This is a genomic window from Victivallis sp. Marseille-Q1083, assembly GCF_903645315.1.
In the GTDB taxonomy this organism is placed as follows: Bacteria; Verrucomicrobiota; Lentisphaeria; order Victivallales; family Victivallaceae; genus UMGS1518.
Window position 1 is genome coordinate 115,343 of sequence record NZ_CAHJXL010000001.1, and the last position, 230,686, is coordinate 346,028.

The following is a 230,686-nucleotide window of genomic DNA, read 5'->3' on the forward strand; positions in this document are numbered from 1 at the left end:
TTCCGACCAGACGGTATGAAAGAATTTGCCGCGCGGCGCGTCCGTCCGCTCATAGGTATGCGCACCGAAATAATCGCGCTGCGCCTGAATCAGATTGGCGGCGGATTCCGCCGTGCGCAAACCGTCGTACCAATTGAGCGTCGCGCTCAACACCGGCGCCGCCACCCCGGACAGCGCCGCCGCCGCCGCCGTCCGGCGCCAGGCTTCCTGCCCTTCCGCCGCCGCCCGCCGGAAAAATTCATCCAGCAGCAGGTTGTCCAACTCCGGATTCCGCCGGTAAGCCGCAGTAATTTCATTGAGGAAAATGGCCCGGATAATGCAACCGCCGCGCCAGAGGCCGGCAATCCGGCCGTAATCCAACGGCCAGCCGAACTCTTTGGCCGCCCGCTTCAACAACTGGAAGCCCTGCGCGTAGACCGCAATTTTGGCGACATACAGCGCCGAACGGACCTGCGCCAGCCATTGGTCCGACACAGCCGCCGGACGCAGCGCCGGTCCCGGCAGCAGCCGGGCCGACATCTCCCGCCTCGCTTTGTCATCCGACAAGCTGCGCGCCTGCACCGCCTCGATGATACCGGAAAGCGGTACGCCCAATTCCAGCGCGCTGTCGGCAGTCCACCGCCCGGTTCCCTTCTGGCCGGCGCAATCCAGAATCACGTCGATCAGCGGTTTTTCGGTCACCGGATCGACTTTCCGCAGAATTTCCGCGGTAATTTCCAGCAGATAGCTGTTCAACGCGCCGCGGTTCCACTCCCCGAACACCCCGGCGATCGCCTCCGGCGTCAGCTTGCCCATTTTCCGGAGCACTTCATACGTTTCGGCAATCAATTGCATATCGGCATATTCGATGCCGTTGTGAACCATCTTGACGTAATGACCCGCCCCATCCGGACCGATCCAGTCGCAACAGGGCAAATCGTCCGGCAACTGGGCGGCAATCGCCTGGAACATCTCCCGCAGCAGCGGCCAGGCCGCCGCCGAACCGCCGGGCATGATCGACGGACCGTTCAACGCCCCCAGCTCACCGCCGGAAATACCGGCGCCGACATACAGCAAACCGGCCGCCTCCACTTTCCGAGTCCGCCGCCGGGTGTCGGTGTAATGGGAGTTGCCGCCGTCGATGACCACATCCCCCGGCTCCAGCAACGGCAGCAACTGGTCGATCAATTCATCCACCGCCGTGCCGGCCCGCACCATCATCATCACCCGGCGCGGCCGCTTCAGCGCCCGGACCAGTTCCGGCAACGACCGGCAACCGGCAATCGAGGGGGTTTTGCCGCGCCCGTTGACAAATTTTTCCACTTTGTCAACCGTGCGATTGAATACCGCCACCTGATAATGGTGGCCGGCCAGGTTCATCACCAGGTTTTCCCCCATCACCGCCAACCCGATCAAACCGATATCACCCTGGAAATCCATTAGAAAATTTCTCCTGAAAAAAACTCATACGCGTTTCATTTTGAGATTAATATAAACCGTCAAGGTTCAAAACCAACCTTAATTTGATGATTTTTATTAAAAATCTCTCCGGCAAACTTGACAGCATCGCAATCCTCATGCAACGTAAAACGAAAAATAAACTTTCAACAGGTGGACAATGGGTGAAAAACTTTTAATCGTCGAATCGCCGACCAAAGCACGGACGATCAGCAAGATGCTTGGCGGCGGTTATAAAATAATGGCTTCGATGGGACATGTCCGGGATTTGCCGGAGCGAACCTTCGGCGTCGATATCGAACACGACTTCGCGCCGCTCTACACCGACACGCCGCGCAGTAAAAAAATTGTCAGCGAACTGAAAAGCGCCGCCAAAAAGGCCGACGCCATCTATCTGGCTCCCGACCCCGACCGCGAAGGCGAAGCGATCGCCTGGCATTTGAGCGAAGTGCTCCGGCCCTCTTATAAAGGAGAATTCAAACGGGTCACTTTCCATGAGATCACCCGCAGCGCCATCAACCGCGCGCTGTCCGAGGAAGGCTCGATCAATATGAATCTGGTCGATGCTCAGCAGGCCCGCCGGGTGCTGGACCGCATCGTCGGTTATCAGGTCAGCCCGCTGCTGTGGTCGAAGATCGCCAAAGGCATCAGCGCCGGCCGGGTCCAGTCGGTGGCGTTGCGCCTCGTCGTCGAACGGGAGCGGCAGGTCCTCGCCTTCGTGCCGGAGGAATACTGGGTGGTCTCGGTCCGGCTGCGGACCGACCGCGGCGAGGAATTCGAGGCGCGCCTGTTCAAAATCAACCGGGAAGATTTCCGTATTCCCGATGAAAAAAGCGGTCTGGCGCTGCTGGATAATTTGTCCGGCAGCGACTTCGCCATTCAGAAAATCACCTCGAGCGACCGCAAACGCCAGCCGCAGCCGCCTTTTACGACCAGTACGCTGCAGCAGGCGGCCAACAACACCTTGCATTACTCGGCGACCAATACGATGCGTTATGCCCAGCAGTTGTATGAAGGCGTCGACCTCGGCGACGGCAGCATGGTCGGGCTGATCACCTACATGCGTACCGACTCGGTCAACATCGCCAAGGAAGCGCAGGATGCCTGCCTGGCTTATATCAAAACGACGTTCGGTGCCGATTACACGCCGGAGCGGCCGAACCGCTACAAGAGCAAATCGTCGGCCCAGGAAGCGCACGAAGCGATCCGTCCCACCGACGTCACCCGGACGCCGGAATCGTTGTCCAGCGTGCTGGAAGGACCGCAATTGAAGCTGTACACGTTGATCTGGAAGCGCTTTGTCGCCAGCCAGATGGCGCCGGCGCTGCAGCGGCAGATGGCGGTCGACGTCAATGCCGTCGGCCGGGACCGGACCGACTATCTCTTCCGCGCCAATGCCAGCATCACTCTGTTTCCGGGTTTCACCAGGCTATATGCCGATACCAGAAAAAGCGACGATGCCGCCGGAATCGAACTGTTCGGCAAGCTGCAGGAAGGCGAACGCTGCCAGCCGGTCGATTTCGCCCGGGAGCAGAAATTCACCGAGCCGCCGCCGCGCTATACCGAAGCGACGCTGATCAAGGAGCTGGAAGAAAACGGCATCGGCCGGCCGTCCACCTATGCGACGATTCTGCGCACCATTCAAAGCCGGGAGTACGTCAACCGGGATCAGGGCAAACTCATTCCGACCGAATTGGGTTTCCAAGTTTCCGATTTTCTGGTCGGGGTACTGCCGGAATTGTTCAAGGTCGATTTCACCTCCCACATGGAAACCGAACTGGATGAGATCGAGGCCGGCAGTTTGAAATGGACGGCGATGCTGCGGGAATTTTACAATCAATTCATTCCGTGGCTCAACCAGGCGAAAGTCGCCGGCGCGCCGGCCGCCGACCAGGTCAGCGGACTGCTCGAACGGCTGAGCCGAGTGGAGTTTCTGCCGCCGGAAAAACGCGGCAAACGCACTTATGACGACCGGAAATTCCTCAATTCGGTCAGCGGCAAATTCGAAACCGACCGGACCATTTCCGCCAAACAATTCCAATCGCTGCTGGAGCTGGCGGTCAAATACCGCCGGCAGATACCCGATCTGGAGCAGCTCGCCGGGCAGCAGGGCTTCGACGCCGAATTGATCGAAGCGATTGCCCGGCAGAGCGCCATGGCGCAAAAGCAACTGGACAGCGCGGTTTCCGACGACAAAGCGGCGGAATACCGGGAAATTTTCGAAGCGTTCCAGAACGTCAACTGGGAAGAGCCGCAGACCAGACGGGGACGGACTTATGACGACAAAAAGTTCTTCAACTCCCTGAAAAACCAGGCGGAATCCGGCAAAATGCTGTCGGAAAAACAGTTCGACGCCCTGCGGCGCCTCGCCGAAAAATACCGGGAACAGCTCGAAGCGCCGGAGCGCCTGACCCAGCTGCTGGCGCTGAAACCGGCCGACGCCGACGCCGCACCCGAACCGGCCGATGAAGAGTGCGCCGCCCTGATCCAGGGACTCGAAACGGTCTCCGCCTGGGCGGAGCCGACCACCAAAGGGCGCCGAACCTATGATGACAAGAGTTTCTTCCAGTCGCTGGCCGACCAATTCCACAAGGGGCGGAAGCTGAGCGACAAGCAACTGGCCGCTTTGAAAAAACTGGCCGGAAAATATTTGAAGTAACCGCCGCGTTCCTTTGTTTTGAGGGGCGCCGGCCGCCGGATCTTCCGCCGCAAACTGATTTGAGTTCTTCCAAGCCGGCTTGCGGCGGGACGCTGTTTTACCCCGTCTCGCCGGGGTTGAAAAGCGTCGTTTTCTCCGTAAATTCGCTGGCAACTTCCGCAAACGGTGATATAGTATGGGATAGCGTTATTCATTTCATTATTCAATAGTGACGAAGGAGCAACCACGATGGATATGTACAATTTCAGCGCCGGTCCGGCCATGCTGCCGCGCGAAGTGATGAAAAAAGCCCAGGAAGAATTCTGCAACTATCGGAATTCCGGCAGTGGAATCATGGAATTGTCGCACCGTGGTTCCCTCTTCACCGAAGTGATCGAGCGGGCCGAACAGAATATCCGCGACCTGATGAACATCAGCGACGATTACGCCGTCATCTTCGTCCAGGGCGGCGCCAGCATGCAGTTCTGCATGATTCCGATGAACCTGCTGCCAGCCGGCGCCACCGCCGATTACGCCGACACCGGCGTCTGGGGCGCCAAGGCGGCCAAGGAAGCCAAATTGTTCGGCAACGTCAATCTGGCCTGCAGCAGCAAAGAGACTAAATACGATCATATTCCGGCTTTCGGCGAATGGAAGCGGACTGCCGGCGCCGCCTATCTGCACATCACCAGCAACAATACGGTGGCCGGCACCCAGTATCATCAGTTCCCGGAAGTGATCGACGGCGTGCCGATGCTGGCGGACATGTCCAGCGACATCATGTCGCGCGTCATCAATGTCAACGATTTCGGCCTGATCTATGCCGGGGCGCAGAAGAACCTCGGTCCCAGCGGAATGGCGTTGGTCATCATCCGCAAGGATCTGGCGGAGCGGACGCCGGCAAACGTGCCGACCATGCTGCGTTACAATACCTATATCGAGAACAAGTCGCTGTTCAACACGCCGCCGACTTTCGCCATCTACATGCTGGCGCTGGTCACCGACCATTTCAAAGCGATGGGCGGCATCGGTGAAATCGAAAAGATCAACGACGCCAAAGCGGCAAAGCTCTATGACGTGCTGGATTCCTCCGATTACTACCGCAGCCCGGTGGCCAGGGACAGCCGTTCGAACATGAACGTCGTCTGGCGGATGCCGACCGAAGAACTGGAAGCCAAATTCATCAAGGAAGCGGCAGCCCAGGGGATGACCGGCCTCAAGGGGCACCGGCTGGTCGGCGGCTTGCGCGCCAGCATTTACAATGCGATGCCGATGTCCGGTATCGATAAGCTGATCGCCTTCATGCGCGATTTCGAAAAGAACAACGGTTAAGCGTTTTTTTCGGCACCGGCAGAGGGCGACCGTTCTGCCGGTATTTTTTTGCAAGGAGGAAGCCAATGTCCAGCGACACCGTCTCTTTACACGAAGCGGGATTTTACCGCCGGCAAACGGCGGAGCGGCTCGAATGCCTGCTTTGTCCGCGGCATTGCGTCATCCACGACAACAGCAGCGGTTTCTGCCGGGTGCGGGTCAATCACGGCGGCGTCCTGTATGCGCTGACCTACGGCTATCCGGTCGCACTGCACAATGACCCGATCGAGAAGAAGCCGCTGGCCCGTTTTCAGCCGGGCAGCCGCAGCTTTTCGATCGGCACTTTCGGCTGCAACATGGATTGCGCCTTCTGCCAGAACGACACGCTGTCGCACGGCACTTACAACGAACGCTTCCAGCCGAATTATATCGAGCCGCAGGCGATCGTCGAGCAGGCCTTCAAAGAGCGTTGCGCATCGATCGCCTTCACGTACAACGAACCGACCGTTTTCATCGAATATGCGATGGACATCGCCCGGCTGGCCCGGCGGCACAATTTGAAAACCGTGCTGGTATCCAACGGCTACATCACCCCGGCGGCGGCGCAGGAATTCTATCCGCTGATCGACGCGGCCAACATCGACGTCAAAGCGTTTTCCGAGCGATTTTACGAAGAGATGACCAACAGCCGGCTCGCCGTCGTCCTGGATGCCGTCGAATCGCTTTTCCGCCTCGGCATCCACCTGGAGCTGACCACGCTGGTCATTCCCGGCTACAATGACGCGCCGGAGGAAATCGACGCTTACCTGAACTGGGTGGAACGCCATTTGAGCTGCGAAGTGCCGCTCCATTTCAACGCGTTCCATCCGGCTTACAAGTGCCTGAACATTCCCCGGACGCCACGGGAAACCCTGGAATTGATTCGCGACCGCGCTGTCGAGCGCGGTTTCCGCGCCGTGTATCTCGGCAATATTTAAGCGCAGTCAAGGAGCAGACCGCCATGATCGACGATTCTATCGACTTTGATGTTCAAAAACTCAATGAAGCCGAATTGGCGGAGCTGATTGAGCATCACAACCAACTTTATTGGAGCCGCGGCGAACCGGAAATCAGCGACGAGCGTTACGATCAACTGCTGATGGCGCTGCGTCATTTCAATCCGCAGCATCCGCTGCTGGAGGCGGTCAACGCGCCGGCGGTGGCCAGCAGCGGCAAAGTGCACCATCCCCGGCCGATGCTCTCGCTCGACAAAGCCTATTCACTCGAAGAGGTGCTCGAGTGGGCCGGCAAATACGCCCGCTCCATGACCGAAGCCTTTCTGGTGGAACCGAAATATGACGGGATTTCCGCCCGTTACGCCGATGGCGTCCTGGCGACGCGCGGCGACGGTTTCGACGGTGAAAACATCTCCGACAAACTGCCGCTCATCGAGCTGGAAGCGCCGAATTATCGCGGGCCGCTCGACCGGCCGGCCCGCGGCGAAATCGTCATCCGCGACGACGATTTCCAACAGCTCTACTCCCGGATCGTCCGCAAAGGCGGCGGCCATTACAAAAATTCGCGCAATGCAGTAGCCGGCATCATGGGACTGAAGGACATTGCGCCGATGGAACAGCAGCAGGCCAAACTGACGCTGGTCGATTACGACCTGATCAGTTATTCGGTGACTTTTGCCGAACTGGCCGGCCGCTGGCCGGAGCTGCTGGCCGAAATCGAGGCCCTGCCCTACCCGATGGACGGCATCGTCATCAAACTGGCCGATCAGGAATACAGCGACTCGCTGGGCGACACCGCGCACCATCCGCGCGGCCAGATCGCCTTCAAATTCAGCGGCATCCGGCGCGAAAGCGTCATCCGCGCCATCGAATGGAGTTTCGGCAAGAACAATCTGACGCCGGTGGCGGAAATCGATCCGGTGGAAATCGGCGGCGTGACCATTCAGCGCGCCACACTGCACAATGTACAGAATATTCTCGATCACGATATCGAGGTCAACGACCAGGTCATCGTCGAACGGGCCGGCGACGTCATTCCCTATATCGTCAGCGCCACGCCCGGCGAAGGGCGTTACAGCAATATTCCGACCCATTGCCCCAGTTGCGGTGCGTTGCTGGAACGGCGCGGACCGGAATTGTGCTGCGTCAATCCGGACTGTTTCGAAAGCAACCTGCAGAAGCTGGCGGCGGCGGTCAAAAATATCGGCATCGAACAGTTGGGCGAGCCGACGCTGCGGAATATGATGACCCAACTCCACGTCCGCAAGCTCAGCGATATTTTCCGGCTGACCGCCAAGGAGCTGCTGCAGCTGGAGGCCTTCGGCCAGAAAAAAACCGAAAATCTGTTGAAAGAGATCGCCGCCGCCCGGCAGGTTCCGGATCATCAGTTGCTGGCGGCGCTGAACATCCCGAACGTCGGTCCGAACGTCGCCAAACTGCTGCTCGCCGATCATACGCTCGCCGAACTCGGTTCGATGGCGCTCGAAGAGCTGCAGGACATCGCCGGCATCGGTCCGGAACGCGCCAGGGCAATTCACCGCACTCTGCGCGACCAGGCCGGCTTCATCGCCGAACTGCTCGAATGCGTCACCGTCGTCCACGCCGGCAAGAGTGAAAACCGGCCGACCGTCTGTTTTACCGGCAAAATGCCGGAAAAACGCTCCTATTACGAGGATCTGGCCCGGCAGCACGGCCTGGCACCGGTCGATTCGGTCACCAGAGAGTTATCGCTGCTGGTAGCCGCCGATCCGGCCGCCGCCGGCGGTAAGCTGGCCAAAGCACGCAAACTGGATATCAAAATCGTCTCGCTGGAGGATTTTCTGGCGCGGCCGGAACAACCGGCAACGCCAATTGAAACGGAATCCCCGGTCCCGGCGGCCGAAGAGCCGGAACAACTCCGGTTCGGATTCTGAAAGCGGCAGAACCGGCGCGCAGGTTCGCCCCGGCGGCATGAAATGAAGCCGTCCCGCTCTGAATGCGGAACTGCATAACGCTTCTCGGCCGGACTCAATGCCGCCGGCGGCCGACGACGTCTTTCGACCGGCGGACCGCCCGCCATTTGACGATTGCCAGGCCAACGAAAGCAACCGCCCCGAAAACCAGCAAGGCCGGCGACAGGAACGTCATCAGCCCTTCCCGGGAAGCCAGACGGGTGAAAAAACGTCCGCTCTTCAATGCCTTGCGCCGCTGTTCTTCCGCCTGCACCTGCAAAGTCTGCCCCCGCCGTTGAAATTCCAGCCTGGACAACAACTTGGGTGACAGCAGATTCTCCGGTGTGGCAAACCAATCCGGCTGGAACCGCGGCATTTTTTCCAATTTGCCGCGTTCCGCTTCATAAATCAACTTGCCGGCCCGGTTGTAGTGCCGGCGGCAATACAGGATATTATCCTCCCGGCCGACCCAGAAATCCCGGATGAACGGACGCCGTTTGTTGAATTCACTGCCGGCATTTTCCACTTCATTAAGCGGAACTTGCGACATCGACGCCACCAGAATCGTATCATCCGGATCGGTCACCGTGATCCGGTAGCAGGGAATACTGCGGTAACTGTCCTCGGTTGCGGTAAATCGACAATCGTAAAATTCCGCCTTATTCAACGGCGTTTCCATCACTTCCGGCCGGGCCAGAATCAAAACCTCGTGAATAGCCGCGGCTACGCCGTCGATGATGCCGTACTGGCCGGAATCATTCTGAATGTAAGTCTCCTTCAAGTGCCCTTGCTCATAGAATTCCAGCCGCTGGCGCGTTTGACCATCCGGGTCAACTTGGCGAAAATATTTCGCCGTCAGCGCCGGATTGTGGAGATCCAGCCGCTCCACTTCGGCAATATAGGAAAATTGCGGCGAAACCGCAAAGGATTTCGCCAGCAGGGCCTTGCCGTCCGGCTCTCCGGCAGTTTCTCCCCGGCCGGCAGCCATCAGCAAAAGGACCGTCACCATGCCGCAAAATAATTTCAGCGTCCCGATCATATTTCCCCGCTCCGTCCTGTCAATCTAACGTTTGATCATCACATACCAATCCACGCCGCGGGCAACCACCTGTCCATCTTCGCCGTTATAGCGAAAGACGACATCCCGGCAAACCCCGTCAAGAGTCGTCTGTAATGTATAGAGGTTCGGAGGTATTTCCAAAGATTCCTCCTTTTCAGCGCCTTTCATATATATCTGGCTGTCCGCTTTATCTCCTCGCCACAACGAAACACAAAAACCAAAATGATCCCGTATCTTTATAGGGGAAGAATTCGTCACATCCGACAAAGATATACTCATCGGCAGAGTATACTCCGCTCTTTCTGCAACCAACGTTAAATACGGCTTACCTAAAGTAAGGTCCTCCCATCCAGAACACCATTTATTTTCAGATTCGTTCCCCACTGGATAATAGTATAGGCCAACGCTCATACCAATACCAGCAATTAAAGCAAGAATAAATCCAAGCCATAGTTTTGAATTTTTTATGAATTTCATTCAGCTATCCTGAAACGAATAAGTAATACTATTTTTTACAAAACAAAAAACATGTATTTCAACAACTCACTCAATATTATGAGTTGTACATGGAATATATTTCGGCTCTGGCCAGCGGCGTTCACAAGCATATGTCGATTTGATTGTTTGAGGTGCTCCAACCTTATTGCCCTTTTCATCATACTCTTGTCTATATCTATAAACAACAACTACTTCTCTTTCCAAAAAGTTTGAGTAAGATCCATAACCAGTTTTATTATGAGGAGAAAAATCTAATCCAGGCACACTAACAGGCTCCTGATAAACCTGCTGCCAAGTATTAGGACCAATCAAACGCCAATGTAACTGAATTGCCATATCTTCAATGCTTGTTGCAAAAGAAACGCTTTTATTTACCGTGTAGTGCGGATATCCACACCGACAATAAGCAATATCGCTCATCGCCCTTTTGACTACTTCAAGCTCACCATCAAATTCTCTAAAATAATGTCCATTCTCCGCAAATACGCCAAAACAACCTGCACACCAGATAATCAGAATGAGCAAACCAGAAAATTGCTTTTTCATAAAAGCCCCCCTTTTTTTAATCAGTTAACAAAATGGACAACGATAACTAGAAAATATATCAACATATATTTCTATTTTCATTTTTAAAAAGGGAATCATGAATTAATATTTTATAGAACGATAGCATTTTACTTTAAATTTGTCAAGTATATTATTTTCAATTATACAATATTTTTAATATTTTTTTAATTTACAGATAAATCTCCAAACCAGACACAATTTTCCGCAGCCCGTCTTATCCCAAGCCGCCCGTCGTCAGCCTTATTGGGTATAACTGTTACCGGCTTAATTAAGTTTGCCGACTAAAATCGAAACAAATATTTTACGGACAGTTCCCGGCAACTAGATTTTGAATTCCAGCCGGTAACGCAACGGCGAAAGCAACCGGTGCTTCTTGAACCAGCGGGAAAAATAAAATTCATCCTGAAAACCGCATTGCCCGGCAATCGAACGAATCTGTTCATCGCTGTGCAGCAACAGCTCGGCGGCCCGCATCAGTCGGCATTCCTGCAAATATTGTCCCGGCGAATCGCCGTGGCATTCCCGGAAAACGCGCCGGAAATGCGAATAGGAAACCGCCAGACGTTGCGCCTCCCGCTCGAAGTTCCAGTCAAGTTCCGGCCGGCGGCGAATGGCGGCGGCCAGTTGATTCAATGCCGCCAGCAGATGACAATTCACCTGGATATGCCTGACCGGCTGTTCCCGGAGCTGCAGCAGCAAATCCTCCAGCAGCAGCACTGAGCGGGCATAGCGCGACGCGCCACGGGCAAGACAGCCCTGCAATTGAAGCATCGCCGCATAAAAGCGTTCGGAATTGACGACCGGAATCAATCGGCCCGGCGGCTCCGGCGGCAACAGCCCGGAGGCGAGATAACGTTCGACGCGCGGTCCGGAAAAACAGACGAAAACATGGTGCCGCGTCTCCCCCGGCAGCGGGCCGTAATTGAATTTGGCTCCCGGCATCGACAGGAACGCCGCCGGCCCTTCGAACATGGTTTCCGGGCCCTCGCCGACCCGCAACCGCAACCGGCCGGCGTGGGTATACTGGATGCCGTAATAGCCTTCGAAAAAACGGTCGACGACCGATTGACCGCAATTTTCAATATTGCCGTAAGTGATGAATTTGACGCCGTCAAAATAGTTCATGATCAAAAAATCTATTTTTTTGCCCGGAAACTCTATGTTTAAACGAATTGAAATATCATATATTATAAGCAAAGATTACCATTTCAACAGCGAAAGCGAGGTATTTGTGATGAAAATCGGCGTGGCAGACTACGGCATGACCGTCTGGGACGGCGGCCTATACGACATTGAGCAGCGGCTGGATATGCTCAAGGCGATCGGTTTCGACGGCACGGAACGGCTTGAAGTCATCGATGCAGCCGACGCAATTTACAAGGCGGCCCGCTACCGCAAGCGCGGCATGGATTTTGCGACCTGCCGCAGCTTAAATGTGCAAACCGGCCTGGAATTCAGTGCGGCACTCGGCTGCCGCTACATCTGGCTGACCAACGGAGAAAACGGCCGGGATACCGATTGGGATGTTTTCTGCCGGCGGGCGGAGGCGTTGATTCGCTGCAGTTCCGCCTACGGCCTGCGTGCCGCCATCCACAACCACCTCGGACAGCGGGTCCAGAATCAGGCGGAATTAATCGATTTCCTCGAACGCTGTCCGCAGGCCGGATTGCTGCTCGACGTCGGCCATCTGCTCGGCGCCGGCGGCGATTGCCTGGAAATCATCCGTCGTTACGCCGACCGGCTGGTCGCCGTACATTTCAAAGACATTTTCCTCAAAGATGCGTCCATCGGCCTGGAAAGCTGGACGGAGCGCCTGCGTTTCACCGAACTGGGCGGCGGCAATGCCGGACTCGATTTCCAACCGATCGCCGACGAATTGCGCCGGGCCGGCTTCGACGGCTGGGTTTTCATCGAACAGGACACCCACAACGCCGATATGGCACGCGAACTGCAAATCAGCTTCAACTATCTGAAAACTCTGGGATTGGCGAACTGAATCATGAAAAACAAAATCAAAGTCGGCCTCTGGGGACTCGGCCGCGCCGGCTGGAACATGCACTGCGAAGAAATTGCCAAATTCAACGACGAATTCGAACTGGTCGCCGGCTGCGACCTGCTGCCGGACCGCTGCCGGGAATTCGAAGAGCGTTACCGGCGACCGGCTTATCCCGCTGAACAGGCATTTCTGAACGACAGCGAAATTGAACTGGTGTCGATCGCCACCTATTCGCAGGATCACGTCAAAGACACCCGGCTGGCGCTGGAACACGGCAAGCTGGTTTTTCTGGAAAAACCGGTCGCCCTTTCAGTTGCCGAAGGCGAGGAGCTCCGCCGGCTCGACCGGCAGTATCCGAACCGTCTGTTCATCCGCCAGAACCGCCGGTTCGAAGCGGCCTTCCAGCACGTGCTGGAAATCATGCGCCGCGGCATTCTCGGCAACGTTTATGAAATCAAACTGTGCCGGCACAACTTCATGCGCCGCGACGACTGGCAGACGCTGGTCAATTGCGGCGGCGGTCAGTTGAACAACTGGGGACCGCACCTGATCGACCACGGCTTGCGCTTTCTGGAGTCGCCGTGTGTCGAAATCCACAGTGATTTGAAATTGATCGCCGCTTGCGGCGACGCCGAGGATCATCTCAAAATTCTGCTGAAAGGAGCCAATGGGCGGGTCATCGACATTGAAATTTCCGGCGGCGTCGCCATCCCCGGCGATGTTTACCAGGTTTACGGCACCCGCGGCACGCTGGTCAGCCGCGACGAAAAGGAACTCGTGCTCAAATATCTCGATCCGGCGGTGACACTGCCCGCCCTCCGGCCGCATGCCGGCAGCCCGGCGCGCAACAGCGGCTACGGCAATCCCGGTGAATTGAAATGGCTCGAAGAGACCATCCCCACCCGGCCGTCCAACGGGTACGATATGTCGGACATCTATCATTATCTTTATCTGGCGCTTCGGGAAAATCAACCGTTCCCGGTCACCCTGGAGGAAGCACTGGAAGTGGTCCGCGTCACCGCCGAAGTCAAACGGCAATCCGCCGTCGAAAGGATGCGCTGAATGTATTACAGCGGATTTGCCGATGAGGCCGCCCGGGATATCGCCGGCCAGATCGCCGTCACCCGCCGGCTGGGCTGGACGGCGATTGAAGCCCGGCGCCTCAACGGCCGGAACATCACCGAAATCGACGAGGCTGAATTCGACGCGGTCGAAGCGGCGCTCGCCGCCGCCGGCGTCACGATCAACTGTTTCGGCAGCGAGGTGGCGAATTGGAACAGCGACCCGTTCAAGGAAACGGATTTCGAACGTTCGCTGGCGATGCTGCGCCGGGCGGCGGTACGGATGAAGCGGCTCGGCACCCGGTTGTTGCGCGGCATGAGTTTCGCCATGCAGAAAACCCGCGATCCGTTCGATCCGGCAGTGGAGCGGCAGGTGTTCGCCAAGGTGCGCAAACTGGTCGATTTCTGCGAAGCGCACGATCTGGTCTATCTGCACGAAAACTGCATGAACTACGGCGGACAGTCGCATGAGCACGCTTTGAAACTTTTCGACGCGATCGACTCGCCGCATTTTCAACTGCTGTTCGATACCGGCAACCCGGTTTTCACGCCGCGACGGCTCGGTTCGCCGCCCTATCCGCGGCAATCCAGTTGGGAATTTTATACCGGCATCCGTGATTTCATCGGTTATGTCCATATCAAGGACTGCCGCTTCGTCGCCGACACCGACGGTCTTTTTCCCGTGGCCGAATTCACCTTCCCGGGCGAAGGCGATGGTGAAATCGAACGAATCGTCGCCGACCTGCTGGCGCGCGGTTATGACGGCTGCTTTTCGATCGAGCCGCATCTGGCCGGCGTCTTCCACCAGACGGCCGACGGCCGGAACAATGACGAGGCGGCCGCCCTCTATGTCGCCTACGGCAAAAAACTGATGGAATTGATCGACCGGGTGAAATCATGAACCGTTTATTCGATTTAGCCGACAAAGTCGTCGTCCTGACCGGCGCCGGCGGGGTACTCGCCGGCGCGCTCGTCGATTATCTGCTGGAGCAGCGCGTCCGGCTCGTCGCGCTGGTGCGCCGGCCGGCAACGCTGGAACGGCTGCGAAACCGTTATCCCGATCTCGAGCTCGAACTGGCCGATGTATTGGATGGAGAGGCATTGTCGCGCAGTTGCGACCGGCTGCTCGACCGCTACGGCCGGCTCGACGGGCTGATCAACGCCGCCGGCGGCAATCAGCCCGGCGCGGTCATCCGGCCGGACCAGACGATTTTCGATGTCGATTTAGCGGCTTACGATTCGGTGTTGAAACTCAATCTGCAGGGAACGCTGCTGCCGACGAAAATTTTTGTCAAGGCGATGCTGGCCGCCGGCAAAGGCAGTATCGTCAACTTCTCCAGCATGGCGGCCTCCCAGCCGTTAAGTCAGGTACTCGGCTACGGCAACGCCAAAGCGGCGGTCGACAATTTGACCCGCGCGCTGGCAGTCGAACTGGCCGCCAAGTTCGGTTCCGCCATCCGGGTCAACGCGATTGCGCCGGGGTTTTTCATCGGCAACCAGAACCGGACGCTGCTGCTCAACGACGACGGCAGCTATACCGACCGCGGCCGCAGGGTCATCGCCAAAACCCCGCTGGGCCGGTTCGGCGAAGCCGGTGAAATCTGCGGCTGCGTCCATTATCTGCTCAGCGACGCCGCTTCGTTCGTCACCGGCGCCATCCTTCCGGTCGACGGCGGCTTTTCCGCCAGCGCCGGCGTCTGAACGCCGTCTTTCATCAACTTCAGGAGATCAGCCAAATTGTTCATGACCGAATCTTTCCGCTGGTACGGACCGGATGACCCGGTTCCGCTGGCCGCCATTCGTCAAACCGGCGCCAAAGGCGTCGTCAGCGCACTCCACGAGCTGCCGTACGGCGCCGTCTGGCCGCTGGAACAAATCGAAAACCGCCGGCAGCAAATCGCCCGGCACGGCCTGATTTGGAATGTCGTCGAAAGCTTGCCGGTCCACGAGGATATCAAAGCGGGCCGCGGCAATCTTGCCGGATTGTTCGACTGCTACCGGCAATCAATCCGCCATCTCGGTCGCTGCGGCATCCGGGTCATCACCTATAATTTCATGCCGGTACTCGACTGGGTTCGCACCGATCTGGCCTATCGGCTGCCGGACGGTTCGCAGACGCTGTTCTACCACCATCGCGAATTCGCCGCATTCGAACTGTTCCTGCTGCGGCGGCCGAATGCCGAAGCGGACTACAGCGAAGCGGAATTTCAGGCGGCCAAACGCTATTTCGAGCAACTGACCGGCGACCAGCAACAGCAGTTGGCGGCGAATATCGTCGATCATCTGCCCGGCTGGCGCGGTACGACGCTGGAGGAGGTCCGGGCGAAATTGCGGCGCTGTCAAACGCTCGACCGCGCCGGGCTGCAAGCCAATCTGCAACGCTTTCTTGAATCGGTCATTCCGGCGGCCGAAGAAGCCGGTTGCACGCTGGTCATCCATCCCGACGATCCGCCCCGCCCGATTCTCGGGCTGCCGCGCATCTGCGGCAACGGCGAGGATATCGCCGCCATCCTGGCCATGGTCGACTCGCCGGCCAACGCGCTTTGCTTCTGCGCCGGCAGCCTGAGTGCCAATCCAGCCAACGATGTTGCCGCTTTATTCCGCCGTTTTGCCGATCGCGTCGGCTTTCTGCACCTGCGCAGCACCCGGACTGACGCTGAAGGCAATTTCTACGAGGCCAATCACCTGGAAGGCAATGTCGATATGTTCGCATTGGTCAAAGCGGTCGTCGCCGAACAATTGCGCCGCCGCCGGGCCGGGCGCGATGACTGGCGCATCCCGTTCCGGCCGGATCACGGCCACGTCATGCTCGACGACCTGGCGAAACCGCCCTGCCCCAATCCCGGTTACAGCGTCATCGGCCGGATGAAGGGGCTGGCCGAATTGCGCGGACTGGAATTCGGCATCGTCAAAGCCCTCTATCCGGAAGCAATTCCTTATCTGGACTGAAAGGCGACTTTCCGCCATGCGATTCCGCCGGCCGGTCAATCGGAACCCGCCGTTGGTTGGCCGTTTGCTTTTTCTTCACTGCCGGATTAAATTAAAGCTGAAGAGAGTAATTAAAACCGGAAGGAGAAAAGATGAAAACATTCATTTCCGCATTGCTGCTGGCCACCGCCGCCGGCGGGCCGCTGCTGGCGACTCAACCGCAAATAACCAAATTCAAACTGGTGCCGGACGAATCGGCGGCGGCTTTTTATGACGGGACGGTGGAATATGCCAGAACGGCGGTCATTTCATTCGAGTCGCCGGGCCATTTGACTTTCGTCGCCCCGGTGGGCCGTTACGTTGTCGGAGAAGTGCTCGACTCCGACGGCAATATCGTCGCGCCCGGCGGTTTGCTGGCGCAGCAGGATCTGAAAATTCCTCAAGCCGATGTCGATATCGCCGAAGTGATGCTCAAACGGGCCGACGCGGTATTGGAGGACAGCGAATTGAACTATAAACGCGACAAGGACCTGGCGGAAAAAAGTGCGGTCAGCATCCGGGAATTCCAGGAAACGCAGATGCTCTACACGACGGCGATCCGGGACAAGAGCAAAGCGGAATTGGAACTGGAGCGGGCCAAGCGCGTTCTCGAAACCTGCACCCGCTATTCGCCCTTCAACGCGGTCGTGACGGAAACCTATCTGTCGGTGGGCGGTTCGGCCGATACCGGCGATCCGGTCCTGAAGATCAGCATGATCGACCCGATCCGGGTCCGATTCAGTCTGCCGCCGGAAGCCCGTCTCAAGCTCAATGACGCCGCCCGCATTCTGGTTTATCCTGTCGGCACGGACGAGCCGGCCGTCGGCTGGCTGGAACAACCGGTGCTCTCCACTTCGGCGATGTTCTGCTACGTCGACAATCCGCGCAGCGCCGGATATGTGCTGATGCCGGACGGGACGCAACTGCCTTCGGTCGACGCCCTCAACCCGGTGCGCGCCATCGCGGCCAAACAAGCCGCCGCCCCGCTGTGGGCGGCCGAAGAAACGGTACATCATGATGACAAAGGCCATTTCGTCTGGCGTTTGAATCCGCCGGAACCGCAGCCGGACGGACGGACGGACGGTTCCGAGGTCTTCACGCTGGAGCGGGTGGAGGTCGAATTGGCCGATTTGCAAATAAGGTATGGTTACATGCTGCTGCGCGGGTTAAAAGCCGGATCCGCGTTGAAGGACGGCGATCTGCTGGCCGGCGATGTACCGGAGGATGCCGTCAGCGGCACCACGGTGATTTATCGCCAGAAATTCCATCCTTTCCAAGTCGGGGACAAGGTGAAAGTCCGACTGGACGAAGCGCAAAACGCCCATAAATTTTCCATCCCGGCCGCCGCACTGCATAAAAACCAGGACAACGCCGGCAGGTACGTTATGGTCGAACAACAGGGTACTCCCCGGCAAATTCCGGTCACCGTGCTCGGCTGGGAACGCCAGAACGCCTGGATATTCTCTCCCGATTTGACCGTCGGGATGGAATTGCTGCTGGAGTCCCGGCCGTAAACGTTCTGCGGCGCTTCACCGCCGGTAAAGAAGGCGGCGGTACCGTCAAAAACTTCCGCCGGCGCACCAGGAAAAAGCGGTGAAAACCGTCTGGACGAAGCGGCCGACCACCCAACCTGTCACGCCTCAAGCCTGCAGGTCATCGGCCGAATCACCGGCAGTGGCGGCGTCCTGCTCCAACTGCCGCAGCAACAGCTCTGCCGGGGTCAGATATTTTTTCCGGTTATTGCACTCCTTGCAACAGGCCACCACATTGCCGCGCGTCGATTTGCCGCCGCGCACCACCGGGACGATATGGTCCATCGTCAACGCTTCCGGCGGGAATTTCCGGCGGCAATAGTAACAGACACCGCGCGCCAACTGCTCCTTCCACCAGTTCGACTGCCGCAATTCGCGCGCCTTGCGGCGCTCCCTGGCGATGTGCTTTTCATCGCGGTCGATCTCAATCCACTCGCTCATTGTTCATGTCGTCCTTCTCTGTCAACGCCGGCCGAACCGCCGTTCCAGTTCGGCATAGGTCAACGCAATCATCGTCGGCCGGCCGTGCGGGCAGACATCCGGCCGCTCGCAGCAATTCAACTGCCGCAGCAGCGCTTCCATCTCTTCCCGGGTCAACCGGTCGTGCGCCTTCACCGCCGCCTTGCAGGCCGCCCGGGCGATCCCTTCCATCACCGAACGCCGGTTCAACGTGCCGTTCGTCGTCAAATCACCAAACAAATCGGCCAGAAAGCTCTTGGCGTCCACCTGCCCCAGCACCGCCGGCAGCGCATTGACCATCACCGTATTGCTGCTCAGTTCATCCAGTTCGAAGCCCAGTTCGGCAAAATAACCTCGATTTTTCATCAAAAACGCCGTCGCCTGCCGTCCCAATTCCACCGGAATCGGCAGCAGCAGCCGTTGGGAAGCAGCCTGACGCTCAGCGTTCTGGCGCAACAATTTCTCGAACAGGACCCGTTCGTGCGCCGCATGCTGATCGATGATCAGCAGCGTCCGCTGCCGGGTCGCCAGCAGATAGGTGTCATCGACCGCACCGATGATATGATACTCCTCCGCCGGATCGTCCGCCGTTTTGAAATTGACCGGACAATACGGCTCGCCGGGCGGCTCCGGCTCCGGTTCCGCCGTCGGTTTCAAGGCGACCGCCAGCGGCGTCGGCGGCCGGTCGGTCAACAGCGACAAACTGGTCGGTTCCGGCGACACCAGCGGTTCGGGCGGCAAATAATCGTCGTGCAACGGCAGCGGCTGCTGCTCCGGCGCATCCACTTCGTAGCCGATTTCGGCAGCCTGAACCACCGCATGCATCGGAATCTGGCCGTTGAGTTCCATCTGCGGCATCGGCGCATTGCCCAACGCGCTGCGCACCGCCGCAGTGATCACCCGGCTGACGACGTAATCCCGCCGGAAACGGATCTCCCGCTTGGCGGGATGGACGTTGATATCGAATTCTCCGGCATCCAGACGCAGAAACAGCAAAGCCGGTGCGAAACGGTTGCGGTCCGCCAGCGTATCGTAGCCGTCGCGCAAAGCCCGGTATACCGCCGGCGCGTCGACCGGACGGCCGTTGACAAACGTCCGCTGTTCGCGGCGCGAACTGCGGGTCACCCCCGGCATCGCGACAAAGCCGGTGACCGCAATGCCGTCCTGGCTGTAGGCCACCGGCAGCATCTGCTCGACATAACTGCGGCCGAAGAAACTTTGCAGCCGGGTCCGGATATCGGCATCGCCGGGCGAATTGAAAATCGGCCGCTGGTCCATCGTCAGCTCGAAAGCGACCCCGGGATGCGCCAGCGCCGCAGTCAACACCACCTCCTGGATATAGCTGTCCTCGGTGGCCGGACTGCGCAAAAATTTGCGGCGGGCCGGCGTGTTGAAAAATAAATCGCGAACCCGAAACTCGGTCCCGGCCGCACAGCCGACCGGGGCGGAATGGATGATTTTACCGCCCTGGACCTCCACTTCCGTCCCGTAGGGGTCTTCTTTCCGGCGGGTTTTCAACCGGAAGCGCGACACCGAAGCGATGCTCGGCAACGCTTCGCCGCGAAACCCGAGCGTCTGAATGCGTTCGATGTCGGCGGCGGTTCTGATCTTGCTGGTGCCGTGCACCTCCAGGCAAAGCAGCGCATCGTCGCTGTCCATGCCGCAGCCGTCGTCGGTCACCGCAATCAATTTCGTCCCGGCCTTTTCAGTCACCACGGCAATATGCGCCGCGCCGGCGTCAATCGCGTTTTCAAGCAATTCCTTGACGACCGAAGCCGGCCGCTCGATCACCTCGCCGGCCGCGATCCGGTTGCTGATTTCATCGGGCAGGATCTGAATCTGGCTCATCGGAGTCTTCCGGTTGTTCGGCGGACTGTCCCGAGGGACCCTCGCCGGTTGCCGGCGCCGGCTCCACGCCAGCGCCATCGTTATCGTCATCGGGTTCCGGCATCTCCCGGACCGGCGCCGAAGTATTTTCCATCAGGGCGTCCAACGTCCAGGTCGTGTTGTCGTTCTGCTTGCGGCCGCGCAATTCGGCCAGCAACCGCTGAAATTCCGGCTCGTTCCGGATGGAATCGAAGCAGGAATCCTCCGCCACCGTCACTGCCCGCTCTCCCAGCGTCCAGCTCGCCATCCGGAAAAAAGAGAGTGCTTTTTCCTTGTCCTTCAACAAAGCGTAGGTGCCGGCCAGGTTCAAAGCGATCACCGGCGACTCCGGATCGCCGCGCAGCGCCAGATTCAGCTCCCGTACCGCTTCCTCGTATTTGCCCTGCCTGGCCAGCGCCTGGCCGAGATTGTTCAGCGCCGCCGGGTTGCGCGGCTCCAGCTTGACCAGCCGCCGGAAATAGGATTCCGCCTCCGGATATTTGCCCTGGGTGTAGCAGATATTGCCCATCATCGCCAGCGCCTGGGTGTTGTCCGGATCGAAAACCAGCACCGTGCTCAACTGCCCGGCCGCCGCCACCAGGTCGGAACGCCGCATGAAAAAGACCGCCCGCGACACCATTTGCTGCAACTCCTGCTGGTCCGGCGCCTTCAACGGCACCCCGGGCTCGGCGGTCCGGGTCCGGCTGCCGAGCAGCGTACCGGAGTGCGGCCAGTAGGCGTATTCCTCCGGCCCGTTCAAATAATAGACCAGCACGATGGTCAGGATGACGATCACCACCAGCACCAGCAACAACGCCGTCAACTGACGGCTGAGAAATTTAACCTTCAGCAGAGACATAATGACACCGGCAGCCATGTTCCAAACCTACTTCCATCCATTCCGGCCGCTCCTCGCAGCAGCGCTGCTGCTCCGCGGCAGTGCGAGTTTCCGACAGCGCACAGCGGCCGCAGAACCGGCAGCCCGGCGGATAATTCGCCGGACTCGGCACATGTCCCGGAATCGTCTCCAAGCGCTGTCCGGCCTCGCCCAGCCGCGGCACGGCATTCAGCAAAGCCTGCGTGTACGGGTGGCGGGGACGGGCCAGCAATTCGGCCGTCGCCGCCGCTTCGACCAGTGTCCCGCCGTACATCACCGCCACCTGGTCGGCCAACTCGGCGACGATGCCCAGATTGTGGGTGACCAGAATGATCGACATCTGTCTCTCCCGGCGCAACTGGTCGAGCAAATCGAGAATCTGCGCCTGGATCGTCACATCCAGCGCCGTCGTCGGTTCGTCAGCCACCAGCAGCGTCGGATTGCTGGCCAGCGCCATCGCGATCATCACCCGCTGCTGCATGCCGCCGGACAATTCGTGCGGAAAGGCTTCGATGCGCCGTTCCGGCGCCGGAATGCCGACCTGCTTCAACAGCCGGATAATTTCGGTTCGAAAGTCCTTCACCTCCGGACGATGCAACTGAATCGCCTCAGCGATCTGGTCGCCCACTTTGAAGACCGGATTGAGCGATACCGACGGCTCCTGGAAGATATAGGCGATGCCGCCGCCGCGGATCCGGCGCAATTCGGCCTCCGACGCCGTCAGCGTATTGCAGCGCCGCGAAGCACCCTGGAAAAAAATCTCGCCATCGTACCGCGCCAGATGCGGCGGCAGCAGCCGGGTCAGGGCCAGACAACTGACACTTTTGCCGCAGCCGCTCTCGCCGACCAGCGCCAGGATTTCACCGGCGCCAACCGAGAAACTGAGGTCACTGACGACCGGCAGGCTTTTGCCATCCGCTTTAAAATCAATGGAAAGCCGTTTTACTTCAAGAACTTTCATCCATTTTCCCGTAATCGCATTAACAATAATATTTCTGAATATACACCGGTAAATCGCAATATTCCAGAATCAAAAGACAAAAAGTCGCCTCCCCGGTTGCGTCCGCCCCGGCCGACAGCGACGATTTTTGGCCATTTTCCCTTTGCCGCTTCTGCGGGAGAAGATTTTTTCGGCGCTTTTCCTGCCGATTTGCAATTTGAATTGTGGAAATGGCCGCGAAGCGCTTTATATTAAAAATCGAAAAGCAAGGCAAAAAATTCAACAGAAATTAAGGTTCACGATCTCTATGGAAAAAGTCTTTGTTACCGGACGGGGGTTGATTACTCCGCTTGGCAACGGCAAAGCGGAAAATGAAGCAAGTCTCCGCTGCGGCAAAAGCGGCCTTGTCCATATTCCCGACTGGGCCGAGCTCAATTTGGATTGTACGGTCGCCGGCAAGGCCGCGCCGTTTGAAGTTCATCCGCTGCTGGACCGCAAGCGGCTGCGCTTCTGTCCGCCCGGAGCGGTGATGTCGGTCAACGCGGTGGCCGAGGCGCTGGCCGAAGCCGGAATTGCCCTCGAGGAAATTCCGGCATTGCGCATCGCCGTCGTCGCCGGAGTCGCCGGCAGCTACTTTTATGAAATTTTCTCCAATGCCAATGCCTACAACAATTCCAGGCGCATTCGCGATGTGTCGCCTTATGTCGTACCCCGGGTCATGCCTTCTTCGGTCGTCTCGAATTTGTCGCTGGTCTTCGGCTGTCACGGCGAAACCTATGACGTCAGCGCCGCCTGCGCCAGCGGCGCGCTGGCCGTCATCGTCGCCACCCGCCTCATCCGTTCCGGCGAATACGACATCGTCATCGCCGGCGGGTCAGAACAGCTCGACTGGGTGGAATGCCTCGGTTTTTGCGCCATCAAGGCGTTGAGCAAACATTTCAACGCGACGCCGGAACGGGCCAGCCGGCCGTTCGACCGCGACCGCGACGGTTTCGTTCTGGCCGAGGGGGCCGGTTACGTCGTCCTCGAATCGGCCGGCAGCGTCAAGCGCCGCGGCGTCCGGCCGATCACCGAAATCGCCGGCATCGCCGCCAACAGCAACGCTTCCGACATGGTCGTGCCCGACCGGGCCGCCAGCGAACAGGTCATGCTGCAGGCGATCCACCAGGCCGGCCTCAAGCCGCAGGATATCGGCTATGTGAATACCCACGGCACCGCCACTCCAGTCGGCGACCCGATCGAAATGGCGGCGTTGAAAAACGTCTTCGGCAGCCGTATCGCCATCAATTCGACGAAATCGCAAACCGGCCACATGATCGGCGCCACCGGCGCCGTGGAGATCATCTTCACGTCGCTGATGCTGGAAAAGCATTTCCTCTCCCCGTCGATCAATCTGGAGCAGCCGGACGACAATTTCGACTGGGCGGATCTGGTGCGCGCCCCGCGCGAAGGCGTCGCCATCCGCCACGCGCTCAGCAACAGCTTCGCGTTCGGCGGTTCCAACGCCTGCGTCATTTTAAGCGATTGCGGCAATTAGCATGCCGGATGTCATCGTTTCGCCGGGCGCCAGAGCCAAACTGCCGCCGTGGCTGCGGATCGGAATCGCCACCGGCGGCGGACGCGGCGAAACCAATGCGCTGCTGGCCGAATTAAAACTCAATACGGTCTGCTCCAGCGCCCGCTGTCCCAATCTGGGCGAATGTTTTCACCGCCGCAACGCCACGTTTCTGATCCTCGGCGACGCCTGTACGCGCAATTGCCGTTTCTGCGCGGTGCCGCATGCCACGCATCCGGCTCCGCCGGATCCGGCGGAGCCGGAACGCATCGCCGAAGCGGTCCGCCGGCTGAACCTGCAGTATGTCGTCATCACCTGCGTCACCCGCGACGATCTGCCGGACGGCGGCGCCGGACACTTCGTCCGGGTCATCGAAGCCATCCGCGACGCGGTGCCGGCCGCCGGCATTGAAGTCCTGACCAGTGATTTTCAGGGCGATCTCGCCGCGCTGCGAACCGTATTGGCAGCCCGGCCGAATGTTTTCAACCACAACATCGAAACGGTCGAGCGGCTCTCCGCCGCCATCCGCGGCCGTGCCGGTTACCGGCGTTCGCTGATGGTGCTGCGGGAAGCCACCCGGCTGGCCGACGGCGCCGGGCCGGTCAAATCCGGCTTGATGGTCGGCCTCGGCGAAACCGATGACGAAGTAACCGCCACCTTGCATGACCTGCGCGCTTCCGGCGTGACCTTGCTGACCATCGGCCAGTATCTGCCGCCGAGTTCCTCGCACTGGCCGCTGGCGCGTTACGTCGCTCCGGAAAAATTCATTCAATGGAAAAATCTGGCGCTGCAACTCGGTTTCCGGGCCGTCGCCGCCGCGCCGCTGGTGCGCAGCTCCTACCGGGCCGGCGAACTGGCGGCCACACCTTGACGTCCGGCCGCCGGCCAACCGAAAGCTCACAGGGGGACTACGAAATTCCATGGAAAATACGTTACAGCTTGATGACAACGCAAAAATCTTCCTGTATTGCGGCATCGGCCTTTACATTCTGGTGATCGTTTTCATCGGCTACATTGCCGGCAAACGGGTCAAGGGCATGGGAGACTTCCTGGTGGCCGGCCGCCGTCTGCCGCTGTGGATGGCGACCGCGACGCTGCTGGCCACCTGGTTCGGCGCCGGTTCCAGCATGGGCGTCGCCAGCACGGTTTATTCCGACGGCATCGGCGGCGTCATCGCCGACCCGTTCGCAGCGGCGCTCAGTCTGATCCTGGCCGGTATTTTCATCGTCGGCAAGCTGCGCCATCTGCGTCTGCTCACCGTCACCGAAATCATTGAGCGGAAATACGGCAAATGGGCAGGCGTCTACGCCTCCTGCTGGCTGATTCCGGTTTACATCGGCTGGCTGGGCGCCCAGGTGCTCGGCATCGGCACTATCCTGAAGATGCTGTTCGATCTGCCGATTTCCTATGGCACCCTGATCGGCGCCGGCCTGGTGCTCGGCTATACGATTGCCGGCGGCATGTGGGCGGTAACCCTGACCGACGTCGTCCAGGTCAGTTTGATCATCCTCGGGCTGCTGATGATCGTACCCGGCGCCATCGAACAGGCCGGCGGCTTCGACACCATTTTCGCCGGCGTGCCGGAGGCGCATTTGTCGCTGCTGCCGCACTGCTCTTCCTTCCAGGATTGGATTTACTACATCGGCCAATGGTGCATCATGGGCCTGGGCTGCATGGTCGGCCAGGATTTGATTCAGCGGTCGCTCTCCAGCCGGACGGAAAAAATCGCCACCGTCAGCGCCATCCTGGCCGGCGTCGGTTACCTCGGCATCGCCGTCGTGCCGCTGACCATCGGCTTCGCCGCCCGGCTGGTGCTGCCGGAACTGCAGGACACCAACATGCTGCTGCCGCTGATGGCCGGCAGAGTGCTCCATCCGATCGTTTTCACCATTTTCCTCAGCGCTTTGCTGTCGGCAATCATGAGTTCGGCCGACAGTTCGCTGCTGGCGGCCTCTTCGCTGATCACCAACAATATCATCCGGCCGTTCCGGCCGCATTTGAACGAACGCGACCTGCTGCAGCTGACCCGGGTGTTCACGCTGATGGTGACGATCGTCGCGCTGCTGGCGGCCTTGCAGGTGCAGAGCATCTATTCGCTGATGATCAACTGCTGGGCCTCCCAACTGGTCATCGTCTTTCTGCCGGTCGTCGCGGCCCTGTACCTGAAAAAAGCCGGGCCGCGCAATTGCTGGAGCGGCATGCTGGCGGCGACGGCGGTCTGGTTCGGCGCCCTGTTCTATCTGCTGACCTTCACCGCCGACGGCATCGTGCCGCCGCTGCGCTGGGCGATGAGTGACCGGGTGATGACCATCGCATCGATGTACGGTTTTCTGGCCGGCGTATTCGGGTTCCTGGCCAGTTATCTGGTGGATCGCTGGAGCAAACATATTTCTAGTCCGGAGTTGGAAGCAAATGAATAAAATTCTCCCGTCGGCCGACCTCAACGCGGCAGTTGCCGCCTGCCGGGACGCCTTGATGACGCCCGGCGCGGTCGTCCTGGTGCCGACCGAAACGGTCTACGGCTTGATTTGCCGCTGGGACGACCAGGCGGCAATCGACCGCATCTACGAATTGAAAGACCGCGACCGCAGCAAACTGTTGGCGATGTTCGCGCGCGATTGCCGGATGGCGCAGCAATACGGTCTGTTGCCGAATCCGCGCCTCGAACGGCTGGTCCGGCATTTCTGTCCGGGACCGTTGACGGTCATCGGCCGAACCGCCGCCGGCGGTACCTTGGGGCTCCGTTTCCCCGACCATCCGCTGATTCTGGCGCTGTTGCGGGAAATCGATTTCCCGCTGGCGTCGACCAGCGCCAACCGGTCGGGCCGGCCGAATGCGCTGACCGTGGAACAGGCGCTTGAAGAGCTGACCGGCGACGTGACGCTGGCCGTCGACGGCGGACCGATCGCCGCCGACGCGTTGGCCTCGACCGTCGTCAGCCTGGTCGACGGCTGCAAGATCCTGCGGCCCGGACCGATCGCCGAAGCGGAACTGGCCAAAGTCCTGGCGGAAGCTTCCGCCGGCTCCATCGAACGATAAAACAACCAAATTCCAAGTTTAACCAATCATCAGGAGAAACCATGCCGAACGTAAGTTATGAACCGGGCGCTTTGTTGATCGACGGGAAAAAAACGCAAATCATCTCCGGAACGATCCATTATTTCCGGGTGCCGCGCGAACTCTGGCGCGACCGGCTGCAAAAAGCCAAACAGTGCGGTTTGAACAGCATTGAGACCTACTTCTGCTGGAATTTGCATGAGCCGGCGGAAGGAGTCTGGGATTTCAGCGGCAATCTGGATTTCGAAGCTTTTCTCGAAGAAGTGGCCGCGCTCGGTCTGTACGCCATCGTCCGGCCGGGACCGTATATCTGCGCCGAGTGGGACAACGGCGGCCTGCCGCCCTACCTGTCGACCAAGCCGAATATCCGGTTCCGCTGCCTGAACGAACCGTACCTGGCGGCCCTGACGCGTTATTACGAACAAGTCCTGCCGCGGCTGGTCAAACTGCAGCATACCCACGGCGGTCCGGTGATCGCCGTCCAGCTTGAAAACGAATACGGCAGCTACGGCCAGGATAAGGACTACCTGCGTTATATCCGGAAACTGCACCTCGACGCCGGCATCGACGTCGTATTGTTCACCTCCGACGGCGCCGGCGATTTCTTCATGCAGGGCGGCACGCTGCCGGAGTGCATGATGACGTTGAACTTCGGCAGCAAGGGACCGGATAATTTCGCCATCGGCCACACCTTCCGCCAGGACGGCCCGGACTTCTGCATGGAGTTCTGGAACGGCTGGTTCGACCACTGGGGCGAAGAGCACCACACCCGTGACGCCGCCGACGCGGCGCAAGCCCTCGATGAAATGCTGCGCGCCGGCGCTTCGGTCAATTTTTACATGTTCCACGGCGGTACCAACTTCGGCTTCACCAACGGTGCAAACTGCCTGTCCGAAAAAGGTTTCGAACCGACCGTAACCAGTTATGATTACGACGCGGCGTTGACCGAAGCCGGCGATCCGAGTCCGAAATTTTTCGCCTTCCAGGAGGTGATCAGAAAATACCGGCCGGATGCGGAATTCGGCACTCCGGCCCCGTCCCGGAAACTGGCTTACGGCAAAGTGAAACTGGCCGAAAGCGCCGCGTTGTTCGACAACCTCGACCGGCTGACCGCCCGGCACCGCACCGCCATGCCGGAGACGATGGAATATTTCGGACAGAACTTCGGCTTCATCCACTATCGCCATTTCCAGCCCGGCCCGCTGGCCGAAAACGATCTGACGCTGCCGCGGGTCCACGACCGGGCCATCATCTTCATCGACGGCCAGTACCGGGCGACGCTGTACCGCAACGAGGAACGGCAGTCGATCAGGCTGACGGTTCCGCCGGAAGGCTGCCTGATCGACATCCTGGTCGAAAACATGGGCCGCACCAATTACGGTCCGCTGGTCGGCAAAGATCAGAAAGGGCTGCCGGACGGCGCGTTGTTCTGGCTGCAGGCGATGGCCGGCTGGGACACCTGGGCGCTGGAATTGAACGACCTGACCAACTTGAAATTCGGTCCGTTCCGGCAGGCGGCCAATCAGCCGGCCTTCCACCGCGGTTATTTCGAGGTCGCCGAAGCGGCCGATACCTTCCTCGAATTTCCGGGGATCAAAGGCGTTGCCTACGTCAACGGCCGCAACCTCGGCAGATACTGGAACATCGGACCGGGCAATACGCTGTATGTCCCGGGCGTCTGGCTGAAACCCGGACGCAATGAACTGATCGTTTTCGAACTGCACGAACTCAACGGCGGGGAAGCCACCCTGACCGACGCGCCGAACCTCGGTTGATTCCATCCGCTTCAGCCGTTCCGTTTTGAAGCGGAACGGCTGAAGCGTTCAGAGGAAAGCACTCCCGATGAAAGTACATAATCCGTCGCCCGCTTCACCGACGCAACTGCTGCAGCAGTTGCAGCGTTACATTTTTCAACACGACAATACGCCGCTCACGCCCGAGCAGTGGCAGTTGCTGTCGCCGTCGATCGCCGCGTACGGGCTGGAACGATTTTTTTATTACTATGCCAATTCCTCGCTGCCGGAAGCCTTGCGGACTCCGTTCCAGACCGCTTATCAATTTCAGGCGTTTCAGGCGTTGAAGCAGGAACACGCCTTGAAACAGCTTAAACCTCTGTTTCAGCAGCCCCGGATCCGTTTCTGCCCGTTGAAAGGCGTCGACCGGGCCTACCGCCTCTATCCGGCTCCGGCCTTGCGGCCGATGGGCGACATCGACTTATTGATTCATCCGGAGGATTGCCAGGCCGCGCGCGCCGTCCTGGCGGAAGCCGGCTGGCAGGCGGAATACGATTACGCCCACCAGCACCATTATTCGGTCATCCTCAAAGACGGCATCGCGCTGGAAATTCATTTTCGGCTGCCGCGTTTCATCGCCGCCGACATGCTGCAGGTATGGGCCCTGCTGCTCCCGGTCGACAGCACGGAACACCGGCTGCCGCCGGAATTGAATCTGCTATTGCTGTTCAATCATGCCGGAGGCCATCATTGGCAGAACGGCCGACGGCTGCTGCTGGACACCGGCTTTCTGCTCTCCCGGCAGCCGGTCGACTGGCCAAAACTCACACAACTGGCGGCACAGTTCCGGGTTTTCACGCCGGAGCTGCTTTTCGCGGCATTCCCCGATTTTTATCCGGCGGAATACCGGCCGCCGGCCGGCGCCATCGCTCCGGAGCTGGCCGCCGATTTCCGGCAACTGGTGTTGCACGGCGTCGCCTTTGCCTCCCGTCCGCATGAACTGCTGATGAGCCAGCCGGACCGTTTCTCGCCGGCGTGGTGGCGGAAGCGGATTGCCGGGCTGCGCCCGCTCTGCACCCGTTTCCGGCATCACATTCCGCCGGGGCACCGCGGACAGGTTTTCCGCTGTTACCTGAAAGACTGCGGCATCAAGCTGAAATATTTCTGGCGTTTTCTCTCCGGCAGCAAAGATCCCGTCCTGCGCCAATACCTCAAACGGCAAAAACGGATCGCCGACTATCTGTCCCGGCATTGACCGTCAAACGCCCCGGATGGACCGGCGGCAGGCCGGCGGAACGGTCGCGGGAAGCCAAACGGCCTGCGGCCGTTGAATCGGCGATCTATCGGATGATACTACGGCTGGACCGGCTTCCAGGCGCGTTCCAGCATCTCCCGCAGGGAGACCAGGGTGATCGGCTTCAACAGCAAATCGGTGAATAGCTTCCGCTCCTCCGCGGAAATCTGCACGTCGGCCGTCACCGCCACCACCGGAATTTGTTTCCATTCGGCATCGGCCGCCAGTCGCCGCACCAGTTCGCTGCCGCTCATGCCGGGCATCCACAGGTCGGTCAAAATGATGCCGGGCCGTTCGGTTTCCAGAATCCGCAACGCCTCCGCCCCGGATTCGGCAAAAATGCAATCGACTCCCAGGCGTTTCAACATCGCCCCGAGAATCCGGAGATTCATCGCCACATCGTCGACCAACAACGCCCGCCCGGAACCATGCAACGCCGCCTGTTCCGTCGAAAGCGTCCCGGCCCGGTCGGATGATATTTGCTGGAACTCCATTGCTTTCAGGCAAATCGTAAAGGCCGAACCTTTGCCCGGTTCGCTTGCCACTTCGATTTCGCCGCCCATTTTTTCGGCCAGCCGCTGGGAAATGACCAGGCCCAGGCCGGTGCCCTCGATATCCCGGACATGATGCTGCTTGAACGGAATGAAAAGCTCCCGAACCGCTTCCGGCGCCATCCCCGGACCGGTGTCGCGGATCGTCAACTTCAAATCTCCCCTGCCCTCGCCGGCAACTTGAAATTCGGCGACAAACTCCACACCGCCGGCCTGGGTGAATTTGAACGCATTGCCGAGAATATTCACCAGCACCTGCCGCAAACGTTTACGGTCGAATTTCAGCAGTTGCGGCATATCCGGTTGAATGGTCAAGCGGAACTGCAGATTCTTGCTTTTCGCCGACAAGGTGAAAATTTTGCCGATGCCGTCGAGAAATTCCTTCATGTTCAGAAATTCCGGCACGATATCCATCTTCTCCGCTTCCAGCTTCGAGAGATCCAGGATATCGTTGATCAACTCCAGCAGCGCGTTGCCGGCTTCGTGAATCGCTTCCAGCGCCTCTTCGCGTTCGCCCTCTTCCCAATTGGAGCTTTTCAGCAACTCGCTGAAACCGATCACCGCATTCAACGGCGTCCGCAATTCATGGCTCATCGTCGCCAGGAAAAAGCTTTTCGCCCGATCCGCCGCCTGCGCCGCCCGCATGGCGATTTCCAATTGCCGCTTGCCCTCGTTGATTTCCGTCATATCGATGGCGCTTTCCAGAACATGGGTGATCTTCCCGTTGCGGTCGCGGATCGGCGTCGCGGTAACCAGGCATTCATGCCCGTAGGTATCGATCTCATGGGTCTGCGGCTCACCGGATTCCAGCACGTTCCGGACCGGACAATATTCCGGCCGCGCCGGAACGCCACACAGACTCTCATAACACGGCCTGGACAGCATTTCTTCCGGCGTCTGCTGCGACAATGCCGCCGCCGCCGGATTGCTGCGGATCAACCGTCCCTGGTTGTCGAACAGACAGACCGGCACCGGCATCGTATTCAGGATGATCCGATTTTGACGGTCGAGCGCCTCCAGGGCTTCGCGCTGCAACTGATGCTCTTTGGCCAAAGCGGTGATTCTGGCGGCGGAACGCATGATGCTCAAGTCCAAATCGGAAATATCACGCCGCGCCCGGATGAACCCGACACCCAAAATGCCGTACAACTTTTTTCCTACCCAGACCGGCACGCACATCAACGTCTTGCAGCCGGGTTCCCGCAATACCTCCGCGTATTCCGAATTCCGGATATCCGGAATCGTCAGCAATTCGTCATTCAAAAAACGGTCGTACCACTTCAGAAACTGCTGATAAAAACGACTGTCCCGAATCGTCCGCAAAGAAGAAACGCCTTCGTTGAGCCACTCGTGATTGAAACGGTACGTCCGGCCCAACTCCTCAAAAACGCCGAAATAGGCCCGGTCGCTGTCAAGCTGCGTCGCAATGATCCGCAGAATTTCATCGACATTGCGGTCGAAATCCTCTTCCAGGACGATCTGGGAAAGACAGGCGTTGATAATCCGTTCGTTGACGACGTAATTGTTCAGAGAACGGATCAGATTCTGCCGCTCCTCCTCCAAAGCCACATTGTCGGAAACATCCTGCAGCATACCGATGCAGATGCCGGCGTCGTACCGTTCGCGCATGATCACCAGCCGGTAGCTGCGCCGCTCGCCGGTCGCCTCGGAACGGCAGATCATCTCCAGCACATCCTGTTCTCCGGCAATCAGTTTCCGCCACAGTTCGCCAAAGGCCCGGCGGTCTCCGGTCGTCAGCCAGCCGTCCAACGGCCGCCACTGGCCGGGATCACCGGCCAGCCCGATCTCCCGGTTGCCGCCGATGATCTTGATTTCAGCGGCCGGCGCCCCGACGAAATAAGTAATCCTGGCCAGATCGGCCACCCGGCTCAACAGCAAATTCTGCGTCGCCAACTGGCGGGCCTGTTCTTTCTGAATCGAAATATCATGGGCGATTTCCAGCACGAAAATCAAGTTGCCATCCCGGTCGACCACCGGCTGGGTGACCACCGTATACTGATGGCCGTGTCCTTCGAATTCTATCTGGACCGCCGTATTTTCCGCCACGGTACGCCGCATCGGGCACCACTGCGGCGGCTCTTCAAAACCGCAGAGCATCCGGTAGCATTTGCGGCCGATCAGCTCATCCTCCGTCAAGCCGGTCGATTCACAGGTGCTCGGATTGACCGCGATGATGTTGTGATCGAGATCGAACAACATCACCGGCATCGCCACGTTGTCGAAAATCTGCCGGTGAAGCGAAGCCCGGTCGGCAATCTCCTTCAAACGGCGTTCCCGCTCCCAGGCCAGCAAATACAAATTGCAGGCATTGCGCACCCGGGTGAAATCGGCCTCGGCGAACTGATGATCGCCGCGGATAAAATCCAGCACGGCAAATCCGACCAGCCGCGCCTGCCAGGACATTCCGCCGATCAACAGCGAACGGATGCCGAACGAGCGGGCCCGCTCCGCCAACTTTTCCACGCCGGCCGGCGGCTTCGCGGTATCTTCGATCAAAATTTCCGATTGCGTTTCCAGCAGCGCCCGCAAATTGCCGTACTCCTCTTTGCGCAGATCCTGCAACTGCGACTTCAACGACGGCAAACCCTCGCGAATCCATTCGTGGGTGTTGCGGAACGTATCGGCCGCCTCGTTCAGCAGAAAAATACTGCAACGGTCCGCCGCCGATTTTTCACCGAGCTCCCGAAGGAAAAACGCGATGGAGGCATCGATATCATCCGAACCGGCAATCATTTCCAGGCAACGGTTGACGCTCCGTTCGTCCCGGATATGGGCATCCAACTGACAGACTTTTTCGGCCAATTCCCGTTCCAGAAGGCGTTCATGAGTCACATCGATCCCGATACCGAGAATCATCCGGCGCCCATCAGGCCGGACCAACAGCTTTTTCAGGACTTTGATGTGCATTTCCCTGCCGTTGCTGGCCGGAAGCGTCTCAATGCCGTCGTAATCAAGCCCGGAACCAATCATGGCCAGGTCCTGCCGATGAAATTCCGCCGCCGCCCCGCCGAACAGGTCATCATCGGTCAGACCGAGGCAGGAGGAATCAGCCGGATCGAAAGCCGAATGATAATTCCCGTTCACCAGGCGGTAGCGGAAGTCGCCTTCCGCCTCTTTGACGAACACATAGCCCGGCAACTGTTCCAGAATGTCCTGCAGCATCAAACGGGCCTCCCGTTCCGCCGCCACGGCCGCATTCTGCTCGGTAATTTCCAGCAGGCAGCCCCAGAAGCCATCCCACTCTCCAGAAGCGGCGGCCGGTTGAATCTGCAATTTGAAACTGCGGCGCCGGCCGGCCAGCTCCGCCTGAAAAACCAGCGAGGCCGGCTCGGTTGCGCCGCTAGCCAGCCGCTCCCAGAGAGCGCGGACGCTGTCCCGGTCCTCCGGAACGGCCCAGGAGGCGATCGGCTGCGGCACCCCATGCCGGAACGGCCAGAAATCGGGATATTCCCAAGGCCCGGCTAAATTTCCCCGCCGATCACAGTGAAAGTAAAAAATTCCAACCGCGCGCCCCAATGCCTGCTGCAATTGCAGGTGTCGCCGAATCGCCTCCCGCCGTTTTTTCCCGGCTCGACAGGCAACCAGCACGACGCCGGCAAGGCCGGCCAGCCCGACCAGCCAGCCCAGCCACATCACGACGCCCTCGCCTTGTACCGTCCCGGCCGGAGCGGCCATCGCTGCGCTCCAGCAACTCACCAAGAAAACGATCAGGAAAATACGCCAACCTGTTTTACCGGCAATCATGATTCCATCCTACCTGCATCACATCATTTCCGCTGCAAAATATCGTTCAACATCTTCTGCAAACTTTCCACCGTAATCGGTTTCAGCAATACGGCACGAAACACGTCCGAATCCTCAAGCCCGCCCTGGGCATCGGCCGTCACCGCCACCACCGGCAAACCGGAGGTCGACGGCTGGCGCGCCAGCCGCCGCGCCAGTTCACTGCCGTTCATCCCCGGCATCCAGAGGTCAGTCAACACCAGATCGCAGTCCGGCTGCCGCTGCAGCAATCGCAAGGCCTCTTCCCCGGAACCGGCCAACCGACTCCGGATGCCCAGTTTTTTCAACATGGCTTCCAGCACCTTCAAATTCATCGGCACGTCGTCGACCAGCAGCACGTCGCATGGTCCGGACACCCGGAATTTTCCGGGTTCCGCGGAAGCCGCCGGCAAACGCAGCGGCCCGGTCGAATCATACTTCACCTCCGGGATTCGAACCGTGAACACACTCCCGACTTCCGGCGTGCTTTTCACTTCGATCCGTCCGCCCATCTTCTGAACCAGCCGCCGAGAAATCGCCAGCCCCAGCCCGGAACCTTCATAGACCCGGTTGCCCCGCGTCGCCCCCTCCTGGATAAACGGTTCGAAAATTTTCCGGATGTTCTGCGGCGTAATGCCGATGCCGGTATCCGCCACCTGAACCGTCAGCGTCCCCCAGTCCCGGCCGGATTCCGGCACGAAATCCACCCGGACGTCCACCTGGCCGGACGGCGTAAATTTGATCGCGTTGCCGATCAGGTTCAGCAGCACCTGGCGCAAGCGCAACTGATCCAGGTACAACAGCGGACGGACGGTGCACTCCACCCGCAGCGCGAGCTGTTTTTCCTGGGCCTTCAATTTGAATACCGCCGCAATTTCTTCGGTCAAAAGCATCACATCCGTCCGGGCAACGGCCATATTCAACTGATCCGCCTCCAGGCGCGACAAATCCAGCACATCGTTGATCAAATTCAACAATGCATTGCCGGCGAAATTGATCGAACGCAGATATTCCCGCTGCTCCGCCGGCGCCACATCGCCCTGCTGCAACAGCTCGCTGAAACCGATCACGGCATTCAGCGGCGTCCGCAGTTCGTGACTGACCGTCGCCAGGAAAAAACTCTTGGCCCGGTCGGCCGCCTGCGCTTTTTCCATCGCCAGTTGAAGCGCTTCCTTCTGCCGGGTCAGCTCGGTGATATCCACTTCCGATTTCAATACATACCTCAGCCGCCCCTGCCGGTCCAGCAGCGGCTGAGCGGTGACAATACACCGGCGGCCGGAAATTTCGGTCTCGGTCGAATGCGACGCCCGATCCAGCAGCGTCTGCCGCATCGGGCACCACTCCGGCGGTTCCGGATTGCGGCAGACCAGCTCATAGCATTTATGCCCGACCAGCTTCCGCGCCGATTGGCCGACCAGCTTCGCCATGCTGGGATTGGCGGTGATAATCTCGAAATTCAGACTGAGAATCACAATCGGCACCGCAATATTTTCGACAATCTGCCGCTGCAAAGCGACGCTGTCGGCAATCTGATTCAATCGCTGCTGCCGTTCGCGCGCCAGCCAGAAAAGGTTTACGATACTGTGGACCGTATGGATATCACAATCGGTAAAAACCCGCTGCTTTCTGACGAAATCCAATCCGACATAACCGTAAAGCCGCCCGTCGATCCAGATCCCGCCGACCAACAGCGAACGGATGCTCTGGCGGGACAGGAATTCCGCTTCCGGCTCCAGGCCAACCGGCGGATGCGCAATATCCGGGATGACAATTTCACGCCGCGCCAGCAGCAGCCGTTTCCAGTTCGGCAACTGCGTCATGTCCACATTCTGCAGATTGGCGATCTCCGGTTCGATCCCCTCCCGCACCCATTCGTAAATATTATCCGAACGGTCCAGATCCCCATCGCGATACCGGAAAATATAGGAACGGTCGGCGCCGGCATTTTCGCCGATAATCCGCAACATATCATCGATCGCCCGGTCGAAATCATCTTCCAGCGTAATCCGGGTCAGCGACTCATTGACGATGCGCTCGCTGTCGATGTAATTGTTCAACGTTTCAATCGTCCGCCGCTGCTCCTGCTCCAACCGGTATTGGTGTGAAATATCGATTCCCATGCCGATCAGAAGCCGGCTGCCGTCCGAACGGCGGATCATATCCTTGATGGTCCGGACGATGAACCGCTGCCGGCGGGCATTGGTGAAAACTTCCTGAATATCCAGTCTCCGGCCGGAGGCAATCACCTGCCGGTCATCCGCCGCCAGCCGCTGTCTCGCCTCCTCGTCGGCCGGAAAGATATCCCGGTCGAAATGACCGATGATCCGCTCCCGCGGCAGGCCGGTCACTTCCTCCAGCTTCCGGTTTCCCATGATGTAACGGCAATCGTCCTCGACATCCTTGACGAACAGATACCCCGGCAAATGGTTGATTATCGTTTCCAGCAACTGCAGATTGTCGCGGTAACGGAATTCATTTTCCCGGGCCCGGGTAACGTCCTGGATGATTCCAAAGAATTCCAGCCGGCCGCTGTTCTCATTTTTCGACGCCTCCACCCGCATTTCAAAATATCCCCGCCGCTCGCCGCGCCCCGCCGCATAGACCAAATTCAACGTGGAAATTTCGCCGGCGCGCAACCGCCGCCAGCCGGTCTGAAAAGCCTCCAGATCTTCCGGCGCGATCCACTCTTCCGCCGGCAACGGTCTGCCGTCTTTTTCTCCCCAATAACAGTTCCGCTCAAAACCGACTCCGATATCCGAGGCGCTGCCGTCATAACGAAAATAGATGAACTGTGCCAACTTCGACGCATTGTTCAAAATCACGCTGTTCATCCGCAGCCGATCCCGTTTTTCATATTCGTCGGTCACATCGCGAAATACCAGGACGCCGCCGCCGATCGAACCATCCGCTTCCCGGATCGGCGCCGCGCTGTCCGCGATATGCCGGCAACTGCCGTCCCGGGAGATCAAATCGGTATGGTTGGCAAGCTCGACGACCGAACCGGTCGCCAACGCTCTCTTCAACGGCGACTCAACGCTCGAACCGTCCAGGTAACTGACGATCTGAAAAACTTCATCCAGTTTTTTCCCCCGGGCCTCATCCGGCGCAACGCCGGTCAGCCGGGCCGCCACCGGATTGATCAGCGTGATCCGCTCCTCACAGTCGGTGGCGATAACGCCGTCGCCGATCGACTCCAGCGTCAAACGAAAACGCTCGGCCAGCTGCGCCGCAGTCCGATGCAACTTATGCAATTCAGTCACATCTCCGGATATCCACATGACCGCCCGGGTACGAAACGGATTGACCGCCGGCAGCAGCACAAATTCGACGTGGCGGCGCCGTCCTTCCGCTTCATAATCCATTTCCTGCTTCCGGCCGGAATCGAACGTCCGGTCGACGGCGGCGGCAAAAGCGTCTTTCAACGCCTCGGGCAACTGGTCGACCCGCCGGAATGTTTTTCCCCACACGCCGTCCATCAGCTCCGCTCCATGGGCGTAAAGCACCTCCTGTTGCCGGTTCACGACAACCAGGCGCAACGGCAGATTGGCAAACATCGCCCGCAGTTTCTGCTCCGTGCGGCGCCGGTAAAGCAAATTGGCCACCCAGATCAGCAGCAAAGCGATCACCGCCAACGCCCCGAAAGCCAATTCATGCTGGTAACGGGTCAAAAAATTCGGCGGCATATGAAGCAGTTCCGCTTCCGGCGGCACCCGATCCAAGGCGATTCCTTCCCGAAGCAGGGCTGGATAATCCAACTCCATCCGAACCGGCCCCGCCTGCACCGGAAGGTCACCGGCATTTTCACCCGTCAGGATCCGGAAGGCCAACCGTCCCGCCTGCGCCCCCTGTTCCCGGCCAACCGCCACGAGACCGCCGAGCGCGCCCAGCTCCAGATAGCAGTCGTATTTGCCGAAAATCGCCGCCCGGCTCGCTTGCCTGATCCGCGGCAGAACGGTATAACTGTTTTCCGGCTCCGGCTCCCGGCTGGAACTCCAGGAATGAAAAAAGATCAGCGCATCCGCCGGCAATTTGCTTACCGCTTGGAGCATGTCTTCGGTGGTATATTCTGTCCCCCGCAGGCAGGTGAATCCGATTGGAATATCTTCCGGAATGTTGGCGGCAAGCAACTTCTCCTGCCTCCGCCCATCGGCGGAAGCCTCGGTGATCAACACCAATTGCCGCGCTTCCGGCTTCAAACGCAATCCCAGCCGAATGTTGTCGTACAAATTCATCGGCGTTTCGATGCCGGTAACCGGCAGTCCGGCCGGAATCCGCTCCGTCAGATTGCCGTGATAAGCGCTGATCAGCAGCGGCGTTCGGCCATCCGGCTTCAACCGCCCCTCCAGAAACAGATCGGCGGCGGCGTTGTTGCTGGCGATGATCAGATCATAACAGGTGGAATCCAGTTTGGTCTGCAGGGCGGCAATGTCGGACGCGGCAACGCTGATGCCGGGCTGGTAGCGCACGCCGAATTCATAGCTTTCATAATTGACCATCAAGTCTTTTTCTCGCAGGAAAGCCTGTATGCCGCTGCGCAAATCTTCCGTCCAGACATCGGCGGCGGAGTGGGAATCGACCAGCAGAACGCGTTTCACCCGACCGGCCGAAGTTTCTTCCGCCGCCCCGGCAGCCAGCGCCAGACAAAATAGTCCGATCACCAGCCAGCCATATTTCCACCCGCTCATCACTTTTTTCCGCCGCCACATTACGCCCAACTCCGCCACGTGATCCATCCGCTTCTCCAACGCCTTCAATTCTGCAATTCCTCTGGTCTCAAAATCATTCAGAAAACAACCAAACCAAACGAAAGACAATGCGAACACTCAAAAAGAGAAAGAGGAAAGCAAAAAAATAATTCTATTTCCGCTCCCGCCATCCAACTGTTTCATTTTCCGGAATCAATTCTGTTTCTGATACTGCCGCACCAACAACATTGTCTTACCGATTCCTTCATAGTTAGTTGGCAAAAATAGAATTTCCTTTAATAAATAGCACATTTACAATAATTTGTCAAGGGAAATACCACCAAAAAAAACGCCGATTCCGTTCCACATTTCACCAGGCAGGGAAAAACGGAACGAATCGGCCCGAAACCGAATGATCGGCCGGAAACAATGTCGACAAAAACCGGGCACGCGGTGATACTTCAGCGGCTGTCGACGCGCAAAATCAGACATTCATAGCACTCCAGCGTCTGCGGGATCCGCAACTGCGGCGCGGCCCACTCGAACGGCAGGGCTTCCCACGTTCCGGCAGGCGAAAGTTTTTCGACGCTGACCGGCTCCGTCCCGCAGCGAACGCCGATTTCAGGCATGGCGTCAAAACTCAGGTTGAAGATCCCCAGCAGCGCCGAACCATCCCGCCTCCGGCGCCATAAAAGCGTCGCGGGCTGTTCCGCCGTCAACGCCCACGGCGTAAGAACCTCTTCTCCTTCCAGCCAGTCGAGGATATCGAGCAGCCATCGCTTGCGTTCTTCGGTAAGAAGCCACAGACTTTCCGCCAGGTGAAATGAAGTTACGCATACCCGGCCGCCCAGGGGATTCACCGAAAGAACGGTTCCCGGCGACACCACGGTGCAATCCGGGGATCCGGCAAATGCCGAATAGCACAACTCGGTGAATATCTCCGAGGCCTCATCCGTCCGGCGCAAAAACGGCATTTCCGGGGAGTTCGCCAGCGGAATCAAGCTTCCGTCGTCCGTGCGCACTTCCAGATTGAAGGTAAAATCGCCCTTTTCAGCCGTCACCCCCATCAGCCCGGCAAAGCCGCGTCCGGTCAATGCGACGGCGGCCGGCCCATCGATCAGGAGTTTCCGCCGAAACATCGCCGTCAAATCGGCATCGGTCAGCCGGGCAACCGATTCTTCGCCCGCCAGAGTATAAACGGCATCCGCGGAACAATCCAGCGAACAACGGAACGGAATACCGAAAAAGCCGAAGATCACATTCCCCCAGTTCCGATCGGGAATCGGCCGCTCGTTCGGACTGTCGGGATGCCATTGCCGGAATATCGTATGGCACGGAATGACTGCTCCGCAGAGCTCCGAATCGTTTGTTGCCACAGCGAGCGCCTGATAAAAGCCCGCGTGTTCCGCCAGAATATCGGTGTAATTCCGGGAAATCGGCACTCTGCCCCGATGCGCATTCACATACCACAATTTCGCCCCGTCCAAACCGGAGAGGATGCTCGAACAAAGCTTGGCATGCATACTGCGGGCCGCCCGGCTGTAGAGAGTATGCAGACAAGTGTCCGATTCATCGAGCAGGAAATGGTCCGGCCAGAACTCGCGAAGCGACTGCGTATGGATGATGTTGTACGGCAATTCCTTCGGTGAAGATTCCATATAGCCGGCGTTGGCGATGCGCATCACCGGACGGCTTCCCTTTGCCGCGACCGCCGCGGCGGCAGCTCCGTTGAAATGCAACTCATTGCCCGGCATGCAACTGCCGGCGGCAATCGACGGATCTACCGAATCGAGCGCTTCACGAATCAATGTCATCACCCCGTTGACGGTATCCTGCCGAAGCCGTTCGTATTGTTCGAAGATCATTTCCCCCGGCTGCGAAATCTGCACCGCCTTCCGGTATTGTTCGGAGGAGAAATCGCAGCCGGAGCGCCGGTTGAACTCCGCGGTATGCAATTCGCAGAAACATTCAGCCCGCGGTGAAAACGCCCGGATATCATCATCTCCCAGCACAAATACCGGCTTCTCCCGCGCCAGCAACGCCACCAGATCGAAAATGTATTGGCGGAACCGGCTATCCAGCGGACAGTAGCGCACCTTATCTCCATCGATGTTGACCGTCCTGGTCCAGCACTCCTCCTCCCGGTCGACCCGCGGCCAATGCCCCAGGATACTCTGCAGCAAAACCCCCAGCCGAATCCCGGACCCTTCGAGTGCCTGCCGGAGTTTCCGATAACTTGCCGCCGCGTATTCCACCTTGCGCCAGGCGGGCAATCCTTCCGGATGCAGTGTAAGGCTATAGAGAATCTCGTCAATCCCGGTGCGGTCGCGAAATTCGATCATATCGCAAGCCAATTGCGCTTCGCGTCCCGGAGCAAACGGCGCCACGTTGAAAAAACGGAATCTTTTTTTACTTTCGCTCATTTTCATCGCCTTTCTCTAACTCTTTTTTTTAGATTGAATTGCAACAGATTCCAACAATGCCGGCAAGACAGCAGATCACTGCAACGACTTGGAGCACACTGGTTTTCTCACGAAGAATCAAAATGCTGTAAAGCGCAAACCCGATGATGCACGAACCGACCAGCAACGGCACGGAAACCGCACCGGCCCCCGCCCGCGCCAGCGCATCCATGCCGGGATAAAACAGAGTAGCGGCAAACACCAATGAAAAAAACTGCAGCGAAAACACATAAATCCACAATGCTTTCATCCGCATCATACCGAGAATTTCCCGATACCGCTCGCGATTCATGCCATAGAGCAATCCCGCCAGTGCTGCGACGAACGTTCCGGTCCCGGCGGCGCCGAGCCGTACCAAGCTGGAAACCGTCCGCGCCGCCGGAAAATACGACGGCAACGTCGTGCAATTCTGTTGAATGCCCGCCAGCAGAAAGGCGGCAAACGCCAACAAACGCCAACGCCCCGTCCGATTGACCGTATTGTCCTTTGCCAGCCCGAACAACACCAGAGCAACCAGAATCAACCCTAGCCCGGCAGCGCGGCAAACCGTCAGCTTCTCACCGAAAAAGACGATTCCGGTCAGGAACGGAAAAATCATCGCCGATTGAACCATCGTCCACACCACCCCGTTCGGCCCCAGTTGCATCGCACGCGACATCAGGTGCAGCAACCAGTAATTCAACACGCCCCCGGCCAGATACGCCAGGCAGGTCAGCATCTCAGCCATGCCGCCGACGGCATCTGTTTTCGTAAACGTCAATATTGCAAGGCTGGCAAAAATCGCCACTGCCGCGCCGCAAAAAAGGATTAACCCGGGATCAATTTGCCGCCGGGGCGCCTGCCCCATGACGATTCCGACAACCGTCCAGCTCAACCCGACCAGCGTCAGGGCAATCATTCCAAAGATCATCTTTCCCCCCTCCCGCCGCAGCATTCCGTTCGCAACTCGCACCGCAGCCGGAAACGCTTGACCATTGCCATCGCCATATCCGATTCCTTTCGATTGACTTTTTATTTTTATAATTTTATATTATAAGTCAATAATTCCGATTACCAACCGAATATGATGTCACTTATTACAGTTTTCGTGACAAAAGAAGAGAAGCATTTCATATGGAGAAAAAAGTATTCGATCTGAAGCCGATTCCCCGGCTGTTGCACAAACCGGTCCGGATCGACGAGCTCGGCTGGATGCCCGACCATCTCTTTTGGAACCGGCACCGGAAACTGGCGGTGCCCCATGTCTGTTTCACGCTGAGCCGCAATCCGGGAGCGCCGGTCACGATAATCGACGGAATCCGCCAGGAAGACGATCTGCCGGCGCCGTACTTCAGCCTGCTCCGTCACGGCACGACATTGCATACCATCCGGGCAGTACGGCATGACGAACTATTTTTCACCCTTGCCCCGGCATGTTACGACCGGCTGCTGGAACATCATCCGCTACCGGGACACTTCACGATGAATCCGCATATCGAAAAAATCCTGGCGGAAATACTGGAAAGCCTGAACCACCTGTTCGTTCCCGGCACCGCCGACCGACTCGACGATCTGTTCATCCGGCTGCTCAGCGAAGCTTCGATCGGAGTGGCGATGAAAACGGAGGGACAGTCCGATCCGGTGATCGACGAACTGGTTTCCTATCTTTCGGCGAATTTTACCCGGCCGCTCAGCGTGGATGAAGTCTGTCACCGCTTCAATCTCGGACGCCGGACCTTTTACCGGAAATGGAAACGGAAGTTTCCGGACACTACGCCGGCAGCCTTCCTGCTGGCCAAGCGACTCCACCTGGCCGCCAACCTATTGCAGACGACCCGGATGGGCGTACAGGAAATTGCCCAATGCTGCGGGTTCGGCAATCTGCTGTACTTCACCCAGTGCTTCAACCGCGCATTCGGCTCTCCCCCGACCATCTATCGCCGGCAATAGCCCGGCGGCCGGATCACTCCGGCCGCCTCCTCAAATAGCCAATCCGTCATTTCCGGCCGGCCAACACCGCGTCCCGGTACAATTGATAGGTCTCGTACAACGTCCTGGCCCGTTCGCCGCCGACCGGCACCGGATGGCCCGGATGGTGCATCAGGCCCGGATACTGGTAGATAATCTGCTTGTCGACGTAACGCGCCGTCAGCTCCAATTGAGCGGTAACCCTGGACAGCTCGGTCGGGATCAATTCCTTGCGGTGATCGAATTCCCAGATTTCCAGGTCGTTCCACAACGCGGTGCGGCCGCGTTTGCGAGTGTAGAAATTCCAATAGTTGATATCCGGCGCCTCCGGCGCAAACCAGCCGTCGTGAATGAATTTCAACTGCTCGAACAGGAACGGCAGCCGGTCCAGCGACCGAAAGCGGTCGGCCCGGGCATAACGGCCGAAGATGTCCGGTTCCACCCCGAGGCCAACCGTATCCTGATAGGCGATGATGTCGACATCGATTTCCTGCAGCGTCGTACTGCACAGCGGCCGGTCGGCATTCGGCGCGATCATGATCGGACAATCGGCGATGGCGCGAACGGCCGGGACGATCCGCCGCAGACTGTCCCGGCCCGAAGCGCAGCCCGGCGGATATTCATAGGTCCAGTACCAGCCGCCGAAACACTTCCGCGCGCCGTAACGCTCGTACAGCTCGGCCGCCGCGATCTTCGCCAGTTCGATCGCCTGCTCGGTCTGCAGAAACGGATCCGGCCAATGCATCGCATAGATGCTGAAAATTACCGTCATGCCCAATTTTTCCGCCTCGTCGATCACCTCGTCATAGAGCAGCGGCCTGGATTCCATCCAGTCCGGCACCGGCCAGCGCCGGCTCGGATAATAGGCTCTGGTGTCGTCGAGGCCGCCGCGGGCGTCGGCGCACTGCTGGAATACCAGCGTATCGATGCCGATCGCCGCCATGTCGTTGACCATCTGCCGCCAGTGGTCCGGCGACAGGCTGCGCAGTTCCGCTTGAAACCGGGTTCCCTCCCGGTCGTCCCAGTGGTCCAGTTCGACAAACGTGCCGGTAATCAATCGAGAGTTGTCCGGATGGAAATGAGGGGTCATTCACGTTCTCCTTATGTGCAATATTTCAATCATTTCATCCCAAGCGGCAATCAGCCGCCGAAAGATAAATTAACACCGCTCCGCCCGCTGTCAAGCCGGCATTGAAAATGGTTTTCCGCCCCCGAACGCAACGCTTCAAAACCGGAATTCGCGGCAGGCGGCCACATAGGCTTCCATATTCTCCCACGGCACTTCCGGCTCGACCAGATGGGTCGGCGCCGCCAGCAAGCCGCCCTGCGGACCGGCAATCCGCAGATTGCGCTGCACGACGTCATAGACCTCTTCCGGCGTTCCCTTCGGCAGCGTCGTCTGAGTGCCGAGCGTTCCCCAAAATGAAAGGCGGTCGCCGAACCGCCGGTGAATTTCGGCGAAATCCATGCACTCCGGCTGGACCGGATTGAGAATATCGATGCCGACTTCGAGCAAATCGTCGATGAACGGCAATACAAAACCGCAGGAGTGATAACTGATCAACACGTCCGGGTTGATCTCCTTCGCCGCCGCAATCACCCGCTGCAAGCGCGGCTTCAGCCATTTGCGGTACAATTCCAGCGACATCATCGGCGTACTCTGCATGCCGATGTCATCACCGAGGTGAATGTGGTCAACACCGGCTCCGGCATAAACAGCGCTGCGCTTCACCGCCAGCTCGGTAATCCTGTCGAACAGGAAATAAGCGCCCGGTTCATCCGTCAGCATATCCATCATCAGATTTTCCATGCCCCGCAGATACCAGCCGGTCTCCCAGATGGTCACCGCCATATAAGCGGTCGCCGCCAGGCCGCGGCGCTGGATGGCGGCCACCTCCGCTTTCAACGCCTCGCCGGCCGTCACCTCCGGAAACGGAAACTGTTCGAACTCCTCCAGGCGGGAAAATTTTTCCATCGGATGATACATCCGGGTCATATGCATCGACTCCGGCGTCGGTTCGTGTCCGATGCCGAAGCGGTCGAACCAGGTCCCCGGCAGAAATTCGTACCCCAGATAAAACTTTTCGCGCCAGGCGCTGAAAGGCTGGACGAACAATTCGGTCGTCACCGCCCGCCACGGAAATTGAAACACTTCTTCATAACTGCGGTCCGCACCGTATTTCGCCTGAAATTTTTCGACCATCGCCGGACACAAATCGAATTGAACCGGAACGAATTCAAACCCTTCCCGCCGCCACAGTCGCCGCAAATTTTCTCTCGGAGTGAGCGTTGCCATTTTACCGCCTCTGGTTGATTTTTTATCGCGCAAAACGAATTTTGCCGTATTTCAAACGATTGATCAATCCGCCGCCAGCGGACAATCGCTGCAATATTCCCGCCGGCCGCAGGACGCGCAGAACTCTCCGCGCCAGACTTCATCGAATTGTTCCGCCAGCGGCAGAATCAGTTCCGGCCGGTCGGTCAGCACGCCGTTTTCGAAATTTCGCCGCGCCGACGCCTTGGCACCCATGCCGGCGCCGGTCAAATTGGCGCTGCCGAAATACGCTTTCACGCCGTCGACGATGACGCACTTGAAATGCACCCGGGGACACAGCACCCGCTCCAATCCCTCCCACAACCCGGGAAAACGGTCGAAATCCCGCCGGAACGCCGGACCGGGCTCCCTGGCGTGAATCAACCGGATTTCAACCCCGCGCTGCAGCAGGCCGGCCAGAACTTCCAGAAAAGGCACCATTTTGCCGCGGCGCAAGCCGCTTTGTTCCACATACATATCCTTGAGGTCGGCGGTAGCGATCCACAGCCGCCCGGCGCACTGCGGCACCAGGTCGCGAATCACTTTTTCATAGATGGCACGGTTGCTGACAAATTCAATCATAGTTCTCCATCCGCCTGCCGCATGACGGCCCAACGGGCCTTCCCGGCTTCCAGAGAGAACAATTTACTTCCCGGAATCCGGAAAGCAAATCGCCATCCCGCCATTTAGCTTGAAAGTTTCATGCAATATTCAGGCCAAAGCTCAGGCGGCGTTGAGCAAGGAGGAAAGAGCTGTTGAAAATACAAGTGTTTTATTTCCCGATCAAGGGCAAATCACCAGTCTCGGTCCGAAATACAATTGGAATCATGCCAATCACCGGGAGGTTTTATGGCATCTGATCGGCCGAATGCTTTTGTTGGGCCGCAATGCAGGAAGCAGACAAGTTCATGAAGCAAATCCAACGAACGGAGCCCGCAACTCGACAAATAAATTCGTTTCCAATTCAAAATCACCAAAGCAACAAGGAAAACAGGCCATCAAGCTATTGCTCCCGTCCGGGAAGTGGCCGCCGTCGCGCCGGAAGCCTTTCAATTACTTTGCCGATATGAAATCGGAGTTAATTCCAGACAGGTGTGTTTCGGAATTTCTTCCACATTTTTCTGCGAAAGCTGAAGCGTGATTTCCGCAGCTTTCACTCCAATCGCCCGGGTACTGTATTGATAGATGGTCATGCTGCCGAACCAGCGGGGAAATTCCTCCGCAGGACCGACGGCCCCCAGAGACGGTTGAAGATTGCGGTATAATTCCAGCGTTTCCGTCCCGCAAATCGTATCGACGTGAAGCCGTCCGCAATCGCCGACCAACTTGACCAGTTTGGACATGCAGTGAAGCAGGAGAACATAATGACTGCACCAGAGACCTTCAACCTCCTGTAACTGTTCAAACGGAATGGAGGCAAAACCTTCGGACCAGAACAGCAGCTCCTTGATATCCGCGTCCGGAATGCCGTTTGCCCGCAGCGTTTCCCGGTAGCCGCGCGACATCTCGCGGTACATGAAATTGCTGTAAAGCGACTGGACGATCCCGAATTTGCGGCACCCGTTTTTCAACTGGCGCCGGGCCGCCCGCTGACCGGTTTCATAATCACGAAAGCCGACATGGTAAAACTCCTGAATGTCGGAGCCGCCGTAGAGCGTGATCACCGGCGGGTATTGGGAATGTTTTTTCAGCACTTCACGAATATGCCGCGTCGAATAATTTGCCTCCTTCTGGCGCGCCGGGATATACAGAACTGTCCCGGCATTATAGATCAACATTTTTTCAAAGGCGTCCGCTTCGGAATCCGGCGTGGCGTCGCAGGTGAGAACCGTCAGGTGTTTTTCGTGCATATCCAGCGTATGGGCTATCCCGTATAAAAGCGGTTCCGTCAGCAACGGCATCCAACCGCCGATGATGAGTCCAAGACAATTGGACGTTTTCGAATGGAGAGCCTGGGCATAATAGTTGACCTGAAAACCGACTTCGACAGCCTTGGCGCGAATCTGTTCATACGTCGCCCTGCTGGTCCGCGATTTTTCCAACGGCTGGTTCAGAACGCGGGAAACGGTGGAGTGCGCGACGCCGCAGAGTGCGGCAAATTCCCGAATATTCATTGTTTTTTGATCCCTTCGGTTAAACCATAGTGTCGATCGGGGAAAAAGCAATCCTGTTTTCCCCATTGAAATAAGGATAATTTATTTTTAGCGAGCCTGATCGTAAATATATCATGCCTGAAGCGAATCTGAGACTCTTTGCTTTTATTTTTCTTGACAATGATGAACGTTTACGGTATAGTATAGGGTGACTTGTCATATATAACAAAGGGACTTTTCCGTTAATATGTTGAACAACAAAAGGATTGCCCATGAGGGATAGTTGCAGTTCATGCAACGCGGCAACAAGAACAGTCCTCCTTTTGCAATCAGTTTCCGGAAGAATACCGATGAAAAATCATTTTCAATTATGTCCTCGTTTGTTTTTTCTGCTTATCCTGTTCCTATTCCCGTCTCCGCTTTTACAGGCGAACGGCGTGAAACGCGTGCTGCAGGTGGAGTCGTATTCGGCCATCGATTCATGGACGGATCAGTCCACCCGGATGTTCCGGGAAACCCTGACCCAGGCCGGCATCGGGGCCAACTATGAAATTTTTTCGTTCGGCGTCCGCTTTCAGCCCGGTATGAATCCCTGTATGGGCGATGTCAGGGCGCTTCAGGCCAAACTGGATTTACATCCCTACGACCTGATCGTCGTCTACAACAACGCCGCCGCGGATCTGTTCCTCAACGGACAGCTCAAACTCCCGGAAGGCACTCCGCTCCTGCTGGAAAGTTACCTCGGCGAACCGCCGCAGGAGTTGAAGCAGAAGTTGAACATGACGGCGGTTCTGGCCGCGCGCCATCCTTATGAAAGCGCCAAGCTCGGGCTGCGGCTGCTTCCCGATACCCGGCATATCGTCGTGCTGGTCGACGCCACCGCCGACGGACGCCGGCAGCGAGAACTTCTGAGTGAAATTCCCGAAGAGATCACCCGGAAAATCACCATCATCGACGGGACGGAATATTCCACCGCCGAAATGATGAAAAAGGTCAGCGGACTGCCGCCCCACACGCTGCTGATTTTTCACTCCTGGGGGTCGTCCCGCGATGAAACCCCGGCGAACAGCTATACCACCTTGCCGCGTATCAACCAGATTTTTCCGGGCATGATTCTCGGTCGTTACGACACCTACATGCCGCTGGGCAGCGACGGCGGTTCGGTTGCCGTCAGCACGGAGCTGGGCGCCCAGACCGGAGCGGTGGCGGTGCGGATTCTGAACGGCGAAGCGGCGGCGGCAATTCCATATGCGTATTCCCACCTGCATCCCCGGCTCGATTACCGGGCGATCCGGGAATTCGGCATTCCCGCCGGCCGCATTCCGGCGGAAACGAAAATCATGAACACCCCGCCTGACTTTTTGATCCGCTACCGGGTGGAACTGGCGGCGGGCGGCGGCATGCTGTTTCTGGCTCTCACCGGCTTGATCGCCGCACTGCTGTACCGCCGCCGGGAACACCGGAAAGCGACGGCCTTATTCAGAAATTTGCCGTTGCGGATTTTCATTTTCGACCGGCAGGAACGGATTCTGTATTCGCACATTCCACAGCCGGTCGCGGGGGGAGTCGACGAGTCGCTGACCCGCCTGGAGCAGATCACCATTCCGGCGGTCAGGGAGAAAATCCGGCTTGCGATCCGGCAGGCGTTCGCCGGCAGAGAAAAGGTTCACCTGGATTTTGAAGCCGGCGGACAATGCCGCCACGATGAATTCCAGCGCCTTTCCGGGCATAATCCATTCCACACCGACGTGGTGATGTGCATTTCCGCCGACGTGACCGAGCTGCATGAGGCGCACCGGGAAACCGCCCGGCTGGCCGAACGGTTCCGGCTGACGCTGGAATCCATCGGCGACGGCGTGGTCGCCACCGACGCCCTGGGGCATGTGACGCTGCTGAATCCGGTCGCGGCAAAGCTGACCGGCTATTCACCGGAAGAGGCGGAAGGAAAAAAACTGGACGAAATTTTCAATATCGTCAGTTATCTCGACGAAAGCAAAGTGGAATCCCCGCTGGCCAGAGCGCTCGCCACCGGCCAGACCGTGGAGCTGGCCAATCATACCGACCTGATCGCCAAAGACGGCAGCCGGCTGCACATCGCCGACTGCGCGTCGCCGATCCGGGACGAGGCGAACCGTATCACCGGCGGCGTGCTGGTATTCCGCGATGTAACCGAGGAGTACGAAAAACGCGACCGGCTGCGCATGAACAGCGCGATTCTGGAAATGGTGAAACAGGTCGCCCGCGTTGACTATTTCCGCTGCACCGCCGCCGGCACGATCCTGCTTCCGATTTCGGCGGAATACTGGCCGCGCCGGGACGGGAAGCCGGTGCTTCCGGCGGAATGGATTGCCAAGGACGATCTTGACGGATTTCTGCGGGATTGGCACCGGCTGCTGGCCGGCGAAGTCGACGAACTGGCCGTCTCCTTTGCCGCCGGAACTCCGCAGCGTTATTTCGAATTACGGGCGGTCAAATCGGTGAATGAAATTTCCGGGCGGCGGGAGTACTGCGGCGTGATTCAGGACATCACCCACAGCCGCGAAAACGAACGGCAGACGCGCGACAGCCTGCGGCTGCTGACCAATATCATGGACAATCTGCCCGGCTACATCTTCGTCAAAAACGCCGCCGACAACTTCCGGTACGTGATGTGCAACCGCCGCTTCGGCGAAATGATCGGCGTTGACAGCGAGCGGATTCCAGGCAGTTTCGACCGGGATATTTTCCCGGCGGACGAAGCCGCGGCCCGGAAATTCCATGACGACGACCAGGCGATCATCAACTCGACCGAAAAACTGAATATCCGGGAGCGTTTCCTTTCTACCTCCGGTGAATCGCTGATGGTTCAGACAGTGAAGAATACGCTGGTCCAGTCGGACGGCACCAAGCTCCTGATCGGCATGGGTGTGGATGTTTCGCGCGAATATGAACTCGAACAGCAGCAGAAGCGGACCATCGAATCGCTCGATTATGCGACCCGCTGCGAACGGATCATCAACCAGTCGCTGAGCATGATCACCGTGGAGTCGGATTTCAACCGGGCCGTCAATGAAATGCTCCGGATCATCGGCGAGAATGCCGACGCGGACCGGGCTTATATTTTCCTCTATACCGGAAACGGCCGGGATATTTCCAATGAGTATGAATGGGTCAGATCAGAAACTGATACGCAGAAAGAGCTGCTGCAGAATATGAGCATGAGCGATTTTCCGTTATGGGAAAAAATGCTGCTGGAAAAACGGGAACTCGTGGTCGAGGATATGTCGTCTCCGCCGCCCCTGCTGGCGGAGGAACTCGCCCGATTGGCTTTTCAGAAAATCAAGTCCCTGCTGGTCAGCGGCATCTGGTGGGACGGGCAATTGATCGGTTTCGTCGGCTTGGATTACACCCGCCATCCCCACGAATTCAGCGACACCTCGGTTCATACCGTAAAAAGCATCGCCAATCTGTTTCTGCTGGCCCGCGAGCGCGCCGCGCAGCTTGAGCGGATCGCGGATACCGCTTCGATGCAAAGGCAGATCGTCAACAATATTTCGATTCCGATTTTCATGTTCGACCTTGATTACAATGTCGCGATGGTCAACTCGGCGACCTGCGCGGGTACAGACCGGCCGGCGGAGGAACTGATCGGGAAAAAATGCTACCACGTCAGTTGCGGTCACGACGCGCCGCCGGACTTCTGCCCGTTCGAACGGGTGAAACAAACCGGCCAGCCGGCTCATTTCGACTTCAAAAATCCCAACGGACATACTTACATGATCTCATTCCAGCCGCTCTTCGATCGGAACGGCAAGGTGATCAACCTGCTCGAAACCGCGGTCGATGTCACCGAACTTTACCAGCAGAAGGAAGAGCTCCGGCGGGCGATGGAACAGGCGATGGCAGCCGACCGGGCCAAGAGCTACTTCCTCGCCACCATGAGCCATGAATTGCGGACGCCGCTGAATGCGGTGCTCGGCTTCTCCGAACTGCTACAGGGTGGCGATGTCAGCCAGGAGGATCAGCTCGACTATCTGCGTTCGATCAATTGCGCCGGTTCGGCGCTGCTGAATCTGATCAACGACGTGCTGGATTTATCCAAACTGGAGGCCGACCAGATGAACATCACCCCGGTCCGGACCGATCTGCCGAAACTGGCGGAAGAGATCGTTGCGGTGTTTCAACTGAAGGCGAAACAGAAAAATATTGCACTGGTCTCGCAATTGAGCGGAACTCGGTGTCCGGTCTATGTGGACCACCTGAGAATCCGGCAGATCCTGCTCAATCTGGTCGGCAACGCAATCAAATTCACCCACCAGGGCCAGGTGACCGTCACCATTGATTTCCGGCCCGCCGCTGCCGGCGGCACCGGTGAATTGAGCATCCTGGTGGCGGATACCGGCATCGGCATCGCCCAAGAACAGTTGAGAAAAATTTTCGACCCGTTCTTCCAGGCCGAAGGGACGCGCGGCAACCGGGTTTACGAGGGTTCCGGACTGGGCTTGGCAATCTCCATGCGGCTCGCACAGCGTATGGGCGGCACCATCGAAGCGGCCAGCGAACCGGGCCGCGGCAGCGCCTTTACGGTCAGATTGAAGGATGTCCGGTATGACCGGGTGGAGAGCGGCGACGCCGTCACCAGGCAGAACCAGATTCTCTGGCTGTTGTCGGAACACCTGCGGGTACTGCTGGTCGACGATGTGCCGATGAACCTGAAGGTGCTGCAGGCGATGCTGCGGAAATTGGGCATCGAAAGCGTTTGCGCCGAATCCGGCGTCAAAGCGTTGGAAATTCTCGAAAAGGATCAGAATTTCAAATTCATTCTGACCGATCTGTGGATGCCGGAAATGAGCGGAGAAGAATTGCTCGGAAAAATCAGGATGGACCGGCGTTTCGACGAAATGTCGGTCGTCGCGGTCACTGCCGACGCCGAAGCCCGGAATAACGCCGATTTCAATGCGGTGTTGCTGAAACCGATCACGCTGGACAAAGTTCTGCAAATTCTCGCAATCGTTCAAAATCGTTTTTGACTTCCCGCGATATTACCAGCGGGAAACTCAACCGGGAACAATACGAAAAATCGCAGAATACTTGCCGCGCCGGCGCGGCAATGTGAGCATGAGTTGCCTTCCGCAATTTTGTATGTTGCGGAAAACGGCTGTAAAAGGAGGCCCTGTCTATGGGAACCGGCATCCCCCTTCTCCCTGATGCGATTGGCAATCCGGTTGTGATTTGACAGAGAAAACTTGTCTTGATAGCTTCTCATGCAAGGCAATATGAATTGCGGCAAATAGCTCCAATCGGCAAGTAAAAATGGTGCCGATGGTGGGATTCGAACCCACACTCCGATGAAAGAACTACGCCCTGAACGTAGCGCGTCTGCCAGTTCCGCCACATCGGCACAAAATGGTGGTGGGAGATGGATTCGAACCATCGAAGGTGTAACCAGCAGATTTACAGTCTGCCCCCTTTGGCCGCTCGGGAATCCCACCGGAAAACGCATCAATCTTTCCGAAAGAAAAAAATGGTGGTGGGAGATGGATTCGAACCATCGAAGGTGTAACCAGCAGATTTACAGTCTGCCCCCTTTGGCCGCTCGGGAATCCCACCGGAATAATCTGGAGCGGGTAAGGGGAGTCGAACCCCTATAACCAGCTTGGAAGGCTGGTGCACAGCCGTTATGCCATACCCGCGGCAAAACTCGAAAATGATCGATACAGAATAAACAACCGCAGGAATCTGAATGGTGCCGATGGTGGGATTCGAACCCACACTCCGATGAAAGAACTACGCCCTGAACGTAGCGCGTCTGCCAGTTCCGCCACATCGGCACAAAAGCTATCAGCTCGTTGCATGTTTTCTAAAATACGATATTTTTCCCACTTTGCAAATCGGGAAGGGAAAAAAAAATCAAAAAAAAAGTGGAAAAAGAGTTGTAAAAAACTTGGAGTTGACGCTAAAAAGCATTATCGTATATGATGAAATATTAAACGTTAGGAAGTAAGGTTAATGGGCGTAAAAAAATGGAAGTCGTCCTGTCAAAATCTTGAGACTGGTGTTGACCATCTGATGCGTCAGTTGTCGCTGCCGCATCCGATCGCGCTTTACTTTGCCGCTCGCGGTGTCAAGGAAAGTGCGGTAGTCGACTTTTTAAACCCAAAATTGGCAGGGTTCAGTGATCCCTATCGGTTTCCCGGCATCAGAGATGCCGCGCGCCGGTTGTGGGACGCAATTTTCAGCAAGGAGCCGATCCTCATCCACGGCGACTACGACACCGACGGCATTACCGCCACCGCGTTGCTGTCGCTGGTTCTGCGCGGCAACGGCGCGATCGTGCACTCATTCATCCCGCATCGTTTCGACGATGGCTATGGCTTCACGCCGGAATCGCTTCAGAAGGCATTGAGCACGATCGGCAGTTGCAAGGTATTGGTGACGGTGGACTGCGGCATCACCAGTTGCGACGCGGTAGCCGATGCGGTCAACCTGGGCATCGACACGATCATCACCGACCATCACGAAGCCGGTCCGGAGCTGCCGAAGGCGCTGGCGGTGATCAATCCGAAAATTTATCCGGAGCTCGAAGACCTGCAGGTGCTTTCCGGCGCCGGCGTCGCCTTCAAGCTGTCGCATGCCTTCATCAAATATGGCCGGGAAAATAATCTGGGCGGCTTCAACACCCGGTTGGAGGATGTGCTGGATTATGTCGCGCTGGGCACGGTGGCCGACATCGTGCCGCTGCTCGGCGAAAACCGCATCATGGTCAAATACGGCATCGAAATCCTGAAAAAACAGTTCCGCCCCGGCATCCGGGCGCTGATCGAGAGTTCGCGCTTGCACAATGACCTGGCGCCGTCGGACATCACTTTCAAACTGGCGCCGCGCATCAATGCCGCCGGCCGGGTCGGCGACGCCAATATCGCGATGAGCCTCCTGGAGTCGGAAAATATCGTCGAAGCCTATCAGTTCGCCTCCCGGCTCGAAGAGTACAACCGGATCCGCCAGGAGAAGGAACAGGAAATTTACCAGGAAGCCAAGGCCCGCATCGAAGCCAGCGGCCAGAGCGACAATTATGCGCTGCTGGTGGCCGGCAGCAACTGGCATCAGGGGGTGATCGGCATCGTCGCCTCCCGCCTGGCCCGTGATTACAACCGGCCGACGATCGTGCTGACGATTCAGGACGGTCAGGCTTACGGCTCCGGCCGCAGCATCGGTTCGCTGAATCTGGTCGAGGTGTTGAGCAAGACCAGCCATCTGCTGGACCGTTTCGGCGGTCATCCGATGGCGGTCGGCATCGGCCTGCAGGCGGAGCGGATTCCCGCTTTTCACGAAGCGCTGGAAAAATACGTGCGGGAGCAGTTGAACGCCGAGGATCTGGAAGAGTATATCGCCTACGACGGCGATACGGAGCTGGAAGAGGTCAATCCGGAATTCTTCCGGTATTTGAACCTGCTGGCGCCGTTCGGCCACAGCAATCCGAAGCCGGTCTACCGGTTCAACGAACTGGAAGTGGTGAAATGCTACCCGGTCGGGCACCGACACACCCGCGGCCTGCTGCGCAACCGCAAGCAGGGGCAGATCGAATTCATCGCTTTCAACATGCTGCCGCAGGAATTCACCGGAAAAATGCTCGATGTGCTGGCGACGCCGCAGTTGAACAACTATTACAGCGTCAATCGGCCGCAGTTGAACATCATCGACGTCCAGAACAGTTACTGAGCTGATTCAGCAAGGCTGTCAGGCGCCGTTCAATGGAAAGCGCCGGTTTTCCGGCGCTCCTCGACGACCGCTTCGCCCGCCGGGCCGCGTTCAAGTTACGTCCCGGCCCGGGGGCATGCGGCGCAAACTCTGCGGATTACTTCTTTTTCGGGTCCGTCTTTTTGGCAGACCAGCCCCCCTTGGCGTCGCGGAACCATTCACCCTTCGGTGCGTCGTCGGCAATTTGCAGCGCCCGGCGCTGGCCAACCAATGCCACCGTCGTCTGCTGGCTTTTGGCGATCGCCTGATAGACGGCCTGGCGGTCGCGATTTTCCTGCGCGATCAGCAGTTCCATCTGCGGCAGCGTCTTGGCGTCGATTTTCGCCGGATCGACCAGCGCCAGATAACCGTCGTAAGTCTCTCCGACCTGGCCGGATTTTTTCCACTTGACGACCTGGGACAGGCGCTGCTTCATCCGCTCCTTGATCGCCTGGCTGTTCATATCCTCCCTGGCCGTCGAAAACAATACGTTATTGGTTTCCCTGACCTCCTGCGGCAGCGCATAAAGCGTCCCGCCGCAGAACAGCAGCGTCAATGCGGCCCCGGCAATCAAGCGGCTGTAACCATGTCGTCTCATTTGCTTCCTCCATCTGTTTCGGGTATTTCAATCGCTTCCTCATCCAGGTCGCCAAAGAAATCATCCAGCGCCCGATCGACCTTGATGTTGATGTCCAAGGTAATATGGATCGGTTTGATTTCAATGGGTTTGACATCGACTTCGCTCTGCGTCTGGATCTGGTGGCTGCTCCAACAGCCGCCGACCACCAGCAGAACGCCGCCGAAAGCGCTCAACAGCAAAATTTTCCGGTTCACTTCATCATCTCCGTCAGGTTTTGAAATTTCTGGTTGAATTTAATCAGTTTATTCAAAGGGATCCGGCTGTTGACATCCAGCCGAATGCCCTGAAACAGCGACCCAACCGTGTTGACCCGGACGAAACGTCCGGCCCGTTCGTCAAACCGGAACGGCAATATGCCGGCCGGCTTGCCATCCAGTTTCAACGCCACCGCCAGATCCTCATCGACCGCGGCAAATTCCAGTTTGGCCCACTGGTAATCGAACTTCTTCAACGCCTCCGCCGCCAAATCCAACTGGGTATATTCCGCCGTCCCCTCCGGCAGGCCGGCCAGCAACGGCTCCAACCCATCCAGCTCCAGATGGCTGGCGATGCCCGGCTCGGAATAGAGAAATCCCGGCTCGACCTGCAGCCCGCCGGAATCGAACGTGAACGGAATCCGGCCATACAGCGTCCCGTCGCCGGCCGCGCCGGCCACGCCCAGTTGGTTGATCAACCGCGCCAGATTCAGGTGGTCGCAGTACAGGGCCGCCCGCACCCGGGGATCCCGATAATGAAAACGCAGCGCATGCGTATAAACATTGCCATCGCAACATTTCAATTGCAAATTTTCCAGGAAGAAACTTTCCGATTCCAATTGAAAATCGACCAGGATATCATCAAACGTCCACCCGGCCGCTTTCACCTGCCGGCAGGTCAACCGCTGCGGCCGATTGCTGATCAACTGCGGCAACAATGGCAGCGACAGCGACAGTGCGACCCCGTCGGCGGCAATTCCCGGCCCGGGCAGATTCAGCGCACCGTCGGTCAATTGCAGCGACAGTTCCCCTTCGTTGTGCCCCAGCCCCCAGCAATACCGGCCGTTCAGCGCCAGACGGCCGCTCCATTGGCCGTCCGGCAGCCCCGGCAACAGCTCCCGGCACAGTCCGGCATCCGGCAGAGCCCAGGACGGCATGTCGATCTCCGCGTCGATTTGCAGCGCGGGGGCATATTGAAAAGTGCCGCGCTGCGTCAGCCGCCAACCGGGCAGCTGGCCGATCGTCGCCACGCCGTCGAACCGGAAACCGCCGGGCCGGGCTTGCAGCGCCACCGTCCAGTTGCCGGACTGCCAGTTGCGCCAGCCGACACGGTCGAACGTCACCGAACCGGTCATCGCTTCGCCATCGGCAACCGTTCGGGACAGCGAAGCGTTTACCGCCCCGACCGTCACCCCCAGCGGCCGCAGCCGCAAATCAGTCAATCCGCCGGCGAACCCGAACCGCTCCGGCACGCTCCCCTGCCCGGCCGCGCTGCCTTCCAGGCACAGATTGCCGGCGGTGATGCGACGGATGCCGGGCAACTGCCGCACCGCGAGCTGCGGCGAATCGACCGAGAGCGACAATCCGGCCTGCCAGTCGCCGGCTTGATAAGCCCCAGTCACCTCCACCCCGGAGGCGGCGATGTCAAGTTCCCCGGAATAACCGGCCACCCGCCAGCGATGCCGCAGCGCCGTATGCTGCTTCAGTGCCGCCCGCACCTGCCAGGCCGGAGCCGGCCGGGCCAAATCTCCACTGACAGACAGCGTGGCGGCAAGTTCCGGGAATTCCGCCGACCGCATTTGCGCCGAAGCAGTCAAGGCCCGGCGGTCATGCGGCAGACGCACTGCAAAGTCGGATTCCAACGGCAGCGGCCACCGCTCCAGGCAGAGCATTTCCGCGTTCAGCCGGCCCTCCAGCACAGTTTCCGTTTCCCCGGCCGCCAACCCGCCGGAAATTTCCGGCAACTGCAAACTGCCGTACGGCGAGGAAAACCGCCAGTTGCGCAGCGCCCAATCGAGCTGGCCGGGCTGGCCGGACAATTGCAGCTCCGCCGGCGCTTCACCGGCATTCCCAAGCCGGAAATCCCGCAACGCCAGCCGCAGAGCGGGAAAGCGGCAGATGGCCTCCAGTTTTTCCGGCGCATAAACCAGTCCGCATTGAAAGGAGCCGCCGCCCTCCGGCGTCCAGTCGCCGAAACGCCCGAACAACTCCCGGTAACGGGAAAGACGCAACTGTCCGGCGGCATTGACCTGCAGCTCCCGGCCGGCCGGCCGGTAGACAGCTTCGCCCCTCACCTGATCGGACATGCAGCGCAAATCGAAGCGCAAACGCCAACTGTCCTCCGATTGACCGGGCAGCCGCAGTTCGGCATTCAGCGGAATTTCAAACGCTTCGTCATCCCAGTGCAATTTCAGCGTGCAATATTCCAGCCGAATCTGCCGGACCCGCCAGCGGAAAGCACTCCCGGCTTCCGGCTCCGCCGGAGCGGCGGCGGAAAATCGCGTCATCAGCTCCGGATACAATCCCGGAATGCGCCACCGCCCCTGCTCATAACGCACCTGCAGCGCCGCTCCGACAATCCGGACGGCTTCGATGTCGAGCGTCCCCCCGGGCGACCAATCGAAATTGACCTGCAGCGCCGGAATGCGCAGGACGGTTTCATTGCCGGTCAGAATTTCCACCTCGCCGAGATCCAGCCGGCTGAAACTCAATTGCCGGACTTCACCGCGCAGCGCCTTGACGCCGAGCGCCACCGCCAGACGCGGCAAACCGTACCGCTCGATCCAGCCGGGCAGGCAGCAATAGACCAGAAAACAGCCGAACGCCAGAAACGCCATCCCCCATGGCAGCCAGCGCCCCCGGAGAATCCGCCGCCAGCCGGCAGAAAGTGCTTTGAGAAACCGTTTTATCATTCGTATCATCCAACCGCCGGTTTCATACGCCGGACAGTTTCCATATACTAACATGAATCAAGCCGATTTCAATACCGGAAGCGAAAAAACAATCTGCGCCCGGCCGCCGTTTTATCTGGAAATTACGGGACAAAAAGACTGGAAAAAACGGCATGGAAGTGCTATTTTTATAAATCACTATTGCAAGTTTAAGCGAGGGAATGATCATGTTGCTTTTCCTGTTCGGAATCATCTTGTTGATCGCCGGTTATTTTACTTACGGAAAATTCATCGAGCGGATTCTGGCTCCCGACCACCGGGACACCCCGGCCAAAATCCATCACGACGGCGTCGATTTCGTCGTGCTGCCGCACTGGAAAAATATGCTGATTCAACTGCTGAACATCGCCGGAATCGGACCGGTCATCGGCGTCATCCTCGGCATCAAATTCGGCGCGATCACCTTTTTGATCATTCCCGTCGGCAACGTCATCGGCGGCGCGGTGCACGATTTTCTCTCCGGCATGATGTCGCTGCGGCACGACGGCGCCAATTTGCCGAAGCTGATCCGGATGACGCTCGGTGAAATTTATTACCATTTTTTCTCGATTTTCGTCATCATTCTGCTGCTGCTGGTGGTGGCGGTATTCATCAACATTCCGGCTCAATTGATCGACGGGCTGAATCCGACGATCCATATTTTCTGGCTGGCGGTCGGCGCAATTTTCCTGTATTACATCATCGCGACGCTGTTCCCGGTCGATAAAATCATCGGTTCGGTTTATCCATTTTTCGGCGCCTTGCTGCTGATTGGTACGCTGATGATTTTTGCCGTCCTGCTCGGGGAAGGCTTTCAACGGCCGGAGCTGCTGACCGAATCGGCGTCCTTCAAAGCGGGAATGATCAAGGAACCGATCATCCCGGTGCTGTTCGTCACCATCGCCTGCGGCATCATTTCCGGTTTTCACGCCACCCAGTCGCCGATCATCGCCCGGACGATGGAATCGGAATACCAGGGGCGTTCCTCCTTTTACGGCATGATGATCGTCGAAGGCGTCATCGCGATGATCTGGGCGGCCGCCGGCATGGCGATTTACAACCTTTTCCCGTCCATGATGCAGAACAATCCGACCTCGGTTCTGCTGAAAATCACCGACTATTTCCTGGGCTCCCAAATGGGAACCGTCACCGTGATCGGAGTCATCGTCCTGGCGATTACTTCCGGCGATACGGCGATGCGCAGCATGCGGCTCAGCCTGGCGGAAATGTGCGGCATCAGCCAGAAATCGTTCAGCAAACGCCTGATGATCTGCCTGCCGCTGATCGCCATCGTCTGCGGACTGCTGGCCTGGTCGAACATCAGCGCCAAAACGTTCGGCCAGTTGTGGAACTACTTCGCCTGGGGCAACCAGGTGCTGGCGGCCTCCACGCTGATGGCAGCGACGGTCTGGCTGGTCATGCAGCGCAAGGCCGGCTGGGTGGCGGTCATCCCCGGCATGTTCATGACCTTCATCGTCGTCAGCTATATCCTGTGGGTATCGCCGAAACACGGCGGACCGGTCGGCGTCGGACTGCCGCTGCAGATCGCCTACGCGATCGCCGGAGTCGTCTCGCTCGCTTTCGCCGTCTGGGCATACCGGCGCGGCCGCGGCAAACGATTGCAGTAACCGCGGGCGTCACTCCTCCGGCAAAGCGTCCAGTTTCCGGTAGATGCGCCTGGCATTGCGGTAAAAGACCGACTCGTGATGCCGGGCCGGAATCACCCGCCGCAGCAGTTCTACATAGTTGTAAAGGTTGACCAGCGGCCAATCGGAGCCGTACATGACCTTTTCATAATCGGACAGATAAGCCAGCCAGCAGCGAAGCTGATCGAGATAAGCGCGATAGGTTTCGCAGAACGATTCGATGTCAAAATGGCCGGTCGCCAGCCCGGACAAATCGGCGAAAACATTCGGATTCTTGGCCAGAACTTCAGTGGCATCCACCAGCCAGGGATTGCCGTAATGGGCCATGACGAAGGTGGTCTGCGGAAATTTGACCGCCACGGCGTCGACCTGCAACGGGTGGGAATATTTCACCAGCGCCCGGCTGCTGGCGGTATCGCCGGTATGGAAGACGACCGGCACATCGTAAACCGCCGCCAACTCATAGAACGAATAATAGAGTTCGTCATCCGGATAGAAATAATTGTAACCCGGATACAGCTTGATGCCGACACAGGCCGGACAGCGCAGATGGCGTTCGAAATCGGCGAGCGAAGCGGTGACATTCCGCGGCGTCAGCGTGGCGCTATCCACCCCGCAGCAGTAAGCGACAAACGACGGCTGGTTGTAATCGACGACATCCACCGGGCCGGCCAGGTCCGGTCCCAACGCATGGCTGATACCGTCGTCCGGCGTCTTGCCCCCCGACCCCATGACCACAGTGCGGACGATCTGCAGCTCCCGCAGCACCCGGCTCAGGTGGGGAACGGTATTTTCATGGCCGGCAGCGGCGGCGGTTTCATTGAAATGGTGAGAGGTGGAGAAGTGGATATGCGCATCGATTATTTTCATCATGAATTCCTCCGATCAATCTGAAAATACAATACCGCCGGAGAACAAACAATGCAAATAGACGCCCGGCCCAAAAGGCCGCAGGGGAAAAATTGTTTCCGCCGAAACGGAAAACAAGGCAGGAGGGCAAAAAAAACTGTAATACCGCCTCTGGCAAATGGGGCATTACCGTCCCGCGCTCCCGATCGCGAAAATTCCGGGGGGATCGAAAATCGGAAAAAACACCGCAACCGGGATTGCTTTTTAAACATTATAATGTTATAATGTATCAAATCAACAATTCGAAGGTGGAAACGATGGATTTACCGAATTTGCCGAAACTGATCGATCTGAGCTGTGTGAAAACCGACATCGTCATGGAAGATCTGCGCGCAATGGTGGCCCTGGCGAAAAAACACCGCTTCATCTGCTGTTTCGCCATGCCTTGCTACACCGCCTGGCTGATCGAGCAATTGAAGGACGATCAGGACATCCAAGTCGGCGGAGCGGTCGGCTTTCCGTCCGGCGCCGACCTGACTGAAGCGAAAGTGCTGACGGCGGAACGTTTCGTCGCCGCCGGCTGCGGAGAACTGGACATGGTAATCAACGTCGGCGCACTGAAAAACCGGGATTATGCGATGGTGAGCCGCGACCTTGAGCAGGTGAAGGCGGCGGCCGGCGAACGCACCTTGAAGGTTATCCTCGAAGTGGCCTGCCTGACCGATGACGAAATCCGCAAAGGCAGTGAACTGGCCGTCCGGGCCGGCGCCGCCTACGTCAAAACCGGGACCGGCTGGGCCAAACAGCCGACCACGGTCGAACACATCGAACTGATCCGCGATACGATCGGCGACGACGCCAAAATCAAAGCCGCCGGCGGCATCCGGACGCTCCGGGATATCGAACGGATGGTCGCGGCCGGCTGTTCCCGTTTCGGAATCGGCATCAAATCGGCCAGAAATATTTTAAAGGAAGCTGGCCTGGAAGCATGAAAAAAGCATTGACTTTCGATCTGGGCACCGGCAGTTTGAAGGCTTCGCTGTTCGATGAAAACGCCAACAATCTGGGTGAAACGGTGGTCGCCTATCCGACGTTCTGCAGCGCCGACGGCATTCGCCGGGAACAGAATCCGGAGACGTGGTGGCATGGGGTGCGCCAGGCAGTGCAAACGCTGTTGAAGGGACGGAACGACCTGGCGGAAATCGCCGGGATCGGCGTTTCGGGACACAGCCTCGGCGTCGTCGCGGTCGACGCCGACGGCAATCTGCTGAGCGACCGGACGCCGATCTGGTCGGATGCCAGGGCGACGGCCGAGGCCGAAGCCTTTTTTCAAACGGTGAACCGCCGCGCCTGGTATTACGATACCGGCTGCGGCTTTCCGCCGGAACTTTATTCAATCTTCAAAATCGCCTGGTACCGCCGGCACCGGCCGGAATTATACGCCCGAACCCGTTACTTCCTCGGGACCAAGGATTACATCAACTTCAAACTGACCGGCCGCATCGCCACCGATTTCTCCTACGCCTCCGGCAGCGGCCTGTACAGCCTGACTGACCGGCAATATGTGGAACGCTACAGCCTGGCGGCCGGCATCGATCCGGCCAAACTGCCGGAACTGCGGCCTGCCGCCGCAAAGCTCGCCGACCTGAAACCGGAACTGGCGGCAGCCTGGGGACTGCCCGCCGCCGCCATCGTGGTTACCGGCGGCGTCGACAACGCCTGCATGGCGCTGGGAGCCGGTTGCTTCGAACCGAACGACGCCTATCTCTCGCTTGGCTCGTCAGCCTGGGTGGCCGCCTGCGCGGAACAGCCGACGCTGGATTACGACCGGCGGATCTATACCTTCCAGCACTGCGTCGACGGGATGTATCTGCCGGCCTCCGGCATCTTTTCGGCCGGCACTTCGCTGGAGTGGGCACTCGACAATTTGTTTTCGGAACTGCGCGCTCAGGACAGTCCGCTGGCGGCATTCGACCGGCTGGGCGCCCGCGCGCCGCCCCGCGCCCACGGCGTGCTTTTCTGCCCGGTGCTGGCCGGCGGTTCCGGTTCCGATGTCGCCACCGACCTGAAAGGCGGTTTCGCCAATCTTTCGCTGGGCATCGGCCGAGCGGAGCTGGCCCGCGCCGTGCTGGAGGGCATCGCCTGCGATTTGGAATTGTCGTTGCAGTTCCTGCAATCCAAGCTTCCGCTTTCCGCTCAATTGCCGGCGGTCGGCGGCGGCGCCAAAAGCGATTTATGGCTTGACATCTATGCCAATGTACTGGAAAAAGACATCCTGCGCTCCCGGATTTCCCGGGATGCGGTTTCACTCGGCGCCGCCGCGCTGGTCTTCCGGGCCGGCGGTCTCTGGCAAACCTATGACAAAATCAAAGCACTGCACCGTCAAACCGCGCCGATCCGCTGTCAATTGCCAAAGGCGACGGCCTATCGGGCGGTCAAGCAAAAATTTCACCAATTCTGCCGCCAGTTGGCGGCGCTGAATCGGCAAGGAGAGGAATGATGGAGAATTTCGAATATTACAATCCGGTCAAAGTCGTTTTCGGCGCCGGAACTGTCCGGCAAATCGGTCAACATGCGGCGCTGTACGGAAAAAAAGCGCTGATCGCCACCTATCAAGATTGTTCTTTCTTTGCCGAAATCCTGGAAACGATCCATCGCGACCTCGCCGCAAACGGTGTAGCGTCGATCGATTACCCGAACATCACCGCCAATCCGCTGCTGTCCCAGGCGGAACAAGGGGTGGCCGTCTGCCGGGCCGATAAGATCGACGTCATCATCGCGCTGGGCGGCGGCAGCGTCATGGATTGTGCGAAAATCATCGCCGCCGGCGTCAAATACCCGCATCCGCTGGAAAAAATGATCATGTTTTCCCACAGTTGCCCGAAGACGATCCCGCCCCGGCAGGCGTTGCCGACGGTGATGGTCCCGACCTTGCCGGGCACCGGCAGCGAGATGAATCCGACGGCGGTGATCACCGATGAGGCCACCGGCCGGAAATCCTACGTGTGGGAACCGTCCTGCCTCTATGCCAAAACGGCGTTGCTCGATCCCGATTTGACCGTCTCGCTGCCGCCGTACCAGACCGCCTGCGGCGCGTTCGACATCGTCGCCCACGTGCTGGAAGCCTATCTGAACGGCGATCCGGCCGTCAACCTTGAGCTGCAGGAGCGGATGCAGGAAGGCGTCGTCAAGGCGGTCCTGGCCGTCCTGCCGCAGGTATGGAGCAATCCCGGCGATGTCCAGGCCCGCGGCGTGATGATGTGGGCCGCCAGCATCGCGCTGAACGGCTGGCTGACCTCCGGCACTTTCACCTTCACGCCGATGCACCAGATGGGTCATGTCCTGAGCGCCCGTTACCATGCCGCGCACGGCGCGACGCTGGCTTGCATGATGCCGGCCTGGTTCCGTTATTTCGCCGGCCGGCCGGACAACGGCAAATATATCCAGATGGCCGAACGCCTGTTCGGCGCCTCCCTGCCGGAAGCGGCGGATCGGCTGGAAAAACGGATGCGGCAATACGGCATCCAAACCAGACTCTCCCAATTCGGCGTTCAGCCGGCGGAACTCGATGCTCTCACCGACATCGTCGTCGAAGTCAGTTTCGGACCGGATCATCGGTTGTCCGGTCACCCGCCAATGACCCGGCAGGACATCCGGGCCATCTATGAGCTGGCCCTGTAAAAACGAAGGAATCGACCATCATGCCCGAACCGTCATTTCAACAAATCCTGGACGGCACCTTGCAGGCCATCCGCGCACTGCCGACCATCGTTCCGGCGGCCGGCCGCCTTGCCGGCTTTCGCAATTTCCAATCGCCGGCAGCCCAACTGCTGAACCGTTACGACAACTTCCATTACTCCATGGGCGATGCTTTCTACCGTTACGGCGTCAGCGGCATCGCCGCCAAAGCCGCCGGCAATGTTTCACCGGACAAACCGGCCGCCGCCAATGAACTGCTGCGCGGCATCGCCTCGACCTATCGGGAGGTGGCCGCTTATTTTTCCCGCTATGGCCGGGCGGCAGCGGAAGCGGCGCACCGGGCGCCGGCGGCCGAACAAAGCCGTCTGCAGGCGATCGCCGACAATTTGAACTGCCTGGCCGCCCGACCGCCGCAATCGTTCGAACAGGCGCTCCAGCTCTTCTATCTGATGTGGAGCATCCGCGGCATGAACCGCTGCAGCTGCATCGGCCGGCTGGATGTCCGGCTGAAGCCCTTTTACGAGCAGGACAAGCAAGCCGGCCGGATTGATGCCGAAACCGCCTTTGCCCTAATCTGCGAGCTATGGGAGCACCTGAACGGCTGGGGCAGCGGCGACACGCTGATGAACGTTATGGTCGGCGGCAGCAATCCGGACGGCAGCGACGCATCGAGCGACCTGTCGAAACTGATGCTGGAAGCCTCGATCGCCGTCGGCAAAACCGAACCGCACCTCAACGTCCGCTGCCACCGGCAAATCCGGCCGGATGTCCTGGAGGCCGCCTGCCGGCTGCAGTATCTCGGTCACGGGCAGGCGACCATGTACAACGACGACGCCATCCTGCCGGCGATGCGCCGGGCCGGCATTCCGGAGGCCATCGCCGCCGACTACGCCAACGACGGCTGCACCGAAATTATCTGGGACGGCCACGGCCGGATCGATTTCAATCACATCGACGCGGTGGCGGCGCTGGAACTGACGTTGTACAATGGCCGGCCCGCCCCCAACCCCCGCCGGGAAGAGGTCAAGTATTTCCACGCCGCCAATCCGAAAGGCCCGTATACCCCGGAAGTGGTCACCGGTTTTGCCAGCGGCGATGCCGGGCAATTCACCACTTATGAGGAGTTTTATCAGGCATTTCTCCGGCAATACCGGTTCCAGCTCCACTGCAAACTGGAAGAGTTGCGGGAATACGACCGGCAGCGCCGGGCCGGCCAGTGGCACGGCCTGCCGTTTTTGAACGGCACCTATGAAGCCGTATTGACCAGCGGCGTCGATCTGCTGGACGACGGATTGCCGATGAACAGTTATATGGTGTTCACCGGATCGCTGCCGACCGTGGCGGACGGCCTGGCGGCGCTGAAACGGGTCGTCTATGAACAAAAACATTACACCATCGCCCAACTCAAAGCCGCCCTGGAAGCCGATTTCGACGGCGCCGAAACCATGCGCCGGGAGCTGCTGGCGGCGCCGAAATTCGGCAATGACCTCGATGAAGTCGACTGCATCGCCGCCGGGCTGGTAAAGACGATTTGCGACGATTTCGATTCCTACCGACGCGATACCGGCTTTACCGTGTTTCCGGCGTTGATCGGCTGGCGTTTCGTCGAAGAGGCTTACGGAATCGGCGCCACGCCGGACGGCCGCAAATACAAAGAACCGATCGCCGAACATTACTGCGCCACTCCCGGACGGCTTCAAAAAGGCGTCACCGCCCTGATCAACTCGATCGCCAAGGCGCCGCTGGCGCGGGCGATCGGCGTGGCGGCCACCCATATTTCACTGCCGCGCAACTTCGCCGCCGGTCCGGAGGAAGGAGTCGCATTGCTGAAGTCGCTCAATGAGAGCTGCTTCCGGAAAGGGCTGACGCAATTCAACATCGCCATCTACGACACCGAACAACTCCGAGACGCCCAGCGCCATCCGGAGCGCCACCGGGACCTGATCGTCCGCGTCTGGGGCTTCAGCGCCAAATTCGTCGAACTCAGCGAAGAGATGCAGCAACATATCATCCAGCGCGTGATGCCGCGCTAAAGTCACCAAAAGGAATCGAACGAATGTCAACCAATTATTTGTTTGTCTACAATACATTGAAAGAAAAAATCACCAACGGCGATTACCCGATCCAGTCGCTGCTGCCCGCCGAACCGGTGCTGGAAAAGATGTTCCATGTCAGCCGGATCACCATCCGCAAGGCGGTGGAGTTGCTCGCCGCCGACGGCCTGGTCCAGAAGCAGCGGGGCGTCGGTACGATCGTCTTAAATTACAAGGTCACCCAGAATCTCAATTATATCACGTCGCTGACCGAAACTTTGACGAAAAACGGCTATGAAGTGACCATCCCGGCCATGTCGATCGCCGTCGTCAAGGCCGACGCCGCTCTCGCCGGCATCTTCAATGCCAAAGCCGGAACCGAACTGGCCAGGATCCGCCGCACGGTACTGGCCTCCGGCACGCCGCTCGGGCTGCTGGAAAACTACCTGCCATACGAACTGGTCGCGGGAATCGAACAATATGAAAACCGCTTCGTTTCGCTGTACCGGCTGCTGGAAGAGAAGTATTATATCACCCTCGAAATGGCCCAGGACCGCATTTTCGCCAAAAACGCCGACGCCGCCGAAGCGGCCCGGCTCGATATTCCGGAAGGCTTCGCGCTGGTCTGCGTCAAACGGAAATGTCTGCGCTATGGCCAATGCGTCTGCTACGATCTGCTGTCGCTGCGCCACGACATGTACGGCTTCGACATTACCCTCTACGGCCGGAGATGACCGGGTATTTCCATCCTCCGGCGGCGCGCCGCTCAGTTGTCCTCCAGCCCGGCAAACAAACTCTTGAGTTTTTCCAGTGAAACCGGTTTGAGCAATATCGCATCGAATTCCGACATATCGAAGTTATTCTTCGCTTCAGTATCGGCGGTCACCGCCACCAGCTTCATTTTCCGCCAGGCCGATTCCCGGCGGATCCGCCGCGCCAGTTCGCCGCCGTCCATGCCCGGCATCCAGAGATCGGTGAGCAGCACATCCGCCACTTCCTGCCGCAACAGCTCCAACGCCTCCTTGCCGGAAACCGCCGAACGCACTTCCATCTTCAATTTCTTCAGCATCGCCGCCAATACCTTCAAGTTCATCGACACGTCGTCAACAACCAGAACCCGGCGGAACGTTGTACTACGCTCCGGTTCCGGCTCCGATTCCGGCGAAACCGGCCCCTGAACGTCGATCGCCACCCGGTCGAGACGCAACGAAAAATCACTGCCGCAATTGATCCGGCTTTCCAGCAGGATGACGCCGCCCATTTTGCCCGCCAGCCGCTGGGAGATCGCCAGGCCCAGCCCGGTCCCTTCGTAAATACGGCTGTCCCGGGTCGACTCCTGCTGTACAAACGGCTGGAAGATTTTTTCCTGATATTCCCGGCTGACCCCGATGCCGGTATCCCGCACATGGATCAACAGAGTTCCCCAATCGGCGGCCCGGCGCTGAAATTCGACGACGATATCGACGCTGCCGGCTTCGGTAAATTTGACCGCATTGCCGACCAGATTCAACAAAATCTGCCGCAAGCGCAAACTGTCCAGCTCCAGCAGCGGCAAATCCGCCGGACACTGCAGCGAAAACCGCAGTCCTTTCTGTTCGGTCCGGTGCCGGAAAATCGCATAAATTTCCTGCAGCAGTACCGCCAGGTCAGTCGGCTGCGGCACAAGTTCAAGCTGGTCCGCTTCGATCTTCGACAAATCCAGCACGCCGTTGATCAGTTTCAGCAAAGCGCGGCCAGCCAAGTTGATCGACCGCAAATAATCCTCCTGCTCCTGCCGCGGGATATCGCCCTCCTGCAGCAATTCACTGAAGCCGATCACCGCGTTCAGCGGCGTTCGCAATTCATGGCTCATCGTCGCCAGAAAATAACTCTTCGCCCGGTCGGCGTTGCGCGCATCCTGCAGCGCATCGGTCAGTTGACGCTGCACCTCGTTGAAATCGGTGACATCCACCAGCGTATTGAGCACATTGATCAGCTTGCCGTCCAGAAAGATCGGATAAGCCGACGACAGATAATCGCGTTCCTTGATCCGCAATTTCCGGACATGTTCCCGGTAATCCTGCAGCGACAGATGGACCGGGCAATTCGACAGATTGTCGTCACCGCAGAGGTAACCGAAACACGGCCGGGCGTAAACCTCCGCTTCCGGCAGGCCGGCAATCTTCAATGCGGCGTTGTTGACCCGCTGCAGCCGCATCTCCGGATCGAAAAGCAAAATCGGAATCTTGATCGTATCCAGGATCAGCCGTTTCTCGTATTCGCTGCGCTCCAGTTTATCGCGATTGCGCTTGCGTTCCAGCACGATTTCGACGATATGGGCCGCCGCCCGGAACAACTGCGCATCCTGGTCGGAAAATTGGTGTCCCTGCCGTTCATAAGTCAAGCCCAGATGCCCCCAGAGCTTGCCGCCGCGACGGATGCCGACGCAGAATAACGAATAAATCTTTTCCTGCTGAAAATGATCCGCCCAACTGCCGGTCTGGCTGATGGACTCCCCCTGCCGCAGATCCGGCACGATGAACAATTCGCCGCGCTGCATGCAGCGGAACCAGTCCTCGTCCTCCCGGATCGCCGGCCGCGGCAAATAATCGATCATCGACGGGATGCCCGGCTTATGCCATTCGACCACCGGAATCACCCGGTTCTGATCGTAATCGTACTGAAAGAGGTAGCAACGGTCGGCCGCCATCCGCGCCCCGACCGTGTCGAGCAGGTGCTGCAGGGCGCTGCTGTTGTCGTCATTGAGCACCACCGCCTCCAGACTGGTATTCAACAGCCGCTCCTGCTCGGCATAGACTTTCAAATTCTCCATCAGCGTCTGCCGTTCCGCCTCCAAACGCTTTTCTTCGGTGACATCCAGACTCAGCACCAGCAGCAATGCCCCGCCGTCCGGTCGCTCCACTTTGGTCAGCAGCGTATGCAGGTCGCAGACTCTGCCGTTCGGAAATTCGTAATGGTCGGCCACTTTCACGCTGCCGGAACGGCAGACTTCCAAATCATTGCGCCGGAATTGTTCGGCCTTATCCCGATAGCAAACCAGCTCATCCGCCCGCCGACCCAGCACTTCGGAGGCCGGAATGCCGGACAACTGCTCCGCCGCCCGGTTCCAGATGATGTAGCGGAAATCATTCTGGACATCCTTGGCGGCAATCATCGCCGGCAGATTGTCCATGATCGCCTGCAAAATGCTGTTGGTCGCCTTCAATTCCGCTTCGGCGGTAATTTCTCTCGACAGATCGATCGCCATGCCCAGCAGCAGACGGTCTCCGTTGGCCTTGATCAGCAATTTCTTGACGACCTTGCCGATGCGTTTCACACCCTGCGTATCGACAAAGGTCTCCATCGCATCCAGCACCTTGCCGCTCCGGACCAACTCCAAATCCTCGGACCGGTACAGCTCGGCCCGTTTCCGGTCCGGCACAATCTCAAAGTCGGTTTTCCCCAGAATCTCCGCCAGCGGCCGCTGGAAAAGCTGCTCCTGCAGACGGTTGCAGATGACATACCGGAAACCGTTTTCCACTTCCTTGGCGAAAATATAGCACGGCAGGTTGTCCATCACCTCCTGCAGCAGCATGGCCGCATCAAGACGCTGCAATTCCGCTTCCCTGGCGGCGGTGATGTCCCGGATGATGCCGAAATATTTCACCCGCCCCTGCCCGGCGATTTCCACCGGCTTCACCATCATTTCGAAAAAGCGGCAATCCTTTCCCGTCTTGACCCGATAGGCAATCTCCAGTGATCGATCTTCCCCCTGCAGCAACCGATGCCAGGCCGCCAGAAAATTCTGCCGGTCTTCCGGCGCCACCCATTCCTCGACCGTCATCCGCCGACCGTCACGCCATCCCCAATACTCCGGCTGCGGTTCGGCTTCCACCACGCAACCGTCGTCATATTGAAAATAAGTCATCTGCGCCACTTCGGCGGCCGCCTGCAGCATTTTATTCTGCAGCATAATCCGGTTATGCTTCTCATATTCCTCACCGATATCGCGGAAAACCAGCACCGCCCCGGCAATCCGTTCCGCCGCCTCCCTGATCAGCGCCACGTTCTCGGCGATATGCCGCCGCGAACCGTCACGGGCCACCAGATCGGTCTGTCTCGGCCGGGCGGCGCCTTCCCCGTCCTGCAGAACCAGGCGCACCAGCGAAGGCACCGAAGCGCCATCGGTCGGATCAACGGTGCGAAAACAATCCGCCAATTTCCGGCCGAGCAATTTTTCCGACGGCAGGCCGGTCAGTTCGGCCGCCACCGGATTCGCCAGCGTGATCACTTCCTGCTCGTCGGTCGCGATCACCCCATCGCCGATCGACTCCAGCGTCAACCGGAAACGCTCCGCCAATGCCGCCATATTCACCTGCGCCGCATGCAAATCCTCGACATCGGTCGAAACCCACAAAGCGGTTTCAACGCCAAAAATATCCCTCGACAGCTTCAACAATTTAGCCTGCCGCCGCCGGCCCCGGCAATCGTATTCGATCGTCAACGGCTGTCCGGAGGCGAGCACCTGCCGGACCGGCTCCTGAAACGTATTGCGGATATCCGCCGGAAATTCCTGCAGCGTCCACGTCTCTGCGGCAAAATCGGGCGCCGCTTCATCGGTCACCTGCAGAAAATGAATCCGCCCTCTGGCATCCGCCGCCGCCACTCTGACCGGCAACGCCCTGAAAATCACCTGCAAACGGCGGGAATGCCGCTGCCGGCTGATGAGATGAAAGATGAAAACCAGCAAGGCGGCGATCAAAGCCGCCAAGCCGGAAGCGATTTCCAGTTTATAACGCGACCAGAAAGAGCGCGGCGGGTGCAGGAGCAAGGTATCCGCCGGCAGCATTTCCGGCGTCAGATGATAACGCGCCAACAAATCGTAGTCGAAAACTGGCCGGCTCGCGCCGGTCGCCACCGGAATCCGCTCCGCCGCCTCCCCGTTCAACACCCGTTCCGCCAGCCGTGCGGCCTCGTAACCGTGCGCACCTCCCTCCACCATGACGCCGCCCGGAATCCCAGCCTCAAAGCCGCTGTCCTGGGTCATCAGGACCGACTTTGTCCGATTCTGAGCCATCTGTTCAAAAACCGAGCGAAGCAACTCCCGTCCCTCCGGCCGGCTCGAACGCCAGTTGTTGAAAACGACGAAAGAGTCGTCCGGCAGACCGGCAAGCTTCCGGAGCAGGTCCGCCGTCGTATCGTCGCGACCGTTGATCAATGTTATTTCCACCTCGGGCAACCGGACGGCGGCCAGTTGGTCCGCAGTGCTGCTGCCGTCGGTGATCAACACGATATTGCGGGTCCGCGGCCAGAGCTGCAATCCCAGTTCGATGTTGCGCAGATTGACTTCCGGCATCGCCAGGCCGGTGACATTGCCCAGCGGCGGCCGGGCGGCGGCGCGAAAGCCGTGATAACCGCAGAAAACCAGCGGCAAATCAGCCGGCAAGGTCAACACCCGGTCGAAGAAAAGATCGGCCGCAGGGTTGCCGGCCGCCACAACCAGGTCGTAAGCGGCGCCGGACAACTGGCCGCGCAGCCTCCCGACCTCGCGGGCCGACGGCTCCAGACCGGGGGCATTCAACACATTCAATTCCAGCGTATCGATGGTCACCGGCAGCGACCGGTCGTGAAAATACCGTCGGAACCCGCTCAGCAGATCATTGGTCCATCGATAAGAGGCATCGTAAGAGCTGATATATAAAATACGTTTGTCCGGCCGCTCCGCGTCAGTGTTTTCCACGCCCCGGCAAACGCTGACCCATCCCCCAATCAAAACCGCAGAAAACACTGCAATCAATCTTGCGGCCACCATATCGTTTCACCCCACAGTTGTGATCCGTCTTCCTTCCGGAGACTTTTTTCGGATTCATTCGGGTTAATATATCACCGCTTGATTTGATTACAAAGAGTTGCCGGTTCGAAGCCGCCGGCCGCCGGCCTCAAGGCCGCGGCGCCATATCCAGCGCGGCGGCAGCCTCAAGCTGCACTTTCGCCCGGTGCGCGTTGACGAGCGCCTCGGCCAGTTCGTTCTCACTGACGACATAATTTTCCTGCGCCGCATTCAGCCGGACGATGTCCACTTCGCCGACCTGGTATTCCTTGACGACCAGATCACGCTGCTCCCGCATGATATCGCGGCCGGCGGCAGCCAGCTCGGCCAGCTTCCGGTTGTGCACGCAGGAGGAATAGGCGTCGCGGATTTCCTGAACCGCCTTCAGCCATTCGTTCGTCCCGGTCAAATAAGCCTGGTCGAGTTCCGCTTTCGCCTCCCGACTTTTGTTGTAACGGCCGAACCCCTCAAAAAGATTCCAGGAGGCCAGCCCGCCGTAGTTGAATGAGTTGCCGGCCTCGTAGAAATTGCCGAAACCGGTCGGGTTGTTGCCGCTGTTTTGCGTCGAATTGGAACTGTAACTGTAATTGGTGAACACCGACATCGTCGGCGAAAAGCTGCTGTAGGAACGGTACAGTTGATACTTTAATACCGCCAGATTTTCCCGCACCGCATTCAAATCCGGCCGCTGCTGCAACGCACTGTCCAGCAGCACGTCGATCGGCAGCGGCGGCTTGACCTCCCGTTCCAGCGGCGCAAACTGCAACTGCGGAGAAAAAGTCCCCTCCGGATAGCCCAGCAGCACCGCCAGCGCATACAACCCCAGTTCATAGCGGTTGCGCGCTTTGACGATCTGCATTTCCGCCTGTTTGAGTCTGCCGGCAAAATTCAGTACGTCACTGCGGGACACTTCACCGACCCGATGGCGGATTTCCGCCTGCCGATACTGTTCCTGCTGGAAATCGGCGTCCGCCCGGGCGATCCGCTGCTGCGCCTGCGCAATCCGGATATCGTCATAAGCCAGACTGACCGCCTGCAGCAGCAGCCTTCCGGCGTTCTCACTCAAATGCTCCTGCATTTTGACGCCATGCCGGGCCGCCAGCAGTTGAAATTCCCGGGCCAGCCCGTCAAACACCACCCAACTGGCCTGTACCGTCGTAAAAGTATAGAAGACGGTGTCCTGCTGCGAAGAACCGTTGTCCCGGCCGTCATACAACTGATCGCCGATCGCGAATGCGCCGCTCAAGGCCGGCGAATAAGCCCCCATCGCCTGATAATAACGCATCTTTGCCGAACGGACGGCGAAGAAGGCCGCCTGGTAGGTCGGATTGTTTGCCAGCGCAATCCTTTTGGCGTCCGCCAGCGTCAAGGTCGAAATGCCGTCCAGCAGCTTCAGGTCCCCCGACCGGACGACAGCCGCCTGAAAACTGGTTTCCTCAATCAGCCGGCCGGCCGGCGGCGGCGTATAACAGCCGCCGAACAGCAGTATGCCGCCAATCAAACTACAGATCACCGTTGGCGTCTTCATTCCGCCGCTCCTCTCCCTTGCGCCGTACGGCGTTTTTTATACCAGTCGACCACACTTTGGCAGGCGATGAAAAACAGCGGGATCAACAGCACGCCGCCGGCAATGGCCAGGATCATGCCGCCGACCACCGCTACCCCGATCGAACGCTGGCTGGCCGCGCCCGGCCCGGCCGCATAAGCCAGCGGCAGCGTACCGAAGACAAAGGCGAACGCCGTCATCAGCACCGCCCGGAACCGCAGTTTCGCCGCCGCGCGGGCGGCCTCGGTGACCGACGCTCCGGCATCGTGGTGCTTTTTGGCGAAATCGACGATCAGGATGGCTGTTTTGCAGGCCATGCCGAACAACAGCACGATACCGATCTGCGTATAAATGTTGTTGTCGATCCCGGCCAGCGACAACAAACCCAGCGCCCCGGCCAGCGCCAGGGGAATCGCCAACACCACCGACCACGGCAGCATCCAACTGCCGTAGAGCGCCGCCAGGAAAAGAAAGATGAACACCACCGCCAGCGCAAACACCGACACCACGCTGTTGCCGGCCAACTGTTCCTGATAGGACATGTCGGTCCACTGATAGCTCATCTCCGCCGGCAGAATTTGTCCGGCCAGGCGCTCCATCGCTTTCATCGCCTCTCCGGAACTGCAACCCGGCGCCGGCGCCCCCTGAATCTGGGCGGCCAGCGCCAGATTGTAGCGGGTCAGATATTCCGCCGACACCGCGGTGCGGATTGTCGCCAGCGAAGCCATCGGCACCATCTGTCCCTGCCGGTTGGGAACGTAAAGCCGCAGGATGCGGTCGGCCAATTCACGATCCTGATCCCGCCCCTGCAATTCGACCTTGTACACCTGTCCGAACCGGTTGAAATCGTTAACGTAATTGAACCCCAGAATATTCTCCAGCAATTGATCGATCGCAGCGAGCGAAACGCCCATTTTCAGCGCTTTGGCCCGGTCGATGTCCAGAAACAGATAGGGACTGTCGGCATTGAAGGTTGAAAAAACGTTGCGCAACTCCGGCTGCCGCATCGCCGCCATCAGCATTTCATCCAGCACTTCCGCCAGCCGGGCCGGATCGGTCCCGGAACGCTGCTGCAAGACGAAATTGAAGCCGCCGGCCATGCCGATGCCGGGAATCGGCGGCGGTTCGAAAAACATGACCATTGCCTCCGGCAGCTCTTCCTGCATCGCCAGTTCTCCCTTGGCCATGATCGCCCCGATCGGCTGCCGCGCCCGGATACGTTCAGCCCACGGCTGCAGGACGACGATGACGAACGCATTGTTCGCCGACGGGACGCTTTTGAGAATGTTGTAGCCGGGGGAAGCGATGACGTCGGCCACCCCCGGCAGTTGCCGCAGCATTTTTTCCACCTGCGCCGTCACTTCCTCGGTTCTGGCCAGCGCCGTCCCGGACGGCAGTTCAACATTGGCGAAAAAAACGCCCTGGTCCTCTGCCGGCACGAAGCCGGTCGGCAATTTCGAATACCAGTAGCCGATCACGCCGGCCAGCAACAGATAAACCGCCAGTACCAGAGCGGTCAACTTCGTCAGGCCGGCCAGCACTTTGCCGTAACCGCCGGACAATGCGCCGAAACCGCGGTTGAACCAGCGGAACAGAAAAAATTTCGGCGGCGTTTCACGGCGGCGCAGCAGCAGGGCGCTCAAGGCCGGGCTCAACGACAGAGCGTTGATGGCCGACAGCAGCACCGCCACCGACAGCGTGACGCCGAACTGGCGGTACAATTCACCGGTAATGCCGGACAAAAAGCAAATCGGGACGAACATCGCCAGCAGGACTGCCGTCGTCGCGACAATCGCCCCGGAAATCTGCGCCATCGACTTGCCGGCCGCCTCGGCCGGACTCAACTGCTCCTCCGCCATCAGCCGGCTGACATTTTCAATGACGATAATCGCATCATCGACGACGATGCCGATCGCCAGGATCAAGGCGAACAGAGTCACCAGATTGATCGAATACCCCAACAGCAGCAGCACCGCGAACGTGCCGACAATACTGACCGGAATCGCCAGCGTCGGCACCAGCGCCATCCGCCAGTCCTGCAGGAAAATCAGCACGACCAACGCCACCAGCAGCACCGCCAGGCACAGCGTCTGCACGACATCATGGATCGAAGCATGGATGAAATTCGTCGAATCGTATTGAAAACCATACTTCAGATCGGGCGGAAATTCCCGGCCGGCTTCCGCCATCAGCCGGCGGCATTCGGCCGACACCTCCAGACCGTTGGCATTGCTCAATTGAAAGACCAGCAGCATCACCGCCGGTTCCCCATTCAGCGTGCTGACGGTATTGTAGGTTTCGGCACCGAGCTCCACGTCGGCAATGTCTTTCATTTTCACCTGAGCGCCGCCGGGTTCGGCCCGGACAATGATGTTGCCGAACGCTTCGGTGGTCAGCAGACGCCCGCGGGTCTGCACATTGTACCGCATCAACTGGTCGCGGGCCGACGGCGCCGCGCCGACGGAACCGGAAGAGACCTGCATGTTCTGGCTCTGCAGCGCCTGCATCACCTCCTCGACGGTGATTCCCATGCCCGCCATCCGCTCCGCATCCAGCCAGACGCGCATCGCGTAATCACTGCCGCCGAAAATCATCACCTCCGACACCCCGCGAACCCGTTTCAGACGGTTCTGCAGATTGATCGCCGCATAATTGCTCATGAACAGCGTATCGTAACTGCCGCCGGGCGAATAGAGGGAAATCGCCAGCAGGATATTGCCGGTCTGTTCTTTGACGATAATCCCCTCGCGCTGCACCGCCTCCGGCAATTGCGGCGTCGCCCAGTTGACCCGGTCCTGGACATTCTGCATATTGCGTTCGCCGTCGGTGCCGATATCGAAGGTGGCGACGATATCGACCGAACCGGAATTGGCGCTGGTGGACTCCAAGTAAATCATGTCGCGGACGCCGTCGACCTGATTTTCGATCGGTTCGACGACAGTTTGCAGCAAAGTCAAGGCATCGGCGCCCGGATAAGTGGTCGTAATATTGACCTGCGGCGGCGTGATGTCCGGATACTGGGCAACCGGCAAAGCGACGATCGCCAATATGCCGCACAGCGTAATGACGATGGCGATGACCATGGCCAGGTAGGGATGCCGGATGAAAAGCGAATCATTCATCGGTCCGCATCGCTCCGCGCCCGGCCGATCCGCACCGGCAAACCGGGCCGCAAGCGGGGATTGCCGGCGATAACCGCCCGTTCGCCGCTTTTCAGACCGCGGCGAATCACCACCTGTTCCCCGACGGCCGGTCCGACTTCCACCCGGCGCAATTCCAGAACGTTGCCGGCATCGACGACATAGACGAACGCGCTGTTCTGATCGTATTGGACTGCCTGTTTGCCGACCAAAACCACCGCTTCCGGTTGCGGATTGGTCAGGATCACCGTGACGAACAATCCCGGCAGCAGCCGGTGTCGCGGATTCTCGAACAACGCCTGCAATTTAAGCGTCGCGGTCTGCGGCTCCAACTGGTTGCTCCAATAGGTGATTCGACCGGTTTTATCGAAAAACGAGCCGTCGGCAAACCGGATGCGCACCGGCCAATCCGGCGATTTGCCCTGCGGCAGCGTCCGCAGCAGTTCCTCCGACAAATAACGGTCGCTGAGGTCGAATTCCACCCGTACCTCATCAATATAGGCCAACTCCGTCAACGGTAAATCGGGTACGCCGATGTAATTGCCGACGTCGGTTCTCGTCAGTCCGACCCAACCATCGAACGGCGCTTCCAACCGGGTATAACTCAAATTCAATTCCGCTTGCCCCCGGGCGGCTTCCGCCGCCGCCACTTCCGCTTCGGCGGCCTGTAAATCCGCCCGGGCGATATCGTAACGCTTCGGCGCAGTGACATTTTCTTCCAGCAGTTTCTCGGAACGGTCAAACTCCAAACGGGCATTGAGCGCCGCCGCCCGGGCTTTGGCCAATGTCGCCTCCGCCTGCTTGACCGCCAGCTCATAAGCAGCCGGCTCGATCAGATAAAGCAGCGTTCCCTGCTTGACATAGTCCCCTTCCCGGAAATTCCGCTGCTGCAGAAAACCGCTGACCCGGGCGACCAGTTGCAAGGTTTTCAACGGCTTGACTTCGGCGATCAACTCGTGGGAGGTCCGATATTCCCCCCCGACAACTTCCGTCACTTGAACCGTCATCGGCGGCAATGCCGGCGCCGGCGATTTTTCCTCCCGGCAGCCTCCCGGGACAACGACAGTCGCCGTGATGACGGCCAGCCGGCCGACCAGCCGACCGACTGCACCAAATTGCTGATTGCTCATTTTACCCCTCCTCCCGGGTCGTAAATTGCATGATCACGCTTTTTCGCCGCCTTTGTATTCAACTGTCAAGCGCAAAAACGATTCGAGGTGAGACCGGAAATACCGGCGATATGGTAAAATCATGTCGCCTTCCGTGTCCGCCAAGCCGGCCGAACCGCAGTCGGCGATTTTCCGGACACTTTCAGGCCAACCGACCGGCCGAACAACGGGCGAACCGTCAGCACACCCTGACCCGGCAAATAATTGAAATCCTCTCCTCTATTGATAAAATATGGCCAAACCGCTGAAAAGTCAAATTTTTTTCTATCCGGAATTGCCGGACACCGCAGACAACCACCTTTCGCAGCCGTTCAAAATATCTTTATCTCAAGAAGCGATAAAGTGTCATGCCGGTTCTCCGGAATGCCTCTTGTATTGTGTCATTACAGAGATATCTTTTATCTCCAAGTATATGTGGTGCAGCATATCTTTGTTGTTGAGTAACATTTCACATTCATCGATATTTGCCGGAGCTGCTTTGCAATCCAGGATGACTCCATACCAGAATGGTCCGGAATGAGTTTCCTGACATCTATTTCGCCTTTTTTCATAGCTTGATACAATGTGGTTCGTGAATATCCCGGAAAGAGCTCAGCCTCTTTCAATGCAACCAATTATGGCGTATGAATTTACAAAGTTTAATTCCATAGAGAATGAATTTGAGTTTCCAGTCGTAGCCATGAGGAAAATTAGAGATTTTTCGGTATTATAATTAAGAAATGATAATTTTTGATTTTTTGATCAATGCAAAGTTAATGAGCAAGGATAGACTTGAAACTCTACATTATTCCATCCTTTGTCCGGGAGAAATTCATGCAGTATTCAGGTAAAAAATAATTTTTTCGCTTTTTTTCATCCCCGGGGATTGACATCGTTCCCAAAATTTGCTATACTATTGTTGGTACAAGTTAACAATGGAAGAAGCAATGATACCAACCACTACAGATACCAAGTATAAATATCAGGAACTCAAGAGCTGCCTGATCGACCGGATCAGGAACGGGGTCTACCACGACGGCAAAAAAATCTCCTCCGAACCGGAATTGTGCAGAGAGTTCAGTCTGTCGCGCAATACGATCCGCCAGGCCGTCAAGGAACTGGAGCAGGCCGGGTTCCTTTATCGCGTACAGGGCAAAGGGACGTTCGTCCGCAACCGGACGCCTGAACAATCACGGAAAATCGCGCTGATCATTTACGACGTCTCCTACGCCACCCACCCGCTGACCGCCGGTTTGATCCGCGGCCTCGACGCGGTTTTGAGCGAAAACGGCTACCTGCTGGACATTCTGGCCAGTCACCGCAACTTTCAGGACGAAAATTTCGCCCAGTTGGCCGCTCATTATGCCGGATTTCTAATTGGTGCCTATCAGATCGACCCGCTGATCCTGCAGGAGCTCCGCCGGCTGGAGGTGCCGCTCCTTTTTGTCAAGAATTACCAGCCGGACTGCTTGAACGACGCCATCCGGATCGATTTTCACCGGGCCGGCTATCTCGCCGCCGAGCACCTGATCAAGCTGGGCCGCGGCGAACTGGCGCTGGTTTACGGCGGCGATCAGGCCGCCATTTCCCGGGAATACCGCGCCGGCGTCGTCGATTGCTGTCTGGAATACGGCGCCCGGCTGCGCGGCAGCCATATTTATGAGGTGGATTTTCTCAACAGCGGCGGTGCGCTGCCGGCAATCGCCGACCGTTTGGCCGACTCTCCGTCCCGGCCGGACGGACTGCTGGCCATCGACGACCAGATCGCCGCCGAACTGATCCGGCTTCTGCAGGCCCGGAATCGGCGGGTCCCGCAGGATATCGCCGTGGTCGGCTGCAACAACAACGAAATCGCCAGCCTGAATTCGCCGTCGATCACCACCATCGAAATCCCGACCTTCGCCCTCGGACAACTGGCCGCCCGGGAAATCATCAGCCGGATCGGCGGGACAGCGGAAAATCACGCGCCGCTGGAAGTAAAGCTATTGGCAGGAGAGTCAACCGCTGTCGCTGCAAAGTGACAGTTTTATAACAACCATCACTCAAGAAAGGAATGAAACCATGAAGCAGAAAAAATTCACACTGATAGAATTGCTCGTAGTGATTGCAATTATAGCAATTCTCGCCAGCATGCTGCTGCCGGCACTCGGCAAAGCCAAGGCCAAAGCGGTAGCGATCAAATGCACCAGCAACCTCAAGCAGATGGCGCTGGCAGCCAACATGTATGCCGGCGACAACAACGACTCGGCGCCTTTGGCGGTCGCTTATTCTTACAACGGTTACAGCGTAGTGGGCCAGTGGCTCTGGGATCTGGCGGATTACACCGGAGTCAATATGAAAATCTGGGCCGACTATCAGCAGGGAGATCACGCTCCGCTGGAGTGCCCGAGTTATTCCGGTGACAGGAGCTTTTACGCATACGGCATGAACTTATGGATCGGCGGTGCCTGGGATGGGGCCAGCGGCGCTTACACCTCTTTTCCGCCGTGCAAGCTCTCCAATGTGAAAAATCCCACCCAGGCGATTCTGTTCAGCGATGTCGTCAATAATTCCGGCTGGACCGGCCAATGGAACCAGCGGCTCACTACGTGGCCGGAAGCGGCATTCCGTCACAGCGCCTATCTCAACGCCGCTTTCGCCGACGGTCACTGTGAAGGAATTTCGTACCGGCAGGCGATCGAACCGGCGCAGCGTTTGTACGATTTGAGCTATTATCCGGTCAAAGGACTCGACATCCCGTAAGCTTCCGTCCTCTTTCCGCCGACCGCGATGAGCTGAACAGCCACTGACCGGCCGGCGGAATTGCTGTCGAACCGGCATTTTTTCATGCCGCCAATTGCTTACCCATGCCATCCACAATCTTTCGGAATCCGTCAAATGTATCGACTTGCCAATGATAAAATCATCTTTGAACTCGCCCAATCGCTGCAAACGGCCGAATTGAAAAGCGCCGCTACCGGCCGCGGTTTTCGCTGCGACAAAGTTTTCCAGTTGGTTTACGGAAATTATTACCGTTACCATCTGCCCGAACAATGCGAAAGCGGCGTATCGGCCGACGGCGACTCGCTGACCGTCACTTTCTCCCGCCCGCAGTTCTGGTCGCGGTTCCGGACCAACGGCTACCATAAACCGGAACCGGGGCCGGACTTGAAAATTGCCGTCCAGTTCTCACTGGACGACGACCAGTTGATCATCCGCCTGGCGCCGGTCGGCAACCTGGCCGACGAGGAGTGCCGGCTGATCGTCGCGCAGAATTTTCTCGCCTTCGACAGCGGCGAAACGGCCCAACTGGTTTTTCCCTACGGTTTCGGCGTCCAATTCGATTTTCCGCGCCGTGATTATCTGAAACAGCAATATTCAGCCGGCTGGGGATATTCGCTGCCGTGTTATGGACTTTTCCGGGATGACGGCGGCCTGGGCGTCTATCTGAAAACGCCGTACGACGCGGTCACCGAACTGGACTTCAACAGCCGGCAGCGCGGCCGTTCCGGCGTCGAAACCCAATTTCTATTCGAAAAAGAACTGGCCAATGCGCCGCGCGAAATGCGCCTGCGCTATTTCGAACCCGGCGGCGATTTCCGGACTCTGGCCAACTGGTACCGGGCCATCGTCCAGGCCGAAGGACGTTTTCGCTCACTGGCCGATAAAATCGCCGCCGCGCCGGAAGTGGAAAAACTGGTCGGCGCGGTCGTCTGGAAACACAATGTCTATTCCGCCGAACGACCGGAACACGTCTCAAAGGGTTACAGCCTGTACATGATGGCTCCCGATCAAAACGAATGTGAAGGGCTGCCGAACAACTGGACCGCCCGGGAAGTGTTCGACACCGCCAAAGCCAACGGCTTCGACCGGGTCTGCGTGCTCAACACCGGCTGGAACCGCTTCGGGTTCGACAGCGGCTACCCGAGCCGGCTGCCGCCCAATCCGGAACGCGGCACGCCGGAAGAATTCAGCCAAGCGGCCGCCTACGGCCGTTCACTGTCGGACGGGTACCTCTATTCGGTTCATGATAATTACATCGATGCCTACCGCAATTCCCCCGAATACGACGAAGCGCAACTGATCCGCAACGCCGAAGGCGCAACGGAAAAAGGCGGCATCTGGCGCGGCGGCCGTTCCCGGTTCCTCTGCACATCACAGAGCGTCGAATACGCCCGGCGCGACCTGCCGAAAGTCGCTGCGCTGGTCGGCCGCGGCTGCATCTACCTGGATGTGCTCGGCACGGTCCAGCTGTTTTCCTGCCATCACCCCCTGCATCCGCAGGGACGGCAGCAGGACGCCCTGGCCCGGCGGCAGGTGTTCTCGCTGGCCAAAATGTTTTTCGGCGCCGTCGCCACCGAAGGCGTTCCCGGCGACAGTTTCGCCGACCTGATCGACCTGGGCGCTTACATGCCGATCCACTTTCTCGACGGCACGCCGCTGACCGATCCGCAACCGGTGCCGGTTCCGCTGTGGCAACTGGTTTATCACGACTCGGTACTCAATTACTGTTCGGAAAGCACCTACCGTTTTTACGGCAGCGAATACCGGCTGCTCCAGTCCGCCTACGCCCTGCTGCCGACCCAATTCGACGCGCATTCACACCGTTTGAGTTTCGAACTGCGCGACGCCTACCGGGCGGCGATGACCGATTTCGAATTCCTGGAAAAACCGGAAGTCCGCCAACGGCCGGACGGCTGCTTTCAGACCGATACGGTCACCCGGAGCGTCTTCGCCGACGGCACCATAGTCATCGCCAATTTTCTGGACCGGAAATACCGCTGGGGCGAACACCTGATCCCGCCGCGGGAGTTCATCATTTTAAAGGAACAGTCATGAACAAATTCTGCCATATCCTCGGCTCGCTGGCGCTGGCGCTGACGGCCGCCGCCGAAGTACAATTCGATCCGGACCGTACCATCCTGTTCGCATCGTTCGATCGAAACGCCAATGCCGACTTTTACCGGGACGGCAATAAGACGGCCGCCCGTGCCGATGGGCACCTCGTGCCCGGCCGGAATGGAACGGCGATCCGGCTGGCCGACGGCGAAGAAGTAAAATATACCGACGTATCGCTGCCGGCCGCCGCCGGACTGGTGGAATTCGATTTCAAACCGGAATGGAATGGCAACGACAACGCAACCCATATCATTTTCCGGCTATTGGCCGGCAAAGACAATTACATCGAAATCAACAAACTCGGCGGCACGCACGGCAATGTGCTCGGCGGCGCTTTTCTCGCCAGAACCGATGGCGAAATCCAGGCCCGTTACTGTGCCATCGCCGACGCCGACGGCCAACGCTTCGATATCTCCGACTGGCGGGCCGGCCAATGGCACCGTTTGACGCTGAGCTGGAGCGGCGGACAATTTCAATTTCAGGTCGACGGCACGCCGGTCGCCGCCGGAACGCTGACCGCGTTGCCGGACCTCCAAGCGGCCACACTGCTGTTGGGCCGGGTCGACGGCGCAGCGTCTTATGACAATCTGCGCATCGGCCAACCCGTTCCAACCGGCTTTGTCTACCTGAGCGATCTGGCCGAAAACGTCAGCAAAACGCCGCCGCAGCTCAAATTCGGCAAGGATTGTTTTCCGACCAGTTGGGGCAACCGCCTGCCGTTGAAACGGCAGGGCAAATTCTATCGCAAGGGCCTCGCGCTGCACGCCCCCGGCATGGTCGAATACGCCCTGAACGGCGAATACGCCAGGCTGGTCGCGACGATCGGCATCAACGAATTGGCCGGTCCGGCCGGCAGCGTCGTCTTCGTCGTCAACGGTGACGGACGGGAACTTTTCCGCAGCCGGGAGCTGCTGCGCGTCAATGACGACTGGCTCGATCTCGACCTCGATGTCAGCGGCGTTCAAACCCTGCGGCTGGAAACTTTAAGCGGTGACGAAATGACCAGCGACCACGCGGTCTTTCTCGATGCCGCCCTGCTGAAGCCGAGTGTCGACCGGCCGACCAGCACAGCCGGCGACACTTCACCGATCAAACTGGAACCCCTGCCGGCGGACGGCAAAATGAAAGTCTGGATCGATGAAGTCAACGATTTCGTCGAGGTGGATGTCCGAACTGCCGGCGCCGAAGCAGCCTACCGCTATACCGCCAGCCCCATTCCCGGCCAGATGGCGCTGGCTCCCGGCAACTGGCAAACCGCTTTCAATCCGGTCACGCCGCTGGAATTTTCCGATTCCTTCGGCTGTGAACTGTTCGCCTCCCCCGGCGAATACGAGCTGGGGAAATTCTATCTGGCCGCCGGCGGAAACCTCGACAAACTGCAATTTTCACTGGAAACGCTGACGGCGGAAGACGGGACCCGACTGCCGGATGCCGCCGTGGAATTGTTCTATGGCTATCGGATGCCGGAAGCCCGCCGCTACTCCTACCCGGCCGCCGATTCGATGGTGACGACCCGTTATCTGCTGCCGCTGCGGGAGCTGTCGCTGCCGGCCGGCGAATTCCGGGAAATTTTCCTGCGCGTTCACCTGCCGGACACCCAGCCGCCCGGGCGCTACACCGGCAACCTGCACATCGCCGGCAACGGCATTCAGACCACGCTGCCGATCCAGCTCGACGTCCTGCCGATTCGCCTGCAATCGCCGCCGGACAAAAATTGGGGCATCTATTACGACCCCGGCCGCGTCATCATGAATGAAACGGCCCTGGCCCGGGAACTCGCCGACCTGGCCGCCCATCATATCACGATGCTTTACTGCGGCGATTATCTGCGCATGCGGATCAGCCGCAATCAGGCCGGAGAACTGCAAACCTCCTCCGCCGCCCTCCGGCGCGGCCTGGAAGCGCTCCGCCGCAACCATTTCCGCGGCAAAGTGATCGTCAACCACGGCCTCGGCGAAGCGATCAGCCTCTTCCATCCCTGCGCCACCGTCGAGGACAAAAAAGCCGCCGCCGAACTGGTCCGGCACGATGCCGCGTATCAGGCGCTGGCCCGGCGGGTCATGACCGAATTGAAGCAGATCGCCGCCGAATACCCGGAACTGGAATTGCTGGTTTCGACCCTCGACGAAGTTTTCAACGACGGACGCCTGCCGCTCTATCTGGCCGCCACCGAAGCGGCCAAACAGGTCGACGGCTTCCAATATTACATCACCTTCAACTTCCTCGACGGCACCGACGCCATGCGCCGGGCAGTCGCGCCATACGCCGACTACCGCAGCGGCCACATGTACACCTGGGAGTGGTTTCTGGCCCGGGGCAATACTTTTGCCGCTTACCAGCAGGAACTGGACCGCTACGGCAGCAAGGCCGGCGCCTATTACAATCCGGTCGGTTATTTTTACAGCCCGAGCTGGTACCGGGCGGTTATGGGCGTCGAATTCTGGCAAAGCAATCTTTCCTTCCAGATTCCGTGGATGTATTACTCCTGCACCGGCAGTCCGTATGAATTTCCGGAGTCGAAAGGCAGCCATATCTTCGGCTTCTACGATGAAAATTACGGTCAGGTCATCCCAACCCTGATCTGGGAAGGCTATCGCGAAGGCATGGATGACTACCGTTATATTTATACGCTGGAAAAGACGATCGAAAAACAACGCGGCGGCAAGCCGGAGCTGGCGGCGGAAGCGGCGGAATTTCTGCAGCAATTCCGGGCCTCGCTTCCTGTGCCGCAGGGACTCGAGTACGGCAACCAACTGATCGGCACCAACCGGGAATGCCCGTGGACCAGCCGGGTCGCCGGTCAACTGAAATATAGCGACTTCCAGCAATTCCGACGCCAATGCGCCGAATATATCATCCGATTGGAACAATAAAAGGTTTTTTGTCATGAAGCAAGTATTCGTCGGTGAAACCGAACTTACCCTGCCCACCTACCAGCCCGGCCCGGCCGATCCGGAACCGCCGCTGCTGAAGGAATTCACCCCGCGCGGCGAACCGGTCTATCCGTATTCCACCCAGGAACTGCTCGGTCGCGAAGCGGTCGAGCGCCAGTACCGCGCCCTGGTATTGGAAAATGACTTTATCAAAGTCACCGTCCTGCCGGAACTCGGCGGCCGGATCTATTCGGCCTTCGACAAGGTGAACCGTCATGAGCTTTTTTACGCCAACCGCACGATCAAACCGGGGCTGTTCGCGGTGCGCGGCGCCTGGCCGGCCGTCGGTGTCGAATTCAATTTCCCGAACAGTCACTGCACCGCCACACTGGAAACGGTCGAAGCCGACACCGAAGTCGACGCCGACGGCTCGGCTTCGATCATCGTCGGCGATCTGGAATGCTGCAGCCGAATGAGCTGGAGCGTCCGGATTCGGCTGCGGCCCGATTCTTCCGCAATCGAACTGGACAGCAAGTTGTGCAATTTCACCGATTTTCCGGAGCGTTATTACTACTGGATCAACGCCGCCTGTCCGATCTACCCGGAAAGTGAAATCATCTACCCGGAAACGACCGACCGGCTGCTGACCCATCCGCCGATGGACGCCACCCGGCTCGGTTACCTGAACTGGCCGGAGCATGACGGCAGCGCCATCAACCGTTTCAAAAATATCAAACAGCACTTTCCGGTTTTCGCCGAAAAGATGACCGAGGATTTTTTCGGCATCTATCACCACGATCACAGCTTCGGCCTGGCCCACGTTGCCGACCGCACCGTCGTCAAGGGCCGGAAACTGTGGACGTTCGGCAACGCCCGCGACGGCAAAATCTTCATCGACCTGCTGAGCGACGACCGGCAGGATTACTGCGAGCTGCAGACCGGGCCGTTCCGGCTGCAGTCGGATTACCGGCTGCTGTCTCCCGGCGATTCGCATTGCCAAACCGATTACTGGCTGCCGGTCGCCGGCACCGGCGGATTCAACCTGGCCTGCCGCGAGTTCACCGCCCACATCAATCTGGGCGCCGCCGGCGGCAGGCTGAGACTCTGTCCGGCCCGGCGGCTTGAAGGCCTGGCCATCCAGGTGTGGCTGGACAAGGAGATCAGCCGGGAATACAGCATCGACACGCAGCCGGGCCGGCTGGTTGAAATCGAGCTTTCGGGCGGAAACCGGCTGCTGTTCCGTCACAACGGCCGGCTGCTGGCCTCCTACCGGACGCCGGCGGAGCGTCAGCCATCGAGCGCGGTCATTGACTGGCAACGGCCGCTCCCTGTGGTTTCGCCGGAACGCAAGGCCGTTTACCAGCAGGAACACGCCGACGATTCAGCCGCCGCCGCGAGCGCCGCGGCCGGCACCAGTGCGGCGGCCGCCGCCATCGCCGGCCGCCTGGCGCTGCGCCGCAACCAGCTCTCCCGCGCCAGATATTTCCTCGACCTGGCGCTGGCCCGGGACAGCCACCATCCAGAGGCGCTGCTCTACCGCGGCGAGCTGCATTGCTCCGGCCAGGAGTTCGAGGCCGCCGAAACGGACTGGATGCGGGCGGCGGAAACCGGCCGCGGCCGGCGGCGGGCCAGATTCAAGCTGGCTCAACTGGCACTGCGGCAGCATCAATTCACGACCGCGCTGTCCCGCTTGATTCCGCTCTGCGGCGAATTCCCGCACGACAGCCGGCTCTGGCATCTGCGCGCCGTCGCCGAACGCCGTCTCGGCATCGACAACCGGGCCAGCCTGGAAGCCGGACGCCGGGCCTTCCGCTGGGATCCGCTGGGTTGGGGGGAACGGTTTCTCGCCGGCGGCGCTCCGGCCGTCGGCGACCAATTCCGCATGGAAGCGGTATGCGCTTACTGCCAGCTCGACGACCGGGAGGCCGCGATCCGGCTGCTGCAGGGAGAATGGACGGCAAACATTGCCATCGCCCGCTATTATCTGGCGGCGCTTACCGGCCGGAAACCGAAAAATCCGCAGTGGAATTCCTGGCCGGCGTTCCGGCGGGAGGACGAAGCAATTCTGCGGCAATTTCAGAACCCGGAGAGCTGTTTCCAGCTCGGCTGCCTGCTGGCGGCCCAGGACCGCTGGGAGGAAGCGGTCGTCCGGCTGCTGATGGTCCGCGGTCCGCTGCAAGCTGCGGCGCGCAGTCTTTTAATGTTCTATTACTGGAAAATCGACCGGAACGTGCCGGTCGCCGCCGGCTACGCCGCCGCCGTCGGACCGGAAGCCGCCACCAAAACCCGAATCGCCGCCGCCGCAATTTTGCAGGAAGCCGGGCAGCCGGAAGCCGCCCTGCAACTGTTCACCCTGCCGCCAGCCGCCTTCGAGGCCGATTTGCGCCTGCAACTGGCCAGAATTCAGGCGTTGCTCTGCTGCAATCAACCGGAAAGCGTCCCCCGGCTGTTCGCCGCCAGCCATTTTACACTGTGCGAAGGAAAACTGCTGAGCCGCGAACTGTATGAATGCGGTTACTTTCAGCTCGCCAGACAGGCCGAAGCGACCGGAAACGACCAGGCGGCGATGGAATATTATCTCAAGGCAACCGAATATCCGGAAAATGTCGGCATCGGCGCCCCGGCCGCCAACAGAGAGGCGGAAGGCTATTTTCACGCCGCCCTCGCCGCCCGGCGCGCCGGGAAAGAGCCATTGGCGCAACAATACCTGGAACGGGCCGCGGCGGCCGGCGACGGTCTTGCCATCCCGTTTTTCCCGTTGCAGTTCCTCGTCCCGGAAGCCGGAACGGAACGTATCGACCGGCGTTACTACCGCAACCTGCGCTACCGGATCAAGGCGATGGAGCAGCTCGGCCGCGATCCGTCGGCGCTGCGAACCGAACTGGAAACCTATGCCGACTATCTCGCCGGCAGCCGGCGCAGTCTGGAATAAGCTCCCCTGGCCCGGAGTGCGATTGATCGCACTCCGGCCGCCCACTTACCGCCCGGCGTCAAGCAGCCACTGCCGATAACCGTAGCGGTTCTCCTCGCCGGCCCCCTGGGTTTCCCGCCGGATCACTTCAATCCGTTCCAGGTCACTTGCGGCAATTTCGGTGTCCGGCCGGACAATTTCACATTCGGCGACGACGACCAGTTGCGATTTTTTAGACGATTCGCGCTCGGTTGCAAAAAGCCAGCCCAGCAACGGCAAATCTTTCAGCAGCGGGACGCCGCCGACATCGCTGACCACCTGCGTTTTTTCAATCCCGCCCAGATAAAAACGGTTCCGCCCGTTGCCGAGCATCACCTGCTGACTGGACTCGTAATCGCCGGTCCGTACCGCTCCGGTCGAAGTGTACCCCAGCATGCTTCTGGTGTTGACCTCGACTTGAAGCACGGTGGCGTTGGCGGTGACCGACGGCGTGACGGCCAGTTCGAAACGGAATTGGTCGTTGGCCGTTTTCACCTCGACGGCGTTGCCGTGCTGCTGTCTCGTTCCGTCCGGCAACGGCGTCGGTTCCAGCGGCGCCGACGCCGCGTACAGAATGCCGCTGGAGCGCCGGATGCGGCCGGTCGAACCGTTCTGGACAGCCAGTTCGCCGGTCGAGACGATTTTCGCTTTCCCTTTGGAAACCAGAAAATCCAGGAATTTGGTGTTCCACTTCGGTTCGAAATTGAAATAGTGGGTATTGACCGTCCCGTCCGGAGCGACCGGGGTTAAAATATCCCCGACGTTGTAATTTTTCGAAAAATTGGCGCCGGTATTGAACAACCGGACGCCGTCGTTATTTTTCCAGGACTGGAAATCGACGCCGAGCATGCCGTCGTTCTCCGCGTCCAGCTCGTAAACCGTGCAACTGATCCGGACTTCCGGATGGGCCACGTCATAGAGTTTCAACATCTCCTCGATGTTCTTGCGGGAATACAATGCCGTATTGAGAAAAAGACAGTTCAAATCCTCGTCCACCTCCACTTTGTCCTTGCCGCCGATCAGCTCCACCGTATCGTTGGAAACATTGGCGCCGACCAGCTTGATCATCGCCTGCAGTTCCCTGGCGCTCCGGTTGGCCGGGAAATAGATATATTTCGGCTGGCCGGAGGAGTTCATGATTCCCGGCGCATCGAGCGATTCGACCAGTTCGTCGATTCCCATGCCGTTCGGACTCGACGCGAACCGGTATTCCTCGGCGGACACCATGATCACCCCGGTGCCGTCGGCAAACTTGACGCATTCGATACCGGTCGGCACGAAAATTTTCGCCGTCCCGTCCCGGTTTTCCTTGCTGTAAACATTGTAATAATCCGGATTGGCGCGGCCGGCGGCGTTGTTGTAATCGACCCGCAGCGTCTGGACCATCTCCCGCAGATACGGACGGATCGAATACGGATCGGCATGTTTCAGCACATAGGTTTTGGTGATGATTTTGGGATCGTTGGTGTCGCGGATAAAATGCACCACTTCCGCGTCTTCGCGGATGTTCAGGCGCAACTGCGCCTGGACGTTGCTCTGGCTGTAAGCCGGATTGTCGTTGGAAGTGGGCTGCTGGTTGGCGAGTGCCGGGAAAGCGGCCGGCAGCAGCAGGGCTGTCAAAGTTGATTTCCACCGCATCGGTTATCGCTCCTCCGGGTTGACCAGTTCGGAAGCCGCCAGCAGCTTACCGGTGACGGCGGCAATTTCGGCATCCGGATGCAGCAATTCGGCTTTGACCGCAACGAAATAGAAATGTTTCTCTGTAGTCCGCGTCGTCGTGCCGAAGAGATATTTCAGCACCGGCAGCTCACAGAGGAACGGAACGCCGATGGTCTGTTCAACCTCCTCTTCCCGGACCCAGCGGGACAGCAGCCGTTCGGCGCCGGTTTGAATGGAAAAGGCGCCGATGGTCGTCACCGTTTCATAAAGCTCATTGCCGTGATTGTCCCGTTCGACAACATTTTGCATCTCCAGCGTATAGAAAAAATTCAGCACGCCGCACTGTGCGGCATAATCCGCTTCGCTGTAGCCGAGCTGCCCGGTCTTCCGGTCGGTCTTGCCCGACAGCGCAATCACCGGCTCGGTGACGGTCAACTCCAATTTGTCATTGGCGGAAGCCGCAACCGCGCTGGCAAATTTGTCATCTTTGACCAGGTTCTGATAGGCGGGCGTAAATTTGAGTTTCGCATCGTGCCCGGTGGCGATCGAGAGGCTGGCGCTGGTGGCCAGCCGCGCCCTGCCGTCCTGCTGCAGCAACCGCACGAATGAAAAATCGAAAGACGGCGCGAACAGGAAAAAACCGTACGGCCCAAAGGAATTTTCCAGCGCCGAGCCTTCCAGAAAAGTCGCACCGGCCTCGAAAAGGTTCAACCCCGGTCCATTTTTCCAGGCCAGATAATCGATGCCCAGGTCCCTGAGGCTGCTCTCCCGGACGTCGTAAACCTTCAGCGAAATGGTAAACTGCGGCACCGGCCGGTCCAGCCAGGCGAGATATTTCTTCATATCCTCGTCCTTGCGGATGGAATCCTTCCAGTAAATCCGGTTTGTCGCCGCGTCAAACGCCACCACCGCATCCTGATTCGCCCCCTCGGTGGCATTGGAAGAAATTCCCGCCTTGATCATGACGTTCATCATCGTTTCGCTGGAACGCCAGACCGGCGTATAGACGCTGCGGACAATGCCGGTGCCGTCGATTCCGGAACCGTCCGGCCCTCTGGCGCCGGGACGGTCGAGCTTGGCGATCATATCGTCGATGTACGGCATCAGCGGCTCCGGACAGCTCACTGAAACGAATTGTTTGCCGCCGGCCGCGTAATTGATGCGGTCGGCGGAACCGTTTTCGGCATACCGCTTGATCGCCCCGAGAATGAAAGGGACGAGATCGTTGGCCTGCTGGTGTTTGAGTTCATAGAGCTTAGACACCATATAATTCTGGGCGTCGTCCTCGACAAACCGAATTTTCTGAACCTTCTCCGCCGGAATCGCGTCCACCGGCATTGCCGTTTCCTGCCCGGCCGCCGAAACGGCGGCCAGGACGGCCAGCGCGCCACCAAGAATCTGTTTCCCTACCGTCTGCTGCACTGCTCCGAATCTCCCGTTATGTATGTGCTTACTTCTACCTTCACCAGCCGCCGTTGCGACACGGCAGGGCGTTCCAGTCTTTTAACATAAGTTTCGTCGGTTAAAATTCGGTGAGGGAAATACTAGTTTTCGATGAGTTTTCCCAAAAAAATGATTAGGAAACGATTGGACAATCGTTTCCAGCCGGCGATTTTACGGCCCAGTTTCCCCGGCGGCGTTCTGCGCCGGGCTTTCTGATTTTTATTTCGTTAAAAAATCATCCGCCGGCTCGGGTCGGAAGCAAACGGCAACGCGCCTCATTCCGCCTCCGGCCGGACCGGCGAAAACTCCCGCTTTTTCCAAACCGCGCCGTCGCGCTCGAAACGGCAGGCGCGGGCCGCCGGAGAATTGAAGCGGATTTCGGCACGGCCGTCGGTAAAAAACAATGCCGCCCCGTCGGTCAGCGCCCAGGCAACCGCCGGGGTTCCGGCGCCTTCGATTTGTTCGAGCCGTTCGTCGAATCCCGCCCAGACGGCATCCTGATAATGCGGGCAGAACAGGATCGGCAGCGCACCGCACCCGGCAATCAGGTCGAAACGGCCGTCGGCAAAGTCATTGTATCCGGCAACCGTCCAGCAGATTGCTCCCGCGCTGTAACCCGCGACCACCGTCCCGTGTTCATAAGCGTCGCGCAGCGCGTCCGGCAGCGCGGCGCGCTCCCACGCCCCGGCCAGCCACTCGGTCATGCCGCCGCAAACCCAGATGATATCCGCCCCGGCGACTTTTTCGCGCAGTTCGGCCAGCGCAATACCGGCAGCAAGCAGCGGCACCGCCTCGATTCGGTCGCTCTGGCCGGCAAACATCGCCCGCGCCCCGGCAAAAGCCGCTTCACTGTCGCCCGCCGGCGCACAGAAGAGCAGAATCCGCGGATTGGCAATGCCGCTGAATGCAACGATTTGCCGCCCGATTTCCGCATCGGCTCCCCAGGCAAGGACCGCCCTGCGCGGCCGCGCGGCATCCGGCGACGGCAAGCCGGACTGGCGGCAGGAACAGAGCATCACCACAGCGGCCAGCAGGCCGGTGGCAATCCGGCCGTTCCGGCCGTACGACAAAAATTTCATAACCGAGTCTCCCTCCGTAATCCGCCAGCCGATGAAAAAGAAGAAGTTTCCGGCGTCCTATCTTTTCCCGGCCACTTTCCAAGCCGTCAAAACAGAGGGGGCGCAATACCCATTGACTTCCACGAATAAGCGAACTTGCATACAGGAAAAATAAATCGGCAAATCTTCTCCGTCAAGTCAGGAAGGCCCATCGCCGGCAGGAATTAATAAAAAATCGTCCCTTTCACCCGGTCGGACCGTTTTCGCCCTGCCGCTTGGACCGGAACCGGACAACGGGATACGCCTGGAGGCCGCCGGCAATTATCCGCAAGGGAATTTGCATCGCCGTCGTTCCGGCTGTATGGTACGGGGATAAAAAAAGGAATCGCCTCATGCAGGATTTTTTCGACAAACAAGCTTTCATTCTGGATATGGACGGCGTCGTCTATCACGGCAATCTGCTGCTGCCCGGCGCCGTCGAATTCGTCGACTGGTTGAAAAAGCACGATAAGAAATTCCTTTTCCTGACCAACGCCAGCGAACGGACGCCGCGCGAACTGCAGGAAAAGATGGCCCGGCTCGGCATTCAACTTGAGGAGAAGCAATTCTACACCAGCGCCCTGGCCACGGCCGAATTTCTGTCCCGGCAGCAGCCGCAGTGCACCGCTTTCGTCATCGGCGAAGCCGGTTTGTTCAACGCGCTGTATGAGCGCGGCATTTCGATGAACGACACCAATCCGGATTATGTCGTCGTCGGCGAAACCCGCTCCTACGGTTACGAACGGCTGGAAAAAGCGACGTTCCTGGTCCAGGACGGTGCCAAATTGATCGGCACCTGTCCGGACGTCTCCGGGCCGAGCGAAGCCGGCACCATTCCGGGCACCGGAGCGCTGATTTCCCCGATCGAACTGGTCACCGGCAAGAAGGCCTATTTCGTCGGCAAGCCCAACCCGCTGATGATGCGCCGGGCCGGCAAACGCCTGGACGTGCCGAGCTGCGAGACACTGATCATCGGCGACCGGATGGATACCGACATCATCGCCGGCGTCGAATCGGAAATCGACACGGTGCTGGTCTTAAGCGGCGTCACTTCCGAACGGGACCTGCAACGCTTTCCCTACCGGCCGAACCATATTTTCGCCGGACTGGCCGACATCGTCGTCCGGCTGAAGGAGTTCGAAGCGCGGCAGCATTGCTGACGACGCCGACGCATTTCGGTGAAAAGCGGCAATTTTCCCAAAAGAAAAGTTGTTTTTTAGCGGCGACTGGATATAGTAAGGAAAATAACCTGCTTGTCAGAACAGGATGCCTGTCCGGCGGTTGTGGAATTCGGACGCTATCAGCGTCCGGAAGATATTCTTTCCGGGTGTTGATACCGCGATTCCGCATCAAACGTTCGGGCCGAAAAGGCCGATGCTTTCCCGTTCCTGACAAGTCCAAACCAAGACTGCCGGTGTTGTACCGGCGCAAAACAAAGGACAAATCATGTCAGAACAAAAAGTCGTGTTCCAACTGGATGCCGGCCGCACCATGGAAATTTCCACCGGCAAGATGGCCAACCTCGCCAACGGCTCCTGCCTGGTGCGCCTCGGCGACACCATTGTTATTTCCGCCGCCTGCTCCGGCCCGGCCCGGCCCGGCACCGATTTCTTCCCGCTGCAGGTCGACTACCGGGAAAAATACAGCGCGGCCGGCCGCTTCCCCGGCGGCTATATCAAACGGGAAGGCCGTCCCAGTGAAAAAGAAATTCTGACCTGCCGGGTGACCGACCGGCCGTTGCGGCCGCTGTTCCCGGACGGTTTTTACGATGAAGTGCAGGTCTACGGCATGTTGTTGAGCGCCGACGGCGTCAATGAGCCGGACGTGCTGAGCATGCTGGGCGCCAGCACCGCGCTGGTGCTGTCCGACCTGCCGTTCCAGGGACCGATCGGCGCGGTGCGGGTCGGCAAGGTCGGCGGCAAACTGATCGCCAACCCGACGATCGCCGAAATGGCCGAAAGCACGATCGACCTGATCTACGCCGGTCTGCCGGACAAGGTGATCATGATCGAGGGCGAAGCCAATGAATGCCAGGAAGACGAATTGGCCGAAGCGATGTATTTCGCCAATGAAATCGTCAAAGTCCAGTGTGCCGCCCAGTTGGAGCTGGCCGCCAAAGCCGGCAAGACCAAAAAAACGCCGAAGCTCTATCTGGTGCCGCCGGAAATCACGGCCGGATTGCACGCTTTCTGTAGCGGTAAGATTGAAGAAGTCTGCCTGATTCCGGGTAAAAACGACCGGATGCAGGCGATGGACGAGCTGCTCGAAGCGGCGATGTTGACGATGCGGGGCGATTTCCCCGGCATGAGCGACGACGCATTCGGCTTGGAAATGCACAAGGCATTCGACGACCTGGTCCGGACAACAACCCGCAACGCCATCCTCGAAAAACAGTTCCGCCCGGACGGCCGCGGCATCGACGAAATCCGTCCGCTGTCCGCCGAAGTCGGCGTGCTGCCGATCGTTCACGGCAGCGGCCTGTTCTCCCGCGGCGAAACCCAGGCGCTGGTCGTCGCCACGCTCGGCAATGAAAAAGATTCGCAGGAATATGACAATATCACCGGTGACGGTACCCCGTTCTCCAAGCGGTTTTATCTGCAGTACAACTTCCCGAACTACAGCGTCGGCGAAGTCGGCCGGATCACCGGTCCCGGACGGCGCGAAATCGGTCACGGCGACTTGGCGGAACGCTCGGTTTCCAAAGTGATTCCGAAGGATTTCCCTTACGTCATCCGCTGCGTTTCCGAAGTGATGAGCTCGAACGGTTCGACCTCGATGGCCTCGGTGTGCGGCGCGACGCTGGCGTTGATGGATGCCGGCGTGCCGATCAAATCGCCGGTCGCCGGCATCTCCTGCGGCCTGGTCACCGGCGGCGATCAGGCGTTGCTGCTGACCGATATCATCGGCGCCGAGGACCATTTCGGCGATATGGACTTCAAGGTCTGCGGCACCAAAGCCGGCATCACCGGTTTCCAGTTGGATTTGAAGCTGCCGGGCATCAGCATTGACCTGCTCTGCCAGGGGATGGAACGCAACCGGCTGGCGCGTTACAAGATCCTCGACACGCTGACCGCCTGCATCGCGGAGCCGCGCGCCGAGATCAGCGAGCGGGCGCCGCGGCTGGAAACCATCGTCATCAATCCCGCCAAGATCGGCGCCCTGATCGGCCCCGGCGGCAAGAATATCAAAGCGATCACCGAAGAGACGCAATCCTCCATCGACGTCGACGACGACGGCAACGTTAAAATCATGTCGCCGAACAAGGAGCTGCTGGAAAAAGCCAAGGAACGGGTGCTCGGCTGCACCGCCGAAGCCGAAATCGGCAAAATTTACCGCGGCAAAGTGGTGACGGTCCGCGACTTCGGCGCTTTCGTCGAAATTCTGCCGGGTCTGGACGGACTGCTGCACATTTCGGAAATGGCCGATTACCGGGTGCGTGAAGTCAGGGATATCTGCCAGGAAGGCGATTTCGTGACCGTCAAAGTCATCGACATCGACCAGTCCGGCAAAATCCGTTTGAGCCGCAAAGCGGCGTTGAAGGAGCTGGGCGAATAATCAGTCGTCCAGTTGATTGATCGATTGCATTCGGCCGGACCGTTTCTCGACGGCCCGGCCGTTTCGCTTTCAAAACCGCAACCGTCCGGCAACGACCGCCACCGCGGCCGCCGCAGGAAAAAAATGGATCACCGAACATGAGCAATGAAGTAGTCTTGACGCCAATGATGAAGCAGTACCGCGCCGCCAAAGCGGAAATTCCGCCGGATGCGGTGTTGCTGTTCCGGCTCGGCGACTTCTACGAAATGTTCTTCGAGGACGCGGCGCGGGTCAGCAGCGTTCTGGATATCGTACTGACCAAACGCGGCGGCGTGCCGATGTGCGGCTTTCCCTACCATGCGCTGGACATCCAGTTGCCGCGGCTGCTGACTTCCGGCGTTAAGGTGGCGATCGCCGAACAACTGGAAGATCCGCGGCTGGCCAAAGGCATCGTCAAACGGGCGGTCACCCGGATCATTACGCCGGGAACGGTCGTCGACAGCACGGTGCTACAGCCGGAACGCAACAACTTCCTGTTGGCCCTGCTGGAACGCAAAGACCGTTTCGCCCTCGCCTCGCTGGACATCAGCACGGCAGAATTCCGGGTGACCGAAATCGCCGGACAGGACAAGCTGGAAACCGAACTGAACCGGCTCGGCAGCCGGGAATGTATCGTACCGAAAAGTTTATACGAAGGCTGGGAAAAGGACGGTAATTTTCCGAAAACCAACGATAAACTGCTCTATACGCCGCTGGACGACTGGATTTTCGCCTTCGACTGTTCGGAAGAGCTTCTGAAACGCCATTTCGGCGTTCTTTCGCTGGACGGTTTCGGCTGCCGCAACCTGCCGCTGGCGGTTTCCGCCGCCGGCGCGGTGCTGTATTACGCCACTGAAAACCTCCGGCAGAACGCCACCCATATCACCAAACTGAGCGTCTACAACCCGGCGCAATCGCTGGAGCTGGATGCCATCTCGCAGCGCAATCTCGAATTGGTCGAGCCGATGTTCGGCACCGACAAATCCGGAACGCTGCTGCATGTGCTGGACCGCACGGTGACGCCAATGGGGGGCCGGTTATTGCGCAGTTGGATTTTGAGACCGCTGTATGACCGCGAGGCGATCAACCGCCGGCTCGACGCCGTCGAAGCGCTCAAGGACGACCCGCTGACGCTGGCCGAACTGCATGAAACGCTCGGCATCGTCCGCGACCTGGAGCGGATCATCGCCCGCCTGAACCTCGGCAACGCCAACGCCCGCGACCTGCTGGCGCTGGCCAACAGCGTCAGCGTGCTGCCGGGCGTCAAAGCGCTGCTGGAAAATTTCGCCACGCCGCTGCTCGAAGAAGTCGACCAGGCGATTCCGGTGCTGCCGGAGCTGGCGGAACGCATCGCCGCCGCCATCGTCGAGGAGCCGCCGCTCGGCCTCAACGACGGCGGCGTCTTCAAAACCGGTTACAACGCCGCGCTGGATGAATTCCGGCAGGCCGCCACCGAAGGCAAGAACTGGCTCAGCTCCATTCAGCAGCGCGAACAGGAACGCACGACGATCAAGTCGCTGAAGGTCAAATACAACCAGGTGTTCGGCTACTACATTGAAATCAGCAAGGCCAATTTGAATCTGGTGCCGGACGATTATATCCGCAAGCAGACGCTGGTCAACGCTGAACGCTTCATCACCCCGGAACTCAAGGAGCTGGAAAGCAAGATCCTCGGCGCCGAGGACAAAGCCAAAGCGCTCGAATACCAGCTCTTCCAGGAGTTGCGGGAATACGTCCTCGGCTTTACCCGGGAAATCCAGACCGCCGCCGCCAATCTGGCCATCCTCGATGTCATCTGTTCGCTGGCCGAATGCGCCCGCGACCGCCGTTACCAGCGGCCGCATATTCTGGAAGATAACACTCTGGAGATCATCGGCGGCCGCCATCCGGTACTCGACGCCAATATGACTTCCGAGCGTTTCGTTCCCAACGATGTCCACCTCGACGGCGACCGCCACCGGATGATGATCATCACCGGGCCGAACATGGCCGGCAAATCGACCTATATCCGCCAGACCGCGCTGCTGGTGCTGATGGCGCAGATGGGGTCCTTCATCCCGGTCGATTCCGCCAACATCGGACTGGTCGACCGGATTTTCACCCGGGTCGGCGCGGCCGACGACCTCTCCCGCGGCCAGAGTACCTTCATGGTTGAAATGGTCGAAACCGCCAATATCCTCAACCACGCCACGCCGAAAAGCCTGGTCATTCTCGACGAGATCGGCCGCGGCACCAGCACCTTCGACGGGCTGAGCATCGCCTGGGCGGTTGCCGAATACCTGCATGATGATGAACATTGCCGCTGCCGGACCCAGTTCGCCACCCATTACCACGAATTGACCGAACTGGCCAAAACCAAACGCGGCGTCGACAATTACAACGTCGCAGTCAAGGAGTACGGCGAACAGATTATCTTCCTGCGGCAGATCGTGCCGGGCGGCACCGATAAAAGCTACGGCATTCATGTCGCCAAGCTCGCCGGTCTGCCACGGGCAGTCGTCGACCGGGCCAACGCCATTCTGGAGTCACTGGAAAACAGCGCCGCCAAACCGCAGCAGGAGCGCATGCCCGGCAGCCACCATCTGGCCGAGAGCACGGTGCCCTATCAGGCCAAACGGCGCAAAAAGGCGATGGAAAACGATACGCCGGAAGATTCCCAGCAATTGCGCCTGTTCTGAAGGAAGCGGAAAAATATCAGGCCAGCAGGAAGTTGACAATCAACGGCGTCAGCAGCATGCCCAGCAGAAACACCGCGAAGAAAATTCCGGAAGCAATTCCGACTCTTCCATCGTCCCGCCTGTTGTACCCGCCCGCGTCGCCATGCCTTATCTCCGGCCTTGCGGTGCACGGCAGGATAAATTTTGCCGCCGTCAGAAATTGACCAACGGGAAAAAAGGCAGAAAACCATCCGCCAGATAATTGAACAGGCCGATTTGCAAACCGCCGGCTTCGGCGAGATTGAACAACCCGATCTGAACACCGCCAAACTCGGCCACGTTGGTAACGCCGCACTGGAATCCCTCCAGGCGCGCCGTCTGGTTGATCAGCGCCGCCTGAACGCCGCCGACGCTGTCCGCCTGGCTGACCAGCAAGCTGAGCTGGTAACCGTTGAGATCGTCGCTCCGGCCGATACCGCTCAATTGAATGCCGTCGCATCCGGCCGCCCGATTGTACAGAGCGGCCTGCAGACCGGTGATTTCTTCGGCGTGGTTGCTGAAAACGCCGCCTTGAATCCCTTCGAAACGATCGGCCAGGTTGCCGATGACACCGCATTGCAAACCGCTGGATTCGAAGGAAGCCAGGACCGCTTCGGAGGTTTTCGGCGGCAACGGCTCCACCCCCGGGTAGGCGACATTGACCAAGCTGAATTGAATGCCGTCGAACTGCGTCGCCTGACAGAGCACCAGTGAACTTTGCAGCCCCTGCAATTTCCGGTTGACCAGGCCGTAAAACAAGCTGCCCTGCCAGCCGTCAACCGCATCGCTCCAGGTCAGAAATCCATACTGCAGGCCGTCAATCTGAACCGCGCCGGTCGAAACCAGCGCCATATCCAGGCCGGTCACCGCGTTGCGGGCGTCGTTGAACGGCAATCCCAGCCGCAGCAGCACCGTATCCACCCGTTCCGGCGTTTTCCAATGCGCCGCCTCGGCCATGAAGTCGTCCTCCTCACTGCTCCCGACGCCGATGCTGTACCAGGAAGCGGCGGGCGCCGCATCCTGAAAAACAACGGCGGAATCTTTCGACTCCGCCGCCACTCCCGACCAGTTACAGACGGCGCCGAGGCCGCAAATGATCAACCCTATTTTTCTGTTCATTTTTCCTCCGCCGTCGCTCCGGGATGGTTTTACAAGCTCAAATTGAAGAACGGCATGAACGGGATCGCACCGTCCTTGATATAATTGATCAGCCCGAACTGGGCGCCGGTTCCTTCGGCAAGGTTGATCAAACCGAGCTGGAATCCTTTGCTCTCGGTCGCCTGATTGTACAAACCGGTCTGGAAACCGGTCAGTTTCCTGGAAACGTTGACCAACACCGCCGCCTGAATGCCGGTGATGTCGCCGGAGACATTGACCGTCGCCGCCGGCTGCAGGCCGACCATGTCGCCGGAGACATTCAGCGCGCTGGCCTGCAGGCCCTGTCCCAGTCCGCCGGACACGTTGACGCCGAGCGTCGCCTGGATGCCGTTGAACCCGCCGGTATTGCGGTTGCAGAGGAAGTTGGCCTGGATGCCGTCGAAATCCTCATTCTGGCAGTAGACCCAGCACGCCTGAATGCCTTTGATGTGCGCCGTCCCGGAAATCAGCCAGGAAGCCTCCAAACCGTAAACCCGGCCGATGCCGGTGCTGATCGGCTGGCCGGTCTTGATGCCGAAAACGTTGGAATTGTAAGTGCTCGACGGCACTCCGGGCAGAAAGCCGAGCTGGAACAATGTATAATCCTCCAGCGGCGGCAGCGTTTCGGTATTGTCGGCGCCAACCGCACCCAGACTGAGCAGCGCGGCACAAAAAACGGTCATTAGTTGCTTTAACATCATTGTTTCTCCTCCAGTACACTCTGATTAAAATTTGAAGTTGATGATCGGCAGCACCGGAAACGCGCCGTCTTCGATGTAATTGAGCAAACCGATCTGGAACGATTTGCCCTGCGCCATGTTGAAAATACCGAACTGGAAACCGTCGACATCTTCGGCGATATTGACCAGACTGACCTGGGCGCCGTTGAGGTCACGGGTCAACGCCGTGATCAGACTGCCCTGAAAGCCGTCGACATAATCGGACATCGCACCGAGCACGGCGATTTCAGCGCCGACCACCTGCGTGGTGCCGCCGCTGAACGGCACCCCCAGCCGGATGCCATACGCCGCCGTCGAGGAAGTGCCGGGCGGATAATCCGGCCAGCAGCAAAATTGAAAGAAATCCCATTTCTCCGCCGGCGTTGCCGCAGCCGGCGCCGGCTGCAGTTGCGTCGGCGACGCGCCCGTTTTGCTCTCCGCCGCCATCGTCAGGCCGCACAATCCCAGGCAAAAACAGCTCAACCAAAATTTTTTCATGATTACTCCTTGATGAAAAGGTTTCACTATATAGTTAGAATTTACTGCATCTTTACCGGAAATCAAATTTTTTTATCCGTTACGCCGCCTTTCTTCACGCCTTTCGCTCCCGTTCCCCCGCCGATTGGACCGAACCGGCGCGGTCGGAACCCGCTCGGGACAACCGCCGATCGAAGGCAATTGACGCCCGGGCTGATTTTCCATCCGTTTTACCCGTCGAAGGCAATTGACAAGAATCCGGCCGCTGGCTATATTATTTATTCCGGATCTTTATACCAATCAACGCGACTTCTATGGGAATTGGAATGGCAAGAACAGCAAACCGACGGCGCAGCCGCAAATCCACGGCCTCTTCCCAACGCCGGCGCGGCTGGAAATTTCTGCTGGGCGCCGTTTTTTTCCTGCTGCTGGGCGCCGTCCTGACCAATCTGGACCGGCTGGACCGCATCGGGCTGGTGATCAACCAGGCCAAAGGCCTGCTGCCCCGCTACGCGCGGGTATTCATTCCGGAGATTCCCTACGGCACCGCCAGTGAAAACAGCACCCTGACCGGCAAAATCATCGCCGTTTATGACGGCGACACCGCAACCTTGCTCGCCCAGGACGGCTCCAGGAAATATAAAATCCGTTTTTACGGCATCGACGCCCCGGAAGCGGACCAGGAGTTCGGCCAGGACTCCCGCCGGGCGCTGGAAGAGTTGGTTCTGGACAGGGAAGTTCGCGCCGAGGTGCTCAATCTGGACCCTTACGGCCGGGCGGTCGCCAAAATTTACTGCGGCGACCTCTATGTCAACAAAGCGATGCTCAGCGCCGGCATGGCCTGGTGGTACAAGAGTTACGCCAAAAATGAAATCGATCTCAGCATGGCCGAAGCCACCGCCCGCCTGAACCGGCGCGGCCTCTGGCAGTACACCGATCCGCAGCCGCCCTGGGAATACCGCAAGGCGCATCCCTGATCCTCCGGCATCATCCCCCGGGTTGCGGCCGGAAGCGGAAGCGAAAGACCGGCAAGGCGGTTGATTTCTTCGCAAAAAATCGACTATGACTGGCATGCGTTGGAGAGTCGTTTTACCCTGTTGCCTTCTTTGCCGGGCAAAGCGCTCGAGGCAATCGCAGTCGAAGCCCCTACCACGCGGGACGGGCTGCCGCCCTCTGTTTCGGTCGCCCGCCTCACCGATTGGCCGGCGGGGACGGATCATCCGGAAATTTTCGTCTATTCGATGTCGACCAATGGGAAACATACCGCATAAGACGCCAGGAGGTCCGGCTCGGTCAAGCCGGGAAACTGCCGATTTCCGCGGCGTTCCGGTTCCGGAGCCGCCGCACGAAATTGTTAGGCTGCGCTTCACCGGTGCCGAATGCCGAAGAAACCGAGAATGCGCTGCCCAAATGTCGGCTTCGGCAAGTCGGTATCCCGGACGAACTTGAAATACATCGCCGGAATCAGATAAAGCGTCAGGATGGCCGAAAGCGTCAGGCCGCCGACCACGCCGATACCGCAGCTGGAACGAATTTCCGAACCGAGCCCGGTGCCGAACGCCATCGGCAACATGCCGGCGACCGAAGCGATCGAGGTCATGACAATCGGCCGGAATTTGCTCCGGGCGGCACTGAGCATCGCCTGATGCGTCCCGGTTCCTCCCCGGCTCAACACCGCACACTCGTCCATGATCAGGATCGCGTTGTTGACGACGATGCCAATCATCATCACTCCGCCGAGCATCCCGACGATCGACAACGATGTCCCGGACAGATAAAGCGCCAGAAACAATCCGACAAACCCGAGCGGCACCGTGAACATGATCAAAAACGGCCGCGACCACGACTCCATGATCGCCGCGATCAGCAGGTAGGTCAGCGAAATGGCGATCGCGAACACTTCGATGAAATCGCGGACGCCGTCCTCCATCATTTCCGCCGTGCCGGCGAAAGTCAGCCGGTAACCGGGCGGCAGTTGCGGCGCCAGTTCCTTCTGCAATACGCCGATCACATCGCTGGCCACCGCCCCGGCGGCCGGATTGGCATAGAGCCAGGCCGACCGTTCCTTGTCCTGCCGGATGACGCAGATTGACACATTATCCCGCTCCTGTTCGGTCAGCACGTCCAGATTGATCGGCCGGCCGGCCAGGGAGCCGGTCGTCAGCTTTTCCGCCTCTTCCAGCCCGTCCGGCGCTTCCATTTTCACCCGGATGTCGAATGTCCGGCTGCCGACCTTGTAGGTGCCAACTTCAACGCCTTCGAAAAATCCGGCGATGGTCGTCCCCAGCGGCACCGCATCCAGTCCGAGATTTTTCAGCACCGGACGGCGCGGCAGCAGATTGATGCGCGGTTTGCCAATGCGGACGCTGGAATCAATGTCCTTGGCAATGCCGCTGTTTTTCAGGATCGTCGAACCGATGCGATTGTATTTTTCCAATTCGGCAAACTCGGGACCGGCAATCAAACCGGTGACCTCCGCCCCGGAACCGCCATTCGTCTTCGGAATCGCCAGCGTGTATTGCAAATTCTGGAAACGGGATAACTCCTGCCGGACCTCCTCCATCAGCGTTTCCAGCGGGGCCCGCTCTTCTTTGGGTTTGACCCGCACGGTGACCTGCGCCAGATACACCCCCTGCGACACCTGTCCGGTCATCGCATTGTTGTAACCGATCGTCGTACCGGTGGCATTCACATACGGCAGCGAACGCAGCATCGCCAGAATCTCCAGAGTCCGCTCCCGGGTCTGGTCGATGTTGTAATTCGACGGAAATTCGAGTTTCACCGAGAACTCGCTCTGGTCGTTGTCCGGCATGAAAGAAACCCCGATATGCGGCACGACATATTTGCAGACCAGCACACTGCCGATCGCGATTGCCAGGATGACCACGCCGGGCCGGCGTTGCGTCCAGAGCATCGACCGGTCGAAACCGCCGGCCAACCGGTCATATCCCTTGTCCCAGAGGTAAAAAAACCGCCGGTTCCAAACACCCGGCCGGGTATTCTCCGACAGCAGCAGCGACGCCAGAATCGGCGTCAAAGTAAAACTGACGAACAACGACACCAGCGTCGCAATCACCATCACGCCGGCGAACGGCGCCAGAATCATGCCGGCCACCGAGGTCATCAGCGCCACCGGCACAAACACCACCACATTGGTCAGGGCGCTGGCAGCCACCGCATTGATCACTTCGCCGCAGCCGTCGGCGGCGGCCGACTTGCGGTCGCTGCCGGCATGGAGCTTTTTGAAAATATTCTCAATTACCACAATCGAGTTGGTGACCAGCACGCCGGCCGAACAGCCGAGCGAAATCAGCGTCATCATGTCGAACGTATATCCCATCATGTTCATCGCGGCAAAGGTAATCACCACCGACACCGGCATCGTCACCGCAATGATGAAAGTGGAACGCGGCTCAGGCAGAAACAGAAACAGCAGCACCGCCGTCAGCAAAATTCCCATGGCAATGCTGCTCCACGCATCATCCACCGAAGCCTGGACAAAAGCGCCGGTATCCTTGAACCAGTGCAGCGTCATGCCCCGCGGGATACCGCCGCGGTTGACCAGTGTATCGAATTTTTTGCGGACCGCGTCGATCACTTTCACCGCATTGGCATCGCTCTTCTTGACAATCTCAATGGCAACGCCGAGTTCGTCGTTCCAGTACCCCTCCTGGCGGATTTCCTTGGACATCAACTGGATGTCCGCCACGTCGCCCAGGTAGACACGTTTGCCGACATCTTTGCTGATCTCCAATTCCCGCAGCGCTTCAAAGTTGCGGAACTCCGCATCGTAAGTGACGCTGATCTCTTCGCCGTGATCTTTGATGCGGCCGGCCGGCACTTTGGCGTTGTTGGCGGCCAGCTTGTTGACGATATCCGCGATCGTCAGGTTGGCGGCGGCCAGCTTTTCGGGATTCAGCACGATATGAAGCTGAACCTCGTTGCCGCCGTGGATGCGGACTTCTCCGACGCCCGGCAAACTGGAGAACTGGTCGGAAAGCGTGTCGTCGACATAATCGTAGAGGTCGTCCAGCGAACGGTCGCCGGTCAGGAACAGCGTAACCACCGGCACCGCGTTGATGTTCACCTTCGTCAGCGAGGGGGGTTCCACCGAAGCGGGAAAATCATTGGCGACGCTGTTGAGTTTTTCCCGCACGTCATGCACTGCCAGATCGACGTCGGTACCGAGATAGAACTCCAGGGTCGTGGCGCAGGTATTTTCCATGCAGACGTTGGTGATGTGTTTCAGGCCGTCCAGCGAAGCGACCGCGTCCTCAATGCGTTTCGCCACCTCCACTTCGATTTCCTCCGGGGAAGCGCCCGGATAATTGGTGGTGATCTGAACGTAAGGCACATCGAATTTCGGCAGCAAATCAATGCCGATCTTCCGATAGGCATTGATGCCGAGCAGCACCAGCATGATGATGAAGCAGCACATTGCAATCGGCCGTTTGACCGACATCCAGCTCAAAGACATGATTTCAAATCTCCCCGGCCTTTTCGGCTTTCACCACCATATCTCCCTGATTGACGAAATACTGGCCGGCGACGACAAATTCCCGGCCTTGCAATTGTTCACCATTCAAAATTTCCGTGAAGCCGTCACAACTGATTCCCGGCATGACATCCACTGCGTCAACGGTCCGGTCGTCAAGGACATAGGCCATAAACTTGCCGCCCTTCCTGAGCAGCACCGCATCCGCCGGCAATCCCAGCCCTTCCCGCTGCTGAAGGATCAAATCGACATTGCACAGGCTGCCGCTGACCAATTTGGTATCCTTCGGCAGCGCCACTTTGATTTCAAATGTGCGGCTCAGCGGATCGATGCAGGCGGCCCGGTAGGTGACCGGCGCCAGGCAGACTTTTTCGGCGTCGAAAAAAATCGTCGCCTCCGTCACGCCCACCTCGATCTGATCGTAATAAACCGCGCTGATCAAACAGGAAAGCTCCAAATGCGACTGGTTTTCAAGGTGCAGAATGCTGGTGCCGTCGGCGACATATTCATCCTGGTCCTGAAATTTCGCCGTCACCCTCCCGCCAAACGGAGCAAGCATGATCGAGTCGTCCAGATTTTTCCTGGCAATCGCCAACTTGATTTCACTCTGTTTCACCTGCGATTGCGAATAACTCAGAATCGCCTCGTTTTTGGTGACCACCGCCTTCGCTTTCCGCAGCGTGGTCTGGGCCTGTTCATAGGCATCGAGTGAATTGACCCTGGCATCGCGCAATTGCTCGGCGCGTTTGAAGTCGAGCTCCGCCTTTTCCAAAGCGGTTCTGGCTATATCCAGATCGGCGGCGGCGGTGGACACGTTGTCCTTCGCCACGTTGAGTTCCTGGGCCGCCAGTTCCATCTGATTTTCCAGATTCTCCTTGTCTACCTGGAAAAGAAGCATGCCGGGCTCCACCTCCTGCCCTTCCCTGACGGCGAGCAGATTGAGCACGCCGGAAGTGCGCGATGCAATCACCGCCTCCTCGACCGGCTCCACCGTCCCCTGGACGCGCAGCCGTTTTTGGAAACTGCGTTCCTGCAGGGTACCGGTCTCCACCTTGGCAAGCCTCGGCTCTGCCGGCTTTTCGCCTTTCCTGCCACAACCGGCGCCGAGCAGGATCACCGGCAATACCACCGTTATTCCCAGCCAGGACGGCATAACTTTTTTCCCGAACATTTGGACCTCCATTAAACGGTATGTGTAATCAATCCCAGGCCGAAAAGCGCATTCTGCATGGCAATATGCTGGATGCGGCGGTAGAAACTGAAATTAAGTTTTTCATCCGGAGCAACCTTCGACAACAAACTCAAATTGGCGGCATAAAAACTCGCGCCGCCGATGATATTCAGAAACCAGCAGTGCGCCGTGGTAAAATCATCATTGCCGGTAATCCGCCGGAAAACCGTCATAAACACCTCCCGCACCGGTTCGAAACGCCTCACCCAGTCGTCGTCCAACCGCCAGCCGGCGATGGTTACCCGCATGCGGAACATATTGATCCACGCCTCCTGATCCTGCGAATAAATGAACCGGAATAAAATTTCAAGTAAATCCAGCACCAACCGTTTCTGACCGTCCGGCGACTGAAACAGATGCTCGTTGGAGCGGACATAATCGACCAGCAGTTCCGGTTCCCAGTCGCGGAAAACAAACTCCAGCACCGCGGCGGTCAAACCATCCTTCCCGCCGAAATGATAACTGACCGCATTCAATTGCGTCCCGGCCAGTTTGGTGATTTCCCGTACACTGACGGCGGCCACGCCCCGTTCGGCAAACAGCGTTCCGGCCGCCCGGATCAACGCGCTCTGCGTCTCTCCGGAAATTTTATATTCACTCATCGCCGCACCCTCCCGCAAAAAAAAGAACTATCGTTTCAAATTAACCTTAATTATAGCACTATCGTTTCAATTTTACAACCCCGCATTTCATCCTTTTGCCAAAAATCGCGGAGACGGCGTCTTGCAGCCGGAAGTCATTTGCCATGTCCGCCGGCAAACGGACGGAAGATTCCGGCAGGAGAGTGACCGGATTGAAAGCGGAATCGGGTTGAAAGCCCTGTTCAATTCACCTTGCGGCTCGAAACAGCTTCCGGCAAATCCAGTAGAGATAGAGGCCATTTGCCGCCGCAGTAATGATCCAGGTGATCGGATAGGACAACATCAAATTCTCCATAGTGGGCTGCAGCGGAAATATCGTATAGACCCAGACCACCCGCAGGACGCAAACCCCCAGCAGGGTGATGACGGCCGGCATCAGCGAGTGTCCCAGTCCCCGCAGGCTGCCGCTCATGACATCCATGATTCCACAGAGGAAATAGGTGGTAAAAAGGATATTCATCCGCAGCATCCCCCAGGAAATCACCTCGGGATTCGAATTATAGACGGCAAGCAACTGCCGGCCGTCGAAAAAGAAACCGTATCCCAGAACCAGGCAGACCAGCGAGGAGCAGACGACACAGTAGATGATGCTTCGGCGAATCCGGTCATATTGTTTCCCGCCCAGGTTTTGCCCGGCAAAGCTGACCACGGTCTGATGAAAAGCGTTCGAACCGATATAAACGAATCCCTCCAGACTGGCGGAAGCCGTGTTGCCGGCGATCGCCAAGGAACCGAAGGAGTTGACCGAAGACTGGATCGTGATATTGGAGATGGAAAAAAACATTCCCTGGATGCCGGCCGGCAACCCGATCCACAACATATTCTTCAAAATCGTCGGATCGATCCGCAGCGTTTGCACTTTCAGCCGGCAGGCATCTCTCGCCTTGAAGAGGCATTTGATGACCAGATAGGAGGCGACACCCTGCGCGATGACGGTCGCCAGGGCAACCCCGGCGACGTCCATATGGCAGACCAGCACGAAAATCAGATTCAATCCGACATTGACGACGCCGGCGAACAGCAGGAAATACAACGGACGGCGGGTATCTCCCACCGCCCGCATGATGGCGCTGCCGAAATTGTACAACATGATAAACGGCATCCCGCCGAAATAAATCCACATATAGAGACAGGATTTCATCAGGACGTTGTCCGGCGTCCCCATCAGGCTCAGCAACGGTTTTGCCAGCGCAATCCCCAGGATGGCAAGCGCAATTCCGCCGATTATCGCCATCAGGATGGCGGTATGAACGGTGCGGCTCACACTCTTCCGGTTTTTTGATCCGTAATAATTGGCGATCAGGACATTCGTCCCGATCGACAGGCCGATAAACACATTGACGATCAAGGCGGTCAAAGAGGAGGTCGCCCCGACGGCGGCCAGCGCTTCATGCGGCGCAAACCGGCCGATGACGATCAGGTCGGCGGCATTGAACAGCAATTGCAGAATGCCGGACAACATCAGCGGCACGGAAAAGAGCACGATCTGGCCGAACAACGGCCCCCGGCACATATCGATCTGGTATTTATTTTTTAATTCCGCCATCGTCCGCCGCTCCGGATCATCCCACCAAATTGAAATCAATTTTTTTAATATAGATAGCCGGAGGAAAAAGTCAACGGGATTTTGCCGGTTCGGTACTTCGATTCGAAATGCCCGGCAATCAATTCTGCCGGCCGGCCGGGAGACGATGACATTAACAAGACAGCAGTCAGAAACGAAGCCATTCCAAAACCGACGTACGGTTGCCGCTCCCGCGGATTGCTTATTTTCTTCGCTTTTCCTTCCATTTGATTCGGACAATCACCGCAAACAGGATCAACGCAATTCCGACGAAAACGGGCGAAAGAACATCAATAATCTTGGCACTGAAAATACGATTGGCAAAATTGGTCCACATAGAAGACTGGCCGGCATTGGGCCGGGACAGGGCTGCACTCTGAGCCAAACGCTGCAAGTCATACCGGAACAGGGGAGTGGTGACGGACAGATTTTCCGGGACGGGAAACAAAGCAGGAGACAGGTCCGGGGATTTTTCCAATTTACCGATTTCGACGGCCAACAACAACCTACCCTGCCGGTTGTAGTGTTTGCGGGCATAAACGACATTGTCCCGTTTGCCGATCCACAGAACACGTCTGGCCGGTCGCTGCCGGTTGAAATCACTGTTTGGAGCTTTGACCTGGTCAATGCTTATCTGGGACATACCCGCCACCAAAATTGGATCAGCCGGATCGGATATTGTGAGCTTGTAACAGGGAATATCGCGATATCGGTCTTCTTCAACGACATATTTGCTGAACAAAATTTCAATCTCGTTGAATTCCCGGAACAACAAGTCAAGCCTTGATAAGATCAACACTTCCAGCATTGGAGCCGAAATATTCCCAATCGTACCATATTGACCGCTTTTATTTTGAACATAGATTTCCCGGCAGGCAGAACCGGCATACAATTCCACTCTCTTATAAACAAAGCCGGTATCATCCACCCATCGGTAATATTTGCCGGAAGTGATGTCAGGATTATCGGGATCAGGTTTGTCAACCACTGTAATATAAGCGAATTTTTCTCCCGCCGGCGCGATTTTCCCGGCCAATGCTTTTCCTCGCTGATACTCCGTTTCGGCAAGACAGACACTGAAAGTAAAAACCAGTGATATCAATATCAGGGAAAATTTTGAGATATTTTTCACAACAGTTGCCTTTTACTGCTTTTATTCATTGTGACGTCCACAATCAGTCAACCTCGCTGGATGAGGTTCTATAAACACTTTATAACTAGTACTTAAAATCATAGGCAAACCAGCCTCTTCCGGTATTCCGGTAAGAGGATTTATAACATATTCCTGTTTGAGTCGATCACGAGCCATTATAACAGCACTGGCTTGTCCCCGGTAATTGCCATTGCCCGTTCCATTATGAGGAGAGAAATTCAAACGGGGAGCACTGACAAATTCTGTATAAACAAATGACCAAATATTGCCGTTCTGCTCCCAGCCTAACTGCCGCCCCATATCCGCATTGACAGTGCTGAAAGGAAATGTCCGGGAAACGCTTTGTGCGGCTTGACCGCAATATGTATAAACTGGCGCAGAAATATGTTCATTTATCTTATAAGGTTCAGATTCATATTCAACAAAATAAGCGTTAACGGCCACCAAAGGGAAAAAGATCAAAATTCGTCTAAACATAAGAAAATTTCCTTGATTTTCAGCTTCTTTTGAATTATTTCCGAATCATGATAAACCAATTGGCGCCACGATCGATCACCACATCATCTTCTCCTTGATAATCAAAATCATTGATGATCTTATGGCATCCATAGGCCCTGATATGAAACGTATATCTTCCATGGTTCGCATCGGATTTTTCCCGGTCGATATCAATTTGAACATTGCCGGAAGATATCGTCAACGGCGAGCGAACCATCTGCGATAATGGCGAAGCCACCTGATCCATGTAATCTTTTTTTTCATCATAAATGACTACATGCGGAACTCCCTGATAAACATCCTCTGCAATGAAACCATCGGCAGGAACAGGCCGATGCAAAGTAAAAAACAGACCAGTCCCCAATAGTACCATCAATCCAGCGAAAAGAGTCAAACCGATTTTAATTTTTTTTGTCACTCGGTCTACTCTTCGTGCTGTTTACAGGGATAATATACCGAAGGCTGTGATTCAAAATGTTCACGATAAACCGACCTTATGTATCGAGACGGTCCATATTCTACAGCAACACCCTGTTCATTGATACGATATTCCTGTTCGTAAACTTTGGTTTCCATGATCGCATAAACGCCAGCTGCACTATTATAACCGTTGCCGGTACCATTATGCGGAGGAGAATTCAGAGGAGGAGCAGTGATCGATTTTTCATAAACGAAACTCCAAACCGTACCGGTCTGCGTCCACCCCAATTGCATACCCAAGTCTGAATTTACCGTATTGAATGAAAAATACTTTACAACAGTCCGGGCTTCCTGACCACACAGGGCCCGCACAGGAGAACACGTTTGAGCCGCTACGACTACCGGATCCTCATTAAATGCGATCGTAAATGCATTAACATTTATCAGAGGAAACAACAGCACTAGAAAAATATGTTTTTCCTTTTTCATAAATTTCACTCCCAGATAATTTTTCCTTCCCTCCTGGATATTTGACCGCAGGCCAGTTAATGTTACGTCCCTCCTTTTCTGGTTGAATCAAATACAAAGTCGGCCGGCAATTGAAAGAATGATAACTTTCAAGAATATTTATAATAATTAAATTTTAAATCAACTGATCCGGAACACTGTTGTTATATATTATAGCAAAAAAAAATTCAAATGTCAATACCCAAGTATAAAATGGATTTTTTTTCTACAAATAATTTTCTTTCGAAATTTTCGGCTACCGCAATGCAGCCGCACTTGCGGTAGCCGCGCAACCTGATCGCGCCGACCAGACATTCGACCAGCTCCCGGTCACTGTAGCCAACCGGCAGCATCTCCGGCAGAATTCCCACCTCCGGGAAAACCACGATCACCCGCAACGGCTTGCTGGTCACCGTATTGCACCGGCTGGCCGGAACCCGGACGATCAGTTGATCACGCTCCAGCAAATTCAAAGTCTGATTGATCACTGTCGTGCTGACCTTGAACTCCTCCTGCAAATCGCAGACGCTGTCCGGTTTGCGGCCGACCGGATAATAGCCAGAGGCGATGCGCCCGGTCAGAATGTCATACAACTGCCGGGACGGCGATATCTTTTATCAAAACTTCCATCATAAATTTTACTTTCGACCATCTGTAACGGACTGCTGTTTTTTTCAGTTTACAGCCTCAAAAATAAGCAATCGTCTCCGGTTCCAACCGATCAGCTTGAAACCGGAGACGACCTTTCGCGAGGCAATTTACGATTCAGTTTGCCCCAGGTACAGCTTCCGCGTTTACGGTTTTTGCAGCAACTCCAACACCGTCAGCAGACAACGCGGCACGTGAAAGAAACCTTTCCAGGCTCCTCCCTTGACGTCCTGGCAAACCGTCCCATCCAGCTCCGTCAAAGCAAACCATTCGCCGCCGCGTTTTTCATCGCGCAAATGCCGCCAGATCCAGCGATCGACCGCCCAGAAACGCTCGGACCATTCTTCTTCTCCGGTCAAATGCCAGCAGTAAAACGCCGCCACCAGGGCCTCGCACTGCGCCCACCAGGCTTTCACGCCGGCGGTCGGCTCCGGACAGGGCAACTGCAACGCATCGGCGACGTAAAAAACTCCGCCATGCTTGAAATCCCAGGCGTACTGCCAGATGATGTCGCAGAAATTCAACGCCCGCCGAAGCAGCGCCTGGTCACCGATGCGTTCGGCATATTGCATGACGAACCACATCGCTTCCAGGCCGTGGCCCGGATTGACCAGACGGCCCTCCGGCGTCTCCCAATCGAACGATCCGTCCGGATTGGCACGCTCGAAGAACCGGCCGCACTGCGGCGAATAGAAGGCAAAGCACTCTTCCACCGCCTCACCGGCCAGCCCGATATAATCGTTGGTATCCAGATAACCGCTGACCGTGCAAGCGGTATTGATCATGATCAACTTATGGCCGAAGCGGCGGCCGGCCGGCAAACCGTAGTAATTGCCGGACTCAAAACGCCGGATGCTGTCGGCGAAATATTCCAGGCAGCGGCGCGCTTCCCGCTCGTACTTCGCCTCTCCGGTCGCCCGGTACAGCGCCGCCGCTCCGAGCGCGGCGAAGCTCTCGCTGAACAATGCCCGCTCATCGGCGGCCGGAATTCTGATCGCCCCCTCCCGGCTGAGCGCCAGGGCCAGGGCGCCATCCGGCTGCCGGCCGTGCCGCTCGACAAATTCATAGCCCTGTACCGCCGCGGCCAGATACGCCGGACAGCCGAAAGGCGAAGCCGCCAACCGGGCGAACATGTAGATATTGCGCCACTGCAGCCACATGTATTTGTCAAACCCGAACGGCTTGCCGTCACCGTCCAGCATGGTCAGAAAGCCGCCGAATTCCCGGTCGACACTGTGCTGCAGCCAGAACGGCGTGATTTCCTCCAGCAACTCCTGTTCGTAACATTGCCGCAAATCTTCCAATACACACGGTCCGTTTGTTTCGCTCATGCTTCGCCTCCCTGGCCGACGGCCGGTTTGAATGTTGACGAAAAACTGTCCGCTGACATCAGATATCTTACAATTCCGGTTGGAAAAATGCAATCCCGCAACGGACAAAACCGTCGATCATTTCCCGCCGCCGCGCCTGCCGAACCAGCGCCGCATCACCGCCTCCGCCGGTTTGCCCTGAATCGTAAATCCTTTGTCGACGCCGGGTTCGTCGAAATAATGCGGCCGGTGCTGCGTTTCATCCCATTTCCACCAGTACAATCCGAGCCACTGCGGCACCGTCCAGAACGTCCGGAAAACCGCCTCCATATAATCGGCCTGTTCCCGGCCGTCGTAGCCGGTTTTTTCCAGGAAATCGAACGGCCGGGAAATACAGCCGTGGGCGGAGCGCACGCCGATTTCGGTGAAAGCCACCGGCTTGCGGCCGAACCGTTTGGACAGCCGTTCGACCTTGGAACGCCGGGCGGAGAGAAATTCCACCATCTGCTCAACGCTGTAATGCGGATGGTCGGCGAAAGCCGGCTTGCCGTCCGGGACCGGACACGCCGGCGGATAATAACTGTAAGAGAGAAAGTCCAGTTCATCGAACCAGTCCAGTTCATAATCTTCCAGCGATTTGAAGGTGCACTCGTAGGTAAGCGGACCGGAGTAAACAGCACGGATTGCCGCGATGACTTCCCGCCATTCGGCGCCGCGCCCCTCGGTACCGAAATATTCGGCGCCGATGATCATCGCTTCCAATCGGTTGCGTTCGGCAAATTCGGCAAAATATTTGCTGCTCTCGATGAAACTGTCGAACCATTCGCGCCAGTAATCCGACTGCACGCCGTTGATCTGCCGGCCTTCCGGGAAAGCGACCGACCCCATCCAACTGCCGTCCAGCGGCGTCAGGCACGGTTTGAATAAAACGCGCAATCCGGCATCGTGCATCGCCCGGGCCATATCAGTCAATTCCGCCTCGCCGGAAGAATAGGCAAAGTCCAGAAACACTTTGCGCGACGCGAATGTCTCCTGGCAGAAATTGGCATTCAGCGTCACCCAGTTGACCCCGGCGGCAGCCATCAGCGCCGGTTGGGCGAGCACTTCCGGCCGCCGGTAATACCCCCGCCCGGCCATGAAGCCGAAATTCATGCCGCAATGCAGTTCATTGAACAGCGGATGATTTTTGAAACGGGACGGAATGTCGACTTGTGAATGGTCCAGCATTTTTTCAGCTCCTTTTCGCTTCGATTTTTTCCGGCCGGCCGGAGGCGATGCTGCGGTAACAGGCATTCATCGCCTCGATCGTCTGCCGGTGCCAGCGCAGATTGATCTTCGGCTGGATATGATGCCGGATACAGCCGACGAATTCATCGATCAGGCCGATCCATTCGTCGAAATAGGTGTACTGCACCGTATAGCGATCATGCGGCGCACCGTTGTGGTAGACATTCGGCCCGAAGCAGTCGCACATCAGCACGCCTTCGTCGCCGACCACCGTCAGATTGACTTCCATCCGTTTCGGGAATTTCTCCCAGCCCGGTCCCGGAATGCTCAGCCGTTCTTCCAGCCGCGACCAGGACGGGTCGAACAGGAAGGCGGTGCCGTCGGTCATTTTGCCGTTGACCAGCAGCATATCCTCGACTTCCAGTTCCGGCCGCAGGTTCGGCCCGGCCGCCGAATACACGAAGTCGAAATCGGCGCCGGTCAGGTGACGAACTAGATCGAACACGTGCGGATGATCGCACAACGCGCCGCCGCGGCACCGCCGGTCGCCGGCTTTGAGCGGCACCCGGGCGCCGTAACTGGCCTCCGGCACCCCCTGCCAGGGAAACGCCCAGACCGGCGACAGCGTGATGTTGGTCGCCTGGATGGAACGGACACGACCGACCGCTCCGGCGGCGATCAGCTCCTTCAGCCGCCGTACCACCGGATTGTAATGCATTTCCAGCTCGATCTGCAAGATGACGCCTGCCGCGTCGACGGCGGCGATCATCTCATCGTATTCGGCCGGGTCGAAGGTTGGAATTTTCATCGACAGCATATGCAGTCCCCGGCCGGCGCACGCTTTGACCTGGGCCGCATGGCGGCAGTTGGCCGAAGCGATGACGACCGCCTCAATGTCCGGATGACGCTCGAACATTTCCTCCTCGCTCAGATAACACGGCACCTGCCGTTCATAAGCGGCGTAAACCTGCCGGGCGGCTTCATCTTCGGCGCAGCAGGCCACCCATTCCAACCGCGGATTGTCGCGCAGGGTCTGGTAATACTTCCGGGTATGTCCGTGGGTCAGGGACATCATCGCAATTTTCACCGGTTTCATCCTTCCATCCTTTCCGTAAAGACCGTCGACTCCCCGGCGGCGGCACCGGCGAGTATTCTGGAAACCTGCCGGGCCAGCCGGTCGGCCGCCGCTTCCCATTCGCCGGCCAGAGCCGGCCGGCTCAACACGGCAAACGCCGCCCGCAAAGGCCAGATTGCCGTCTCATCGAAACCGAACAGCTCCAGATCGCAATCGGTAAAACACCGTTCCCCGCCAGCGGTGAAAACGTAGATCGAAGCCTGCGGCAACTGCGTATCCACCACCCGGTCGGAGGCGACACCGCGCCGGGCGATGATCTCATGGCGATCGAGCCGTTTCAACCGGCCGCCCGGATCGGCGACACACTCCAGACTGCAATTCCAGCCGTTGTCCAAACCGGCGACGACATTGCAGCACCGCGTCCCGCCGCCGACTGCAAAGGCCGAACGCAGCCGGCTGCCGCTGAAAAATTCACACAAATCCAATTCGCGCAATAAAACCGCCGCCAGATTTTCCTCCGGCAGACAGGCAAAAAATCGCAGCGTCGAAACCTCCTCCAGGGTGTGGTCGTCGATCATTTTTTTCAATTCAACGAAACGCCGTTCCACCCGCCACGGCAACAGCGGCGTTGCCGGGCCGCCGGTTCGCTGCAGCGCCGCCGGCACCGGCATTCCGGCAGGCGGCGCCACCAACCGCCCGTCGGACGGCACGGCGTATTTGGCGCACAATCGCACCAGCGCCTCATTCATCTCTGTCAGATTCATCGGACGGTCCCTTTCGATATCCAGGTTCTCATGCATGCTACAGGCTTTTGATCCGCGGCATATATTTTTCCAGCGAAGCCCGGTTGGCTTCATCGCCGCCCGGGGTGTTGGCGCTTTTCCAGACCGGCGGCACGATGCCGCGCGCCAGACACTGCCGGGCGGTTTCGATCTCCAGCAGATGGGCGATGGTAAAATCGACCACATTGGAAATCGGTGCAACCGGCGTATCCATCCCCGGCAATTCGACCACCGCGTCGCCGACCGGATTGTAATCGTCGATGCAGACATCGGCCAGATCGAACAGATTCCGACCGGACGGATGGCGGATAAAGTGATCCGCCGGCATCTGCCGCTGCCAGCAGGAACTCGAGACGGCGATGATCTGGACGCCGTGTTCTTTGGCTTCCAGCGCCGCATCGATCGTCGCGGCGTTGATGCCGATGTTGTGAAAGATCAGCAGCAAATCTCCCGCCTGCAGTTGGTAATACCGGACGATCGCCCGGCCGTAATTGACGCAACGTTCCAGTTCCAGGTATTTCAACGCCTGGTTGAATACCGACAGGCCGGTTTCCATCAGCGGATTGATATTGCAAAATCCGCCGGCCCGGAAAAAGATTTCCCCCATCGCCAGCGTCGTATGGCCGCCGCCGCCATAGACGTTGATCAGCCGGTCGGCGGCGATGGCATCGGCCATCAGGCCGGCGGCGCGGCGGATGTTGCCGCCCTGCTCGGCGACGACCCGCCTGATGTTGCTGAAAATTTTTTCGACATAACCGCCATCATTCCATTCCGTCATTTCCATTCTCCTTTCCCCTGCTTATTTCCGGATGACCCGCCGGTAATTCCGGCCGATGCGGTCCCATAACTGCAACGCGTCCGGCGCCGCCAGCACCGTGCCGTAGCCGCCGCGGTACGTCCAGGTTCCCAGCCGGTCGACGCCGAGCGATTCGTAGAGTGAAACGATTTCGTCGACCTGGCTGAACTCCTCCGGCTGTTTGTAATAGCCCATCAGCCAGCGTTCCGACAATTTTCCATATTTGCGGGCGATTTCCACTGTCCGCCGGGTGACGTCGACGAAGAAACTGCGCGGCAGATTCCAGGCGATGATCGTCGTCGAAAACACATCGAAACAGGGCGAGGTCGCCACCAGGTCCCAGTTGTCATAGCCGCGCAGTTCGGTCACATAGTAACCGTTCAGCGTCGCATGAACGCAGCAGGTGATTTCGAGCGCCGGTTTGAACTCTTTGAGCCGGCGCGAAGTATCCTCCAGGATAACCAACGCTTCCCGCCAGCGGAACTGTTTGACATCGTCGTTGAGCACTTTCGGCATTTCATAACCGTAATAGTCCTGAAATTTCCGCCGGCAGACCGGGCACCGGCAGCTCCAGTCCTCGCCGGCGCCGCCGGTGATCGAAGCGAAGGACTTCGGCAGCGCATAGTGCGGCTCATCCCAGAAAAAACCGTCGGCGGCGGTTTCCCGTGCCAGCGTCAGACAGAAATTCTGAAAGTAGTCCCGAAACGAGCCGGTGTTGAAACAGGCGGCGTTGAGTTTGGCGCCGCTCAACGCGGCGACCTGCCGGTTTTCGAGATGGTTCTGCAGAAACAGACTGATTTGCTCGCCGCCGAAATATTTGCCGATGCCCCACGGGTCCAGCAACACCTTCAACCCCAGCCGATGCGCCTGGTCGACGATGGCGCCGAGGTTCGGCCGCCAGAAATCGAAATCGAATTCCGTTACCGCCAGGATGACGGCCGTGCAGCCATGCTCCAGCATCTCCTGGAAATCGGCGGCGGCATGTTCCACATAATTGAGCCCGTAATAACTGATTGAAGTTTGTGTAATCGCCATGTTCCATCCTTCCGGCTAACGATTGTTTCCAAGGGTTCTAATGATGATTCAAAAGGTATTTTCCACTTCGGCCGGCCTCCGGCATCATCCGGCCGCCGCCGAAATCAAAGGAACTCTCCCGCACCATCAACTCCGGATTGAGGTAGCTGATCGAATGACCGGCCCCGCCGTTGCCGCGGACGCGCTGCAACAGCATTTCGACGGCGTTTTCGGCGATTTGAGCGATCGGATAGGAGATACTGCTCAACGACGGAAACACCTCCATCGCCATCGGCAGGTTGTCGAATCCGACGATCGACAACTCCTGCGGCACTTTCAATTTGCCGATCCGGGCGCAGCGCAGCATCCGCATCGCCAGCAGGTCGTGGTAACAGAACAACCCCGTCTTGCGGCCGTTGTAAAGTTCGACGAGCTTGGTCGGCGACAACACCTCGTCGAGATTGCGGGCGTCGACCAGGATGATGTGTTCCGGAGGCAAAGCCCGATTCTGCGCCGACAACTCGCCGGCGAAGCCCTGGAGCCGCAAATCGTCCTGAAAATTTTTAATCCCGACATAAATGAAATCCCGGCAGCCGCATTCGATCAGATGCCGGGCCACCAACCGGCCGGCTTCGAAGTTGTGCACCATGACCACGTCGCTGTCGAAATTCTTCAACTGCCGGCCGATGACGACGAAAGGAAGCGACAATTCAGCCAGCGCCGGAACCGATTTTTCATCATGGGCCGGACAGATCAGGAATCCTTTGGCGCCGCTGTCGGCCAGCATCGCCAGTTGGGCCTTCTCATGCTGAAGGTCGTAATTGCTGCAGGCCGAAAAAATTTCGACATCACGACGCCGGCCGCTCAGCTCAACCGCATTGACCAGCCGGGAAAAAAACGGGTTGTCGACGTTCGTCACCAGCACCGCAAAGCGCCAGCCGCGGTCGAGCTGGGCCGGTTGCTCCCGGTAAACGATTTGCAACCGTTTACTGGCGCTCTTGAGGATGCCGAGCGACTGCAGCTCCGACACCACCTTCTGGGCGGTCACCAGCGCGACGCCGAACTCTTCGGCGATTTCCCGAACCGTCATAAACGGTGTTCCGATGTTGCCGTGCTCGCCGCGGGCGATCTCCCGGCGCAACTGGGCAACAATCTGTTGTTTCTTATTATAACGGTTGGACAACTGCATTTCCGACTCCTTGTTCTATTTTCAATTATAGTAACTATATAACAACATAACAACAAAAATATAACAACAAAAGTCGAAAAACGTTGCCGGCGGCTTTTGAGAAGCTGGGTCCGCCCGCCGGATTGCGCATTGCCGCCAAAACAACTCGCACACGGCGTTATTTTGCACTTTTTTTGTTATGCAATTGTTGCCTTGTTGTTATGTTTTCACTATACTTCAATAGTAGAGACGAACCAAATACCGTCAATAATACACAACTCAGAAAGGGTCCGGAAATGAACAAACGCCGCTTCACATTGATTGAATTGCTGGTCGTGATCGCCATCATCGCCATCCTCGCCAGTATGCTGCTGCCGGCGCTCGGCAGGGCCAAGGCCAAAGCCCAGGAAATCAAATGTGTCGGAAATTTGAAGCAGCTCGGGCTGGCCAATCTTTTTTACGCCGACGACAACGACGACTATTCGCCCCGGCCGGTCGGCTATGCCGAATCGAACTGGGGAATCGACAAGATCTTCTGGCCGTATAAAATCGCACCTTACGCCGGCAGTCATATCGACACCGACGACGACACCACCCAGGAGAACTGGCGGACCAATCTGATTTTTCACTGTCCGTCGGAAGGCACCGCGCCCTATTTCGGCTACGGCAAAAACATGACCACCGAAAACTTCACGGCCAACGGCGGCCTGATCAAACTGGCCTCCTACGTCGATCCGAGCAGCAAAGGCGTCTTCGTCGACGATTACACCACCGGCAGCCGCAACTCGCTGGTCATGTACAGTTGGAACCGTTACGACGCCAAAGTAGTGGGTGCGGTCACCCCCCGCCACAGCAACGGCGCCAACATCGGCTTCGCCGACGGCCACGTTGAAAAATACGGGGCGCAAAAGCTGGAATCCGTCCTGGCCCTGGCCGGCAAAAACGGCCAGACCATGTGGTACTACAACATTCCGACCGAGCAATAAGCAGTTCCCCGTTTCCCCTGCCGGCAGCCGTCCGCCGCCTCGACCGGCCGGGCCGCCGGCTCCTCCCGCAAACTCCATTTTCATTCTTTTTTGTTATGCCTTTATTGTTTCGTTGTTATATCCGGCTTATACTCTATTTTAATGGGAAGGGCGAAATCGCAAGTCCCTTCCAACCCGGCAAACCGGCCCAAAACAGAAAGGATCGGATCGATGAAAAAGTACCAATTCACTCTGATTGAACTGCTGGTCGTGATCGCGATCATCGCCATCCTCGCCTCCATGCTGCTGCCGGCGCTCGGCAAAGCCAAGGCCAAAGCGCAGGCCATCAAATGTCTCGGCAACCTGAAACAGCACGGCATCGCCGCCATCCTGTACGCCGGCGACTGGAACAGCTATCCGTGGAGCGAATACCGGGCGGCCACGACCGGGCAGCGGTATGCGGTAGTCGGCGTCCTGGCGGAATCGGGTTATCTGTCCTCGCCGGCAACCTGGCACTGTCCCGCCAACACGACCACCACCAATAATTTTACCGACATCCCACCGGACGACTGGCAATCGGGCGCCTGGCCGGATTCCCGGACCATGGTCAACTATGCCTACAATCGCAATTTCCTGAAAGCGCTGCGGGTCTGGGGCACCTGGAATCATTGCGGTGATTGCGCCGCCCACGGCGGCTCGGAGCAAAGTGCGGCAGCGATCGACGGTTCGCCTTATGCGGCCGGTTCGATCATGTTCTGCGACGGCAGCCTGATTTATCTGGACGATACCCACTGGGTCACCGATATCGACAAGCAGGGCAATGCCACCGGCCGGATCCGTTTCGTTCATAACAACCGGATGAATTTCGTCCGCGGCGACGGTTCCGGCGATCAGGCGATCATCAGCGAACTGGTCGCCGACAATGTTGCATTTTATAAGAAATATTATTCGATCTGGTGCGATTAACCGCTATGGTAACGATAAACCAACAGGACTCTTATGCACAATCGATTTTTACTCACCCTCCTCGCCGCGCTGTCGGCCGGCAACTGGCTGGCGGCGGCCGACTGGCTGCTCAACGACTTCGAAACGCCGGAGGAGATCGCCCAATGGCGGATCCGAGAATCACCCCAGAAAATGCCGGAACTGACGCTCAATCGCGAATCGCAATTCGTCACCTCCGGCCGGGGCTGCGGGCAATTCGATTCTCCCGGCACCCGCAGCGGCGGTCCGGGCTGGCCGGCTTTCCTGCTTCCCGGCGACCGGATGAACCGCGACGACTGGCGCGCCTTCGACGAAATCACTTTCGATGTCTACAATCCGTCCGAGCTGGAAATCAGCCTGTGGCTGCGCTTCACCGTCGAAGGCGGCCTGTGGCACAGTTTCCGGGTCCAGGTGCTGCCCGGCTCCAATCACCTCGCCGCCGCCTTGCCGGAACTCGTCAGCCGGGGAAAAATGACCGAATTTCAATTTTTTCACAACGAACCGCCGGAGGACCGGACTCTTTATATCGACAATCTGCGGCTGCTGGTGACGCCGGCGAAAACCGTCGAAAAATGGGAGCGGCTGCGCAGTGGACTGAACGATCCGGAGCGGCTGCCGATCCGGGAAGCGGCCGGCAGACAGGCCGATTTCGCTGCCTTCGCGACCAGGCTCGACACCTGGCGGCAAATCGATGATCCGATGACGGCGGCCGAAACGTTACTGACCTGGCGGGACGAGCTGGCAAAACTGGAAAAGGAATGCGACGACGCCTTCAACCGGCGGAAAATCACCGAATGGCAGCAGAATTTTCCGAACCAGCCGTGGGGATACGCCGTCGAAACCGGCAGCCGGAAGGTATTCCGCGACGAAGTGCCGTTTCAGGGCACGCCGGGCGGCAGCCTGCAAATAACGCTGGCCCGTCACGAATACGAGGCCGCCCAACTGGTCCTGCGCGCCAGTCAGGCCGTCGCCACGGTCACGGCCGGGGTCAGCGATTTAACCGATCCGGCCAGCGGCCGTACCATCGATCGCGGCAACATCCGCATCCATCCGGTCGGATACGTCCGGCCGCCCCGTGTTTCCTATGCCGAACGGCTGACGCAGTGGTACCCGGATATCGTATTGACCGACCTGGCTCAATTCGATCTTGCCGCCGAGGTCTGGCAGCCGTTGTGGGTGGAAGTTTACGCGCCACGCGACACCGCCGCCGGCACCTATGAAGGCACCATCACCGTCCATGGCGCCGGAATGGAATCGCTCATCGTTCCGCTGTCGGTCACCGTCTGGGATTTTACGCTGCCGCTTGCCGCTTCGCTGCCGAACCTCTTCACCTACGAAGCCAACCGGGCCCACCGGCGCTATGCCCGCAACCAGGCGGAATACGACGAATATGTCCGTTTCAAAAAACGGCAAATTGCCTACGACCAACTGAGTCCCGGCGCCCGGCGCCTGCGCGACCTGGAAATCACCAGCGAAAACCTGCTGCTCGCGCACCGCTGTTCGCCGTCGAGCCTGTACAATACCAGCTGGACGCCGCAGGTTGACGACGTCAGGCGCTGGATCGACCGCGGCGCCAGTTGTTTCAATATCCTCTGCGTACCGGGCATCGCTTCGCTGCGCGAAGGCGAACCGTATCCGGCCGACCGCAAAGCCGAAATTCTCGCACTGCTCGCGGCGGCAGTCCCGCAATACGACCAGGCCGGACTGCTTCCCTACGCCGTCATCTACGGTTTCGACGAAAGCAGTCCGAACCAGTACGCCGGCATGCGCGACATCATGCGGGAAATCAAACAGCGTTACCCGTCCATTCCGTTATTGACCACCGCTTTCGATTACAGTTTCGGCCGGGAGAGCGGCACCGGCGAGTATCTGAACGCCTGGTGCCCGCTGACGCCGCAATTCGAAAAACATCGCGACGCAATCCGGCAGAAGCAGCGGGAAGGGTTGCAAATCTGGTATTACACCTGTTGCGTCCCGTCGCCGCCGGCAGCCAATTTATTGCTGGAGCAAAGCGGCGTCGCACCGCGTATGCTGCTCGGCGCGCTCGCCGCCCGTTACGCGCCGGACGGTTATTTGTACTACCAGACCACGATGTGGCCGGACGATACGCCGCTCGTCGCCGGCGGCGTGCTGACCAACCAGGACGGCCGATCTTCCTACCAGGGCTACAACGGCGACGGCCTGCTGCTGTACGCCGGCCGGAACGGTCCGCTACCCAGCCTGCGCCTGAAGGCGATCCGCGACGGCCTGGAGGATTATGAATATTTTCATCTGCTGCAGCAACTGGCCGACGAAGCGGCCGCCGGCCGCCGCGACCTGAACGACGGAGACCGCGAAACGCTGCGGCAACTGCTGGCGGAATTGCCGCAACTGGCCGAGAGTTTCGAATCCTTCGATCAATCGGGCAACGCGTTGCTCGCCTATCGGCGTCGGGTCGGCGACTTCCTCTCCCGGCACCTGTGCCGCTCCGCGCCTGCGGTCCGGTAAAAACCGGAGGAACCGTCCAGTCATTTCCCGGCGGCACCGAACCGTTCCGCCGGTTTTTCCATATTCGACGCCGTGTGCAAGATTTTTTTTCATTCCGCGTGAAATCCGGCCGGATTGCTGGTAACAGTCGCTGACCGGCCGATGGCCTGTTGGAAAGCGCCGGAAATATCGGCGTTTCCTGTCGTCAGCTTCGCCCGATGAACCGCATCCGGGTACGCCCCCGGGGCGGCAGCGATTTTTTATAAAAAAACCTGCACACGGCGATATTTATTTTTTCCCGGCATTTGCAGTTTTTCCATTGTGGTGATATGCTATTGGTCGGAGGAGAATTCGTTTTTTTATTGCGCCGGCAGCCGCATCTTGCGCTGTCGTATTGTCGAAGAGGAGTCGTATCTATGTCTGCCAAAGCCAATATGAGTGTATTCACACTGTCGATGCTGAACATCGCCGCCGTACTGTCGATCGTCAATTTTCCCACCCAGGCGGTCTACGGATACCAGATCATTTTTTACATTTCGGCGGCGGCGGTCTGCTTCTTCATCCCGACCGCGCTGGTTTCGGCGGAACTGGCCTCCGCCTGGCCGTACGACGGCGGCGTTTATCTCTGGGTCAAAGAGGCATTCGGCCCGCAATGGGGCTTCGTCACCGTCTGCATGCAATGGCTGAACAGCCTGCCCTGGTTCGCCACCGTATTGACTTTCATCGCCACGACGATCGCCTACATTTTCAATCCGGAACTGGCAAGCAACCGCAGGTTCGTCTTTTCGGTCGCCGTCACCACGATGTGGCTCTGCACCTTTCTCAATTTCCGGGGCGTCAAACTCTATGCGCTGCTGAGCAGCATCGGCGCCATCGCCGGCACGATCTTTCCGGTCGCCGTCATCATCGTGCTGGCCGTCTGGTATCTTTCCGACGGCAATCCGGCGGCAATTCCATTTTCCTTTCACGCCATGCTGCCGAAGCTCGACAGCCTGAAGGAGTGGATGCTGCTGGCCGGTATGATGGTCGCCATCGCCGGCATCGACATGCCGGCCGTGCACGTCACCGATGTCAACAATCCGCAGAAGAATTTCCCGCGCGCCATCCTGATCTCTTCGGTGCTGATCATTCTATTGAGCATTTGCGGCTCCCTGTCGATCTCGCTGATCGTCCCGCCCCAACAGTTGAGCCTGGCCTCCGGCGCTCCGGATGCCTTCGACAAGATGCTGACCGCGCTCGGGCTGCACTGGCTGACGCCGGTGATGTGTCTGTTTCTGATCTGCGGCGCGTTGACGACGGTGATCACCTGGACGCTCGGTCCGTCCAAAGGACTGCTTGAAGTCGCCAAGGAGGGTTATCTGCCGCCGTTCTGGCAAGAACGCAACCGGTACGATATCCCGGTCCGCATCCTGACGCTCCAGGCGATCATCCCGTCGCTGATCGCCACCGTCATCTTTTTCATGCCGACCATCAGCGGCGCGTTCTGGGTGATGATGGCGCTGTCGGCGCAATTGTACATGATGATGTATCTGTTGATGTTTTCCGCCGCCATCCGGCTGCGTTATTCGAAACCGGACGTGGCCCGGCCGTATAAAATTCCCGGCGGCAAAACCGGGATGTTCTGTGTCGCCGGCCTCGGCTTCCTGACCTCGCTGGTCTCGATGGCCGCCGGCTTCATCCCGCCGGAAGACATTCGGGCCAAAGGGATCTGGCACTCGCTCGGCTACATGAGCTTCCTGTCCGCCGGGACCGTTTTCTTCCTGATCGCCGCCTGGCTGCTCTGCCGGCGGCAGACGAAGAAAAAAGCCATGGAAACAACCGTGAACCATCCATCCTGACAGCCGGCAGTCTGCCCGGCTCCCGGAATCGCGTCCAAGTCGTGCCCCATTCTCCGTCTGCCGTTCTGTTCACCGGCTGCTTCGGCAGGAGGCCATCCCTGACAACCGACTGTTCACCTGCTTCGCACCGGAATAATTCACCATTGAGGTACCGGATGCCTCGCCGCTGAGAACACCGAAGAGGGTGATATTCAACCGGCTGGCCCCGGACAGCTCGAACGCCGCATCTATCGTTTGATCGACATTCGCCCGGGCCATGCCGGACAACGCCACACGCAAAGTTTCAATCTTTCCGGTCAGAATTCCTTCGCTGGTGCCGCTGGCCTTCAATTGCACCTCCCGCCACTCGCCACTGCAGTTCGCCCGGCTGGTCCCCGACAATCCAATAACCAAAGCATCTGCCGATCCGGACAACTCCGCCTCGCTGGTGCCGCTGGCCTTCAATTGCACCTCCCGCCACTCGCCGCTGCAGTTCGCCCAGCTGGCCCCCGACAAGGCCAGTTCAAGCTCCGCCACATTGCACGCACTCCACTCACCGCGGCTGACACCGGACAACCGGCAGGTCAATTTTTCACCGACGGCACTGTTCATCGTCAGCACACAGGCCCCGGAAACCACAACTTCCGACGGCGATCCGCTGGTTTTGATTTCCAATCGCTGCGGCTTGGTGCAGCGAATACCGGTACTAGTCTGCCATTTTACAACCAATCGGCCGTCCTGGAACTCCTGAACCACATAAGGCAGCAGATTTTCTTCGGTGATGATGTTGCAACTGTCTTCTCCGGCGCCGCACTCCACCGTCACTTCCCAGGTGCCGGACAACGACAGACGCGATACCGGCACGTCGAAAACGGTCCGCCGCTCCGCAACGACACCGTTGCCTTCCAGTTGGGCTTGATTGAAGCTCAATCCCCACGATTCCTCTTCGGCCGAGTTGACTCCAATCGTCAAGCCGTTCCGATTGATCGAACAGGAGACCGCTAAAACCGCCAGCAACGTACCCGCTAAAATTATTCCCGCCTTCTGCCGCATCGCTTCCAACCTCCGAATTATTTTTCCATAACTCATTGACACCCTGCCCGTCCGGCACCGGCCGCCGGCCAGGCCAATCGAGCCATCAGCTTCACTTCCTCTTATTGACCACGCCCGCCCTGCGCTCCCGGAAAAACGTGCTCACCTTGTCGTCATACCGTAATCCATATTTTCTACGAATACAAGATCGATTCTGACAAAATTATCAATCAGTCACGAACAAAATGATGCCTGAAACTTGTATTCGACGCGCTTTTCGTATTAAAAACGGCGCGGCGGCAAGTGAGGCCGGAGGAATCGGGCGGTTCCGCCGTCTTCTCATTGCTTCCGGCTGAACCATTTCTCAATTTCATAATAGAGCGCCGGCAGGAAAAACAAGGTCAGCAACGTCGAACTGGCCAATCCAAATACGACGATCGCCGCCAGCGGCCGCTGCACCTCCGCTCCGACCCCGGTGGTCAGCAGCAGCGGCAGCAAGCCCAGCAGCGTCGTCAACGTCGTCAGGATTACCGACCGGAACCGCACTTCGCTGCCCAGCAGGATGGCGTCATAAAGGGACTTCCCTTCCCGGCGGAGCTCCTTGAAGTCGCTGACCATCACCACCGCATCCTGCATGGCGATGCCGAGCAGCGCGATAAAACCGACCGCCGCCGGCACCGACAGGAACTGTCCGGTCGCCGCCAGACCGATCACGCCGCCGATCAGCGCCAGCGGCACATTGATCATGACGATCAGGCTGCTGCGCAACGACCCGAAAGACATCCACAGCAGCACGAAAATCAAACCGATCACCAGCGGCACGACGATCAGCAAAGTCCGCATCGCCCGCTCCTGATTTTCGAACTGGCCGCCGAATTCCAGAAAATAACCGGCCGGCAATTCCACCTTTTCGGCGATCACCCGGCGCATGTCGCGGACGATATCGCTGGGCGCCCGGCCGGCGATGTTGCCCTGAATGGTCCAGCGGCGCTGGATTTTTTCCCGGTTGATCTGTACCGGTCCTTCGGTGATCCGAATGGCGGCCACCTGGTTCAGGTCGACATAGCGTCCGGCGGCGGTACGGATTTTCAAGCGGCCCAACTGCTCCGGCGAAGAACGGTACTCTTCCGCCAGCCGGACGTTGATGTCGTAACGCCGGGTGTTCCGGTAAATGCCGGCGATGTTCTCGCCGCCGATGGCGCTTTCGATCAACTGCATCACTTCGCGGCCGGTCACCCCGAACCGCGCCATCGCCTCGTGATTCAATTCAATCCGGATCTGCGGCTGACCGTAACTCTGTTCCGCCGACAGATCGACAACGCCGGGAATGCCGGCAATCGCCTGACGGATTTCCTCCGCCTTCGTCCGCAGCACTTCCAGGTCCTCGCCGTAGAGTTTCAGCGCGAAATAGGCCCGGGTACCGGACAACAGCTCATCGAACGAATTCTGGATCGGCTGGGAAAAATTCACCGTCACCCCGGGGTAATCCTGCAGTTCATGACGCAGTTCGCCGACGATCCGCTGCCGTTCCGCCGCGCCGATCATCCGGCCGGCCGGCCGGGCCAATTCCACCTGGATTTCAGCGAAATTGACCGGATGCGGATGGCTGCCCGCCTCCGGCCGGCCGATCCGCGAAATCGTCCCGGTCACCTCCGGATGACGGCGGATCATGCGCTCCAGATTGCGGACCACCCGGTCGGCCTGTTTCAAACCGATCGACGGCGCCATGTTGACGGTGACCAGAATGCTGCCCTCTTCCAGCGTCGGCATGAACTCCCGGCCGACCGCACGCAACGTCCAGAGACTGGCCAGCAACGCCAACAGCACGGCGCCGAACACGCCCCAGCGCCACCGCAGCACCCACTTCAAGCCGGGCGTATAAATCCGCCGGACCACCGCTTCCAGCCTCCGCAACCGCGCTCCGGCTCTCCCGGCGCTGCCGGTCGAACCGAGCAACACACTGGCCAGGGCCGGCGCGTTGACCACCGCGGCGATGATCGAGCCGGCCAGCGCGACAACAATCGAGCCGGCCAGCGGCCTGAACATCTTGCCTTCGACGCCGCCGAACAGGAAAATCGGGATGAAAACCGCGATGATGATCAGCAGCGCAAACGCAATCGGCCGCGCCACCTCATTGACCGCCTTCAGCAGTATCTGCCGCCGGTCCAGGCCGTGATTTTCCGGCCGTCCCAACTGGCGGATGACATTTTCGACGACGACGATCGAACCGTCCACCAACATGCCGAGCGCAATCGCAATGCCGCCCAGGCTCATCAGATTGGCCGAAAGTCCGGCCCAATTCAAACCGATCATCGCCAACGAAGCGCAGAACGGCATCGCCAGCGCGACGATCAGTGCGGCGCGAAAGTTCCACAATGCGACGGCCAGAACCAGAATCACCAGCACCATCCCCTGCAGCAGCGCATTTTCGACGGTTCGGCCGGCGTTATCGACCAGTTCCGCCTGGTCGTAATAAGGAACGATGGTGACGCCGGGCGGCAGATTCCGGCTGATCTCGGCAATTTTCCCGTGCAGCGCCTCAATCACCCGGGAGGTGTTTTCTCCGTAAAGTTTCAGGACGATGCCGGCCACCACCTCCTCCTCGCCGTTGCGGGTCACCACTCCCCGTCGCTCTTCCGGACCGTAACCGACCGTCGCCACACTGCTCAATTTCAGCGGCACGCCGTCGATTTCCCGAACGGTGATGTTCCGGAGGTCGTCCAGCGATTCCGGCATGCCGATGCCGCGCACCAGATATTCCTCGGCGCCGATTTCGAGGTATTGGCCGCCGACGTTGCGGTTGCCGGCATTGACCGCGTTGACGACATCGTCGAACGAGACGTCGTAACGGCGCATCTCGTCCGGATTGAGCCGGATCTGATACTGCGGCACATGGCCGCCCATCGACAGAATCGCGGTGACGCCCGGCACCGTCTGCAACTGGCGCTTGACGACGAAATCGTTGAGTTCGCGCAAATAAGAATCCAAAGTTTTGCCTTCGGTATCGACCACGCCGGGATCAGCCTGCAAATAATAGATGAACACCTGTCCCAGGCCGCTGGAAATCGGCCCCAGCTCCGGCGGCGGCAGGTTCGGCGGCAGCGCCGCCTCGGCGCTGCGCAGGCGTTCGGCGACCAACTGCCGGGCAAAATAAATATCGACGCTGTCCTTGAAATAGACGTAGACGACACTCATGCCGAAACCGGACGTCGATTTGACCAGCGTCACATCCGGCAACCCGCTCATCGCGCTCTCGATCGGCTGGGAAATCATCAATTCGACCTCTTCGGCCGCCAGGCCCGGCGCTTCGGCAAAAATCGGCACCATCACCGGCGAAATATCCGGAAAGGCATCCCGCGGCGTCTCGACGTAAAAGTAGACGCCGAAACCGATCACCGTCAGCATCGCCAGAATGACCAAACCGCGCAACCGCAGGCTCAACTGCACAATCTTATCGATCATGATTCACCTCTCCGTCCGCGGCTCAATGGCCGTGTCCGGCATGGGCGTCCATGCCGCGGGTCAACAGAATCGCCTTCAACTCGAACGCCCCGGCGGCAACGAACTCCTCCCCGGCGGACAGCCCGGCCAGCAATTGCGTAAAACCGCCGGCACTGCGCCCGGTCACCACCGCTCTCGGCACGAAACCGTCGCCGTCCGGGACGAACACCGCCGTCTCGCCGCCGATCAATTGAACCGCTTCGCGCGGCACCAGAACCGCCGGGGTCTCCCGGCCGGTCCGGACCGTTCCGGTGACGAATTGTCCCGGCCGCAGCGCGCCGGCCGAATTGTCGACCCGGACGCGGACCAGCCCGGTACGGGTCGATTCGTCGATCACCGGAGCGATGTAGACGATGCGGCCCGGATACGGCGTTCCGGAAGCGACGCTGCGTACCTGCACCGCGTCGCCATCCTTCAACAGACCCAGTTCGGCGGAATTCGCCCGCAGCTCCACCCACGGCTCCGCCAAGTCGCTGACCGTGAAAATAACGCCGGCGTTGTCCTCCGGAAAATTTTCGCCCAGCGTAATATTCTTCTGGATGATCGAACCGGCCAGCGGCGAACGCACCTCGTAATTGGTGCAGATCGGCGAACGCTCCACTTCCAGCGGCTCATGGGCATGGTCGCCATGGGCCGGATCGAGCAGCAGAGAGCGCAGCAACTGCTCCGCCTGCTGCCGGGCGATCACCGCGTCGGCGTATTCCCGTTTGTAACGCAAATACTCCTTTTCCGACGTGGCTCTGCCGTCTTTGAGTTTTTCGGCCATCTGGAATTCGGAAAGCGCCAGCTTTTCCAATTCCAGCGCCGAATTGTAATTGGAATAATATTCGCCCAGCTTATGGCTGGTCAGCACCGCCAGCAGTTGGCCTTTGGCCACCGTTTCCCCTTCCCGCACCAGAATCCGGCTGACGAAACCGGGCATATGCGGCATAATCCGGGCAGTCCGGTCGAGATTCAACCGCACCTCGCCGTTCAACTGCAGCATATCGTCCACTTCACCGGCCACGGCATGCTCCAAACGGATATCGATCAATTTGCGCTGCGCTTCGGTCAGATGAATAATTTCCACCTCATCATCGTGGGAATCTTCCGGGAGGCCGTCACGACTTTCCGCTCCGACCGATTCCGCCGGGCGGGCATGGCCGTCATTCGACGCGGCGTAACCGGCAAACCACAGCACGCCCGACAACAGGCCGACACCTCCGGCCAAAATAATTCTTTTTTTCATTTTTCTCTCCTCAAAAAACAATTCCTGTACAATATAAACCGGCAAATCCCGCCCGGCAAAGGCTCAACAGCGAATTGTTCGATTTTGAAGAAAGAGGCCAGACCGGTCCGGCTGAAAAATCGCCGCCGGCACAGCCCGATTGCTTGAAGGCGCGGCAAGCGGGCACCGCGACGCCGGACCGCCGTCGGGCGGCAGCGTCTCCGCCGGCCAGCCGTAAACGGCAGCCGCGCCTTCCCGGACGGTGCCGCAGAGGCGGCAACTCGACTTGTCATGATGCCGGTGCGCCTGCTCCTGGCGATCCAATGCAGCCGGCGCAGCCGGACGGGTCCGGCCCATCGCGGTGCTCCGGCAACCGCTCAGGCACGGAGCGGCATTCTGAATGCCGAGCAGAACGATAAACAGAACAATATAACCGAATCGTCCAAACCCGGCGATGATTTCATGCCATCCGACCATCAATATTTGCCCCGACTCTCCTTTGAAACCCCATTTCTGCACCCGTCATCCTTCTGACCGGCAAAATGCCCGGCAGGTTCCCGGCCCGCCGGCGAAACGGCGCCGAAACCGCCCCGCTTACAGTTCCTTCCGGAAAAAATAGACGACATTGCCGATAACCGGCGTATCCTCGAAGGTCGCAAAGACCCGATAACCGAATTTCGGATAAAATTTCGGCCCCTGAAAAGAGTTGGTGAACAGCCAGACATAGCGGCACTCCCAGTCCCGCGCTTTCTCCTCGGCCGCCGCCAGCAGACGGCTGCCGAGTCCGCGGCCGCGTTCGGAGGCGCCGACCCAGAGGTATTTCACTTCAAACGCCCGCCCCTGCCGGCAAAACACCAAACCGCCGCGCAGCGAGCCGTCTTCCCGTCTGGCGACAATCGTACCGTTCTCCGGCTGATGCGTACCGAAATAAGGGAAGTTGAATTCCTTCAATCCTTCAACCACCGCTTTTTCATCCGCCGGGTCGGAGGAAAAAATCAATTCGCCGGGCATGAACCGACCTCGGCCGCCAACTGCTTCTTCCAGAAATCGATCTGCGCCTTGACCGCCTGAAAACCGGTCCCGCCGACGATTTCCCGCTTGGCGACGCTGCCGCGGGGATCAAACAAACGAGTGCACTCCGCCGTCGCTTCCGGGATGACCGACCGCATCTCCGCCAGCTCCAACCCATCCAGCGCCCGGCCTTGCTCACGGCAATATTTCACCAGAGCGCCAACCCGGTGATGGGCGGTCCGGAACGGCACGCCCAGTTCCACCAGCTTTTCCGCCAGATCGGTCGCCATCAGCGCCGGATCAGCAGCAGCGGCGGCCATCCGCCCGGCGTTCGGCTTCATCGAAGCGATCATCGGCGGATAAATTTTCAAAATCATCTTCACAGTATCCAGCGCGTCGAAAATCTGCTCCTTATCCTCCTGCAAATCCCGGTTGTAAGTCAACGGCAATCCCTTGCACAAGGTCAAAAGCGCGGTCAGCGCGCCATAAACCCGCGCCGTTTTGCCGCGGGACAGCTCGGCGACATCCGGATTTTTCTTCTGCGGCATCAGGCTGGAACCGGTGCAGAACGCATCGCCCAGTTCGACAAAGGCAAATTCCTGCGAGCACCAGAGGATCAAATCCTCGGAGAGCCGCGACACATGCATGGCGAACATCGCCAGGTCGGCCACCAGTTCGATGGCGAAATCGCGATCGGCAACCGCATCCATGCTGTTGCGCGTCACCCGGTCGAAGTTCAGCAGCCGGCAGACCATCTCCCGGTCGATCGGCAGCGTCGAACCGGCCAGCGCGCCGGAACCCAGCGGCATGACGTTGACCCGCCGCCGGCACTCCTCCAGCCGCTCCGCGTCACGGGAGAACATTTCAACATAAGCCAGCAGATGATGGGCGAACAGCACCACCTGAGCATGCTGCAGATGGGTAAAGCCCGGCATGATCACTTCGGCATTCGCTTCGGCCTGTTCGAGCAGAGCGCGCTGGAAAGCCCGCAACAACCGGATCAACTGCCCGATTTCATCGCGCAGATACAGCCGGATATCCAAAGCCACCTGGTCGTTGCGGCTGCGGGCGCTGTGAACCCGGGCCCCTTCGGCGCCGAGCTTGTCGATCAGGGCGCTTTCGATGTGCATGTGGATGTCTTCCAGCTCGATTTTGAATTCGAACTCGCCGCGGTCGATGCGCGCTTTGATCGCGTCAAGCTCGGCGATGATCGTCCGGGCCGTCGCTTCCGGGATGATCCGCTGAGCGCCGAGCATCGTCACATGCGCTTTGCTGCCGGCGATATCCCAGGCATACAGCCGTTTGTCATATGAAATCGACTCCGAAAACTGTTTCAGATATTCATTGGTCTCCGCCTCAAACCGTCCGCCCCACAGCGCCATGTCATCACCTTCCGATTTGTATTTGATTCGCAAACATCCCTAAAAGATAGCCGGTCTTCCGCAATTTTTCAACATCCGGGCGGCGGAATCCTTTTCCGGGATTACTTTTTGCCGATCGCCGCCTTCAACGCCCTGGCAAACTGATCCGGGCAGGAAGTCACTTTACTGCCGCAACGGATATTTTCCAGAAGACCGATCACCTTCTCCGCCTCCATACCGGCGACCAGTTTGGAGATGCCGAGCAAATTGCCCGGACAACCGCCGACAAAATCGACCGCGACGATCCTGCCGTCATCCAACGTAAATTCAATGTTCCGGCTGCAAACCCCCGGCGCCGGTTTGAACGAAAATTTCTGCATCAATCATTTCTCCAGTAAAACAACAGAACGTATCGAACCTATGGATCATTTCAGACAGTGAAGAGTGGTAGCGGGTACTGGACTTGAACCAGTGACACGCGGATTATGATTCCGCTGCTCTACCAACTGAGCTAACCCGCCGAAAACAACGGCAGAAATAAAAATGGTAGCGGGTACTGGACTCGAACCAGTGACACGCGGATTATGATTCCGCTGCTCTACCAACTGAGCTAACCCGCCACATTGCTGCAACACGGCCTTATTATAGTCCACTTCATTCGCTTTACAAGTTCGACTTCCGGAAAAAAATTGAAAAAAAGGCCGGATTCCAGCGGTCAACCGCCGAAAAAAATTTGACTATTTCAGTCATGCAGAGTACTTTTACCAGCGATCTTATTTTGTCAATCACCGCCTGTTCACGAATTCAGGCTCAACTGCAAGGGAGCAATGAAATGAGTCACCGACAGCACCTCGGCACTGTCTATACCAGCTACCCGGCCAAAGATCTGGGTGAAAAGATGGGCAACAACCTGTTCAAGGCGATCATGTCCATCATCTGCCTCGGCTTGTGGACCGGTGCTTTTTATATCCTGGCCGGCATCGTCAATTTCGTCCGCGGCAACATCGCCGGAGAAATCTCCGAAGATGCCTCGACGCTGGAAGTCTTCAAAAGCAAAATCGGGCTGGGCATCTACATTCTCGGCGGCATTCTGGTGGTGATCGGCGTCTTCCGCCGCAAAATGGGAGAACGCAGCGACGCCTACAAAAAGAACACCCGCATGCCGGTCTGAACGATGAAAACGGCATTGTTCAGCGCAATCCTGGCAGCGGTGCTGGCCGGCTGCATCGAGGGCCGGCCCAGCTTTTACGAGCCGCAATTGATCGAACCGCCGGCCGACCTGGAAATTCCGCCGCTGGAGCGTTACCATCTGCTGCTGCTGCCGACCGGCAACCTGGAATATACGGCCGGCCAACCGGTGGAAATCCGTTTCCGGCTGCTGAACAAGGACACCGTCAACGTGCTGCTGTATGAGTGGCATATGCGGGAGACGGAAAATATCCGGATCTATTATCAACCGTACGATCCGGAGCAGCCGGAGCCGACCGCCGAATGGCAGTGTTACGAACCGGAAGTCAAGCACCCGCTGCACTATTACCAGTTGGAATTGTTTCCCGGCAACAGCGTCGACGTGACCATCCCGCTGCCGTTTCTGGAAAAGATGCCGCCCGGAGCGTATCTCATGTATGCCGAACTGACGTTGACTTCCGTCGATGTCGCCTCGGACGATTTCGTCGTCACCCTCCATTGAAAGTTCAGGCAACGGCATGACGGCTGATGGACCAACCGGCAAGCGGTCGGAACGGCGAAATCGCGCCGCGGCCGGAACCGTCCGGAGACTGGCAATCCGGCTGAACGGGTTATTCCGCCGGCGCAGTCTGGTGTTCAAGCAATGTTTTCTGGTCATCGGCGCTTTCACGCTGGTGCTCGGCGCCATTCTGGCGACGGTCTATTACGGGCTGCATCGCCACCTGGAAACCACGACCTCGAAAATCGCCGTGGAAGTCACCGACAACGCCGCCATGGAGTTGGACTTGACGTTTCTGGAACTCGAACGCACGGTGAAACTTCTCGTGCAGCTCGCCGAAAATCCCGCCGCCACGGCGCCGCAATTGCAGCAGGCCATGCTGGCGTCGCTGCGGGATTTGAAGGCGGAACAGTTGCCGGTCTACGCGATCTGCATCGCCTTTCAGGCCGGGTACCGCCGTCACGGCGAACCATGGCACTTGTGGTATGCCTTCGACGCCGGCGGAGCGCAGGAAACGCTGATCTCCGACGCCAATCCGGCCAGCTACATGGCGGAGCACGGTTTCCGGTTGCCCCGCGAAACCGGTCAGGCGGTCTGGATCGAACCCTATTACGATGCCACACTCGGCAATCGAATGATGACCACCTATTCGGCGCCGATTTTCCAAACCGGCGCCGACGGCAGTCGCCGCTTCATCGGCATCGTCAGTCTGGATATGACGCTGGACAGGCTGGATGCGCTGGTCGGCGACATTCCCCAAAAAGCGGAACTGCAGGCCATCCTGGGCGATTCCGAGGCTTTTCTGCTCTCCAGCCAGGGCCATTGCATCACCCAGTTGACTCCGGAAACGACAACCGTCGGCCACACCCTCGAAACCATTTTCGATCCTTCCCGGCCACAGCCGGCCGCCGGCAAACTGCTGCGCTTTCCCTCCGATCCCGACTTGAATCTCTCCTTCGACCGCCTGGAGACCAGCGGCTGGATCGTCGCGCTGCTCTTCCCGCATCAGGCGCTGCACCAGCGAATCAATGAAATTCAATGGTATCTGTTCTGCATCGGCCTGGCCGGTTCCCTGCTGGTCCTGACCCTGGTCGTCGTCATCACCCGGCGCAGTCTGGCTCCGCTCGGGCCGCTGGCCCAGGTGGCCGAACGGATCGGCCGCGGCCAACTGCACACGCCGGTTCCGGTTTTGGCCGGACACGATGAAATCGCCACCTTGAGCCGCACCTTTCAGCATATGCAGTCGGCGTTAACCGATTATCTGCGGCAGTTGAAAACCACCACCGCCGCCCGCGAAAAAATCGAGAGCGAACTGCAGATTGCCCGGACCATCCAGAAATGGCTGCTGCCGGAATTGCAGTCGCCCTATACGGTCAAAGGAGAATTTTCGCTGTTTGCGGAGCTGTTCGCCGCCAAAGCGGTCGGCGGCGACCTGTTCGATTTCTTCTTCCTGTCCGAACGTAAACTTTGTTTCACCATCGGCGATGTCTCCGGCAAAGGCGTCCCGGCCGCGCTGTTCATGGCCGTCGTCCAAACGCTTCACCGCGGCCTGGCGCGGCCGGAACTCGACTGCGGCCAGATCATGACCAGAATCAACGCCACGCTGGCCAAAAACAATGAGATGATGATGTTCGTCACCTGTTTCCTGGCCACTCTCGATCTGGAAAGCGGCGTGCTGGAGTACTGCAACGCCGGCCACAACCGGCCATTGCTGCGCCAGGCCGACGGCCGGACGCTGCACTGGATCCAGGAGCTGCACGGGCCGCCGCTGGCGATCAGCGATCACCTCTATTCCTGCAGCCGATTGATCATGCAGCCGCGGGAAGAAATTTTTCTCTATACCGACGGCATCACCGAAGCCCACAATCCGCGCCGGGAGTTGTTCGGTGAACAGCGCCTGCAGGCGCTGCTCGGCGAGCCGGCGACGGCCTTTTCGCCCGATCGGCTGCTGGAAACGGTTCTGGCGGCAGTCAACCGTTTTGCCGGCGGCACCGCCCAATTCGACGATATCACCATGATGGCGGTCTGGTACCGCCCGCGACTATGAAAGGTTTTTTGAATATGACGCCCCATTGCCGTTTTCTCCTGCCCCTACTGCTGTTGCCGCTGTTGAGCGGCTGCGGCGCCATGCGCGAGTACTTCAACGAATCGAGCGCCAGGCCGGCCGATGCCGCCGAGCCGAAAACGCCGAAAACCTTCGAAGACCAGCTATCCGACCAGGAGCAGCAACTGTTGAACGATTATTTCCAGCAACGCGACCAGCAGCGGCTGGATACCAGGAAACGGATCTTCGGGTACTGAAAATGTCCGGCAAAAAAACCAATGCGATGCGCCTGCTCGACGAGGCCGGCATCGTTTATCAAACGTTGGAATATCCGACCGCCGACGGCCGGATCGACGGTCTTTCGGTCGCCGGTAAAATCGGCCGTGAAGCGGAGCGGGTCTTCAAAACGCTGGTAACCGTTTCCGCCTGCCGGGAACATTTCGTGTTCCTGGTTCCGGTCAACCGGGAACTGGACCTTAAACTGGCGGCCCAGGCCGCCAAGCAAAAGAATATCGCGCTGATCCCGGCCAAAACCCTGTTGCCGCTGACCGGCTACCTGCATGGCGGCTGTTCGCCGGTGGGGATGAAAAAGCATTTTCCGACCTTCATCGACGAGAGCGCCGTTTTATACGACGCCATCTGCGTCAGCGGCGGCCGGATCGGCATCAATCTGGAACTTTCCCCGGCAAGGCTGGCCGCCCACCTGGCGGCGAGCTTCGTTGACCTGACCGGGGAAAGCCAAACCGCCGGGCACTTTTCAACGTGAAAACCCGGCAAAAACGATTGCAAAACGTTCAAAAGAGGATATGGTATCCCCGGGAATATGGACGACAATCAACTATCATAGGACGACTCGGTTTGGCGATGCCCCGGAATTGTGAAAAAAATTATCTGTTTCAACTGCCCAATGAACTCGACGAATTGATGCACCTGGCCGGGAACATCAGGCAGTTGGAAGCGTACCGGCAACTGAGTCCGCAGGCGCGTTACACTCTCGATCTGGCCCTGGAAGAGATGGCGACCAACATCATCAAATACGGCTACGACAATACGGAACCGCGCTCCATTGAAATCGGCATTCATTTCAATCCCGGCGAAGTGATCCTGACGCTCTGCGACGACGGCCATGAATTCAATCCGCTGACCGTGACGCCGAGTTCGCTGGAAAGCGAACTGGCCGAATGCCCGGTCGGCGGACTCGGCATTCATCTTATCAAGAATATGGTCCGCTCGATGGACTACGTCCGGCAGAACAACCGCAACATTCTGGTCATCGTCATCGACCGGTAAAACCGCGCTGCTCCGTCTCCCCTTCCCCATAGGGAAAGTGCGCTGCCAGAAAACCGCCCCAATCGGCCTCCAATGGCACCGACAACAATTTCGCCGGGCACGCCTGCTGCAGCCGTTCCGTAAAAGCAAAAGCGTTGCAATGGTAGCGCCGGCGCAACTGAGCCGGCCAACGCCGGATCATATCGCCGATCAATGCCTGCGTGCATTCCATCAAAGCCGCGATGGCCGGCGACGACGCCAGCGGTTCCAACTTCGGCCCGCCAGAACGCACCAGCAGGCAGACATCCGCCAGTTTCCATTGCCGCCAAGCTTCGAATTTCCGTTCCGGCGCGCTGCCGGCAAACCAGATGCTCCAGGTTGGCAGCGGCTGACACCACACCTCCCCGCCGGCCAGACTCAACAGCACCGCATCGTCGGCCGGCACTTCCCAGCCCGCCGGGAAACGCCGCATCAAAGTACTCTTGCCGACCCCGCTAGCCTGAATATTGCGTAAATTTTCAAAAACAAAGAGGCAGATTCTCGACTAATATATTATATTGTAATATTTTACGTGACAATATAACGCCGAGGTCTGCCAATGACAAAATGTAATGTTTCGATTCCGGTCTTTCAAGGTCCGAAAAGCAGAAAAATTGAATTCAATTTCGCCGGTGGAGATATCAGCAGTGACGGCGGGTTGCTTTTTGTGAAAGAATTCGACCGCAAACTCGGTTTGACCCGGCGCGCCGGTAACCTGCTGGATTCTTTTGATCTTCGACAGCCCGGAAAAGTTGAGCATTCCTATCTGAGCATGCTTCGTCAACGAGTTTTTGGTTTGGTTGCCGGCCATGAAGATCTCAATGACCATCATGAATTGCGAACTGATCCGCTGATTCAAACTGTTGTCGGTCGTGATCGTCAACTCGCCACTCCAAGCACTTTATGTCGATTCGAAAATGGAATCGATCGTCGTGCTTGCGTAGATTTGAGCCGATTGTTTGTCGAATTCTTTATCGAAAGTTTTTCCACGCCGCCTCGAGAATTGATTCTTGATTTCGATGCTACCGATGACCTCACTTACGGGATGCAGGAAAATCGCTTTTTTCATGGCTATTATGACCACTATTGCTTTTTGCCGTTGTATGTTTTCTGCGGGGATCAATTGCTTGTGGCTTATTTGCGTCCATCAAAAATTGATGCGGCCAAGCATGCTTGGGCGATTCTCTCGCTACTGGTAAAGCGCTTTCGGCAGAAATGGCCGAAGGTTAAGATTATTTTCCGGGGAGACAGTGGCTTTTGTCGGCAGAAAATGCTGAACTGGTGTGATAAAAATGAGGTCAAATATATTGTCGGATTGGCGAAAAATCCACGTTTGCTGGAATTATCAAAAGATCTTCAAGTGAAAGCGGAAGCACTTTACAACGAAACACATGAAAAAGCAAAACTGTTTACTCAGTTCGAATATGCGGCAGGAACTTGGAAATACCCGCGCCGGGTGATTGCCAAAGCGGAATTCAACTCCCCCGGACCGAATAATCGTTTTATCGTCACCAATCTTGATGATGATGGACAATATCTTTATGAAAAAGTCTATTGCGCCCGAGGTGAGATGGAAAACAGGATCAAGGAACAGCAGCTGGATCTTTTCGCTGATCGGACGAGCTGCCATGACTTTGCGGCAAATCAATTCCGGCTTCTGCTTTCAAGTTTGGCTTATATTCTCATGGAACGGTTTCGGGCATTGTTGTTGACAGGAACTCAATTTGCCGAGGCTACCTGCGGCAGCATTCGCTTATACCTGGTGAAAATCGGTGCCATTATTCGGCGGAATACCAGAAAAATTTATGTTGCTCTTTCAAGTGCTTGTCCAAATCAGGAACTCCTCCGCTTGATCGCTGCGAAAATCATCGCTTGGGAATAAAACCTTGGAGAGCTGTCCCCGGCTCGCCGAACAACAACGGGGGAAAGGGGGAATATGCTCAATTTGCAAAAAAACGACAATATCCGACTCTGAAAATAAAAACTTCCGAATCTTCTGAACATTTCTCGACGATTCGAAAGTTTCATGCAACATTCAGGCTAGCGCCGCCGACCAGCAGGCCGCGGCCATTGCGCACCGCCAGCCCGCCATGAAACAACAGGCTGCCGCCGGGCAGCAATGCCCCCAGCAGGCCATAGTAAAAAATATGACGCCACAGCAACCCGGCGGAACGTTTCGGATTCTCCGGATCGAAACAACTCGATCCGTACCAGCGGCATTCCGCCGTCGCCAACGTCAGACGGCCTCCCGTTTCGATACAGATGCGGCAATGCGAGACCGTTTCACCGCTCCCGGCCGAATCAAAACCGGCGATCGCCGCCAGGTGCGCCAAGTGCTGGCACGCCTGCCGGCCAATCGCCTGATAATGACAGCTTTGGCCGCCGGGCAGCGGCAAATAACAATTCAACCCCATGCCGCAAATTTACGGCAGCGGATTGCCGTTCTCGTCTCCGGGACCCCAGGGGTTCGTGTTCGGATCGAAAACCAGTATATAGGGCTCGGCCCCGCCGTTGCCGCCGCCGGGGCCGGCTTCCACCGGCACCGAGTCGCCATTTACCGCCAAATCGCGCCATGACCCGAATGCGGTCAGTTCCGGCTTGTCATATGGTATTTTTGTCCATTTCATCATTTTCACCTATCCTTCTATTCAGGCCAAATAGCCGTTCTTGCTGACCAGCGAACGATCGGCAGCATCGTACAGTTGCAAACCATCCGCCGCCGCCATCGACAAATCCGCCCCGAAACTGCCGTTATCCGCCAACTGCATCGAAGCCGACCAATCACCCAGCAGCGAATTGCCGGTCGGCACCTCGGGTTCCTTCCAGAACAGCGACAGCTTGCCTTCCTTCAGCTCCAGTCCCCATTCATAGCTGCCGATCGCCACCGTCGACGAACTGTTGACGGCAACGGATTTGGAAAGACTGTCGAAAGTCACATTGAACAATTTTCCAGTCAACGAAGCCAACAGTTCAGCAGTCGAATCGATCAACAGGAAGCTGCCGGACTTCTGACCGTCCAGCGCCGCCGAAGTGATCGTAACGCTCCGGCGGGCGGTATCGGCAATCGAAAAATCCATGCCATTCTTAACCGTCAACATCGCCGTTCCGGCAGAAGCATAATCGCGGGAACTCAAATCGAACTCATAAGCGGTAAAGCTGCCGCCCGCCGGCAATTCCCTGGTCAAATTGACGCTGCTGTTGCCGGCTATCGTCAGCTTATAAACGTCGACCACTGTCGCATTGAAATCGCCGGTATAATCGACGAAAGCCAAGGTGCTCTGCTCCTCATCGAGCAAACCGCCGATGGCGCCGCTGCCGATCGCTTTGCCGCTGCCGTTCACATAGCCGTCGAACTGCAACCGCTCACCGGACCCGGTAAAGGTGATCCGGCCGGAATCGACCGTCGCCACCGCACCGGCGCCGTTGGCGTAACCGCCCAGGAAAATCGACCCATTGATGGTCACCGCCGCACTGGCCGTATCAATCCGGATCGACGCGCCGCCGGTAACCGTTGAAGTACTGCCGGCGCCGGCAAAACCGCCGCCGTAGATATCTTTGTTGAACGTACCGCCGGAAATATTGATTGAAGTGCCGCCTTGCACCGAAGCGCTGCCGCCATGACCGGCCCGGCTGCCGCCCAGTAAAAATCCGAGGTCGGAGGCGCCGCTGACATTGATCTCAACCCCGTTATGGATGACATCCTCCGCCTGGGCGGCATTGACATAGCTGCCGCCGAACAACCAGCCGGAATCACCGACCAGTTGCGTCGCATCGACCAATTCAACCGTCACTTTGCCGTCGACACCGGAAATGACCTTCTGAGAACCGGTCCCTTCGTTGTAATTGCCGCCGTGCACCAAGCCGGTCAATGTGGCGCCGTTCACCGTCAGCGTGATATTTCCAGTCACAGTGCCGCCGGCGCCGGACGCATTTTCCACCGTGCCATCCGCCTTCGCACTGTTCAGCGCCCCGGTATAACCGGCCAGGATTCCGCCATAAATATTCGGCTTGGCGCTGAAATCCATCCCCTGATTGATCGTCAAAGCGATATTGCCGCCGACATTGCCGATGCCGCCGCCGTACAGGACATTGGTCACGCTGCCGCCATTCATTTCAATGGTGATGTCGCCATTGACCGCGCCATCGGCGCCGCCGCCATAAAATTTCCAGTAGGAACCATCGTTGACGGTCACGTTCACCGTTTTGTCGACCGCGCCCTGCAGGCCGCCGCCATAGAAATAATTGATTCTGGCGCCGTTCAAATTCACCACGACCGAATCCACCCCCGCTTTGTAACCGCCGCCAAAGAAGTTGTAACCGACCACATTGGACAGCGTCACGTTGACTGCGGCCTTCCCGCGCATCCGGTTGCCGCCGCCGTAGAAACTGCCGGAATAGGTAGTGCCGGACAACTCCGCCACTCCGGTACCCAGGTAAATATGACCGTAAATTTTCGCTTCGCCGCCAATCAAAGTATTGCGGCCGCCCCCGAGGTCGATACTGCCGAATACCAGAGCGCCGGTACTCACCGTCACGTCGTCGTTGCTTGACGGATTCGCCACCCACTCGCCGTTGAACCAGCCGGAACGGATGGCATACGCCTCCGAACTGTTCTTCACCAAAGCGTGGAGCGCCTCCAGACTGGAAGTATCCGCGACATTCAACAACGCCAGAATGTGGTCAACGCCGGCGGCGGCGTATCCGGCAAACAAAGCACCATCGATCGTCAACATCAGGCCGTCGGCAGCGCTGACGGCGATCGCCCGGCCGCCGCCGTTGGCAATCACTTTGCCGGTAATCCGGGCGGCAACAGCCTCGACCTCCAGGCCGCTTTTCGGAATTTCCGCCGCCAATGTTCCACCGGCGCTGAGTCCGTAGGCATTGCCCATCGCCCCGGCATCCACCAGCACATTGCCGGCCAATGCTGCGGACGCCGCCTGTCTGACGACGAAAGCCAGATCGTCCGCGGCCCTGATTCCCCAGGCGTTGATCGCATCCGGACCGCTGCCGACCACCCGGACGGTCACCTGTTCACCCAGTCCTTCATACTGAACGCTGCCGATATCCACGTCATCTCTGCCGGCAATTCCGGCCAGATTCACCCCGTCACCCGCCACCGCGGCAACCGCCGAAACCGTCACCGGCTGATCGACGATATCGAAAATGAGGGAAGCACTGATTTGATCGGAACCGAATTGAATCGCCGCCGCATCAGCGGTCACCTGTCCGGTTACCGTCACATTGCCGCTCAACGTCACCGTCGAATGCGTCGAATCGGTCAAGGTCAGCGCGGTCCCATCCGCCACCGTCAGCGAACCGGTTTCGGTAACCAGCACATTCAACTTGGTGGAAACCGCCACCGTTTCCGCGGTCTCGATGACCAACGTATCCGTCTGATCAATACTGGCGACCGTCAATGACAGCAAGCCTTCCACCTGATCGAGCTTGTAAGTTTTCAGACCGACGCGGACGGCAAAACCGTTGTTGACTTCAATCAACCGGGTAAAATCTTCGATATGGAAATACTGGCCGCTCAAATCATTGGCGGACATGAACTGATAGGTCTTATCTTCCCAATTGTCGTTTCGCAGATAAACAGCACCGTCCCCGATCAGCAAATTGCTCACCGTCAGACTCAAGCCATCGGCCGCCGGAAGATGAATATTCAGTTTTCCATCGGTTCCCAGCGTCAAATTTCCCCAAAAGTTTCCGACGCTGTATACGTCGACGGTACCGGAGGCAACCGTGAACTGGGCTTCACTCAAGTCGGCATTGCCGTTCAATATAAATTCCGTCCCGGGCTGGCTAGCCACATCCACCTTTTCGCCGGTAATAACTTTACCGCCGTCAATCTGCACTTTCCCGCTAATCTCGACATTCGAATCGCGAACCTCCAACTGTCCGCCCGAGGAAATTACAATATCGGTGAGCAACCCACCCTTCGATACCACCACCCGGCCGCCGGCCTGGACGGTCGTATTCCAAGACAGTCCGCGCGATCCCACAATCTGCAGACCGCCATCCACAATCGTCGCTTTTCTGGCAGAACCATTATTGCTGACTTCCTGGATGCCGCCCACCTGCGTATCTTCGGCGACAGCCCGCCCGCTGCTAATCACTTGACTTCCGCCGGCTAAAATGACCGCTCCGGAATCCAATCCGCGACTGGTAACAATCTGCCGGCCGCCAGACGAGATCACCGTACGGTATGTCTCCCCGCCACTCACATACTGCGTCCCGTCAGCCTTAATTACGGTACTGCTCGCAATTCCATCGGTAAACACGGTTTGCGAACCTCCGGATTCGATGCTGGTTTGTTCGGCCGTCGCGTCCCCCCGCACTTCTTCACGCCCGCCGGCAATAACGACGGTCTGATAAGAACGGCCTTCCAATACCAATGTCGTACTTACACCAACTACTTGAGTGGAGCTGACACTGCCGCCGTATTCAACCGTTAATTGTCCTTCCTCCCGTACCAGCGTATTCACCGCCTTGTTATTGTCATGGACGACAAAAGCAACTCCGCCTCCAACAACGAAATTGACCGCGCTTCCGTTTTCCACAGAAAAAATGCGTCCGGTGACCGTATCCGAACCGGTAACTTTCGTCACGGTAGTTTCAGTCGCCACCCCGCCGCCGGCTTCCAAAATTACATCAATGGCGGTACCTTGTTCTCGCACGTTGAGCTGTCCGCCCGATTGGACTACAGTATTCGATGCAGTTGCATTGACAAGCACGTTCTGCAAGCCGTATTCTTTCCCGTTTCCCGACAACGTCATGCCGTTCGCTTCGGCGCCGGCCAGCAAAGTTTGCTCCCCGCCGGCAGTCACCCAGCCGTCAACAGCTTTTCCGCCGGAAGAAACAATCTGCATTCCTCCAGAGCCAACGGTCTCGCCGCTCACGACCTTACCACTCTCGACGGGCGTTGTAAAATCAGCCATAAAAAACCTCCACAAGCATTTAATTGCCAAATCTTTCCAAATTCATTTCAACCGGGTCCGATTTCATCGGAACCCATCTGCTCACATATATTATAATGGAGAAGCCATGCAAAACAAATTAAGAATGCATTTATCAGAAAAAAATTATCCTTTTTTCTTCCGCTTTTTATCAGCCCGAAAAGCGCATGCAATCCAATCGTCAATCCAATTCTCACATCCATTTTCCGAACGAAAAAGCCGGGCTTCCTCTTGACAATCCGGTTGCCGCAAGCTATAATAAACGGACTTTCGAGTGGATCCTTAGCTCAGTTGGTTAGAGCAGGTGACTCATAATCACCGGGTCGCGGGTTCAAGTCCCTCAGGATCCACCATAATTTCCCCTCAAAAGCTTTTCTTTTTTTCTTTTTCCAACAACTGCAAAATGCTCAAATATACCCTTTAGCTTACAGCGATTACGGCATTTTTACGGCATTTTCCGAGGCTATCATGGGCTCAAGAAGAAATATTTAACCTGAATGTTGCATGAAACTTTCGAATCGTCGAGAAATGTTCAGAAGATTCGGAGGTTTCATGCAACATTCAGGCAAGGAGGGAAACTACAGCAACGCCGAAAGCGTCAACCAGCATACGAAATCGCGGATTGGGAAACGGTAACAGAGGATTTGGCCGCAGTTACAGAATGCTTGTTCATTGCATTTTCTATATGGCCGCCGACCTTGCGCCAGTAATCGCCAATTCGCTCCGGAACAGCCGGATCAATCGGTTTGACTGCATATTCAATGATTTCACGACTTTATGCCGCGAATGAAAGCTTCAAGTTTTTTTCCCGTTTTCATGACGATCCTCATTGGTTGTTATTGTCCCAAATTTTGTGAAACACACTTGTAGTTTCCAACACCGATAACGACGTTGCCGATAATTTGCATACGTTTTTGCCAGTAGTCCTCCCATGCACCGGCGTCTGTTTCGCCATGAAAGATTCGATACATCAGGAGCTCCTGAACCATCTGCAAAATCATCTTCAGCAGTTCGGCGAAGGCCTTGCGGTCATACACTTCTGCCAACTTTGTTACAAGTTCGTCCAAAGAAAAGCCATTCTCCGATTGGCAAAACGACAAGTCCATGCTAATTTTACCTTGCATCTGCCTTCCCTTTATGTTGAGATTTTGAGTTACTCAAAATAAAAGGCAGATGCAACCTTGTCAAACAACACATCCCATCACAAAATTTGGGACATTATCCATTGGTTATATACAGAACGATCCGAAAATTGTCAACCGGCGGTCAATAATCACGCATCGGGGAGTTGTAATTGATTTCCCGGAGCCTTTCAATAAATCCGGACTCCGGGAGCTGCTCTTTCAACAGCTCGGACACCTGATCGACATAGCGCAACCAGTCTTGCGGATCAAAGCAATAATTTTCGGCCAGATATTTGATGGCTTTCCTGGAATATTCGGCCAATACCAGACGTTCCAACGCTTCATCCGCCGCCGTCCGCAACGAATCATAATCAAATCCGGGAGGAAAACAACTCATTTCAACATCTCCTCTACACATTTCCAGATATGTGGAATCGAATACAAACTAGAGAGCTCCCGGCACTTCGATTTTCTTAGCGTTATCAAGTTCATCCGCATGTTCCGGATAAAAGACACCCCATACTTTACCATCCTTTTTGTTGACGGCAACCGGGCGCGGGCCGATAAGAACATCATCGGTATCGTAATAAAAACACCAATAATCGGCGGTTTCATCGGCGGTTCGGCTCAAAGAAATTCCGGTGACATTGGCTTTTTGAGCCAATTCAAAAGCCTTTTCAATCGTAATCATACTTATCTGCTTTTACAACATTGTTTTACTATATCACTGAATTTCAAATTATCAAGCCTCATAATGTGGACAAGCCGACCATTTGCATTTTAAAACAATCAAAGCAATCAGTCTGCACCGGCAGTCCGCATGGCTGCGGATCATCACTTGAAAATATAGATATGTCGGCCGTAGACGCTGAAATATTCCTGGTCGTATTCCATGAGAGCTTTCAGGATTTCAGGCGGCGTGTCGTCTTTCACACACACCGTTCTCTCTTCGGTTGTTTCCAGATAGATGTCATAGATTGGCGGATAGGACGGCCTCATTTTTTCAGCACTCCTTTCAGCATGTCAATAATATAGTCCGGCAACTTCTCTTTATCTACCCGGTAAATAGCAAAGCATTCGGAAAAAAACTCCTGTTCATCCTTCGCGGCATAGGCGGAAATCTTGAAAATATCGCCATTGTTTTTCGCTTTCCTGAATGCTTCAAGCGTTGTTTTGCCGATTTTCGTATCTTTATAGCGGACAGTACGGTTCCCGGCTTGTTCGTATTCTTTCCGGAGTCGTTCTTTGTAAATGCTGTGGGCAAACTCATGATTCACGGAATCAGCAACAAATGTGCCGTCATAGGAAACTGTATGGCGCTGATACTTTAACCTGAACATTGCATGAAACTGTCGAATTGTCGAGAAATGTTCAGAAGATTCGGAAGTTTTTATTTTCAGAGTCGAATGTTGTCGTTTTTCAGTAAATTGAGCATATCCCCCTTCCCCCCGTTGTTGTTCTGCAAGCCGGGGACAGCTCTTCTGATCCCCGCAGAAAACATACAATGGAAGAAAACAATAGTGATCATAATAACCGTGAAAAAAACGATTTTCCTGCATACCGTAGGTGAATCGTCAGTGGCATCGAAATCAAGAATCAATTCACATTGCCCGCAACCAGCGCAAATACTCTTTGCCGAAGCATCTCCAGACAAGAGTGTTTCACTTTGCCGGACTGTCGAAGATCGAAAGAGGTCAATCATTTTCCCGCTCGGCTATCGAGGTTCTGCCTCTTTGTTTTGTGGAATTTTATGCAATATTCAGGCTAACTGCAATACTGCTTACTTAATTCTTGAAGATTATTGATTTCATGCTATATTATCTTCATAGACAACAGGAGATTCGATATGGCACGAACCCAAGCGCAGTTGGCAGATAATTTTCGCGAGAGTGACTTTTTAACCTTGGCCTCATTGCTTGGGGTTGTTCCTTTTGAAGCCCTTTGCAATGCACTGACCAAGTGCGGACTTGCGACGCAACGTTACCGCAAACTGCCACTGGAATTGATGGCTTATTATGTTATTTGCCTTTCGCTGTATTCAAGCATTTCGTTGCAAGAGGTTTTGCGCTGCATTCTTGAGGGCTTTGACTGGCTGAAGATAAAAATGCCTTGCGGCGAAATCAAAGGGCGAGGAGGAATTTCACGTGCCAGGAACCGTTTGGGGTACAAGGCAATGCAATGTTTATTCGAGGATGTTTGTAACCCCCTGGCCCAGCCGGATACCATTGGCGCCTTTTATCGGGGATGGCGTTTGATGGCAATCGACGGCACAACCTTTGATTTACCGGATGAGCAGAGGAATCATGATTTTTTTGGCCGTCCGCCATGCTCCCGCGGGAAAACCGCATTTCCGCAATTGCGCATGACAACTTTACTTGAAATCGGTACGCGTGCGATTATTGGTGCGGCCTATGGGCCTTATTCTGAAGGGGAAAATACTCAAGGCAAACGACTTTTGCCGCTCCTGCAAAAGGATATGCTGCTACTTGCTGATCGTGGCTTTGGTTGCTATCCGTTCTTTTCCGAATGCATCAAAACTGGCGCATCGTTAGTGTTTCGAATCCGCAGCAATATGAAATTTGCAAAAGAAAAAATTCTGCCGGACGGTTCTTTTTTAAGTACGTTCTATCCTGGCACGGAACAACGCAAGAAAACCAATGGCATTCCTGTTCGAGTAATTGAATATGCCATCAAAGGCTCCAGCGAAAAATATCGCTTGATAACCAGTATTTTAAAAGAGGAAGACGCTCCGGCTTCGGAACTTGCGGCTCTCTACCACGAGCGCTGGGAGATCGAATTGGCTTATGATGAATTGAAGAATCATCTGAAGCAACCAGGAGCCGCCTTGCGAAGCAAAACCCCGGAATTGATTATACAGGAATTGTTTGGATATCTACTTGCGCACTATACGATTCGCAGCTTAATACATCAAGCCGCACGGAAAAATAAGGTCGATCCAGACCGGCTTTCCTTTATCAATGCGGTACGAATTCTGTGCAGAAAAATCACTGCTGCTCATTTTCCCCCTCAAACCACAGGAAATTGAGTATATTCGCGAAGCAATCATTCAGGAGATTGCGGCAACAACTGCCTGGTCTTCTCGCGGGATTACACGAGAACGGGCAGTAAAACGCAAAATCAAAGGATGGAACATCAAGCAGGAGTTTTCATCCAAGACTGCTCCGCATGAATGCTTTATTGATTAAAGTAAGCAGTAGTGAGGCTAAATACAACCTGTCTATTTTCTGCGATGCGTTTACTTTTTCAATTGGCCGGCCAAATAAATTCTGAAAAAAATGACATTTTACACTTTTGCCCGATTGCTTTTTTTCTTTTTTTATCCTATACTATGGAACAAGCAATTTTAAACGTTTAAAATCAGATGCTATGGATACGCTGAAATCATTGGCCGCCAAACTCGATCTTTCGATCGCCACCGTCTCGATGGCGCTGAACCACTCTCCGCTGGTCAGCAAAAAGACGGCGGCCCGGGTCTGGGCGCTCGCCAATGAACTGAATTACCGGCCGAACAACATCGGCAAGGCGCTGCAGGCCGGCCGGAACGACCTGATCGGCTGCCTGATTCATACGCTGCTCTCCTCGTTCTTCAACGAACTGCTCGAAGGCATGGGGCAAAAAGCCGCCCAGGAACGTTTCGGCCTGCTGGCCAGTTGGAGCAACGGCAGCGACAGCATGCTCCACATCAACCAGATGCTGGCACAGCGGGTCAGCGGCGTGGTGTTCTCCGGGTATGACGAATCATTTCCGCAGATTTCACGGCAGTTGGAACGAGCCGGCGTCGAAATCGTTTTCTGTTCCACTCATCTCCACGGCGATTATCCCTTTGTCGTCACTGACGACTTTTCCGGCGGCGAAATGGCCGCCAAATACCTGATTTCCTGCGGCCACCGCCGGCTGCTCGTGCAGGATTACCCGGTCGAACGCCGGCTGCAGGGTTGCCTGAAGGCGTTCGCCGCAGCGCCGAACCTCAGCTTTGAAATTTTCGAACAACTTGCCGGACTGCCGGAGCAAATCCGGCGGACCGGCGCGACCGGCATCATCTTTTTCTCCGATATCGACGCGATGGACGGCATGTACCTGTTGCGCCAGCAGGGCTTCCGTATCCCGGAAGACCTCTCCGTCATCGGTTACGACAATCTGCCGGTCGCCGCCCGCCCGGAATTCGAGCTGACCACCATCGGCCAGCAGCGGATGGAAATCGGCAGCAAAGCGGTGGAATACCTGATCCGCAAAAGCCGGGGCGAAACGCCGGAGGCGCATCAATATCTGGCTCCCGAACTGGTGGTTCGCAAGTCGGTCAGAACTTTGTGAATCTTTTTTAGCAACCAATTTGAAACGTTTAAAAAATCATTCAAAGGAGAAAAACACAGTGAAAAGCGGTATTCTGATCAACTCTTACCGGGCGCCGTTGGAGGAGTGTCTGCCTCTGGCGGCGGCGGCCGGCGTCGACGGCATTCAGCTCTATGCCAAAGGACCGTTTTACAATCTGCTGGAATGGACGCCGGAAGAACTGGACCGCCTCCGGCGGACGGCGGCAACCCATCAACTGGAAATTTCCGCCTTGTGCGCCGAATTGGGCGGTCACGGCTTTCAAATCGCCCGGGACAATCCGGCCCGAATCGAAACGACCAAACGGATCATCGATATCGCCGGCCGGCTCGGCGCCGGAGTCATCACCACTCACATCGGAGTCATTCCCGAACAGGAAAGCGATCCCCGCTATCCGGTGATGCTGGAGGCGATGAAAACACTGGGCGACTATGCGCAGCAGCGCGGCATCGCCATCGGCATTGAAACCGGTCCGGAAGCGGCGGAAGTGCTGGTCCGCTTCCTCGAACAGACCGCCGGCGGTGTCGGCGTCAATTTCGATCCGGCCAATCTGGTCATGGTCCGCAACGACGATCCGGTCCGGGCGGCGGCGGTTTTCGGCTCGCATGTCGTCTATTCCCATTTCAAGGACGGCGTCCATTACCGCGACTGCGATCCGGCCCGGGTTTATCAGGCGTTCGCCGAAGGCGGTTTCGAGCAGCTCGTCGCGGAAACCGGCACCTTGTTCGCCGAAGTGCCGCCGGGCAGCGGCAGTGTGGATTTTCCGGCCTGCCTGGCGGAACTTGAACGCCACGGCTATGACGGTTATTTGACCATCGAACGGGAAACCGGCAGCGATCCGCAAGCGGATATCCTGGCCGCAGTAACCTATCTCAAACAATTAATCAAGGAGAAGTGACCCATGAAGAAGCTCAAAATCGGTATCATCGGCGGCGGTTCGATCGCCCGCCACTGCCACCTCCCCGGTTATGCCGCCGATCCGGACTGCATCCTGGCGGCAATTGCCGACCCGGAGGCCGCGTCGCTGCAGGCGGTCCGGCAAAAGTGGCCGTTCGAACACGAATATGCCGATTACCGGGAAATGCTCGAACACGAACAACTGGATCTGGTCTCCGTTTGCACACCGAATAAATTTCACGCCGGTGCCGCAATTGCAGCGATGGAATCCGGTGCCGACGTCATCCTGGAAAAGCCGATCGCCATCAACCTGACCGAAGCACAGCAGATTGCCGACGCCGTCAAACGGACCGGCCGGCGGCTGGCAGTCGGCTTTTCCCACCGTTACAACAACCTGATCCGGGCGGCCAGGCAGAGTTGCGAGGCCGGAACGATCGGCAAGCTTTATATGCTGCGGATCCGTTTCGCCCACGGCGGTCCCTACCCGGGCTGGGCTTCGACCGACTGGTTCTACAATCCCGAACTGGCCGGCGGCGGCGCGGTATTGGACATGAGCATCCACGCTTTCGACTTGATCGCCTATCTGGCCGGTCCGATCACGACGATCAGCGCAATTTCGGCAACCTTGCGCAAACCGATCGCAGTGGAAGACAACATGGTCGCCATCTGCCGGGTCGGTGATTCCTGTCTCGGTTACATCGAAACCAGTTGGACCAGCCCGGCCGGCTTCAACGGCGTCGAACTCTATGGCGACAACGGTTCGATCGTCATCGATTACACGACCGGGGAAGCGGGCCTGACCTCCGGCGTCCTCAGCCCGGAGGGAACCGTAACCATGGAAAAACAGGTCATCGCCACCAGCGGCGTGCCGCCCTGGCAGTGCGAAATGGCCGAATTGCTCGACGCCTGCCGGAATCACAAACCGTTTGCCGCCGGCATCGAACAGGGCGTCGATGCGTTGCGCGTCGCCACGGCGGTTTACGAATCCAGCCGGACCGGCCGGGAAATCCGGCTGGACGGAACAGACTTCCACCCCCATTGCACAGGAAATTGAACAAAATGGCAAAGAAAAAAGTCGGAATCATCGACTACCATATCGATGAATGGCACGCCAATCACCTGCCGGAATTTTTCGCCGGCGCCCAACGGCGCAACGAATTCGAACTGTATTGCGCCTGGGAAGAATCCCCGGCGGCTCCGCCGGGGCAGCCGCTGCAAACCTACTGCGCCGCCCACGGCCTGATTGCCGCAGGCAGCATCCAGGCAGTCGTCGAACAGGCCGACTGCCTCCTGGTCCTGGCCCCTTCCAACCCCGAAACCCATTGTCGCCTGGCCGAGCTGCCGCTGAAAAGCGGCAAGCCGACTTACATCGACAAGACGTTCGCCCCCGATCTGGAAGCGGCGATGGCGATGATCCGTCTCGCCGGGCAGCACCGGACGCCTTTTTTCACGTCGTCGGCGCTTCGGTTCAGCAGTGAGCTGCTCGCTGCCCGGCGCCAGGGAATCAGGCCGTCGACCGCGTTGGCCGAAGGCGGCGGCAGCAGTTTTGAAGAGTACTGCATCCATCAGATCGAAATGGTGGTGTCGGCCCTCGGCACCGGCGCGATTCGCCTGATGCAATGCGGCACGCCGGACTGCGAACACCTGGTGCTGCAATACGCCGACAGCCGCTTCGGGACCCTGACGTTGCGTCCCGATCTTGATTTCCGGCTGCTGCTCGGTGAAGCCGAACGCACTGTTCGGCTCGACCCGTTGACCGCGTTCTTTCCGAATTTCACCGATGCCCTGCTGGAATTCTTCACCACCGGCGTTTCGCCGGTCCCGGTGGAAGAGACGATCGAAGTCATCAAAATCCGGGACGCCGCGCTGGCCGGTTTGTCCAAACGGCACGAATGGATCGCAATCCGGTAAGCAGCAACTCCTCTTCCGAAACGCCGGGCTTCCGGCGTTTCGGGATTGCAGTTTATTCCAGCGCCGATTTCGGGCAGAACCGCTCCGGCGTCTGGTTGACGAACCCCAAGGTCGATTCGCTGAATACCACCGGATCGGTCTGCCGCAGAATTTCCGCTTCGACGTCCGTCATCGCCATTGTTCCAATCACCGGCAGAAAGGTGATCAAATAATCGTGTTCACCTTGATCGGTTACTGGACAATCACGTTCCGGCGTCAATTCATTCGCCCAGACGTTAACGAAGTAAGGCGAACGCAGCAGCGTCAGCCGCACCGTGTTGTCCGGCTGGATGTCCAGTGCCTGGACATCGGCGGAAACCACCGCCAGGCTTCGCGTTTCTCCTTCCAGAATCGTATAATTGCGTACCGGATATTCCGCGCCGTCCAGCGACCGGGCGGCAATTTCGCCGCCGGGCACTCCTTCCCGCCGGCGGATGATTTTGAAATTCGGCTTGAAGCAGAGCTTGACCAGTTTCTGGGTTCCGTGCCAATCCAGCCGGAACCGCAGCCGCAACGCCGCCTCGCCGGCCGCCAGCCGGACCCCCAATGAAATGGTTCCGAACTCGCAATGCAGCCGGCCCCCCAACTCCGACAACAATTCACCGGTTTCGCGCGGCAGCCAGACGCCGTCGCCGTGAAACCGGCTCAACACTTCGCTGGTAAAGCGATAACAGTCCTGTCCCCAGGTATTGCTGGGATCTTCGAACACTTTGAAGCGCACCGGTTCGGCCAGGAATTCCTGCTGCCGGCAGCACAGCGAAACGATGCCGCCGGAATCAAGCCGCACGGCCAGCACGGCATTGCCGAACCGGTTCGCTTCGATCGGCAACGGCTCGCCGGCTTCCCGCTCAACGTCGGTATGGGCCAGCAGAATCCTCCGGCCATGCGGCGGCAATTGCAATCGCACCGCCAGGCGCGTCGTCCAGGTCACCGCCGATTCCGGCTGGATGCGCTGCATCGGCACCGGATTGCCGGCCAGGTCGGTCAAATACAAATATTCTCCGGCCGGATTGCGCAGCCACGGCGAACACTCTACCAGGCCGTCGAACGGCCGCTCGGCGGTATTGTCGAAGATCAGTTGCTGGCGGGGATTGGGCGCCAGCGCGACGTTGCGTTTGCGCACCGATTCGACAATGATCCGGCGGGCAACGGTTCTGGCTTCGCCCAGCTCGTCATAAATTTCTTCCAGCGCCGAACGCAAAGCAGTGCCGGCCAGCACATCGTGAAAAGTCGCAAACAGCACCCCTTTCCAGGCCGCCTCCAGCCGTTCGGCCGCATCGACCGGACAGTTGCCCGGATCGTGCCGCACCACCGTCCCGGCCTGCTCCAGCAGATTCTCGGCCTGCCGCACTTCCCGCTTGATCCGGCTGACGCCGCTGTAGCAGCCGATCATGCAATGCTGCAATTCATCCCGGATGACCGGCAATTCAACGCCGGAGGCTTCGATCGCCTGAAAACAGGCTTCCGGGTGGCTGAAAACCAGCCTGACCTCCTTTTTCCAGTTCAAATGCCGCCGCAGCCAGTCCAGTTCCCAGCGGGTCGGCCCGCCGCCATGATCGCCGAGCCCGATGAAACACATCGTATGACCGATCGCCGGATCGGCGTTTTCAATTGCCGCATTGAGGTTGTCCAGAATCGTCGCTTCGCTGTTCTGGGTGCAATAATAGTGGTCGATGTGGAATTGCAGCAGCCGGCGGCCGGACGGCGACTCCCACCAGAAGATATTCGGCAATTTCTGCTCCGACGGCGACGGCCGCTGGCAGATGTAATATCTGACGCTGCCCGGAACATAAAAATCGGGCAGCGTGGCCGGATGGCCGAAGCTGTCGACATTGAAGCCGCAACGGACTTTCACGCCGAATTTCTGCCGGAAATAACGGGTGCCGATCTCATTGTGCCGCCGCAGCGTCTCCGGCCCGGACAGATTGCAGTCCGGCTGAACGTACCAGTTGCCGACCACCTTCCAGCGCCCGCCGGCAATATGCTGCCGAATCCGTTCGAACGTGGCCGGGTCGAACCGCTCGACCGTCTCGTAAAACCAGACTTCGCCGCGCACCAGGTAGATTTCCGGGTAATCGTCGAGGACGTCGCAGGCGGTCCGGGCGGTGGAAAGCACTTCGTCGATTCCCTGCGATTTTCCCCACAGCCAGATCGGGTCGAGGTGGGAATTCAGGATCAAATGAACTGTCAACATGGCATCATCCTCCCATTGGGTTCCTATTGATAACGCCAATGTAACGGCAATGCAACGTTTTTGCGTTCAAAATAATGCACCGGAATTTTTCATACAGTTTGGAAAAATTCCGAAAAAGTGCTATCGTTTCCTCACCATGAACATCAATTACGGCAAACCCCATCCCGGCATCAGACGCCGCTATTTCGAAAGCGGCTCCGCCGTGCTGCCCGACGGCGTTCAACTGGTCGGCCGCTACGAAAGCCGCCAGGCCAGTCCGCTGCCGCGCCACCGCCATCCCGGCGTCTTCGAAATCAAATACGTCTCACAGGGAACGCTGCGTTACCGGCTGAACGGCGGCGACATTGAAATTCACGCCGGCGAGCTGCACATCTGCCGGCCCGGCGAACCGCACGGCGGCGCAAACAACCGGATGCCCCCCTGCCTCTGTTACTGGCTGGAAGTGATGCCGGAGCGGCTGCTGCCGGACAGCGAGACGGCCCGGATTTTCGCCTCGCTGCCCTCCGGCAAGCTCGTGCCGCCGGACCGCCGGCTGGCGATGTACTTCGAGCGCCTGTTCGACGAGTGCGCCTCCCAGCGGCCGGACCGGCTCAACTGCATCGCCGGCTGGGTCCGGCTGCTGCTGGTCGACATCGGCCGGGAGTGCCGGGCGCGGCCGGTGGCCGTTCCGGCCGGCCAACCCTATTCCGAACCGGTCCGGGCGGTCATCGCCGCGATGCGGCAGCATGTCGCCGACGCCGAACCGCTGGAACAACTGCTCGCCGCCGGCCGCTTGAGTCCCAGCGCAATCTTTGAACGCTTCCGGCAGGAAACCGGCCATACGCCCAATGAATTCCGGCTGCAGCTGAAAATCGAGCGCAGCCTCGAACTGCTGCGCGATCCTTCCCTTTCCATCACCGCTGTCGCCTTCCGGCTGGGCTTTTCGTCCAGCCAGTATTTTGCCACCGTGTTCCGCAAAATCACCGGCTATTCCCCGCGCCGCTGGCGCGACCGGCTCGCTACCCTCGAACGGCTGACCTAGTTCTCAACGGCCGAAGGTGACGGTGCCGAAATATTCCGGCAGGTGAAAATCGATCTTCGGCAGCGGCGCCCAGCTCATCCAGTGCGGGTTGGCGAATACCGCGCATTTGTAGAAGTTGCCGCGCCAGATCTGGCGGTATAAAGCGGCCGGGTCGATTTCGCCGCCGTAATATTTCTCCAGCAGCGAAAACGGCACGAACGCGCCGATCGTCCAGGTGGTTTTCTCGTCGATCGCCGGATCGATTTTGCCGGAAAACGCAGAGCGGATTGTTACTTGGCCGTACTCTTCGGCGGAAAAATTGGTCAATTTGCCGGCATTGATGTCGCAGCAGTGATAGAGCAGCGCATTGCCGCTGGCCGCCAGTTCGAAACAGAAATAACCGTCACTGTCCGGCGGCTGCAGAAAGAATTCGACGCAACTGTCGAACGAGATGCGGTTGCTCCGGTTGTCCTCTTTGGCGAAAACATACTGGTCTTCGATCCGGAAAATCACGTAAATGCCCCCGGCATCGTACAACGCCCGGAATTCAACGGCAGGACAGAACAATGTGGCGACATAAACGTTGTTCATCCGCCCGATTTCACTGTTCCGCCAGGTCGGCGACTCCCAATCGGTCAAATCCGGCTCCTGCCGCGCCCGTTCGATCCGGTAAACCGGCTTTTCCCCGGGCAGCGCCGCGCAACCGTGATTGGAAGCCGCCGTCCCCAGACCCAGCAGAAAAAGGCCGAGCCGGCTGAACAATCGCTTGTAATTCATCGTCGTTTCCTTCCTGAGCAATATTGATTCGTTCATTGGTCATCCTTCCGGTTATCGCCGTCGCCGCGGCATAAAATCACCTTTCATCCATGTTTTCACGCCATGCCCATTTTTAACCGGCCTGCCGCGCCTTTGCCGGCGGAAAATCATGTTGTCCAAAGTTCTTATATAGTATAGTAAAAATCGAATCGATAGAACATGGGATTTCCGAGCAAAAGATGAGCATTTTACGCAAAATATTCATTTCGATGCGATTTTGCGCTGCAAGTTTTCCCTCTAACAATGGCCCGCGGCACGGACCTCCGGTTCGTCCCCGGACGCGGCAGAACAGGCGACGCGATCCTTCTCCCAGCGCCGGCCGGCGGCAGCCGGGAAAGGTTATTTTTCCAGTTTTACCGGATAAAATAAAAAAACCGGCGATTGCCAGGATGGACCGATAACGAACCAACTTGCACACGGCGTCGACAGGCAAAACCGGAAATGAATCAGGAACGCCGGACCGATCTACCGGCGTTCTTCCGGGTTCGACGGTTTTCCGCCGCGTCAGTCGCCGGACGGAAAAATCTGCAGCGACTGGATGACGTATCCGACATCGCCGGCCGCGTCGGCCAGCCGGAAAGAAACCGCCGCCACTTGCCGCTCCGGATGAGGATTCTGCTGCCGCCAACCGTAAATCACTTCGGAATTGCCGTAACGCCCCTGCCAGCAAGCCGGAAATTTCTGCAACCCCGGCCGCCGCCGGTAGAACAGCACCGGATCCAGCCAGGAAGCGACGTCACAACCGTAAACCAGCGGAAATTCCGCCCGGGAACCGTCTTCGTATTCCAGCGCCACCGTCACCATCGGCTCCCGGAACAACGGCCGGTCCCGCAACGTGAAATGACGCACCTCCACTCCGTCCAGCAGGCGATGCACCGGATAAACCGCCGTCATCGGACCGGCAACGCTCTCCGGCGCCCCCAAAAGCCGGGAATCGGCGTCGCGGACGGTCAAAGCCGCTGGCGGCTCGATCGGCGCCAGCACTTCTCCGGCGGCGCCGCTGCCGGAGAGGACGAAACCGTAAGCGGGAATCGGCGCATCGCCGTACCCCGGATAATTCTTGCCGCTGACAACCCCGTGCCGGACGACCAGTTCATACCCCGCCGGACCGGTTCCGGTCGACGGCCCGAATGCCCGGGTGAACAGGCAGAGTTTGCCGTCTTCGGCCGGTTGATCGATCAAATCGATCCGCCGCAAATCGCGGCCGTCCCGCTGCAGCGTCAACGGCGGACGCAATTGTTTCAGGTTGTCCGCCGTTTCGGCAAACGCGCCCAGCACCACCGCATTTTCGCCCGGCAAGCCGAATTGTTCACAAATCCGGCCGGCCAACTGCCGGGCCGCCGCCGGCATGTCGCAATGATCCGGCGACAGGAACACTCCCGCTTTCGGCGCCGGCCGGCGCCAGATCGCCTCATTCCACACCAACGACTGGTCGCCGGAAGTCAGATCATCGGCATTGTTCCAGCAGGCTGCCGCCGTCGCCGCCAGCGTGCGCTGCACCCACGGCGTCCGCACCACGCTGTTGCCGCCGGGTTCCTCCCGGTCGAAAAAGGCGGTTTCCATCCAGCAGGAACCGATCACGGCATCCGCCAGTTGCCCGGCCTGGCGGGCGTGGTCGAGCGCCGATTCCGCCCCCCAGGACATCTGCCAGACGGTAAATCCTTCCGCCGCCAGCCCGAAAGCGCTGGCGTAATGTTCCTCGTGGTCGTAATTCCAGTAGATGATCGAGAACTCCTTCGGAATCCGGTCGCGCACCCGGTGAATGCCGGTCTTGGCGTCGTAAGCCTGGTCGCCGCCGAAAAAAGCGTCTTCCCTGCCGATGATCATATCGTGATAGATCAACGGCTTGAGCGATTTTTCACGGCAGAGCGCCAATACCTTCTGCAAATGCTCCAGATAGAGCTCGCCGGCCGGCCGGCCGTATTTCTCCTGATTGGCGAGCATGCACTTCGACGCTTCGTCCATCCCGAAGTTGAAATATTCCAACGGCATCCCTTCCGATGCGAACAATTGCCGGAACTTCTCCACGCCGTCGGCCAGACAGCGGTAGTTCTCCGCCGCCCCCAAATCCAGCCCGTCCTCCAGCCGCACCGGCCAGTTCCAGCCGCGGTCGCCGTGCGCCAGCGAGTTGACGCAGGGAATGACCGTCAAATGGTAGAGTTTCGCGTGGCGCAGCAGTTTCCGGTAGGCCTGCTCGGGAAAATGCGGGCCGAATTCCGGCATGATGATATTGTATTTCAGCCGGGCCATCGCCTCGACGGTCGCCAGCAGATAGTCGTCCTCCGGCACCAGATAGCACCATTGCCAGATCATCCCCCGCCGGGCCACCGACGGAAAATCGTCAATTTCCACCCCGGAAAGCGAAATACTGTCGTCCCGGAAATCATAAGGCGCGTCGCGCAGCAACTGCACCAGCGTATGCCAGCCGTGATAAATTCCGGCCGTGCCGCCGGTCAATTCCACCGCGCCGCCGGCGATCTTCAAGCGATACGCTTCCGGCGCCATCGCCTCGTCCAGCCGAACGCGGACCGGCCCTTGCGGCCGATCCCATTGAAGCTGCCACCCCAGCGCCAGTTCCACTTCCCGCGCCGCCATCTCAACCCATTGCGGCGAAACATCCTGCAGCACGACGCCATCCATCTGGCGCAACACCACCGGTTCGCCCGGCAACTCCGTCAGACGCTGCGGCCTCGGCACCAACTCCGCCGCCGCCGTCAAGGCAGCCAGCCCCAGCCACACCATCGCCAAGAACTTCACCATTCCCGTTTTCTCCTTGCAGACATATTTTCACAATTCCTGTAATATATTGACCAACAGGAACAATGTCAATGCTGCGGCAGAATCTTTTCCGGCCGTTTCCGGGCGGAATTGCTCCGCGAAACAGTCTTGCGCCGGCGCTCCGCCGACCGGAGCTCAGCGATGTCACACTTTTGTTATTCCGCTTTTCGCGCCAGAATCGGCTGCCCCAGCGTTCTCAACGTCAAACCCTGAAATTTCTCCCTGGGCTGTTTCGGGCAGAACCACAGCAGAATGAAAGCGCCGATGAATGAAAGCGGCAAACCGAACGCAAAGCTCCGGGCCCGCGGCACATCGGTGATCAGCATTTGACTGTAGCAGTACCAGATCAACATTCCGAAAGCGCCGCCGAGCACCGCCATCCCCAGCAAAGCCAACCCCTTGCGCGGCCAGCCGGTACGGCGCAGCAGCCAGGGCAGACAGAGCAGCAGGCCGATGGCCAGCGGCATCAGCACATATTGCAAAGCCAGCGGACCGGCCCAGCCCAGCGGTTCCCCCGGCGACCAGAGCGCCTCGCTTTTACGCGACAGCACGTACCAGCAATTGCCGGCAATTCCTTCGCCGAATGCGAAAAAGGTATATCCCCAGATCAATTTGCTGCTCGCCCGGTTGGAGAGCACGCCGAACAGAAACGCCGGCAGCACTGCCGCGCCGAGCAGGCCGAAAATGGTGCCGACTTCGGCGACCGATTGCTCCAGCCATTTGCCGGAAAAGTCCAGCGCCAACCCGAGCAGGATGGCGACGGCGCCGACCCAGAATGTCGCATAGCGGGAGACCGACACTTCCTGTTTCGGCGTCAATTTTCGGTTGAGGTAACGCTGATGGAATTCCTTCAGCCACACTGTCGCCATCGAGTTGATGCCGGAATCCAGCGTACTCATGATCGCCGCCAGCATCGCCGCCATGAAAATACCCGGAATCGGCGCCGGCAATTTGGTTGAAACGAAGTGAAAGAAAGCGGTATCGCCGCCGGCATTGGCCAACGCCGGATCGGGATTCTGCCGGTAGTAAGTGAAAATCGCCATGCCGACGAAAAACAGGATCAACATCGACAGAATGCCGAATGTCGTCGAAACGATCTGCGACTTGAACCCTTCCCGCCAGTTCCGGGTGCTCAGCAGCCGCTGAATGTTGATCTGGTCGCTGCAGGCCTGGGTCAACGGCGTCATCAGCGCATTCCACAGCATCAGGAAGAACAGCAATCGGACATAAGGCGACAGCGTATAAAAATCCGGTTCGGCGAATTGCGGCAAACCGTGCCCCTCGCGGAAGGCGCAGCTCACCGCTTCCCAGGCTCCGCCGGAGATGTTGCAGCACAGCACCGCAACGATGATGACAAAACCGCCGAACAGCACGAAAAATTGCAGCACATCGGTCCATACCACCGCTTTCATGCCGCCCATCACCGTATAGGCGATGCCGAACAGACCGACCAGCAGAATGGTGAACCAGGCCGGCCAGCCGTAAGCGCCTTCAAAAATTTTCGAAGTGGTATAGAGCACCATGCCCAGATACAGCACCCGGCCGTAGAACGCCGAGATGGCGACGACGAGGCGGACGGTCGGATCGTAACGGTATTCCAGGTATTCATACGGCGTATAACTGCCCAACGCGAAATAAAAACGGGTGAACAACAGATAACAGGGAATCCCCAGCGGCAGGGCGATCAACGGCGTCAGGATGAACAGCGTCACCCCGTTGTTATAGATTTCCCCCGGCACCATGACGATTGAAATCGAGCTCAACAGCGACATCATACAGGAAATGCCGATCGCCAGAAACGGCATGTTCCGGCCGCCCAGCAGGTAATTTTCGGAAGTGTTCTCATCCCGGCTGAAATACCAGCCGATGCCCAGCACGGCAATCATGTAAACGATGATGATGAGATAATCGATCCAGTACATTGTCATGGGAAAGTTTTCCTTCTTCTGTGGTATTCTTTTAAAGATTATTATCTGAAAATCAGTATGTCAAACCGCTTGGCTCAGCGGTCATCCGCCGACGGCAGCCAGGCGAATTTGACCGCCGACAATTCGGCAACCCCGTCGACGGAACTTGAAATATCCCCCCACAGGCAGCCGGGCCGGTTGGCGGCCGCCAACAGCCGGCCGGCGGCAATGATTCCGCCGTCGATCCACAGCGCCCCCTCGCCCGAAGCCGGATCGACCGCCGCCCGGAAGGTATGATAATCCCGCAGCATTTCCGGGCCAAATTCATAAACGCCCCAGGGATGCAGCAGGCGATTCTCCTCGAAACGGAAAACACCTTCATAACTTCTGGCGCCGCCGCCCGGCACCGGCGGCCTCAAGATCATCTGGAAGCGCGCCGGAAACTGTTCCGGGTCCTGGGCCGGAATCCGCAAACGCCACTCCGCAACAACGATTCCAGCCGCCCCGCTCTTCCAGACCGCCTCCTCCAGCGAAAACGTCTGGAACGGCCGTTCCGGGTCATTGTGGTCCAGCCGGAGACCGCTGCCGTCGGCAGTCGGCGTAAGGCGTTCCGGCCGGTAATCATGCCGCAACTGTTCACGGGCCGGCAGCCGGCCGGCCTTGAAATCGGCCTCGAACTGCCAATTGCCGTCCCATCCGGCCAGGGAGGCCAATTGCGGCGGCGGTTCGACCGGATATTTGATTTCCAGCATCAGATCCTCCAGGCGGAAGGACTGGACAAGCTGCACATTTTTCCAGGCGGCGGCCCCGGTGCCGGCGCGATTCAACGAACCGATCAGGATACTTCTGACGTCCATTTCCGCGATCCGGTAAAAACTCTCCGGCAGCCGCACGGCGGCAGCGTCTCCCGGCAAGGTCAGCTTTTCCCGGAACAGCAGTTCGCCGTCGGCTTCGACCGTCAGGATTCCATCCTCAATCGCCGCTTCATAGCGGTGAAAACGGTCGGTCGTCTCGAATGGAACACTTTTGCCGATCCCGACCAGCCGAATTTGCGACGGTTCGAAACTGATGATTTCCGCCACCCGGCCGTCGGCCAGCCGCAGCACCGCCGTCTCCGCGCCGGACTCCGGTTCCACCCGGCATTCGACGGCGACCCGCAACGGATTGCACTCCCCTTCCGCCAGCGGATAAAGGAAATTGACCACTTCATTTTCATCGCCATCGACCAGCCGGTAGGCACCGTCGCGAATCGTTTCAGCCCCCGGCCGGGCGTTGCCTTTGTACAGCCGCCGCCACGGCACCTGATTGGCGCCCTGCAGCAATTCGTCGCCGGCCAGCACGGTCACCAGCGCCGGAGCCATCTCGCCAACCGTAACGCTCAGCTCATGCATCCCGGGCCGCAGCAGACCGGGCGGGACGGCGTAACTGTTGATCAACCCGTCGGCGGCAACCGGTTCCAGGCTCTGCCGGTCGAAAGCGACCTGCAGCGGCGCCCGGTGCCGGTTGGTCAACAATTTCAGCCGGATGCTTTCGGCGGCTTCCGGCGCCTCTTCGCCGAGTTCGAGCCGGAAACTCCGGGTCTCACCGCTGCGCAATTCCGCCGGATGTCCCGGACAGAGCAGCGGAAATTGTCCGGCCGCCTCAAGTCCGGGACCCCACACCCGGTCCCACGGCTGATTGACGGCAAAATAATTTTTATCGCGCCGGAGCAGATCGGCGGCCCGCCGGGCAAAAGCGGGGAAATAATGGGTTTCATAAAAGAAATTGAAGTAAAAAATACCGTCGGCGCCCCCGGCCCAGGCCGCCGCCGTCTGACCGTCGATCGACGCAGCGGTATTGCGCAGAAAATCACTGTAACGCGGCCGGATCCAACTGTGGTCGACCGACGGATAGAATTTCAAACCGTACTGCCGGCACAATGCGGCGGTCTCCGCCCACGGCCGCCAGTGCGGCGCCCGGTCGCCGCCGGCGAAATAAAGGTCGAAGAGGCCCTCCTTCATCCACGCTTCCACCTCCAGCCCCATCGACCGGCAAACCTCCAGCGAATCCGGCAGGCGGAATGCCAGCAGAATCGGCCGGTTGTCCGCCCGGCCGATCTCTTCGGTCCGCCGGCGGATTTCCCGGATCATCCCGGTGAACAATGCCCGTTCCTCCGCCGAGACCGGTTCGCCCCAGGCGGCGCTTTTGAACAGCATCGGTTCCCGGTAAAAATCCAGCACGACCCCGTCCACGGCATAATTGCCGGCCAGCTCCGCGATAATTTCGATGAATTTGTCACGCACCGGCTGCTGCGCGAAATCATAACTGGTCCAGGCGGCGTGCGGCGGCGGATTTTCCGCCGAACCGCACAGCAGCTCCGGATGGGCGGTCTTGAATTGCGGCCGCCATTGCGGCAGGCCGGCATCGTGAATATCATTGATCCGCATGTTGACGAACAGCTCGAAACCGTGCTTCCGGCAGAATTCCACCGCCAACTGCAATGGATCGGTATCGTAGCGGTCGATCAGCACCGGCACGATGTTGGCCATATCGCCCCAGCTCGAATCACGATGGGTTTCAAACACCTCCGTCCGGGTGCTCAGCAGGAAGCCGACCGCCATCGGGCAATAGGTAATCGTATCGATCTGGCAGCCGAGGGTCTTGTCGAGCATTTCGGCATAGAAATTCTCAATGGTCGGCGCCTTGCCGCCCGGAAAATTGGTCGCGTCGCAACCGTCGTCGTCGACGATGATTTTCCGCGGCCGGTTCAGCGCGTCCAATTTCATCTGTTCCCATTGCGCCTCGGCCGGTCCGACGGCAAAGCCGTTCCAGTTCGCCAGGAGACAACTCCCGGCCAGCAGTAATTTTCGCCACATCATTTTGCGTTTCCCATCCAGTATTGCCATCTTTCGCTCGCCGGGCGAAATCATCGGTCAGTTGCGGCCGGCGCAACGCCCGGAGCGGGGAACCGCCGGCATTCCGGCGACCTCCCCCCAAGCGAACCGGCCGCAGACCGCCGGTTTTTGATCAAGAAATAATAGTATAACAGTTACCGATTGTTCTTATTGCCCCGGTACCCGAACCACTTTCACCTCCGCCAGTTCGGCGACGCCGTCAACCGTTTCGGAGATATCCCCCCAGAGGACGCCGGCGGCATGCTCCACCCGGCCGGCCATGCCGACGGCGAGCGGTTCCCCGTCCATCCACAACGCCGCATTGCCGGTGGCCGGATCGACGGCGGCCCGGAAGGTGTGGAATTCCTCCAGCCAGCCGGCGGGAAACTCGCAGACACCCCACGGCTGGCGGAGTTTATCCGCTTCGAACCGAAAGACGCATTCATATTGCAGGCCGTCGGCACCGGACACCGGCGGGCGCAGAATCATCTGGAAACGAGCCGGAAATTCGGCTTCCTGCTGCGGCGGGATGCGCAGTTTCCACTCGACCAGAAGCACTTCCGCTTGCTGTGCCGCCGTCCAGGCCGGCTTGAAAGTGAAGGTCTGATATTGATTCTTATCGTTGTGATCCAGCCGCGTCGCCGTACCGTCGGCCGCCGGCGACAAGCGGGCCGGATTATAGTTGTGGGTCAGTCCGGCTGCCGCCGGCGCCGCACCGGCACTGAAATCGGCGGCCAGATCCCAATCGAAACCGGCCCGATTCGCCGCCGCCAGCGGTTTCGCCGGGGTCGGCGGATATTCGACGCTGAGCATCATATCGACCAGCTTCACCGGCATCGCCAACTGCAGATTCCTCCACCACGACCGGCCGCTGCCATCCCGGTTCACCGAACCGATCAACAGGCTGGCAGTCTGCATCTCCGGCAACTGATATTTGCTCTCCGGCAGCCGGATCGCCGCATCGTCGCCACGCAGCGTCAATTCTTCCCGGAACAATTCGCGGCCGTCGGCCCGGAGGGTCAGAACCGTACCGTCCAGCTCCGCCTCATAGCGGTGAAACGCGCCGGCGGTGTCGAACGGAATGACCGTTCCCCGGCCGACCAGCCGGAGCTGCTGCGGTTCCAGGCTGATGATTTCCGCCACCTTGCCGTTCCCCAGGCGCAACACCGACGTTTCCGGCTGATTGCCGGGGGCGGTCCTCGCTTCAACACTCACCTTCACCCGGCCGCCTTCCAGGCCGATCAACGGATAGAGGAAATTAGTCACCCCCGCACCGTCCGGATCGGTCAACTGATAAGCACCGTCGACAATCTCTTCCGCACCGGGACGGCCGTTGCCGTGGAAAAGCCGCCGCCACGGCGGTTGATTCCCGCCCTGCAGCAACTCGCCGCCGGTCAGGACCGTCACTTCCGGCGTCACCGCTTCCCGCGACAGCACGGCAATATCGTTCAAGCCGGTTTTCAGGCATTGCGGCTCCACCCGGTAGGTGAGCAACCGTCCGTCCCGGCCGGCCAGCTCCAGCGGCGCCCCGTTGAAGGTCACGTCCAGGTCCACCCCTCCCAGAGAAGTCAACAACTTCAAATTGGCGGCACGCATCCCGGCCGGATCCTCCTTGCCGAGTTCCATTTGAAAACGCCGCGGAATGCCGGCCGGCAGCATGATCGCCTGAGTCGGACTCAATTGCGGCAGTTTCAGGCATTCCGCCAACGCGCCGATACCGAAGAAATCGGTGGTCTGGGCGGAAACGAAATAATTCTTGTTGCGGCAGACCAGATCCTCCGGGTTGCGGGCAAAGCTCGGAAAATAAGCCGATTGATAGAAGAAATTAAAATAGTAGATGCCGTCGGCCCCGGCCGACCAGGCCGCCGCCGTCTGGCCGTCGATGCCGGCAAAACTGTTGCGCTCGAATTGCGGATCGAGCGGCTTGATCCAACTGCTGTCGATCGACGGGTAAAATTTCACCGCATATTTCCGGCAGAGTTCCGCCGTATTCTCCCACGGTTCGGCGTGGCCGAGGTCGCCGCCGGCGAAATAAAGATCGAACAAGCCTTCTTTCATCCATCGCTCAACATCCAGGCCCAGCAACCGGCAGCCGGCAACCGTATCCGGCAGACGGAACGCCAGCAGAATCGGCCGATTATCGGCCCGGCCGATTTCCTCGGTCCGCCGCCGGATCTGCCGGATCATGTCGGTGAAAAGCTCCATCTCTTCCGCCGAAACCGGTTTTCCCCAGGCCGAGCTGCGGAAGAAATTCGGGAATCGGGCAAAATCCAGTTCGACGCCGTCGACCGCATAGTTGGCAGCCAGTTCCTCGATGATTTCGACGAACTTGGCGCGCACCGGTTCCTGGGCGAAGTCGTAACTCGACCACGGCGCGGCAGTCGGCGGATTGTCCTCCGTACCGCACAGCAGTTCCGGATGATCTTTTTTGAACTGCGGCAGCCATTGCGGATACCAGGCGTCGTGCACATCGTTGACCCGCATGCTGACGAACAGTTCGAAGTGGTGCTTTTGACAGAACGCCACCGCCAGCTCCAGCGGATCGGTATCGTATTCATCGATCAATATCGGCGTGATATTGACGATATGGTCGGCGCTGGACTGCGGGTTGCGGTGGGTTTCGAATACTTTGGTGCGGGTGCTGAGCATGAAGCCGACCGCCATCGGACAATAAGTCAAGGTGTCGATCTGGCAACCGAGGGTTTTGTTCAGCATCTCCGCATAAAAATTTTCAATCGTCGGCGCTTTGGCCTTCGGGAAATTGGTCGCGTCACAGCCGTCGTTGTCGACGATGATCTTCCGCGGCCGGTTCAGTGCCTCAAGTTTCTTCTGTTCCCACTGCGCATCGGTCAACCCGGCGGCCAACAGGCCGCCGGACAAACCGAGACTCATCAGGGAACACCACAGTTTTCCGCCTCGTCTCATTCGATCGCTCCGTTCGGTGGTTAGAATTCGGTCGGCGCGGTCACATCGCTCTTGAAGCAGAAAAAGCTGCTCATGTCGAAACCGGCATTGTTGCAGCGATCCTTGAGTTCCAGCGGATCAACCGCTTCGGCATGGCCGTCGACAAACGCCGTATTGATGCGGCCGTTGTGCCGGGCGTAGGCGTGATTGTTGGCGGAAGCGGACATTTCACAAAGATAAAACTGGCTTTCGAACGCAATTTTGTAACTGTCCATCAACAACGGAAAACTGGAGGGATTATCAATCTTGCCGACCAGCAGCGTCCGGACATTGTCGACCGCATTGGTGCGGTAGGCCGCCGGCAGCGTCCAATAGGAAACCACGCCATAGGTAATCTCGCGGGCACCCTTGCTCTCATATTTCGACGCGTCGCGGGTCGGGGCAATCGGATCGTCCGGGCAGCCGATCGACGCCGGCGGGTCTTTCGGCAGATAGCCGGCGTAAGTCAGGTAGTCGGCCCAGGTCACCAACTGGTCGCCGTCCGGCGTGGTCCGCCAGGACTGAATCGCCTGCATGTTCTTGTTGTCGTTCTGATACATTGTCATCATCAAAGCGGTCTGTTTCTGGTTGGAAATGCAACTGATCGCCGTTGCTTTCTGTTTGGCTTTGGTCAAAGCCGGCAACAGCATCGAAGCAAGGATAGCAATGATCGCGATTACAACCAGCAGTTCAATAAGTGTGAATTTCTTTTGCGGATGGTTCATTTCTTCATCTCCTGAGTTTTGGTTTCGTTCTCCGGCGCCGACGGGACAGGAATCACTTTGATTGATCAGGTCAAGGTCATTGCCCGGCCCTCGATCGCCGAAATATGATTGATTAAAACGATACGGACTGCTTTAAAATCGACGGGTCTCCCTTGTCGAGCCCCGGATAATAGAGAATGAAATTCTCGAGATCCCGGACCAGGCTGGCCAGATGCTCCCGGCAGGCGCGTTCCGCTTTTTCCGCATCGCCGCGGCAGAGCGCCTCAAGGATCTGGGCATGCGCGTCGATGGTCAGTTTGCGGTTCAGGCTGTCGAACTCCTCATGGCTCGGCCGGTGATCGAACTGCTCCAGCGTATCCGAATGGATGAAATACTTGAAATCGGCATAGCTGTTGACGAAAAAGAGCGCGATCACCTTCGCCTGCATCTGCTTCTGGGCAAACTGCCGGTTGCCGCAATTGGCGACGATATGCAAATGGAAATCGAGGTCGGCCTTGCTGTATTTCTTGAGATCATGATGGCTGTCAAACGCCTCCATGACCTCCAGCTGCCGTTTGAGGTAATCGAGCACCGAGCGAGGCCGCAGCCGGGCGACCCGCCGGGCGGCAATCGGCTCGATGGCCTCCCGCAACTCATACCACTCCAGCAGATCCTGCAGGGTGAACGCCCGGACCCGGTAACCGCAGTAAGGCGTATATTCCAGAATATCCCAACCGACCAACTGGTTCAGCGCCTCGCGCACCGCATTGCGGCTCCAGTCGCCGTTCTTGGCCAGCACCGACTCTTTGATCGGCTGGCCGCTCTGAAATTCGCCGCGTTCGAATTTCTCGATCAAAGTATGCAAAACCCGCAATCCGGCGGGTTGACGTTCTTCCGCTGCCGCCGCCGGGACGGTTTCTTTCGGCATGACAGTTGTTCTCATGGCTGCTCCAGTTAATGGTTTCTTTCTTAAAGTATAGGATATTTTTCAAAAATTGTCAACACTTTTCATGAGAAAAATACAAAAAAAATGCAAAATTTTTCAAAACAAGCTCGTCTTCGGTATCAAAAATCGTAAATCGTCCTCATATTTGTTTAAAAATCGCAAGAAAAATAAAAAATTAAGATTATTTTCAATAAATTGTTGACAATTTTGCCAAAATATACTATACTTTAAGGACAGAACAATTCAGCAGGCCATTTGCTGCCCAAATTTCAAAGCAAAACACAACTTCAACCAAAGGACAAAACCAGAAGATGCCTACAACGAAGGGAACCGGGAAAAAAATTCAGGTCGGCAATCGCCTCATTGGACCGGGTGAACCGATTTTTCTGACCGGTGAGATCGGCGTCGCCCACGGCGGCAGTTTCGAAAACGCCAGACGGCTGATCCATGCCGCAGCGGAAGCCGGCTGCGACGGCGTCGATATTTTCATGACCGACGTCGAGGAGTTCTACTATCGCAATCCTCCCGGCCAGCGGGACTACTTCCGGGAATGGCACGACCAGAGTTTCACCCCCAAGCAGTGGAAAGAACTGCTCGCCTACGGCGAATCGCTCGGCCTGATCGTCTATCCGACGCCGCTGGACCGGCACAGCATCCGCTTGTGCGGCGAAATCGGCGTTAAAATGATCAATCTGAATTCCGACGACGTCAACAACCTCCTGCTGCTGGAAGAGGCCGCCGGACTGGGCATTCCGATCACCATGCACGACATCGACCAGTCGCTTTCCGAAGTCGAAGGCGCCGTCAGAACCCTCCTGGACCACGGTGCCAGGGATATCATCATCCTGCATTCGACCCAGGAGACCGGCGAACAGGAATTCGGTTACGCAACCGCCAACCTGAAGGTGATGCAAACCTATGAACAGGCGTTCGGCGGCCTCGGCGTGCTGGCCGGCTGTGTTGAGCACACGACCAGCGATTATCTGATTTACGCGGTGGCGGCATTACAGCCGGCGCTGATCTCCAAACACATCAAAATCGACGAGCAGGTCGAATCGGACCGGATCATCGCCGTTAAAATCGACGAGCTGAAAACGATGGTGCAGCGGGTCCGGGCCGTCGAAATGGCGCTCGGCAGCGGCCAGAACCAGAAACCGGTCAGAAGCGACGGCACCGCGCCGCAGCGTTCGCGCAACAAAGTGCTGGTGGCGGCCCGCGACATTCCGGCCGGCAAGCGCATCGACCGCGACGACATCATCGCCAAACGGCCCGGCGATTTCGGCGGCCTGCATCCCTGGCAGGCCCGGCTGCTGCTCGGCGCCCGCGCCAAAGCGCCGATCGGCCGCAATACACTGTTGAGCCTCAATCATTTCAGCGATTTCCCGGAGCCGGACTACAAATTTCCGGAAACCGACAACTACCCGGTAGCCGATTTCAACCGGGTGGTCGGAGTCTGATCTTTCAGCCGCGCCGTTTTCCGGGCGGAAATGCAGAGCCGTTTCAACCGCGGGGACCCTCCGGTTCCGGACATTCCGGAACCGGCCTGGCCCGGCCACGGGGCTTTACAGAGCCGCTCGAAACCAAGAACGACGGCACTCCCGCCTGCGGCTTCGCGCTTTCGGCTCGCCGCTGAAATCCGGCCAGACCGGCGCTTCGCGGGCTTTGCTTCACATATTCGACAGGGGGCGACCGGCGGTGTCCGCCTGGGACGGGAGGTGTTTTGATTCAAAAATCAATGACATTCAGCGTACCAGCAACTGCGCCGCGCCGATCAGCGCGCCGAGCACATAGCCGAGCACCTGGATCGCCCCGAGGTGCCCGGCGGCAATCGAATTGACCATCCGGTGAAAAGAACGGACATCCTGCGCATCGACCGCCCGGGATATGCGGTCGGCCAACAGCAATTTCCGGTGGATTTCCGCCGCGGCCCGGGTCCGGATCAGCCGTTCGAGCTGCGGAACGAAATTCGGCAGCAATTCCGTCTGAATCCATTTCCACAACGCCTCCGAGCAGATGACGTTGTCGGTGATGCCCGGCAGCGCCGCCTGCAGATAATCGTGCAGGAAAAAATTGAGTTTCGTCTTCAGCGTGGCAGTCCAGGCGGCCATCTTCTCCGCCGCTTCCGGCGCATCCAGCCAACTTTTCAACCGTTCGGCGGCGGCAAGCAGTTCGGCATCGATCATCCGCCGCGACTCCTCCTCCTGCAGTTTCTGCTTCAGCCGGTCTTCCACCGCGTCCCAATCGATATTGCCGACCAAGCCGTCAGCCAGGGATTCCGATCCCAGACCGAACGGAATGTGCTGCTTCAAAAACTCCTGGGCGCTCTCACGGACCATCGTTTTGAATAAATTGATCAACTGCGGCGTTTTGCGGTCCAGCGCCCCAATAAGGCTGTCGCACACCGCCCGGCGATTCTCCGGCGCGGTCAATATCGGCGCCAGGTCGGCCAGCCAGACCCGTTTCAACTGTTCGGTCGTGATCAACTGATCGAGAATTTCGGTCAACGAGCGTTCCAGCCGCGGCTGCAGAAAAGCGATGATGCTGTCCTCGTGATGGCGCAGCAACGTCTGCAACTGGCCGCACAAGGCAGTGACGATGCGCTCGTCCTGGACAAATCCGACCGCCATATTGCACAAATCGGTGGAAATTTGCTGCGGATCGAGCAATTGCTCCATCTGTTTGCCCAGTTCGACGCCGACGGCGTGTTTGTTGCGCGGCACCAGCCCCTGCTGCCAATAGGTGCCGGTCAGCAGCGAAAAAGGATGCAGCTTGTTGCGCTCGTAGGGCTTGAACAGCATTTCAATGGCAATATAGTTGGTCAGATAACCGATGGCGGCGGACAGCAGCACCGGCAGCACGGCGCCGCTCCATACCGGCGGCAGCGGCAGCCGCAGATGCGAACAAAGAATCTGCAGCGGCAGAAAGCCGAAAACCGTCAATAGACTGACCGGGAAACAGAACAATTCCGCCGCCGCGAAAAAACGCTTTTCCAACGGCGCCTCCGACCACAGCAACTGCCAGCGGCGGCCCCAATCGCCAATTTGTTTCCCAACCGTCTGCTTTTCGTCCATCTGTTTTTTCCCGAAAAAAATCTGAAACACGCTGATATTGATCCGGCATCACTTTACTGGCCGAAAGACCAGAAGTCAAATTTGACAAATCCGCTTTCATCAAGTATTGTTTTTTGTCCCTTTAAATTTTCTCAAACGATATCGGCAAAATTCGAATGGAAGGCAACAAAAGAATATGGATTTCAACAACACTTTGAAACGTTTCGAAAATGAATTGCTCAACTCGGTGATCCCGTTCTGGGAGAACCATTGCGTCGACCATCAGTACGGCGGTTATTTCACGATGCTGGATCGCGACGGTTCGGTTTACGATACCGGCAAATACATGTGGATGCAGTGGCGCATCGTCTATATGTTCGCCACGCTCTATATGGAATACAAAGTGGAAAAGTGGCTGGACATCGCCCGCCAGGGGTATGATTTTCTCTACCGGCACGGCCGGCTGCCAGACGGCAGTTATTATTTCCAGCTCAACCGGCAAGGCGAACCGGCGATGGCGCCGTTCAGCATTTTCTCGGACTGCTTCGCGGCGATGGGCGCCGCCGCGATGTACCAGGCGACCGGAGAGGAAAAATACAAAATCGAAGCCGAATCGGCGATGAACAGCTACATCCGGCGCATTCCCAATCCGAAAGGCAAATGGGAAAAGGCGCTGCCCGGCAAAGGCCAGCGGCTGGCGCTCGGCAGCTACATGATCCTGGCCAACCTCGGCTGCGTGATGAGCGAATGTCTGAAAACCACCACCTTCGACCAGGAAACCGACCTGGCGGTCCGGACCGTGATGGACAAATTCTGGAACGAAGATCTGCAGGTGCTCTTCGAAAATGTCAACCCGGACGGCAGCTTCGACCTTGACTCCTGCGAAGGGCGCTTCATCAATCCGGGCCACGGGCTGGAATCGATGTGGTTCGTGCTGCAATATGCCGAAAAGCAGGGCGACCGGAAGTTGATCGAGCGGGCCTGCCGATACATCGATGGCCAATTCAAATTCGGCATCGACAAAACTTACGGCGGCATCTTCTATTTCATGGACGCGCTCGGCAAACCGCATCTGGAACTGCAGCACGACATGAAGCTGTGGTGGCCGCACAATGAAGCGTTGATCGCCGCCCTGTTCGCCTACCGGCTCTCCGGCGACCGGAAATTCCTCGACTACTTCCAGCAGATCGACGAATGGACCTGGGCGCATTTTCCGGACCCGGAATACGGCGAATGGTTCGGCTATCTGAACCGCCGCGGTGAGCCGACTCACCTGCTCAAAGGTGGCAAATGGAAAACCTTCTTCCACGTTCCCCGCTGCCTGCTGATCTGCAAACGCCAACTGCAACTGCTGCAGAAATAACCATGTCTTCCGCGGCGGCCGACTTCATCAGGCGGGGTGTCGACGCCGGCTGGTGGGACGGCGCCCTGGCGGCAACCGGCAATGCGGAGCGGGAAACGGGCCGGATCGCCGCCGGCGATGCCTGGCGGACGGCGAACCGGCCAATGCGGCCGGACGCCATCTTCGACATCGCCAGTTTGACCAAGGTCGTCGCCGTCGCCGTGCCGGCGGTGATGCTGGCCGCCGCCGGACGCCTGGAACTCGACCGGCCGTTTACCGATTATCTGCCGACATACCGCGGCCGGCTGTTTCAACCGGTTACCGTGCGCGATCTGGCGCTGCATCAGTCCGGCTTCGACAACAACCGTTCCTTTCTCGCCGCCGCCGACAACGCGGCCCTGCACCGCGGCATCCTGGCGCTGTCGCCGGTGCGCCCTCCCCGCAGCCGGGTCGAATACGCCTGTACCAATTTTCTTCTTCTCGCCAAAGTGCTGGAAGAAATCACCGGCCGAAGACTCGATCAACTGGCCGCCAAACTGCTGCTACGTCCGCTGGGAATGACCGAAACGACCTGGGGGTCGCGTCCCGACGACGGCCGCCGGCTGGTCAAAGCGGTCAATGTTGAACGGCCCGGCATCGTTTCGGACGAAATCGGCCGCCAGAGCACCGGGCCAGTCGGCAATTCCGGCTTGTTTTCGACGGCGACCGACCTGGGCAGATTCGCCCGGTTTTTGCTGAAAGATTCCGAAGCGCTGCCGCCGGCGGCACGTCGGGAATTGTTCCGCCGGCAAACGCCGGACGGTCAGCAGCCGCGCACGTTCGGCTGGCGCATCGGCGCCGGGCTGGTGCCGGCGGGGCTGAGCGACAGGACGGTCTACCACTCCGGCTGGACCGGACAGACGCTGTGGGTCGACCCGGCGACGCGACGCTATATCCTGGTGATGACCAGCCGGATCGGCAAGCCGGAAACCGTATTGCCGGCCAGGGTCAAACTGGCGGAATTGGCGCTGCAGGAGATTTGAAATTTTTCTGGTTGAAAAAATTTGTAATTTCCCGGTCAGCGTGGTATTGTCCCTGATTATGGATAATTATATATAGATAAAATTTTACCGATAACAGCAGTCGACGGCTTTGTTCACACGGCCGTTTGCCGAAGGAAGATTGAGTCATGGATAGACCGATGAAAATCCAAAAGTTGCCTTCCATCAAGCGCCTGCCCTCTTACCTGCGGGAGCTGAAGCTGCTGCACAACGGCGGACGGGAAGTGGTTTCCGCTTCGCTGCTGGCCGAAAAGCTGGGCGTCGAGCCGATCGTCGTCCGCAAGGACATCGAAATCACCGGCGCCAACGGTTATCCGGGCGTCGGTTACCGGATTGAGGACCTGATCTACCAGATCGAACATTTTCTCGGCTGGAACAACACGTCCGACATCTTCCTGATCGGCGCCGGAGCGCTGGGCACCGCACTGCTCGGCTTCAAGGGATTCGCCGATTTCGGCTTGAACATCGTCGCCGCGTTCGACTGCGATCCGCTGAAGATCGGCACGGCCATTCATGAAATTCCGGTTTTCGGCATGAGCGAGCTGGCGCATCTGGTGGACCGCCTGAAAGTCAAGATGGCGATCCTCTGCGTTCCCTGCGAACAAGCGCAGGCGACGGCGAACCAACTGATCGACGCCGGCATCCTGGCGATCCTGAACTTCACCAACGTTTCCTTAAGCGTACCGAACAATGTCGTCCGCCAGCGGGTCAATCTGGCAGGAGACCTGGCGGTTCTGTCGGTCAAACTCTCCGAGCGGCTGAAAAGCGGCGGCCGGACCAACCTTTTAACCGGGGAAGAAACGGATGGCGAAGAATAACATTGTCATTTGCATGGGCAGCTCCTGTTTTGCGCGGGGCAATGAGCAGAACTTGCGGAAGCTGGAAGAGTTTCTGGCCCGCAACCGGATCAGTGCCGAAGTTCACTTGGCCGGCAGTACCTGCGAAGGGCAATGTGCGCTGGGGCCCAATTTGAAAATCAACGGTGAAATTTTCCATAACGTCGACGGAGAAATGCTGATCGATCTGTTGAACAGCAAGCTGATCCGGTGAGGAAGACCACATGAATCACAGTTATCCGATTTATACGGTTGAAACCGAATGTCAGGATTGCTACAAATGTGTCCGGCGCTGCCCGGTCAAGGCAATCAAAGTCAAAGACGGCCACGCGACGGTCATTCCGGAGCGCTGCGTCGGCTGCGGCCGTTGCGTCGAAGTCTGTCCGGCCCATGCCAAACAGGTGCGCAACGATATCGGCCGCGCCCGGCATCTGCTGGAAGAGGGCGGCAGGGTGTTCGTCTCGCTGGCGCCGTCCTGGGTCAACGAGTACCCGAACCTCGACGCCTCCCAGTTGATTCAGGCTCTGCAGAAGCTGGGCTTCACCGGCGTCAGTGAAACGGCGCTCGGCGCCCAATTGGTTTCCGCCGAAGTTGCCAGGCAGTTGAAAGAGCAGAAACGCGGTCTGGTCCTTTCGTCCGCCTGTCCGGTCGCCGTCGATTACATCGGCAAATACCTGCCGGACTTCACCGGCTGCATCTCGCCGCTGCTGTCGCCGGTGCTGGCTCATTGCCGGCTGCTGCGCGACCGTTACGGCGAAGCGATCAAAATTGTCTTCATCAGTCCGTGTATCGCCAAAAAGAACGAAGCGGACCGCCACCCGGATTTGCTCAACCTGGCGCTGACCTATCCGGAATTGAGCCAGATGTTTCAGGAAGCCGGTATTCACCCGGAAGCCTTTCCGAAGGATCCCGCCGTCCAGTTCGTACCGTTCCAGGCGGAAGAAGGCGCCATCTATCCGATCGAAGGCGGCATGAACGAAACCATCCAGTTGCAGTGCGACAATCCGGACCTCCAGTTGCTGGCGGTCACCGGCCTGGAAAATTTGCAAATCACCCTCCAGGGACTCTATCCGGAAAATGTCACTTTCCCGACTTTCCTTGAGACATTGAGTTGCCACGGCGGCTGTGTGCACGGCCCCTGCAGCCAGCACAAAGCGCCCGGGTTGCAGGAGCGGCAGCGCGTTCTGAAGCATACCCGGTTGCCGGCAGTGGTGCCGGAGCGCCGGACCGACGGTTCCATCGAAAACAATTACGCCCCCTCCCCGGCCCAGCAGCCGCTGCCGTCACTGACCGAGGAGCGCGACGCATTGCGCCGCATCGGCAAATTCACGCCGGAGGATGAACTCAACTGCGGCGGCTGCGGCTACGACTCCTGCCGGGAATTCGCCCGGGCCTTGATCGCCGGCAATGCGGAACCGTCGATGTGCGTCTCCTACATGCGCAAACAGGCGCAGAAAAAAGCCAACGGCATCCTCCGCTGCATTCCTTCCGGCGTCGTCATCGTCGACAAGGAGTTGTCGATCATCGAGTGCAACCGCAACTTCGCGGTGATCTTCGGCGAAGATACGGTCGACGCGTTCGAAGCCAGTCCCGGCCTGGCCGGGGCGGATCTGCGCCGCATCGTACCGTTCGCCAATCTGTTCGAAGCGGCGCTGAAAAGCGGCAACGACATCCAGCGCGACGCCTACAAAGTGGGCAATCACCTGTACAACATTACAATTTTCAACATCGAATCGCACGAGGTGCTCGGCGCGGTGATTTTCGACGTCACCCAGACTGAATTGCGCCGCGAGCAGATTGCCGAACGTGCCCGCAAGGTGATCGCCCAGAATCTGGCGACGGTGCAGGAAATCGCCTGCAAACTCGGCGAACACGCCGCCGACACCGAACTTCTGCTGCGCTCCATCGCCGACGATTACGCCGATGAAGAGTGGCTGAGCAAACCCTCCGCCGAGTGACGCAGCCATGCCGGAATACAACAATTTATTCATCGACATGGGTTACAGCCAATGCTGCTGCCACGGGGAACTGATCTGCGGCGACGCAATCAAATTCAAGCGGCTGCCGGCGGAAGACCGCTTCATCGCCGTGCTGTCCGATGGCCTGGGACACGGCGTGAAAGCCAATATCCTGGCGTCGATGACGACGACGATGGCGCTCAAATTCATCGCCGAAGAGCTCGAAATCATCCATTCCGCCGAAATCATCATGGACGCGCTGCCGGTCTGCCAGGTGCGTAAAATCAGCTATTCGACCTTTACGATCGTCGATACCCGGCTCAACGGGGAAACCCGGGTCATCGAGATGGGCAATCCGGAGTTTCTCCTGCTGCGCAACGGCGCGCAACTGCGGGTGCCGTTCGAGGAGCTGAATTCGCCGAAATACGAAAACCGGACGATGCGCTCCTATCACTTTCAGGGCCAGCCGCACGACCGGTTGATCTTCTTCTCCGACGGCATCACCCAGGCCGGACTGGGAACGCCGAACTACCCGCTGGGCTGGCGGCTGGACGGCTGCCTGGGCTACACGCAGGAACTCATCCGGCAGAAGCCGGACCTCTCGGCGCATGACCTTTCCGGCGCCATCCTGCGCGAAGCGGTGGCCAAGGAGGCCCAACTGCTGCCGCTGGACGACATGACCTGCGCGGTCATCTATTTCCGGCCGCCGCGCAAACTGATGCTGTTCACCGGCCCGCCGTACCACCGGGAGCACGACCATGCCTGCGCCGAACTTCTGAAAAATTTCGACGGCGCCAAAGTGATCTGCGGCGGGACTTCCGCCACGATCATTTCCCGGGAGTGGCAGCAGGAGATGACGATGGATCTGGCCACCGTCGGCCGCGACCTGCCGCCGATTTCGATCATGGCGGGAGTCGACCTGATCACCGAAGGCATTTTCACGTTGACCCGGACGGCGCAATATCTGGAAAAGGACGGTTCCCGGCAGCACAACGATCCGGCCGGACGGCTGATGGATCTGCTGCTGAACAATGACATCATCGAATTCGTCGTCGGCACCCGGATCAACGAAGCGCACCAGGATCCGAATCTGCCGATCGACCTGGAGTTCCGGCGCAATATCGTCCGGCGCATCGCCAACGCGCTGCGCGACAAATACATGAAAGAAGTCAACATCCGTTTTGTTTAATCAATAAGTTTTAGGAAGCAAGGGAACAACATGCAAGAGACGTTGGAAAAGACGCAGGCGATGGCGTCGCATTTGTCAGCGGTGGACCGTATCCTGGAAGAACACGGTTACGACGCGAGCAAATTGATCCCGATCCTGCAGGCGGTGCAGGAAGAGTACAAATTTCTGTCGAAAGACATGATCAGTTACGTGGCGACGAGCCTGGGCGTCCCGCCGTCGCGCGTGTATGGAGTTGCGACGTTTTACGCGCACTTTTCGATGAAGCCGAAGGGGAAATATCTGATCAAGCTGTGCGACGGGACGGCGTGTCACGTGAAGAAATCGCACAGTGTGCTGAACGCGCTGCTGGAGAAGCTGCATCTGAGCGACGAAAAGCGGACGACCGACGACATGCTGTTCACGGTGGAGACGGTGAGCTGTCTGGGAGCGTGCGGCCTGGCGCCGGTGATGCTGGTGAACGATGAAGTGCACGGGCAGATCACGCCGGAGCAGGCGATCGAGCTGGTCGACGGGATACTGGCCGTCGAAAAAGACGCCGCCCATTAATCGAACCCCAACATTCTCAGGAGTCAAAAGAGAAGATGAGCAAGATCAATCTGGAACAGATCGCGTTGGACTACCAGGCAGCGGCCGGCAAGTTGAAACAGCGGTTGATATTGTGTGCGGGCACCGGTTGCGTGGCGAACGGTTCGCTGGAAGTGCGCGATGAATTGGTGCGGCAACTGTCCGGGCGCGGTTTGCCCGTGGTGGTGGAATTGAAGGAGGAAACGGCAGCGGCCGGAGCGAGTTATGTGTCGAAGAGCGGCTGCCAGGGCTTCTGCCAGCAGGGCCCGCTGCTGCACATCGAGCCGCAGCACATTCTCTATACGAAAGTGAAGCCGTCGGACGTCACCGAGATCGTCGAACGGACGCTGCTGGGCGGCGAAATCATCGACCGGCTGCTGTACCACGACCGGGACGGGCGCGGCTGCAAGGGCAACGCCGACATTCCGTTCTACAGCCGCCAGAAGCGGGTGGTGCTGGCGAACTGCATGATCGAGCCGGACAACGTCAACGAATACATCGCGCGGGGCGGCTATTTCGGGGCCCGCAAGGCGGTCTGCGAAATGACGCCGGCGGAGGTCTGCCAGACAGCGATCGAATCCGGTTTGCGCGGCCGCGGCGGCGGCGGCTTTCCGACCGGTTTGAAATGGAAATTCACGCTGGCGAGCCGGAATGACAAGAAATACGTCATCTGCAACGGTGACGAAGGCGACCCGGGCGCCTTCATGGACCGTTCGGTGATGGAAGGCAACCCGCACAGCGTCATCGAGGGAATGATGATCGCGGCGAAGGCGATCGGCGCCGATGAAGGTTACGTCTACGTGCGGGCGGAATATCCGCTGGCGGTGGCCCGGATGCGCAACGCGGTGGCGGCGGCGCTGGCGGCGGGGCTGCTGGGCGACGGCCTGTTCGGCACCGATTTCAGTTTCCGGGTGACGGTGATGGAAGGAGCCGGCGCTTTCGTCTGCGGCGAGGAAACCGCGTTGATCGCCTCGATCGAAGGCAAGCGCGGCATGCCGATGCCGAAGCCGCCGTTTCCGGCGCAGAGCGGGTTGTACGGCAAGCCGACGGTGATCAACAACGTCGAAACGCTGGCGTCGGTGCCGGGCATCTTCCGGAACGGCGCGGCGCAGTACAAGGCGGTCGGGACCGAGAAGTCGCCGGGTACGAAAACCTTCGCCCTGACCGGGCACGTGGCGAACACCGGTCTGATCGAAGTGCCGTTCGGCACGACGCTGCGGGAGATCATTTACAACATCGGCGGCGGAGTCACCGACAACAACGGCAAACTGACCGGGGAGGATTTCAAGGCGGTGCAGATCGGCGGTCCGTCCGGCGGCTGCCTGACCAAAGAGATGCTGGATCTGCCGATGGACTTCGACACGCTCAAATCGGTCGGCGCGATGGTCGGTTCCGGCGGCCTGGTGGTGATGAACAACCAGACCTGCATGGTCAAGATCGCCCGTTTCTTCATGCAGTTCACCCAGAACGAATCCTGCGGCAAATGCGTGCCGTGCCGGGAAGGCACCCGGCAGATGCTGGCTCTGCTCGACGACATCATCGCCGGCAAAGCCGACGAGACGACGCTGGAACTGCTGGAGGAGACGGCGAAAGCGGTGCAGCTCGGTTCGCTGTGCGGGCTGGGCAAGACGGCGCCGAACCCGGTGCTGTCGACGCTGCGCTATTTCCGCGACGAGTACGAGTCGCACGTCTTCAAGAAGATCTGCCCGACCGGCGAATGCCGGGCGCTGGCCCGTCCGGAAATCATCGCCGAGAAGTGCAAAGGCTGCACGGCCTGCGCGCGGAAATGCCCGGTCAACGCGATCAGCGGAGCGGTGAAACAGCCGCACAGGATCGATGCCGACAAATGCATCAAATGCGGCGCCTGCAAGACGGCGTGCAAATTCGGCGCGGTGGTCGGACTGTAAGGCGGCGGTTTTCCACCGCGTTCGGAAGCAAAACGGCAACAACATTCAGGAGAAAACTGCCAAATGACAACGGCTGAAAATATTGTAAAAGTCAACGGCTGCGGCATCGCCATCGAAGGCGAACGCAATTTGCTGGAACTCATCCGGAAAGCCGGGATCGACATCCCGACCTTCTGCTACCATTCGGAACTGTCGATTTACGGCGCCTGCCGGTTGTGCCTGGTGGAAGTCGACGGCAAGGGCATCATGGCGGCGTGTTCGACGAAGCCGGAACCCGGCATGGAGATCAGGACCGACACCAAGGCGATCCGGCAGATGCGCAAGATCAACATCGAACTGCTGCTGGCCAGCCACAACCGGGAATGTCCGACCTGTTCGCGCAGTTCGAGCTGCACGCTGCAGAACGTCGCCCGCCGGCTCGGCGTCGACACGGTCCGTTACCGGTCGGCGACCAAACAGCTGCCGCTGGACACCAGTTCGCCGTCGCTGCAGCGCGACCCGAACAAATGCGTGCTGTGCGGCGACTGCGTGCGGGTCTGCGCGGAGGTGCAGGGCATCGGCGCCATCGATTTCGCGTTCCGCGGTTCGAACGCCCGGGTGTCGCCGGCCTTCGACCAGGACCTGAGCCAGGTCGAATGCGTCAACTGCGGCCAGTGCGCGGCGGTCTGCCCGACCGGGGCGATCGTGCCGAAACAGGACCGCCACCGGGTCTGGGAGGAAATCTACAATCCGCAGAAGAAGGTGGTTGTTCAGATCGCGCCGGCGGTGCGGGTGGCGCTGGGGGAAATGTTCCAGTTGGCGCCGGGCACCAATGTCGCCGGCAAACTGGTTTCGGCGCTGCGGCTGATGGGATTCGACGAGGTGTACGACACCTGTTTCGCGGCGGATATGACCATTTTCGAAGAGGCGACCGAGCTGCTGGACCGGGTCGGCTCCGGCGGCGTGATGCCGATGTTCACCAGCTGCTGCCCGGGCTGGGTGAAATACTGTGAAATTTATTACCCGGAACTGCTGCCGAATCTGTCGAGCACCCGTTCGCCGCAGCAGATTTTCGGCTCGGTAGCGCGCAAGACGCTGCCGGCCCGGCTCGGCATCGAACCGGCCGACCTGGTGGTGGTGTCGATCATGCCGTGCACGGCGAAGAAATTCGAGGCGCAACTGCCGAAGTTTTCCAACCACGGCAAGCCGGACGTCGATTACGTGCTGACCACCACCGAGGTGGCGCAGATGATCGCTTCGATGGGAATCCAGTTCGACGAACTGGAGCCGTCGGCTTTCGACATGCCGTACGGATTTTCGACCGGCGGCGGCGTCATTTTCGGGACGACCGGCGGGGTCATGGAAGCGGCGCTGCGGTTCGCGGTGGAGAAGCTGGAAAACAAACCGCTGAACCAGGTGGAATTCAAGGCGGTGCGCGGACTGGACAAACGCAAGGAAGCGGCGGTCCGGGTCGGCGACGGCGAAGTGAAGGTGGCGGGGGTGCACGGCCTGGGCAATGCGAAGGCGTTGATCGAGGACCTCAAGGCCGGCAAGGGGCATTACGATTTCATCGAGGGGATGGCCTGTCCGGGCGGCTGCGTCTGCGGCGGCGGCCAGCCGGTGGCGCCGAACGACAACGTGCGCCGACAGCGGGCGGCGGGGCTGTACAATTCCGACAAGACCAATCAGTTGCAGAAATCGCAGGACAACTATCTGGTGGACCGCTGCTACGAGGAGGTGTTCGGCGGCCGGCCGGGTTCGCACGACGCGCATGAGAACCTGCATACGCATTACCAGAACCGCAGTCAGTTGTTCGACGCCAAGCTCACCGTCCTCAAGGGGTCCGAACCCAGGCTGCTGCCGATCACCGTCACCATCTGCACCAGGCTGCAGGACTGTCCGGGACAGGCGCTGCTGGGGCTGATCGTCAAATACATCCGCGACAAGCATTACGAAGACAAAGTGGAAGTGACCGCCGCCTTCAGTTCGCGCTCCAATCCGGACGGAACGATCTGCGTGACCGTCGGCGACCAGAAGATCGACCGCTGCGCCTTCAGCCGCGGTTTGACCACCGAGGACCAGTTGCGCAACCATGTCGAATTCGACCACATCCGCCAGGCGATCGACGCCGGGCTGCAGTAAAATCAGCACGAACAACAAACGGGATTTGCTTATGAACCGGGAAATCATCATCATGCCCTGCCTGGACATGCAGCAGGGCCGGGTGGTCAAGGGCGTCCATTTCGTCGACATCGCCGATGCCGGCGATCCGGTGGAATGCGCCAAGGCTTACTGCGCCGCCGGCGCCGACGAACTGGCGCTGCTGGACATCACCGCAACGGTGGAGAAGCGTGCCACCTTGCATGAAGTCGTCCGGCGGGTGGCCGGAGTCTGCACCGTACCGTTCACCGTCGGCGGCGGCATCAACGACCTGCCGGCCGCCGAAGCGGTGCTCGCCGCCGGCGCCGACAAAATTTCGATCAGCAGCGCCGCCTACCGCAATCCGGAACTGGTCAGAGAACTGGTCGCCAAATTCGGTCCGGACAAAGTGACCGTCGCCATCGACGTCGACCGCAATCCGGCCCTGCCTTCCGGTTACGAGGTCTACATCGACGGCGGCCGGACTGCGACCGGCAAGGATGCCGTCGAATGGGCCCGGGAAGTCGACGCAATGGGCGTCAAAACCATCCTGCCGACCAGCAAGGCCGGCGATGGCGCCCGGACCGGTTATGATTTGCCGGTGATCAGGGCAATGGCACAGGCCTGTTCGGCCGATATCGTCGCTTCCGGCGGCGCCGGCAAGCTGTCCGACTTTCTGGATGCGGCGGAAGCCGGCGCGACCGTTCTGCTGGCGGCGTCGGTCTTCCATTTCCACCTGATCGACATCGGTGAGCTGAAACAATACCTGCGCGCGCATGGCGTGACAGTCAGGAGCTGAACTGGTCAGCGATTTTGCGGCCGGCGACGGAATTTCCGCTGCCGGCCTTTTTCCGTAATTTTTCCGGATGCATTCCTTCGGCGGCTGGCAATCCGCCCTCCGAAGCGGTACATTACGGCAGAACCAGCACGAAGAAAGGTGAAATTCATGAAGCAAAAATGCTGCGGCGCCAACGGTCATCTCTCCGGCGATTACCTCAATTCGCTGGTGGAACGGGTGTGCGCCACCTATCAGGATGCCCGCGGCATCAATCATATCGAAGGAATGAATCTGCCCCGGCAGCAGGAAATCCTGCACATCATCGACATGCTGCAGGAAGTGGTGTTTCCGGGGTTCGACCGGCTGCAGAACTACAGCCTGGAGTCGCTCTCCTACAGCATCGGCAACCTGCTCAACGAGCTCTACTGCGAACTGTTCGACCAGATTGCCCGCTCCTTCCGTTACCAGAACACCAACCGCAACTGCAGGCATTGCAACATCGAGGAAGCAACCGTCGATGCGGTGCAGGGCCTGATGGACGCCATCCCGGCCATTCGCGAAACGATGAAACTGGATGTCGAGGCCGCTTACGCCGGCGATCCGGCCGCCGTCACCACCGACGAAATCGTCGTCAGTTACCCGGCAATCCGGACCATCACGATCCAACGGTTCGCCAACCTCCTGTACCAGAAGCGCGTGCCGTTGATTCCGCGGATGATGACCGAATATTCGCACAGCCGAACCGGCATCGACATCCATCCCGGCGCCCGGCTCGGCCGCGGCGTTTTCATCGATCACGGCACCGGCGTGGTCATCGGCGAAACAGCGGTCATCGGCAACAACGTCCGGATTTACCAGGGCGTCACACTGGGCGCGCTGTCGTTTCCCAAGGATGCCTGCGGCGTACTGGTCAAAGGGACCAAACGCCATCCGACCATCGAGGACGACGTGACCATCTATGCCGGCGCGACGGTGCTCGGCGACATCACCGTCGGCTGCGGTTCGGTGATCGGCGGCAATGTCTGGCTGACCGAAAGCCTGCCGCCCGGCACCAAAATTTCGATGGCGAAGCCGGAGCAGACGGTGAAATTCGCCCGGGAGCAGCCATGAATCACGCCACGGATTTCCATTATGTCGCCGAACAGCTTGCCAGAGTTCGGCAGGCGGTCCGCCAGACGGCGGAACAAAGCGGCCGGCCGGCCGACGCCGTGGGACTGCTGGCGGTCAGCAAAACCTTTCCGGTCGAAGCGATCCTGGCCGCCTACCAGGCTGGCCAGCGCCGCTTCGGCGAAAGCAGGATTCAGGAACTCGAACTGAAAACCGCCGTCCTGCCCGATGACATCGAATGGCATTTGATCGGCCACCTGCAGAGCAACAAAGCAGCCAAAGCGGTGGAATACGCCCACTGGATCCACTCGGTGGATTCATTGAAGCTGCTGGAGCGCCTCGACCGGCTGGCCGGCGACCTGGGGCGGCAGCCGAATATTCTGCTGGAGGTGAACCTCTCCGGCGAAGCGTCGAAGTTCGGCATCGACAGCCACGCCCTCGACGATCTGGCCGCCGGAGCCGCCGCCGCCGGGAATCTGCGCTGGCAGGGGTTGATGACGATGGCGCCGGCGATGGCGGCCCGACACGAATTGCACCGGATTTTCAGTGCGCTGCGGCAGCGGCGCGATCAGCTGGAACAACGTTTTCAACAGGCATTGCCGGTCTTGTCGATGGGAATGAGCGGCGACTATCCGGCGGCCATCGCCGAAGGGGCGACGATCGTCCGGATCGGCAGCGCCATTTTCGGAGCGAGGAATTATTCATGACCACGAAGCTTGCAGAGTGCCGCATCCTGGTGGTGGGCGCCGGCGCCATCGGCGGTTATTTCGGCGGCCGGCTGGCCGAGGCGGGCGCCCGGGTTTCCCTGGTGGCCCGTTCCGACTATGAAACCGTCCGGCAACACGGCATCCAGATCAAAAGCATCGCCGGAAATTTTCATTTCCGACCGGATGGCGTCTACCGCCGGGCGGCGGAAGCGCCGACGGCGGATTATCTTCTGATCGCCACCAAGGCATTGCCGGAAATCGACCTGCCGCGGCTGCTCGACGGCGCGGTCGGGCCGGGCACCACGCTGTTGCTGATCCAGAACGGCATCGGCGTGGAACAGCCGTTGAAGCAGGCCTTCCCCCATCATTGTCTGTTGAGCGCCACCGCCTACATCGGCGTCGGTCGTTCCGCTCCCGGCGTCATCGATCACCAGGGCGGCGGGCAATTGTCGATCGGCTGTTATCCCGCCGGCCGGCCGGCGGAACTGGAAACCATCGTCGCTTATTTCAACCGGGCCAAGGTAAAATGCGAACCGGTCGACGACATTGAACTCTGCCGCTGGCTGAAGTTGTGCTGGAACGTGCCGTTCAATGCGCTGTCGGTCGCCGCCGGCGGCATCGACACCCAGACCTTGATTCAGGACCGGCCGCTTGAAGAATTGAGCCGGCAGCTGATGGAGGAGGTGATCGCCGTCGCCGCCGCCGCCGGGAAAGCCATCCCGGCCGGCGTCATCGAACAGAATTTGGACTACACCCGGAATTTTCCGGCCTACAAAACCAGCATGCTGCTGGATTTCGAAGCCGGACGGCCGCTCGAAGTCGAGGTCATCCTCGGCAACGTGCTGCGCCTGGCCCGGCGGCATCAGGTTGCGGTTCCCCGGCTGGAAACCGTTTATGCGCTGCTGTCGATGGTGGACCGCCGCAACCGCCGGAGGACCGGTCACCGGCCGGAATGATCCTCCGCTTCCGCCGTCCACCGGCGCAGCGCCAGAATCCGATGGCACCTTGCCCAGCGCCACAGCGCCAAAACCAGCAGCAACGGAATGCCGAACACCGGCAGTGCCCCCCGCCAGTTCGGCTGCCAGCCCAGCCAGCCGGCTTGCCAGACCAAAAGCCAGAAACCGAAACTCCATTGCCAGAAAACCGCCGACGGCGTTTCCCGGCTGCCATCCTTCCAGGCGCGATTCCAGGTTCCCAGTATGCCGGTATAACCGATGACATTGACCAACGGCAGAAACAGCGTAAAGGCATACCAGGGAATCCTCAAACCGCCGCTCCGGCCGCTCTCCCGGCAGAATGCCAGCAGCAATGCCGGAACCGCCACCCACCAGACCAACGCGGCCAATCCCCAGGAAGCCGTCCACAGCACGCTCTTCATCAACGCCAGCAGAAAGCCGGCGGCCAGCAGCAACGGCACCGCCGCCAACGTGCAGCAAAGCAATTCATAATATTCGGTGAGCTTTTTACCGGGGCCGGCCGGTTCCGGGACAATGACCGGTTCGGCGGCATTCAACGGGTGCCACTGCGGCTCCCCTTCCCGATAAACCGGCGTCTCCGGCGCGAGTTCCCCCGCTGCCAGTTTGTCCAGCAACTCCTGGCGGGTTACCGGGCCGTGGATGGCGCCGTCCGCCTGGTAATAGCAATCGTTGGCCCGTTTGTATAAATTTGCCATAAACCGGTTCCGTTTCGCTCCATTGATGAAAAATAAATTATTTTTATTACGGTAAACGCCGACGGCGGTTTTCGCAAACGATTTCAAAAAAAGCGCGTTGAAAACTTGCGTCCCCCCGCCCTCCGGCGTTATATTACCGGAATGAAGCGAATCATTGAAACAATTGAACCTGCAAGGAGAATTTTAGCATGGCCGGAATCTTCAAAGCCTATGACATCCGCGGAATTTATCCGAATGATTTGAATGCGGAAATCGCCGAAAAAATCGGACACGCCTATGTCGCCTTCACCGGTGCCAAAAAGGTGGTAGTCGGGCGCGACATGCGGCCGCACTCCATCGTGTTGTTCAACGCTTTGGCCAAGGGGATGACCGACCAGGGCGCCGACGTCATCGACCTCGGCCTGTGTTCGACCCCGATGTCCTACTTCGCCAACGGCACATTGAAGGCGGACGGCAGCGTGATGATCACCGCGTCGCACAACCCGGGCCAATGGAACGGCTTCAAACTCTGCCGGGCTGACGCGGTGCCGATTTCCGGCGCTACCGGCATTCAGGAGATCGAAAAATTGGTCGAAAACGCCGCCTGGCCGCCGGCCGGCCGGAAAGGAACGATCTCCACCTATGATATCGCGCCGGCCTATAACCAGTTCCTGCGCGACCACGTCAAATTCACCAGGCGTTTCAAAGTCGTCGTCGATTACGCCAACGCGATGGGTACGGCGGAAATCGCCGGCATCAAGGATCTGTACGACCTGATCCCGATGTACGAAACGCTCGACGGCACCTTCCCGAACCACGCTGCCAATCCGCTGGAAACCGATACCCTCGACGCAATCCGCGCCAAGGTCAAGGAAGTCGGCGCCGACTTCGGCGCCGCCTTCGACGGCGACGCCGACCGCTGCGGCTTCATCGACGACCGGGGCGAAATCATCCCGATGGACCTCTTCACCGCATTGATCGCCCAGGATATCCTGTCGGACGGACCGGCTACCATTCTCTATGACCTGCGCAGCAGTTGGGCGGTGCCGGAGTGCATCCGCGAAAACGGCGGCACCGCGATCATGTCGCGGGTCGGTCACGCCTTCATCAAAAATCAGATGCGGGAAAATGATGCAGTTTTCGCCGGCGAATTGTCCGGCCACTACTATTTCAAGGAGAATTTCACCGCCGAATCCCAGGGGCTGGCGATGGTGAAATTGACCAATCTGCTGGACAAGACCGGCAAGAAAGTCAGCGAACTGGTCGCGCCGCTGCGCCGCTACGCGTTCAGCGGCGAAATCAACTCCAAGGTGGCGGATGTCGCGCCGATCATGGCCGAATTGAAAAAACGTTACGCCGACGGTAAAATGTACGAGCTGGACGGTCTTTCGGTCGAATACGGCGACTGGCATTTCAACGTCCGGGCCTCCAACACCGAACCGCTGCTGCGGCTGATCGTCGAAGCCAGAACGCCGGAATTGATGGCGGCCAAACGGGATGAATTGTTGAAACTGATCCGCGGCTGACCGGCGGCCGTTCCGCTTTTCCCGGAGAATCCTCCGGCGGAGGTTGAATGGTATTTTCCGGGGCCGCCGGCTTGAAAAATCGCGTTCGAACGGTTACATTAATTCGTTTTATCCAATGCGGCATCGTCAGGGCAAAAGGCGCTTGAACGAATGCCGTTTTACAGCAAGGAAGCAGTGATCATGGCTAAAAATTACAAAATTGCAGTGTTGCCTGGAGACGGCACCGGACCGGAAGTCGTCGCCGAAGGCTTGAAAGTGCTCGATGCCGTCGCGGCGAAATTCGGCTTCACCACCCAGCGCGAAACCTTCGACTGGGGCGGCGAGCGTTACCTGGCCACCGGCAACGTACTGCCGGACGATGCGGTGGAAACGCTGCAGAAGTTCAACGCGGTGTTCCTCGGCGCCATCGGCCACCCGAAAGTCAAGCCGGGCATCCTGGAAAAAGGAATTCTGCTCAAGTTGCGTTTCGCTCTGGACCAGTACATCAACCTGCGGCCGGTCAAACTGTACCCGGGCGTCGAAACCCCGCTGGCCAACAAAAAACCGGAAGATATTGACTATGTCGTCGTCCGTGAAAATACCGGCGGCATTTATACCGGCATCGGCGGCAATTCGCAGCCGGGCACCAAAGATGAAGTCGCCGTCCAGTCGATGGTTTACAGTTACATGCAGGTCGAACGCTGCATCCGCTTCGCTTTCGAAGAAGCGCGCAAACGCCACTCCAACGGCAACGTCTGGCGCGGCCTGACGCCGGAAGAGGTGGCCGCCGGCAAAATCGGCCAGGTCACGCTGTGCGGCAAAACCAACGTGCTGACCTATGTGTTCGGCCTCTGGGAGCGTGTATTCCATGAAGTGGCCAACGACTATCCGGACATCAAGACCGCCTACTGCCACGTCGACGCCACCTGCATGTGGATGGTCAAGAATCCGGAATGGTTCGACGTCATCGTCACCTGCAATATCTTCGGCGACATCATCACCGACCTCGGCGCCATGACCCAGGGCGGCATGGGCATCGCCGCCGGCGGCAACATCAATCCGCAGGGTGTCAGCATGTTCGAACCGATCGGCGGCTCGGCCCCGAAATACACCGGACTCGGCGTCATCAACCCGCTGGCCGCGATTATGGCCGTGGCGATGATGCTCGATTTCCTCGGCGAAAACGCGGCGGCGAAGGCCATCGAAAAGAGCGTCGAATATCTCACCGGCAACAAGATGAAATCGCAGGCGGCCGGCAAGATGGGCTATTCCACCAGCGAGATCGGCGATCTGGTGGTCGCCAATCTCTGACGGGATATGAGCGCATCTCAGCCAGCCGATGATAATCACCGTTGCTACAGCGACGGTGATTATTTCTCATTTTCCACCCATCAGCGCCGCGGCATGGCGCTGAGAACGCTAACCGCGGCGGAGCTCGAACAACTGCAGGCGGCCGAAACCTTGCTGCAGCAGGCCGAGAAGATCAAAGATTCCCGTTCCACGCTGGCCGGGCTGTTTACATTCGGCCGCCGCCGCCTCTTCCTGAAGCGTCATAACGCCCGCAATTTCTACCACCGGCTGCGGCGAAAATTTCAAACGCCCCGGCCGCTGCGCAACCTGGCGGTCACCCTGCGGCTCAACGCCATCGGAATTCCGGCGCCGCAAATTCTGCTGGCGATGCGCACGTTCCGCCACTCGCTGCCGGAGCAGGATTACCTGATCACTGAAGCCCTGCCGTCACCGCTGACGGCGGCCGAACAATTCGAATTGCTATGGGACCGGGACGCCGCGGCCATCGACGCGCTGGCCGCGCTGGCCGCCCGGATTCACGCCGCCGGCGTCTTTCACGGCGACTTGAAATTGCCGAACGTCATCTGCCGGATGACCGGCGATCAGCTTTGCTTCGGCCTGTTCGACTTCGACGGCAGCCAATTGTACGGCAAGGCGCTCGCGGCGCCGGAACGCCGGCTGGACCTGGCGCGACTGGCCGCCTCCTGGCGCGTGCTCGCCCGGCAGACCGGCGCGGAGCCGGAGGCCGTTTCCGTCGCCGACTGTTTCGCCGAAGCCTACCGGCGGCACGCCTCTCTGTCGCTGGCCGGCCCGGAACTCAACGCCCGTGTCACTTATTTGTCCGAACGCGTCAGAAAGCATTGAAACGATGGAAACGGAATCCTGGTTTATCTGGCGCGACACAGCGCATTCGCCCTACTTGAATATGGGCATCGATGAACTGCTGCTTCAGGAAAGCGCCGCCCTGCCCGGCGTATTGCTTCGTTTTTACGACTGGGACCGGCCGTCGGTTTCGATCGGTTATGTCCAGGAATACCGGGCGGCGCCGTTCCGGACCCATACGGTCGTCCGGCGGCCGACCGGCGGCGGCATCGTCTACCATGACGACGACCTGACTTATACGGCAATCATTCCGGCCGGCCACCCGGTCACCCGGCTGAACCGGCTGGAGAGCTACCACCTCTTCCACCGGGCGGTGCAGCAACTGCTGGCCGGTTTCGGTCTCTCCGCCGAACTGGCCGGCACCGGCCAGCCGCCCTTCGACCGGGCGACGATGCAATGCTTCACGACACCGACCCGTTACGATGTGGTTGCCGCCGGTCAAAAATATGCCGGCGCGGCGCAGCGGCGCACCCGTGACGGCATCCTGCACCAGGGAAGCATCGCCAGAACCGGGAAGAGACTGGCGGAGGTGAAGCGGGAAGAATTGATTGAAAAATTTTTGACTGCGCTGCAAAACCAGCTTGCAATCAGCTTCAAAACGTTTACTGTGTCGAAGGGATTCCTGGAACGGGCGGAATCGCTCGCCGCCCAAAAATACGAATCAACCGGCTGGAATCGGCACAAACAATTATGAACATTCATCATGGCTGAAGATATCGAAAAACTGAAAGACAAGCTCAATTATACGTTTCAAAACCGGGCGCTGCTCCGCGAAGCGCTGACCCATCGCTCCTATGCGGTGGAAAATCATCTGTCCTACGACAACCAGCGGCTGGAGTTTCTCGGCGACGCCGTGCTGGAAATCGTCCTGACCGAACATCTCTATCACTTGTACAAGGAGTACAATGAAGGTCTGATGACCAAGATGCGTTCGGCGCTGGTGCAGCAGGACGCCCTCGCCCGCCTCGCCCGCAAGCTGGAACTCGGCAGTTTCCTGATCACCGGCAAAGGCGAACTCGAGAGCGGCGGCACCGAGCGGGATTCGACGCTGGCCGACCTGTTCGAAGCCCTGCTCGGCGCTTATTACCTCGACGCCGGCTTCGACGCGGCCAGGCAGTTCATTCTCGCCCAGTTCAACGCCGAATTTCCGGAACCGCACCGACTGCTGACCGGTTTGAACCCCAAAGGCATCCTGCAGGAATATTCGCAACGGCGCTGGAACAGCGCGCCGGAATATACCGTTTTGAGCATCTCCGGCCCGGAGCACAATCCGAGCTTTGAAGTCGAAGTCAAGGTCGGCAGCATCAGCGCGCTCGGCACCGCCCACACCCGCCGACGGGCGGAAAGCCAGGCGGCCCGCCATGCCATCTGGCAGATCGCCGAATGCGATCCGTCGATCAACGAGTTGAAATTGCACAATTGAACTTCCAAGCGGAAAGGGACCGAGCCGATATGTATGCTTATCAGTTGAAATATCCGGAACACATCCTGTTCGGCGACGGTGTCCGATCCCGTTTGCCGGAATGGCTGCGCGCCGAAGACCGGATTCTATTGTTGACCGGCAGCCTGCGCCGCCAGCCGGGCCGGCTGGCACAGTTCGAAAGCCTGCTGGCCGACCGACTGGTCGCCCACGCCGTCGTCTCCGGCGGCGAACCGACCGTCCAGCGTGTCGATGAATTGCTGACCGCCGCCCGAAGCCAGCGGATCGATACCGTCGTCGCCATCGGCGGCGGCAGCGTCCTCGACGCCGGCAAAACCGTCGCCGCGCTGCTGTTCGGTGACGGTCCGGCGGCCGATTATTTTTACCGGCGGCGGCCGATGCCGGCCGGCGGCGCCCGCTTGTTCACGCTGCCGACCACCGCCGGCACCGGCGCGGAAATCACTTCCAACGCGGTCCTGATCGACGAATCCAACCACCTGAAGCAGTCGATCCGCCATGAATCGATGTTCGCCACCGCCGCGCTGGTCGATCCGCAACTCACCTGGAGCTGCCCGCCGGACGTCACCGCCGCCAGCGGCATGGACGCCCTGACCCAGGCGATCGAATCGTATCTGTCCAACAAAGCCAACCGCGCCACCCGTCCGCTGGCCGCCGAAGCGGCCAGGCTGCTGCTGAGGCGCCTGCCGCAACTGATCGCGGCGCCGGACGATGCCGACGCCCGGCGCGACACGGCGGAAGCGGCGATGCTCGGCGCCATGGCATTCAGCGCCAGCGGCCTCGGCGCCGTGCACGGCCTGGCCCATCCGATCGGCAGTCTGCTGCATTTGCCGCACGGCGTCTGCTGCGCGGTGCTGCTGCCGGCAATCATGCGCTGGAACTTGCCGCAATGCCGCGCGGAACTGGAAGAATTGAGCCGTTACTGCCATTGCGGCGATGCCGAAGCGCTGATCGCCGCCGTCGGCCAGATGAACCGGGACTTCGGCCTGCCGGACTCCTTCCGCCCGGCCGGACTGCAAGCCGGAAATTTCGACTTCATCGTCAAAAACTGCCGGAGCGGCAGCATGAGTTGCAACCCGCGTCCGTTGACCGACGCCGATGTCCGCACATTGCTCAAGGAGCTGTCATGAGCGCGCCCGTCCTGCTGGTTCTCGGCCCCAATCCGGCCTGGCAGAAAACGCTATTTTTCGACGCGTTCCGGCCCGGCCAGGTCAACCGGGCCCATCGCCTGGAGGAATTCGCCTCCGGCAAGGGCATCAACTTCTGCCGGGCGGCCGGTTGTCACGGCCGGGCGACCACCTGTCTGGTTCAATTTCTCGGCGGACGCAGCGGTCAGTCGATCTCCGAAGCACTCGAACAGGAACAATTGCCGGCCGTCAGCATCCCGCTGGCAGCGGCCACCCGCTGCTGTACGACCTGCCTGGACGAGCCGGCCCAAAGCATGACCGAACTGATCGAACCGGCCGCCACGGCGGGGGAAGCGGCAGTCGAGGCATTTCTGGCCGCCGTGGCGGAGCGGGTTTCCGGCGCCGATGCAATGGCGCTCTGCGGAACGCTGCCGGGCGAAACGACGCCGGCGCTTTATGTCCGGGCGGCTCAACTGGCCGCCCGGGCCGGCAAAGCGCTGCTGGTCGATTCCTGGCAGCAGATTGAACCGGTATTGGCCACCGGCGGCCTCATCCACCTGAAAATCAACCGGGAGGAGCTGGTCTCTCTCGCCGGCGACCGGCAAATTCCGGCCGCCGCCGGCTGGATGTTCGAACATTTTCCGTTGAAAAGCCTCGCCGTCACCGACGGCGCCGCCAGCGCCTGGCTGACCGACGGCGTGCTGCTTCACCAATTCCATCTGCCCCGGCTGCCGCGAATCGTCAATCCGCTGGGCAGCGGCGATACCGCCGGAGCGGTATTTTTGAGCGAACTGGTCAACCATACGCCGCTGGCCGAAGCGTTTGCGGCCGGACTGGCGGCGGCTTCGGCCAACTGCCTGAGCAGCCGGTGCGGCCGGTTCGATCCAACCGATGCCCGGATCCTGCGCCGGCAGATAACCATAGAATCAACCCAACTTCAGGAGAAAATTGATCATGAGTGAACACCTTCCTTCCCAACCGCGCAATTGGCTCGGCTATTGCGGCTGTTACACGATGGGCTGTCTTTCGCTGCCGCTATTGTTCGTCATTCTGGCAATCATCGGCGTCATGCTCGGCAAAAGCCAATTCACCCCGTCGTCGACCGCGTCGCCCTATGACAAGGAAGTCTTGTACGGCGCAGCCGACGCGCCGCGGCAGATCGCCGTCATCGACATCGAAGGAGTCATCTACTCCGCCGGCAATTCCTCGCTCTCTTCCAGCGGTGCCGTCAGCGAGGAGATCTGCCGGCAACTGGAATATGTTGCCGGCGACCCGGCGATCGCCGCAGTCATCCTGCGCGTCAACACGCCGGGCGGCGAAGTGGTGGCCGCGGACAACATCTATCATGAGATCCTGCGCCTGAAGCAGACCTGCCCGGTCGTCGCGTCGATGGGAGCGATGGCGACCAGCGGCGGCTATTACGTCTCGGCTCCCTGCAGCAAAATCATCGCCCACGAGCTGACGATCACCGGCAGCATCGGCGTGATCATGAGCAGCTTCAAATATTATGAACTGCTGGACAAAATCGGCCTGGCGCAGGAGAATTACACCTCCGGCAATTTGAAGGATATCTTAAGCGGCGTCCGGCCGACCTCGCCGGAAGAAAAAGCGATCATCCAGAGCCACATCGATCTGGTCTACAGCCGGTTCGTCCAGATTGTCGCCGATTCCCGGCCGGATTTGACGGTCGACAAAATCAAGAATTCCATCATCGGCGACGGCCGCATTCTCAGCGCGCCGCAGGCGCTCGAACTGGGATTGATCGACGAACTCGGCTATTTCGATGCGGCGATCGCCGCCGCCGCGAAATTGGCCGATCTCGGTGAAAACGACTACAGCGTCGTCGCCATCAAACGCAATCTGACGGTAGGCGAAGCGTTGCGCTCACTGACCAATATCACGGCGGAAACCCCGGACATCAACGTCAATCTGCCGGGCGCGTCGGCCTCATCCCAAAATCAACCTTTGCCGAGCGGCCGGTTCTATTTCCTGCCGAGCGGTCAATAACCCTTTCAAACCACGGAATCAGTCAATATGACCACCATCGGTACCGCCCTGACGCCGACCGCCACCAGAGTTCTGCTCTGCGGCTCCGGCGAACTGGGCAAAGAAGTCACCCTGGAACTGCAGCGGCTCGGCGTCGAAGTCATCGCCGTCGACCGCTACGCCAACGCGCCGGCCATGCAACTGGCGCACCGTTCCCATGTCGTCAACATGCTCGACGGCGCGGCGCTCCGCCGCATCATCGAACAGGAAAAACCCGATTACATCGTTCCGGAAGTCGAAGCGATCGCCACCGCCACGCTGCTCGAGCTGGAACAGGAGGGCTACCGGGTCATCCCGACCGCCCGGGCCGCCTTCCTGACGATGAACCGCGAAGGCATCCGCCGGCTGGCCGCCGAAGAACTCGGTCTGCCGACTTCACGTTACCGTTTCGCCGCCAGCCGGGAGGAGTTCGATGCGGCGGTCGAGGCGATCGGGCTGCCCTGCGTCGTCAAGCCGATCATGAGCTCCTCCGGCCACGGCCAGAGCACGGTCAAAACGGCAGCCGATCTCGACCGGGCCTGGCAGTACGCCCAGGAAGGCGGCCGGGCCGGGGCCGGCAAAGTCATCGTCGAAGCCTTCGTCCCGTTCGACTATGAAATCACCCAGCTGACGGTCCGGCACGCCGGCGGCACCAGCTTCCTCGAACCGATCGGCCATCACCAGGTCGACGGCGACTACCGCGAATCCTGGCAGCCGCAGGCGATGAGCCCGGCCGCCCGCGCCAAAGCGCGGGAAATCGCCGGCAAAATCACCGCCGCGCTGGGCGGATTCGGCATTTTCGGCGTCGAACTCTTCATCAAGGGCGATGAAGTGATCTTCAGCGAAGTGTCGCCGCGGCCGCATGATACCGGTATGGTCACGTTGATCTCGCAGGACCTCTCCGAATTCGCGCTGCACGCCCGGGCGATCCTGGGTTTGCCGATTCCCAATATCGCCTTTCACGGGCCGTCGGCCTCCAAAGCGATCGTCGCGGAAGGCAACTCGAACGCGGTCCGTTTCGGCAACCTGGCCGAAGTGCTGGCCGAACCGGACACCGCCATCCGGCTGTTCGGCAAGGCGGAAGTCAGAGGACACCGCCGGGTCGGCGTCCTGCTGGCCCGGGCCGCTTCGGCCGAAGAGGCGCTGGCCAAAGCGGAACGGGCTTACGAAAAACTGGAGCTGCATTTGTAAAGCAGGGAGAAATCCGCCGAAATGCCGGAGCTTGTCCACCTCCAGCCGGCCTGGTCCCACGCCAGGAGCAGGATGTTCCGGCGTTGCCGGCGGGAATATTTTCTGCACTATCACGCCGCCGCCGGCGGTTTCCGCAGCGATGCGCCGCCGGAGACCCGGTTGATCTATCAGCAGAAGCAACTGAGCGGGCTGCGGCTCTGGCTGACGCAATTGCTGCGGCAGGCGGTTTACCGCACGCTGTACCGGTATCCGGACGATAGGCCGGAGCCGGCGGGCCGGCTGACCGCGGAATTGTGGCGGCTCTATCACCGCGACCGGCGGGCGTTGCTGCTGGAAAATTGGCGCGACGACCCGGCCGGCAGCCCGAACCTGCCGGAATTTTACTATGACTGTCAATCGCCGGAGCAACTGTTTCAGGAAGCGCAGGCTCTGCTGGAAACCGGCCTGGCCGCTTTTCAAGCCTGTGCCCGTTTCCATCGCCTGTGGGATTTGACGCTGTTTCATCTGATGCCGTTGGAACAATGGCAGCGTTTCTACCTCGGCGCCGTCGAACTGTATCTCACCGCCGCGTTTGCCTACCAGCGGCACGGACAACTTTATTTCTGGGAAATCCAATTGCCCGGCGCCGCCGAAATCCAACGCCGTGACCTCGCCGCACTGCATAAATTCTATGCCTTCGGCCGGCGTCATCTGTCGCCGGACAAAGTGACCACGTTCTTTTATCAGCCGGGCGCCTCACGGGCGGAAGTTCTGCCGGATGCCGACTTGAACTGCAGCGAACTTCGCCTGCTGATCGATGCGGAGGCGGCGCAATTTCTTTCGGCCTTCCGCTCCATTCGGTCGCCGGAAGAACTGCCGGAAACCCCGGAGCATTGTCCCGGCTGCCGTTTCAGAGGATATTGCCGGCAAACGCCGCACGGTTGATGCTTTCAAAAGAAGCACAAGCGAGGCGATTCCCGGCCAGAAGTCACCGGTTCTCTCCATCAGCCGCGTCCTCTCATGGCGGTTCGCCGGAATCGGCCGAAATGGCGGCAATGGCAAAATTCCAACCGCGCGTCACCAGATTGAACCGATCAACCTTATTGCGTTTCTCGCTTTTCACCCGGACGGCGATGAGGTTCTTCAGTCCATTTTTCAATTTGGCCGCTTCGATCACCGCCGCCGGACCGAAGTCACCGGCCGCGAACAGGCGGCTGCGGTTTGAGAAAAAGCATTGCCGGCATTGTCGTCAGAAAAGCCGCCAATGAAAAAATTTGCCCGGATCTTTTCCGGAAAAGATCCGGAGCGGTCCGGAAATTTACGCCAAAAAGGGAACAAATAATCATCAATAAGGATACAAATAGAACATGATCTATTCAATTATTTAGATTTAATATTACTTGACATCAATATATTAAATAATATTTTGACTTCTTTTTGTAAAAAATATGTTAAAATACCGCTTTGGGGATTGACTTTTGTCATTTTTTTTGCTATTATATCTCTTGGAAACCAATCATAGCGACAATCGAACGGAACGAAGATGAGTTTCAAATATCAAGAGTTGGCCAATTACTACCGGGAGAAGATTTCGGCCGGCGAATTGTCGCCCGGCGAACGGATGTGTACGGAAGCGGAACTGGTCGAACAGTTCCATATTTCGCGCAAAACCGCCCGACAGGCGTTGGAGGAACTCAAAAAAGCCGGCCTGATCCGCAGCCGGCGCGGCGCCGGCACTTTCGTCCGTGCCGCCGACGGCGGACGGAAACGGAAAAGCAAAGCGGTACGGAATGTCATTTTGCTGTTCATCGATACCGCCAGCCTGGCCGACAGTTATGAATCGCACCTGGCTTCGGCGCTGTCCAAACTGGCCGGGCCGGAAAATTTGTCATTGTCGGTACGTTACCTGACCACCGGCGACTTCTTCGATGAACAGGCGATGAAAAACCTCCGCGGTGCCGGCGCCGATCTCTTCTGGGTGGACGGCTTCGTCACCGAAGCCCACGAGTATCTGCTGATGCAACTGGACATCCCTTATCTGTTGATCGGCGACTGGCCGCAGTTGCCGCACGGGCCGCAGATCAAATATGACTGGCAGGCGCTGGGTTCCGAAGCGGCCGAATACCTTTGCCAGGCGGCCGATTATCCGGTGGTGGCAATCAGCAAACCGCTGCAGAACGGCGGCAATCCCTATTATTTTTACAGCGGCATCCAGCGGGCCTGCCGCCGGAACGACCGGCCGTTGCTGCTGTACATGTCCTCCAGTTTCAACGATTTCGACGCCACTCCGCTGTTGAACGATCATTTCCGGCTGTTCGGCGACAGCAAATTCTCGCTGGTCACTTCGCCGCACTTTCTCGGCAGTGTCGAAAAAGCGCTGCTGCTGCACGCCGACCGCCGCTTCGATGCTCCGATCGCCGTCGCCGGCGCGCAGCATCTGATCACGCCGTCCAGTTACCCGAAAGTTCGTTATTTCAATTTCAATATCGATGAATACGCGACTCAAATTCTCGCGGCACACAGGAAACTTGTCGACAGCCTGGTCCGCGACTGAAGGAGAGAAGCGGTTCTCGTGAACCTCAAACCACAATAAAGGAGTACCGGAAAATGAAAAGTAGATTCACACTGATTGAATTGCTCGTCGTAATTGCGATCATAGCGATTCTCGCCAGCATGCTGCTGCCGGCGCTGGGAAAAGCGAAGGAATCGGCGGTGGCAATTTCCTGCGTCAACAACCAGAAGAATATCGGATTGGGATTGATCATGTACGCCGATGAGAACGACGGGGAAATTCCGCCTCATTATCTGTATGACAAGAATATGACACCGGCGGAAACCACCTGGGCAGGCATGCTGATGGGCAACACGGTAAACGGCAACTTCAAAAAATCGATCTACTGTCCGGCCGCTCCGGCGCCGAAAGATCCGGAAGCGATGGCCAATGTCTTTTTCAATACCTATGGCATTCACTATGGCCATGATGGCGGGAATATGAAATTTTCCACCCGGCAGCCCAAAGATCGTTATAATGCTACAGCCGAAAAGTTCGCGTTCTGGGACCTGATCGACAGTCCGAGCTCTCTGCCGCTGGTCGCCGACTGCATCAATCCGAACAGCGGCAGCGTTCAGTGGTCGGCAATGTATTCGCGCGAAGCCTCCGGCGCGTTGAACCTGCAGCACAACAACCGGGCCAACATTCTGTTCTTTGACGGCCATGTGGAGCCTCACACCGACAACCAGGCGTATGAGCTGGGCTATCTGTCCTATATAAAAAATGGCATCAGAATCAATCGCGACAAATGATTGCCATGTGGAAGAACCGAATCCGCTTCAAGTTTGATGCATTCCTGCTGCTGTTACTGGCGGCAGCGGGACCGCTGCCCGGCGCCGAAGTGCTGTTCGACTTCGAGTCACCCGACGCGCTCGAGGCGTGGAAATGCAATACGCCGGACGGCGAATTGCAGCGTTCGACGGCACTGGCGGCAGCGGGGGATGCGGCGCTCTGTTTTACCACGCCGGCCTGGCGTCCCGGGGAGCATGACCAGCAATCGAGCTGGCCGTCGTTCGAAGCACGGGTACCCCGGCCGGACTGGTCGAAATACGACCGGCTGGTCATCGAAGTATTCAACGACAGCGCCGCGACGATGCCGTTCAATGTCTTCCTCTGCGACTCGCAACGGCCGCTGCGGCAGGGAGCACGCTATCTCGATGCGATCGGCGCCTACGCCGCCAAGCAGTTGGTGCTGCCGCTGCCGGCGGCACTGGCGGACAAAGGCATCGATGGGCGGGATATCGCCGTGCTGCATTGCTACAGCGAGAACCCGCCGGCCGACCTGACCTTTTACCTTGACGCGATCACGCTGCTGGAACCGGGAGAACCGCTGCCGGAAACATCTGCCGCCTATCGCCGGAAGACGAAAGAGTTGCTGCAGCAGCGGTTTGCCCGCCAATCGGCGGCGATCCGCGCGGAATTGACGGCTCTGGACGAGGAGCAACTGCCGCCGGCGGTGCGGAATTACTGGCTGGAACAGCGCGACGCTTATCTGGCGGAGCTGGAACTGGACGGCGATTGCGGCGAAGCTTTGATCGCCGAACTGCTCTCCGGGGTCCGCCGGCGGGCGCTTGTCCGGCAATACCGCACTTTGATGGATTTCGAAGCATACCGGACGGAATCGGGCTCGACCGCGCCCGATGTGGTGCTCGGCCGGGCCAGCTCAATGGAAAAAGTACTGCCGCAGGCGGCGAACTTCCAACCGGTGACCGGGCCACTGCGGTTGGCGGCAGCCCGCAACGAACGCGAAGCGTCGCAATTGATCGTTCTGCCGACCGGCAGCGATCTGGCCGGAGTAACGGTGACGGTATCGGCGTTGTCGGACGGCAGGCACGATTGGCCGGACGGCATCACCGTCATACCGGTCGGTTACGTGGAAACGAAGCAGACGCCGCCTTCCGGTTCGCCGTATCTCGGTTTCTGGCCGGACGTACTGCTGCCGTTTCTGGACACGGTGCCGGTCCGCCGCGGCACGGCGCAGGCCTTCTGGCTGCGTCTCGCGGTGCCGGAAAATCAGCCGGCCGGCGAATACCGCGGCGAGGCACGTGTCATCATCAACGGAAAAACTGCGTTCCAGGTGCCGTTGATCGTCACCGTATACGATTTCACTTTGCCGAAAGCCCTGCCGCTGGCGACGGCGATCACGTTTTTCGGCAAAGACATTCCGACGCCGGCAACGGCCGATATTCTGGCGCGCTGGCGCCAGAATCCGGATTACCCCGGCAACGCCTGGAAGCGTCACCGGCCGGAATGGGCGGCCATGCTGGCGGATTACGGCATCACCTATGACAGTCTGTATGAATACGCCGGCTGGGAACCGGACTTTGCCATTCTGGCCGAATTGAAAAAACAGGGCCGGCTCGGCAAGTTCAACCTGGGGTATTTCGGTCCGGCCAGCGACGACCCGGCCGACGACTACGGCATGCAGTCGACGCTCGAACGCCTCCGGTCGCGTTATCAACGGGCCAGGGAACTCGGCTTGCTGGACCATGCTTATTTGTACGGCTGCGACGAAGTCAAACCGGAGCTGTTCGAACGCGTCGAACGGGCGGCGGCGATCCTGAAGCGGGAATTTCCGGATGTGCCGCTGTTTACCACCGCCTACGACGAAAATTACGGACTGGACGGCCGGCTCGCTTCCTTCGACTGGTTCTGCCCTTTGACGCCGAAATACGATCCGGACAAGGCGGAGAAGGCCCGGCAGGCCGGCAAACAAGTCTGGTTTTACATCTGTCTGGCCCCGGTGACGCCATACGCGAACTTTTTCGTCGAATCACCGGCGATCGACGGCCGGCTGCTGCTCGGAGCGATGAGTGCCAAATACCGGCCGGACGGCTTCCTGTATTACCAGGTTTCGTTGTGGAACAATGAGAAACCGATCACCGCCGGTCCGTTCACCGACTGGGACCCGCGCAGCTTCCACGACTATCACGGCGACGGCAGCTGGACCTGTCCGGGGCCGGACGGCACCCCGCTGGCGACGATCCGGCTGGAAAACTTCCGCGACGGATTGGAAGATTACGCCTACGATCATTTGCTGCGCGAACGGCTGGCGGCAGTCAAGGCGGCCGGAATCGAAGCGGCGGAATGGATCGAGGCCGCCGAAACAGTCCTGGCGGTACCGGATGAAGTGGTCGCCTCGCTGACCCGCTATACCGATGATCCGGAAACGGTATACCGTTATCGCCACACCCTGGCGACGCTGATCGAACAGACTCCGCAACTCCCAACCCCGGGAAACCAATCAAAATGAAATTCATCTCTCACAAAGGCGAATCGTTCGCGGCGCCGGACAACTCGATGGCGGCATTCCGACTGGCGATCGACGGCAACAGCGACGGCCTTGAAACCGATATCCGGATCACCGCCGACAACGAAATCATCTGCTTCCATGATGATTTTTCCGGTTATCTGACCGGTCAGAACTGGTATATTCCGGAACGGACCTATGCCGAACTGCAAACCCTGGTGCTGAACGACAAGGAACCGGGACATTACCCGGCGGAACACATTCCGCGGCTGGCGGAAGTCCTCGCCATGTTGCGCCCCGGCCAGCTATTTTTCATCGAACTCAAAGGGCGGGAGCACCGGCTGCTGCCGCACCTGAAACGACTGCTGGATCATGCGGCGGTCGATCCGCGCCAACTGCGTTTCCTCGGATTCGACGGCATATTGCTGTACAAAGCCAAACAGTGGATGCCGGAAATCAAGACCCTGTGGCTGGCCGGCGACGGCAACCTCGGGCCGGGCATGCCGGAAACCCTGGAACTTCTGCGGCTGATCCGGGCCGACGGCGTCGACGCCGGCTGCAACGAACCGGCGATCAGCCGGAAATTCATCGCCGGATTGCGAAATGCCGGGTATGAATTCCACGTCTGGACCGTCGACGACATTCCCGGCGCAGAGCATTTCGTCGAACTGGGCGTCCAGTCGATCACCAGCAACCGGGCGCTGATGCTGCGCGACTATTTCCGGCGGCGGCCGGTTCACGCCGCCGAATCGACGATGGTCGCGGTCTAACGATTTTCCACTGCGGCAGACCGCCGGATTGGGCATTTCCGGAACCGGCAGGCTTGCGGGCCGGCTCCGGAAGTTGTTCCGGTCGACATGTCAACCGCTCGCGCAGCTTTTGAGCAATTACAATGCATTTCATTCACAGGAAAAATCATGGCAATGGAGAAAACCTACCGGATCGACTTTGAGACGCTGGAGCGTTTCATGCGTGAAGTTTTCGAAAAGAGCGGCGTCCCGGCCGCCGATGCGGCAATCTGCGCCGACGTATTGATCACGGCGGACAAGCTGGGCATCGATTCGCACGGCATCGGCCGCCTCAAACCGATCTATTACGACCGGATCAAAGCCGGCATACAGCAGCCGGTCACCCGGTTTGAAATCGTCCGCGAAAGCCCGACCACTGCAGTCATCGACGGCCACGACGGCATGGGCCAGGTCATCGCCAGACAGGCGATGCAGTTGGCGATCGACAAAGCAAAACAGTACGGCATGGGGATGACGGCGGTGCGCAATTCGACCCATTACGGCATCGCCGGCTATTATGCATTGATGGCGGCCGAACACGGCATGATCGGCATGACCGGCACCAACGCCCGGCCGTCGATCGCCCCGACTTTCGGCGTCGAAAACATGCTCGGCACCAACCCGTTGACCTTCGGCATGCCGACCGACGAACCGTTTCCATTCCTGCTCGACTGCGCCACCAGCATTTCGCAGCGCGGCAAGATCGAAGTGTACGCCCGCGCCGGCAGGGAACTGCCGCCCGGCTGGGTGATCGGCGAGGACGGCCGAACCCGCACCGATACCGAACAGATCCTGATCGACCTGGTCAAGGGCAAAGCGGCGTTGACGCCGCTCGGCGGCATCGGCGAGGAACACGGCGGCTACAAGGGTTACGGTTACGCGACGGTGGTCGAAATCCTGTCGGCGGCGCTGCAGCAGGGCAGTTTCCTCAAGGGGTTGCTCGGTTTCAACGCCGACGGCGGCAAACGGCCTTATCACCTGGGACACTTCTTCCTGGCAATCAACATCGAATGCTTCACCGGCCTGGACACTTTCAAAAAGACCGCCGGCGATATTCTGCGCGAATTGCGCGCCTCGCGCCGGGCGCCCGGCCAGCCGCGCATCTACACCGCCGGAGAAAAGGAGTACCTGAATTATCAACGGCGCTTGAAAGAAGGCGTCCCGGTCAATCCGGCTTTACAGAAGAACATCCGCACCCTGGTCGCCGAACTGGATTTGAAAGGCTACGATTTCGAGTTTCTACAAGAACAGGAATGAGGCATTGAAAACCGGCGGCCGCCCGACCAACCTGACGGCGAGCCGCCCCCTCCCCAAAAACCGGCAAACGGCGTTCCTGCCGCTTTCTTCCCGCTTGCAAAGTCTCCGGCTGCAATTATATTCAGGGATCCGATCGACACAATCAACCAGACAAAGGCAATCAACGATGAAAGATCCGGAACAAACCATCGGCAAATTGATCGACAGCCAGGGCGTCGCCTTCCTCTCCTCGCTCGATGAAGACGGTTTCCCCAACACCAAAGCGATGCTGCCGCCACGCAAGCGGGAAGGAATCAGGGTTTTCTACTTTTCCACCAACACCTCCTCGCTGCGCGTCTCCCAGTATCGCGCCAATCCGAAAGGCTGCCTTTACTTCTGCGACCGGCGTTTCTTTCGCGGCGTCATGCTGCGCGGCAGGGTGGAAGTGCTGACCGATGATGCCAGCAAAGCGATGATCTGGGAAGAAGGCGATACCAGGTATTATTCACAGGGAGTCGCCGACCCGGATTACTGTGTGCTGAGGTTCACCGCCGGCGACGGACGCTATTACTCGCATTTCCACTCCGAAAATTTTCCAATCCCCTGAGGCCTCCGGCCGAAATGTTTGACGGAATCGGCAATTCAAAGCAAAAAAAGAAAGCAGGTAGTATTTTCTCTACTGAAAACTTAAATTAAGGCCTTGCGGCCCCGATGCATTATTGTTCAGAGAATAACCTGCTTTCTATAATTTACTATAACCAGTGCCGGGATAAATGCAAATTTTTTTTGATCATTTATTTTCGGTAAATTTTTCATTTTAACGGAACAAATGAAGCGAATTCCGGTCTATAAAAACGTTACACTTTCTTCTTCTTCAAAAAGCTTCAATGACATTCCCGGGTATGCGCTCATGATTTCGACCGACTTCGCCGATGGCCGAAACCAGGCGATACCGGCGCGACGCGGGGCGGATGCTCGCCGATGCGGGCTATGTTTGATCCCTCAAAGTGGCAGTGCGCTAAAAAATTCTTAATTTCTTTCGACAGGGGATTGACATTTTTCTGAAATTTTGCTATAATTCTCTTCATGGGATATCGATACAGATCAATACAAAGCAATACAACCCGAATTTCACACTATGACCATTTTGAACGAAGCCAAAACCCGATACGAAATCGTCACCGAAAAGCTGAAATCAGAGGTTCTCGCCCTCCCTCCGGCCGGCAAACTGCCGCCGATCCGTTCCTTGATGGAACGCTTCTGCGTCAGCCAGGCCACCCTGGACCGCAGTTTGAGCCGGCTGTGTAAGCAAGGCGTGCTCGAGCGCATCAGCGGCCGGGGATACTTCCGCAGTGTCAATGCGGTCAACAAACCGTTGCGCATCGACTTTTGCTTCTTCTTGAAAAAAGACGAAATCAGCAATCCGCTGTACAGCATGATCACCAATTTTCTGCTGCAGGAGATGTACCGGCGCAATTGCTTCACCAATATCCTGGCCTACGGCGATTTCGACGGTCTTTCCGGTTTCCGGGAATTGATCATGCACAACAATCCGGATACGCTGATCCTGCTGGGCTGCACGAACGTTACCTTTCTACATCTGCTGCGCGCCCAGGGATTGCCCTTCCTGCAACTCTATCCGAATTGCCTCGAAGAGAGCGCCGCCGCCTACATCATCGACAACCACGATGCCATGCGGCAGATCGTCGGCCACCTGTTTCAACTGGGCCATCGCCGCATCGCCCTGCTGCACGGCCAGGGGTACGACGGCTGGCAGATGCTCGACCAGCAGGAGCGCATCGACTCCTATTATGCCGCTATGCTGGCGAACAATCTGCCGGTCAGCGGCCACCTGGTCCGTTTCGGCGGCTTCGCTCCGCAGAGCGGCTATCAGGCGGCCTACAAGTTGCTGCTGCCCCGCCATTCCCGTCCCACTGCGATCATCGGCAACGATTACAACGCGCCGGGCATTTATCAGGCCGCCGCGAAGCTGGGACTGAAGATTCCGGAGGATTTGAGTGTGGTCGGCTTCGACGGCCTGCCGCAAAGTCAACTCCTGCATCCTTGTCTGACGACGATCGACATTCGCTGGCAGGATACCATGCGGCGTATCGCCGACCATGCCATTCAAATGGCCCGGTCCGGCATGCAGGACAGCGATATTTTTCGGACCGAGGTCGTTCTTACGCCCGGCAGTTCCACCGGACCGGCCCCAACGGATACTCAACTCAAGCAGCAATAGAAAGGAGGTTGCCGCTCAAGAACGTCTTTCCAATTGTCCGGTACCGGCGGCACCACAACGCGGGTTGTCCGGTACCGGCGGCCAAGCAGCAATACCACAACACTAGAAAGGAGGTTGCCGCAACGTCTCAAGTTTCCAAGCGGGATTGGAATTTTCCGTTATTATTTTTTCGTCTCAACAACATCCAAGTGGAAAGGAAAAGAAAATGAAAAGAAGTTTCACATTGATAGAACTTCTCGTTGTAATTGCTATTATTTCCATTCTTGCCAGCATGTTATTGCCGGCGCTCGGCAAGGCCAAAGCCAAGGCACAGGCCATCAAATGTGTCAGCAATCAAAAGCAATTGTGCCTGGGGATGACGATGTACAGCGGCGACAACGGCGATTGGCTCCCCGACCTGCGTGGGCCGAAAAATTCTTACGGCAATTATTGGAGCTGGGTCGGCGTCGTCGTCCCGTACCTCGGCGGCACGCCGAAAGAAGGCGGCATGCTCGGCGACGTTGTTCCGGCCGGATTGTTTTTCTGCCCATCGGCCACTCCGCAAGCGGAAAAAGTGAGTGAAGCCTGGCATTCCACCTATGGAGCACTGGCCGACCTGTTGTCCCACAAACTCTCTTCCGCAGCGCAACCGTCCCGGTTGCTGATGCTGACCGATTACGGCAAGGATGCCGCCTGGGGGACCGGCGCTAACTACAAGTGGTATCCAGCCTGGGCGCGCATTCACAGCCAGAAGGACCACCACACCGCCACCAACCCGCACGGCACCAACGGCATCTTCGGCATGACCGACGGCCATGTCGAGAGCAAAAGCTATTTGCAGTTCGCCAGCCCCACTGTCGCCGCCGAACGCCTCTGGGACGGCACCAAGAACGATGTCTGGTATATGTGGACCTATACGACCAATTAACCGAACTGAAATAAACGCGGGAACCGCGTCCGGCGCCCCTCCGGGAAGAAACGCCGGCACGATTCCGCCGCGCCGGATTTGCAAGCAATCAGAATGCAGGAAAAATGATGATGAAATGGAAATTTTTATTGCCGATTTTGTTTTTGGCGGCAGTTTTGCCATGTACGGGAAGCGGGCCGGAGGGATTGCTGGAAGCGGAAGCGCTCTTCATCCGGGAAGCCAGATTCACCCTGCGCGACGACATCCACACCAGCGGCGGCCAATACATCGGCCGGATTTCCGGACCGGCGGCGCTGGCGGATGCCGCGACCCTCATCGCCGGTGATTTTCCCGCCGACGGCCGTACGTATGATTTGTGGATCTGCCTGCGGGCGCTCGAGGTCGCGTTGCGCTCCCCTTCCCTGACCCGCGAAGCCACCGCAGCCAATCCAACCGCCGAATGGCGCTGGCTCCATCTCGGCCGGTTTGCGGCGGCCGAACTCGGCTCAACCTTTTCCATCCAGGCCTTGCCGGATAAAAACAATCAATTCCCGCCGCTCGCCGGCATCGACGCCCTGCTTCTCAGCGACGATCCGGATTTCGTCCCCGCCGGGGTTTACCGCGGCCATTCCCAGGCTGCCGGCGAAACCGGCAAGGCCGTTGCCGGTCAGGAATTGCCGCAAATTCAAGTAGACATTGCCACCGACCGGCAATTGGGAAAAATTTCGCCTTACATCGCGGCGGCCAACGCCCACGGACCGGCCGGTCATCTGGTCGACAGTGACGGTTGGGACGAAGGAATGAAAACACTGTTTCACGGCAGCATTCTGGGCATTCTGCTGGCGGCGGAGCCCAATGGCGACTCGAATGAGCTGGATTGGGATTATGCGGCCATCGATGCTTTCATTCAACAGGCCCGGCAGCAATGGCAGGTCGGCGATTTGATGTTATTCCCGCAGTGGTGGGTCGATTTTGCCGGACGGGAAACGCCGCCGGAGGCCCAGTTGGCCGCCGGCGGCGAATTGCTGATGAAACTGGTCAGGCGCTACGGCGATCCGGCCGGTGAAAATTACATCCGCAACTGGGTGGTCTGCGACGAATGGCCATGCGGCGGCTACTGGCGGGAACAGCCGGCCGAGTTTGCCCGCTATTACGCCCGGCTGATCCGCGAGATGAAACAATTCAACCCGGAACTGGTCATCGGCGGTCCGGTCGACTGTTATCCGAATGAAACGATCATCGCCGCGCTGCTCGAAGAAGCACCGGAACTGGATTTCATCGCCTGGAATATGTTTATCACCGGCCGGGCCGACACCCCGTTGGAAGAGTTGTTCAGCCGGACCGCGGCGGTGCGCACCCAGTTGAAAGCCAGCCGCGAGCTGGGCCGGGCCATTCAAAAGCGGGATATTCCGGTCTGGCTTACCAGCCTCGGCCCCAATTTCCACGCCTGGGATCCGCTCGACCTGCGGCTGGCCGAACCGGTCATCGGCGCCTGGCACGCCCTGGCGCTGAATTATGCCGTGGAAGGCGGCGCCGAAGTCTGCATGTTTTACAACGTCCGGGCGCGCGACTGCGGTTTCCTGGGGCCCGACGACGCTTCGGCGGTACAGGCCGGCATGCGGCCGGCCAAAGATTCGGCAAAATTTGTCAACATCCGCCCGGCCGGCCGGATGATCGCTTTTTACCAGCAGCATTTCGCCGGTAAAACCCGGGTGGAGGCAAACTATCCGGCCAACGCCCGATTCAACGCGATGGCCGCCACCGACGACGACGGCAAGCTGGCGATTTCGCTGGTCAATTACGCGGCAACGCCGCAGTCGGTCAAATTGTCGGTCCAGCCCTTTGCGATGCCGCCCTACGGCAATTTCGAGCTGCCGGTGGAATACCTGTATTGCGACCAGCACACCGTCTGCAGCGGCAACGGCCTGCTCGTCGACGCCGACGGCAATGCCGAACTGCTGATGCCGCCTTACAGCAGCTGGTGTTTCGTTCTGACCAATGAAGCCGGGCGGGCGCGCTGATATTTCGACGCTGGCGGCGGCGTGTTTTTTACACCGCCGCCGCTATTTTATCCGGTAATATATAACAATATGTTATACCATATTTTTGTTATTTTTCATAAAATATATCAGCAAAAAATATTGATTTTTCCGGGAACTACTGCTAAACTGTCAATCGTGGAGTAACAATCAAACCAAATCATGAATCGTCCGGCAGGAGTGCCGTAATCAAAGGAAAGATGCAAATGACGAAGCTGAAACGATTGACAATCCTGCTTTACAGTTTAATTCTGCCGCTGGCCGCGGCGGAACTGAAACAGTCGGAAACGGCGGAAAAAACGGCCGATGGCTATTTCGTCCGCTTTGACCTGGCCGAAATTCCGGCCGCCGCTTTCGCCGGGCTGGAACAGGCAACTTTGAGCTGCCGCGTTCAGGCGGTGGAAAATGACGACGCCCTCCGGCCGGAAGTCGGGCCGGCCAGCGCCGCAACCGCGCCGCAACCCGGCGGAAGCCTGACGTTCGATGTCACTTCGATGGTTGACCGGATTCTTTTCTACGGCGCCGCCAACGACGGTTTCCTGCTCCGGTCCGGAACGGCGGAAGCGCCGCCGGCCGACTGGATATTGAGCGATTTTGTCCTGACGCTGACCTTGAGCGGCGAAGCGCCGACGCCGGCGCAATTGCCGGCACACACGTTGCGCAGCTTTCCGTCCGCGCTGCTGCCGCCGGTCAAGGAACCTTATATCTTTCATATCTTTGCCGGCGGACCGCCGCCCCACGCCGGCCGGCTCATCAATACCTGGCATGCCACCGACATGAAAAGTTTCGCCGCCGCCCGCCCGGAACAGGGTGCCTTGCCGCTGGCCTGGCTCTACGGACCCAACAATCCTCATCTCAACAGCGAAGAGGAGTTCATCCAATCCTATGAGAATGCCGCCCGGCACTATCTCGGCGTCCACGTCGATGAGTGGCAGGGGACCCGGCGGGCCGGCGCCGAGATCGCCGAAACGGCAGATCCGAACCGGGCCCGCAATGACAAAATCGCCTGGTCGATCCGCGCCATCGAGGCGGTCAAAACGGCGCATCCGGAATTTTTCGTCGCCGTTTACTGGCGCGGCGAAGATTCGATCGAACCGCTGACCCGGCAAAAGCTGCCGGACCTGCTGATCATGGAAGGCCAATCGCATTTGAATAAGATTTTCCGGCCGGATTGGGGCGTTTCGCTGGAGGAAGCGATGGAGCGGCTGGCGTATGCCAAACGGCTCGGCATGATTGAGCAGACCATTCCGCTGTTCGACTTTTTCGAAAACCCGGAAAATTATCATCCGGACCGTATTCTGACCCTGCCGGAACTCGAAACGATGATCCGTACCGGCCGGGAACGTTTCCCGGAAATGCCGGGCCTTGCCTTTTACGGCAGTCCGGAAACCGACGATCCCGGCAGCGGCGCGGCGCAACTGGTGACGGAAGCGGAAGCGTTGTGCTGGAAGTATTTTATCGCGCCGGCGCCCGAGCTGCGCATTCTCGCCCCGGCTTTCCACGCCGTCATCACCGCGCCCAAGGTGGAAATCACCGCCCGGGCGCTGCCGCGCGACGGACGGACGATCCGGCGGTATGACTGGTTCGTCGACAACCGGCTGCTGGCGCAGACGCCGACGGAACATTTTCAGTTGGACACCCGGCTGCTGGAACCGGGCGATCATCTGCTGACCGTCCAAGCGATCGATTCCGGCTGGAACCGCAGCGCGGCGCAACTGCCGATCAAAGTTGCCGGAAAAGCAGCGCCTTGACCGGCGCCGGAAAAATTTTCATTGCCTGCTTGCTTTTTCATTAAAACTCAATAAAGTTAATTTCCGGCCAAGCGTTTCCGCTCCGATTGCTCATCTAACCGAACCAAAGGAGAAGCTCTTCATGCTGCAGATTCATCATCCTTTTCATGGCGCTATCCTCAATCACCGCCACGGCCGCCAGACGGCCGACCGCCTGACCATTGAAGTGTGGGGCACCGCTCCGCTGGGGGCAGCCGTCACCGTCAACGGCATCCCGGCCCGCCGGAACGGCGAACACTTTCTCGCCGCCGTGCCGTTGATGCGGTTCGAAAACGACATCCGGGCCGTCGCCGCCGGCTTTCAGGGCAGCGCCGAACACACCGTCAAGGTCGTCTGGGACAAATATTCCTGCAAACGCTTCCGCTTCTCCATCGACGACAACATCTTTTTCCTGCGCAATCTGGCGCAGGAAAAACCGAAATCCCTTTTCGACAACCTCTATCTGCGGCAACTGAAAAAGCTTTACGACGAATTCGGGGTGAAATTCACGCTGAACCTCTTCTACCGCACCCCCGAAGACGATTTCAACCTCAGTCAGATGCCGGCCGACTGGCTGCCGCAATTCGCCGACAACAGCGACTGGCTGCGGATGACCTGGCATGCCAAAGCGGAATTTCCAGATCGCCCCTACCAGTATGCCGGAGCGGCGCAAATCGAAGCCGATTGCGAATTGATCCGGCGGGAAATCTGCCGCTTTGCCGGCGAAGCGGCCTGGTGCCCGCCGACCATCGTGCACTGGGGCGAATTGCAGCCCTCGGCGCTGCCGGCGCTCCGCCGCTGCGGCGTCACCGCGTTGAGCGGTTATTTTCAGCTTCAGGATCTGCGTTACGCGGTCAGCTACGGGCTGGACGAGGCCCGCTGCGCCTATTTGAACTGCCATGACGCGCTGATGGATTTCGACAGCGGCATCGTCTTCACCCGCAACGACATCGTCTTCAACAACACCCCGCTGGAACAGGTGGAGCCGACCCTCCGTCCGCTGCTCGACGATGCCGACAACGGCGAATACATGGATTTACTGACCCATGAACAGTATTTCTGGCCGTTTTATCAGGCCTACGTGCCGGACCACGCCGAACGCATCGCTGCCGGCCTCCGGCTGCTGACCGACCACGGCTATACCGCAATCTGGCAGCATGAGGGGTTCCTGGGCGTCGAAAGACTGCCGGAATCCTGAAACATTTCCGGCGTCCCGGTTCAATCGGCGGTCCCGTCAATCGCTTTTCCGATATCGCGGGCCGCCGCCCCCACCAGACCGGCCAACTCCACCGTCCGTCCGCGCAGATACAGTGCCGCGCCGGCGACGCTGACCGCGGCGACTACGCCGCCGTTCCGATTCAGGACCGGGGCCGCCACACAATAGACGCCCTCTTCATGCTCTTCGTCATCCACGGCATAACCGCGGCAGCGGATTTCAGCCAGCTCCTGCCGCAATGCCGCTCCGGAAGTCAACGTGGCCGGCGTATAAGCGTTCAATTCCAGTGAATTCAACCGGCGCTGCCGGTCATCCTCCGGCAGGAACGCCAGCACCGCCTTGCCGATCCCGGTACAGTGCAGCGGCGAACTCCGGCCGACCAGCGAGCGCATCCGCAACGCACGTTCGCCTTCCACTTTCGCCACATAGATCATCCGGCCGCCATCCAGCTTGGCCAGATGGACCGTCTCCAGGGTCTCGCGCGCCAGGCGCTGCAGCGCCGGCAGCGCCAACGTCCGCAGCGGATTCTGAACTTCCGCCCGCCAGCCGAGCCGCTGCACGCCGATTCCCAGCGTATAAAGCCGGCCGTTCTTCGCCGCATATCCGGTTGCCGTCAGGAATTTCAACATCCGGAACAACGAACTCGGCGGCATTCCCAATTCCGCCGCCAGCTCCCGGCTGCCGATACCTTCCGGCGCGCTGCCGACTGCTTCGAGCAGTTGCAGCAGTTTCAGCAAACTTTTTTCGCCGTCCTTGACCATCTTTTTCTTTCACTTTCGACTTGTATTTTTCATATTGACAAGATACTATAATATTATAATATTTCAATACCATAATATGGGATTTTGTCAAATATGTTACAAGGTTGCTTTGCCGGTTTCGGAGAAACCATGCTGCGCTTGAACGTCCCGGCCGGCAAACGGCTGGGAGAGGCTGTTCCGGGTTATCTGGAGACCGGTTTCGGCGGCGCGGAAGCCAATGTCTGCACGTCGCTCGCCCTGCTGGGCAATCCGGTGCGTTATCTGACCGCCTTGCCGGCGCACCCCCTCACCGATGCGCTGGAACGACAGATGCGCGGCTATGGAGTGGAAACGCAATGGCTGCGGCGGCCGGCCGGCCGTTTCGGCATCTATTATGTCGAGCCCGGCTGCGGCTGCCGCCCCTCGCAGGTCTGGTATGACCGCGCGTATTCCGCCATCGCTCTGGCCGGGCCGGAGGAATATGATTTTGCCGCGCTGCTCGACAACGTCGGCTGCCTGCACCTGACCGGCATTACGCCGGGACTGTCGGAAAATGCCTGCCGTTCGACGCTGGCGCTGGCCGGGGAAGCGCGGCGGCGCCATATCATCGTCAGTTGCGATGTCAATTACCGGTCGAAATTATGGCGCTGGCGCGACGGCAGCGCCCCACAGGAACTGGCGCGCCACTATCTGACCGAACTGGCCGGGCTGGCGGAGATATTGATCGTCAACGTCACCCAGGCCAGGGAACTGTTCGAGCTCCATCGACCATCGGAAGCCGACAACTGTTTCGACCTGGAAGCCGCCCGGTCGACGGCCCGGCAATTGATGGAACGTTTCCCGCAGCTGCAACTGCTGGCGCTGCCGATGCGGGAAACCCTCTCGGCCGAACACAACAACCTCGGCGTCATGCTCCTCGACGGCACGACCGGCGAGGAAGCCCTGGCGCCGACCGCCGGAACCGGCTCATTCCAGCCTTACCAGCTTCGCCAGATGGCCGACCGGATCGGCGGCGGCGACGCTTTCGCGGCGGGACTCCTTCACGCCCGTTTCGGCCGCCCCAACCGGAGCTTGTCCGAAGTCGCCGGCTTCGCTATCGCCGCCGGCTGCCTCAAGCACAGCTTCACCGGCGATGTCAACCGGGCCACCGAAGCCGAAATCGAACAATTGATGAACGGCGGCAATTCCCGGGTCTGCCGCTGAATCGACCGGCAGGAAGGACAAAAATGATTGCAGGAGAACTTGCCGAATGTCTGGCGGAAAAGCCGTTGATCGGCATTCTGCGCCACATTTCCCCCAGTGAAATCATCGCGGTCTGCCGCCTGCTGGAAGCCCGCGGGTTCCGGTTGCTGGAAATTCCGCTGAACTCACCGGCAGCGCTCCACTCGCTTTCGCTGGCGGCCGGAGAGCCGCGGCGCCGCTACCGGGTCGGCGCCGGCACGGTCCTCTCCGCTGCACAAGTCAAAGCGGCGGCCGCCGCCGGCGCCGAATTCATTCTCGCCCCCGACTGCAATCCCGAAGTCATCCGGGCCGCCCGGGCGGCGCAACTGGTGACGCTGCCGGGTTTCATGACCCCGACCGAGGCATTCACCGCCATCCGGGCCGGAGCGGATTTCCTGAAATGCTTTCCGGCCGCCCGGCTGGGCGCCGCCTACCTGCGCGATCTGAACGCGGTGCTCGACAAGCCGGTCATCGCCGTCGGCGGAATCGGCGCCGACAATCTGACGGAATGGCTGGAAGCCGCCGCCGGCGTCGGCCTGGGCAATTCGCTGTACCGGCGCGGCATTACCCTCGACGAACTCGCTTGCCGGGCCGAAATCTTCCGGCAAAAAATTTAAATCATTCGGTTGCCGGTTTTCCGGAAACTTCGAACCGGTTCGGCGCGTCAGATCAAACAATTGCCCCCGTTTCCGTTAAAAATCAAGGAAACGGGGGCGAAAACGCTTCAAAATCCCGGCCGGGCCGCTCGTTTATCGGTTGTGCCGGAACGATTCCAGCATGTCCTGAATCGCCTGGTTATAAGCCTCGGCCCAATGGTGGGAGGCTTCCGGCTCGTGCACCAACCGCTTTTCGCCGGGAATATTGTTGTAGGCAGCCATCACGCTGCCGGGATGGCAGGCGCCATCCACCCAGCCGACCAGGACGACCGTCGGACACTGGATGCGTTTGGCAAAACTGGCGGCGTCGATATAGCCGACCGCCTCCATAACCGCCAGGTCGGCATTGAACTGATCGGCGAAAAATGGCCAGCCCGGCGTCCGGCCCTGCCGGTAGGCGCCGTGATCGCACAGCGCCGGCTGATTGGCGACCGCATAAGTGAAATGATGGTTCAAACCGGCCAGCGCCAGCGTCGAACCGCCGCCCTGGCTCCAGCCGCACACCCCGAGATTCCTGCCGTCGAACTGCGGATGCTGCAGCAGGAAGTCAACGGCCCGATCCATCCCGAGCCAGGCGCGGCGGAAGAAATTATGTTCCTTGTCCCCGGCATTGATGTATTGATAGGCATCGGTGCCGTAGGCGGTTTTCTGCACCGCATCCGACGACTGGCCAATCGGCGCCGGTTCATAGGAGTGGACGTTCAGGAAGAGCGTGATCACCCCTTCGATCAGATGCCCGCCCGGCTGATTGGCCGCCGGACTGGCCCCCGGAATGACCAATACGGCCGGAAATGGACCGTCTTGCCCTTTCGGAATGCTCAAAAAACCGTAAAGCCGGGTATCTTCAATGTTGGCGAAACTGATCCGGTACACCTCCAGCGTATCGGTCGACAATTCCGGCGCCGGAGATAATTCGGGATCGAGCTCGACGGCAGCCGCCTGCGCCTTCCCGGCCGCCCAGAAGGCATCGAAATCGGCCGGTTCCGGCTGGCCCGGCCGGATCTCGTCCGGCGAAAAGGCGGCCGCGGCCAGCGCAGTTTTGGTTTCGCCCTCGTCCGGCTTCCACTCGGCATTGCACCAGAGAAAGCCCGGCGCCAAAGCCGTAAAATCGACACGCGCTTCGCCATCCGCCAGCGGCGCCGTGCGGCAGCCGAGCAAATCCCGGCCGTCATTGGTCAATTTAAAAGTTACGACGCCTTCCGACACCGGCTGGCCGTCCACCCGGGCGCGGGCGACGAATTCCACCCGTTCGCCGGTCCGGCAGGGCTCATTCTTCCCCACCCGCTCGACCGACAACGTATATTCCGCCGCACCCAACAGCCAGCAACCGGCCAGCAACGCCGCCGCCACCCCCAGTTTTCTCAGCATTTGCCATCCCTTCCTTATTGTTTAATCTCTCACTCGGGCAGAATCAAATCGACGGCGACTGGAAAATGATCCGAAGCAAACAGTCGCCCCTCCGCATCATCGACCGTCCGGTGCGTCAGCACTTCCACCCCATCCGAAACAAACACATGATCGATCTGTAAATTGTGTTTCCGGTCGGCCGGGTCGAAAATGAATTCATTGAAAGTGACCTCCGGGCCGGAGTGGCCGCCGCGGGAAAGTCGCGCCGCATCGTTCAATTGCGCCGCCGCCGCCGCGAACGGCGCGCTTTCCGGACCGGTATTGAAGTCGCCGGCCAGGATCACCGGCAAATCGCCGGCAATCCGCCGGATGCGCTCCAGAATGAGCTTCATGCCGTTTTGCCGCGCTTCGGCACTGACATGATCCAGATGAGTATTGAAAAAGAAAAATACCCGGCCGGCCTCCCGGTCCCAAAACTTCCCCCAGGAGCAAACCCGGTTGCAGGCGGAATCCCAGGAGCGAGTCCCTGGCTCATCCGGCGTTTCGGACAGCCAGAACGTACCGCCCTCCAGCAGCGTGAACCGGTCGCGGCGGTACAGGATACAGGAAAATTCCCCGGCTTCCCTGCCGTCGTCGCGGCCGACGCCGACACTGTCGTAATCGCCGGTGCCGCTCTCCGGGTCCAACAGGGAAATTCGCTTCAGATCGTTCAACTGGCCGACCGTCGCCTCCTGCAGCCCCAGCAGATCCCAGCGGTATTTTTGCAGCAACGTCCGGATGCGCGGCAACCGGCTGGCCCAATCGTTCGGCGGCGGATCCACCGGGCAGCGGATATTGAATGAAGCGACGGCAATCCTCCCGCCGGCCGGCGGCGTTTCCGCCGCCGCCGAACTTACACTCCCGCTCAACAGAACAGCCGCAAGCCAACTGTAAAATTTCAATTTCATTTCGCTTCCTTTTCGGCCAGCGCCGCCGGCTGTTTGATCACCTCGATCAGCGTTTGCGCCAACCGGCCGGCGCAACCATCGAACGCCGCGGCGAAAGCAGCCGGATTTTCCGCCGCAAACGGCGCCGTAAACGACAGGACGCCATTGCGTTCCTTCCCGTCTTTGATCCGGTAATCGACCGCCAGCGTCACCTCTCCGGTCGCCAGATTGATTTCAAACTGCTGCAAATTCAGATACAGCCGGGTCCCGGCCGGCAACTCCGCCGCGGTCAGCCGGGCGGTCAGATACCGCTCCAGCATCAAATTCGGCGCCTGCACCCATTTGTTGTATTCGTCGGCGACGATTTTGCCGTCCGCCTCCCGGTACAGCATCCGCTGGCCGGCCGGCGAACGGTTGACGACGGAAACTTTGACCGCTTCCTCGTCGAAACGATCCGGCAATTTCGGTTGTTCCCAATCGTAGTAACTCACCTCGTGATAAGGTTCCGGCCACAGAGCACACCCTCCGCCGGCCGCCATCCCCAACACCACCGACGCCACCACGGCAGCTTGTCTCATCTGTTATTCTCCTCACTCCTGGGCCGGCAGCGGCGGAATGATTAATTTCTGGCCGGGCTGCAGGCTGTTTTCCGATTTCAAAACATTCCGATTGGCGGTCAGAATCAGCTTGTACCGACTGGCCGCGCCATAATATCGCCGGGCGATGGCGCTCAACGTATCCCCCGGCTGCACTTCATGAATCCGGACTTCCGGCTCCGCCTTTTTCACCGGCGGCGTCTTTTCAACCGGCGGGACCGCCGCCGTCTCTTCCGGCAGCCCGCCGGCAACCGGCACCGCGGTTTTGACCGGCTTGACGTTCTGCTCGTCCGGCGGCAGGGCAAACACCATCTTATCGTCATCGAGCGGCACTGCCACACCGGCCCCCCCGGCGGATTCGCCGCCGAACGGCAGCGGCCGGTCTTCCAGCGTCGCCGTCTCGCCGCCGTCCCGGCGGCGGGTCAATTGAACCGGCTGCAAATCTTCGCCGCCGCTTGCCGGTCTTTCCTCCGCCGCCCCGGCCGGCGGCACCGTTTTTTCCGCTGCCGCATCACCAGGAACCGTTTCCGGCGCCGGCTCCGCCGCGCCGCCGGATGCTTCCGCCACCAGATCCCCGGTTTCCGCGCCGGAAACCTCCGGCGAAACACGCAAGATGCCGTCGTCCGAACGCAGCAGCTCCTGACGGGCCGCCTCCTCCAACGCTTTGGCGGCACTCTCCTGCCAGCGCCGCAATTCGGCCAACTGCTTTTCCAGGCTTTCGATCTGACGGTACAGATTGCCGCTTTCCAGTTGATTGGCGTTGCGTTCCGCCGCCAGGGTCTGGCCGATGCCGTCGCGCTCCTGCTGCAGCTTCCGCTGGGCCTGCTGCACTTTTTTCAGATCGTCGTTCTGTTTCTTCAACTGCCCTTTCAACTGTTCGATATAGCTGCGCAGCTCCCGGTTTTCGGCCGCCAGCGTTTCGCGCTCCTGATCGAACTCCGCCACCTGGTCCTGCAGCGTCGCCGCGCTGACCGGCAGAAATTTGGCCTGCAACTGGTCGAAATATTTCCGCTGCGCCGATTCCTGCCAATGCCTGACCGTCTCCGCCTGGCTGGATTGCGGCGCCAGACGCAGATACTCCTGATAGTGGTAGATCGCCTGCATCGGCATATTCAGCGATTCGTCGTACAAAGTCGCCAACTGCAGATGCCCCTCCGCCGAATCCGGCCGGCTGGCCAGGAAATTTTTGAATTCGGTGGCGGCCGGCTGGTACTTGCCGGCTTCCCGCAATTTGACCGCCTGAATGAAGATCGGATGCCGGGAGTCGGCGCCGGAATCGCAACCGCAAACGCCGGCCAACATCACCCCGCCCAGCACCATCGCCGCCCAATTGTTTTTTTTCATTTCGCCATCGCCAGAAATTGCAGCAGCAGTGCGCCGCCGGCTGCCGCGGTTTCCACCCGCAAGATATGCGGCGCCAACTTGATACCGACCGCGCCGCCGTCGCGCAGCGCCGCCTCCTCCTCCCGGGTAAACCCGCCCTCGGGACCGACAAAATAGTGCAAATCGCCGGCCGCCGGCACCGCCGCCGCCTGAATATCGCCGTCGACCGCCCCGAAAAAGCAACGGTCGCCGGCCCGGGTCGCGGCGGCCAGCGCCGCCGGCAGCCGCTGCGGCGGCCGGACCGGCGGCACAAAGGGATTCCACGATTGCTTGCAGCCTTCCACCAGCAGGGCGGTCCAGCGCTCCGGCGGCTCTTCCGGCTGGGCGACCGAGCGGGCGCACAGCAACGGAACGATCTCCCAGACGCCGATTTCGGCGAGCTGTTTGAGCAATTGGTCCATCTTCTGCTTGCGCGGCACCGCACAGTAAAGGTGAATCCTCACCGCCGGACAAACGGCCGACTCGCGCCGGCTCCCCCGGCCCAGCCGGCCGGCTTCCACCCTTCCGACGGCAAAACCGCCGCGGCCGTCGAACAACGAAATCTCCTCGCCCGGCGCCGCCCGGAGCGTCCGGAAGAGGTGCGCCGCATCACGCTCCGGCAATTCTGCCATCTGCCCGGGCGCCGGAATGTTTTCACAAAAAAAACGATGCATCGTTCACCAAATAAAAATTAGTCATGATTTTTTCGACTTCCGAAGCATTATACCATATCACAAACCATCGGCAAGAGCAACCAAAGAAAATCGTTTTTTTGCCGCCGGAAAGGCAATTGTTATTTGTCAAGCGGCCGGTTTGGCGTTATTTTTCTATAAGAATACGGAAAATTTCAAATTCAGAGAGGAAGTATGTCGGTAAAACGGAAAATCTGCGAACCGGCCGAAATCCGGGCGGCCATCGACCGTATGGCAGCGGCGGTCATCAAGGCTTTCGAGCCGCCGGCGGCCAACTCCTTCGCACTGGTCGGCATTTACAAGCAGGGCGTCCCGCTGGCCCGGCGGCTCGGCGACGCAATCGAACAACAAAGCGGCTTCCGGCCGGAACTGGCAATGCTGGATATTTCGATGTACCGCGACGATTTCGGCATGCACAGCGCTTTGCCGCTCATCAACGAGACGATCATTCCGTTCGACATGAATGCCAGCCGCATCATCCTGGTCGACGATGTGCTCTCCTCGGGCCGAACCATCCGGGCGGCGCTGGACGCGGTGACGGATTACGGACGCCCGGAGCTGATCCGGCTGGCCGTGCTGGTCGACCGCCGCCAGCCGGAATATCCGATCCGGGCGGATTTTGCCGGCATTGAAATCGATGCGCCGCCGGACCGCAAACTGCTGGTGGAGTTCGCCGAAACCGACGGAGCGGACGGCATTTTCGAAGTGGAATGGCGCTGAAAAAGCAAGTTTGGATGAATCAATCATGGAAATGAAATGGACGAGAAAAGACCTGCTCAGTCTGTATGACTTGAGCGCCGAGGAGATCACCTTCCTTCTCGACACGGCCGAAGAATTCAAGAAGGTGTCGGAGCGCAACGTCAAAAAGGTTCCGGCACTGCGCGGCAAGACCGTCGTCAACTTTTTTGTCGAGCCGAGCACCCGCACCCGCGTCTCCTTCGAGCTGGCCGAACAACGGCTCAGCGCCGACATCATCAATATTCAAGCCAGCACCAGCAGCCTGCGCAAAGGCGAATCGCTGCTCGACACCATCAAAAATATTGAGGCGCTGCAGGTCGATTTGCTGGTGATGCGCCACTCGGCGCCCGGCGCCCACGCCTTCATCGCCAAAAACGTGCAGTGCGGCGTCGTCAACGCCGGAGACGGCGCCCACAGCCATCCGACCCAGGCGCTGCTCGATATCTTCACCATCCGGCAAAAACGCGGCGCCATCGCCGGCCTGAACGTCACCATCGTCGGCGACATTCTCCACAGCCGGGTGGCGCGCAGCAACATGTGGGGCCTGCTGAAGCTCGGCGCCAATGTGACGCTGGCCGGCCCGGCCACGCTGGTGCCGCGCGAATTCGAAAGCATCGGCGTCCGGGTTTGCCATGACCTCAGAGACGCCTTTACCGGCGCCGACGTCGTCAACATCCTGCGCATTCAGCACGAACGCCAGAATGCCGGCTTCTTTCCGAGCACCGGCGAATACGCCCGGTTTTTCGGCTTGAACCCGGAAACGATCAAATACCTCCGGCCGGACACATTGATCATGCATCCCGGCCCGATCAACCGCGACGTCGAAATCTCCTCCGCCATCGCCGACGGCCCGCAGTCGGTCATTCTCGAACAGGTAACCAACGGTCTCGCCGTCCGCATGGCGGTGCTGTTTCTCGTAGCAGGAATGTGTAACAAATGATTGACAGAACCAATTATATTCTCCGTGGCGGCCGGGTCATCGATCCGTTCCGCCAGATCGACCGGGTGATGGACATCGGCATCATGGACGGCGTCATCGTCGAACCGGACGCGGTCCTCGACCCGACCGAACTGGATTTGACCGGTCTGGTCGTCGCGCCGGGCTTCATCGATTTGCACGTCCACCTGCGTCAGCCGGGCAACACGGCGGCGGAGACCATCGCCACCGGCACCCGGGCTGCCGCCGCCGGCGGCTTCACCGCCATCGTCCCGATGCCCAATACCAATCCGGCCGCCGACAACTCCGGCCAGATCGAATACCTCCGCCGGCACATCGCCACCGACGCCGTGGTCAAAGTGCACCCCTGCGGCTGCATGACCAAGAGCTTCGCCGGCGAGGAGATGGCGCCGATCGGCGCGTTGAAAGCCGCCGGCGTCGCCGCCTTGAGCGATGACGGCCGCTGCATCCAGAATCACGACCTGATGCGCCATGTCGTCGAATACGCCAGGTCGTTCCAGTTGCCGATTCTCGATCACTGCGAAGACAATTACCTCAAAGGCGACGGCGTCATGCACGAAGGCAAATGGTCGGTCCTGCTGGGCATGAACGGCATGCCCGGCGCGGCGGAAGAATTGATGGTCAGCCGCGATGCCATCCTGGCCCGGATGACCGATTGGAAAATTCATCTGCAGCACATCAGTACCGCCGAAAGCGTCAACATCCTGCGGACCGCCCGCCGCAACGGCATCCGCCTGACCGGCGAAGTGACGCCGCACCACATTGCGTTGACCGACGAATGCATCAAACGGTTCGACACCAATTACAAGATGAATCCGCCGCTGCGCTCGGAAGAGGACCGCCAGGCGCTGCTGGCCGGCCTGGCCGACGGGACGATCACCGTCATCGCCACCGACCACGCGCCGCACACCGCGACCGCCAAGCTGGTGGAATTCGACGATGCGCCGTTCGGCATCATCGGTTTGGAAACCGCGCTGCCGATCACGCTGACGGAGCTGTACCACACTGGCATCCTGTCGTTGTCCGAGCTGATCGCCAAATTCACCGTCGGCCCCTGCGAAGTGCTCGGCTTCGAACACAATTCGCTGGCGGTCGGCAACCCGGCCGACGTCACCATCTTCGATCCGGATTGCGAATATGAAATCGATGCGGACACCTTCCAGTCCAAATCGCGCAATACGCCGTTCCACGGCCGGAAGGTCAAAGGCAGGGCGAAAGCCACCATCGTCTGCGGCCGGCTGGTTTACAACAACCTGGCATGAATTGCGCCGACGTTTACATCCATGTGCCGTTCTGCCGGAGCAAGTGCGCCTATTGCGCCTTTTATTCGACGACGGCAGTGGATGAAACGGTCATCGCCGCCTATCTCGCCAAGCTGGAGCGGGATCTGGCCGGAAGTGAATTTTCCCGGCCGCTGCAGAGTCTGTATCTCGGCGGCGGCACCCCTTCGCTGCTCGACGACCGGCAACTGCGGCAATTGTTCCGGCTGCTGACCCGCCATTTGCCGCTGGCGGAGACGACGGAAATTTCCATCGAGTGCAATCCGGAAACGTTGACGCCGGAAAAATGCGAACACATCGGCGCACTCTGCAACCGCATCAGTCTCGGCGTCCAATCGTTTCAACCGTGCTGGCGGCACAAACTCGGCCGGCAGGCCTCCCAGCAGAATATCTTCCGGGCCTTCGCCATGTTTCAGGCGCTCGGCATCGACAATCTGAACTGCGATCTCATTTACGGATTACGCGGCCAAACCGCCGACGCCTGGCGCCGGGATCTGGAAACCGCGCTGGCGTGCGGCGTCCGCCATCTGTCCTGCTATGCGCTGACGCCGGAAGAAAACACGTTGCTCGGCGAAGCGCCGGAAACGGCGCTCGACCCGGAGCGCGCCGATGAACTGGCAGCCGAATTGTGGGAACAGACCGGCGAGCTGCTGCAGGCGGCCGGGCTGCCGCGTTATGAAATCTCCAATTACGCCGCTGCCGGGTTCCGCTGCCGGCACAATACCCGGGTTTGGCTCGGCCATCCCTACCGGGGTTTCGGGCCGGCCGCGGCCAGCTTCGACGGCCGTCAACGCTTTTCCCAGGTCGAATCCCTCGCCGGCTGGCTGGACGGCGCGCCGCCAATCCCGGATCCCCTGCCCCCCGCGCGGCGCTGGAACGAACTGTTCGCCATTCAACTGCGCACCACCGACGGCTGGAATCAAGAAAGTTTCGACGCAGTGCCATTGCAGGAAATTCATCCCTGCGACTGGTCGGTCATGCAGCAGAAGTGCGAAGAGTTGCTCAAGTGCTATCCCGGTACGCTGGAAATTACCGCCGACTCGATCAAATTGACCGAATTCGGACTGCAATTCTGGAACAGCATCGCCGCTGAATTACTGTAGAAACGCCTTACAATCCCGCCTGGCTCCGTCACTTTTTTTTCAATTGACGATACAAAAAAACTGCCGAAAGTCAGCGACAACTTCCGGCAGCCTGCTCTGTAAATGCCCGGGATTATTTGCCGAGTTTTTCCACTCTGGCTTTCAATTCCTTGCCCGCCCGGAATTTGACAATCGTCCGTTCCGGGATGATGACTTCATCCTGCGGTTTGTTCGGATTGCGGCCGACCCGGCTTTTGGTTTTCTTGATCTCGAAAACGCCGAAATTACGCAACTCGACATTGCCGCCGTTGGCCATCTCCTCGGCGATGCAATCCAGGGTGGCTTGAACCGCGGCCATCGCTTCCGGTTGGGTGATTCCGGTAGCCTTGGCAACTTCGATGGCGATTTCCCGTTTGGTCAAAGACATTTTCTTCTCCTGTGCATTATTAATTTCAAAATGAACTTGAACTGATTATTACGAATCATGCCCGAATCCGCCTTGAACAATCTTCCGCCCGTGCCGGCACGATTGCCCATGCATTTTTACAATATATATCCTATTGCGCTAAACTCAAGGAGATTAACGATAAAAACCGGCGTAAAAGCAAGAAAAAACTCGCCGGCAACATCATTTTCCGAAAAACCGGAAACCACCCTTTGACTTTTGAAAATTCGGCATTTATATTCTATTTCTTTCCCTGATGATCCGATTTTGTTTATATCCCCGACCCCCGAAGCAGTTTCGGCCCGCCGCCGGCTTGTCCGCGGAGCTCAGCCGTGAAACGGTGGTTGTTCGGCTTCTCCCGAAGGGCGTTTTTTCCACGATCGCACAATGTTTCCCGGCCGCGTCAGAATGATTCCAGCGGAAACGATAATCAGCTCCTTGCATATTCTTAAAAATGTAATAGATTCTATTAACGACTAAACCGCAATAGTGAAGGAGGAGTCATTATGAGTGAACGAAAAGTCGCAAAAGTTGTTACCGGCATCAAAACTGAAGATGGTGCCGGCGTCAAGCTGACCCGGGTGATCGGCCATCGGGATGTGAAGGATTTCGATCCGTTTCTGATGCTGGATGCCTTCGATTCGCATGACCCGGATGATTATATCGCCGGTTTTCCCTGGCATCCGCACCGCGGCATCGAAACGGTCACCTATCTGATCAGCGGAAAGATCGACCACGGCGACAGTCTGGGCAACCGGGGGACGATCGCCGACGGCAGTTGCCAGTGGATGACCGCCGGCGGCGGAATTCTGCATCAGGAAATGCCGCAGCCTTCGGAACACATGCTGGGCGCGCAACTGTGGATCAACCTGCCGAAGAAAGACAAAATGACCGCCCCGGCCTACAACGACATCCAAGCCCATGCCGTCGTGAAAGTCGAAGAACCCGGCGCCAAAATCGCCATCATTTCCGGCGAATACCACACCCATCGGGCGCCGATGCAGGGCAACTTCGTCCGAACCACGTATCTGGACGTCGAGCTGGTTCCTGACAAAGCCTGGCAGGTGGAGACCCCTCCTGCCAACACGGTATTCCTTTATATCGTCCAGGGCTCGCTTCTGGTCGCGGGAACGCTTTATGAAAGCAAACGGGCGCTGCTGTTCGGCCAGGGCGATTCCCTGGCGCTGACGGCGGGACCCGCCGGGGCGCGTTTCCTGTTCTTTTCCGGCAAACCGCTCGGCGAACCGATCGCCTGGGCCGGTCCGGTCGTCATGAACACCCAAAAGGAACTCGAGCAAGCCTTTCGAGAGCTCGAAGACGGCACCTTCGTCCCGAATTGCGAAAAGGCCCATCTGAACTATTACAATTGAAAGGTGCCTTCGCCGGTTGATACAGCCATCGGCAGAACGAACCTGCCGCCCGGCCGCTGGATCGCGGCCGGGTACGCCCCGGACCGATTGTTTTTTTCAAGAAAAGAAAAATCGCACACGATGTCTTTCCCGCCAAAAAGTCCGTATACCATCACCATCCAGTGATCAGCAGGGCAAATCCAGCGTCAGCGCCGGCAAGGCGGCAATCCGGTCGGCGACTTTCGACAGCGACCGCTCGGTGAACTCCGGCGGACAGACCCGGAAATCGTCATTGAAAACCGCAATCCAGCGCTCCGGCAGCGAACCGGGACCGAAAAAACCGCCCATGATCGAACCGGCAATCTTGCCGAAACAATCGGTATCGCACCCCTGGCTGACCTGCATGCAGATCGCTTCTTCGGTATTCCGTGCAAATTTGGCCGTGTTGATCAACAGCGCACATTCCTGATAGAGCGCGCAGTGGCGGTATTCGCCGTATTTGGCATGGATGCCGGCGTAGCCTTCCAGATAATCGGCGGCTTTCCCAACCAGGTCGAAAGCATCGCGCATCACCTCGGCAAAATAGCTTTGCTGCGGCACACAGGAAATCGCATATTCGAAAATCGCCATCGGATCGTCCAGCACCGGCGCCGCCGCCACCGCCGCCGCAATATACATCGACGCGTAAACGCCGGTGAAACGATGGGTCAGCGAAGCGTCGCGCCAGGCCAGCTCCGCCGCCAGCGCCGGCAGGCCCGGACAGGCATAACCATAGGAATCCACCCGGATCGCCGCACCGCAGGCTTCGTCATTCGCCACCCAGCGCCGCCGCATCCGGTCAATCGTTTCCTCGTTCACCGGCGCGTCCGGCGACCAATTCCAGTTGAGCCCGGCATCCAGCAGAAACTTGCGTTCCGGCCCGAACGTGCAATACAACGGCAGGTTCTCCAGCCAATACTTTGCCAGGTGACAGCGGGTAAAATCGAGGCCGTGCAGTTCCAGCATCCGCAGACCGGTGACGATGTAATTCATGTCGTCGTCCAGTTCGACATAACGGATCGTTTCCCGGCAGCAGGTGGCCGCCGAATCATGACGTCGGCCGAGCGCGTCAAGTGTCCGCAGTGAAAAATAATCGCGCAACGGCCAGTCGCCGGTCGATTCGAGCGCTTTCCGCAGTTCTTCCAGCGTCGGATCGCATTCGACCGGCTTGCCGAGAATGCAGCCGGCTACCGCCCCCAGGAAAGCACTCCGCGCCCGCGCCGCCGCTTCCGCCCCGGAAAGCCGGCGGCCGATCCGCTGCCGGGTGAAATTCGGCGGGCAGGCGGCAAATATCTCCGCCAGCGTTTCCGGTTGCTCGTAACCGAAATCATTCCGCCGCGGCAACGATTCCAACTTTTCGGCGAAAGCGGCCAGCGCATCATAGCTCTCCGGCAATTTCCGCAGCTCGTTCTGCAATCCGGCGGTGTCGTATCCCTGTTTGTAACGCTGGGCGATGACATTCTGCAAAATACTTCTGAGGTGCTGGATCGTCGGTAACATTTTTTATCCTTTCCATTGATTTTTTCGATAGCGGATGTTACTATATGGCATGATTTCTTGTTTTTCATTGTCACAACAGGATAAATTCATGCGGAATCGTTCAAATTCATTTTATTCCCACCATTATGAACCGGTCCGGCTGGAGACAACCGGCATCCGGCTGGCACCGCCCTATCGGGTGCCGCTCGAAGAGATCGAAGCGCTGCACCTGCACGATACGGTGGAATTCGGTCTCTGCCTCGCCGGCCAGGGAATTTTCATCGTCGAGGACAAGGTGATGCCGTTCAAAGCCGGCGACGTCAGCATCATCAATGAATTTGAATTCCACCGGGCGCGCAGCACCGGCGGCCAACCGTCAGTCTGGCGTTTCCTGAACTTCAATCCCCAGCAACTCAAAACCGGCGACCCGGACCAGGATTACTGTTGCGACAGCGCCAGACTGGGCGGCAGCAAATTCCGCAATCTCCTCGACGGCGAACAGTTTCCCCGGCTGCGCGAC

177 protein-coding genes and 8 tRNA genes (2 of these 185 cut by a window edge) are annotated in these 230,686 nt (G+C 58.6%); 96 read left to right on the forward strand and 89 right to left on the reverse strand.

Annotated elements, in window-relative coordinates:
- Positions 1–1,419: the 5' portion of a decarboxylating NADP(+)-dependent phosphogluconate dehydrogenase gene (gene gnd, locus HWX74_RS00400; protein WP_176011640.1), read on the reverse strand. The gene continues 39 nt to the left of window position 1, outside the view; the window shows 1,419 of its 1,458 coding nt (coding positions 1–1,419); its start codon is at positions 1,417–1,419; its stop codon lies beyond the left edge, outside the window.
- Between the two features lie 178 nt (positions 1,420–1,597).
- On the opposite strand from gnd, the gene topA reads away from it, so the two are divergent.
- The 4 genes from topA to HWX74_RS00420 all read left to right on the forward strand — a co-directional run bounded on the left by topA (position 1,598) and on the right by HWX74_RS00420 (position 8,294).
- Complete coding sequence (gene topA, locus HWX74_RS00405) at positions 1,598–4,096, forward strand: type I DNA topoisomerase (protein WP_176011641.1); 2,499 nt, start codon at positions 1,598–1,600, stop codon at positions 4,094–4,096.
- Positions 4,097–4,324: 228 nt separating this feature from the next.
- Positions 4,325–5,407: a 3-phosphoserine/phosphohydroxythreonine transaminase gene (gene serC, locus HWX74_RS00410; RefSeq protein WP_176011642.1), complete on the forward strand. Its 1,083-nt coding sequence runs from the start codon at positions 4,325–4,327 to the stop codon at positions 5,405–5,407.
- A 65-nt stretch (positions 5,408–5,472) separates the two neighbouring features.
- Positions 5,473–6,363, forward strand: coding sequence for an AmmeMemoRadiSam system radical SAM enzyme (gene amrS / locus HWX74_RS00415; RefSeq protein WP_176011643.1), 891 nt, complete (start codon positions 5,473–5,475; stop codon positions 6,361–6,363).
- A gap of 23 nt (positions 6,364–6,386) precedes the next feature.
- A complete protein-coding gene (locus HWX74_RS00420; protein ID WP_176011644.1) occupies positions 6,387–8,294 on the forward strand; it encodes a helix-hairpin-helix domain-containing protein in 1,908 nt (635 codons plus the stop codon).
- A gap of 94 nt (positions 8,295–8,388) precedes the next feature.
- Here the strand turns inward: HWX74_RS00420 and HWX74_RS00425 are convergent, their stop codons facing one another.
- The 4 genes from HWX74_RS00425 to HWX74_RS00440 all read right to left on the reverse strand — a co-directional run bounded on the left by HWX74_RS00425 (position 8,389) and on the right by HWX74_RS00440 (position 11,562).
- On the reverse strand, positions 8,389–9,351 hold the full coding sequence (locus HWX74_RS00425; RefSeq protein WP_176011645.1) for a hypothetical protein: 963 nt from the start codon (positions 9,349–9,351) through the stop codon (positions 8,389–8,391).
- 24 nt (positions 9,352–9,375) lie between these two features.
- Positions 9,376–9,849: a hypothetical protein gene (locus tag HWX74_RS00430; RefSeq protein WP_176011646.1), complete on the reverse strand. Its 474-nt coding sequence runs from the start codon at positions 9,847–9,849 to the stop codon at positions 9,376–9,378.
- Between the two features lie 66 nt (positions 9,850–9,915).
- Positions 9,916–10,416: a hypothetical protein gene (locus HWX74_RS00435; protein WP_176011647.1), complete on the reverse strand. Its 501-nt coding sequence runs from the start codon at positions 10,414–10,416 to the stop codon at positions 9,916–9,918.
- 342 nt (positions 10,417–10,758) lie between these two features.
- Entirely contained in the window at positions 10,759–11,562 is an 804-nt protein-coding gene (locus tag HWX74_RS00440) for a helix-turn-helix transcriptional regulator (RefSeq protein ID WP_176011648.1), read from the reverse strand.
- 34 nt (positions 11,563–11,596) lie between these two features.
- Here HWX74_RS00440 and HWX74_RS00445 point away from each other — a divergent pair, with 34 nt between their 5' ends.
- The 6 genes from HWX74_RS00445 (at position 11,597) to HWX74_RS00470 (ending at position 17,975) form a co-directional block, all read left to right on the forward strand.
- Positions 11,597–12,433: a sugar phosphate isomerase/epimerase gene (locus HWX74_RS00445; protein ID WP_176011649.1), complete on the forward strand. Its 837-nt coding sequence runs from the start codon at positions 11,597–11,599 to the stop codon at positions 12,431–12,433.
- Between the two features lie 3 nt (positions 12,434–12,436).
- Positions 12,437–13,495, forward strand: a complete 1,059-nt coding sequence (locus tag HWX74_RS00450; RefSeq protein WP_176011650.1) for a Gfo/Idh/MocA family protein — start codon at positions 12,437–12,439, stop codon at positions 13,493–13,495.
- The gene (locus HWX74_RS00455; protein ID WP_176011651.1) at positions 13,496–14,395 is read left to right on the forward strand and encodes a sugar phosphate isomerase/epimerase; all 900 of its coding nucleotides are present in this window, start codon (positions 13,496–13,498) and stop codon (positions 14,393–14,395) included.
- Positions 14,392–15,195, forward strand: a complete 804-nt coding sequence (locus tag HWX74_RS00460; RefSeq protein ID WP_176011652.1) for an SDR family oxidoreductase — start codon at positions 14,392–14,394, stop codon at positions 15,193–15,195. Before HWX74_RS00455 ends, HWX74_RS00460 begins: the two co-directional genes overlap by 4 nt.
- 42 nt (positions 15,196–15,237) lie before the next feature.
- Positions 15,238–16,443 (forward strand): mannonate dehydratase, encoded by a 1,206-nt coding sequence (gene uxuA, locus HWX74_RS00465; RefSeq protein WP_176014511.1) that lies wholly within the window; start codon positions 15,238–15,240, stop codon positions 16,441–16,443.
- A gap of 131 nt (positions 16,444–16,574) precedes the next feature.
- Complete coding sequence (locus HWX74_RS00470; RefSeq protein ID WP_176011653.1) at positions 16,575–17,975, forward strand: efflux RND transporter periplasmic adaptor subunit; 1,401 nt, start codon at positions 16,575–16,577, stop codon at positions 17,973–17,975.
- A 126-nt stretch (positions 17,976–18,101) separates the two neighbouring features.
- On the opposite strand, the gene HWX74_RS00475 is transcribed toward HWX74_RS00470, so the two are convergent.
- Genes HWX74_RS00475 through HWX74_RS00490 form a run of 4 tightly spaced genes read right to left on the reverse strand, consistent with a single transcriptional unit; the run spans position 18,102 to position 22,156 of the window.
- Positions 18,102–18,434, reverse strand: coding sequence for an HNH endonuclease (locus HWX74_RS00475; RefSeq protein WP_176011654.1), 333 nt, complete (start codon positions 18,432–18,434; stop codon positions 18,102–18,104).
- A gap of 21 nt (positions 18,435–18,455) precedes the next feature.
- Complete coding sequence (gene mutL, locus HWX74_RS00480; RefSeq protein WP_176011655.1) at positions 18,456–20,300, reverse strand: DNA mismatch repair endonuclease MutL; 1,845 nt, start codon at positions 20,298–20,300, stop codon at positions 18,456–18,458.
- Positions 20,272–21,177: a M48 family metallopeptidase gene (locus HWX74_RS00485; RefSeq protein ID WP_176011656.1), complete on the reverse strand. Its 906-nt coding sequence runs from the start codon at positions 21,175–21,177 to the stop codon at positions 20,272–20,274. The genes mutL and HWX74_RS00485 overlap by 29 nt, the downstream gene beginning before the upstream one ends.
- Positions 21,158–22,156, reverse strand: a complete 999-nt coding sequence (locus HWX74_RS00490) for an ABC transporter ATP-binding protein (RefSeq protein ID WP_176011657.1) — start codon at positions 22,154–22,156, stop codon at positions 21,158–21,160. The genes HWX74_RS00485 and HWX74_RS00490 overlap by 20 nt, the downstream gene beginning before the upstream one ends.
- A gap of 286 nt (positions 22,157–22,442) precedes the next feature.
- On the opposite strand from HWX74_RS00490, the gene HWX74_RS00495 reads away from it, so the two are divergent.
- From HWX74_RS00495 to HWX74_RS00520, 6 genes are all read left to right on the forward strand, one after another.
- A complete protein-coding gene (locus HWX74_RS00495) occupies positions 22,443–23,672 on the forward strand; it encodes a beta-ketoacyl synthase (protein ID WP_176011658.1) in 1,230 nt (409 codons plus the stop codon).
- 1 nt (position 23,673) lies between these two features.
- Complete coding sequence (lipA, locus tag HWX74_RS00500; protein ID WP_176011659.1) at positions 23,674–24,561, forward strand: lipoyl synthase; 888 nt, start codon at positions 23,674–23,676, stop codon at positions 24,559–24,561.
- Positions 24,562–24,610: 49 nt separating this feature from the next.
- Entirely contained in the window at positions 24,611–26,110 is a 1,500-nt protein-coding gene (locus HWX74_RS00505; RefSeq protein ID WP_176011660.1) for a sodium:solute symporter family protein, read from the forward strand.
- Complete coding sequence (locus tag HWX74_RS00510) at positions 26,103–26,729, forward strand: L-threonylcarbamoyladenylate synthase (protein ID WP_176011661.1); 627 nt, start codon at positions 26,103–26,105, stop codon at positions 26,727–26,729. The genes HWX74_RS00505 and HWX74_RS00510 overlap by 8 nt, the downstream gene beginning before the upstream one ends.
- A 41-nt stretch (positions 26,730–26,770) precedes the next feature.
- Positions 26,771–28,522: a beta-galactosidase family protein gene (locus HWX74_RS00515; RefSeq protein WP_176011662.1), complete on the forward strand. Its 1,752-nt coding sequence runs from the start codon at positions 26,771–26,773 to the stop codon at positions 28,520–28,522.
- Positions 28,523–28,589: 67 nt separating this feature from the next.
- The gene (locus HWX74_RS00520; RefSeq protein ID WP_176011663.1) at positions 28,590–29,735 is read left to right on the forward strand and encodes a nucleotidyltransferase family protein; all 1,146 of its coding nucleotides are present in this window, start codon (positions 28,590–28,592) and stop codon (positions 29,733–29,735) included.
- Positions 29,736–29,833: 98 nt separating this feature from the next.
- On the opposite strand, the gene HWX74_RS00525 is transcribed toward HWX74_RS00520, so the two are convergent.
- From HWX74_RS00525 to HWX74_RS00540, 4 genes are all read right to left on the reverse strand, one after another.
- Positions 29,834–34,090: a PAS domain-containing protein gene (locus tag HWX74_RS00525; protein WP_176011664.1), complete on the reverse strand. Its 4,257-nt coding sequence runs from the start codon at positions 34,088–34,090 to the stop codon at positions 29,834–29,836.
- 23 nt (positions 34,091–34,113) lie between these two features.
- Complete coding sequence (locus HWX74_RS00530) at positions 34,114–38,841, reverse strand: PAS domain-containing protein (RefSeq protein ID WP_176011665.1); 4,728 nt, start codon at positions 38,839–38,841, stop codon at positions 34,114–34,116.
- Positions 38,842–39,254: 413 nt separating this feature from the next.
- Positions 39,255–41,216 carry a hypothetical protein gene (locus tag HWX74_RS00535; protein WP_176011666.1) on the reverse strand — a complete coding sequence of 654 codons (1,962 nt, stop codon included), beginning with the start codon at positions 41,214–41,216 and terminating at the stop codon, positions 39,255–39,257.
- Positions 41,217–41,244: 28 nt separating this feature from the next.
- Positions 41,245–42,165 carry a hypothetical protein gene (locus HWX74_RS00540; RefSeq protein ID WP_176011667.1) on the reverse strand — a complete coding sequence of 307 codons (921 nt, stop codon included), beginning with the start codon at positions 42,163–42,165 and terminating at the stop codon, positions 41,245–41,247.
- A 203-nt stretch (positions 42,166–42,368) separates the two neighbouring features.
- Here HWX74_RS00540 and HWX74_RS00545 point away from each other — a divergent pair, with 203 nt between their 5' ends.
- Positions 42,369–43,184, forward strand: a complete 816-nt coding sequence (locus HWX74_RS00545; protein WP_176011668.1) for a helix-turn-helix domain-containing protein — start codon at positions 42,369–42,371, stop codon at positions 43,182–43,184.
- 46 nt (positions 43,185–43,230) lie between these two features.
- On the opposite strand, the gene HWX74_RS00550 is transcribed toward HWX74_RS00545, so the two are convergent.
- The 4 genes from HWX74_RS00550 to HWX74_RS00565 all read right to left on the reverse strand — a co-directional run bounded on the left by HWX74_RS00550 (position 43,231) and on the right by HWX74_RS00565 (position 47,630).
- A complete protein-coding gene (locus HWX74_RS00550) occupies positions 43,231–44,292 on the reverse strand; it encodes a DUF4434 domain-containing protein (protein ID WP_176011669.1) in 1,062 nt (353 codons plus the stop codon).
- A 135-nt stretch (positions 44,293–44,427) separates the two neighbouring features.
- On the reverse strand, positions 44,428–45,498 hold the full coding sequence (locus HWX74_RS00555; protein WP_176011670.1) for a uroporphyrinogen decarboxylase family protein: 1,071 nt from the start codon (positions 45,496–45,498) through the stop codon (positions 44,428–44,430).
- A 63-nt stretch (positions 45,499–45,561) separates the two neighbouring features.
- Positions 45,562–46,098 (reverse strand): phospholipase D-like domain-containing protein, encoded by a 537-nt coding sequence (locus tag HWX74_RS00560; protein WP_176011671.1) that lies wholly within the window; start codon positions 46,096–46,098, stop codon positions 45,562–45,564.
- Positions 46,099–46,565: 467 nt separating this feature from the next.
- Positions 46,566–47,630, reverse strand: a complete 1,065-nt coding sequence (locus tag HWX74_RS00565; protein ID WP_176011672.1) for a LacI family DNA-binding transcriptional regulator — start codon at positions 47,628–47,630, stop codon at positions 46,566–46,568.
- Positions 47,631–48,046: 416 nt separating this feature from the next.
- Between HWX74_RS00565 and HWX74_RS00570 the strand changes: the two genes are divergently transcribed.
- Positions 48,047–52,618: a PAS domain-containing protein gene (locus tag HWX74_RS00570; RefSeq protein WP_176011673.1), complete on the forward strand. Its 4,572-nt coding sequence runs from the start codon at positions 48,047–48,049 to the stop codon at positions 52,616–52,618.
- A gap of 284 nt (positions 52,619–52,902) precedes the next feature.
- On the opposite strand, the gene HWX74_RS00575 is transcribed toward HWX74_RS00570, so the two are convergent.
- The 5 genes from HWX74_RS00575 to HWX74_RS00595 all read right to left on the reverse strand — a co-directional run bounded on the left by HWX74_RS00575 (position 52,903) and on the right by HWX74_RS00595 (position 53,419).
- A tRNA-Leu gene (locus tag HWX74_RS00575) sits at positions 52,903–52,989 on the reverse strand.
- 6 nt (positions 52,990–52,995) lie between these two features.
- Positions 52,996–53,080, reverse strand: a tRNA-Tyr gene (locus tag HWX74_RS00580).
- A 33-nt stretch (positions 53,081–53,113) separates the two neighbouring features.
- Positions 53,114–53,198, reverse strand: a tRNA-Tyr gene (locus tag HWX74_RS00585).
- A gap of 9 nt (positions 53,199–53,207) precedes the next feature.
- Positions 53,208–53,281: transfer RNA gene (locus HWX74_RS00590), tRNA-Gly, on the reverse strand.
- A gap of 51 nt (positions 53,282–53,332) precedes the next feature.
- Positions 53,333–53,419: transfer RNA gene (locus tag HWX74_RS00595), tRNA-Leu, on the reverse strand.
- A 178-nt stretch (positions 53,420–53,597) separates the two neighbouring features.
- On the opposite strand from HWX74_RS00595, the gene recJ reads away from it, so the two are divergent.
- A complete protein-coding gene (recJ, locus tag HWX74_RS00600; protein ID WP_176011674.1) occupies positions 53,598–55,307 on the forward strand; it encodes a single-stranded-DNA-specific exonuclease RecJ in 1,710 nt (569 codons plus the stop codon).
- Positions 55,308–55,443: 136 nt separating this feature from the next.
- Here recJ and HWX74_RS00605 read toward each other — a convergent pair whose 3' ends face one another.
- The 3 genes from HWX74_RS00605 to HWX74_RS00615 are packed head-to-tail and all read right to left on the reverse strand — an operon-like array spanning position 55,444 to position 58,852.
- Positions 55,444–55,923: a YdbL family protein gene (locus HWX74_RS00605; protein WP_176011675.1), complete on the reverse strand. Its 480-nt coding sequence runs from the start codon at positions 55,921–55,923 to the stop codon at positions 55,444–55,446.
- The gene (locus tag HWX74_RS00610; RefSeq protein ID WP_368506811.1) at positions 55,920–56,114 is read right to left on the reverse strand and encodes a YnbE family lipoprotein; all 195 of its coding nucleotides are present in this window, start codon (positions 56,112–56,114) and stop codon (positions 55,920–55,922) included. Before HWX74_RS00610 ends, HWX74_RS00605 begins: the two co-directional genes overlap by 4 nt.
- A 41-nt stretch (positions 56,115–56,155) precedes the next feature.
- The gene (locus tag HWX74_RS00615; protein WP_176011676.1) at positions 56,156–58,852 is read right to left on the reverse strand and encodes a YdbH domain-containing protein; all 2,697 of its coding nucleotides are present in this window, start codon (positions 58,850–58,852) and stop codon (positions 56,156–56,158) included.
- A 206-nt stretch (positions 58,853–59,058) separates the two neighbouring features.
- Between HWX74_RS00615 and HWX74_RS00620 the strand changes: the two genes are divergently transcribed.
- Entirely contained in the window at positions 59,059–60,498 is a 1,440-nt protein-coding gene (locus HWX74_RS00620; protein ID WP_176011677.1) for a carbon starvation protein A, read from the forward strand.
- A gap of 9 nt (positions 60,499–60,507) precedes the next feature.
- On the opposite strand, the gene HWX74_RS00625 is transcribed toward HWX74_RS00620, so the two are convergent.
- Positions 60,508–61,389 carry an amidohydrolase family protein gene (locus HWX74_RS00625; protein ID WP_217704808.1) on the reverse strand — a complete coding sequence of 294 codons (882 nt, stop codon included), beginning with the start codon at positions 61,387–61,389 and terminating at the stop codon, positions 60,508–60,510.
- A 293-nt stretch (positions 61,390–61,682) separates the two neighbouring features.
- Here HWX74_RS00625 and deoC point away from each other — a divergent pair, with 293 nt between their 5' ends.
- From deoC to HWX74_RS00650, 5 genes are read left to right on the forward strand one after another with little or no spacing between them, the layout of a single operon-like run.
- Positions 61,683–62,357, forward strand: a complete 675-nt coding sequence (deoC, locus tag HWX74_RS00630; RefSeq protein ID WP_217704809.1) for a deoxyribose-phosphate aldolase — start codon at positions 61,683–61,685, stop codon at positions 62,355–62,357.
- On the forward strand, positions 62,354–63,865 hold the full coding sequence (locus tag HWX74_RS00635) for an FGGY-family carbohydrate kinase (protein WP_176011679.1): 1,512 nt from the start codon (positions 62,354–62,356) through the stop codon (positions 63,863–63,865). The genes deoC and HWX74_RS00635 overlap by 4 nt, the downstream gene beginning before the upstream one ends.
- Positions 63,862–65,046, forward strand: a complete 1,185-nt coding sequence (locus HWX74_RS00640; RefSeq protein WP_176011680.1) for an iron-containing alcohol dehydrogenase — start codon at positions 63,862–63,864, stop codon at positions 65,044–65,046. Before HWX74_RS00635 ends, HWX74_RS00640 begins: the two co-directional genes overlap by 4 nt.
- Before the next feature lie 20 nt (positions 65,047–65,066).
- Complete coding sequence (locus tag HWX74_RS00645; RefSeq protein ID WP_176011681.1) at positions 65,067–67,097, forward strand: pyruvate formate lyase family protein; 2,031 nt, start codon at positions 65,067–65,069, stop codon at positions 67,095–67,097.
- A gap of 23 nt (positions 67,098–67,120) precedes the next feature.
- Positions 67,121–67,831 carry a GntR family transcriptional regulator gene (locus tag HWX74_RS00650; protein ID WP_176011682.1) on the forward strand — a complete coding sequence of 237 codons (711 nt, stop codon included), beginning with the start codon at positions 67,121–67,123 and terminating at the stop codon, positions 67,829–67,831.
- Between the two features lie 32 nt (positions 67,832–67,863).
- On the opposite strand, the gene HWX74_RS00655 is transcribed toward HWX74_RS00650, so the two are convergent.
- The 4 genes from HWX74_RS00655 to HWX74_RS00670 all read right to left on the reverse strand — a co-directional run bounded on the left by HWX74_RS00655 (position 67,864) and on the right by HWX74_RS00670 (position 78,722).
- Positions 67,864–72,816 carry a PAS domain-containing protein gene (locus HWX74_RS00655; RefSeq protein WP_176011683.1) on the reverse strand — a complete coding sequence of 1,651 codons (4,953 nt, stop codon included), beginning with the start codon at positions 72,814–72,816 and terminating at the stop codon, positions 67,864–67,866.
- Between the two features lie 199 nt (positions 72,817–73,015).
- Positions 73,016–74,434, reverse strand: coding sequence for a TolC family protein (locus HWX74_RS00660; RefSeq protein WP_176011684.1), 1,419 nt, complete (start codon positions 74,432–74,434; stop codon positions 73,016–73,018).
- The gene (locus HWX74_RS00665) at positions 74,431–77,574 is read right to left on the reverse strand and encodes an efflux RND transporter permease subunit (protein ID WP_176011685.1); all 3,144 of its coding nucleotides are present in this window, start codon (positions 77,572–77,574) and stop codon (positions 74,431–74,433) included. Before HWX74_RS00665 ends, HWX74_RS00660 begins: the two co-directional genes overlap by 4 nt.
- Entirely contained in the window at positions 77,571–78,722 is a 1,152-nt protein-coding gene (locus tag HWX74_RS00670; RefSeq protein WP_176011686.1) for an efflux RND transporter periplasmic adaptor subunit, read from the reverse strand. The genes HWX74_RS00665 and HWX74_RS00670 overlap by 4 nt, the downstream gene beginning before the upstream one ends.
- Positions 78,723–79,687: 965 nt before the next feature.
- On the opposite strand from HWX74_RS00670, the gene HWX74_RS00675 reads away from it, so the two are divergent.
- From HWX74_RS00675 to HWX74_RS00695, 5 genes are all read left to right on the forward strand, one after another.
- Positions 79,688–80,761: a substrate-binding domain-containing protein gene (locus HWX74_RS00675; protein ID WP_176011687.1), complete on the forward strand. Its 1,074-nt coding sequence runs from the start codon at positions 79,688–79,690 to the stop codon at positions 80,759–80,761.
- 40 nt (positions 80,762–80,801) lie between these two features.
- Positions 80,802–81,482 carry a type II secretion system protein gene (locus HWX74_RS00680; RefSeq protein WP_176011688.1) on the forward strand — a complete coding sequence of 227 codons (681 nt, stop codon included), beginning with the start codon at positions 80,802–80,804 and terminating at the stop codon, positions 81,480–81,482.
- 135 nt (positions 81,483–81,617) lie between these two features.
- On the forward strand, positions 81,618–83,558 hold the full coding sequence (locus HWX74_RS00685; protein ID WP_176011689.1) for a hypothetical protein: 1,941 nt from the start codon (positions 81,618–81,620) through the stop codon (positions 83,556–83,558).
- Entirely contained in the window at positions 83,555–86,491 is a 2,937-nt protein-coding gene (locus tag HWX74_RS00690) for an NPCBM/NEW2 domain-containing protein (RefSeq protein ID WP_176011690.1), read from the forward strand. The genes HWX74_RS00685 and HWX74_RS00690 overlap by 4 nt, the downstream gene beginning before the upstream one ends.
- A gap of 13 nt (positions 86,492–86,504) precedes the next feature.
- The gene (locus HWX74_RS00695; RefSeq protein ID WP_176011691.1) at positions 86,505–89,423 is read left to right on the forward strand and encodes a DUF5107 domain-containing protein; all 2,919 of its coding nucleotides are present in this window, start codon (positions 86,505–86,507) and stop codon (positions 89,421–89,423) included.
- A gap of 45 nt (positions 89,424–89,468) precedes the next feature.
- Here the strand turns inward: HWX74_RS00695 and HWX74_RS00700 are convergent, their stop codons facing one another.
- The 3 genes from HWX74_RS00700 to HWX74_RS00710 all read right to left on the reverse strand — a co-directional run bounded on the left by HWX74_RS00700 (position 89,469) and on the right by HWX74_RS00710 (position 93,622).
- Entirely contained in the window at positions 89,469–91,079 is a 1,611-nt protein-coding gene (locus HWX74_RS00700; protein ID WP_176011692.1) for a type II secretion system protein GspD, read from the reverse strand.
- 3 nt (positions 91,080–91,082) lie between these two features.
- Entirely contained in the window at positions 91,083–92,522 is a 1,440-nt protein-coding gene (locus HWX74_RS00705; RefSeq protein WP_176011693.1) for a hypothetical protein, read from the reverse strand.
- A 296-nt stretch (positions 92,523–92,818) separates the two neighbouring features.
- Positions 92,819–93,622, reverse strand: a complete 804-nt coding sequence (locus HWX74_RS00710; protein ID WP_176011694.1) for a Type 1 glutamine amidotransferase-like domain-containing protein — start codon at positions 93,620–93,622, stop codon at positions 92,819–92,821.
- Positions 93,623–93,993: 371 nt separating this feature from the next.
- Between HWX74_RS00710 and HWX74_RS00715 the strand changes: the two genes are divergently transcribed.
- From HWX74_RS00715 to mutS, 3 genes are all read left to right on the forward strand, one after another.
- Positions 93,994–94,800, forward strand: a complete 807-nt coding sequence (locus HWX74_RS00715; RefSeq protein WP_176011695.1) for an HAD-IIA family hydrolase — start codon at positions 93,994–93,996, stop codon at positions 94,798–94,800.
- 286 nt (positions 94,801–95,086) lie between these two features.
- Entirely contained in the window at positions 95,087–97,195 is a 2,109-nt protein-coding gene (locus HWX74_RS00720; protein WP_176011696.1) for a polyribonucleotide nucleotidyltransferase, read from the forward strand.
- 137 nt (positions 97,196–97,332) lie between these two features.
- Positions 97,333–99,891, forward strand: coding sequence for a DNA mismatch repair protein MutS (gene mutS, locus HWX74_RS00725; RefSeq protein WP_217704810.1), 2,559 nt, complete (start codon positions 97,333–97,335; stop codon positions 99,889–99,891).
- A gap of 192 nt (positions 99,892–100,083) precedes the next feature.
- Here mutS and HWX74_RS00730 read toward each other — a convergent pair whose 3' ends face one another.
- The 3 genes from HWX74_RS00730 to HWX74_RS00740 are packed head-to-tail and all read right to left on the reverse strand — an operon-like array spanning position 100,084 to position 102,263.
- The gene (locus tag HWX74_RS00730) at positions 100,084–101,028 is read right to left on the reverse strand and encodes a hypothetical protein (RefSeq protein WP_176011697.1); all 945 of its coding nucleotides are present in this window, start codon (positions 101,026–101,028) and stop codon (positions 100,084–100,086) included.
- A gap of 29 nt (positions 101,029–101,057) precedes the next feature.
- The gene (locus HWX74_RS00735; RefSeq protein ID WP_217704811.1) at positions 101,058–101,744 is read right to left on the reverse strand and encodes a hypothetical protein; all 687 of its coding nucleotides are present in this window, start codon (positions 101,742–101,744) and stop codon (positions 101,058–101,060) included.
- Positions 101,745–101,771: 27 nt separating this feature from the next.
- A complete protein-coding gene (locus tag HWX74_RS00740; RefSeq protein WP_176011699.1) occupies positions 101,772–102,263 on the reverse strand; it encodes a hypothetical protein in 492 nt (163 codons plus the stop codon).
- Between the two features lie 305 nt (positions 102,264–102,568).
- Between HWX74_RS00740 and HWX74_RS00745 the strand changes: the two genes are divergently transcribed.
- Entirely contained in the window at positions 102,569–103,219 is a 651-nt protein-coding gene (locus tag HWX74_RS00745; protein ID WP_176011700.1) for a thermonuclease family protein, read from the forward strand.
- A 60-nt stretch (positions 103,220–103,279) separates the two neighbouring features.
- Positions 103,280–103,513 carry a hypothetical protein gene (locus HWX74_RS00750; RefSeq protein WP_176011701.1) on the forward strand — a complete coding sequence of 78 codons (234 nt, stop codon included), beginning with the start codon at positions 103,280–103,282 and terminating at the stop codon, positions 103,511–103,513.
- 95 nt (positions 103,514–103,608) lie between these two features.
- Here HWX74_RS00750 and HWX74_RS00755 read toward each other — a convergent pair whose 3' ends face one another.
- The 16 genes from HWX74_RS00755 to HWX74_RS00830 form a co-directional block, all read right to left on the reverse strand.
- On the reverse strand, positions 103,609–106,719 hold the full coding sequence (locus tag HWX74_RS00755; protein ID WP_176011702.1) for an efflux RND transporter permease subunit: 3,111 nt from the start codon (positions 106,717–106,719) through the stop codon (positions 103,609–103,611).
- A 4-nt stretch (positions 106,720–106,723) separates the two neighbouring features.
- Positions 106,724–107,908 (reverse strand): efflux RND transporter periplasmic adaptor subunit, encoded by a 1,185-nt coding sequence (locus HWX74_RS00760; protein WP_176011703.1) that lies wholly within the window; start codon positions 107,906–107,908, stop codon positions 106,724–106,726.
- An 11-nt stretch (positions 107,909–107,919) separates the two neighbouring features.
- Positions 107,920–108,570: a TetR/AcrR family transcriptional regulator gene (locus HWX74_RS00765; protein WP_176011704.1), complete on the reverse strand. Its 651-nt coding sequence runs from the start codon at positions 108,568–108,570 to the stop codon at positions 107,920–107,922.
- Between the two features lie 226 nt (positions 108,571–108,796).
- The gene (locus tag HWX74_RS00770) at positions 108,797–110,155 is read right to left on the reverse strand and encodes an MATE family efflux transporter (protein ID WP_176011705.1); all 1,359 of its coding nucleotides are present in this window, start codon (positions 110,153–110,155) and stop codon (positions 108,797–108,799) included.
- Between the two features lie 220 nt (positions 110,156–110,375).
- Positions 110,376–111,305, reverse strand: a complete 930-nt coding sequence (locus tag HWX74_RS00775; protein WP_176011706.1) for a hypothetical protein — start codon at positions 111,303–111,305, stop codon at positions 110,376–110,378.
- 21 nt (positions 111,306–111,326) lie between these two features.
- Complete coding sequence (locus HWX74_RS00780; protein WP_176011707.1) at positions 111,327–111,803, reverse strand: hypothetical protein; 477 nt, start codon at positions 111,801–111,803, stop codon at positions 111,327–111,329.
- Positions 111,804–111,837: 34 nt separating this feature from the next.
- Entirely contained in the window at positions 111,838–112,242 is a 405-nt protein-coding gene (locus HWX74_RS00785; protein ID WP_176011708.1) for a hypothetical protein, read from the reverse strand.
- Between the two features lie 5 nt (positions 112,243–112,247).
- Positions 112,248–112,733, reverse strand: coding sequence for a hypothetical protein (locus HWX74_RS00790; protein ID WP_176011709.1), 486 nt, complete (start codon positions 112,731–112,733; stop codon positions 112,248–112,250).
- 206 nt (positions 112,734–112,939) lie between these two features.
- Positions 112,940–113,344, reverse strand: coding sequence for a GntR family transcriptional regulator (locus HWX74_RS00795; RefSeq protein WP_176011710.1), 405 nt, complete (start codon positions 113,342–113,344; stop codon positions 112,940–112,942).
- Positions 113,345–113,545: 201 nt separating this feature from the next.
- A complete protein-coding gene (locus HWX74_RS00800; RefSeq protein ID WP_176011711.1) occupies positions 113,546–114,730 on the reverse strand; it encodes an AGE family epimerase/isomerase in 1,185 nt (394 codons plus the stop codon).
- Between the two features lie 117 nt (positions 114,731–114,847).
- Complete coding sequence (locus HWX74_RS00805) at positions 114,848–115,936, reverse strand: hypothetical protein (RefSeq protein ID WP_176011712.1); 1,089 nt, start codon at positions 115,934–115,936, stop codon at positions 114,848–114,850.
- Positions 115,937–115,940: 4 nt separating this feature from the next.
- Positions 115,941–117,032, reverse strand: a complete 1,092-nt coding sequence (locus tag HWX74_RS00810; protein WP_176011713.1) for a Gfo/Idh/MocA family protein — start codon at positions 117,030–117,032, stop codon at positions 115,941–115,943.
- The gene (locus HWX74_RS00815; RefSeq protein WP_176011714.1) at positions 117,029–117,775 is read right to left on the reverse strand and encodes a hypothetical protein; all 747 of its coding nucleotides are present in this window, start codon (positions 117,773–117,775) and stop codon (positions 117,029–117,031) included. The genes HWX74_RS00810 and HWX74_RS00815 overlap by 4 nt, the downstream gene beginning before the upstream one ends.
- Before the next feature lie 37 nt (positions 117,776–117,812).
- Positions 117,813–118,571: a sugar isomerase domain-containing protein gene (locus HWX74_RS00820; protein ID WP_176011715.1), complete on the reverse strand. Its 759-nt coding sequence runs from the start codon at positions 118,569–118,571 to the stop codon at positions 117,813–117,815.
- Between the two features lie 21 nt (positions 118,572–118,592).
- Positions 118,593–119,624 carry a hypothetical protein gene (locus tag HWX74_RS00825; RefSeq protein WP_176011716.1) on the reverse strand — a complete coding sequence of 344 codons (1,032 nt, stop codon included), beginning with the start codon at positions 119,622–119,624 and terminating at the stop codon, positions 118,593–118,595.
- A 37-nt stretch (positions 119,625–119,661) separates the two neighbouring features.
- Complete coding sequence (locus tag HWX74_RS00830) at positions 119,662–120,792, reverse strand: substrate-binding domain-containing protein (RefSeq protein ID WP_176011717.1); 1,131 nt, start codon at positions 120,790–120,792, stop codon at positions 119,662–119,664.
- Between the two features lie 275 nt (positions 120,793–121,067).
- Here HWX74_RS00830 and HWX74_RS00835 point away from each other — a divergent pair, with 275 nt between their 5' ends.
- The 4 genes from HWX74_RS00835 to HWX74_RS00850 all read left to right on the forward strand — a co-directional run bounded on the left by HWX74_RS00835 (position 121,068) and on the right by HWX74_RS00850 (position 127,024).
- Positions 121,068–121,757 carry an H-X9-DG-CTERM domain-containing protein gene (locus tag HWX74_RS00835; RefSeq protein WP_176011718.1) on the forward strand — a complete coding sequence of 230 codons (690 nt, stop codon included), beginning with the start codon at positions 121,068–121,070 and terminating at the stop codon, positions 121,755–121,757.
- A gap of 210 nt (positions 121,758–121,967) precedes the next feature.
- Positions 121,968–122,702, forward strand: a complete 735-nt coding sequence (locus tag HWX74_RS00840) for a type II secretion system protein (protein ID WP_176011719.1) — start codon at positions 121,968–121,970, stop codon at positions 122,700–122,702.
- Positions 122,703–122,735: 33 nt separating this feature from the next.
- Positions 122,736–125,207 carry a DUF4091 domain-containing protein gene (locus HWX74_RS00845; RefSeq protein WP_176011720.1) on the forward strand — a complete coding sequence of 824 codons (2,472 nt, stop codon included), beginning with the start codon at positions 122,736–122,738 and terminating at the stop codon, positions 125,205–125,207.
- Positions 125,208–125,602: 395 nt separating this feature from the next.
- A complete protein-coding gene (locus HWX74_RS00850) occupies positions 125,603–127,024 on the forward strand; it encodes an amino acid permease (protein WP_176011721.1) in 1,422 nt (473 codons plus the stop codon).
- Between the two features lie 69 nt (positions 127,025–127,093).
- Here the strand turns inward: HWX74_RS00850 and HWX74_RS00855 are convergent, their stop codons facing one another.
- The 9 genes from HWX74_RS00855 to HWX74_RS00895 all read right to left on the reverse strand — a co-directional run bounded on the left by HWX74_RS00855 (position 127,094) and on the right by HWX74_RS00895 (position 135,735).
- On the reverse strand, positions 127,094–128,056 hold the full coding sequence (locus HWX74_RS00855; protein ID WP_176011722.1) for a DUF2807 domain-containing protein: 963 nt from the start codon (positions 128,054–128,056) through the stop codon (positions 127,094–127,096).
- A 318-nt stretch (positions 128,057–128,374) separates the two neighbouring features.
- Positions 128,375–131,497 (reverse strand): efflux RND transporter permease subunit, encoded by a 3,123-nt coding sequence (locus HWX74_RS00860; RefSeq protein WP_176011723.1) that lies wholly within the window; start codon positions 131,495–131,497, stop codon positions 128,375–128,377.
- A gap of 22 nt (positions 131,498–131,519) precedes the next feature.
- The gene (locus HWX74_RS00865; protein WP_176011724.1) at positions 131,520–132,764 is read right to left on the reverse strand and encodes an efflux RND transporter periplasmic adaptor subunit; all 1,245 of its coding nucleotides are present in this window, start codon (positions 132,762–132,764) and stop codon (positions 131,520–131,522) included.
- Positions 132,765–132,827: 63 nt separating this feature from the next.
- The gene (locus HWX74_RS00870) at positions 132,828–133,220 is read right to left on the reverse strand and encodes a hypothetical protein (RefSeq protein ID WP_217704812.1); all 393 of its coding nucleotides are present in this window, start codon (positions 133,218–133,220) and stop codon (positions 132,828–132,830) included.
- A gap of 117 nt (positions 133,221–133,337) precedes the next feature.
- Entirely contained in the window at positions 133,338–133,754 is a 417-nt protein-coding gene (locus tag HWX74_RS00875; RefSeq protein WP_176011726.1) for a GNAT family N-acetyltransferase, read from the reverse strand.
- Complete coding sequence (argH, locus tag HWX74_RS00880) at positions 133,739–135,136, reverse strand: argininosuccinate lyase (RefSeq protein ID WP_176011727.1); 1,398 nt, start codon at positions 135,134–135,136, stop codon at positions 133,739–133,741. The genes HWX74_RS00875 and argH overlap by 16 nt, the downstream gene beginning before the upstream one ends.
- 101 nt (positions 135,137–135,237) lie before the next feature.
- Entirely contained in the window at positions 135,238–135,495 is a 258-nt protein-coding gene (locus HWX74_RS00885; protein WP_176011728.1) for a TIGR03905 family TSCPD domain-containing protein, read from the reverse strand.
- Positions 135,496–135,560: 65 nt separating this feature from the next.
- Positions 135,561–135,636 (reverse strand) — tRNA-Met (locus tag HWX74_RS00890).
- A 23-nt stretch (positions 135,637–135,659) separates the two neighbouring features.
- Positions 135,660–135,735 (reverse strand) — tRNA-Met (locus tag HWX74_RS00895).
- A gap of 212 nt (positions 135,736–135,947) precedes the next feature.
- Here HWX74_RS00895 and HWX74_RS00900 point away from each other — a divergent pair.
- From HWX74_RS00900 to HWX74_RS00925, 6 genes are all read left to right on the forward strand, one after another.
- Positions 135,948–136,286, forward strand: a complete 339-nt coding sequence (locus tag HWX74_RS00900; protein ID WP_176011729.1) for a hypothetical protein — start codon at positions 135,948–135,950, stop codon at positions 136,284–136,286.
- A 3-nt stretch (positions 136,287–136,289) separates the two neighbouring features.
- Positions 136,290–136,805 (forward strand): hypothetical protein, encoded by a 516-nt coding sequence (locus tag HWX74_RS00905; RefSeq protein ID WP_176011730.1) that lies wholly within the window; start codon positions 136,290–136,292, stop codon positions 136,803–136,805.
- A gap of 16 nt (positions 136,806–136,821) precedes the next feature.
- Complete coding sequence (locus HWX74_RS00910; protein ID WP_176011731.1) at positions 136,822–138,849, forward strand: SpoIIE family protein phosphatase; 2,028 nt, start codon at positions 136,822–136,824, stop codon at positions 138,847–138,849.
- Positions 138,846–139,103, forward strand: coding sequence for a hypothetical protein (locus HWX74_RS00915; RefSeq protein WP_176011732.1), 258 nt, complete (start codon positions 138,846–138,848; stop codon positions 139,101–139,103). The genes HWX74_RS00910 and HWX74_RS00915 overlap by 4 nt, the downstream gene beginning before the upstream one ends.
- A 2-nt stretch (positions 139,104–139,105) precedes the next feature.
- A complete protein-coding gene (gene ybaK, locus HWX74_RS00920; protein WP_176011733.1) occupies positions 139,106–139,612 on the forward strand; it encodes a Cys-tRNA(Pro) deacylase in 507 nt (168 codons plus the stop codon).
- A 98-nt stretch (positions 139,613–139,710) separates the two neighbouring features.
- Positions 139,711–140,136 (forward strand): ATP-binding protein, encoded by a 426-nt coding sequence (locus tag HWX74_RS00925; protein WP_176011734.1) that lies wholly within the window; start codon positions 139,711–139,713, stop codon positions 140,134–140,136.
- On the opposite strand, the gene HWX74_RS00930 is transcribed toward HWX74_RS00925, so the two are convergent.
- Positions 140,123–140,587: a hypothetical protein gene (locus HWX74_RS00930; protein ID WP_176011735.1), complete on the reverse strand. Its 465-nt coding sequence runs from the start codon at positions 140,585–140,587 to the stop codon at positions 140,123–140,125. The two genes, HWX74_RS00925 and HWX74_RS00930, sit on opposite strands and share 14 nt — an antisense overlap.
- Before the next feature lie 126 nt (positions 140,588–140,713).
- Here HWX74_RS00930 and HWX74_RS00935 point away from each other — a divergent pair, with 126 nt between their 5' ends.
- Entirely contained in the window at positions 140,714–142,036 is a 1,323-nt protein-coding gene (locus HWX74_RS00935; RefSeq protein ID WP_176011736.1) for an IS1380 family transposase, read from the forward strand.
- 142 nt (positions 142,037–142,178) lie between these two features.
- Here the strand turns inward: HWX74_RS00935 and HWX74_RS00940 are convergent, their stop codons facing one another.
- The 3 genes from HWX74_RS00940 to HWX74_RS00950 are packed head-to-tail and all read right to left on the reverse strand — an operon-like array spanning position 142,179 to position 147,095.
- The gene (locus tag HWX74_RS00940) at positions 142,179–142,568 is read right to left on the reverse strand and encodes a hypothetical protein (protein WP_176011737.1); all 390 of its coding nucleotides are present in this window, start codon (positions 142,566–142,568) and stop codon (positions 142,179–142,181) included.
- 9 nt (positions 142,569–142,577) lie between these two features.
- Positions 142,578–142,784: a hypothetical protein gene (locus HWX74_RS00945; protein ID WP_176011738.1), complete on the reverse strand. Its 207-nt coding sequence runs from the start codon at positions 142,782–142,784 to the stop codon at positions 142,578–142,580.
- Between the two features lie 18 nt (positions 142,785–142,802).
- Positions 142,803–147,095: an AIDA repeat-containing protein gene (locus HWX74_RS00950; RefSeq protein ID WP_217704813.1), complete on the reverse strand. Its 4,293-nt coding sequence runs from the start codon at positions 147,093–147,095 to the stop codon at positions 142,803–142,805.
- Between the two features lie 294 nt (positions 147,096–147,389).
- Here HWX74_RS00950 and HWX74_RS00955 point away from each other — a divergent pair.
- A tRNA-Met gene (locus HWX74_RS00955) sits at positions 147,390–147,466 on the forward strand.
- Between the two features lie 483 nt (positions 147,467–147,949).
- On the opposite strand, the gene HWX74_RS00960 is transcribed toward HWX74_RS00955, so the two are convergent.
- From HWX74_RS00960 to HWX74_RS00980, 5 genes are all read right to left on the reverse strand, one after another.
- Positions 147,950–148,237 (reverse strand): hypothetical protein, encoded by a 288-nt coding sequence (locus HWX74_RS00960; RefSeq protein WP_176011740.1) that lies wholly within the window; start codon positions 148,235–148,237, stop codon positions 147,950–147,952.
- A 142-nt stretch (positions 148,238–148,379) separates the two neighbouring features.
- The gene (locus HWX74_RS00965; protein WP_176011741.1) at positions 148,380–148,634 is read right to left on the reverse strand and encodes a hypothetical protein; all 255 of its coding nucleotides are present in this window, start codon (positions 148,632–148,634) and stop codon (positions 148,380–148,382) included.
- Positions 148,635–148,682: 48 nt separating this feature from the next.
- Positions 148,683–148,928: a hypothetical protein gene (locus HWX74_RS00970; RefSeq protein ID WP_176011742.1), complete on the reverse strand. Its 246-nt coding sequence runs from the start codon at positions 148,926–148,928 to the stop codon at positions 148,683–148,685.
- A 143-nt stretch (positions 148,929–149,071) separates the two neighbouring features.
- On the reverse strand, positions 149,072–149,236 hold the full coding sequence (locus HWX74_RS00975; RefSeq protein WP_176011743.1) for a hypothetical protein: 165 nt from the start codon (positions 149,234–149,236) through the stop codon (positions 149,072–149,074).
- Positions 149,233–149,796: a hypothetical protein gene (locus HWX74_RS00980; protein ID WP_176011744.1), complete on the reverse strand. Its 564-nt coding sequence runs from the start codon at positions 149,794–149,796 to the stop codon at positions 149,233–149,235. The genes HWX74_RS00975 and HWX74_RS00980 overlap by 4 nt, the downstream gene beginning before the upstream one ends.
- A 287-nt stretch (positions 149,797–150,083) precedes the next feature.
- Here HWX74_RS00980 and HWX74_RS00985 point away from each other — a divergent pair, with 287 nt between their 5' ends.
- From HWX74_RS00985 to HWX74_RS01005, 5 genes are all read left to right on the forward strand, one after another.
- Positions 150,084–151,283, forward strand: coding sequence for an IS4 family transposase (locus HWX74_RS00985; protein ID WP_176011745.1), 1,200 nt, complete (start codon positions 150,084–150,086; stop codon positions 151,281–151,283).
- A 341-nt stretch (positions 151,284–151,624) separates the two neighbouring features.
- Positions 151,625–152,569 (forward strand): LacI family DNA-binding transcriptional regulator, encoded by a 945-nt coding sequence (locus HWX74_RS00990; protein ID WP_176011746.1) that lies wholly within the window; start codon positions 151,625–151,627, stop codon positions 152,567–152,569.
- A 58-nt stretch (positions 152,570–152,627) separates the two neighbouring features.
- Positions 152,628–153,485 (forward strand): sugar phosphate isomerase/epimerase, encoded by an 858-nt coding sequence (locus tag HWX74_RS00995; protein ID WP_176011747.1) that lies wholly within the window; start codon positions 152,628–152,630, stop codon positions 153,483–153,485.
- Between the two features lie 3 nt (positions 153,486–153,488).
- Positions 153,489–154,538, forward strand: a complete 1,050-nt coding sequence (locus tag HWX74_RS01000) for a Gfo/Idh/MocA family protein (protein ID WP_176011748.1) — start codon at positions 153,489–153,491, stop codon at positions 154,536–154,538.
- 5 nt (positions 154,539–154,543) lie between these two features.
- Entirely contained in the window at positions 154,544–155,395 is an 852-nt protein-coding gene (locus tag HWX74_RS01005; RefSeq protein ID WP_176011749.1) for an oxidoreductase, read from the forward strand.
- 52 nt (positions 155,396–155,447) lie between these two features.
- Here HWX74_RS01005 and HWX74_RS01010 read toward each other — a convergent pair whose 3' ends face one another.
- A complete protein-coding gene (locus HWX74_RS01010; protein ID WP_176011750.1) occupies positions 155,448–157,628 on the reverse strand; it encodes an alpha-mannosidase in 2,181 nt (726 codons plus the stop codon).
- Positions 157,629–157,764: 136 nt separating this feature from the next.
- Between HWX74_RS01010 and HWX74_RS01015 the strand changes: the two genes are divergently transcribed.
- Positions 157,765–158,649: an AraC family transcriptional regulator gene (locus HWX74_RS01015; RefSeq protein WP_176011751.1), complete on the forward strand. Its 885-nt coding sequence runs from the start codon at positions 157,765–157,767 to the stop codon at positions 158,647–158,649.
- Positions 158,650–158,652: 3 nt separating this feature from the next.
- On the opposite strand, the gene HWX74_RS01020 is transcribed toward HWX74_RS01015, so the two are convergent.
- From HWX74_RS01020 to HWX74_RS01050, 7 genes are all read right to left on the reverse strand, one after another.
- Complete coding sequence (locus HWX74_RS01020) at positions 158,653–159,441, reverse strand: carbohydrate-binding family 9-like protein (RefSeq protein WP_176011752.1); 789 nt, start codon at positions 159,439–159,441, stop codon at positions 158,653–158,655.
- A 507-nt stretch (positions 159,442–159,948) separates the two neighbouring features.
- A complete protein-coding gene (locus tag HWX74_RS01025) occupies positions 159,949–162,204 on the reverse strand; it encodes a glycoside hydrolase family 20 zincin-like fold domain-containing protein (RefSeq protein ID WP_176011753.1) in 2,256 nt (751 codons plus the stop codon).
- 173 nt (positions 162,205–162,377) lie between these two features.
- Positions 162,378–164,150: a sodium:solute symporter gene (locus tag HWX74_RS01030; RefSeq protein ID WP_176011754.1), complete on the reverse strand. Its 1,773-nt coding sequence runs from the start codon at positions 164,148–164,150 to the stop codon at positions 162,378–162,380.
- Between the two features lie 74 nt (positions 164,151–164,224).
- Positions 164,225–166,987 carry a hypothetical protein gene (locus HWX74_RS01035; protein WP_176011755.1) on the reverse strand — a complete coding sequence of 921 codons (2,763 nt, stop codon included), beginning with the start codon at positions 166,985–166,987 and terminating at the stop codon, positions 164,225–164,227.
- A 183-nt stretch (positions 166,988–167,170) separates the two neighbouring features.
- Positions 167,171–169,927: a hypothetical protein gene (locus tag HWX74_RS01040; protein ID WP_176011756.1), complete on the reverse strand. Its 2,757-nt coding sequence runs from the start codon at positions 169,925–169,927 to the stop codon at positions 167,171–167,173.
- 20 nt (positions 169,928–169,947) lie between these two features.
- Entirely contained in the window at positions 169,948–170,670 is a 723-nt protein-coding gene (locus HWX74_RS20395; protein ID WP_176011757.1) for a prepilin-type N-terminal cleavage/methylation domain-containing protein, read from the reverse strand.
- 112 nt (positions 170,671–170,782) lie between these two features.
- The gene (locus HWX74_RS01050; protein ID WP_176011758.1) at positions 170,783–171,592 is read right to left on the reverse strand and encodes a GntR family transcriptional regulator; all 810 of its coding nucleotides are present in this window, start codon (positions 171,590–171,592) and stop codon (positions 170,783–170,785) included.
- Positions 171,593–171,906: 314 nt separating this feature from the next.
- Between HWX74_RS01050 and HWX74_RS01055 the strand changes: the two genes are divergently transcribed.
- A complete protein-coding gene (locus HWX74_RS01055) occupies positions 171,907–173,052 on the forward strand; it encodes an N-acetylneuraminate synthase family protein (protein WP_176011759.1) in 1,146 nt (381 codons plus the stop codon).
- Between the two features lie 285 nt (positions 173,053–173,337).
- On the opposite strand, the gene HWX74_RS01060 is transcribed toward HWX74_RS01055, so the two are convergent.
- On the reverse strand, positions 173,338–174,666 hold the full coding sequence (locus HWX74_RS01060) for a DUF445 family protein (RefSeq protein ID WP_176011760.1): 1,329 nt from the start codon (positions 174,664–174,666) through the stop codon (positions 173,338–173,340).
- 175 nt (positions 174,667–174,841) lie between these two features.
- On the opposite strand from HWX74_RS01060, the gene HWX74_RS01065 reads away from it, so the two are divergent.
- From HWX74_RS01065 to HWX74_RS01125, 13 genes are all read left to right on the forward strand, one after another.
- Positions 174,842–176,008 carry an AGE family epimerase/isomerase gene (locus tag HWX74_RS01065; protein ID WP_176011761.1) on the forward strand — a complete coding sequence of 389 codons (1,167 nt, stop codon included), beginning with the start codon at positions 174,842–174,844 and terminating at the stop codon, positions 176,006–176,008.
- 2 nt (positions 176,009–176,010) lie between these two features.
- Positions 176,011–177,009, forward strand: coding sequence for a serine hydrolase (locus HWX74_RS01070; RefSeq protein ID WP_176011762.1), 999 nt, complete (start codon positions 176,011–176,013; stop codon positions 177,007–177,009).
- Positions 177,010–177,167: 158 nt separating this feature from the next.
- On the forward strand, positions 177,168–177,845 hold the full coding sequence (locus tag HWX74_RS01075) for a redox-sensing transcriptional repressor Rex (protein ID WP_176014515.1): 678 nt from the start codon (positions 177,168–177,170) through the stop codon (positions 177,843–177,845).
- Positions 177,832–178,077 (forward strand): (2Fe-2S) ferredoxin domain-containing protein, encoded by a 246-nt coding sequence (locus tag HWX74_RS01080; RefSeq protein WP_176011763.1) that lies wholly within the window; start codon positions 177,832–177,834, stop codon positions 178,075–178,077. The genes HWX74_RS01075 and HWX74_RS01080 overlap by 14 nt, the downstream gene beginning before the upstream one ends.
- A 10-nt stretch (positions 178,078–178,087) precedes the next feature.
- The gene (locus HWX74_RS01085; protein ID WP_176011764.1) at positions 178,088–179,821 is read left to right on the forward strand and encodes a [Fe-Fe] hydrogenase large subunit C-terminal domain-containing protein; all 1,734 of its coding nucleotides are present in this window, start codon (positions 178,088–178,090) and stop codon (positions 179,819–179,821) included.
- 7 nt (positions 179,822–179,828) lie between these two features.
- Positions 179,829–181,010: a SpoIIE family protein phosphatase gene (locus HWX74_RS01090; protein WP_176011765.1), complete on the forward strand. Its 1,182-nt coding sequence runs from the start codon at positions 179,829–179,831 to the stop codon at positions 181,008–181,010.
- Positions 181,011–181,070: 60 nt separating this feature from the next.
- The gene (locus HWX74_RS01095) at positions 181,071–181,556 is read left to right on the forward strand and encodes an NAD(P)H-dependent oxidoreductase subunit E (protein WP_368506812.1); all 486 of its coding nucleotides are present in this window, start codon (positions 181,071–181,073) and stop codon (positions 181,554–181,556) included.
- Between the two features lie 35 nt (positions 181,557–181,591).
- On the forward strand, positions 181,592–183,481 hold the full coding sequence (locus HWX74_RS01100; protein WP_176011767.1) for an NADH-ubiquinone oxidoreductase-F iron-sulfur binding region domain-containing protein: 1,890 nt from the start codon (positions 181,592–181,594) through the stop codon (positions 183,479–183,481).
- A 63-nt stretch (positions 183,482–183,544) separates the two neighbouring features.
- The gene (locus HWX74_RS01105) at positions 183,545–185,602 is read left to right on the forward strand and encodes a 2Fe-2S iron-sulfur cluster binding domain-containing protein (RefSeq protein WP_176011768.1); all 2,058 of its coding nucleotides are present in this window, start codon (positions 183,545–183,547) and stop codon (positions 185,600–185,602) included.
- 31 nt (positions 185,603–185,633) lie between these two features.
- Positions 185,634–186,398 carry an imidazole glycerol phosphate synthase subunit HisF gene (gene hisF / locus HWX74_RS01110; protein WP_176011769.1) on the forward strand — a complete coding sequence of 255 codons (765 nt, stop codon included), beginning with the start codon at positions 185,634–185,636 and terminating at the stop codon, positions 186,396–186,398.
- A 147-nt stretch (positions 186,399–186,545) separates the two neighbouring features.
- The gene (epsC, locus tag HWX74_RS01115) at positions 186,546–187,487 is read left to right on the forward strand and encodes a serine O-acetyltransferase EpsC (protein ID WP_176011770.1); all 942 of its coding nucleotides are present in this window, start codon (positions 186,546–186,548) and stop codon (positions 187,485–187,487) included.
- On the forward strand, positions 187,484–188,191 hold the full coding sequence (locus HWX74_RS01120; RefSeq protein WP_176011771.1) for a YggS family pyridoxal phosphate-dependent enzyme: 708 nt from the start codon (positions 187,484–187,486) through the stop codon (positions 188,189–188,191). Before epsC ends, HWX74_RS01120 begins: the two co-directional genes overlap by 4 nt.
- Entirely contained in the window at positions 188,188–189,147 is a 960-nt protein-coding gene (locus HWX74_RS01125) for a ketopantoate reductase family protein (protein WP_176011772.1), read from the forward strand. The genes HWX74_RS01120 and HWX74_RS01125 overlap by 4 nt, the downstream gene beginning before the upstream one ends.
- On the opposite strand, the gene HWX74_RS01130 is transcribed toward HWX74_RS01125, so the two are convergent.
- Positions 189,132–189,863: a DUF4339 domain-containing protein gene (locus HWX74_RS01130; protein ID WP_176011773.1), complete on the reverse strand. Its 732-nt coding sequence runs from the start codon at positions 189,861–189,863 to the stop codon at positions 189,132–189,134. The genes HWX74_RS01125 and HWX74_RS01130 overlap by 16 nt on opposite strands.
- Positions 189,864–190,051: 188 nt before the next feature.
- On the opposite strand from HWX74_RS01130, the gene HWX74_RS01135 reads away from it, so the two are divergent.
- From HWX74_RS01135 to HWX74_RS01180, 10 genes are all read left to right on the forward strand, one after another.
- Positions 190,052–191,368 (forward strand): phosphomannomutase/phosphoglucomutase, encoded by a 1,317-nt coding sequence (locus tag HWX74_RS01135; protein WP_176011774.1) that lies wholly within the window; start codon positions 190,052–190,054, stop codon positions 191,366–191,368.
- Positions 191,369–191,548: 180 nt separating this feature from the next.
- Entirely contained in the window at positions 191,549–192,658 is a 1,110-nt protein-coding gene (locus HWX74_RS01140) for a 3-isopropylmalate dehydrogenase (RefSeq protein ID WP_176011775.1), read from the forward strand.
- A 6-nt stretch (positions 192,659–192,664) separates the two neighbouring features.
- Complete coding sequence (locus HWX74_RS01145; protein WP_176011776.1) at positions 192,665–193,501, forward strand: lipopolysaccharide kinase InaA family protein; 837 nt, start codon at positions 192,665–192,667, stop codon at positions 193,499–193,501.
- A 4-nt stretch (positions 193,502–193,505) separates the two neighbouring features.
- Complete coding sequence (locus tag HWX74_RS01150; RefSeq protein WP_176011777.1) at positions 193,506–194,213, forward strand: biotin/lipoate A/B protein ligase family protein; 708 nt, start codon at positions 193,506–193,508, stop codon at positions 194,211–194,213.
- 9 nt (positions 194,214–194,222) lie between these two features.
- Positions 194,223–194,942 carry a ribonuclease III gene (rnc, locus tag HWX74_RS01155; RefSeq protein WP_176011778.1) on the forward strand — a complete coding sequence of 240 codons (720 nt, stop codon included), beginning with the start codon at positions 194,223–194,225 and terminating at the stop codon, positions 194,940–194,942.
- A gap of 29 nt (positions 194,943–194,971) precedes the next feature.
- Positions 194,972–196,087 (forward strand): iron-containing alcohol dehydrogenase, encoded by a 1,116-nt coding sequence (locus HWX74_RS01160; protein WP_176011779.1) that lies wholly within the window; start codon positions 194,972–194,974, stop codon positions 196,085–196,087.
- The gene (locus HWX74_RS01165) at positions 196,084–197,046 is read left to right on the forward strand and encodes a PfkB family carbohydrate kinase (protein ID WP_176011780.1); all 963 of its coding nucleotides are present in this window, start codon (positions 196,084–196,086) and stop codon (positions 197,044–197,046) included. Before HWX74_RS01160 ends, HWX74_RS01165 begins: the two co-directional genes overlap by 4 nt.
- On the forward strand, positions 197,039–198,091 hold the full coding sequence (gene sppA, locus HWX74_RS01170; protein WP_176011781.1) for a signal peptide peptidase SppA: 1,053 nt from the start codon (positions 197,039–197,041) through the stop codon (positions 198,089–198,091). The genes HWX74_RS01165 and sppA overlap by 8 nt, the downstream gene beginning before the upstream one ends.
- Positions 198,092–198,118: 27 nt before the next feature.
- Positions 198,119–199,300: a formate-dependent phosphoribosylglycinamide formyltransferase gene (gene purT / locus HWX74_RS01175; protein WP_176011782.1), complete on the forward strand. Its 1,182-nt coding sequence runs from the start codon at positions 198,119–198,121 to the stop codon at positions 199,298–199,300.
- A 21-nt stretch (positions 199,301–199,321) separates the two neighbouring features.
- Positions 199,322–200,224 carry a hypothetical protein gene (locus HWX74_RS01180; protein ID WP_176011783.1) on the forward strand — a complete coding sequence of 301 codons (903 nt, stop codon included), beginning with the start codon at positions 199,322–199,324 and terminating at the stop codon, positions 200,222–200,224.
- Positions 200,225–200,297: 73 nt separating this feature from the next.
- On the opposite strand, the gene HWX74_RS01185 is transcribed toward HWX74_RS01180, so the two are convergent.
- On the reverse strand, positions 200,298–200,438 hold the full coding sequence (locus HWX74_RS01185) for a hypothetical protein (RefSeq protein ID WP_176011784.1): 141 nt from the start codon (positions 200,436–200,438) through the stop codon (positions 200,298–200,300).
- Positions 200,439–200,822: 384 nt separating this feature from the next.
- Here HWX74_RS01185 and HWX74_RS01190 point away from each other — a divergent pair, with 384 nt between their 5' ends.
- From HWX74_RS01190 to HWX74_RS01240, 11 genes are all read left to right on the forward strand, one after another.
- A complete protein-coding gene (locus tag HWX74_RS01190; protein WP_176011785.1) occupies positions 200,823–201,833 on the forward strand; it encodes a winged helix-turn-helix domain-containing protein in 1,011 nt (336 codons plus the stop codon).
- 53 nt (positions 201,834–201,886) lie between these two features.
- Positions 201,887–202,582, forward strand: a complete 696-nt coding sequence (locus HWX74_RS01195; RefSeq protein WP_176011786.1) for a prepilin-type N-terminal cleavage/methylation domain-containing protein — start codon at positions 201,887–201,889, stop codon at positions 202,580–202,582.
- 5 nt (positions 202,583–202,587) lie between these two features.
- Positions 202,588–205,083: a DUF4091 domain-containing protein gene (locus HWX74_RS01200; protein ID WP_176011787.1), complete on the forward strand. Its 2,496-nt coding sequence runs from the start codon at positions 202,588–202,590 to the stop codon at positions 205,081–205,083.
- Entirely contained in the window at positions 205,080–205,850 is a 771-nt protein-coding gene (locus tag HWX74_RS01205; RefSeq protein WP_176011788.1) for a glycerophosphodiester phosphodiesterase family protein, read from the forward strand. The genes HWX74_RS01200 and HWX74_RS01205 overlap by 4 nt, the downstream gene beginning before the upstream one ends.
- Before the next feature lie 147 nt (positions 205,851–205,997).
- Complete coding sequence (locus HWX74_RS01210; RefSeq protein ID WP_217704814.1) at positions 205,998–207,125, forward strand: Ldh family oxidoreductase; 1,128 nt, start codon at positions 205,998–206,000, stop codon at positions 207,123–207,125.
- A gap of 166 nt (positions 207,126–207,291) precedes the next feature.
- Positions 207,292–207,711, forward strand: a complete 420-nt coding sequence (locus HWX74_RS01215) for a pyridoxamine 5'-phosphate oxidase family protein (protein WP_176011789.1) — start codon at positions 207,292–207,294, stop codon at positions 207,709–207,711.
- A gap of 531 nt (positions 207,712–208,242) precedes the next feature.
- On the forward strand, positions 208,243–209,346 hold the full coding sequence (locus tag HWX74_RS01220; protein ID WP_176011790.1) for a GntR family transcriptional regulator: 1,104 nt from the start codon (positions 208,243–208,245) through the stop codon (positions 209,344–209,346).
- A gap of 205 nt (positions 209,347–209,551) precedes the next feature.
- Entirely contained in the window at positions 209,552–210,253 is a 702-nt protein-coding gene (locus HWX74_RS01225) for a type II secretion system protein (RefSeq protein ID WP_176011791.1), read from the forward strand.
- Positions 210,254–210,360: 107 nt separating this feature from the next.
- Positions 210,361–212,253: a hypothetical protein gene (locus HWX74_RS01230; protein WP_176011792.1), complete on the forward strand. Its 1,893-nt coding sequence runs from the start codon at positions 210,361–210,363 to the stop codon at positions 212,251–212,253.
- 224 nt (positions 212,254–212,477) lie between these two features.
- Positions 212,478–214,022 carry a hypothetical protein gene (locus HWX74_RS01235; protein ID WP_176011793.1) on the forward strand — a complete coding sequence of 515 codons (1,545 nt, stop codon included), beginning with the start codon at positions 212,478–212,480 and terminating at the stop codon, positions 214,020–214,022.
- Positions 214,023–214,143: 121 nt separating this feature from the next.
- Positions 214,144–215,238, forward strand: a complete 1,095-nt coding sequence (locus HWX74_RS01240) for a hypothetical protein (RefSeq protein ID WP_176011794.1) — start codon at positions 214,144–214,146, stop codon at positions 215,236–215,238.
- Positions 215,239–215,258: 20 nt separating this feature from the next.
- Here HWX74_RS01240 and HWX74_RS01245 read toward each other — a convergent pair whose 3' ends face one another.
- Entirely contained in the window at positions 215,259–216,017 is a 759-nt protein-coding gene (locus HWX74_RS01245) for an IclR family transcriptional regulator (RefSeq protein WP_176011795.1), read from the reverse strand.
- A gap of 93 nt (positions 216,018–216,110) precedes the next feature.
- Between HWX74_RS01245 and HWX74_RS01250 the strand changes: the two genes are divergently transcribed.
- A complete protein-coding gene (locus HWX74_RS01250; protein ID WP_176011796.1) occupies positions 216,111–217,199 on the forward strand; it encodes a sugar kinase in 1,089 nt (362 codons plus the stop codon).
- 23 nt (positions 217,200–217,222) lie between these two features.
- On the forward strand, positions 217,223–217,834 hold the full coding sequence (locus HWX74_RS01255) for a 2-dehydro-3-deoxy-6-phosphogalactonate aldolase (RefSeq protein WP_176011797.1): 612 nt from the start codon (positions 217,223–217,225) through the stop codon (positions 217,832–217,834).
- Between the two features lie 132 nt (positions 217,835–217,966).
- Here the strand turns inward: HWX74_RS01255 and HWX74_RS01260 are convergent, their stop codons facing one another.
- From HWX74_RS01260 to HWX74_RS01280, 5 genes are read right to left on the reverse strand one after another with little or no spacing between them, the layout of a single operon-like run.
- Entirely contained in the window at positions 217,967–219,241 is a 1,275-nt protein-coding gene (locus HWX74_RS01260; RefSeq protein ID WP_176011798.1) for an acetylxylan esterase, read from the reverse strand.
- 29 nt (positions 219,242–219,270) lie between these two features.
- Complete coding sequence (locus HWX74_RS01265) at positions 219,271–220,167, reverse strand: endonuclease/exonuclease/phosphatase family protein (protein ID WP_176011799.1); 897 nt, start codon at positions 220,165–220,167, stop codon at positions 219,271–219,273.
- The gene (locus HWX74_RS01270; RefSeq protein WP_176011800.1) at positions 220,164–220,724 is read right to left on the reverse strand and encodes an ABC-type transport auxiliary lipoprotein family protein; all 561 of its coding nucleotides are present in this window, start codon (positions 220,722–220,724) and stop codon (positions 220,164–220,166) included. The genes HWX74_RS01265 and HWX74_RS01270 overlap by 4 nt, the downstream gene beginning before the upstream one ends.
- 12 nt (positions 220,725–220,736) lie before the next feature.
- Positions 220,737–222,086 (reverse strand): LysM peptidoglycan-binding domain-containing protein, encoded by a 1,350-nt coding sequence (locus HWX74_RS01275; RefSeq protein WP_176011801.1) that lies wholly within the window; start codon positions 222,084–222,086, stop codon positions 220,737–220,739.
- Positions 222,083–222,778, reverse strand: a complete 696-nt coding sequence (locus HWX74_RS01280; protein ID WP_176011802.1) for a 16S rRNA (uracil(1498)-N(3))-methyltransferase — start codon at positions 222,776–222,778, stop codon at positions 222,083–222,085. Before HWX74_RS01280 ends, HWX74_RS01275 begins: the two co-directional genes overlap by 4 nt.
- 192 nt (positions 222,779–222,970) lie before the next feature.
- Here HWX74_RS01280 and pyrR point away from each other — a divergent pair, with 192 nt between their 5' ends.
- Genes pyrR through hemW form a run of 4 tightly spaced genes read left to right on the forward strand, consistent with a single transcriptional unit; the run spans position 222,971 to position 226,875 of the window.
- The gene (pyrR, locus tag HWX74_RS01285) at positions 222,971–223,516 is read left to right on the forward strand and encodes a bifunctional pyr operon transcriptional regulator/uracil phosphoribosyltransferase PyrR (protein WP_176011803.1); all 546 of its coding nucleotides are present in this window, start codon (positions 222,971–222,973) and stop codon (positions 223,514–223,516) included.
- Between the two features lie 31 nt (positions 223,517–223,547).
- Positions 223,548–224,474 carry an aspartate carbamoyltransferase catalytic subunit gene (locus tag HWX74_RS01290; RefSeq protein ID WP_176014517.1) on the forward strand — a complete coding sequence of 309 codons (927 nt, stop codon included), beginning with the start codon at positions 223,548–223,550 and terminating at the stop codon, positions 224,472–224,474.
- Complete coding sequence (locus tag HWX74_RS01295; RefSeq protein WP_176011804.1) at positions 224,471–225,754, forward strand: dihydroorotase; 1,284 nt, start codon at positions 224,471–224,473, stop codon at positions 225,752–225,754. The genes HWX74_RS01290 and HWX74_RS01295 overlap by 4 nt, the downstream gene beginning before the upstream one ends.
- Positions 225,751–226,875, forward strand: coding sequence for a radical SAM family heme chaperone HemW (gene hemW / locus HWX74_RS01300; RefSeq protein ID WP_176011805.1), 1,125 nt, complete (start codon positions 225,751–225,753; stop codon positions 226,873–226,875). Before HWX74_RS01295 ends, hemW begins: the two co-directional genes overlap by 4 nt.
- A 112-nt stretch (positions 226,876–226,987) precedes the next feature.
- Here the strand turns inward: hemW and HWX74_RS01305 are convergent, their stop codons facing one another.
- On the reverse strand, positions 226,988–227,281 hold the full coding sequence (locus HWX74_RS01305) for an HU family DNA-binding protein (protein WP_176011806.1): 294 nt from the start codon (positions 227,279–227,281) through the stop codon (positions 226,988–226,990).
- A 524-nt stretch (positions 227,282–227,805) separates the two neighbouring features.
- Between HWX74_RS01305 and HWX74_RS01310 the strand changes: the two genes are divergently transcribed.
- Entirely contained in the window at positions 227,806–228,669 is an 864-nt protein-coding gene (locus HWX74_RS01310) for a pirin family protein (protein WP_176011807.1), read from the forward strand.
- Positions 228,670–228,834: 165 nt separating this feature from the next.
- Here the strand turns inward: HWX74_RS01310 and HWX74_RS01315 are convergent, their stop codons facing one another.
- Complete coding sequence (locus HWX74_RS01315; RefSeq protein ID WP_176011808.1) at positions 228,835–230,187, reverse strand: ADP-ribosylglycohydrolase family protein; 1,353 nt, start codon at positions 230,185–230,187, stop codon at positions 228,835–228,837.
- Positions 230,188–230,275: 88 nt separating this feature from the next.
- On the opposite strand from HWX74_RS01315, the gene HWX74_RS01320 reads away from it, so the two are divergent.
- A protein-coding gene (locus tag HWX74_RS01320; RefSeq protein WP_176011809.1) for an AraC family transcriptional regulator crosses the window boundary here: on the forward strand, positions 230,276–230,686 show its 5' end (the start). Its footprint extends 483 nt past the window's final position; 411 of the gene's 894 nt are visible here — the first part of the coding sequence; its start codon is at positions 230,276–230,278; its stop codon lies beyond the right edge, outside the window.

What these genes read in the sequence shown, in the direction of transcription:
- HWX74_RS01005 (WP_176011749.1), top strand. Translation starts at nt 154,544, where the DNA reads ATGGCAAAGAAAAAAGTCGGAATCATCGACTACCATATCGATGAATGG.
- HWX74_RS01030 (WP_176011754.1), bottom strand. Translation starts at nt 164,150, where the DNA reads ATGACAATGTACTGGATCGATTATCTCATCATCATCGTTTACATGATT.
- HWX74_RS01135 (WP_176011774.1), top strand. Translation starts at nt 190,052, where the DNA reads ATGGCCGGAATCTTCAAAGCCTATGACATCCGCGGAATTTATCCGAAT.
- HWX74_RS00975 (WP_176011743.1), bottom strand. Translation starts at nt 149,236, where the DNA reads ATGAGGCCGTCCTATCCGCCAATCTATGACATCTATCTGGAAACAACC.
- HWX74_RS00450 (WP_176011650.1), top strand. Translation starts at nt 12,437, where the DNA reads ATGAAAAACAAAATCAAAGTCGGCCTCTGGGGACTCGGCCGCGCCGGC.
- HWX74_RS01315 (WP_176011808.1), bottom strand. Translation starts at nt 230,187, where the DNA reads ATGTTACCGACGATCCAGCACCTCAGAAGTATTTTGCAGAATGTCATC.
- HWX74_RS00770 (WP_176011705.1), bottom strand. Translation starts at nt 110,155, where the DNA reads ATGGCGGAATTAAAAAATAAATACCAGATCGATATGTGCCGGGGGCCG.
- HWX74_RS01210 (WP_217704814.1), top strand. Translation starts at nt 205,998, where the DNA reads ATGGCAATGGAGAAAACCTACCGGATCGACTTTGAGACGCTGGAGCGT.
- HWX74_RS00990 (WP_176011746.1), top strand. Translation starts at nt 151,625, where the DNA reads ATGGATACGCTGAAATCATTGGCCGCCAAACTCGATCTTTCGATCGCC.
- HWX74_RS00710 (WP_176011694.1), bottom strand. Translation starts at nt 93,622, where the DNA reads ATGAAATTTTTGTCGTACGGCCGGAACGGCCGGATTGCCACCGGCCTG.
- HWX74_RS01270 (WP_176011800.1), bottom strand. Translation starts at nt 220,724, where the DNA reads ATGAGACAAGCTGCCGTGGTGGCGTCGGTGGTGTTGGGGATGGCGGCC.
- HWX74_RS00635 (WP_176011679.1), top strand. Translation starts at nt 62,354, where the DNA reads ATGAAAAAAGCATTGACTTTCGATCTGGGCACCGGCAGTTTGAAGGCT.
- uxuA (WP_176014511.1), top strand. Translation starts at nt 15,238, where the DNA reads ATGACCGAATCTTTCCGCTGGTACGGACCGGATGACCCGGTTCCGCTG.
- HWX74_RS00470 (WP_176011653.1), top strand. Translation starts at nt 16,575, where the DNA reads ATGAAAACATTCATTTCCGCATTGCTGCTGGCCACCGCCGCCGGCGGG.
- HWX74_RS00910 (WP_176011731.1), top strand. Translation starts at nt 136,822, where the DNA reads ATGACGGCTGATGGACCAACCGGCAAGCGGTCGGAACGGCGAAATCGC.
- lipA (WP_176011659.1), top strand. Translation starts at nt 23,674, where the DNA reads ATGCCGGATGTCATCGTTTCGCCGGGCGCCAGAGCCAAACTGCCGCCG.
- HWX74_RS01040 (WP_176011756.1), bottom strand. Translation starts at nt 169,927, where the DNA reads ATGAGACGAGGCGGAAAACTGTGGTGTTCCCTGATGAGTCTCGGTTTG.
- HWX74_RS00435 (WP_176011647.1), bottom strand. Translation starts at nt 10,416, where the DNA reads ATGAAAAAGCAATTTTCTGGTTTGCTCATTCTGATTATCTGGTGTGCA.
- HWX74_RS01095 (WP_368506812.1), top strand. Translation starts at nt 181,071, where the DNA reads ATGGCGTCGCATTTGTCAGCGGTGGACCGTATCCTGGAAGAACACGGT.
- HWX74_RS00505 (WP_176011660.1), top strand. Translation starts at nt 24,611, where the DNA reads ATGGAAAATACGTTACAGCTTGATGACAACGCAAAAATCTTCCTGTAT.
- HWX74_RS01205 (WP_176011788.1), top strand. Translation starts at nt 205,080, where the DNA reads ATGAAATTCATCTCTCACAAAGGCGAATCGTTCGCGGCGCCGGACAAC.
- HWX74_RS00690 (WP_176011690.1), top strand. Translation starts at nt 83,555, where the DNA reads ATGAACAAATTCTGCCATATCCTCGGCTCGCTGGCGCTGGCGCTGACG.
- HWX74_RS00625 (WP_217704808.1), bottom strand. Translation starts at nt 61,389, where the DNA reads ATGATGAAAATAATCGATGCGCATATCCACTTCTCCACCTCTCACCAT.
- HWX74_RS00460 (WP_176011652.1), top strand. Translation starts at nt 14,392, where the DNA reads ATGAACCGTTTATTCGATTTAGCCGACAAAGTCGTCGTCCTGACCGGC.
- HWX74_RS00915 (WP_176011732.1), top strand. Translation starts at nt 138,846, where the DNA reads ATGAAAGGTTTTTTGAATATGACGCCCCATTGCCGTTTTCTCCTGCCC.
- HWX74_RS00495 (WP_176011658.1), top strand. Translation starts at nt 22,443, where the DNA reads ATGGAAAAAGTCTTTGTTACCGGACGGGGGTTGATTACTCCGCTTGGC.
- HWX74_RS01225 (WP_176011791.1), top strand. Translation starts at nt 209,552, where the DNA reads ATGAAAAGAAGTTTCACATTGATAGAACTTCTCGTTGTAATTGCTATT.
- HWX74_RS00540 (WP_176011667.1), bottom strand. Translation starts at nt 42,165, where the DNA reads ATGATCTTTGGAATGATTGCCCTGACGCTGGTCGGGTTGAGCTGGACG.
- HWX74_RS00700 (WP_176011692.1), bottom strand. Translation starts at nt 91,079, where the DNA reads ATGCGGTGGAAATCAACTTTGACAGCCCTGCTGCTGCCGGCCGCTTTC.
- HWX74_RS01000 (WP_176011748.1), top strand. Translation starts at nt 153,489, where the DNA reads ATGAAGAAGCTCAAAATCGGTATCATCGGCGGCGGTTCGATCGCCCGC.
- HWX74_RS00985 (WP_176011745.1), top strand. Translation starts at nt 150,084, where the DNA reads ATGGCACGAACCCAAGCGCAGTTGGCAGATAATTTTCGCGAGAGTGAC.
- HWX74_RS01290 (WP_176014517.1), top strand. Translation starts at nt 223,548, where the DNA reads ATGAAATGGACGAGAAAAGACCTGCTCAGTCTGTATGACTTGAGCGCC.
- HWX74_RS01165 (WP_176011780.1), top strand. Translation starts at nt 196,084, where the DNA reads ATGAGCGCGCCCGTCCTGCTGGTTCTCGGCCCCAATCCGGCCTGGCAG.
- HWX74_RS01295 (WP_176011804.1), top strand. Translation starts at nt 224,471, where the DNA reads ATGATTGACAGAACCAATTATATTCTCCGTGGCGGCCGGGTCATCGAT.
- HWX74_RS00960 (WP_176011740.1), bottom strand. Translation starts at nt 148,237, where the DNA reads ATGCAAGGTAAAATTAGCATGGACTTGTCGTTTTGCCAATCGGAGAAT.
- HWX74_RS01190 (WP_176011785.1), top strand. Translation starts at nt 200,823, where the DNA reads ATGAGTTTCAAATATCAAGAGTTGGCCAATTACTACCGGGAGAAGATT.
- HWX74_RS00820 (WP_176011715.1), bottom strand. Translation starts at nt 118,571, where the DNA reads ATGACGGAATGGAATGATGGCGGTTATGTCGAAAAAATTTTCAGCAAC.
- HWX74_RS01065 (WP_176011761.1), top strand. Translation starts at nt 174,842, where the DNA reads ATGGATTTCAACAACACTTTGAAACGTTTCGAAAATGAATTGCTCAAC.
- HWX74_RS01160 (WP_176011779.1), top strand. Translation starts at nt 194,972, where the DNA reads ATGTATGCTTATCAGTTGAAATATCCGGAACACATCCTGTTCGGCGAC.
- HWX74_RS01140 (WP_176011775.1), top strand. Translation starts at nt 191,549, where the DNA reads ATGGCTAAAAATTACAAAATTGCAGTGTTGCCTGGAGACGGCACCGGA.
- HWX74_RS00730 (WP_176011697.1), bottom strand. Translation starts at nt 101,028, where the DNA reads ATGAACAGAAAAATAGGGTTGATCATTTGCGGCCTCGGCGCCGTCTGT.
- HWX74_RS00485 (WP_176011656.1), bottom strand. Translation starts at nt 21,177, where the DNA reads ATGTCTCTGCTGAAGGTTAAATTTCTCAGCCGTCAGTTGACGGCGTTG.
- sppA (WP_176011781.1), top strand. Translation starts at nt 197,039, where the DNA reads ATGAGTGAACACCTTCCTTCCCAACCGCGCAATTGGCTCGGCTATTGC.
- HWX74_RS00950 (WP_217704813.1), bottom strand. Translation starts at nt 147,095, where the DNA reads ATGGCTGATTTTACAACGCCCGTCGAGAGTGGTAAGGTCGTGAGCGGC.
- HWX74_RS00930 (WP_176011735.1), bottom strand. Translation starts at nt 140,587, where the DNA reads ATGCGGCGTTTCCCGGCGGGCTGGGAAGTGCCGGCCGACGATGCGGTG.
- recJ (WP_176011674.1), top strand. Translation starts at nt 53,598, where the DNA reads ATGGGCGTAAAAAAATGGAAGTCGTCCTGTCAAAATCTTGAGACTGGT.
- HWX74_RS00905 (WP_176011730.1), top strand. Translation starts at nt 136,290, where the DNA reads ATGAAAACGGCATTGTTCAGCGCAATCCTGGCAGCGGTGCTGGCCGGC.
- HWX74_RS00640 (WP_176011680.1), top strand. Translation starts at nt 63,862, where the DNA reads ATGATGGAGAATTTCGAATATTACAATCCGGTCAAAGTCGTTTTCGGC.
- HWX74_RS00715 (WP_176011695.1), top strand. Translation starts at nt 93,994, where the DNA reads ATGCAGGATTTTTTCGACAAACAAGCTTTCATTCTGGATATGGACGGC.
- amrS (WP_176011643.1), top strand. Translation starts at nt 5,473, where the DNA reads ATGTCCAGCGACACCGTCTCTTTACACGAAGCGGGATTTTACCGCCGG.
- HWX74_RS01265 (WP_176011799.1), bottom strand. Translation starts at nt 220,167, where the DNA reads ATGAAATTGAAATTTTACAGTTGGCTTGCGGCTGTTCTGTTGAGCGGG.
- HWX74_RS00940 (WP_176011737.1), bottom strand. Translation starts at nt 142,568, where the DNA reads ATGGGGTTGAATTGTTATTTGCCGCTGCCCGGCGGCCAAAGCTGTCAT.
- HWX74_RS00475 (WP_176011654.1), bottom strand. Translation starts at nt 18,434, where the DNA reads ATGAGCGAGTGGATTGAGATCGACCGCGATGAAAAGCACATCGCCAGG.
- HWX74_RS00615 (WP_176011676.1), bottom strand. Translation starts at nt 58,852, where the DNA reads ATGATAAAACGGTTTCTCAAAGCACTTTCTGCCGGCTGGCGGCGGATT.
- HWX74_RS01060 (WP_176011760.1), bottom strand. Translation starts at nt 174,666, where the DNA reads ATGGACGAAAAGCAGACGGTTGGGAAACAAATTGGCGATTGGGGCCGC.
- HWX74_RS00870 (WP_217704812.1), bottom strand. Translation starts at nt 133,220, where the DNA reads ATGGTCGGATGGCATGAAATCATCGCCGGGTTTGGACGATTCGGTTAT.
- HWX74_RS00420 (WP_176011644.1), top strand. Translation starts at nt 6,387, where the DNA reads ATGATCGACGATTCTATCGACTTTGATGTTCAAAAACTCAATGAAGCC.
- HWX74_RS00825 (WP_176011716.1), bottom strand. Translation starts at nt 119,624, where the DNA reads ATGGCGATTACACAAACTTCAATCAGTTATTACGGGCTCAATTATGTG.
- HWX74_RS01220 (WP_176011790.1), top strand. Translation starts at nt 208,243, where the DNA reads ATGACCATTTTGAACGAAGCCAAAACCCGATACGAAATCGTCACCGAA.
- HWX74_RS00555 (WP_176011670.1), bottom strand. Translation starts at nt 45,498, where the DNA reads ATGGCAACGCTCACTCCGAGAGAAAATTTGCGGCGACTGTGGCGGCGG.
- HWX74_RS00755 (WP_176011702.1), bottom strand. Translation starts at nt 106,719, where the DNA reads ATGTCTTTGAGCTGGATGTCGGTCAAACGGCCGATTGCAATGTGCTGC.
- HWX74_RS00430 (WP_176011646.1), bottom strand. Translation starts at nt 9,849, where the DNA reads ATGAAATTCATAAAAAATTCAAAACTATGGCTTGGATTTATTCTTGCT.
- HWX74_RS00720 (WP_176011696.1), top strand. Translation starts at nt 95,087, where the DNA reads ATGTCAGAACAAAAAGTCGTGTTCCAACTGGATGCCGGCCGCACCATG.
- HWX74_RS01260 (WP_176011798.1), bottom strand. Translation starts at nt 219,241, where the DNA reads ATGCTGAGAAAACTGGGGGTGGCGGCGGCGTTGCTGGCCGGTTGCTGG.
- HWX74_RS00830 (WP_176011717.1), bottom strand. Translation starts at nt 120,792, where the DNA reads ATGCAGTTGTCCAACCGTTATAATAAGAAACAACAGATTGTTGCCCAG.
- HWX74_RS01020 (WP_176011752.1), bottom strand. Translation starts at nt 159,441, where the DNA reads ATGAACGAATCAATATTGCTCAGGAAGGAAACGACGATGAATTACAAG.
- HWX74_RS00745 (WP_176011700.1), top strand. Translation starts at nt 102,569, where the DNA reads ATGGCAAGAACAGCAAACCGACGGCGCAGCCGCAAATCCACGGCCTCT.
- HWX74_RS00900 (WP_176011729.1), top strand. Translation starts at nt 135,948, where the DNA reads ATGAGTCACCGACAGCACCTCGGCACTGTCTATACCAGCTACCCGGCC.
- HWX74_RS01215 (WP_176011789.1), top strand. Translation starts at nt 207,292, where the DNA reads ATGAAAGATCCGGAACAAACCATCGGCAAATTGATCGACAGCCAGGGC.
- HWX74_RS01255 (WP_176011797.1), top strand. Translation starts at nt 217,223, where the DNA reads ATGATTGCAGGAGAACTTGCCGAATGTCTGGCGGAAAAGCCGTTGATC.
- HWX74_RS00780 (WP_176011707.1), bottom strand. Translation starts at nt 111,803, where the DNA reads ATGTTTAGACGAATTTTGATCTTTTTCCCTTTGGTGGCCGTTAACGCT.
- HWX74_RS00560 (WP_176011671.1), bottom strand. Translation starts at nt 46,098, where the DNA reads ATGATTGAATTTGTCAGCAACCGTGCCATCTATGAAAAAGTGATTCGC.
- HWX74_RS00440 (WP_176011648.1), bottom strand. Translation starts at nt 11,562, where the DNA reads ATGAACTATTTTGACGGCGTCAAATTCATCACTTACGGCAATATTGAA.
- HWX74_RS00670 (WP_176011686.1), bottom strand. Translation starts at nt 78,722, where the DNA reads ATGAGCAATCAGCAATTTGGTGCAGTCGGTCGGCTGGTCGGCCGGCTG.
- HWX74_RS00520 (WP_176011663.1), top strand. Translation starts at nt 28,590, where the DNA reads ATGAAAGTACATAATCCGTCGCCCGCTTCACCGACGCAACTGCTGCAG.
- HWX74_RS01010 (WP_176011750.1), bottom strand. Translation starts at nt 157,628, where the DNA reads ATGTTGACAGTTCATTTGATCCTGAATTCCCACCTCGACCCGATCTGG.
- HWX74_RS01025 (WP_176011753.1), bottom strand. Translation starts at nt 162,204, where the DNA reads ATGGTGAAGTTCTTGGCGATGGTGTGGCTGGGGCTGGCTGCCTTGACG.
- HWX74_RS00765 (WP_176011704.1), bottom strand. Translation starts at nt 108,570, where the DNA reads ATGAGTGAATATAAAATTTCCGGAGAGACGCAGAGCGCGTTGATCCGG.
- HWX74_RS00980 (WP_176011744.1), bottom strand. Translation starts at nt 149,796, where the DNA reads ATGCAGGAAAATCGTTTTTTTCACGGTTATTATGATCACTATTGTTTT.
- HWX74_RS00790 (WP_176011709.1), bottom strand. Translation starts at nt 112,733, where the DNA reads ATGAAAAAGGAAAAACATATTTTTCTAGTGCTGTTGTTTCCTCTGATA.
- HWX74_RS00845 (WP_176011720.1), top strand. Translation starts at nt 122,736, where the DNA reads ATGCACAATCGATTTTTACTCACCCTCCTCGCCGCGCTGTCGGCCGGC.
- HWX74_RS00510 (WP_176011661.1), top strand. Translation starts at nt 26,103, where the DNA reads ATGAATAAAATTCTCCCGTCGGCCGACCTCAACGCGGCAGTTGCCGCC.
- HWX74_RS00525 (WP_176011664.1), bottom strand. Translation starts at nt 34,090, where the DNA reads ATGATTGCCGGTAAAACAGGTTGGCGTATTTTCCTGATCGTTTTCTTG.
- rnc (WP_176011778.1), top strand. Translation starts at nt 194,223, where the DNA reads ATGGCTGAAGATATCGAAAAACTGAAAGACAAGCTCAATTATACGTTT.
- HWX74_RS00605 (WP_176011675.1), bottom strand. Translation starts at nt 55,923, where the DNA reads ATGAGACGACATGGTTACAGCCGCTTGATTGCCGGGGCCGCATTGACG.
- HWX74_RS00695 (WP_176011691.1), top strand. Translation starts at nt 86,505, where the DNA reads ATGAAGCAAGTATTCGTCGGTGAAACCGAACTTACCCTGCCCACCTAC.
- hemW (WP_176011805.1), top strand. Translation starts at nt 225,751, where the DNA reads ATGAATTGCGCCGACGTTTACATCCATGTGCCGTTCTGCCGGAGCAAG.
- HWX74_RS01055 (WP_176011759.1), top strand. Translation starts at nt 171,907, where the DNA reads ATGCCTACAACGAAGGGAACCGGGAAAAAAATTCAGGTCGGCAATCGC.
- HWX74_RS00735 (WP_217704811.1), bottom strand. Translation starts at nt 101,744, where the DNA reads ATGTTAAAGCAACTAATGACCGTTTTTTGTGCCGCGCTGCTCAGTCTG.
- mutL (WP_176011655.1), bottom strand. Translation starts at nt 20,300, where the DNA reads ATGAGCCAGATTCAGATCCTGCCCGATGAAATCAGCAACCGGATCGCG.
- HWX74_RS00680 (WP_176011688.1), top strand. Translation starts at nt 80,802, where the DNA reads ATGAAGCAGAAAAAATTCACACTGATAGAATTGCTCGTAGTGATTGCA.
- HWX74_RS00935 (WP_176011736.1), top strand. Translation starts at nt 140,714, where the DNA reads ATGACAAAATGTAATGTTTCGATTCCGGTCTTTCAAGGTCCGAAAAGC.
- HWX74_RS00550 (WP_176011669.1), bottom strand. Translation starts at nt 44,292, where the DNA reads ATGACCCCTCATTTCCATCCGGACAACTCTCGATTGATTACCGGCACG.
- HWX74_RS00535 (WP_176011666.1), bottom strand. Translation starts at nt 41,216, where the DNA reads ATGAGCGAAAGTAAAAAAAGATTCCGTTTTTTCAACGTGGCGCCGTTT.
- epsC (WP_176011770.1), top strand. Translation starts at nt 186,546, where the DNA reads ATGAAGCAAAAATGCTGCGGCGCCAACGGTCATCTCTCCGGCGATTAC.
- HWX74_RS01230 (WP_176011792.1), top strand. Translation starts at nt 210,361, where the DNA reads ATGATGAAATGGAAATTTTTATTGCCGATTTTGTTTTTGGCGGCAGTT.
- HWX74_RS00945 (WP_176011738.1), bottom strand. Translation starts at nt 142,784, where the DNA reads ATGATGAAATGGACAAAAATACCATATGACAAGCCGGAACTGACCGCA.
- HWX74_RS00740 (WP_176011699.1), bottom strand. Translation starts at nt 102,263, where the DNA reads ATGAAAAAATTTTGGTTGAGCTGTTTTTGCCTGGGATTGTGCGGCCTG.
- HWX74_RS00445 (WP_176011649.1), top strand. Translation starts at nt 11,597, where the DNA reads ATGTTTAAACGAATTGAAATATCATATATTATAAGCAAAGATTACCAT.
- HWX74_RS00840 (WP_176011719.1), top strand. Translation starts at nt 121,968, where the DNA reads ATGAAAAAGTACCAATTCACTCTGATTGAACTGCTGGTCGTGATCGCG.
- HWX74_RS00565 (WP_176011672.1), bottom strand. Translation starts at nt 47,630, where the DNA reads ATGAATATTCGGGAATTTGCCGCACTCTGCGGCGTCGCGCACTCCACC.
- HWX74_RS01180 (WP_176011783.1), top strand. Translation starts at nt 199,322, where the DNA reads ATGCCGGAGCTTGTCCACCTCCAGCCGGCCTGGTCCCACGCCAGGAGC.
- HWX74_RS01310 (WP_176011807.1), top strand. Translation starts at nt 227,806, where the DNA reads ATGAGTGAACGAAAAGTCGCAAAAGTTGTTACCGGCATCAAAACTGAA.
- HWX74_RS00865 (WP_176011724.1), bottom strand. Translation starts at nt 132,764, where the DNA reads ATGAAAAAAAGAATTATTTTGGCCGGAGGTGTCGGCCTGTTGTCGGGC.
- HWX74_RS00490 (WP_176011657.1), bottom strand. Translation starts at nt 22,156, where the DNA reads ATGAAAGTTCTTGAAGTAAAACGGCTTTCCATTGATTTTAAAGCGGAT.
- HWX74_RS00425 (WP_176011645.1), bottom strand. Translation starts at nt 9,351, where the DNA reads ATGATCGGGACGCTGAAATTATTTTGCGGCATGGTGACGGTCCTTTTG.
- HWX74_RS00815 (WP_176011714.1), bottom strand. Translation starts at nt 117,775, where the DNA reads ATGAATCTGACAGAGATGAATGAGGCGCTGGTGCGATTGTGCGCCAAA.
- HWX74_RS01245 (WP_176011795.1), bottom strand. Translation starts at nt 216,017, where the DNA reads ATGGTCAAGGACGGCGAAAAAAGTTTGCTGAAACTGCTGCAACTGCTC.
- HWX74_RS00675 (WP_176011687.1), top strand. Translation starts at nt 79,688, where the DNA reads ATGATACCAACCACTACAGATACCAAGTATAAATATCAGGAACTCAAG.
- HWX74_RS01125 (WP_176011772.1), top strand. Translation starts at nt 188,188, where the DNA reads ATGACCACGAAGCTTGCAGAGTGCCGCATCCTGGTGGTGGGCGCCGGC.
- HWX74_RS00515 (WP_176011662.1), top strand. Translation starts at nt 26,771, where the DNA reads ATGCCGAACGTAAGTTATGAACCGGGCGCTTTGTTGATCGACGGGAAA.
- HWX74_RS01150 (WP_176011777.1), top strand. Translation starts at nt 193,506, where the DNA reads ATGGAAACGGAATCCTGGTTTATCTGGCGCGACACAGCGCATTCGCCC.
- HWX74_RS01195 (WP_176011786.1), top strand. Translation starts at nt 201,887, where the DNA reads ATGAAAAGTAGATTCACACTGATTGAATTGCTCGTCGTAATTGCGATC.
- HWX74_RS00965 (WP_176011741.1), bottom strand. Translation starts at nt 148,634, where the DNA reads ATGAGTTGTTTTCCTCCCGGATTTGATTATGATTCGTTGCGGACGGCG.
- HWX74_RS00885 (WP_176011728.1), bottom strand. Translation starts at nt 135,495, where the DNA reads ATGCAGAAATTTTCGTTCAAACCGGCGCCGGGGGTTTGCAGCCGGAAC.
- HWX74_RS00970 (WP_176011742.1), bottom strand. Translation starts at nt 148,928, where the DNA reads ATGATTACGATTGAAAAGGCTTTTGAATTGGCTCAAAAAGCCAATGTC.
- topA (WP_176011641.1), top strand. Translation starts at nt 1,598, where the DNA reads ATGGGTGAAAAACTTTTAATCGTCGAATCGCCGACCAAAGCACGGACG.
- HWX74_RS00665 (WP_176011685.1), bottom strand. Translation starts at nt 77,574, where the DNA reads ATGAATGATTCGCTTTTCATCCGGCATCCCTACCTGGCCATGGTCATC.
- HWX74_RS01105 (WP_176011768.1), top strand. Translation starts at nt 183,545, where the DNA reads ATGACAACGGCTGAAAATATTGTAAAAGTCAACGGCTGCGGCATCGCC.
- HWX74_RS00835 (WP_176011718.1), top strand. Translation starts at nt 121,068, where the DNA reads ATGAACAAACGCCGCTTCACATTGATTGAATTGCTGGTCGTGATCGCC.
- HWX74_RS01240 (WP_176011794.1), top strand. Translation starts at nt 214,144, where the DNA reads ATGCTGCAGATTCATCATCCTTTTCATGGCGCTATCCTCAATCACCGC.
- HWX74_RS01305 (WP_176011806.1), bottom strand. Translation starts at nt 227,281, where the DNA reads ATGTCTTTGACCAAACGGGAAATCGCCATCGAAGTTGCCAAGGCTACC.
- HWX74_RS01015 (WP_176011751.1), top strand. Translation starts at nt 157,765, where the DNA reads ATGAACATCAATTACGGCAAACCCCATCCCGGCATCAGACGCCGCTAT.
- HWX74_RS20395 (WP_176011757.1), bottom strand. Translation starts at nt 170,670, where the DNA reads ATGAACCATCCGCAAAAGAAATTCACACTTATTGAACTGCTGGTTGTA.
- HWX74_RS00875 (WP_176011726.1), bottom strand. Translation starts at nt 133,754, where the DNA reads ATGCCCGGCGAATTGATTTTTTCCTCCGACCCGGCGGATGAAAAAGCG.
- HWX74_RS01120 (WP_176011771.1), top strand. Translation starts at nt 187,484, where the DNA reads ATGAATCACGCCACGGATTTCCATTATGTCGCCGAACAGCTTGCCAGA.
- HWX74_RS00760 (WP_176011703.1), bottom strand. Translation starts at nt 107,908, where the DNA reads ATGTTCGGGAAAAAAGTTATGCCGTCCTGGCTGGGAATAACGGTGGTA.
- HWX74_RS00660 (WP_176011684.1), bottom strand. Translation starts at nt 74,434, where the DNA reads ATGAAGACGCCAACGGTGATCTGTAGTTTGATTGGCGGCATACTGCTG.
- HWX74_RS01250 (WP_176011796.1), top strand. Translation starts at nt 216,111, where the DNA reads ATGTTACAAGGTTGCTTTGCCGGTTTCGGAGAAACCATGCTGCGCTTG.
- HWX74_RS00860 (WP_176011723.1), bottom strand. Translation starts at nt 131,497, where the DNA reads ATGATCGATAAGATTGTGCAGTTGAGCCTGCGGTTGCGCGGTTTGGTC.
- HWX74_RS01100 (WP_176011767.1), top strand. Translation starts at nt 181,592, where the DNA reads ATGAGCAAGATCAATCTGGAACAGATCGCGTTGGACTACCAGGCAGCG.
- HWX74_RS01130 (WP_176011773.1), bottom strand. Translation starts at nt 189,863, where the DNA reads ATGGCAAATTTATACAAACGGGCCAACGATTGCTATTACCAGGCGGAC.
- HWX74_RS00455 (WP_176011651.1), top strand. Translation starts at nt 13,496, where the DNA reads ATGTATTACAGCGGATTTGCCGATGAGGCCGCCCGGGATATCGCCGGC.
- HWX74_RS00850 (WP_176011721.1), top strand. Translation starts at nt 125,603, where the DNA reads ATGTCTGCCAAAGCCAATATGAGTGTATTCACACTGTCGATGCTGAAC.
- HWX74_RS01275 (WP_176011801.1), bottom strand. Translation starts at nt 222,086, where the DNA reads ATGAAAAAAAACAATTGGGCGGCGATGGTGCTGGGCGGGGTGATGTTG.
- HWX74_RS00545 (WP_176011668.1), top strand. Translation starts at nt 42,369, where the DNA reads ATGGAGAAAAAAGTATTCGATCTGAAGCCGATTCCCCGGCTGTTGCAC.
- purT (WP_176011782.1), top strand. Translation starts at nt 198,119, where the DNA reads ATGACCACCATCGGTACCGCCCTGACGCCGACCGCCACCAGAGTTCTG.
- HWX74_RS01035 (WP_176011755.1), bottom strand. Translation starts at nt 166,987, where the DNA reads ATGATGTGGCGAAAATTACTGCTGGCCGGGAGTTGTCTCCTGGCGAAC.
- HWX74_RS01235 (WP_176011793.1), top strand. Translation starts at nt 212,478, where the DNA reads ATGACGAAGCTGAAACGATTGACAATCCTGCTTTACAGTTTAATTCTG.
- HWX74_RS01280 (WP_176011802.1), bottom strand. Translation starts at nt 222,778, where the DNA reads ATGCATCGTTTTTTTTGTGAAAACATTCCGGCGCCCGGGCAGATGGCA.
- HWX74_RS00685 (WP_176011689.1), top strand. Translation starts at nt 81,618, where the DNA reads ATGTATCGACTTGCCAATGATAAAATCATCTTTGAACTCGCCCAATCG.
- HWX74_RS01090 (WP_176011765.1), top strand. Translation starts at nt 179,829, where the DNA reads ATGCCGGAATACAACAATTTATTCATCGACATGGGTTACAGCCAATGC.
- HWX74_RS01200 (WP_176011787.1), top strand. Translation starts at nt 202,588, where the DNA reads ATGTGGAAGAACCGAATCCGCTTCAAGTTTGATGCATTCCTGCTGCTG.
- pyrR (WP_176011803.1), top strand. Translation starts at nt 222,971, where the DNA reads ATGTCGGTAAAACGGAAAATCTGCGAACCGGCCGAAATCCGGGCGGCC.
- serC (WP_176011642.1), top strand. Translation starts at nt 4,325, where the DNA reads ATGGATATGTACAATTTCAGCGCCGGTCCGGCCATGCTGCCGCGCGAA.
- HWX74_RS00855 (WP_176011722.1), bottom strand. Translation starts at nt 128,056, where the DNA reads ATGCGGCAGAAGGCGGGAATAATTTTAGCGGGTACGTTGCTGGCGGTT.
- HWX74_RS01085 (WP_176011764.1), top strand. Translation starts at nt 178,088, where the DNA reads ATGAATCACAGTTATCCGATTTATACGGTTGAAACCGAATGTCAGGAT.
- HWX74_RS00925 (WP_176011734.1), top strand. Translation starts at nt 139,711, where the DNA reads ATGCCCCGGAATTGTGAAAAAAATTATCTGTTTCAACTGCCCAATGAA.
- HWX74_RS00650 (WP_176011682.1), top strand. Translation starts at nt 67,121, where the DNA reads ATGTCAACCAATTATTTGTTTGTCTACAATACATTGAAAGAAAAAATC.
- HWX74_RS01070 (WP_176011762.1), top strand. Translation starts at nt 176,011, where the DNA reads ATGTCTTCCGCGGCGGCCGACTTCATCAGGCGGGGTGTCGACGCCGGC.
- mutS (WP_217704810.1), top strand. Translation starts at nt 97,333, where the DNA reads ATGAGCAATGAAGTAGTCTTGACGCCAATGATGAAGCAGTACCGCGCC.
- HWX74_RS00810 (WP_176011713.1), bottom strand. Translation starts at nt 117,032, where the DNA reads ATGAAACCGGTGAAAATTGCGATGATGTCCCTGACCCACGGACATACC.
- ybaK (WP_176011733.1), top strand. Translation starts at nt 139,106, where the DNA reads ATGTCCGGCAAAAAAACCAATGCGATGCGCCTGCTCGACGAGGCCGGC.
- HWX74_RS01050 (WP_176011758.1), bottom strand. Translation starts at nt 171,592, where the DNA reads ATGAGAACAACTGTCATGCCGAAAGAAACCGTCCCGGCGGCGGCAGCG.
- HWX74_RS00645 (WP_176011681.1), top strand. Translation starts at nt 65,067, where the DNA reads ATGCCCGAACCGTCATTTCAACAAATCCTGGACGGCACCTTGCAGGCC.
- HWX74_RS01145 (WP_176011776.1), top strand. Translation starts at nt 192,665, where the DNA reads ATGAGCGCATCTCAGCCAGCCGATGATAATCACCGTTGCTACAGCGAC.
- hisF (WP_176011769.1), top strand. Translation starts at nt 185,634, where the DNA reads ATGAACCGGGAAATCATCATCATGCCCTGCCTGGACATGCAGCAGGGC.
- argH (WP_176011727.1), bottom strand. Translation starts at nt 135,136, where the DNA reads ATGGCGCTGTGGGGCGGACGGTTTGAGGCGGAGACCAATGAATATCTG.
- HWX74_RS00805 (WP_176011712.1), bottom strand. Translation starts at nt 115,936, where the DNA reads ATGCTGGACCATTCACAAGTCGACATTCCGTCCCGTTTCAAAAATCAT.
- HWX74_RS01080 (WP_176011763.1), top strand. Translation starts at nt 177,832, where the DNA reads ATGGCGAAGAATAACATTGTCATTTGCATGGGCAGCTCCTGTTTTGCG.
- HWX74_RS00800 (WP_176011711.1), bottom strand. Translation starts at nt 114,730, where the DNA reads ATGAGCGAAACAAACGGACCGTGTGTATTGGAAGATTTGCGGCAATGT.
- HWX74_RS00530 (WP_176011665.1), bottom strand. Translation starts at nt 38,841, where the DNA reads ATGGATCACGTGGCGGAGTTGGGCGTAATGTGGCGGCGGAAAAAAGTG.
- HWX74_RS01075 (WP_176014515.1), top strand. Translation starts at nt 177,168, where the DNA reads ATGAAAATCCAAAAGTTGCCTTCCATCAAGCGCCTGCCCTCTTACCTG.
- deoC (WP_217704809.1), top strand. Translation starts at nt 61,683, where the DNA reads ATGGATTTACCGAATTTGCCGAAACTGATCGATCTGAGCTGTGTGAAA.
- HWX74_RS00620 (WP_176011677.1), top strand. Translation starts at nt 59,059, where the DNA reads ATGTTGCTTTTCCTGTTCGGAATCATCTTGTTGATCGCCGGTTATTTT.